The following is a 226,505-nucleotide window of genomic DNA, read 5'->3' as shown; positions in this document are numbered from 1 at the left end:
GAGGTTATGGTTGTTCTCGGCATTCGCGATGGCGGACTGCAGACATTTCCGCACGTCCTCGGCGATACGCTTCTTGGAGAAGGTGAGATCGCTGAGAGCGCGCTCGACCTTCTTGCCCCGGATCATGGCCGCGACGAGGTTCAGCTTCTGGGGGGACGTCCGCAGCATGCGGGTCTTCGCCAGAGCCTCGTTCTCCGCCACGCGGCGAGGGTTCTTCTCCTTGCCCATGACTTACTTCCTCTTCGCTTTCTTGTCGGCGGCGTGCCCGTAATAGGTACGGGTGGGCGCATATTCGCCGAACTTCTGGCCGATCATGTCCTCGGACACGTTCACCGGCACATGCTTGTGGCCGTTATAGACACCGAACGTCAGACCGACGAACTGCGGAAGGATGGTGGAGCGGCGCGACCAGATCTTGATGACCTCGCTGCGGCCGGATTCCCGGGATTTCTCGGCCTTCTTCAGGACGTACGCGTCGACGAAGGGGCCTTTCCAGACGGAACGGGTCATAGCTTAGCGCCCCTTTTTGCGAGCGTGGCGGGAGCGAAGAATGAGCTTCTGCGACGCCTTGTTGGTGTTGCGGGTGCGCGCACCCTTGGTCGGCTTGCCCCAGGGCGTGACGGGGTGACGGCCGCCCGAGGTGCGGCCTTCGCCGCCGCCATGCGGGTGGTCGATCGGGTTCATCACGACACCGCGGACCGAAGGACGAATGCCATGGTGGCGCATCCGACCGGCCTTGCCGAAGTTCTGGTTCGACTGGTCCGGGTTCGAGACGGCGCCGACCGTGGCCATGCATTCCTGGCGCACGAGACGAAGCTCGCCGGAGGAAAGCCGGATCTGGGCGTAGCCGCCGTCGCGACCGACGAACTGGGCGTAGGTGCCCGCGGCGCGAGCGATCTGGCCGCCCTTGCCGGGCTTCAGCTCGATGTTGTGGACGATCGTGCCGATCGGCATGCCCGAGAACGGCATCGCGTTGCCCGGCTTCACGTCGACGCGGCTGCCCGCGATGACCTTGTCACCGATGGCGAGGCGCTGCGGCGCGAGGATGTAAGCCTGTTCGCCGTCTTCATAACGCACGAGGGCGATGAACGCGGTCCGGTTGGGATCGTATTCGATCCGCTCGACCGTCGCGGAGACGTCGAACTTCGTCCGGCGGAAATCGACGATTCTGTAGAGACGCTTCGCCCCGCCGCCGCGGCGGCGCATCGTGATCCGTCCGGTGTTGTTCCGGCCACCCTTCTTCGACAAACCCTCGGTGAGGGATTTGACGGGGCGACCTTTCCAAAGCTCCGAACGGTCGATCAGAACCAGCCCGCGCTGGCCAGGCGTCGTCGGATTGTACGACTTGAGTGCCATGCTTTCTGTCTTCCGTTTCTATTGCCGGGGAAGACCCCGGCAGGACTTCTTCAGTGTCGGAAAAAGCGAGCGGCCCCGGTCGCCCGGGGCCGCCTGCGATGGGGCCTGATATTAGAGGCCCGTTGTCACGTCAATGGTGTTCCCCTCCTCGAGGGTCACATAGGCTTTCTTGACGTCAGCGCGGCGGCCGGGGCGTCCCCGGAAGCGCTTGGTCTTGCCTTTCGTGATGGTGGTGTTGACCGCCTTCACCTTCACATTGAACAGGGTTTCGACCGCTTCCTTGATCTGCGGCTTGGCCGCACTCATGGAGACCTCGAAGACAACCGCGTTCGCTTCCGATGCGAGCGTGGCCTTCTCCGTGATGATCGGCTTGCGGATCACGTCGTAGTGGTCGGGTTTCGCGCTCATTTCAGACGGGCCTCCAGAGCTTCGACACCCGCTTTCGTGAGCACGAGCGTGTCACGGTTGAGGATGTCATAGACATTGGCGCCGACAGAGGGGAGCACGTCGAGGCCGGCGATGTTCGCCGCAGCGCGGGCGAAGTTGCCGTCGACCTCGGCGCCGTCGATGACGAGCACCTTGCGCCAGCCGCGGTCGGCGACATGCTTGGCGAGGGCCTTCGTCTTGACCTCTTCGAGAGCCGCGGACTCGATGATGACGAGCTTGCCATCACGGGCCTTGTCGCTCAGCGCCATCTTCAGGCCGAGCTTGCGGATCTTCTTCGGCAGGTCGTGCGCATGGCTGCGCGGGGTCGGACCCTTGTAGGTACCACCCTTGCGGAAGATCGGAGCGTTGCGGTCGCCGTGACGCGCGCCGCCCGTGCCTTTCTGGCGATAGATCTTCTTGGTCGAGTAGCTCGTTTCGGAGCGGGTCTTCACCTTGTGGGTGCCGGCCTGCGCGCGAGCGCGCTGCCAGCGGACCACGCGGTGGAGGATGTCCGCACGGGGCTCGACGCCGAAGACCTCGTCGCCGAGATCCACGGTGCCGGCCTCGCCGCCATCCAGCTTGATCACGTCGAGTTTCATTTGTCTTCGTCTCCTTCGGGCGCATTGCCCTCGGCATCGGAATTGTCCGCCTTGGAGGATTCACCGGCGATATCGGCCTCGGCCTCCTTCAGCGCGGCTTCTTCCTGTGCGGCCTGCTCAGCGGCCAGACGCTCGGCCTCGGCGGCCTCCGCGGCGGCGGCTTCATCGGCAGCTTCCTGGGCCAGACGTTCGGCTTCGCGGGCGGCGGACTTGAGGGCCGCCGGAAGGATCACGTTCTCGGGCACCGGCTTCTTGACGGCATCCTTGATCGTGACCCAGCCACCCTTTGAGCCCGGCACGGCACCCTTCACCATGATCAGGCCGCGATCCGCATCGGTGCGGACGACCTGGAGGTTCTGGGTGGTGATCCGCGCGGCGCCCATGTGACCGGCCATCTTCTTGCCCTTGAACACCCGTCCGGGGTCCTGACACTGGCCGGTGGAGCCGTGCGAACGGTGGCTGATCGACACGCCGTGAGACGCGCGAAGGCCGCCGAAATTGTGCCGCTTCATGGCACCCTGAAAGCCCTTACCGATCGACGTCCCGCTGACGTCGACGTACTGGCCTTCGAAGTAGTGGTTCGCGGTGATTTCCTCACCGACACCGATCAGATTGTCGGCATCGACGCGGAATTCCGCAATCTTCCGCTTCGGCGCAACATTGGCGACGGCAAAGTGGCCGCGCATCGCCTGCGTGGTCCGCTTGGCCTTGGCCGAGCCGGCGCCGAGCTGAACGGCGGAGTAGCCATCCTTTTCAGCCGTCCGCTGCGCGACGACCTGAAGTTCGTCGAGCTGCAATACGGTCACGGGGATCTGCTTCCCGTCCTCCATGAAGAGGCGGGTCATGCCGACCTTCCGTGCGATCACTCCAGAGCGCAACATCGAAGGTCCTCCTCAGTTAAGCTTGATCTCGACGTCCACACCGGCGGCAAGGTCGAGCTTCATGAGCGCGTCCACCGTCTGCGGGGTCGGATCTACGATGTCGAGAAGACGCTTGTGCGTCCGGATTTCCCACTGGTCGCGCGACTTCTTGTCGACATGCGGACCGCGCAGGACGGTGAACTTCTCGATCTTGTTCGGGAGCGGGATGGGGCCGCGCACCTGGGCGCCCGTCCGCTTGGCCGTGGAGACGATCTCCTGCGTGCTGGCATCCAGCACGCGGTAATCGAACGCCTTCAGCCGGATACGGATGTTCTGGCTCTGCATCTTTGTCTTGCCTTTCGAGGCGTGTCCGTGAGCCGGAGAGGTGGAGGAGGCTCATCCACCCCCACGTCGCGGTCTTAGTCTTGTGGTGGACAGGGGGGCCCGGCATTGCCGTCCCCCCTGCCATTCACCGTGTGGTTCGGGATGATCCCGAAGCCCCTCGCCTCTTGATCACTCGATGATCTTGGAGACGACGCCGGCGCCGACGGTGCGGCCGCCTTCACGGATGGCGAAGCGGAGCTTCTCTTCCATGGCGATCGGCGCGATCAGTTCGACCTCGAAGGACACGTTGTCCCCGGGCATCACCATCTCCGTGCCTTCGGCCAGCGTCACCGTCCCGGTCACGTCCGTCGTGCGGAAGTAGAACTGCGGGCGGTAGTTGGCGAAGAACGGCGTGTGACGGCCACCCTCTTCCTTGGTCAGGATGTACGCCTCGGCCTCGAACTTCTTGTGCGGCTTCACCGAGCCGGGCTTGCACAGGACCTGCCCGCGCTCGACGCCTTCACGGTCGATGCCGCGCAGCAGCGCGCCGATGTTGTCGCCAGCCTCGCCGCGATCCAGCAGCTTGCGGAACATCTCGACGCCCGTGCAGGTCGTCGTCTTGGTGTCGCGGATGCCGACGATCTCGATGGAATCGCCCACGTTGATCACGCCACGCTCGACGCGGCCCGTCACGACCGTACCGCGGCCGGAGATCGAGAACACGTCTTCGATCGGCATCAGGAACGGCTGGTCCACGGGACGCTCGGGCGTCGGGATGTAGTCATCCACGGCGGCCATCAGCTCGCGCACCTTGTTCTCGCCGATTTCCGGGTTGTCGCCGTTCATGGCGGCAAGCGCGGAGCCCGAGATGATCGGGATATCGTCGCCCGGGAAGTCGTAGGAGGACAGAAGCTCGCGAACTTCCATCTCGACGAGCTCGAGGAGCTCCTCGTCATCCACCTGGTCGACCTTGTTCATGAACACCACGAGGCCGGGAACGCCGACCTGGCGGGCCAGAAGGATGTGCTCGCGCGTCTGCGGCATCGGGCCGTCGGCCGCGTTCACGACCAGGATCGCGCCGTCCATCTGCGCCGCGCCCGTGATCATGTTCTTCACGTAGTCGGCGTGGCCGGGGCAGTCGACGTGCGCGTAGTGACGCGCGTCCGTCTCGTATTCCACGTGCGCCGTCGAGATCGTGATCCCGCGCGCCTTCTCCTCCGGCGCGCCGTCGATCTGGTCGTACGCGCGGAAGTCCCCGAAATACTTCGTGATCGCCGCCGTCAGCGTCGTCTTGCCGTGGTCCACGTGACCGATCGTGCCAATGTTCACGTGCGGCTTGTTGCGTTCGAACTTCTGCTTAGCCATCTCGGCCTCCTTGTCGTCTCTCATGCGGTGGGCGACGCGGCGCCCACCCTAACCGTCGGGTGGTGTAGGGTGGGCGCTGGCGCCCACCGCAGGTCAGGCGTACTTCGCCTGGATTTCTTCGCTGATGTTCTGCGGAACGGCCTCGTAGTGGTCGAACTGCATCGTGAACTGCGCGCGGCCCGAGGACATCGAACGCAGCGTGTTGATGTAGCCGAACATGTTCGCCAGCGGAACGAAGGCCTCGATCGCGATCGCGTTGCCGCGCGGATCCTGACCCTGAACCTGCCCGCGACGGGAGGTCAGGTCGCCGATGACGTTGCCCGTGTACTCTTCGGGCGTGACGACCTCGACGCGCATCACCGGCTCGAGCAGCTTGGCGCCGGCCTTGCGCAGACCTTCACGCATGGCCATCCGGCTGGCGATCTCGAAGGCGAGGACCGAGGAGTCCACGTCGTGGAACTTGCCGTCGATCAGCGCGACCTTGAAGTCGATCACCGGGAAGCCGGCGAGCGGACCGCTGTCCATCACCGAGTTGATGCCCTTCTCGACACCGGGGATGTATTCCTTCGGAACAGCACCACCGACGATCTTGCTCTCGAAGGAGTACCCTTCGCCCGGCTCGGTCGGGGTGATCTGCAGCTTCACCTCGGCGAACTGACCCGAACCACCCGACTGCTTCTTGTGGGTGTAGGTGTGCTCGATCGGCATCGAGATGGTCTCGCGATAGGCCACCTGCGGCGCACCGATGTTCGCCTCGACCTTGAACTCCCGCTTGAGGCGGTCGACGAGGATGTCGAGGTGAAGTTCGCCCATGCCCTTCATGATCGTCTGACCGGACTCAAGGTCGGTTTCGACGCGGAAGGACGGATCCTCGGCAGCGAGACGCTGGAGGCCGGCGGACATCTTCTCCTGGTCGGCCTTCGTCTTCGGCTCGACCGCGATCTCGATGACCGGATCGGGGAACGTCATCGTCTCGAGCACCACCTGCTTCTGCTGGTCGCAGAGGGTGTCGCCCGTGGTGGTCTCCTTGAGACCGGCCAGCGCGATGATGTCGCCCGCGAACGCTTCCTCGATTTCCTCGCGGTTGTTCGAGTGCATCATCATCATGCGGCCGATGCGCTCGCGCTTGCCCTTCGTCGAGTTCATGATCGAGTCGCCCTTCTTGAGGACGCCCGAGTAAACGCGGGTGAAGGTGAGCGAGCCGACGAACGGGTCGTTCATGATCTTGAACGCAAGGCCGGCGAAGGGCTGGCTGTCGTCCGCATTGCGGGCGATGTCGCGGGTCTCGGTCTCGTCATCGGGCGAGAAGCCCATGTACGCGGGAACATCGAGCGGACCCGGCAGGTAGTCGATGACGGCGTTCAGGAGGGGCTGGACGCCTTTGTTCTTGAACGCGGAGCCGGCGAGGACCGGAACGAAGCTCAGCGACAGCGTGCCCTTGCGGATCAGGCTGCGGAGCGTCGGAAGATCGGGCTCGTTGCCTTCGAGATAGGCTTCCATCGCCTCGTCGTCCTGCTCGACGGCGTGCTCGATGAGGGTGCCACGCATCTCTTCGGCGCGATCCTTGAGATCGTCGCGAATGTCCTGGACGACCCAGCTCGCGCCGAGATCCTCACCCTTCCAGACCCATTCCTTCATGGTCACGAGATCGACGATGCCCTCGAGCTCGTCCTCGGCGCCGATCGGCATCTGGATCGGAACGGGCGTCGCGCCGGTCCGGTCGCGGATCATGTCCACGCAGTTCCAGAAGTCCGCACCGATCTTGTCCATCTTGTTGACGAACACGATCCGCGGAACCTTGTAGCGGTCGGCCTGACGCCAGACGGTCTCGGTCTGGGGCTCGACACCGGCATTGGCATCCAGCACGCAGATCGCGCCGTCGAGAACGGCGAGCGAACGCTCCACCTCGATGGTGAAGTCGACGTGTCCCGGCGTGTCGATGATGTTGAACCGGAAGGAGGCTTCCTGCGGCGTGTCGCCGTAGATGCCGGTCGGGTTCGCGCCGTCCTCGGTGCGGAACCAGAACGTGGTCGTCGCAGCGGAGGTGATCGTGATGCCCCGCTCCTGCTCCTGCTCCATCCAGTCCATCGTCGCGGCGCCGTCGTGGACTTCGCCGATCTTGTGGGACTTGCCGGTGTAGAACAGGATGCGCTCGGTGCAGGTCGTCTTGCCGGCGTCGATGTGGGCCATGATACCGAAGTTGCGGTAGCGGCCGAGGGAATAGTCGCGTGCCATGGGATGGGTCCTCAGGCTGGGATTTCGGTTACCAGCGGTAGTGGCTGAACGCGCGGTTCGCGTCGGCCATCTTGTGGGTGTCCTCGCGCTTCTTCACGGCGCTTCCGCGGGAGTTGACGGCATCGGCCAGCTCACCGGCCAGACGCTCTTCCATGGTATTCTCGTTGCGGGCGCGGCTGGCGGTGATCAGCCAGCGGATCGCCAGCGCCTCGCGGCGCTCGGGGCGCACTTCGACGGGCACCTGGTAGGTGGCGCCGCCGACCCGGCGGGAGCGCACCTCGACAGAGGGCTTCACGTTGTCGAGGGCTTCGTCGAACACCTCGATGGGGGAGCGCTTGAGGCGCCCCTCGACCCGATCGAGGGCGGAATAGACGATGCGCTCGGCGACGGACTTCTTGCCGTCGATCATCAGGTTGTTCATGAACTTCGTCAGAACAATCGAGCCGAACTTGGCGTCCGGCAGTACTTCGCGCTTCTCGGCGGCATGGCGACGGGACATCGCTTCTTCTCCTTACTTCGGACGCTTGGCGCCGTACTTCGAACGACGCTGACGGCGGTCCTTGACGCCCTGGGTGTCGAGGACACCACGGAGGATGTGATAGCGGACGCCCGGAAGGTCTTTCACCCGGCCACCGCGAATCAGGACCACGGAGTGCTCCTGGAGATTGTGACTTTCGCCGGGAATGTAGCTGATGACCTCGTACCCGTTGGTCAGCCGCACCTTGGCGACTTTCCGCATGGCCGAGTTCGGCTTCTTCGGCGTGGTGGTGTAGACGCGCGTGCAGACGCCACGCTTTTGCGGGCACCCTTCGAGGTGCAGCGACTTCGACCTTTTAACTTTGGGCTGCCGCGGCTTGCGGATCAGCTGCTGGATCGTCGGCATTCGGTTCCCCGTATCGCTTCCATCAGGCGCGCGCGTACCGCGCGGATAGTTCACATCGAATGCGCATTGCGCGTCCGCAAAACGCAAAGACCGCAGGCGCTTCCTCGATCGCGGAAACGACGCGGTGGAATTCCAGAGGATCGGGGCATCTTGCCCGGATCGTGACCACTTCAGTTCTGTATTCTCATCCCGGGGCAACAGGCCGCTCCGGCTTGAGTGGCCGGTCTCTAGGGGGAATCGGAGGGCGTGTCAACAGACCCTTCACGATCTGTTAGCATGAAGCCCTCCTCCTTCACGTCCTTGGCCGGATCAGGACCTCCTGCGGTCCCGCGGTCCGCGACCGTCCCAGGGCGCGCTCGCGGTAGAAGGTGAACACACCCATCGTCACGACGATTGCCGCGCCAGCGAGCGTCAGAGGACGCGGCCAGTCGCCGAAGACGAGCCAGCCGAGGAGCAGCGCCCAGAGGAGCGAGCTGTACCGCATCGGCGCGACGACTGCGATCTCCCCGACCCGCATGGCAAGAATCGAAAAGACGTAGCCGAAGAGGATCGCGGCGGAGGCTCCGGCGAGGATGCCGGTCGCTCCCGGCTCCATTGGCGCCCACCCCCCGTTCACCGTCGCTGCGAACGCCGCTGCAAGGCCGACTCCGCCCGCCGTGAGGGTGGCCACCACCATAGAGGGGACCGCGGCACTCAGGCGCCGTGTGCAGAGATCCCTCACGGTGACGGCTCCGACAGCCGCAAGGCACAGGAGGGAATGCACCGTGAACCCCTCCGTCCCCGGCCGCACCATCAGCAGGACGCCGAGGAAACCCACGACGATGGCGCTGAGGCGCTTCCACCCCACCGGCTCGCCGAGAAACGCCGCACCGGCAAGCGTGACGGCGAGCGGCACGGCCTGCAGGATCGCCGTCGCGTTTGCGAGCTCCATGTGGAAGAGCGCGCCGATGAAGGTGAAGGCCGCAACGATCTCCGCGGCGACGCGCAAGGCGATGAGCGAACGGTCCCGGCCCGCAAGGCGGAGCTGCCGCCATTGCCCGAGGGCCAGTGCGAGTAGCGCGAGAAGGACGGTCGTTCCGACGCCGCGGAGTGCGATGGTCTGGAAGAGCGGGATGTCCGAGGACAGGATCTTGATCGCCGTGTCGTTGAGCGTGAAGGCAGCCATGCTGCCCAGCATCAAGAGCGCACCGCGGGCATTGTCACCGAGCATACGAACCTGTCCGCGTGTGTAGTTCGCCAAGCGCTAGCGCGGCGGCAGGGGAGCGGCAAGAGCCCCCGGACGGGAAGGGCCCGGATGACAGTCGCTAGGCGCTTGCGCGCGCGCCTTACTTCAGCACCGAGAACCCCGCCGCCGGGGGACCTGCGTCCTGCACGTCGAGGGTATCCACCTGCGCGAGGGAGGGGCCGCGCCGCATCTCCTTGAGCATCCGATCGACCGTGTCCGGCGGGCCGGAGAGGCAGGCCGAGACGCTGCCGTCCGTCTCGTTGCGCACCCAGCCGTCTAGCCCGAACACCTCGGCGCGCTCTTTCGTCCAGGCCCGGAAGGACACGCCCTGAACGCGCCCCGTCACCCGCACCGCCACAGATCTTGCTGCATCATCCATGGGGAGGGACCTAGTCGCCCTGCCCCGCTCCGCCAGTCCCCCCCGCCCCGCAAACGAAAACGCCCCGGCCGTTGGGCCGGGGCGCTTCCTGTTCAAAGTGAACCGCAGGATCAGTCGAGATTCTCGTCGGTGTTCACGACGATCTCGGTCTCGTCGCGGCCAGCGATCTCTTCCTCGACCGGCGCGGCGAGGGCAGCGGCCTTCTCGGCCTCGGCCCGGCGCTCGTCGATCACCTTGCTGTCCCGCTCGGATGCGATGCGGCGCATCCGCGAGGTCGCGCCACCCGTACCGGCCGGGATGAGACGGCCCACGATGACGTTCTCCTTGAGGCCCACGAGCTTGTCCCGCTTGCCCTGCACCGAGGCTTCGGTGAGGACGCGCGTGGTCTCCTGGAACGAAGCCGCCGAGATGAAGCTGCGGGTCTGCAGCGACGCCTTGGTGATCCCGAGAAGGATCGGCTCGCCCTTGGCAGGCTCGCGCTTCTCCGAGATGGCCTTCGCATTGGCCGCATCGAACTCCGCCTTGTCCACGTGCTCGCCCTTGAGCAGCGTAGTCTGGCCGCTGTCGAGGATCTCCCACTTCTGGAGCATCTGACGGACGATGACCTCGATGTGCTTGTCGTTGATCTTAACGCCTTGCAGACGATAGACCTCCTGCACCTCGTTGATCATGTAGTTCGCCAGCGCCTCGACCCCGAGGATCGAGAGGATGTCGTGGGGCGCGGGGTTGCCGTCCATGATGTAATCACCCTTGCGGATGAAGTCGCCTTCCTGGACGGGGATGTGCTTGCCCTTCGGCACCATGTACTCGATGGCGGGCGTTCCCTCCTCGGTCGGCTCGATGGAGATCCGGCGCTTGTTCTTGTAGTCGCGCCCGAACTTCACGTGGCCGTCCGCCTCGGCGATGATCGCGTGATCCTTCGGACGGCGCGCCTCGAACAGTTCGGCCACACGCGGCAGACCACCGGTAATGTCCTTCGTCCGTGCACCTTCGCGCGGGATACGGGCCACCACGTCGCCGGCCTTGACCTCAGAACCATCCTCGATGGAGAGGATCGCGTCCACCGACATCGGGTAGGAGACCGGGTTGCCCTGTTCGTTGCGAACCGGCTCGCCCGTCTCGGGATCCATGACGATGATCTCGGGCTTGAGCTCGTTGCCCTTGGGCACCGCGCGCCAGTCCACGACGATCTTCTGCGTCATGCCGGTCGCCTCGTCGGTTTCCTCCCGCACGGCAATGCCGTTCACGAGGTCCACGAAGCGGGCCGTACCCGACTTCTCGGCGATGATCGGGAGGGTATAGGGGTCCCACTCGATCAGCTTGTCGCCGCGCTCGACGCTCTGGCCGTCCTTGACGAAGACCTTGGTGCCGTAGCCGATCTTGAAGATCGCCCGCTCGACGCCCTGGTCGTCCATGATCGCGATGTTCATGTTCCGACCGATCACGACCTGGTCGCCCGCCGAGTTCTCCAGGATGTTGGCATCCCGGAACTCGATCGTGCCGGCCTGGCTCGCCTCCTGGAAGGATTGCTGGCCACCCTGCGCGACGCCGCCGATGTGGAAGGTCCGCATCGTAAGCTGGGTGCCGGGCTCGCCAATGGACTGCGCGGCGATGATGCCGACAGCCTCGCCGACGTTCACCATCGTGCCGCGGGCAAGGTCGCGCCCGTAGCACATGGCGCAGACGCCTTCCTCGGCCTCGCAGGTCAGCGGCGAGCGGATGCGCGCCGAGAGGACCGACGCGGTTTCGATCTCGTCCGCCTTGCGCTCGTCGATCAGCTCGCCCTCGGCCACGATCACCTCGTCGGTGCCGGGAACGAGGATGTCCTCGGCGGCGACGCGGCCGAGCATACGCTCGGAGATCGAGGCGATGACCTCACCGTCGTTGACCGCCGCTTCGACCGTGATCGCGTTGTCCGTACCGCAATCGTGCTGCCGCACGATGCAGTCCTGCGCCACGTCCACGAGACGACGGGTCAGGTAGCCCGAGTTCGCCGTCTTCAGAGCGGTGTCCGACAGACCCTTCCGCGCGCCGTGGGTGGAGTTGAAGTACTCCAGCACGGTCAGGCCTTCCTTGAAGTTCGAGATGATCGGCGTCTCGATGATCTCGCCGGACGGCTTGGCCATCAGGCCGCGCATCCCGCCGAGCTGCTTCATCTGGGTGACCGAGCCACGGGCACCGGAGTGGGCCATCATGTAGACCGAGTTCGGCTCCTCTTCGGCGCCGGCCTCGTTGAACCGCTTGGCGGAGATGGTGTCCATCATCGCCTCGGTGACCTTGTCGTTACACTTCGACCAGGCGTCCACGACCTTGTTGTACTTTTCGCCCTGGGTGATCAGGCCGTCCATGTACTGCTGTTCGAAGTCCTTCACCTGCTCGCGGGTCTCGTCCACGATCGGCCACTTCGTGTCGGGGATGACCATGTCGCCCTTGCCGAAGGAGATGCCCGCGCGGAACGCCTCCTTGAAGCCCATGGACATGATCTGGTCGCAGAAGATGACCGACTCCTTCTGGCCGCAATAGCGGTAGACGGTGTCGATGACGCGCTGCACGTCCTTCTTCCGCAGGAGCTGGTTCACCAGCTCGAACGGCGCCTTGGCGTTCAGCGGCAGGAGCGCGCCAAGACGCACCCGGCCCGGCGTCGTCGTGAAGCGGCGCATGACTTCCTGGCCGTTCTCGTCGATCTGCTTGAGACGGCACTGGATGCGGGAGTGCGTGTGCACCTCGCCCGCGTCCAGGGCATGCTCGACCTCCTCGATCGAGCCGAAGACCATGTCCTGGCCCTTCATGCCCTCGCGCTCCATCGTGATGTAGTAGAGCCCGAGGATCATGTCCTGGGACGGCACGATGATCGGCGCGCCGTTCGCAGGGGACAGCACGTTGTTGGTGGACATCATCAGGACGCGCGCTTCGAGCTGCGCTTCGAGCGACAGCGGGACGTGCACGGCCATCTGGTCACCGTCGAAGTCCGCGTTGAAGGCGGAGCAGACCAGCGGGTGAAGCTGGATGGCCTTGCCTTCGATCAGCGTGGGCTCGAACGCCTGGATGCCGAGGCGGTGCAGCGTGGGCGCGCGGTTCAGAAGGACCGGGTGCTCACGGATGACCTCGTCGAGGATGTCCCAGACTTCGGGACGTTCCTTTTCGACCAGCTTCTTCGCCTGCTTGACGGTGGAGCTGAGCCCCTTCGCCTCGAGCCGCGAATAGATGAACGGCTTGAACAGCTCGAGCGCCATCTTCTTGGGCAGGCCGCACTGGTGCAGCTTCAGTTCGGGACCGGTCACGATGACGGAGCGGCCGGAGAAGTCGACCCGCTTGCCCAGAAGGTTCTGACGGAACCGGCCCTGCTTGCCCTTGAGCATGTCGGACAGCGACTTCAGCGGGCGCTTGTTGGCGCCCGTGATGACGCGGCCGCGGCGGCCGTTGTCGAACAATGCATCGACGGATTCCTGCAGCATCCGCTTCTCGTTCCGGACGATGATGTCCGGCGCGCGCAGCTCGATGAGCCGCTTGAGGCGGTTGTTGCGGTTGATCACGCGGCGATAGAGATCGTTGAGGTCCGACGTCGCGAAGCGGCCGCCATCCAGCGGAACGAGCGGGCGCAGTTCGGGCGGGATGACCGGGATGACGGTCATCACCATCCACTCGGGACGGTTGCCGGATTCGAGGAAGCTCTCGACGATCTTCAGACGTTTGATGATCTTCTTGGGCTTCAGCTCGCCGGTGGCCTCGGCCAGATCCTCGCGAAGCTGCTCGGCGGTCGATTCAAGATCGATCGCGGCCAGCATCTCGCGGATCGCCTCTGCGCCGATGGAGGCCGTGAAGGCGTCCGCGCCGTAGGTATCCTGGGCGTCGAGATACTCCTCCTCGCCCATCAGCTGGCCCTGCGTGAGGTCGGTCAGGCCCGGCTCCACGACGACGTAGTTCTCGAAGTAGAGGATCCGCTCGAGGTCGCGCAGGGTCATGTCCAGCATCAGGCCGATGCGGGACGGAAGCGACTTGAGGAACCAGATGTGGGCAACGGGCGCGGCCAGCTCGATGTGGCCCATGCGCTCGCGGCGGACCTTCTGCAGCGTGACCTCGACGCCGCATTTCTCGCAGACGATGCCGCGATACTTCATCCGCTTGTACTTGCCGCAAAGGCACTCGTAGTCCTTGATCGGACCGAAGATGCGCGCGCAGAACAGGCCGTCACGCTCAGGCTTGAACGTACGGTAGTTGATCGTCTCGGGCTTCTTGATCTCGCCGAAGGACCAGCTGAGGATCCGCTCGGGGCTCGCGAGGCTGACCTTGATCTCGTCGAAGACCTTGGGCGGGGTCAGCGGGTTGAACGGGTTCTGGGTGAGTTCCTGGTTCATTGCGATTTCCTAAAACAGGGGCGGTGGGGAGAGGGCCGGACGGCCGCCGCGCGGGCAGCGGCCGTGAAGGAACGCCTTATTCGGCGTCCTCCTCTTCCGGCACGGTGTCCTCTTCCTCCGCATCCAGGAGTTCCATGTTGAGGCCCAGACCGCGGACCTCCTTGACGAGAACGTTGAACGATTCGGGCACGCCCGCCTCGAAGTTGTCCTCGCCCTTGACGATGCTCTCGTAGACCTTGGTCCGACCGGCGACGTCATCCGACTTCACCGTCAGCATCTCCTGCAAGGTGTAGGCCGCGCCGTAGGCTTCAAGCGCCCAGACCTCCATCTCACCGAAGCGCTGACCGCCGAACTGCGCCTTGCCGCCGAGCGGTTGCTGGGTGACGAGGCTGTAGGGACCGGTCGAACGGGCGTGGATCTTGTCGTCCACCAGGTGGTGAAGCTTCAGCAGGTACTTCATGCCCACCGTGACCCTGCGGGCGAACTGCTCGCCCGTCCGGCCGTCGAACAGCTCGGATTGACCCGAGTGATCGAAGCCCGCGCGCACCAGCTGCTCGTCCACGTCCGCTTCCTTGGCGCCGTCGAAGACCGGCGTGGCGATCGGCACGCCACGCGTGGCATTGCCGGCCGCTTCGAGCAGAAGGGCGTCGTCCATGCCCTCGATGCCCTCGGCGTACACGTCGTCTCCGTAGGCCAGCTTCATCGCGTCGCGCACCGGGGTCATGTCCCCGTTGCGGCGATACTCGTCCAGCGCATCGTCGATCTTGATGCCGAGGCCGCGGGAGGCCCAGCCCATGTGCGTCTCGAGGATCTGCCCGACGTTCATCCGGCTCGGCACGCCGAGCGGGTTGAGAACGAAGTCCACGGGCGTGCCATCCGCGAGGAACGGCATGTCCTCCATCGGCACGACGCGGGAGATGACACCCTTGTTGCCGTGACGGCCGGCCATCTTGTCGCCCGGCTGAAGCTTGCGCTTCACCGCAATGAAGACCTTGACCATCTTCATCACGCCCGGCGGCAGGTCGTCCCCGCGACGGACCTTCTCGACCTTGTCCTCGAACCGGGCCTCGAGCGCCCGCTTCTGGTTCTCGTACTGGCTGTTCAGCGCCTCGACGTGCTGCGCCTCCGTCTCGTCCGAGAGGGCGAGCTGCCACCACTGGCCGCGGGACAACGTGCCCAGAAGCTCTTCGGTGATCTCGGAGTTCGCCTTGACGCCCTTCGGCCCCTTCACCGCGGTCTTGCCGAGGATCATGGTCTTGAGGCGGGAGTAGATGTTGCGATCGAGGATCGCGACCTCGTCGTCCCGGTCACGGGCCAGGCGCTCGACCTCTTCGCGCTCGATCTGAAGCGCGCGCTCGTCCTTCTCGACGCCGTGGCGGTTGAAGACGCGCACCTCGACCACGGTGCCGAAATCGCCCGGCGGCAGACGCAGGGACGTGTCGCGCACATCGGAGGCCTTCTCGCCGAAGATCGCGCGCAGGAGTTTCTCCTCCGGCGTCATCGGCGTCTCGCCCTTCGGGGTGATCTTGCCGACGAGGATGTCCGCGGGGCCGACCTCGGCACCGATATAGACGATGCCCGCCTCGTCGAGGTTGCGCAGAGCCTCCTCGCCGACGTTCGGGATGTCCCGCGTGATTTCCTCGGGCCCGAGCTTGGTATCGCGGGCGGCGACCTCGAATTCCTCGATGTGGATCGAGGTGAAGACGTCGTCACGCGCGATGCGCTCGGAGATCAGGATCGAGTCCTCGTAGTTGTAGCCGTTCCACGGCATGAACGCGACGACCACGTTCTTGCCCAGGGCCAGCTCGCCGAGCTCGGTGGAGGGACCGTCGGCGACGACCTCGCCCTTGCCCACCGTATCGCCCACCTTCACCAGCGGACGCTGGTTGATGCAGGTGTTCTGGTTGGAGCGCTGGAACTTGCGCAGACGGTAGATGTCCACGCCCGGATCGCCGGGATCGAGATCCCCGGTGGCGCGCACGACGATACGCTGCGCGTCGACCTGGTCGACGATGCCGGCACGGCGCGCGGTGATCGCCGCGCCCGAGTCCCGTGCCACCACTTCCTCGATGCCGGTGCCGACGAGAGGCGCCTCGGCCTGCAGGAGCGGAACTGCCTGACGCTGCATGTTCGAGCCCATGAGAGCACGGTTGGCGTCATCGTTCTCGAGGAACGGGATCAGCGAGGCCGCGACGGAGACCAGCTGCTTGGGGGACACGTCGATGAGGTCGACATGCTCGTTCGGCGCCAGGGTGTACTCGCCCGACTGACGGGTGGAGACGAATTCCTGGACGAACTTGCCGTTCTCGTCGAGTTCCGCGTTCGCCTGCGCCACGACGTGGCGCATTTCCTCGGTCGCGGACATGTAGTGGACCTCGTCGGTCACCTGTCCTTCGTTCACCACGCGGTAGGGCGTCTCGATGAAGCCGTACTTGTTCACGCGTGCGAACGTAGCGAGCGAGTTGATGAGACCGATGTTCGGGCCTTCCGGCGTCTCGATCGGGCACATCCGGCCGTAGTGGGTCGGGTGAACGTCGCGCACCTCGAAGCCGGCGCGCTCGCGGGTCAGACCGCCGGGCCCGAGCGCCGAGAGGCGACGCTTGTGCGTGACCTCGGAGAGCGGGTTGGTCTGGTCCATGAACTGGCTGAGCTGCGAGGAGCCGAAGAACTCGCGCACGGCGGCCGCGGCGGGCTTCGCGTTGATCAGGTCCTGCGGCATGACCGTGTCGATCTCGACGGAGGACATGCGCTCCTTGATCGCGCGCTCCATCCGCAGGAGGCCGACGCGATACTGGTTCTCCATCAGCTCGCCGACCGAACGCACCCGGCGGTTGCCGAGGTGGTCGATGTCGTCGATCTCGCCCTTGCCGTCCCGCAGCTCGACGAGCGCCTTGATGCAGGCGACGATGTCCTCACGGCGCAACGTGCGCTGTGTGTCCTCGGCATCGAGGGCGAGGCGCATGTTCATCTTGACGCGGCCGACCGCAGACAGGTCGTACCGCTCGCTGTCGGCGAACAGGCTGTCGAACAGGGTGCTGGCGGCCTCGACGGTGGGCGGCTCGCCCGGACGCATCACGCGGTAGATGTCCATGAGCGCGGTCTCGCGGTTCATGTTCTTGTCCACCGCCATCGTGTTGCGGATGTACGGACCCACGTTGATGTTGTCGATGTCGAGCACCGGGATGTCGGTCACGCCGGCATCGAGCAGTTCCTTCAAGGTCCCGCCAGTGACGTCACCGGCCTTGTCGACTTCCCAGGTCAGCTCGTCCCCGGCCTCGACGTAGATCGCGCCGGTTTCCTCGTTGATGATGTCCTTGGCGACGAAGCGGCCGATGATCTGGTCGAACGGCACGAGAAGGTCGGAGACCTTGCCCTCGTCGATCAGCTGCTTGACGGCGCGCGGCGTCACCTTCTTGCCGGCTTCGGCGAAGACCTCGCCGGTATCGGCATCCACGAGGTCGAAGGTCGGACGGGTGCCGCGGACGCGCTCGGGGAAGAAGTGCGTGACCCAGCCCTTGTTGCCTTCGCGGCGGTAGTTGACGGTCTCGTAGTAAGCGTCGGTGATCGCTTCCTGATCGAGGCCGAGCGCATAGAGCAGCGTCGTGACCGGGAGCTTCCGGCGACGGTCGATACGCGCATAGACGATGTCCTTGGCGTCGAACTCGAAGTCCAGCCAGGAGCCGCGGTACGGGATGATCCGGCAGGCGAAGAGCAGCTTGCCCGAGGAGTGCGTCTTGCCCTTGTCATGATCGAAGAACACGCCCGGGGAGCGGTGCATCTGGGATACGATGACCCGCTCGGTGCCGTTGACGACGAACGTACCGTTCTGCGTCATGAGGGGCATGTCCCCCATGAACACGTCCTGCTCCTTGATGTCCTTGACGGACTTGGCGCCGGTGTCCTCGTCCACATCGAACACGATGAGACGGAGGGTGACCTTCAGCGGCGCGGAATATGTCATGTCCCGCTGCTGGCATTCCTCGACGTCGTATTTCGGACGCTCGAGCTCGTACTTCACGAACTCGAGAACCGCGGTCTCGTTGAAGTCCTTGATCGGGAAGACCGACTGGAACACGCCGGCAATGCCCTCGCCGTCCATCGGCTCGAGCTGATCGCCGGACTTCAGGAAAAGATCGTAGGACGACTTCTGAACCTCGATGAGGTTCGGCATCTCAAGGACTTCCCTGATCTTGCCGTAATATTTCCGAAGCCGTTTCTGACCGAGATAGGATTGCGCCATGCCGTAAGACACCTTTCGTCTGTCGCGGATCGCCAGCGTCCCGGGGCCGGACGCGAGCGCCGCTCACGAATGAAGGCGGCGGGGTTCCATTCCTGCGGCCGTCCCACCGGCCGCGCCCGAACCCCTTCGGGGAGCCTCGCCTTGGACAGGGTCCGACCGCACGACGCGGCGCGGGCCCTGTCCGAGAAGGGCTCAGGCCGGGCCCGGGATAACTCCCCGGCCCGGCCGTCGTCTCGCACGTCACCTGGGGCGGAACACCGCCCCGGCGCGTGATTACTTGACCTCGACCTCGGCGCCGGCAGCTTCCAGCTTGGTCTTGATCTCTTCGGCTTCGTCCTTGGAGACGCCTTCCTTGACGGCCTTGCCGCCAGCTTCGACGAGCTCCTTGGCTTCTTTCAGGCCGAGGCCCGTGATGCCGCGGACTTCCTTGATGACGTTGATCTTCTGAGCGCCAGCGGCCTTCAGGATCACGTCGAACTCGGTCTTCTCTTCTTCGGCAGCGCCGCCGGCATCGCCGGCCGGACCGGCCATCATCACCGCGCCGCCAGCGGCGGGCTCGATGCCGTACTCGTCCTTGAGGATGGTTTTCAGCTCTTGCGCCTCGAGAAGGGTGAGACCCACGATCTCTTCGGCGAGTTTTTTCAGATCAGCCATGATTACTTTTCCGTTTGCTTAGATGTGTCCCGGCGTTGCGAGGATCAACCCCGCGCCGGTCTCGCGTCGTCTCACGCGGCCTCGCCGCGCTCCTCGATGGTGCTGAGAATGCTCGCGATGTTCGAAGCGGGCGCGCCAATCGCACCGGCGATGTTCGAAGCGGGTGCGCCGATGCAGCCGGCGATGGAAGCGATGAGCTCCTCGCGCGACGGCAGTTTCGACACGGCTTCGACACCGGCCCGGTCGAGGGCCGACCCACCCATTGCACCGCCAATGATTTCGAACTTCTTGTTCGTCTTGGCGAAGTCCTCGACCACCTTGGCAGCTGCCACGGGGTCTTCGGAATAGGTGAGCACGGTCATGCCCGTCAGGTAGTCCGCAATGGAAGCAGCGGGCGTCCCCTCGAGGGCGATCTTGGCAAGCCTGTTCTTGGCAACGCGCACGGAGCCGCCGGCGTCGCGCGCACGCGCCCGGAGGTCCTGCATCTCGGCGACCGTGAGACCTTCGTAGTGGGAAACCACCACGACGCCAGAGCTTTCGAAGATCTGGCCGAGTTCCTCGACCACTTTCTCTTTCTGGGCTCTATCCACAGTTTTACTCCAAGTGTGAGGGGCTTTCGCCCCCCGGCTCAATTTGATCCCTTCGCCCTTGCGGGCTCAGGAACCGTTCGGGTCCGCACAGGGTCCCGATCCCAGATCGCCCGAGGGGCAAGAGCCCACACGGAAATCTCGTCTCGGTTTCCCCATCTCGGGAAGGAATTACCGGACCTTTCGGCCCCACCCTCCGTCTCGGACAGGACGAAGCCCTTCGAAAAGGGCCCCGCCATTCGCGCCCCGCCCCGTAGGACGGGAGCGCGAAATCTCATTCGGCGGCCGTGGCCTGCTCCGGCGCCGCGAGGGCGGAGGAGATATCGACCGACACGCCCGGCCCCATCGTGGAGCTCAGCGACACGCGCTGCATGTAGGAGCCCTTCGCACCGGCGGGCTTCGCCTTGGCGACGGCATCCACGAAGGCGCGCACGTTCTCGATCAGCTTGGCCTCGTCGAAGGACGCCTTGCCGATGCCGGCATGGACGACGCCGGCCTTCTCCACCTTGAACTGGACCTCACCGCCCTTGGCCGCTTCCACGGCCGCGGCGACGTCCGGCGTCACCGTTCCGACCTTGGGGTTCGGCATCAGGTTGCGCGGGCCGAGAATCTTGCCGAGGCGACCGACGATGGGCATCATGTCCGGCGTGGCGATGCAGCGATCGAAGTCGATCTTGCCAGCCTGGATGCTCTCCATCAGGTCCTCTGCGCCGACGATGTCGGCACCGGCGGCGGTGGCCTGCTCGGCCTTGTCGCCACGGGCGAAGACCGCGACGCGGACTTCCTTGCCGGTCCCGTTCGGGAGGGAGACCTTGCCGCGAACCATCTGGTCGGCGTGACGGGGGTCGACGCCGAGGTTGACGGCGATCTCGATGGTCTCGTCGAACTTCGCGCTGGCATTGGATTTCACGATGGAAATCGCTTCCTCGACCGCGATGTTCTCCTTGCCTGCCACGGCCTCACGGGCAGCGCGGGTGCGTTTACCGATCTTTGCCATGACTTACCCTTTCACCTCGATACCCATCGACCGCGCGGAGCCGAGGATGATCTTCATCGCCTGCTCGACATCGGTCGCACTCAGGTCGCGCATCTTGGCTTCCGCGATCTCGCGCACCTGCGCGGTGGTCACGGTCGCGACGGTCTCGCGGCCCGGATTTTCGGCGCCGCGCGGACGGTTGCGCTTGCCCTGCGGCTTCAGGCCGGCGGCCTTCTTCAGATAGAACGACGCCGGGGGCGTCTTGATGTCCATCGTGAAGGACTTGTCCTGGTAATAGGTGATCACGGTGGGGCACGGCGAACCGGGCTCCATCTCCTGCGTCTTGGCGTTGAACGCCTTGCAGAATTCCATGATGTTGATGCCGCGCTGACCGAGCGCCGGGCCCACGGGGGGCGACGGGTTCGCCTTGCCGGCGGGGATCTGCAGCTTCATGGTGCCAGCCAGTTTCTTGGCCATGCCATTTCTCCTTACCAACCGGGGCAACGGCGCGCCGCACCCCGTTCTTCGTTGTCGTGGTCCGGCCTCGCGGGCGCGCCCGCTCCGCCTCCCACGGCTCTCGACGTCAGGACGCTTTCGCGACCTGCGTGAATTCCAGTTCGACCGGCGTCGCGCGGCCGAAGATCGACACCATCACCTTCAGGCGCTGGTTGTCGTCGTCCACATCCTCGACATTGCCGGCGAAGCCTTCGAACGGCCCGTCGGTGACGCTGACCTGCTCGCCGATCTGGTAGCTGATGAGGGAGCGCGGTTGCTGCTCGCCCTCTTCGACGCGGTTCAGGATCTGGTTCACTTCGGCGTCGCGCATCGGCATCGGCTTGCCCTGCGCCCCGAGGAAGCCCGTCACGCGGTTGATCGAGCTGATCAGGTGATACCCGCGGTCGGTCATCTCCATGTGAACGAGCACGTAGCCGGGCATGAAGCGCCGCTCGGCGGTCACCTTCTTGCCGCGCCGCACCTCGATCACTTCTTCGGTCGGAACGAGCACCTCGTCGATCTCGTCCTCGAGACCGGCCGTCGCCACGTCGGTCCGGATCTGCTCGGCGATCTTCTTCTCGAAATTCGAGAGGACGCTGACCGAATACCACCGCTTCGCCATGACCCTGCCCTGTCTTCCTAACCAAGTTCCTCAAACGCAAAGCGGCGTGCTCCGCGAATCGATGCACGCCAGCCGCCGAATGAGGTTCGCGGTCCCTAGCGCCATGCGGCGGCCGGTTCAAGGCCCCCGCGAAAGATGTCAGCCGAAAATGGAGAGAATCGCCGTCAGTCCGGTGCGGATCCCCATGTCGACGAAGAAGAAGAAGATCGCCGCTAGGGTGGCCATGATGAGGACCATGATGGTGGTCAGCACGACTTCGCGCCGCGTCGGCCAGACGACCTTGGCGACCTCGTTGCGGGTCTGCTGGATGAACTGCAGCGGATTGGCCATGGACCGTCTTCTCTCCGTGTGCGCAGATTGAGCGTCGTGCCGCAGGTACGGACCTGCTCCGCGAAATTCAACCCGCGGCGCCGCGGCGCGTGCGCGGCAAACTGGCAGGGGCAGAGGGACTCGAACCCACGACCCTCGGTTTTGGAGACCGATGCTCTACCAACTGAGCTATACCCCTAGGCCGGCTGTGGGCCTACGGCACCCACCGGGTGAAATCAAGCAGCTTTCGTCGCATTCTCTGGTGCGCTCCACGGGTCCCTGCTACCCCCTTGCTCATGGACGCTACGTTACCCCCCACAGATGACGAGGACCGGCTGCTGGCCGCCTTCGCGAAGGCCCCCTGGGAGGGACTTGGACGCCGGGCACTGGGAGATGCGCGGGCCGTGCCCACCATGCTCTCAGAGGCGGAACAGAAGCTCTACTACTGGCTTGCCGCCTTCTGGTGCGAGGGAGCGGGGGAGATCGTGGATCTTGGATGCTTCGCCGGGGGCTCCACCGCCCGCCTTGCCGAGGGCCACCGCGCCGCGGGGCTGGGGAGCGGGATCCACGCCTTCGACCGCTTCACCGCGGATGAGAAGGTGAAATCCTCCATCCTCTACAAGCAGGGCGTCGAGCCTTTCGACGGAGAGGACATCCTGCCGCTCGCGCAGTCGCTGCTCGCGCCCTGGGCCCCCGCCATCACCTATCATCGCGGGGAGATCGACGGGATGACGTGGGATGGCGGACCCATCGAGATGCTCGTCATGGATGCCAGCAAGGCGGCGGGGACGATGGATGCGATGTCCGCCGCGTTCATGCCGCATCTCGTCCCGGGCCGCTCCCTACTCGTCCAGCAGGATTACCTGCACTGGTCCCAGCCCTGGGTCCCGGCGCAGATGGAGCGCATGGCCGGCTGCTTCCGCCCGATCGCCCACGCCCCGCGGGACACACTCGTCTTCCTCTGCACGGCGCCAGTGACGAGCGACATCCTCGAAGCGGGGCGCACCGCAGACGCAAGCGACGAAGCGCTCCTGTCGGATCTGGAGGCGGCCCGGGAGCGCTTCAGGGAATGGGGGCTGGCCGATCGCCTTCAGGAGACCATCGACGGACTACGCGCCAACCCCGGCAAGCGCCGCGCCTTCCAGTTCAGGCGGCCGGGGTAGGAGGCGCGCCCGGGCGGGGCGCCTCATTCTCGCCCCGCCCCCGTTCTCCTTACAAACCGACCGCGCAGGCCAGCCCCGCGACATCCCCCGACGCGAGGTGAGGGATGAGCTCCGCGATCTCTTCCGACGATCGGTCCCACCACGCGATTTTCATCAGGAGCGACACTTCCTCTGGCGAATACCGCATCCGGATCACGCGGGCGGGATTGCCGGCGACGATCGCATAGGGCGGGACATCCTTCGCGACGACGGCCCCTGCCCCGACGATCACGCCGGCCCCGAGCGTGACGCCCGGCAGGATCAGGGCGTTGTGCCCGATCCAGCAATCGGGGCCGATCTCGGTATCCGGCAGGGCCTCGAGCTCCGCCTTGAAGGCCGCCATCGTTTCCGGCGCGAAGATCGCGAAGGGATAGGTGCTGGGACCGGCCATCGGATGATTGGCGGAGGCGGTGACGAAGGTCGCCCCGTGGCCGATCTGGGCGAACCGGCCGATCCTGAGACGCTCCGGCGCGCCGGGATAGAGGTAGGGCGCCAGTCGCGCGGCCCAGTCCTTCGGCGGATCGAAGCTCGAGGCGTAGGCATGATCGCCTACCTCGATATTGGGATGGTCGATGGCGGCGGCGAGGTGAACGAGCCCCTCGTGCGGCGCGCCGGCGAGGGTCAGCGGGTACATGGCCCGCGGATCGGAAAGGGTCGGCATGGACGGACTCCGTGCGATGGTCTGAAAAGGCGGCCCATCTTCAGGGCCGGGGCGGATCAGATCGCGCGGTACTCCATGTCACCCTCCATCGCTTGCGGGTCCCACACTTGCGCTTCCGACCGCGCAAAGGCAACCCCGCCAAAGGAAAACGGCCGCCCCCGAGGGGACGGCCGCCGAATTTCGTCAAGGAGCCGAAGCCCCTCGCCTCTGGATCACTCGATGATCTTGGAGACGACGCCGGCGCCGACGGTGCGGCCGCCTTCACGGATGGCGAAGCGGAGCTTCTCTTCCATGGCGATCGGCGCGATCAGTTCGACCTCGAAGGACACGTTGTCCCCGGGCATCACCATCTCCGTGCCTTCGGCCAGCGTCACCGTCCCGGTCACGTCCGTCGTGCGGAAGTAGAACTGCGGGCGGTAGTTGGCGAAGAACGGCGTGTGACGGCCACCCTCTTCCTTGGTCAGGATGTACGCCTCGGCCTCGAACTTCTTGTGCGGCTTCACCGAGCCGGGCTTGCACAGGACCTGCCCGCGCTCGACGCCTTCACGGTCGATGCCGCGCAGCAGCGCGCCGATGTTGTCGCCAGCCTCGCCGCGATCCAGCAGCTTGCGGAACATCTCGACGCCCGTGCAGGTCGTCGTCTTGGTGTCGCGGATGCCGACGATCTCGATGGAATCGCCCACGTTGATCACGCCACGCTCGACGCGGCCCGTCACGACCGTACCGCGGCCGGAGATCGAGAACACGTCCTCGATCGGCATCAGGAACGGCTGGTCCACGGGACGCTCGGGCGTCGGGATGTAGTCATCCACGGCGGCCATCAGCTCGCGCACCTTGTTCTCGCCGATTTCCGGGTTGTCGCCGTTCATGGCGGCAAGCGCGGAGCCCGAGATGATCGGGATATCGTCGCCCGGGAAGTCGTAGGAGGACAGAAGCTCGCGAACTTCCATCTCGACGAGCTCGAGGAGCTCCTCGTCGTCCACCTGGTCGACCTTGTTCATGAACACCACGAGGCCGGGAACGCCGACCTGGCGGGCCAGAAGGATGTGCTCGCGCGTCTGCGGCATCGGGCCGTCGGCCGCGTTCACAACCAGGATCGCGCCGTCCATCTGCGCCGCGCCCGTGATCATGTTCTTCACGTAGTCGGCGTGGCCGGGGCAGTCGACGTGCGCGTAGTGACGCGCGTCCGTCTCGTATTCCACGTGCGCCGTCGAGATCGTGATCCCGCGCGCCTTCTCCTCCGGCGCGCCGTCGATCTGGTCGTACGCGCGGAAGTCCCCGAAATACTTCGTGATCGCCGCCGTCAGCGTCGTCTTGCCGTGGTCCACGTGACCGATCGTGCCAATGTTCACGTGCGGCTTGTTGCGTTCGAACTTCTGCTTAGCCATCCAAAGGCGCCTTCTCAATTATCGCGGGCGGCAACGCCCCACCGGGTTCAGGTCCGCAGGCGGGTTAAAGTCTCCGGACGGGGAAATCAAGCGCGTTCGACGGATCCCGCGCGCGCAGGGGCGCGCGAAGAAGGATGGTCCGGCCAGGTCCCGCCGGAGCCCGGCCGCCCCGCCTCCCTTGGAGACGTCAGTCGTCCGCGCTGTCCGCTCCGGTGGTCAGGGGCGCGATCGGCTCGGCGCCGAACCATTGCCCGTTCTCCCGCATCCACCGCTCGATCAGGCGCGCGGCGTTCTGCGACAGGTTGCGCATCTGCTCTTCCTTCGACTGCGTGAGACCCGAGCCGACGACGGTTTCCCCCGACAGGCGCTCCAGCGCGACGATCTGCTTGGGCTCGGCGTTGAGCTTGGCCTGCGCGGCATCATCCCAGACGCTGACCGAGACGACCAGCGCCGATTTCGGCGACAGCACGATCGGGATGCCGGGCACCGCGAGCGCGTAGCCGTCGATACTGGCCGCGACGTGATAAAGCTTGTCGCCCTCGAACCGTTTGAAGCGCTGGTCGAGCGCGCTCTTGAGCGAGGCTTCCCATTCCTCCGGCGTCGCGGTGCGCGAGGGGCCGACCTTCTGCGCATTGTCGGCCACGACGATGGTGTAGCCAACGGCGAAGTCCCCGAGAGGCTCGAGCGGCTCGTTCAGGTCCTTGGTGGGCGAACAGGCAGCAAGGCCGGCGACGAACACGCCGGCGAGAAGGCCCCGGGTGAGCGGGCGTATCATGGTCGAAAACGTCTGGCGCATGGCGTCTGGCGAAGCTCCCGCTTGGTCATTCAGGCCAAGGGGGCATAGCGTCTCCCCCACGTCCGCGCAATTGTGCGGGGCGAGCCGGACGCCGATGTGATCCCTTTTCGCCTCCCGCCCGCTCGTCTAGGAACGCGGCAGGCATGCGGCTCGGCAGACGGAAGGATACATCATGGCGGCGACCGACGATCTGAGGCTCGGGGTCAACATCGATCACGTCGCCACGGTGCGGAACGCGCGCGGCGGCGGCGTTCCCGACCCTGTCCGCGCCGCGAAACTCGCCGAGGCAGCCGGGGCGGACGGGATCACGGCGCACCTGCGGGAGGACCGGCGGCACATTGCGGATGCCGACATCGATGCGCTGATGACGGCGCTGAGTGTTCCGCTCAACCTCGAGATGGCCGCGACGGACGAGATGCAGGCCATCGCGCTTCGCCACAGACCCCACGCCGTCTGCATCGTGCCGGAGAAGCGGGAGGAACGCACGACCGAGGGCGGGCTCGAAGTGGCGCAGGACGAAAACCGCCTCGCCCATTTCATCGCCCCCTTGCGTGAGGCCGGCTCCCGCGTGTCGATCTTCATCGCGGCCGACCGCCGGCAGATCGAGGCGGCCGCGCGGATCGGCGCGCAGGTGGTGGAGCTGCATACCGGCGCGTATTGCGATGCCCACGCCCTGGGTCGCTTCGAGGATCGCGATGCCGAGCTGGCTCGGATCACAGACATGGCTGCCCTCGCCCACAGCCTCGGCCTCGAGGTCCATGCAGGTCACGGTCTCGCCTACGACACGGTCGCCCCCGTCGCGGCGCTGCCCGAGATCCGGGAGCTCAACATCGGGCACTTCCTGATCGGGGAGGCGATCTTCGTCGGGCTCGAGGAGGCCATCGGCGAGATGCGTCGCCGGATGGATGCCGCCCGCGCTGGATGAGCCCCCGGCGGTAGCGGCAGGGCGCCGGGGCGACTAGGCTGGCCCGAAGAGGCAGGAACCCCGGAGATCTTCGTCCCATGCGCCATGCCGCACTCGCAGCCCTCGTCGGGCTTCTCCTGACGCTCTCCCCCGTCGCCCATGCTCAACCCGCCTGCACCTATCCGGCCGGGTTCGACGCGCTGACCGAGACGATGACCGCGGAGCTTCGGACCATCCGCACCAGCGCCGGCCTGCCCGCCCTCAGGCACGAGCCGCGACTCTCCCGCGCCGCGATGTCACATGCCTGCTGGATGGCGCGAACGGACACCCTCTCCCATCGGGGCGCCGGTCGTTCGCGGATGACGAACCGCATAGAAAGTGCCGGATACGCCTATTCCGGCGCCGCCGAGAACATCGCACAGGGATACGACACGACTGGGGAGGTGCTGACAGCCTGGATGCGATCGTCCGGTCATCGCCGAAACCTGCTCAACCAAAAGCTGAATGAATACGGGCTCGGTTACGCGGTTGCGCCGAATGGAAGGCCATATTGGGTCATTGTGATGGCACGCCCTCGCTAGCGCCAGTTCAGGCGGCGTGTTCTTGCCACCCCCTCGGCATGATCCAGCACAATCTTAAGTTGACTTCAGGTCAACGCCCGGCTGCGCTCATTCTTTTTTAAGAGGTCGGCCTCATCCTCGAGTGGGACACACAGAACCCCACTGCGAAGGACTCTCCCATGCCTCGCGTATTCAATGCCATCAGCGCCGCGATCTTCCTCTCCCTCGGAGCGACACAGGTCGGCGCCTGCATCATTCCCTCCCAAGCAGACGCGCTGTCATCGCGGGTGATGGATCTGACCGACGGCTTGCGATCCCGCGTCGGTGCCGGCCCGCTCAGCCACGACGCGCGCCTCGCCGAAGCTGCGCAGAAGCAGGCCTGCTGGGTCGCCCGGACCGGGAGGACGATCCATCGGGGCGCCGCCGGCGTCTCCTCCCGCGTTCGGCAGACGGGGTACCGCTATACGCTTGCCGGCGAAAACCTCGCCTGGAGTTACGAGACGCCCGAACAGGTCGCCGCCGCATGGATGCGCTCCCGGTCCCATCGGCGGGCCATGCTGGACGACCGCATGATGGAGGCCGGCGTCGCCGTCGCCGTGTCGGAGGACGGTATGCCCGTCTGGGTCCTGGTGCTCGGCCGCCCCATCTGACGAGCCGCGGCGCATTCTTTTCTCCGTATGACGGGCAACGCCAATCCCGTCGCACGAAAAAGGACCGGCGCCCGCAGGCTGCGCCCGGCGCTTCAGGCGCCGTTCCTTCGCATCGGCAAACGAGGCCCCGTGTCCTCGCCGACCGCGATACGCCACCTCCAGCTGACGAGGAGAGGCCTCGAACCTCCTTTCTGCGCGGCGATCCTCCCCCACCGGGTCGGGCACCCGTGAAAAGAACCGCGCCGGCGAGACCAAACCCCTAAGACGGCGGCGCACTGGACGACCAGCGGATGCGCCCCTAGGACGCTGGCCATGATCTTGGGAATCGGCACCGATCTTGCGAATATCGACCGCATCGCGGCGACGCTGGAGCGCTTCGGCGACCGGTTCCGCAACCGTGTCTTCACCGAGACCGAACAGCGCAAGGCGGAGCGTCGGCGGGACACGGCGGGCACCTATGCCAAACGCTGGGCCGCCAAGGAGGCCTGCTCGAAGGCGCTCGGCACCGGCCTTCGCATGGGGATCGCCTGGAAGGACATGTCCGTGTCCAACCTGTCCACCGGACAGCCTGTCATGCATCTCACCGGCTGGGCTGCCGAGCGCCTCGCCAGCATGACACCCGAGGGGCACGAGGCGATCGTTCACGTCACCCTGACCGACGATCACCCCTGGGCGCAGGCCTTCGTCGTCATCGAAGCGCGCCCGCGGCCAAGGTGACCCGCGCGGCCAGCCGTTTTCGCGTGCGTCCGGGCCGCGCTTGACAGCCCAGCCCCTGCGGACCAAGAGACGCGAAGCCCCGCCAGTGCCGGGGCGCAATTTCCAAAGGCAGGGGCGACGCGTCATGACGAGCAAGGCAGAGGTCAAGGACGGCCTGTGGGAAACCGTCAAGACGGTCGTCTATGCCCTGCTGATCGCGGGTATCTTCAGAACGCTGCTGTTTCAGCCGTTCTGGATTCCTTCGGGCTCGATGAAGGATACCCTGCTGATCGGGGATTTCCTGTTCGTCAACAAGTTCGCCTACGGGTATTCGCAATATTCCTGTCCCTTCTCGCTCTGCACCTTCATCGACGGGCGCTGGGTCTCCTCCGAGCCCGAGCGCGGCGATGTCGTCGTCTTCCGTCACCCGGTGAACGGGACCGACTTCATCAAGCGGCTGATCGGCCTTCCCGGCGACCGGATCCAGATGCGGGACGGCATCCTCTATCTCAACGGCGAGGAGGTGCAGACCGAGCCGGACGGAACGTTCGATGAGGTGATGGCGCCGCAGGGCCCTCAGCGGCTGACCCCGCGCTGCGCCAACGGCCCCGTCGGTCAGGGCGGCACCTGCAGCAAGGAAAAGTTCATCGAAACGCTGCCCAACGGCGTCTCCCATTCGATCCTCAACATCGGCATGGGTCCGAACGACAACACGCCCGTCTATACCGTGCCCGAGGGCCACTACTTCTTCATGGGCGACAACCGGGACAACTCCACCGACAGCCGCGTGGACCAGCTCGCGCGCGGCGTCGGCATGGTGCCGGCCGAGAACCTGATCGGCCGGGCGGACCGTGTCATCTTCTCGGCTGCCGGGCGCTCGCTCTTCTTCTTCTGGACGTGGAGGGCCGACCGCTTCTTCGAGGAGATCGTATGAAGCTCTCGACGGAGCTGAAGGCGTTCGAGCGCCGGCTCGGGCATGAGTTCGCCCAGCCCGAACTGCTCGTCCTTGCCGTGACGCATCCCTCGATGACGACCGATCAGAGGCCGTCCAACCAGCGGCTGGAATTCCTCGGAGACCGCGTCCTGAACCTCTCCATCGCCGACATGCTCTACCGCACCTTCGCGGAGGCCGGTGAGGGCATCCTCGCGCCACGCTACAACGTGCTCGTTCGCAAGGAGACCTGCGCCGACGTCGCCCGGTCCCTCGACCTCGGTGATGCGATGCGGCTCGGCCGGGGCGAGCGGATCACGGGCGGCAAACGCCGGGATTCGGCGCTTGGGGACAGCATGGAGGCGGTCCTCGGCGCGATCTACCTCGATGCCGGTTTCGACGCCGCCCGCGCCGTCGTCGAGCGGCTCTGGGCGCCGCGGTTGTCGACAGTCGAGGCCGATGCGCGCGATCCCAAGACCGCACTGCAGGAATGGGCCCAGGCCCGCAGGCTGCCCTTGCCGAACTATACCCTGATCGATCAGGAAGGCCCCGACCACGCCCGCACCTTCACCATCGCGGCCGAGCTCGCCAACGGCGCGCGGGCAGAGGCAAAGGGCGGATCCAAGCGGCAGGCCGAACGCGCCGCTGCCGAGGCCCTGCTGAACAATCTGGAGACCACAGATGAGCGATGAACAGACCGCCACGACCGGAACGCGGGCGGGCTTCGTCGCCCTGATCGGCGAGCCGAATGCGGGCAAGTCCACGCTATTGAACCGCATGGTGGGGGCCAAGGTCTCCATCGTCACCCACAAGGTGCAGACCACCCGGGCCCGCATCCGCGGCATCGCGATGGAGGGCGCCTCCCAGATCGTCTTCGTCGACACGCCCGGCCTCTTCCGCCCCCGTCGAAGGCTTGATCGTGCGATGGTCGCCGCGGCATGGTCCGGCGCCGCGGATGCCGACGTGGTGGTCCTGCTGATCGAGGCGCATCGCGGACTGACGGAGGGCGTCCGTGCGATCATCGAGTCCCTGAACGACCGGAGCGGCGCTGCCCCAGTGGCTCTCGCCATCAACAAGATCGACCGGGTGAAGGCCGAGACGCTGCTCGCACTGACGCAGAAACTGAACGACGCCTATCCCTTTGCCAGGACATTCCTGATCTCTGCGGAGAAAGGGCACGGCGTGCAGGATCTGCGCGACTGGCTGGCCGCCGAAGTGCCGGAGAGCCCCTGGCTTTACCCCGAGGACCAGATCGCCGACCTCCCGATGCGCATGATCGCGGCAGAGATCACGCGGGAGAAGCTGACCCTGCGCCTCCACCAGGAACTGCCCTACCAGCTCACGGTGGAAACCGAGACATGGGAGGAGCGCAAGGATGGCTCAGTCCGTCTCGACCAGGTGATCTACGTCATGCGGGACGGTCACAAGGGCATCGTGCTTGGTCACAAGGGCGAGACGACGAAGGCCGTGGGCCTGGCCGCACGAACGGAGCTGGAAGAGTTCCTCGGTCGCCGCGTCCACCTTTTCCTGCAGGTGAAGGTCCGGCCGGACTGGCTGAACGAACGTGAGCGCTACTCCGAGATGGGCCTCGATTTCAGCGACGGCGATGGATAAGGCATCTCTTAACGGTTTAGCGATAATCTTGCCGAAGAGCCCTTCCGATAAACGATTCTTCGGCGAAGAATCGGAACGAATTTTCGCAGAAAATTCGTACAATCCCTCCCGTCCGCGCAGAGCCCCGGCATGAGCCCCCGTCTCGCGACGCGAGTTTGGGTGGACGCCTATCTCACGCGTCTCCGGATCGAGGCCATCCCCGCCTTCATCGTCGCACGGGGGGACCCGACAGCGGGCGCCGTCCTCGTCAAGCTGAACCCGCTCGACGGCACCGCCCGAGCCTTCCAGCGCATCACGGCGATGGACAATAGGCGACCGTGGGATGTGATCGCGGACGGGGCAGAGGCCGACGTGGACGCCGTCCTTTCCTCGCAGCGGCGGTTCGACCCCGATATCTGGGTGATCGAGGTGGAGGATCGCGCCGGTCGGCATATGCTTGACGAACCCGGCCTAGACTGACGACGGCCGCCTCACCGGACGGATTCCATGATCGAGTGGCAGGACGACGGAGCGCTTCTGAGCATACGGCGCCATGCCGAGGGCAACGCCATCGCGGAGATCTTCACCCCCTCCCGCGGCCGGCATGTCGGCGTCGTCCGGGGCGGTGGCTCCCGGCGTCTGGCTCCGATCCTCCAGCCCGGCGCGCAGCTTTCGGTGACGTGGCGCGCGCGGCTCGAGGATCACATGGGCAACTTTACCGTCGAGCCGGTGAAGAGTCGTTCCGCCGCCGTGATGTCCGACAGGGCGGCCCTGGCGGGTCTGAGCGCGGTGACCGCGCTCGCGGCCTTCGCCCTGCCGGAGCGCGCCGCATATCCGAGGTTCTACGCCCAGACCATCACGGTGCTGGATCTGCTCGGAACCTCCCCCAGCTGGCCCTACGCCTACTTGCGATGGGAACTGGCGCTCTTGGAGGAAATGGGTTTCGGCCTCGATTTCTCGACCTGCGCCGCCGGCGGCAATGCCAACGACCTCTCCTATGTCAGCCCGCGCACCGGCCGCGCCGTAAGCCGCATGGGCGCGGGCGAATGGGCGGACCGTCTGCTTCCGCTGCCGCCTGCCCTGATGGGGGAGCCGCCGCGGGATACGTCAGAAATCCTGGAAGGCCTGAGGACCACCGGTCATTTTCTCGAAACCCGGCTCCGCCCGTCCCTCGGCGAGCGCCCGCTCCCTCCGGCGCGCGCGCGCTTGATCGCGGCGCTCTCGCGCCTCTAGTCCGCCCCGAAGCACCACCTCGCCGCCCGGGCCCGGGTAGGGCAGGGATAAGGCCCACTCCGAACTCTCCGCGTTCGTCCGCGGCGCAGGCGATCAGTGCCGCCGGAGGGTCCTAGGCCGGTCGCTCCGTGAGATAGCGTGCGCTTTTCTCGATGGCGGCCTTGGCGGGTACGAACTCCCGCCCCAGCACCGCGTTCGCCGCACTCGTATCGACTTTGTAGTGATACCCCACGGTCGGCACGAGCTGCCGTACGGTGGGATCGAAAAGCCCCACGATCCTCAGGGCAAGTTTGGGCGCTCGGCGCTTCGGAATGCCGCGCTCGGGGAAGAGGCTGGCAAGATGCTGGGCGATGTCGATGAGGGACAGCCAGCGGGACGAGGCGATCAGGCGGTGTCCGATGGAGCTGTCATAGTCCAGCGCCCGGACATGGAGCCGCGCGACATCCTCCACGTCCACGACGGGCATTCCGACATCCGGGACCATCGGATCCTTCCCGCTGAGGAACCGTTCCACGAGGCGCAGGGAGGTGCCGTAATTGTCGTCGAGCGGGATGCCGGCGACGAGACCGGGATTGACCGTCGTCAGCTTCATCCCCGGCGTCTTGCCGACGAAATCCCAGGCGGCGCGCTCCGCAAGCGTTTTCGACTGCGCGTAGGCATTGGCGGACGGGTGCTCCGGATCGGTCCAGTCCCCCTCCCCCAGGGTGCTGCCCGAATCCTTGCCGCAATACATGATCGCGACCGAGGAGGAGGTCATCACGACCCGTTCCACGCCCGCCGCATGCGCCGCCGACAGGGCCCGCATCGCGCCATCGACCGCCGGGCGGATCAGCTCCTCCGGATCGCCCGGCTGGCTCATTGGGAAGGGGGATGCGGTGTGGATCAGCGCGTCGACCCCCTCCATCGCGGCAGCCCAGCCCTCATCGCGGGTCAGATCGAGCTCGACGAAGGACAACCTGTCCAGGGCATCAGGATCGCCCAGCACGGGACGCAGCGCCGCGCGAACCTCCTCCGCCCGGCTCGGACTGCGCAGGGAGCCGCGCACCGTATGGCCGGCCATCAACAGCTCCTTCGCGACATGCTTGGCGATAAATCCGGTTATTCCGGTCAGAAGGACCGTTTTCGGCATGTCGGGGCTCCCCTTGGATCCAGGCCGGGGCCTGTGCCCCGTTCTCCCAAACGTGGACCTTCACCGCGCGAGCGCAAGGGATTGACCGGCAGCGGTCGCCTGACGCGGCGGTGGATCGCCGGCGCCCCGGGCGAATGTCGCGCAAGTTTGGGGGGGGCTGCACAATTGGAAGGCCACCGGCCCGCGGTTCCGCTTGCGCGCCGCGTCTGCGCCTAGGACGCGGTGCGAGAAGCCTCCGTTCCAGGACGGAAGACGGGCTGCACTTTGCGTTTCCATCCACAGGCGGCCGCGGACGATCACGATCCGCCCCTGCCCTCCCCCCTAGTCAGCAGCCCCCCCTCGGGCCACGTCCCGCCCTCTCTCCCTTCCGGCCGGGCGCCGCCTCGTCTATGCGGGACCGCATGACCAGTGCCGCCTTCTCCATCCATCGCCTGAACGCCCTGTCCCTCGTCGGCAGCGGCCTTGCACGCCGGGATGCCGTAGCGCCGGCGGCTCAAGGGGAGGGCTTCGCCGAGGCCTATGACCGGGAAACGCTCTGGTACGATGCGTTGACGGTCGGGCGCGAGACATGGCTCATTTGCCCGAAGCTGCTCAACCTCTCGCCCCTGCTGAAGACCCTCGAGCTCGACGGAACCCCGGTTCGCCTCAAGGGCATCCAGAGACACCGTCGCTACGATATTGCCCGGCTTGGGCAGACCGGCCGGCGCCTTTCGGTGTCGCATGGCGGTTGGCAGGCGGACTGCACCGTCGGTCCGCTTCAGACAAAAGCCTTCGAGGGACTCAACGCCTCCGTCCACATCTCCCGCAACAACCGTCTGGACTGGATCTCGGACTGGGCAAGGTTTCACATCGCCGAACAGGGGCTGGAGGCGATGCTGGTGATCGACAACGGCTCGGACGACTATCCCCCCGAGGCCATTCTCGACACGATGGAGGGCGCGGGACTGAAGGCCGGAGCGGTTCTGCTCGCACCGCAGCCCTACGGACCGGTTCGGGCCAGGCGCGGCGGAGGCGGGGCAAAGTTCCTGCAACCCGCGATGCTGAACCTCGCCCGGATCCGCTTTCTCGCCCGCGCCCGCGCCGTCCTGTCCGCAGATCTCGACGAGCTGGTCTGGACCGGGGGCGAGAGCATCTTCGACCGTGCCGCCGCGGCCCGCACCGGTTGGGCGATGGTGGAGGGTCGGTGGCGGATGCCGCCCGATGGCGCGGCGCCGCCACTGCGTCACGCGGACCACACGCACCTGCGCAAGGGCGATCCCGCCTGCCCGCCCAAGTGGTGCGCACGGCCCGAAGCCTTCCTGTCCCGCCGCGGCTGGGAGGTGCATGGCCCGGAGATGCCCTTTCCCGCCCGCTGGCTGACCGTGCCGGATGCCGGCTACTGGCACTGCCGGGCCGTCACGACGAACTGGAAGGACTACGACCGACTGAACGCCCGCCATATCGGCGACTTCGACCGGGCCACGGCGGAGAAACTGGCCCTCCGCCTGCCCTGATCCGAAGAGGCCGAACCGGATCCCCGCCCGGTCAGCTACGACAGTCTTCGAACCATGAACAATTCGTCGACGTCCCGGCCCCCCTCGATCAGCGCCCGAGGAACCCGGCCCGCCTGCTCGAAGCCGTGCCGCTCGTAGAAGCGAATGGCCGCAACATTGTCAGCGTTGGCGTGCAACTCGAGCTGTCGAACACCATTCTCCACAGCGCAATCTGTCACCGCGCTCAGCAGCCTGTCCGCAAGTCCGGCCCCGCGCTCGCTTTCGCGCAGGTAGACCATGACAAGCTTGGCACGATGCGCCCTCTTTTCACCGGTCTGGACCAGCAGTCCCATGATCCCCACCGGCTCGTCACCTTTCAACGCGGCATAGACAGGGGTCTTCATCCGGTTGAGCCATTCCACGTCCGGAAGCTTCGTCCAGTCCGCTTCCGTATTGGCGAAAGCCGAGGGAGAACACCGGAGGGACTCCAGGCGGATCGCCTTGAACAGAGGGAGCTCCGCTGCGCCGAGCCTTACTATCCGCACGTCGTCCATGGATCTCTCCCGCTTGGGACTGGCTCTGCGACTTCCACGAAACGGGTGATCCGGGCAAGGCGCTGGCGGCGGCGAAGGGCTCGGAGCACGGCTTTTCGACAAGCAGGTGGCGCCTCTTGCGCAGTTGCCGGGCGCGTCAGGGCACGATCGCGCAGTCTTTCGAAACGCCGTGGCGCTCGAGGATCTCACCCACGCGGCCCGCCCTCGCCATCTCGGCAATGAAGGCGTCGAGGTGAGCGGCGGCGTCGGGGCGGCCCGTCGGCAATCCCATGGCCTGCCGGATCTCCATGAAGGGTGGCTGGAGCACGCGGGTGCCCGGGCGGGTCTCGCTCTTCGTCTCCATCGCCTCCCTGATGCCGGCGATGGCGGCGACCTGTCCCTCGTCGAGCGCGGCGAGCGCCGTTTCGAGGTTCTCGTACTCGACAAGGTTCTCGGCCCCCTGCTGCCGCTTCAGGTGCAGCGTGTAGGCACTTCCCTTCACGGTTCCGACCTTCAGGCCCTCGGCGATGAGCGCCTTCGAATCCGCGACCTCCGTTTCCGCGCCGGCGAGGTAGCAGCCTTCGATACGGATATAGGGGTTCGTGAAATGGATCGTCTTCGCGCGGTCGGGATCGACGGCGAGGAAGCAGACGTCCCAGCGATCGTCCTCTGCCGTGGACGAGACCTCGACGGCGCGCTCATGATCGAGGAAGACCGCCTGAAGCCCCAGACGGTCCGCCAGCGCGCGGGCCAGATCGACGCTGATGCCGTGCGCCGTGCCGCTCTCGTCGCGGGACACGAGGACCGCGTTGCCGTGGTTCAGCGCCACGCGCAGCCGCCCGGTCGGGGCATAGGCCCGGCGCAGGTCCTCGTCGTTCATCGAAGCGTCGCTCATCGGTCATTCCCCTCGGTCCGGTGGCGCGGAAACAGGCCGCGCTCAACTCCGCCGATCTGGCCCGATCCCGCCGCCGATGTCGAGACGCTCGTCCCGATCAGGCGGGCGCAGCCGCCCCCTCCCGCTTCAGCACCCGCACGGAGGACCACCATGCCACCCCGATCAGGACGGCACCGCCGAGGCCCGTGATCACCTCCGGGATATGGACGAGCGACTGGGCGTACATCACCACCGACAACGCGGTGATCGCGTAGAAGGCGCCGTGCTCGAGGTAGCGGTACTCGCTGAGCGTGCCCTTCTCGACCAGCATGATGGTCATCGAGCGGACATACATCGCGCCGATGCCGAGGCCGATGGCGATGACGAAGAGGTTCTGCGACAGCGCGAAGGCGCCGATCACGCCGTCAAAGGAGAAGGAGGCGTCCAGCACCTCGAGGTAGAGGAACGCGCCCAAGCCCCCCGATGCGGCGGCGCGGCCCGTCTGCTGCGAGGCGTCGAGCGCGGCACCGACGAGTTCGACGACGAGGAATGTCGCGAGCCCCCAGATCGCCGAGGCCAGGAACACGTCGCGCATCCCCTCCCCCTGAAGGCGGGAAAAGATCAGCATGAGGGCGATGACGAGGGTGATCTCCACGCTCCGGATCGCCGCGATGCGCGACAGGCGCGATTCCAGCCAGCCGAACCAGTGCACGTCCTTCTCCTCGTCGAAGAAGAAGCTGAGGCCGACCATCATCAGGAAGGTGCCGCCGAAGGCCGCGATGGGAATATGCGCCTCGTGCATGATCTCGGCATAGGCGGCAGGCTCGGTGGCGGCGAGCGTCAGCGCGGCGAGCGGGCCGATATTGGCGGCGATCACGACGATCAGCAACGGAAAGATCACCCGCATGCCGAAGACGGCGATCAGGATGCCCCAGGTCAGGAAGCGGCGTTGCCACTTCGGCGTCATCGTCTTGAGCTTGTTGGCGTTCACGATGGCATTGTCGAAGGAGAGACTGATCTCGAGGACGGCCAGAACCGCGACGATGAAGAAGATCGAGAGGGTGCCGGGCAGCGTTCCCGTGCTCTCCCATCCAAGCCAGAGCCCGAGGACGAGGCCTACGGCCGTGACCACGAAAGCCCACTTGAAATAGTGAAAGATGGAAGTCGAACGGGCATCGTCCGGCGCGCCGGCGGCGCGGGTCTGTCGGTCGTCCATGTGAAGATCTGTCCAGGCGGCTGGAACAAGGGGCAGCGCCGACATCACGGAAGCACCGCCACTTCCGCCAGAGGGGCCCGGCCGCTGCGCGGGTCCGTCCGAGCGGCCCGCGGGATGACAGGTAACGCGCGGAGCCCTCCGCGGCAAGGGTCGCGGAGGGCCGGTCCGCCGCTCAGGCCGCGGCCGGCGCTCCCGAAAGAAGCGCGCCCAGCCCCCCGAAGTCGCTCTCGGTCTCCAGTGCGCAGAGCCGCTCGAAGAGCTCCTCGGCGCGGGCGGACGGCAGAGCCCGCGTCGCGCAGGCCATGAACTTCGTCCGCACGCCCTCCGCACGGTCAGGCATCACACGGGGATCTCGCGTGATGTCGTCGATCCGGGCCGCGTGGCGGGCGCCATCCGCCATCTCCACGATCACCTCAGCCGACCATTGCCCCTCCGGGCCGTCGCCCATCTGCGGATGCGGGCGCGCTGACGTCTTCTCCAGAAGCGCGGCGATACGGGGATCGGCAATGGCGTCCGCATCGAAATGCGCCAGGGTGACGTCCCCGTCCGCCAGCGCGCGGGCGGTGCAGTACTGGACGGAGAACTTCGCCTCGAGTGGCGTCTGCGGCCGGGGCGTGTCGGTATGCGCGAGGCGGCGGGGATGGGGCAGGATCTCGATCCGGGCGATCTTCTCCGCCTCGATCCCGTGAGCCTGCCGCAGGTCGAGGCCCGCGCCGATGGCGGCATGTGCGCTGCCGCAGCAGGGCCAGAGCTTGAGCGACAGCCCGTCATCCTCGAGCTCCCAGGGCGCGCCCCAGCCCTCGAAGAGTTTCTCCGCGTCGTAATTGCCCGCGCCGTTGAACACCTCGAAGAAGCCCTGGTCGTGCTCGAACGCCCGCGCGCCGGCGGTATAGCCCCGCTCGGCGAGAAGCGCGGCGAGAAGGCCCGCCCGGCAAGAGCGACCTATATGGAGCGGCTTCGTCATCGACCCGAAGTTGGCCTTGAGCCCGGCGCTATCGGATGCAGCGATGGACAGGGCCGTGGCGATCTGCGGCTCGGTGAGACCGAGAAGATGCGCCGACGCGGCTGCCGCTCCGATGGTGCCGAGGGTCGCGGTCGGATGCCACCCCTTGTCGTAGTGGTGCCAGTGGACGGCGCGGGCGAGGCGGATCTCGGTCTCCACCCCCGCGGCGTAGGCGGCGATGACGTCCCTGCCCCGTGCGGATCTCGCCTCGGCCAAGGCAAGAAGCGGCGCGACGAGGGGCGCGGATTGATGGCCGCCGAACACGCTGGAGAAATCGTCGAAGTCGAGCGCGTGGGACGCGGTGCCGTTCACCAGGGCCGCATCCAGCATCGAGACGCGCGCATCCGCGCCGATCACGGAGGCCGGCCCTGCCGCCTCGCAGATCCCCGGCGTCTCGCGCAGGAGGCGGACGCAGTCCTCCGATGCCCCCGCGAGCGCGACGGCCAGCGTGTCGGCGATGCCGATCACAGCGCGGGTGCGAACGAGCTCGGGAAGTGCCTCGAAGCGGATGTTCTCGATGCGCCGGGCTAAGCCGCCCGCGATGGTTTCATGCGTCATTGTCGCTCTCCCCGCCCGTCAACTTGTAGCGCGCATCGAGAGCGTCCCAGCGGCCCTTGTCCACCACGTCCTGCCGCTCCTCGAAGCCTGCAAGCCGGCCCGTCACGCCGGACAGATCGCCATGATCCGCAAGGCTCCTCGCCACCTCGGAGGCCGCGCGGATGGAGGCCTGAAGGATTGCGTTGGCATAGAGCACACCGCCGAATCCCATCTCAGCGAGCCGTTCGCGCCCGACCTCCGGCGTCTTGCCGCCATGCACGATGTTCGCGATCTGGGGCACGGGCAGCTCCGCGGCGATCCGGGCCATCTCCTCCTCCGAGGTCGGCGCCTCGACGAAGGTGACATCCGCTCCCGCCTCGATGTAGGCGCGCGCGCGATCGAGGGCCGCGTCCAGACCGTGGATCGCCCGGGCATCGGTGCGCGCAACGATCTGCAGATCCCCGTCTTTCCGGGCATCGGCGGCAGCGCGGATCTTGGCGACCATGTCGGCCTCGGGGATCACCTCCTTGCCGGCGAAGTGCCCGCAGCGCTTGGGAAAGACCTGGTCTTCCAGTTGCAGTCCCGCCGCCCCGGCCCGCTCCAGAAGGCGGACCGTGCGCGCGGTGTTGAGCGCGTTGCCGAAGCCGGTATCGGCATCCACCAGGAGCGGCGCTTCGGTCGCGTCGGCGATCCGCGCGACGATATCCGCCACCTCCGTCACCGTGGTCAGACCGATATCGGGCGCGCCCAGATGCATGTTGGCGATCCCCGCGCCGGTGACGTAGATCGCGCCGAAGCCCTGCCGCTCGATCACGCGGGCGAACATGGCGTTGGCAGCGCCGGGCAGGATCGCGGCCTCGCGCCGCGCGAGGAGGTCCCGCAATACCGTCGTCGGTTTCATCGTCGTCCCTTCTTCAATGGTCCACGTGACCGATGGGAGCGTGATCGCCCGGCACCACGGGCTGGCGGGCCAGCTCGTAATGCACCTCGGGGCGACCGCCTTCCCGATGCAGCTCGCGAAGCTCCTCGGCCACGCGGGCGCCGGCCACGGTGCGGCGTTGGTTGTGCCGCTGTGTCTCGATCCAGGTCGCGGTCTTGTAGCGCTCCACCCAGATCTCCGGGTCCTGCATGTCCCGCGACAGGACCCAGCGGCGGGCGCCGTCCCGGAACCGGTGGCGGCGGCGTTCGGCCATGAGCCCGAGGAAGCGCGGCACGTCCTGCTCGCGTATCCGGTAGCGGATCGTGGTGATCACCGGGCCGCTCTTGGGCAGCATGTCGAGGGAGATCTGCGGCGGCGTCCACGGTCTGTGCGGATCGAGCCCGTAGGTGTCGAGTTCCCGGAGCGCGAAGACGAAGCCGACCCCGATGCCGAGGATGAGCATCACCGCCGAGACGTAGAGCGCCATGGCGACGCCGAGATCGCCCGCCACGTACCCCCAGAAGAGACTGCCGAACGCGTTCCCGCCAAACGCCACGGTCATGTAGATCGCCTGGCACCGGCTCAGGACCCAGCGCGGGGCGGACAGCTGGACAGTGGTGTTGAAGGTCGACATCGTGACCAGCCAGCTCGCCCCCGCGAGCGCCGAGGCAAACAGGGTCAGCGGCATCGAGCGGCTGACGGCCATGAGCGCCGCTGCCACCGCGAAGACCGCAAACCCGGCCCGCACGACAGCTTCGAGGGACATCTTCGCGCGCAGCCCGCTCCCCGCGAAGGCACTCACGATGGCCCCGACGCCGAAGGCGCCGAGAAGAATGCCGTAGACCTGCGGGCCCCCGTCCAGAAGATCCCTCGCAACGAGCGGCAGGAGCGCCATGACGGAGATGGCAGCGAAGTTGAACACCGTGCCGCGCAACATCACGAGCAGGATCCCGGGGGACATGATGACGTAGCGCAGGCCCGCGATCATCGCACTTCCGACCGGTTCCGGCGGCAGCCGGTCCGCCGCGTTCATCTTCTCCCAGCGCAAGGCCACCAGGAGTACGCCGAGATTCGAGACCGCGTTGACGAAGAAGGCCGCGAAGGCCCCCACCGTCGCCACGATCACGCCGCCGATGGCCGGGCCGACGCTGCGGGTGATGTTGAAGCCGACGGAATTCAGCGCGATCGCCTGCGGGAGCGTCTCCTTTGCCACGATCTCCGAGACGCGGGTCTGCCAGCCGGGTTGGAACAGCGCCTTCCCGGAGCCAATCAGGAAGGTGAAGACGAGCAGGAGCCACGGCGTCAGCATGCCCATGAAGGCAAGGACCGCGAGGATGGTGGACACGACGAGGGTGAAGGCCTGCGCCCAGATCACCGTCGTTCGCCGCCCCAGTGCATCGGCGATGGCGCCCGAGGGCAGCGAGAAAAGCATGATCGGCAGCGCGACTGAGGTCTGCACCAGCGCGACGAGCTCAGGCGTCCCGCCCAGCGTCGTCATCGCCCAGGAGGCCCCGACGAGCTGGATGTGCCAGCCGAAATTCGCCGCGAGACCGGTCAGCCAGTAGCCTGAATATCCGGGCGTCCTGAAGGGGGCGAAGGATTTGGGTGGCGTCATGGGGCGACCGTCTCGAAAGGTCCGTCCGTCCTAGCGCGACCGTCGCGCAAGGGATAGTCCCCGGCTCTGCCCGCGCGCCCGGACGTCTCAGAGAACGCCAAGCGCGCCCTTCGTGATCAGGACGATGGACAGGCCGAAGAGCAGGACCTCGATGACGCGCAGGTAGAGCGCATCCGGCAGCACCCCCACGAGCCTGCGGCCGAGGATGGTCCCGGCGATGCCCGTCGCCGCGAGGATCGCCGTCAGCGTCCAGTCCAGCCCGTCGAGCGCGCCCAGGGCCCAGTATCCCGGCAGCTTGGCCAGGTTGCCGGCCGCGAAGGCAATGGCGATGGTCCCGGCGAACTGAAGTTTCGGCAGGCGCTGCGGCAGAAGAAAGGCCTGCGCCGGGGGCGCGCCCGAATGGGTGATGAAGGAGGTCACGCCGGTGAGCACCCCCCAGAAGAGACCGGGCGCCACCCGTGCCGCGGCAGCCGGCCCCTCCGGGCCCCGCGCCAGCCATTTGCGCCCGACATACCAAAGGCCGATCAGGCCGGTGACGATCAAGAGGAGCGGCTCCGGCGTATAGGGCGTGATCACGGTGGCCAGAAGGACGCCCGCGAACATCGCCGGGATCAGGATGGCAAGGTTCCGCGCGCTGAAATCCCGGCGGTAGAGAAAGACGCCGACCCAGTCGGTCACGAGAAAGACCGGGAGCAAGACCGCCGCCGCCACGACCGGGTTCATCACCAGCGAACACAGCGGCACAGCGATCGCCCCGGCCGAGGCCAGCCCCCCTTTGGAGGCTCCGACGATCAGCGCCGCGATAAGCAGGATGTAGAGATGGTCCACCGCGCGTCCCTCGCCGTCCGGGCCTCACCCGGCGTCTCTACCGGCCAGGGCCGCGAAGGGCGAGGGGGCGGCCCATACCGGCACTCCGGCACCCCCCGCCCCCCGAGGTCAGCTCACTCCTGGCTTCGGCCAGAATGATGCATCGGTCCGCCCGTGCGGCGGGGGAAGCCGTAGCCGTGGATCTCGACGAGATCGATGTCGGCGGGGCGGGCGGCGATGCCTTCGGAGAGGATCGCCTCCCCCTCGCGGGCCATCGCGTCCACGAGACGTGCGGCGATGTCCTCGCGGGGAAGATCCGCAGTGCCCCGGATGCGGGACGACAGAAGCTCGGATACCTTGCCTGACGGCTGCGGCGTGCGGTCCCCCTCGGCGTAGTCGTACCAGCCTCCGCCGCTCTTCTGACCCTTGCGGCCCGCAGCGACGAGGAGGTCTCCGAGCGTCTCGGGCACATCCTCGCCCGCCTCGCGCGCGGCGCTTCTCTGGGCGGCGGCGATGTCGAGACCGCCGAGATCCTGCGCTTCGAACGGTCCCATCTTCATGCCGAAGCCGCGCATCGCGGCGTCCACCTCTGCGATGGGGACGCCCTGCTCCACCAGCGCCTCCGCTTCGGCGCGGTATCGCTTGAGGATGCGGTTGCCGATGAAACCGTCGCAGATCCCCGCCCGCACCGGCATCTTGCCGAGGCGCGCGCAGAGCTTGAAGGCCGCGGCTTCCGTCTCCGGTGCCGTCCCCGGCAGGGGCACGATCTCCACCAGTTTCATGACGTGGGCGGGGCTGAAGAAGTGCAGCCCGATGCAACGCCCCTGCCCCTCCAGCCCGGCGAAGATCTCCCGGGGGTCGAGATAGGAGGTATTCGTGGCAAGGATGGTCCCCTCCCCGCATGCCGCCGCGAGGCGGGCGAAGACATCCCGCTTCACCTTGAGATCCTCGAACACCGCTTCGACCACCAGATCGCAGCCGGAGAGGTCCGACACATCGGTCGTGACCTTGAGCGCGTCACCGAGCCTCTCCCGCTCCGCCGCGTCGATCTTGCCGCGCTTCAGGGCGCCGTCGAAATTGCCGAGGATGCGGGATTTCGCGCGCTCGGCGCCCTCCGCGCTCGTCTCCATGACCGTGACCGGTAGACCCGCGAGGCCAAGGGCGGTGGCGATGCCGGCCCCCATTGTGCCGCCGCCGACGACGCCGGCAGAGGCGATGTCCACGGGCTCGACACCCTTGAGATGCGCGGGCCGGGGCGCGGCACGCTCGGCGAAGAAGACATGGCGAAGCGCGGCGGCTTCGGGGGCGGCGCGAAGCTCCAGGAACGTCTCCCGCTCGTGCGCCATCGCCTCGTCGAAGGACGCTTCCGTGGCGAGACGCAGGCAGTCCACCGCACGCACCGGCGCTTGGTGACCGGCCTTCGACGCCGCCTTGGCTGCGTCCTGCCAGAAGCTGTCCGGCTGCGCCTCGACCTGTCGCTCCGACGTGCGCGGCGGCAGCGGACGCTCCAGCGCGCTCCGGGCGAAGGCCAGCGCCTCCTCCTCGAGATCGCCTGCAACGACGGCATCGATTAGCCCCGCCTCCTTGGCCTTCGCGGCGGAGATGGGACGTCCCGATGTCACGAGCTCGACGGCGGCTTCCGCCCCCATCAGCCGCGGCGTGCGGACCGTGCCGGACGCCCCCGGGATGATGCCGAGGTTGACTTCGGGCAGGCCGACCTTTGCGCTCTCATGGGCGATCCGGAACCGGCAGCCCATCGCAACCTCGAGGCCGCCGCCGAGGGCGGAGCCGTGGATCGCGGCGATCCAGGGCGTTTCGGACGCTTCGATGCGAGCCACCAGATCCGGCAGATGCGGCGGCTCGGGGGGCTTGCCGAATTCCTTCACGTCGGCACCGGCGATGAAGGTGCGTCCGGCGCAGGCAAGAATGACGGCCCGCACGTCCGGATCTGCATCCAGCTCCTCCACCGCGTCCCAGAGGGCCTGCCGGACCTCCAGCGAGAGCGCGTTCACGGGCGGATTGTCGAGCGTTGCGATGGCGACGTCGCCCTCGCGGCGGATCGTCAGGACGGACATGTCAGACCCCCAGGTAAGCTTCGCGGATGCGGGGATCGGCCACCAGCTCGGCGGACGGCCCCGACATGGTGATGCGGCCGGTCTCCATGACATAGCCGCGATCGGAAATCTTGAGCGCGCCGTAGGCATTCTGCTCCACGAGGAGAACCGTGACGCCGCGCGCCTTCAACTCCTCCACGGTGTCGAAGATCTGCTTCTGCAGGAGCGGTGCGAGGCCCATGGACGGCTCGTCGAGAAGAAGACAGGCCGGGCGGGACATCAGCGCGCGGCCGATGGCGAGCATCTGCTGCTGCCCTCCCGAGAGGCCCCCCGCGGGCAGGTGGCGCTTTTCCCCGAGGATGGGAAACATCTCGTAGGCTTCGGCGATATCCTCCCGCGTGGCGCCCTTCCGGCTGTAACCGCCGAGGCGCAGGTTCTCCTCCACCGAAAGATTGGTGAAGATCTGCCGGCCCTCGGGAGAGTGGCCGAGACCGAGGCCGGCGCGCTTGTGCGGCGCGGCGGTCAAGGGCTCGCCCCTGAACCGGATGCTGCCGCCCGAAATCGGTTGCACACCGGACAGGCAGCGCAGGAGCGTCGTCTTGCCGGCGCCGTTCGCGCCGATGACGCTCACGATCTCCCCCTCCGCGACCTCGAGGTCGATGCCGTGCAGGACCTCGATCCTGCCATAGCGGGTGGTCAGGTTCTCAACCTTCAGCATGGAGCGCCTCCTCACCATCCGCGCCCAGATAGGCGGCGATGACCTCGGGGTTCTGCGAGACCTGCTCCGGCGGACCTTCGGCGATCTTGCGGCCCTGATCGAGAACGACGACGTGGTTCGAGATCTTCATCACCAGCTTCATGTCATGCTCCACGAGGAGGATGGCGATGCCCTCCCCGGCCAGTTCGGCGATCAGTGCGTCGATCTCCTCCGTCTCCACCGCGTTGCAGCCGGCGGCGGGCTCGTCGAGAAGCAGGATCTTCGGATCCACCGCCAGCGCCCGGGCGATCTCGAGACGCTTGAGCTGGCCGTAGGAGAGGTTCCCCGCCTCCTCCTCGGCCAGATCGCCGAGCCGCACCCGCTCCAAGAGTTTCATCGCCCCGTCCCTCGCGAAGGTCGCCCGGCGGCGGACGGAGGGCAGGCCGAGGAGGTCGGCCCAGACAGAACCGCGCTCCCGCAGGTGGAAGCCCGCGACGGCGTTGTCGAGCACGGACATCTCGTGGAAGATCTGGAGGTTCTGGAACGTCCGGGCGAGGCCCATCGGAGCCAGCTTGTCCGGCGTCTGGCCTGTGACCTCGACCCCGTTCAGGTGAACCGTGCCGCGGCCGGGCAGGTAGACGCCGGAGATCATGTTGAACAGCGTCGTCTTGCCGGCGCCGTTCGGGCCGATGACGGAGACGATCTCCCCCGCCGGCACGGCGAAGGACACGTCGTCCACCGCCTTGAGCCCGCCGAAGGTGATGCCGAGGCCGGAGACGTCGAGAAGGCTCATTTGCGGGTCCTCCTCAGGCGACGCGCGATTGAGGGCAGAAGGCCCTGCGGCATGAAGATCATCACCGTGACCATGATGACCCCGAGGACGACCTGTTCGTAATCGGCCAGTACGGTCAGCACCTGCGGCAGGAGGGTCAGGATCGCGGCGCCGAAGATGCCGCCCATGACCGAGCCTGCGCCCCCGAGGACCGCCATGGTGACGAGTTCGATGGAATGCATGAAGCCCGCCACGTCCGGCGTGATGTAGCGGTTCTGGAGCGCCAGGAGCGAGCCGGACACGGAGGCGAAGACCGCGGAGATGACGAAGGCGACGAGCTTCTGCCGGGCAACGTCAATGCCGAGGGTGCGGGAGGCGATCTCGGAGCCGTGCAGCGCCCGCATCGCCCGCCCGGTCGGACTGTCCCGCAGGTTCAGCGCGATCCACGCGCCGATCAGAAGCGCGATGCCGCAGACGCCATACCAGAACTCGCCGCCCGACACGCGCCAGCCGAGGTCGCGAAGCAGGTCGCGGAGGCCGAGCTCCTCAACCGCCATCCCGTCCGGACCCCCCGTCAGGGCGCGTTCGTTCTGGATGGTCATTGCGACGAGAATGCCGAAGCCGAGCGTCGCGACGGCGAGGTAATAGCCCTTGAGCCTGAGGATCGGCCGGCCGATCAGCGCCGCGATCCCGGCGGACAGCACCGCCCCCAGAAGGAGCGCGAGTGCCGGATGCAGGCCGAACTGCTCCGGAGCCAGCGCGCAGGCATAGGCGCCGATCCCGGCGAAGCCCGCGTGACCGAGGCTGATCTGCCCGGCGAAGCCGATCAGGATGACGAGACCGAGCACCGCGATCCCGTTGACGAAGACGAGAGCGCCGATCCGGTAATAGTAGCCGGAGGGAAAGAAGACCGGCAGGATCGCGATGAGAGCGGCGAGGATCGCCAGCTGAATCCACTTGGACATCCGCTTACACCCTCTCCGCCGCGGTCTTGCCGAAGAGGCCTTGCGGCATCACGAACAGCACCCCGAGGATGACGATGAAGGCAACGGCGTCCTTGTATTGCGAACTGAGATATCCCGCGGTCAGCGCCTCGAGGAGGCCGAGCACCAGACCACCGACGAGGGCCCCCTTGGGATTTCCCATGCCACCGAGCATCGCGCCGGCGAAGCCCTTGAGCGCAAGGGCCACCCCCACGTCGTAGGAGACGAGCGTGATCGGCGTGACGAGGACGCCCGCGAGCGCGCCGATGGCGGCGGAGAGCGCGAAGGACAGCGTCATGATGCCGCCGGTGTCGATGCCGACGAGCTGCGCGGCGAGGCGGTTGTTCGCCGTCGCGAGCACGGCCTTGCCCATGAGCGTGCGGGTGAAGAACAGCCAGAGTGCGACGAAGACGGCCAGCGCGCCGAGGATCACCCAGATCGACTGGGGCAGGATCGTCGCGCCCATGACCTCGATGGGGGCATCGCCGCTGAAGGCGGGATAGCGGTGGATCTGCTTGTCGAAGACGAGTTGCGCCGCCCCCTGAATCAGGATCGAGGCGCCGATGGTGATGATGATGATCGAGATCACCGGTGCGCCGCGGGCGGGCTCGATCGCCAGCTTGTTCAGTGCGACGCCGACAAGGGACGTCAGCGCGATGGCGATGAGCGCGGCGGCCCAGAGCGGCAGGCCGGCATCATGCGCGAACCACGTGATCATCCCGCCCAGCATGACGAATTCGCCCTGGGCGAAGTTCACCACGTCCGAGGCATTGTAGATGATCGTGAACCCGAGCGCGACGAGCGCGTAGACCGCGCCGACCGTCAGACCGGAAAAGACGAACTGCAGAAAGGCGTCCATGGACGTCTCCACTGAAGGTGGGGATGTGGCGAAACCGGAGAAGCCCGGCGGGGATCATGTCCCGCCGGGCGGAGGTCGTTCAGGGCGCCCCGTTACTCGACGGAGGACCAGCCGCCATCCGTGATCTCGAGCATCCGGAAGGCGGAGAGGTCGAGGCCCAGATGGTCCTCTTCGCTCATCGTGTAGGTGCCGGTGGTGCCGACGAGGCCGTCCGTCGCCTCGAGCGCGTCGCGGATCGCGTCCGGATCGTCCGACCCCGCCTCGCGGATGGCATTGGTCATGAGCAGGAACGCGTCATGGGCATAGCCGCCGAAGGTGGAGGGGGCCTCTCCGTACTGCTCGCGGTAGGCATCGTTGTAGGAAGTCACGACCTCCCGCTGCGGGTCGCCCTCTTCGAGAAGGTCCGCGATCAGGAGCGCCGTGCCCGGCAGGCGAACCCCTTCGGATTCAGACGCACCGGCAAGCTCGATGAACGCATCGGAGGCGACGCCGTGGCTCTGGTAGAACGGCGTGTCGATGCCGAGCTGGCTGTAGTTCCGCGTCACGATGGCAGGACCCTGGCCAAAGCCGGGATTGAGGATCGCGTCGATCCCGTCCGTGTTGCGGATGCGGGTGAGCTGCGGGGTCATGTCCGCATCCTGCGGCCCGTAGGTCTCGTCCGCCGCGATCTCGATGTCGTAGTCGCCGGCGACCTCCTTGCACTGGGCCTGCATCGACGCGCCGAAGCCGTCGGTCCCGGAGATCATGCCGATGGTGGTGAAGCCCCTCGCCTGCATGTCCTCGAAGATCTTCTCGCACGCCATGCGGTCGGTATGCGGCGTCTTGAAGACGTACTCGCGCACCGGATCGATGATCTGGATCGCGCCGGCGAGGGAGATGAACGGGATGCCCTCGTCCTCGGCGAGCGAGGCGATGGACATGGTCGTGCCCGTGGTCGAGCCACCGATGATGGCCACGACCTCGTCATCCTCGATCAGGCGGGTGGCGAAGGTGCGGGCCTGGTTCGGATCGCCGCCGTCGTCGTAGAGGATCAGCTCGACCTCCTCGCCGTCGATGCCGCCTTCTTCGTTGAGCTGCTCGACGAGCATCTCGAGGGTCTTCGCCTCGGGGTCGCCGAGAAAGGCCGCGCCCCCCGTGGCGGACAGGCTCGCGCCGAGCCGGATCTCGGCTCCCGCGGTGCCGGCCGCCGCGATGGCGGCACAGGTCAGCAGGGCTGTGGTTGTACGGATCGTCATGTCGTCTCCTCCCATGTCAGACAGTCGTAAGTCAGGCGTTCCAGTGTCAGGCGTGCTTCGGGGCCTCCGGCCACCGGACCATCGCGCGCCGGAAGCGCGGCGCGACGAAGGCCGTATCTGTCAGGCTCGCGTTGCCGGCCGGGTTCCCTCCGGTGATATGAAAATCGGAAAACGCCGCCGATTGGTTCACGTAGATCCCGCCGGTGAGGTTCACCGAGAGATTGACCCCGGCTCGTGCGAAGGCGCGGGACGCGCGGTCGATCTCCCCCTCGTCCCGCGAGTAGAGCGCGGCCGTGATCGCACCTTTCGAGGCCGCGATGCCGGACGCCGCCGAAATCGCCGCTTCCCCGTCGTCGCAGGGAATGAGGAACGCGACGGGGCCGAAGCACTCGTCCTCCTGCGGGCCCTCGGGCCCGTCCACCGCCACGAGCCAGGGCGTCGCGCTCCTGCCATGCCCGGTCTCGCCGCCGGAGCGGATCACCCGCCCGGCACTGGCGGCCTCCGCGGCGCGCTCGGCAACCTCCGGGCGGACGATGGCGCCGCATATCTGGGCGGCCGCATCGCGGTCCTCCAGCAGCGCGTCGATGGCCTGAGCGAGCCCTGCGCCCACCTCGTCGAACGTCTTCGGCCCCTCGTCCGTCTCGATCCCTCCGCGAGGGACGTAGACGTTCTGCGGCGAGGTACACATCTGCCCCGAGTAGAGCGACAGGCTGAAGGCGAGGTTCGCGCACATGCCCCGGAAATCGTCCGTGCCGAGGATCGTGACGGAATTCACTCCAGTCTCCTCGCTGAAGAAGAGCGCCTGTCCGGCATACCGACGGATCCAGGAGGCGAAGGTACCGGAGCCGGTGTAATCCACGATCCGCGTCGCGGAATGCGTGACCAGGTCCTCGGTGATCTCTGCGCCCCGCTCGTCTGCAGCCAGAAGCACCGCATCGCGCGGCAGGTCCGCCTCCGCCAGGACGTCGCGCAGCACACGAACGGTCAGCGCAAGCGGTAGGATCGCGCCCGGATGAGGCTTGACGATAACCGTGTTGCCGGTGGCGAGGCTGGCGAAGAGGCCGGGATAGCCGTTCCAGTTCGGGAAGGTGTTGCAGCCGATGGTAAGGGCGACGCCGCGCGGCACGATGTGCCACTGCTTGCGGATGACGATGGGCGGGCGCTTGCCCTGCGGCTTCTCCCAAAGGGCCTCGGCGGCATGTCGGGTCAGCTCGTCATAGGCGGCGGCAACGGCCTCGAGGCCGCGATCCTGTGCATGCGGTCCGCCGGCCTGGAACGCCATCGGGAAGGCCTGCCCTGTCGTGTGCTCCGTCGCGTGGCCAAGCAGGAAACTCATCGCGTTCAGCCGTGTCAGCGCCTCGAGGCAGACGCCGATCCGCGTCTCTACGGGCGCTTCGGACCAGACGTCGAACGCCGATTCGGACGCTTCGATCAGGGTGTCTGGGCAGGCGGCGGGATAGGTGATGCCAAGCGCACCGCCCCAGGGAGAGACTTCGCCTCCGACGCGGCGCTCCTCGGGATGACCGGCGATCTCGAACGGCGTATCCTTCAGGGCGGCGAACGCCTCTGCCCCGTCCGTCCGCGCGCTCTCGCCGTAGATCTTGCCGCTCGGGATCTCTGGAAACGGCGTCCAGAACGCACGCGCCTTCGAGGCCTCGACCGCGCGCGACAGCAGATCGCCATGACGACTCATGAAATCAGCCATGTCTCCTCCCTCTCCAATAACATTATTGACCGAACGGTCGGTTTATGCAAGTTTCATTTTGGCCTTGCCGAGCGAGGTGGGAGGAGACCCATGACACCAGAAGATACCGTCCTCACGGCGGTCGAGGACGGCGTGCTGCGCCTGACCCTCAACCGTCCGGACAAGCTGAATTCGTTCAATGAAGACATGCACCGCGCCCTTTACGCGGGCTTCGAACGGGCCAGGGACGACGACGCTATCCACGCCGTTCTCCTGACCGGATCCGGCCGCGGCTTCTCCGCCGGGCAGGACCTCGGGGACCGCGATCCCCGCAAAGGGCGCGCCGATCTCGGCCACACCATCGAGACCTTCTACAACCCGCTGCTCCGGCTGATCCGATCGCTTGAGAAGCCTGTGATCTGCGCGGTGAACGGCGTCGCGGCGGGCGCCGGGGCGAACATCGCTTTCGCGTGCGACATCGTTCTCGCGGCGCAATCGGCGAAGTTCATCGAAGCCTTCGCGAAGATCGGTCTCGTCCCCGATTCCGGCGGAACGTGGTGGCTGCCGCGGATCCTCGGCGAGCCGCGTGCGAAGGCGCTGGCTCTGACCGCTGAGCCGCTCATGGCCGATCAGGCCGCGGAGTGGGGCCTGATCTGGCGCGCCGTGCCGGACGAGACGCTGATGGACGAGGCGACCGCGCTCGCCGGCAAGCTCGCCGCGGGCCCGACCGTCGGCCTTGGCCTCACCAAGCGCCTGATCCAGGACGCCGCGACGAACGATCTGGATACCCAGCTCGATCTCGAACGGGACGCTCAGCGCGAGGCGGGCAACTCGGACGATTATGCCGAGGGCGTCACCGCCTTTCTCGAAAAGCGCGCGCCTGCGTTCCGGGGCCGCTGAGATGGCGGATCACGAGACGGACCCCCAGGCCCTCGCCGAAGCCTGCGCCGCCGCGATGTGGCGGTCCGATCCCGCATCGCAGGCCCTCGGGATGCAGATCGAGCGCATCGCACCGGGCGAGGCGACCCTGTCGATGACCGCGACGGAAGCCATGGGCAACGGCCATGGCACGCTCCACGGCGGCTACATCTTCACGCTGGCGGACAGCGCCTTCGCCTTCGCCTGCAACACCTACGACGTCAGGACCGTCGCGCAGCACTGCTCCGTCAGCTTCCTGCGTCCCGGCATCGTCGGCGAGCGGCTGACGGCGACGGCACGCGAGGTCGCCCGGACCGGTCGCACCGGCATCTACGACATCCGCGTCGCCCGCAGCGACGGGACGGTCGTTGCCGAGTTCCGCGGGCACTCCCGCAGCCTCGGCCAGCCCATTCTGGAGGAGGATGACACCATGACAGGGAGTCCGACATGATGGACCTGACCCCCGATCCCGGCCTGCTCGACCCGATCGAGACGGCGAGCCGCGACGAGATCGCGACCCTGCAGGAGAGCCGCCTGCGCTGGTCGCTCTCTCACGCCTACGAGAACTCCCCGTTCTTCCGGAAGAAGTTCGACGAGGCGGGCGTTCATCCGGACGATTTCCGGACGCTGGCGGATCTCGCGAAGTTCCCCTTCACCACCAAGCAGGACCTCAGGGACAACTACCCCTTCGGGATGTTCGCCGTCCCCCGGGAGAAGCTGTCGCGCATCCACGCCTCGTCGGGCACGACGGGCAAGCCCACCGTCGTTGGCTATACCCCCAAGGACATCGACAACTGGGCCGACCTCGTCGCCCGGTCGATCCGGGCCTCGGGCGGGCGCGCCGGCGACATCTGCCACGTCGCCTACGGCTACGGGCTCTTCACAGGCGGCCTCGGCGCGCATTACGGCGCGGAGCGGCTCGGCTGCACCGTAATCCCGATCTCGGGCGGCATGACGGAGCGGCAGGTCACGCTGATCCAGGACTTCAAGCCCCGGATCATCATGGTGACGCCGTCCTACATGCTCTCCATCCTCGACGAGTTCCGCCGCCAGGGTATCGATCCACGTGAAACTTCGCTCGAGGTCGGCATCTTCGGCGCAGAGCCCTGGACCAACGAGATGCGCCGCGAGATCGAGGACCTCTTCGACATGCACGCGGTCGACATCTACGGCCTCTCGGAGGTCATGGGCCCCGGCGTCGCCAACGAATGCGTCGAGACCAAGGACGGGCTGCACATCTGGGAAGATCACTTCTACCCGGAGATCATCGACCCCGAGACGGGAGAGGTTTTGCCGGACGGCGAGATGGGGGAGCTGGTCTTCACGACGCTCACCAAGGAAGGCCTGCCGATGGTGCGCTACCGGACGCGGGACCTCACGCGCCTCCTGCCCGGCACCGCGCGCTCCATGCGCCGGATGGAGAAGGTCACCGGACGTTCGGACGACATGATCATCCTGCGCGGCGTCAATGTCTTCCCCACGCAGATCGAGGAGCAGCTCTTCAAGTGCAAGGGTCTCGCGCCGCACTTCCAGATCGAGCTGGTGAAGAAGGGGCGGATGGATGCGATGATCGTCCATGTCGAGTGCCTGCCCGATAGCGCCCACGAAGGCGCCCGTTCCGCATCCGCGCAGGAGCTGGCGCATCACATCAAGTCCGTCGTCGGCATCTCCACCGAGGTCCGCGTGCACGATCCCGAGGGCGTCGCACGATCCCAGGGCAAGGCGCAGCGGGTCCTCGATTCCCGCAAAAGCTGACGCCGGACTGGCCTATCGCCGGCGCGGGGGATAGCACACCCCGGCGCCGGCGCGACGAATGGAAGAACGGCTGATGGCAAGAACGAGAGCGAGCGATTTCGAGGAGAAACAGCGGATCCTCCTGAAGGAGGCCGCCCATGTCTTCGCGAGCCAGGGAATGGACAAGGCGTCCATGTCCCAGATCGCCAAGGAGGCGGGCGTTTCGAAGTCGCTCCTCTATCACTACTATCCCTCCAAGGATGCCCTGATCTTCGCGATCATCCTCGATCACCTGGAGCGGATGGAGGCGACGCTGGCCTCGCTCACCGATAACGGGGAGGCGCCGAAGGCGCGCCTGCGCATGCTCATCGGCACGACGCTGGAGGTCTACCGGGGCGCCGACGACGAGCATAAGGTCCAGCTCAATGCCGGTCCGGCGCTGACCGACGCGCAGCAGGCCCAGATCAGGACGCTCGAACGCAGGATCGTGGCCCATTTCTCTGCCGTGATCCTGCAGATCAACCCGGACCTCGTGACCCCCGAGCGGTCCCTGCTGATGCCGGTCACCATGTCCCTCTTCGGAATGATGAACTGGGTCTACATGTGGTTCCGGGAAGGCGGCGCGATCACCCGCGACGAATATGCGGACGTCGCGACGACGCTGATCCTCGAAGGCGTCAAGGCCGTTCGATGAAGCCCCGCCGCTCCAGCACCAGCGGATCGTAATCAGGGGCCTCGGCGCGCTTCCGCCCCGCCTCCACGGCGCTTAGGGGCTCGGCCACCGTCAGGCGATCCCGCGCGTCGCGGGCGAGCTGGCGATACACCCCGGTCCCCTGCCGCTTCCACGCGATCTCCTCCTCGGTCAGCTCCCGCAGCACCTTTGCGGGCGAGCCCACCGCCATGGTGCGGGGCGGAATGACCTGACCCGCCTTCACGAAGGCCTGCGCCCCGAGGATGGCGCTTTCGCCGAGCACGGCCTCGTCCATCACCACGGAATTCATGCCGACGAGCGCGTTCCGCCCGATAAGGCAGCCATGCAGGATCGCGCCGTGGCCGACATGCCCCTCCTCCTCGACCACCACGTCCTTGCCGGGAAAGGCATGGCAGACGCAGGTCTCCTGCAGGTTGGAGCCGGGCTTCAGCTCCACTCGCCCGAAATCGCCGCGCAGCACCGCGCCGGGGCCGACATAGCATTGGGCCCCGACGATCACGTCACCGATCAGGATCGCGGCAGGATGGACGAAGGCGGCCGGGTCGATGACCGGCCTGATCCCGTCCCAGGCATAGACCTGCGGGGTCACGCCTCCTCCTGCATCGGCCAGGTCTTCGCCACCATCGTGAGGACGTCGTACTCCGCGACGGTCTCATCGTCTTGGTTGGTCACGAGGCAATCCCATCGGACCTCACCATGCTCAGCGCTCTCGCGCGGATTGATCGCCTTGCAGGTCAGTCGGACCCGGAGCGTGTCCCCGAAATAGACTGGCGTCATGAAGCGCAGGTTGTCGACGCCGTAATTGGCCAGAACCGGCCCCGGCTCCGGCGACACGAACAGACCCGCCGCGAAGGAGGCGATCAGGTAGCCATGGGCCACGCGGTCGTCGAAGAACGGGTTCGCCTTCGCCGCGTCGCTGTCCATGTGGGCGTAGAACGTATCGCCGGTGAACTCGGCGAAGTGCTCCACGTCCTCTTGCGTGACTTCCCGAGCGTCCGTGAGGACCTGATCGCCGATCCGGAGCTCCGCAAGGGATTTGCGGAAGGGATGAACGTCCGCCCGCGACGGAGCGCCCGAAACCCATTCGCCGGTGATCGCGGCAATCATTTCGGGCGTTCCCTGAACGGCGGTGCGCTGCATGAAATGCTTCACGCCGCGCATGCCGCCCATCTCCTCGCCGCCACCTGCGCGCCCCGGCCCGCCATGGATCAGGGGAGCAAGCGGGGACCCGTGGCCCGTGGACGTCTTCGCCGAGCCGCGATTGCCGACGAGGACGCGGCCATGCCAGGGCGCCATCCCGAGCGTGACCTCCCGCGCCACCTCCGCATCGTTGGTGAAGAGGGAGGAGACAAGGGAGCCCCTGCCCTTCCGGGCCAGCTGGATCGCCTCGTCCACGTCCTCATAGGGAAGGATCGTCGCGACCGGGCCGAACGCTTCGACCTCGTGGACCGCTACGGCCTCCATCGGAGAAGCGCAGCGCAGCAGAATCGGACCCAGGAACGCGCCTTTCTGCGGGTCTCCCGACTCGACCCGGACCTCGCCCGGATCGCCGAAGACGATCTCCGCCTCGGCACGAAGCCGCTCGACCTGAGCCCGAACCGCGTCCCTCTCGCCGAGGCTGACGAGCGCCCCCATGCGCGCGCCGTCGGCATCGGGAAGGCCCGGCTGCGTCTTGCCGAGCCGCTCCTTCAGGGCGTCGATCACAGCATCCTCGAGCGCCGCGGGCACGATGACGCGGCGGATGGCCGTGCATTTCTGCCCCGCCTTCGCCGTCATCTCGTTCGACACCTCGCGGATGAAGAGGGCGAACTCCTCGCTCTCCGGTCCTGCATCTGGCCCGAGGATCGCGGCATTCAGGCTGTCCGCCTCCATCGTGAAGCGCACGGAATTCTCGACGATCGCGGGATGGGTCCGCAGCTTGCGGCCCGTCCCCGCCGAGCCGGTGAAGGTCACCGCGTCCTGCGGCATGACGTGATCCAGAAGATCGCCCGCCGAACCGCACAAAAGCTGGAGCGCCCCGTCCGGCAGGATCTCCATCTCGAGCATGGCACGCACGACACTCTCGGTGAGGAACGCCGTCTGCGAGCCGGGCTTCACGAGGCAGGGGACGCCAGCGATCAGCGCCGGCGCGATCTTCTCCAGCATCCCCCAGACGGGGAAGTTGAAGGCGTTGATGTGGATCGCGACGCCCTCGAGCGGGCTCAGGATATGCCGCGCGACGAAGGAGCCGTCCTTCGAAAGCATCTCCACCGGCCCCTCGGGAAGGACGTGTGCGTTCGGCCATTCGCGGCGCGCCCGGGATGCGAAGGTCAGAAGGGTGCCGATGCCGCCGTCGATGTCGACGAACCCGTCCCGCCGGGTCGCGCCGGTCCGGAAGTTCTCCTGGTAGAAGTCTTCCTTCCGCTCCATCAGCTTCAAGCCGATTTCCTTGAGCATCAGCGCGCGCTCGTGGATCGTCAAGCGGCGGAGCGCCGGCCCGCCGACCTCGCGCCCCCACTGAAGCGCCGCGCCGCGATCCAGGCCATCCGCGCCGATATAGGCGACGGTCTCTCCCGTTGCGGCGTCGGCGAGCGGCTTGCCCTCTCCATCCCCGGCGGACCAGCGGCCGGACAGGTAGCTCTCCAGCCGGCGCGGGGCTGCGGATACGTCGAACATCTGATCTCTCCCTTAAATATCGAGGCCGAGCGCGGCCAGGCGGCTTTGCGCCTCGTCCCGCCACGCGCGCCGCAGCTCGCCGCCGGAGCGGTGCCGCAAGCCCATCTGGCGCAGCCGCTCGTAGCGATCCGACGCATCGGGCCCGAACGTCTCCTCCACGCGCGGATGCCAGTAGGCGACGGAGGCGCGGGCCGCCTCGCGGCCGGCATCATCCGAGACGATCCGCTCCAGCCCCTCGAGGCCGAGCTCCATGTGCCGACGCTCCCGCGGGGCGATGTCCCGGATCTGCTCGGCGAACGGCGCATAGGATGCCCGCTCCATTTCGGAGAGGTGCTGCATCGTGGCGAGGCCCATGAGCACGTTCATCACGACCGCATCCGTCCAGCTCTCCAGCGGGTAGTTGAAGACGGACAGGCGCATGTCGAGGCCCTGACGCTCCGGATCGAGCCGGACCTCTCGATCGGTGCGCGCCGCCCAGTCGTGAACGCTGTTGTAGCGCGATTTGTCGGTCCCGAACTCTTCCATCACGTCGAGCACGCGCTCCGCGTGGTCGGCCTTCTCGAGAACGATGCGGGACGCCGCGATCCTCTCCTTGATGCCCGGCGCCCAGTTGATCGCGCCCGCGAACCCGGCGGAGCCGGCAAGCTCGCTGTCCACGAAGGACGACATCATGCGCAGGAGCTCGCCGCGGTAGCGCGGCGGCACGTTGTCCGGCGAGGTCAGCTTTCCGCCGCGGGCGAGGTAGTCGCCGAGGGGCGCGGTTTCGCCTGCGGGCTCGAACTCATTCGTCATAGCTGAGAACCACCTTTTCGGAGAGCGGTATGCACTGGCAGGAGAGCACGTAGCCCGCGCGGACCTCGTAATCCTCGAGCGCCTGGTTCTGCATCATCTCCACCTCGCCCTCGAGCACCTTGGCCCGGCAGGTGGAGCAGACGCCGGCCTTGCACGAATAAGGCGCGTCCATCGCGTTCTCGAGCGCGGCATCGAGGATTGCGGTGCCGTCCTTCGGCATCTCGAAACTCCGCGTCGTGCCGTCGAGGGTGACCGTGACGGCGCAGCTCTCCCCCGCCTGCGCCTCCTGCTTCGAGACGGCGCGTTGCTTGGCACGGCCGGGCTGCGAGGAGGCGAACAGCTCGTACTTGATGCGGTCTTCCGAGATCCCGTGCGCCTTCAGCGCCTCGGCGATGGTCAGCATCATGCCCTCGGGGCCACAGATGAACGCCTGGTCTACCGTGTCGGCGTCGATCCAGTGGCGGAAGAGCCCCTCCATCTTCTCCGCGTCAATCCGGCCGGAGAAGAGGTCGATATCCTGGCTCTCCCCGCCGAGGACATGGAGCACGGAGAACCGCCCGAGATAGGTGTTCTTCAGATCCTCCAGCTCCTCGCGGAACATGATCGAGCTGATCTGGCTGTTGGAATAGACCAGCGTCACCCGCGCGCGAGGCTCCCGCGCCAGCACCGTCTTGACGATGGAGAGGACCGGGGTGATCCCCGATCCGCCGGCGAAGGCGAGGTAGTGGCGGTCCGTCGAAGCGTCGAGCTCGGTGTGGAACTTGCCCATGGGCGGCATCGCCTCGAGCGTGTCGCCCGGTTTCAGCTCCTCGTTGACCCAGGTGGAGAAGGCACCGCCGTCCACCCGCTTGATCCCGACGCGCAGCTGCCCGTCATCGAGGCCGGAGCAGATGGAGTAGGAGCGGCGCAGCTCCTCTCCGTCGAAATCCCGGCGGAAGGTGAGGTATTGTCCCTGCACGAAGTCGAAGGCCTCTTCGGCCCCCTCCTGCGGCGCGAGGGTGAGGACGACGGCGTCGCGGGTCTCGCGGCGGATGTCGGTGACGGTCAGCGAATGAAAGCGGGGCATGGGCTCAGATGCACTTGAAATAATCGAAGGGTTCGAGGCAGTCGCGGCATCGCCACGCGGCCTTGCAGGGCGTCGAGCCGAACTGGCTCACGCGCTCGGTGTGGAGCGATCCGCAGCGCGGACAGGCGACGTCGAGGCTCGACCGCCCCTCCAGCCGCGCCACGCGCTGCGCGCGCTGATCGGGCGTGCCCGTGCCCTCGATGGGCGGGGCTATGCCGTACTCGCGCAGTTTCTCGCGGCCCTCGTCCGACAGCCACTGCGTCGTCCATGGCGGCGACAGGCGCCGTTCGAGACGGATGTTCTCGACGCCCTTTTCCTGCAGATGGCTCTCGATGGCGAAGTTGATCACGGCGACGGCCGGGCAGCCCGAATAGGTCGGCGTGACGGCGACGACGAGCGTGTCCCCCTCCCACCGGACCTCGCGGACGATGCCGAGATCGACGACGGAGATGACGGGGATTTCGGGATCCTCGACCTCCGACAGCCAGTCCCAGATCTCCGCCTCGGAGGGCAACGTGCCCAGCATTACCAGCTCGCTCCGGGGTACGCCCGCTGGAGGAACTGCATCTCGGCCAGAAGGAAGCCCAGATGCTCGGTATGCCGGCCGCTCCGCCCGCCCGTATGGACGTGGCCCTTGGCCTCGGGCACCTCCAGCGTCGCCTCCCGCAGGACCTCGCCCACGGTCTCGTCCCAGGCCGCGCGCAGATCCTCGGGATCCGGCGCGATCCCTTCGGCGATGACGGCCTTGTCCACCCCGTCGCTCTCGAACAGCTCGCCTGTATAGGGCCAGTAGAGCGCAAGGGCCGCCCCCATCCTGCGGTGGCTTTCCTCGCTCCCGTCGCCGAGGCGGATCACCAGATCCGAGGAGCGTTCGAGGTGGTAATGCACTTCCTTCAGCGCCTTGGCCGCGATCTCCGCCACGCGGGGAGAGGTCGACTCCGTCAGCCGCGAAAGCATCGCGTGGTGCCAGGCGTCGAAGAGGAACTCCCGCATCAGCGTCTCGCCGATGTCGCCGCGGGGCAACTCCAGAAGCTGCACGTTCCGGAACCGCATCGCGTCCCTGAGATAGGCGAGCTTGTCCGCATCGCGGCCCTCGTCCTCCACCTCCGCGGCGAGGCCGAGCCACAGCTGCGCATGACCGATGAGATCGAGCGCGGTGTTGGCCAGCGCGATGTCCTCCTCGAGCGCAGGCCCCTTGCCGCACCATTCGGAGAGGCGGTGACCGGCGATGAGGGCATTGTCCCCCATCCGGCAGAGCCAGTCGAAAAAGGCGGGCTTCAGATCGACATTCTGAACGTGTGGATCATGGTGCTGCTGCTCGGCGGCACGCAGCGCGAGCTCCTCCACGTTCGTCGCGTTCATGTCGGGAAGGGATGGCATTACATGTGCCCCACTTCGTCGGGAATGTCATAGAAGGTCGGGTGGCGGTACACCTTGTCCTCCGCCGGATCGAAGAGCGGCCCCTTCTCGGACGGGGAGGAGGCGGAGATCTCGGATGATTTCACCACCCAGATCGACACGCCTTCCTTGCGGCGGGTGTAGACGTCACGCGCATTCGAGATCGCCATTTCCGCATCGGGCGCATGGAGGCTGCCCACGTGACGGTGGTTCAGCCCGTGCTGCCCGCGGATGAAGATCTCCCAGAGCGGCCATTCCTTGGACATGTCGTGTCTCCTCCTTTTGCGGCGTCAGGGGGCGTCCGGGCGCGGCAGCGGCCCGAGGACGTCCTCGATCGCGAGTCCTATTTCGATGAGGCGGCGGTCGCTGCCGGCCGGTCCGTCCAGTTCGATTCCGACCGGAAGGCCGGTCTCCGGTCCGAGGGCTGCCGGAACGGACAGGCCCGGCAGACCCGCATTCGAGCCGGGATCGGTGTTGCGGATGATGCGGCTGAACATCTCGGGGCTGCTCGCCTCCGGCCCCGCCACTGCAGCGACTTGCGGCACGGTGGGGAAGATCAGGGCGTCGATCCCGCCTTCGTCGAAGATGCTCTCGTACTCCGCGATGAGCGCAGGGCGACCTTCGGAGATGGCGCTCTCGTAGATCGGACCAAGCTCCGCCATCGTGCCGTCCGGCATGGGGAGCTGACCGGGCAGGACGATCGTCTCGTAGGTGCCCTTCACGTCCGGGCTCGCGATCTCGGACACCACGTCCTCGATGGTCAGATCGGGCGCATAGGCATCGAGATAGGCGACCAGGTCGCGCTTGCCCTCGTAAAACGCGATGGGGAAGCTCAGCGTCGCGTTCAATTCGAAGATGCCGGAGGCATCGACGTCCACCATCTCCACCCCGGCCTCTTCGAGCCGGGCGATGGTGTCGCCCCAGACGGCTTGCACGTCGGCATCGAGATCGGCCGTGAAGCCCGGCGCGATGCCGAGGCGAAGGCCATCCAGATCGGCGGCGCTGACCTCATCGTCCCCGGTCACGACGCGGTCGAGAAGCTCGATATCCGCGACGGTTGCGGCGATGAAGCCGGGCGTGTCGCGGGTCGAGGAGATCGGCACGATCCCTTCGGCGGGGTAGCGGTCCATCGTAGGACGGAGCCCGGCGGCCCCGTTGATCGCGGCCGGCACGCGGACGGATCCGCCCGTGTCCGTCCCGAGCCCGGCGAGTACGGCTCCTGCCCCCACGAGCGCGCCCGTCCCGCTGGAGGAGCCCCCCGCGAAGCGCGACATATCATACGGATTGCGCACGCCGGGTTCGGGCCCGGTCTGGTAGACGGGATTCCAGCCCGAAATACCGAAGGCGAGTTCGTGCATGTTGCTGGTTGCAACGACGATGGCCCCGGCAAGCGTCAGCCGCTCGACGATGGGCGCGCTCTCCTCGGAGAAGACGCTGCGCAGCGCGGGCGTTCCGGCGCTCGCCGGCAGGCCCTCCACCTGCGTGTTGTCCTTCACCACGATCGGCAGCCCGGCGAGAGGCCCGCTGACATCCCCGGCATCGACGGCCCGCGCCCGTTCGAGAGCCCGCTCGCCGTCGAGGACGGCGACGGCGTTCAACTCGGACCACGCGTCGAACGCCGCCAGCGCATCCTCAACCGCGGCTTCCGCCGTCTGCTCACCGGCGACGATCGCGTCCACGGTCCCGGCGACGCTCGCCCGCTCCTGCGCCGCGGCCGAAGCGGCGCCGATCAGGAGCGCCGACACAGACGCGCCCCCGATCATCGCTGCGCGGACCCGCCTCATTCGGCGGCAACCTTGGCCGAGGCGCGGCGGGCGCTCGCCTTCTCGGCATAGGCGGTGAGACCGTCGCGGAACCATTCGCCCTCTTCCCACGCCGCCTTCCGGGTGCCGAGACGCTCCCGGTTGCAGGGACCGTTGCCCTTGATCACCTCGAAGAACTCGGACCAGTCGGGCTCGCTGAAATCGTAGCCCTCCTTCTCCTCGTTCCACTTCAGATCGGGATCGGGGACGGTCAGGCCGAGATACTCCGCCTGCGGCACCGTCTCATTGACGAAGCGCTGTCGCAGCTCGTCGTTGGTGTTGATCTTGATCTTCCACCGCATGGACTTCTCGGAGTGGACGGAATCCTTGTCCGACGGGCCGAACATCATCAGCGCGGGGTACCAGAAGCGGTTCAGCGCATCCTGGGCCATCTCCTTCTGCTCCGGCGTGCCCTCGGCCATCTTCATCATGATGTGGTAGCCCTGCCGCTGGTGGAAGCTCTCCTCCTTGCAGATGCGGATCATCGCCCGGCTGTAAGGGCCGTAGGACGTCCGCTGCAGCGGCACCTGGTTCATGATCGCCGCGCCGTCGACGAGCCAGCCGACAGCGCCCATGTCCGCCCAGGTCAGCGTCGGGTAATTGAAGATCGAGGAGTACTTCATCTCACCGGAATGAAGCTTCTCCATCAGCTCGTCCCGCGTCACACCGAGCGTCTCGGCGGCGGAATAGAGGTAGAGGCCGTGACCCGCCTCGTCCTGCACCTTGGCCAGCAGGATCGCCTTGCGTTCCAGCGTGGGGGCGCGGGTGATCCAGTTGCCCTCGGGAAGCTGGCCGACGATCTCGGAATGCGCATGCTGACCGATCTGGCGGATCAGCGTCTTGCGGTAGCCCTCCGGCATCCACTCCTTGGGCTCGATCTTCTCATCCCGATCGATCCGCTCCTGGAACGCGATGTCCTGTTCGGTCGCCTCGGCGTCTCCGCCTTCGGATTTAACCATCTGTGCATACATGACGTGGTCCTCCTCTCAGGGGGTCAAACGCGCTCGAGGATCATTGCGATCCCCTGGCCCACACCGACGCACATCGTGCACAGGGCATATCGCCCGCCGGTGCGGTGGAGCTGGTGGGTGGCATGGATGACGAGCCGCGCGCCGGACATGCCGAGCGGATGGCCCATCGCGATTGCGCCGCCATTTGCATTGACGTGCGCCGCGTCGTCGGGGAGGCCGAGCTCCCGCAGGACGGCGAGCGACTGCGCGGCGAAGGCCTCGTTCAGCTCGATCACGTCCATCTGCTCGATGGACAGACCCGCGAGCTTCAGCACCTTGCGCGTCGCCGGAACCGGGCCCATCCCCATGATCCGGGGCGGAACGCCGGCTGCGGCCATCGCGACGACACGGGCGCGCGGGGTCAGCCCCTGAGCCTTCGCCGCCGCCTCGGAGGCGACCACGGCCGCAGCAGCGCCATCGTTCACGCCGGAGGCATTGCCCGCCGTGACAGTGAGATCGGGCCCGTTCACGCCCTTGAGCTTCGACAGCTTCTCAGCCGTCGTTCCCGGGCGCGGGTGCTCGTCGGTCTCCACGACGACGGGATCACCTTTGCGCTGGGGCACGCTGACCGGAACGATTTCCTCAGCGAAAACGCCCGCCGCCTGCGCCGCTTCCCAGCGGGCCTGGCTCTCGGCGGCGAAGGCATCCTGATCCTCGCGGGAGATCCCGTAATCCGCGGCGACGTTGTCCGCCGTCTCGGGCATCGAGTGGGTCTCGAAGGCCTTCTTCATCTTGGGATTCGGGAAGCGCCAGCCGATCGTCGTGTCGTACATCTCGGCATTGCGGGAGAAGCCGGAGGTCGCCTTGGCCACCACGAACGGCGCGCGGCTCATGCTCTCGACGCCGCCCGCCATCATCCACGCCGCGTCGCCGGCGCGGATCGCGCGCGCGGCCATGCCGATCGCGTCCATCCCCGAGCCGCAAAGCCGGTTGATCGTCGTGCCGGGCACCTCGACCGGAAACCCTGCCAGAAGCGCGGCCATGCGCGCGACGTTGCGATTGTCCTCGCCGGCCTGGTTGGCGCAGCCGAGAATCACGTCGTCGAGCGAGGCCCAGTCCGCGCCCTCGTGACGGGAGCGGATCGCCTCCATCGGAATCGCCGCGAGATCGTCCGCCCGGACGCTCGACAGGGCACCGCCGTAGCGGCCAACCGGCGTGCGGACACCATCGCAAACGAACGCTTCAGCCATACAATCCTCCCTCTCCGGCCGGAAGCCGGACCGTTCCTTGAGGGAAAGATAGGGCGCAAAGCATCACACGTAAACGGCTATCTCATATTTTTTGTGATGCTTCGGCGCGGAGCCGCTCCACCCTCCAGCGCGACGCCTCCGTCTCCGCCGGCATCGGACAGGTCTCGTCGCCGAGGTTGAGGCCGATCTCGGCATCCGCGGCCCCTGCGAGGGCGAGGTAGGTCGAGACGAAGATCGCGCGGGCACGATGCCCCGGCCAGTCCGGCGGCAGGGCGGAGGCCGGCAGGCGTGGATCGGCGAGGGCGGCGCCGCGATACGCATCCACGAGCCGAAGACGAAGCGCCAGCGCCTCGGCCCCGTCCGGGAGCGCCCCGGGTTCCGTCCTGAGGGCATCCTCCAACGGCGCGAAGTCGCGCAGGAACGCCGCGAAGCGCTCGGCGACCTCGCCCAGCGGCCAGAGATCCGCGGCCGGTGTCGCGAGCGCTTCGGGGGCGAGATCGGGCGCCTCGAGGACGGGCCCGGCGGGCCGGGGCATGTCCGCCCTGTCCGGCGCGATCGCGGCCGACGGACCGAGGGAGGCCCAGCCGGGTGGACGGCTCCGCAGCCCGAGCGCCACGAGCCATCCTCCCGCGGCGGCGGGCGGCGCATAGAGAATGCCCGCCGCTTCGGAGAACTCAGCTTCGGCATCCGGCGTCAGACGATAATAGCTTCGCCGCCCGATCCGCTCCCCCTGAAGCCGGCCGGCCCCGACGAGACGTGAAACGGCGGTGCGCACGAGGCTCTCGGAGATGCCGTGCCTGGCGCAGCAATCGATCAGCGTTCCCATCCAGAGCGTTCCGCCCCGCGGCGCGGCGACGTCGCCGTAGATCGTCACGATCAGGGAGGCCGCGCGCGGTGCCGGTCCGGAGAGGATGTCCCGCGCCGCGATCCGCGCCGCCCCGTCCGAAATGTCCATCGCGCCCCGTCCCGCTTTAGATGGGCGCTCAAGGGCGCCCGCGTCCGATCGCAAAGCTCCTAAGCCTCTGCCCCGGCGCGTTCAACATCAAGCGGCAGGACCGGACCCTTACGCGGACAGCTTGAGGCGTGCCTCCCGGCGCTGGCGCTGCACCTCGGGGTCGGGATCCAGACCGGCGGCGAGAAGGCGCTGGGTGTAGCCTTCCCGCGGATCCTCGAAGATGCGGCGCACCGGGCCCTGTTCCACGATTTGCCCGCCCTTCATCACCAGAACGCGGTCTGCGAAATCCCGCACCACGGGGAGGTCATGGGCGATGAACATGAAGGCGATGCCGAGCTCGTCCCGCAACTTGCCCAGAAGCGCGATGACCTGCGCCTGGATGGAGACGTCGAGGGCGGAGACCGCCTCGTCGCAGATGATGAGCTCGGGCTCGAGCGCGAGGGCGCGCGCGATGGCGATGCGCTGGCGCTGCCCGCCGGAGAACTGGTGCGGATACCGCTGCGCGTGCTCGGCCTTGAGGCCCACCTGCTCCAGAAGCTCCGCCACCCGCTCCCGCCACCGGCGCTTCTCGACCACGCCGGGATGGATCACCCAGGGCTCGGAGACGATCTGGAAGACGGACATGCGCGGATTGAGCGACTGCGTCGGATCCTGGAAGACCATCTGGATCTGCCGCCGTGCCTTCGCCATCTCCTTCGGCGTCATTGAGAGCAGGTCTTCCCCGTGCCAGAGCGCCTCGCCGGCCGTGGCCTCCTCCAGCCGCAGGATCAGCTTGGCGGCGGTCGACTTGCCGGAGCCGCTCTCCCCCACCACCGCGAGGGTTTCCCCCCGCATGAGGTCGAAGCTGATGGCATCGAGCGCGGTGAAGGCGCCGTAGGCCTTGGTCAGCCCGCGGCAGGAGAGGATGGGCTCGGCGCCCTCCTCCGGCCGCCGCATGTCCCCCCGGCCGGGCGCTGCGGCGATGAGCTTCCGGGTATAGGGATGCCGGGCATTGTGGTAGAGATCGTGCGGCGTCCCGCTTTCGACGATGCGCCCGCCTTCCATCACCACCGCGCGGTCCGCCGCCTCGGCGACGACGCCGAGGTCGTGGGTGATGAGGACGAGCCCCATTCCCGTCTCCGCCTGCAGCTCCTCCAGCAGCGTCAGGATCTCCGCCTGCACCGTGACGTCGAGCGCCGTCGTCGGCTCGTCGGCGATCAGGATGTCCGGCTTGAGCCCCAGCGCCATGGCGATCATCAGCCGTTGGCGCTGGCCGCCAGAGAACTGGTGCGGAAACTTCTTCATCGCCGCATCGGGGTTCGGGATGCCGACCCGGGATACGAGGTCGCGTGCCCGCGCAAACGCCTCGTCGCCCGGCCGGCCGTGGGCGGTCAGGGTTTCCGCGATCTGCCAGCCGACGGTATAGACCGGATTGAGGTGACTGAGCGGGTCTTGGAAGATCATCGCGATGCGCTTGCCGTTGAGACGCCGGCGCTCCTCGGGGGACATGCGCAACAGGTCCTTGCCCTCGAACAGGATCTCCCCGCTCGCGATCTCGCCCGGCGGGCAGTCGATCAGGTTCATGATCGCCGAGGACGAGACGGACTTGCCCGATCCGCTCTCGCCGAGAATCGCGAGGGTCTCCCCCCGGTCGAGGTGCCATGACACGTCGTTCACCGCGTTGACCACGCCTTGCGCGGTGTGGAACCGCACGGACAGTCCGCGCACCTCGAGAAGATGATCAGCCATTGACGCGCCCTCCGAGTTCGAGACGCCAGCGCTGCGTCGGATCGAGGGCGATCCGCATCCAGCTCGACAGAAGGTTGAGGGACATCGTGGTGAGGATGATCGCAAGGCCGGGCCAGAAGGCGAGCCACCACGCCGAGGTCAGGTATTGCCGCCCCTGGCTCACCATCAGCCCCCACGTGATCTCGGGCGGCTGGATGCCGATGCCGAGGAAGGAGAGCGCGCTTTCCGCCAGCATGACGAAGGCGAAGTCCAGCGTGGCGATGGTCAGGAGCGTCGGCAGGATCACCGGCAGAATGTGCCTAAAGACGATGCGGAAGGTCGAGGCGCCCAGAACCTGCGCCGCCTGCACGAACATCCGCTCGCGGACCTCCAGAACCTCGGCGCGGGTCGTCCGCAGGTAGATCGGGATCCGGGTGATCGCGAGGACGAGGACGAGGTTCAGCACCGACGGCGCGAGGACATAGAGCACGATGACCGCGAGGAGCAGCGACGGAAAGGACATGATGACGTCCGCAAGCCGCATGATGACCTCGCTCCAGATCCGCCGCGAGTATCCCGCGATCAGCCCGAGGGCCGCGCCGATGACGAAGGACGCGGCGACGGCGCCGGCCGCGATCGCGATGGTGTTCTGCGCCGCCACCACGATCCGCGGCAGAAGCGGACGCCCCAAGGCATCGCCGCCGAGGATGTAGAGCCAGCCGCGTTCCAGCGAGAACGGCGGTGCATTGCGGGCGCGGAGGTTCTGCCCGCCGGCCGCGTCGCCGAGAAGGAGTGGACCGAAGATCGCGCAGAGAAGGACGAGGCCCAGAAAGACGACGGCGACGGTTGCGAACTTGTCAGCCCAGAGCATCCGCAGAATGGAGGATTTCGCCGGCGGCGCGGGGTTGGGCGCCGCGGGCGCCGGTGCGGTGATGTCGGACATCGGTCGCGCCTCCTGTCTCAGGTGCGGATGCGCGGATCGAGCAGCGCGTATGCGAGGTCGATCAGCAGGTTCATGAGGAAGATCGCGAGCGCGGTGACCATGATCGCGGCGAGGATCACGTTGAAGTCGCGCTGAAGAATGGAGTCGATCATCAGCTTCCCGACGCCGGGAAAGCCGAAGATGGTCTCGACGACGACGGCCCCGTTCAGGAGCGCGGCGGCCTGGTCGCCGATCACGGTGATCACCGGCAGCATCGCGTTGCGGAGGGTGTGGACGAAGATGATCGGGCGGTTCTTTACCCCCTTCGCCCGCGCCGTCTTCACGTAGGCCGATCCGAGGGCGGAGAGCATGGAGCCCCGCACCACCTGCAGGATCAGGCCGAACGGGCGGATGAAAAGGACCGAAATCGGCAGGACCCAGTGCCAGACCGTGCCCGTTCCGGAGGTCGGCACCCAGCCGAGATTGACGGAGAAGAGCACGATGGCGACGATCGCGATCCAGAAATCGGGGGCCGACGCGCCGACGAGAGAGAGCATCGAGGCGAAACGATCGAAGGCGGACCCCACGCGGAACGCCGTGATCGAGCCCACGACGATGGCCGCGACCGTCACCAGCGTCATCGTGATCACCGCGAGCTGCAACGTCCAGACGAAGGCCTCGAGCACGACGTCGAGCGCCGGGCGCGCCTTGCGCAGGCTGTCTCCGAAATCGCCGCGGACGAGATCGCCGAGGTAGTGGACAAACTGGATATGGACCGGGTCGTTCAAACCGTGGAGCTCGCGGAAGTTCTGCCGCATCGCTTCGCTGGCATCGACCGGAAGGAAGAGCGCCGCCGGGTCACCGGTGAGGCGCGAGAGAAAGAAGACGAGGATCACGAGCCCGAAAAGGGACAGCAGACTCGATATCGCGCGTTTTCCGACCGCTTTGTGCATGACGGGCGTCTCCGCTCCCTCGACGTTGACAGGCAAGGCCTGCGCGGAACCCATGTCCCGCGCAGGCCCGGTTTGTGGCTCAGTTCAGGCCGATTTCGGCGAGCTGAAGCTGGCTGTTGGTGGCGATGGTCGGGGTATAGTCGATATCCTCGGCCACCCGTGCGAAGCCCACCATGTGGAACAGCAGCGCGTCGGCCACCACCTCGTCGTGGAGGTAGGCGAAGAGCTCGGACCACAGCGCGGTGCGCTCGTCACCCGTCGCCGCGGACGCGTCGTCGATCAGCTGATCCACCCTCTCGTCCGCAATCCCGGACTGACGGCCCTCGCTGTCATACTTCCAGAACATCGAGAAGACCGGGTCGCCGCGGGAATTATCATGCTGGGCGCCGACGAGGATCGGACGGTCCTGCACGTAGGGCTTGGAGTAGTACTGCTCGTGCTCGGCCACCTCGACCATCTGGAGGGCGACGTTGAAGCCGGCATCGTTCAGCATCCCGGCAATCGCCTCGTAGGTCTCGGTCGCGCCGGGGAAGTTCCCGGTCCGGCCGATGAGGGAGATCTCGGTATCGACCGGAACGCCGTCCGCGGCCGCTTCGTCGAGGAGCGTTTGCGCCTGCTCGGGATCGTAAGGCCATTGCTCCACATCGGCGTTCCAGCCGATCGTGGTCGGCGGCACGATGGCGGTGGCGACCTCGGTGCCGTCGGCGAGGATCGTGCCGATGAACGCCTCGCGGTCGATGGCGAGGTTCAGCGCGCGGCGCACCCGCTCGTCATCCATCGGGGCGACCTCGTGGTCGATTCGCAGGTAGACGGTCTCGGAGTTGGGATAGGACTTGTCGAGCGTGTCGCTCGTCGCCTCGAGAGCGGAGATGGAGGGCGCGATGTCCGCCTCGCCGGTCTCGACCATCGCCGCGCGAACGGCCGCATCGGAGCGGAAGACGTACTCGGCCGCGGTGACCTCGGGCGCCTCGCCCCAGTAATCGTCCCGGCGCTCGAGACGGATGTTCTGCCCCGGGTTCCACTCGGCCAGGGTGTAGGGGCCGGTCCCGATCGGATCGCGGGTGAACTCCATGCCGGTCTCGGAGGGAACGACCGTCAGGAGACTCATCAGGAGCGGCATGATCGGCTGCGGATCCTCGGAGGTCACTTCGAGGGTGGTGTCGTCCACCGCCGTCATCTCGATCCCCATGCCATCGTAGTAGCGGGAGATCTCGCAGGTGTTCTCGCCGCTCTGCGTGCGCTCGAAGGAATGGACGACATCGCCGGCATCGAAGGCGGAGCCGTCGGAGAACTTCACGCCCTCGCGCAGATCGAAACGCCAGGTCGTGTCATCCGTCTGCTCCCAGCTCGTGGCGAGGCGCGGCGTCACGCCGGCATCGCCGCGAACGTCGAGCTCGGTCAGCGTCTCGGAGATGTTCTGCAGGACGACGCGGCCGATATTGGACCGCGTGGCCATGCAGGGATCGATCAGGTCGAGCTCTTCGCCCAGAACGATGGTCACCTCGCCCTCCTGAGCCGAAGCGGCCCCGAGCGCAGCGGCCGAGACAAGAAGCGCCCCGCCCAGAATTCCCGTGAATCTCATGGTCTTCCTCCCTGTTGATCGCGCTCGGGATGCGACTTCTCCGCTCCCTTTGCGCGCCCCATCTCCCTGCGGGGGCATGCGGCGGAAGCCATGGAAGCCGCCACCGAGTCCGCAGCATATTGGTAAAGTTGGAAAACCATGTCAAACGGGAATGATAGAGCTCTAAAAAATCTTCTATTTCTATGTGTTTGCGCCTTACAGCACGTTGACCTTTGGCAACCTCCAGTCACTTAGTTGACAAGTTGACCCCTTTTTGAACATGGTCGGCGGGACCAGACACATGAGGGTCCGACCCATGACACCCGAGGACATTGCAGAGCAGATGGATGGCCGCCTGAAGGATGGCGCGGCGCTGCTTCCCTCCCCTTGCGTTCAGAACCATGCCGCCTTCCTGGCCCGCCTGCCCGGCGGCGACCTCGTCTGCGCCTGGTTCGGCGGATCGCTCGAAGGCAAATCGGACATCTCGGTGCACGCCAGCATCCTGGCCGAGGGAGCCGATGCCTGGGGCCCGGTTTCCGTCCTGACGGATCTGCCGGATCGCTCCGAGCAAAACCCGGTGATCTTCGTTGCGCCCGGGGGCGACATCCTGCTGTTCAACACGGCACAGCCGGCCGGCAATCAGGACGAGTCCCGCGTCTGGATGCGGGTTCTCACCCGGGACGGGGACAAACTCGTCGCGGGTGAAGGGCGCGAGACCGACCTGCCTCCCGGCACCTTCATTCGCGGCGCGCTCACGGTCCGCGACGACGGCGCTTGGATGCTGCCCCTCTTCCTCTGCCACCCGCGCGAGGGCGCCCGCTGGACCGGTGCGCACGACACCGCCGCGATGGGGATCAGCCACGATGAGGGGCGATCCTGGCAGGTGGAGGAGGTTCCGGGCAGCCTCGGCGCCGTGCACATGACGCCGGTGGATCTCGGCGAGGGCCAAATGGCGGCGTTCTACAGACGGCGCCAGGCCGATATGGTCCATCGCTCCGAGAGTGGCGACAACGGCCGCACATGGTCCGCCCCCGCCCCCACCGACGTTCCGAACAACAATTCCTCGATCTGCGCCGCGCGACTTCCGAGCGGACGCATCGCCATGGTGTGCAACCCGGTCTCTGCGGCCCTGTCCGGCGCGCGCCGCGCTTCGCTCTACGATGAACTCGAGGGCGAGGACGACCGCCCGGACGCGACGGGAGGCTGCACGCCGGTCTGGGGCGTCGAGCGCGCGCCGCTCGCGCTCTGCCTCTCGGACGATGGCGGCAAAAGCTTCCCCGTCCGGCACATCGTCGAGGACGGCCCCGGCACCTGCCTGTCGAACAACTCTCTCGACGGAAACAACAAGGAACTCTCCTATCCCGCGCTTCTGCCGCGCGGCGATGGAGGGATCGACATCGCCTACACCTATCACCGTCGCGCGATCCGACATGTCCGGCTCAGCGCCGAAGACATGCGCCGCATCGCCGGCTGAGGAGGAGAACGCCCATGTCCGGACTTGACCGGCCCATCACGCTGCATCAACCGCGCCGGCTCGAAATCGGCGCCGGCTCCGCCCGGACCCTCGGGGACTGGGCCGCCGGCGCGAAGCGTCCCCTCGTCATCGCCAGCGGCCCCACCGAGCAATACGTGGCGCGGCTGAGCCTGTCCGGCGACGTCCAGGTCATCTCGGACGTCCCTCCCGAGCCGGATCTTCCCGCCTTCGAGGCCGTGCTGGAGCGCGCGCGGCAGGTCGAACCCGACCTCGTGGTCGGCCTCGGTGGTGGATCCGTCCTCGACATCGCCAAGCTCGTCGCAGCGATGTGGGACGGAAACCAGACGCTCAGGGACGTGGCCGGGCCGAACAAGGTCGCCGGGCGCAGGACTCCGCTCGCGCAGGTCGCGACCACCGCCGGCACGGGTTCCGAAGCCGGCATTCGCGCGCTCGTGACCGATCCCGAGACCAAGTCGAAGATCGCGACCGAAAGCCCGTACCTTCTGGCCGATATCGCGATCCTCGACCCCGAGCTGACCTATTCCGTCCCGCCCGCCGTCACCGCGGCCACCGGGATCGACGCGATGGCCCATTGCGTCGAAGCCTTCACGAACATCCGCGCCCACGATCTGATCGACGGCTATGCCCGCATGGGGATCGACCTCGTCGGTCGCTACCTGAAGCGCGCCGTGGAGGACGGAACCGACACCGAGGCGCGCTCGGGAATGATGCTCGCCAGCTATTACGGCGGCATCTGCCTCGGCCCGGTGAACACCGCAGCAGGCCATGCGCTCTCCTACCCGCTCGGCACGCGCCTGTCCCTGCCGCACGGCCTCGCCAACGCGATCATCTTCCCGCATGTGCTGGCCTTCAACCAGTCCAGCCGTCCGGAGAAGACCGAGGAGATCGCCCGCGCGCTGTCCCTCGATGCGGCCGACCTGCTGGCGAGTGCCCACGGCTTTTGCAGCGATCTCGGCGTGGAGATGAAGCTCGCCGCCCATGGTGCCGACCGAGAAACCCTTGGCGACTGGGCCGCAGAAGCCCATGCCATCCGCCGACTGATGGACAACAATCCCCGCGACATGTCCGTGGAGGACGTAACCGCCATCTACCAGGCCGCCTACTGAGCAGGAGCTTTCATGCCTTCCACCGCCTTTGTCGCACTCGTCTCCTGTTTCGACGAGGATGAACGCCTGAACCTCGACGCCACGCGCGCTCAGGTCCGCCGCCAGGTCGCCGCCGGGAACGGCATCATGGCCGCTGGGACCAACGGCGACTTCACGGCGCTGACCTTCGACGAACGCGTCGCGCTCGTGGAGGCCGTTGTGGACGAAGCGAACGGCGCCGTGCCGGTCATGGCCAATGCCGGAACCGCCGCAACCTACGAGACGACGCTTCTGGCGCGGGAATTCGACCGGATCGGCGTGACCGGAATTGCTGTCATCACGCCCTACTTCATCGCCTGTACGCAGGATGGCCTGCACCGCCACTTCAGCACCGTCGCTGATGCCGTGGAAACGCCGGTCTACCTTTACGACATCCCGGCCCGCACCCAGAACCACATCGAACCGGAGACCGCCCGCGCCCTCGCAGCGCACGGGAACATCCACGGCATCAAGGATTCGGGCGGCAGCCAGGACACCCTGTCCGCCTACCTCGAGATCGGTCGGGAGGCGGAGGGGTTCGACGTCTATTCAGGCCCGGATCACCTCGTCCTCTGGAGCCTTCGGAACGGTGCCGCGGGGTGCATTTCGGGCCTCGGCAACGCCATGCCCGAGACGCTGGCAGACATCGTGCGCGCCTTCGATGCCGGCGACGATGCAGCCGCCGAGGCGGCGCAGGACCGCTACGCGAGCTTCCGCACCGACCTATACGCGCTTGGCTATCCGCCGGCGCTGGTCAAGCGCGCCTTGTGGTGCATGGATCCGTCGGTCGGCGCGAGCCGCCAGCCCGCCCTTCTGCCCGACCCCGCTCAGGATGACGCCATCCGCGAGATCCTGCGCCGGTACGAGCTTCTCTAGAGCGACAGGTCCAGCAGGGAGCCACCGAAGAGACGTCCTTGGGAATGCCGGATATGCGCGCGCATCACCTCGCGCGCCTGTTCGGCCTGCCCGGCGGCGATCGCGTCGTGGATCGCCCGGTGTTCCTCCAGAACGGCCTCCAGAGCCAGCGGCCCGTCAGACATCAGGCTCTCGCCGTGCAGCTTCATGCCGACGTAGATATGCTCGCGCAGCGCCCTCAGGGTCTCGACGTAGTAGGAATTGTTTGCCCCGCTCGCGACGGCGACGTGGAAGGCGAAATCGGCGTCCTCCCGGTGCATCTGCGAGCCCGTCGCGTCGGCCAGCATGTCGAGCGTGGCGCGCATTTCATTCAGGATCTCATCGTTCCGACGCTCCGCGGCGAGCCCGGCAGCCTCGACCTCAACCGTGAGGCGGAACTCGTAGCAGCGCTGGATGTCGGCGATGGTCTCGACCCGGGCGAAGCCGAGCGGATTGGCCTTCTGCAATCGTACGAAATTGCCGGCGCCCTGCCGCGCATAGACCAGTCCCTCCTCCCGCAGCCGCTCCAGCGCGGCACGCAAGACGGGCCGGGACACTCCGAAATGCTGCGCCAGCTCCTTTTCCGCCGGGAGCTTCTCGTTCACGCCGTAATCGCCGCGGGTGATCCGCGTGTGCATCGCACGGTACACCTTTTCGGCCAGGGGGGGCCGGGCGCGCTGACCAGCGGTCTCGCTCATGTGGCGTGATCTCCAAACCGGCCCGAGATGCATCTGCGGGCAAGAGCTGCGAGGACGTCCGGCGCGCCGAAGCCCCCGGATTTCGTGACGAGTGCAAGCCTACCCCAAGGCAGTTTCACCTCGCAAACCGGCAGGCCCGGAGAGATCTCCGCGAGGAGGTCGAGCTCCCCGATGCCGAGCTCTGCGAGGATCGCGTTGGCCGTCTCGCCGCCGCAGCACAAGAGGCTCGCCGGGCGATATTGCCGGATGAGCGCCGCCATGCCTGCCGCGAAGACCGCCCCCGCGGCCGCCCCATCGCGCCCTGCCCCGCCATCGGTCATGCGGACGACCTCGACGGAGCGACCGAGCGCCGGGTCACCGACCTGTCCGTCCGGAGCCGCATGCACGGGAATGCCCTCAAGCGCCGCGATCTGGGCGGCGGTGATCGGATCGCGCGAGCCGATCGCCATGAGAAGCGGGCCGTGCAGCGTCGGCCGCTCGGGCGGATCGCCGGGAAAGAGCGTGCGCGCCAGCCCGCCGGCCAGCCCGCTCGCGCCGACCCAGAGAACGCCGGACCGCCCGGCGACCACCCGGTCGATCTCTTCATCGCCGGCGGCGTCAGGCGTTTCGACGGCGCTGGAGAACAGCGGCGCGATCTCGATCGGGCGCTCCACCCCGTGCCCCTCGATGCGGCCGCCGCGCTGCACGCGGCCCATCGCCGGGATCGCCGGCAGAACGACGCAGCGTGGACCGGACATTGCCCACGCGAGCACCTCCGTCTCGGCGCCCGGATGCCCCTTCAATCTCGAATCGATCTTCTTGAGGACGATATCGAAGTCGGACGGATCGACCGCCGCGCATACCGCCTCCATCCGGGCGCGCGCCTCCGCCTCCGATCCGTCCCGCGTGCCGAGGTTGACGGCGAGCACGTCCGGCCGCCCGGCGGCAAGGCAAGCGGCCGTCGCCGGCGTCCGCGCAACGGCCACGCGCCGCCCGGCGCCGGCAAAGGCGACGGCGGTATCGAGTGCGCCGGTCAGGTCATCGGCGATCAGCAGCAATCGAGACAAGCGGCGCTCCATGGATGATGTTGTAAACATCCTAATTTAGCCTGTTTTCGCACGCAACATGACAGTTGCACCCCGACATATCCGTTCTATTGAAACGACTTTACCCATAGGTTAAACCGCGTGTGACTTAATCCGGAGGCCACCGTGAACGCACCAATCGTCATTACCATGGGAGACCCCTCCGGCGTCGGCGCGGAGGTTTCGGTGAAGGCACTGGCCGAGAGCGGCGAGGCGTTCCGCAAACAGACCATCGTCATCGGCGACCGTGACACGATGGAGCGGGCCGTCGCGGCCTGCGGAGTGGACCTGCCCGTGATCGGGCCCGAGGCCTCCGGCGATGGTATCCGCGTCGATCACGTCGAGGTCGAGGGGCTTCCCGGCCGGTTCGGCGTCTTGGACCCCTCCTGCGGCGAGGCCGCCTTTCGCTACATCGACCGCGCGACGACCGCCTGCCTCGAGGGCCGCGCGGGCTGCATCGTGACCGCGCCGATCAACAAGGAAGCGCTCAATTCCGCCGGCCACCACTACGACGGTCATACCGGCATGCTGGCGCATCTCACCGGCTCCGGATCATCCTGGATGCTGCTCGCTTCGGAACGGCTGAACGTGATCCACACCTCGACCCATGTCTCCCTGAAAGACGCGATCGGGCGGGCCACAACCGAACGCGTTCTCGAGACGATCCGCATCGGTCATGCGCATTTCCAGCGGATGGGCGTGGAGGCGCCACGGATCGCCGTCGCCGGGATCAACCCGCATTGCGGTGAGAACGGCCTCTTCGGCCGCGAGGATGACGAGCAGATCGCCCCCGCCGTGGAGGCTGCCCGTGCAGAGGGGATCGATGCAACGGGTCCGATTTCCGCGGATACGGTCTACCACCGGGCCTATCAGGGCGCGTTCGACCTCGTCATCGCGCAGTACCATGATCAGGGACATATCCCGATCAAGCTCGTCGCCTTCGACAGCGCGGTGAACGTCTCCCTCGGCCTGCCGATCCGCCGGTGCTCGGTCGATCACGGCACCGCGTTCGACATCGCGGGCACTGGCAAGGCAAACCACGTCAACATGCTCTCGGCCCTGTCCTACGCGAACCGGATGATGGACGCGGCCGGCTGATGCGCGTTGCGGGGGGCCGGCGCCGGAGCGCCGCCCCCTCGCGCCATCAGTGAGCCGTGTAGCCGCCATCGGTGAGGTGGTAGGAGCCGGTGATGAAGCTCGCCTTGTCCGACAGCAGGAACAGGGTGAGGTTCGCCACCTCCTCGGGCGTGCCCATGCGGTTCTGCGCCGCCTGACCTTCGAGAAAGCTCTGAGTGGCATCGTCGAGATTGCCTTCGAGGAGCGGCGTCTTGATGAAGCCGGGCGCAACGGCGTTGACGCGGATGTTGTCCTCGGCATGCTCGAGCGCCGCCGACTTGGTCAGCCCGACGACGGCATGCTTCGCCGCGACGTAGGCGCCAGAGCTCGCGAAGCCGACCGAGCCGAGGATCGAGGCCATGTTGACGATGGATCCGCCGCCTGCACGCTTCATCGCCGGGATGGCGTAGCGGCAGCCGTAGAAGACGCCGTTGAGGTTCACGTCGATCACGGACTTCCAGCCGTCCACCGGATATTCACCCGTCTTCGCGGCGGGGCCGCTGATGCCCGCATTGTTGACCAGCATGTGAAGCGCGCCGGTCTTCTCTTCGGCGAAGGCGACAAGTGCCTCGACACTCTCGGGATCGGAGACGTCGCCGGCGAAGCCATAAGCCGTCCCGCCCGCCTCGGTGATCGCCTTCACTGCCTTGTCCGCATCCTCCTGCTTGAGGTCGGACGCGATGACCGTGGCGCCGGAGGCCGCAAGCGCCGTCGCGATGGCGTAGCCGATACCGGACGCAGCTCCCGTGACGATGGCCGTCTTGCCGTTGAACGAGATATCCATGGCGATTTCCTTTTCTCTTTCCGTTCGAAAGAGATGGGCGTTCGCCGGGACGTCTTCAAACGGACGAAACCGCGCACGCGGCCGTGGAAGCGAACCGGCTCACTCCGCCGCAATCGCCTCCAGCCGGCGAAACTGCCCGGCATGATGCAGAAGCGGCGCGGCGTCCGGGTCGTGATCGAGATGCCGGACATGGCCGATGAACAGGGCGTGGTCCCCTGCGTCGACCTCCTGCGCGACATCCGCGATCAGGATCGCGGCCGCGCTTTGCAGGACGGGAACGCCGCTCCGGTGCTCGATGAGCGAGGCAAGGGACGCGTCCGGCTTTCCTGCGAAGTGCAGGGCATGGGGCCGCATGTGCTGGGCAAGGACGTTCACCGCGAACCTGCCGGACGTCCGGAGCCTGCCGAGCATGCGCGACGTCCGGCCGACCGAGATGGCGATGAGGGGCGGATCGAGTGACACCGACATGAAGGCACTGATCGTCATGCCGTGATCGCCCTCGCCCGTGCGTGTCGTCACGACGGTAACGCCGCTGGCGAAGCGGCCGCAGCAATCGCGCAATGCGCGCGGGTCTACCGCATCGGCGGTCAGGGTCTGGGTCATCGAATCGTCCTGTCGCAAGTGGAGGATCGGCCGCCATGCTCCGCCCCCGCCCGTCTGAGCATGCGAGGGGGGAGGCGGAACCGGGGCGGAGACGCTACTCTGCGGCCATGCTGGCGGGCAGTTCCTGCCGGACGAGTTCGGCTCCGGCGGCCAGGGCGGCAAGCTTGCCGCGGGCGACGGCGCGGCTCAGCGGCGTCATCCCGCAATTGGTGCAGGGATAGAGCTTGTCCGCATCGACGAATTGCAGCGCCTTGCGCAACGTGGCGGCAACCTCCTCGGGCGTCTCGACGGCGGTATTGGCCACGTCGATCGCACCCACCATCACCTTCTTGCCGCGCAGAAGCTCGATCAGGTCCATCGGGACATGGGAGTTGTGACATTCGAGCGAAACGAGGTCGATATTCGACGCCTGGAGTTTGGGGAACGTCTGCTCGTACTGGCGCCATTCGGAACCCAGCGTCTTCTTCCAGTCCGTGTTCGCCTTGATGCCGTAGCCGTAGCAGATGTGCACGGCGGTCTCGCAGGTCAGACCTTCGATCGCCTTCTCGAGACAGGCGACGCCCCAGTCGTTCACCTCCTCGAAGAAGACGTTGAATGCGGGCTCGTCGAACTGAACGATGTCGACGCCGGCGGCCTCGAGCTCCCGCGCCTCCTCGTTGAGGATCGTCGCGAACTCCCATGCGAGCTTCTCGCGGCTGCCGTAATGGGCATCGTGAAGCGTGTCGATCATCGTCATCGGCCCCGGCAGCGCCCACTTGATGGGGCGATCCGTCTGCGCGCGCAGGAACTTCGCATCCTCGACGAAGACCGGCTTCCGGCGGCTGACCGGCCCGACGACGCTCGGGACGCTGGCATCGTAACGGTCGCGGATCCTGACCGTCTCCCGCTTGTTGAAATCGACGCCCTCCAAGTGCTCGATGAAGGTCGTCACGAAATGCTGGCGCGTCTGTTCGCCGTCGCTGACGATGTCGATGCCGGCGCCCTCCTGCTCGGCCAGGGTCACGCGCAGCGCGTCGTGCTTGGCGGCAACGAGCTCATCCCCCTCGAGCTTCCAGGGCGACCAGAGTTTCTCGGGCTCGGCGAGCCAGGAGGGTTTCGGCAGGCTGCCGGCGGTCGAGGTGGGCAGAAGCTTGGTCATGGGGTCGGGTCCTTCGTTCTCGTTCGGGCCGGCCATCAGGCCGCTTGCCGGGCGGACCATTCGGCCAGCCCCGCGCGATGGGGTTCGATCAAGTGGTCCCTGGCGAATTGTCCCTGCTCGATGGCCAGGCGGCTGCGCTCCTCGCGGTCATAGACGATGCGCGTGAGCGAATAGTCCGGGTTCTCGAGGCTCGGCGCGAAGGTTTCCCCGGCGGCCGCGTTGGCGTTGTAGATCTCGGGGCGGTAGATCCGCTGGAACGTCTCCATCGTCGCGATGGTGCCGATCAGTTCGAGATTGGTATAATCGTTGAGCAGGTCGCCGACGTGATAGAAGGCCAGCGGCGCCGCGCTTCCTTCGGGCAGGAAGTAGCGGACCTTCATCCCCATCTTGCCGAAATACTGCTCCGTGAGCGACGTCTCGTTCGGCAGATACTCGGCACCGAGGACGGGGTGACGATTGGCCGTCCGGCGATAGACCTTGTTGTGCGACACGCTGAGGCAGATCACCGGCAGCTTGCGGAACTCGGCGGCATAGGCGTCCGAGGCGAGGAAGCTGCGGAAGAGCTGGCCATGCAGGTCTCCGAAATCCTCCGGTACGCTGAAGCCCGCACGGCCCTTGTTGTGCTCGGGGATCCTGACGCTGAAGTCGTAATCGCGGACGTAGGACGAGAAGTTGTTTCCGACGATCCCGTCGTGGCGGGCCCCTGTCCGGCGGTCGAGGATCGTCGTCTTGAGCATCTCGATGGCCGGGAAGGCCGGCCCGTCGGCGCCGATGGCGAGGTCGACCGAGACGATGTCCAGCTCCACGCCGTACCGGTCTCCCTCGGCATTGTCCCACGTCGCCAGCGCGTTGAAACGGGACTCGATCATCCGCAGCGCGCCGCGCAGGTTTTCCTGCCGGCTCTCCCCCCGTGCGAGGTTGGCGAAGTTCGTGGTCAGGCGCGTGCTGTCCGCGGGCGTGTAATCTTCGTCGAAACGAAGCGTCTTGATCGTGAAGGCGAAATCGTCGGTCATCGTCTCGTGTCTCCTGGCTTTCCGAGCAAAGCCCGAGGTCCTTGCTGTCCTGCGGGACCGGGCGCGCGGGATAGCCGCGCTCGCCTCGATCCGCCCTCCGCTATATGGCGAAGCCGGACCATGAAGAAAAATGTTCATTTCTCAGGGATAGATGACAGGGTGTCATGCCGCCTTGACCGAAGGAGCGCGGCCCGGCGCGGCGCGTCAGACGCGGACGTTCGCGGCGATCGTCATGAAGCCGTCGAGATAACTCGCGGAGGGGCCAACGCGGTGGCCGAGGTGGATGGATTTCGCGATCCCCTCGCCGATCCGCACGCCCGTCACCCCTTCGACGCCGCGCAGGAGCCAGTCCGGCGTGGCACTGACGGCGCGGCCGGACGAGACGAGACGCAGCATCAGGTCGGTCGTCTCGACCGTGCGGTGCCGCCGCGGGAGCGCATGGGCCGGAACGAGGAACCGGGTGTAGATGTCGAGCCGCTCGCGCGAGACCGGGTAGGTGATCAGCGTTTCGCCTGCCAGATCGCCGGGATCGACATGCGCCTTCCCCGCCAGGGGGTGCGTGTCGGCCACGGCGAGGACCAGCTCGTAGTCGAAGACCGGCGTGTATTCGAGGCCGGGGCGCTCGATCGGATCGGGCGTCACGAGGATGTCGATCTCGTGGCTCAGAAGCGCGGTGAGGCCACCGAACTGAAACGCCGTGGTCACGTCAAGATCGACATCCGGCCATTCGGCGAGAAACGGATCGACGACGCGCATCAGCCAATCCTGGCAGGGGTGGCATTCCATTCCCACCATGATCGCCCCGCGCCGGCCGCGGGCGTAATCCTCGAGGATCGTCGCGCCGTTTTCCAGCTGCGGCAACACCCTATGCGCCAACCCCAGGAGATACTCCCCCGTCATCGTCAGCCGCAGCTTGTGGCCCTCGCGCTCCCACAGTTTGACACCATGGCGCGCTTCGAACCGCCGGATCGCGTGGCTCACCGCCGATTGCGTGAGGTTCAGTCGATCGGCGGCCAGTGTCAGGCTCCCCGTCCGGTCGATCTCGCGCAGGATGGCCAGCGGTTGGATGTCGATCATCAGGCACGCCCTTCCCGTCGGTCTGCCGCGATTGCCCGCTTGCGCATCGCACGAGCCGTCAGGACGGGGTGATACCACGTGCACGCCGGCAGGCCAGTACCGCCCCTGCCCCCCGTGCGCGGCGCGGGCCCCGCCCTTTCGGACATCGCGGGTGGCTGCGCCCACCGGTCGTCCGGGTGAGATACGACCCAAGTCATATCAAATTCCCTTCATTCTCCGGGAATATTGTGTAACTTCCACCGTCATGACCGCATATCCGGATAAAATTGATCTTCGGATCCTCGCCGAGCTCCAGCGCGACGCGTCGCAGTCCCAACGGGCCATCGCCGAACAGGTGGGGCTGTCCCAGAATGCCTGTTGGAGACGCCTCAAGGCGCTCGAAGCGTCAGGTGCGATCCAGCGGCATACCGTCGTGATCGATCGCTCCGCCCTGAACGTCAGTCTCGTGGTGTTCGCGCTGATCAAGACCCGCCATCATTCGGCCGATTGGCTCCGCCAGTTCCGCCAGCACGTGTCCGACATCCCCGAGATCATCGATTTCTTCCGGATCGGCGGGGAGTACGATTACCTGCTGAAGATCATCACGCGGGACATGTCGACCTACGACGCGGTCTACAAGCGCCTGATCGAGAAGCTGGAACTCGAAACGGTGACCTCGTACTTCGCCATGGAAGCGATCGAGGAACAGCGTGCCATTCCTCTGACGTAGCCCCCTGACGATCATTGTTTTGCAGCATGGTGGGCCGCAACGGCGCGCTGCGGCCGGAACAGCGTTAGGACGACGAAGTGCAGCCGGCGATGTTCTCCCCGAGGGACCGAATGAGCGCCGGATAGAAGCCCGGCCCCGTCTCGATGTCGAAACCGAGGGGGTCGATCACCGCGGTCTCGGCGTCCGTCCCCTCGATGACCGTCTGAACGAGGTTCTGATTGAACTGCGGCTCGGAGAAGACGCAGGTGACGCCGAGATCGACAACCGTATCGCGCACCTCTTCGACCCGCGCGGGGCTCGGATCGGAAGCGTCGCCAAGCGAGATCGCTCCAGCGGCGAAGATGCCGAACCGGTTTTCGAAGTAGTGATACGCATCGTGGAACACCACGAAGCTGACCGCGCCGGCCGACGACAGCATCTCCTCCACGTCGCCCATCGCGGCGTCGATCTCCTCCCGTCCCGCGGCGGCGTTCTCGCGGTAGGTTTCGGCATTCTCGGGGTCGAGTTCGGCGAGTTCCTCCGCGATCACGTCCAGCCAGACCTTGCCGTTCTCGGGATCGAGCCAGGCATGCGGGTCGGTGCCCTCATGGCTGTGCCCTGCATGGTCGTGACCATCGTGGTCATGGTCATGCGCGTGATCGTGATCGTGATCGTGATCGTGAGCCTCGAAGGTCGCGCCGTCGCGGAAGTCTAGCGTGGTGGTGCCGTCCACATCCAGAAGCTCTACGATACGGGCGTCCGGGGACAGCGTGTCGATCGAGTCCCCGAGCCACGGCTCGAGCTCCGCGCCGATCCAGAATACGGCGTCCGCCGCGTCGAGCGCTCCGGCCTCCGAGGGACGCATCGCATAGCCGTGCGGTGACGCCCCGGGCCGGACCACGAGATCAGGCTCGCCGAGGCCGTCCATGACACGGGCGACCAGACCGTGGACGGGCGCGATATCGGTGGCGACCTGCGGCACGTCCGCCGAAACAGCCGTGGCGGCGATGATGGCGAGCACACTGCCCGCCAGAGATTTCCCAATGATGACGGACATCCCGACCCCCTGTAATTGAGTAACAAGCCGCCGGCATATTAGTTACAGTATACCGTATCAAGTTCATTCTGTGCCGGACGCCGCCGTGAGCCGGTACGGGGTCGAGGCGCCTCGATGCGCTACGTCCATGCCCCGGACGGTCTCGGCGTTGGTGGAGGCGAAACGGCTCGCCTGATGCGCCTTTCACGGGGGCGACGCAGGGCGCCCGGGACATGCGACGGAAGGCCTCTTTTGGCGCCCCCGAGAATCGCGTAAAACCCCAGCTCTGGGGGATTGGAATGGCAGCAAGCGTACATCTGGTAAAGCTCTGCGTCGGGATCGACAGGATCTCCGCGCTCAAGGAGCGGCAGGCCCTGCCTCATGCCAGGACATCCGACGGGTTTCCCCGGCACGTCACGCGGATGTGGCCGAAACGGGAGGCCGACCTTCTGGACGGCGGCTCGATCTACTGGGTGATGAACGGGCTTCTCATGGCGCGTCAGGCCCTCGTTCGCCTGGAAGAGGTGCGGCGGGAGGACGGGATCCTCCGCTGCGGCATGGTCCTGTCCCCCGAGATCGTCCCCGTCGAGCCGCAGCGCAAACGCCCCTTCCAGGGCTGGCGCTACCTCAAGCCGGAGGACGCTCCGGCGGACCTGACCGGCCCCGCCGAAGAGGATGACGAGGACCTGCCTCCGTCCCTCCTCGCGGCCCTGGCGGATATCGGGGTGCGCCGCGCCTGACGCTCAGCGCTTGCGGAACGTGAGGTAGTGCGGCGTGCGGCCCTCCCGCAGCGCCTTCTGCTCGTAGCGGGTGGAGATCCACTCCCCCCACGGCTCCCGCCAGTCCCGCGCGCTTTCGGCCAGCCACTCGAAGCCATGCCGCGGCACCTCTTCGAGCGTCTGGCGGACGTAATCGGGAATGTCCGTCGCCACGCGGAACTCCGCCCCCGGCTTCAGCACCGCCGCGAGCGGCTTCAGATGCTCCTCGGTCACGAAGCGGCGGCGGTGATGCCGCGCCTTCGGCCAGGGATCGGGGTAGAGGAGGAACGCCTTCGAGACTGAGCCTTCCGGAAGGACGTCGAACAGGTCCCGCGCGTCTCCGGGATGGATGCGGAGGTTATCGACGCCCGCCGCCTCGATCTTTCCCAGAAGCATGGCCACGCCGTTGATGTACGGCTCGGCGCCGATGATCCCGGCCTGCGGGTTGTGCGCCGCCTGATGAACGAGATGCTCGCCCCCGCCGAAGCCGATCTCGAGCCAGATCTCCCGCTGCCCGAAGAGCGCCGGAAGATCGAGGGGCCGGCGGTCCGGGTTTTCCTCCCAGCTCACCTTGCCGGGCGACAGGGGCGCCAGCTCCGTCTCCAGCCGCCGCTCCTGGGAGGGCCTGAGATGCTTGCCCTTCCGCCGCCCGTAGAAGTTGCGCCAGGGCGCGCCGGAGGGGGCGGAACCGGGGGTATCTGTGTCGTCGTCGCTCATGGGACGTGCGGATACATCACAGGCGGGGCAAAGGGCAATCGGGCGCGGATACGCGCGGGCGGCATCACCGGTTCGGGCAAGCCGGTGCATGCCAGCCTGAGGATGGAAGCGCCCGCGCAATGGGGCGCTTCCGTCCTGTTTCACTCCCCGTAGGGCACCCAGATGTTCTTCACCTGCGTCGCGCGGTGGAGGAAGCCCTTGTTCTGGCCATGGGCGCCGGACCAGTCACGGGCCCCGTCGCCTTCCGTCCAGGTCTGCTTGAGGTTTCCGGCGCTCTCGGCCTCGACCATGCGGGCGCCCTCGGGTCCGCCGATATACCAGATCCCTGACACTTCGTCGTGCTGCGCCAGTGTCCGGGCGAGCTCGTCGCGCGGGCCCGTCACGATGTTGACGACGCCGGCGGGCACGTCGCTCGTCTCGATCACCTGGTAGAGATCGGTCGCGGCGAGGGCTCCCAGCTGGGAGGGCACGGCCACCACGCTGTTGCCCATCGCGATGGCGGGCAGGACAAGGGAGATGAACCCGAGGAGCGGCTGCGCGGTGGGGCAGACGATCCCGAGGACACCGAGCGGCTCGTGCATCGCGAGGGTGACATGGGCGCTCTTCGTCTGATGCACCTTGCCGTCGAACTTGTCGGCCTGCGCGGCGTACCAGAAACAGCGGCGGATGGCGGTCTCGACCTCGCCACCGGCATCGGGCGCGCCGAGGCTCTCGAGCCGCGCGGCGAACTCATCCGCCCGCGCCGAGAGGTTCTCGCCGAGATAATAGAGCACCTGCGCGCGGTTGTGCCCGGTCGCCTTGCCCCAGCCTCCTGCCTTCGCCGCCGCCTCGACGGCGTTGCGGATGTCCTTGCGGTTGCCGAGACCTGCGAGACCCACCGGCCCCTTCGGCCCTTCGATGGTGTAGGAGTAGCCCGAATCCGGCCGTGCCTGCTTGCCGCCGATATAGAGCTTGGCGGTGCGGTCGATGCTGCCCGTTCCGCCGCCGTCATGGGGGGCTGAGGAGGGTTTCGGGAGATCGGCGCCCGCGCCCTCCGGCGTCTTGTGGCGGAGATAGGCCATCATGCCCTCGCTGCCGCCCTCCCGGCCGAACCCGCTTTCGCGGTAGCCGCCGAAGCCCGCCCCCGCATCGAAGACGTTAGTGCAGTTGATCCAGACGACGCCGGCCTTCACCTGCGCCGCGACATCGAGGCAGAGGTTCACGTTCTCCGACCAGATCGAGGCGGCGAGGCCGTAGCGGGTGTTGTTCGCAAGCGCGATCCCGTCCGCCGGAGTGCGGAAGGTGGTCAGGGTGACGACGGGGCCGAAGATCTCCTCGGTCGAGAGCACGGAGGCCGGTTCGACCCCGGTCGCGAGCGTCGGCGGATAGAAGCAGCCCTCGGGCGCATGACCCTGATGGAGCGTCGCGCCCTCAGCCTTGCCCTGCCCCACCAGCTCCCTGATGCGCGCGAGCTGCACGGGATGGACGATCGCGCCGACATCGGTGGACTTGTCGAGCGGATCGCCGGTCCGCAGCGTTTCCATTCGGGCACGCAGCAGCGTCTCGAAGCGCCCGGCCACCGCCTCGGCCACGAGGATGCGGGCACCGGCGCAGCAGACCTGCCCCTGGTTGAACCATATCGCATCCACCACGCCCTCGACCGCCGCGTCCAGATCGGCATCGGCGAACACGATGAAGGGGGACTTGCCGCCGAGTTCCAGCGTCAGGCCCTTGCCGCTCCCGGCGATCTGCCGGCGGATGATCCTGCCGACCTCGGTGGAGCCGGTGAAGGCGACCTTGTCGATCCCCTCGTGCCCGACGATGGCCGCGCCCGTCTCCCCGTCGCCGGTGACGATGTTGACCACGCCCTCGGGCAGGCCTACCTCGGCGCAGATCTCGGCGAAGGCAAGCGCCGTGAGAGGCGTGTATTCCGCGGGCTTCAGCACCACCGTGTTGCCGGCCGCAAGCGCCGGGGCGATCTTCCATGCCAGCATCAGAAGCGGGAAGTTCCACGGGATGACCTGCCCGCAGACGCCGTAGGGTTCGGTCCCGCCGAACTCGTCCCCGGCGATCTCCGCCCAGCCGGCATGGTGATAGAAGTGACGGGCGACGAGGGGCACGTCGATGTCCCGGCTTTCCCGGATCGGCTTGCCGTTGTCGATGGTCTCGAGGACCGCGAGGAACCGCGCATGCTGCTGGACGTGGCGGGCGATGGCGTAGAGGTGACGGGCCCGCTCATGGCCCGAGAGTTTTGCCCAAGCCGGCTGCGCCTTGCGCGCCGCGGCAACGGCGGCATCAACGTCGGACGCGGTGCCCTGGCTCACGCGGGCGATCGTCTCGCCCCTCGCCGGGTCCTGCACCTCGAAGGTCTCGCCGGGCGCCGTGAAGGCCCCGCCGATGAAGTGGCCGAAGCCCTCCTCGTGGCGTGCAAGCCAGTCGCGGACGATGCTGCTGTCCTCGGGGGCGGGTCCGTAATCCATGGTCTGAAGAATGTCCTGAATGCTCATCTCGGGGCCCTTACGACGCAGCGTGGCGGTGGGAGGCGGCGTAGCGCCCGGTGACGTGATGCTCGAGCTGGCGTTCGATATCGCCCAGCATCGAGGAGGCGCCGAAGCGGAAGAGATCCGGCTCCAGCCAGTCCCGGCCCAGTTCCTCCTTCATGAGGACCTGCCAGCCGATGGCCTCCTTGGCCGCCTTCATCCCGCCGGCGGGCTTGAAGCCGATGCGGTAGCCCGTCTCGGCGCCGTAATCGCGCAACGCCCTGATCATCACGAGGGAGACGGGGAGCGTCGCGTTCACGCCCTCCTTGCCGGTGGAGGTCTTGATGAAATCCGCCCCCGCCTGCATCGCGACCATCGAGGCGGCGTAGACGTTGCGCAGGGTCTGCAGATCCCCCGTCGCGAGGATCGCCTTCATGTGCGCCGCGCCGCAGGCCTCCCGCATCGCGCGGATCTCGTCGTGCAGCGCCTGCCAGTCCTGCCGGAGGACATGTTCGCGGGTGATGACGATGTCGATCTCGTGGGCGCCCTGGGCCACCGCCCATTCGATTTCCTTCAGGCGCAGATCGAGAGGCATGAGGCCGGCCGGGAACCCCGTCGCGACCGATGCGACCGGAATGCCCGTTCCCTCGAGCGCCGCGACGGCATGGGGCACCATCGTGGGATAGACGCAGACCGCCCCCACATGCAGGTCCATCCCGCCGAGCCCGAGGCCCTCCATGATACGCGGCGCGATGGGCTGACGTGCCTTGGCGCAGAGCCGGCGGACGCGGTCGCCCGTGTCGTCGCCCGCGAGCGTGGTGAGGTCCACGCAGCGCACGGCGTTGACGAGCCAGGCCGCCTGGTACTCCTTCTTCACCGAACGCCGCGCGCCCAGCGTCGCGGCCCGGCGCTCCGCGGCGGATCGGTTCACCGCGTGCCCCTCGAACATCGAAAGCGTCAGCGGCATCACCGGGTTGCGCCCCGCCTTCGGTGTCTCGAGCGCTGCCGGCAGGAGGCCGGAGGAAGAGCTGCCCCCTCCGGCGGTCCGGCTCTCAAGCATCTGATGGTCTGTCATCGTGGCCTCTCTCATCGGGTGGGCCGAAGGCGCGTCCTTCGGCTCGGGCGGCATCGGGACGCCTTCGGGTCGCGCGCTTGCGCTGTCAGTCCTGCGGCAGCCCCTCGCAGAACTTTTCGAACCCCGCCGCATCGGCATAGCTCGTCTGGGTGCCGCGCGCGGTGATCGACTGGGCCGCATAGCGTGCAGCGCGGGCCAATGCCGCGTCCGGCGCCTCGCCGGCGCTCAAAAAGCGCGCGAAACTGCCGATGAAGGCATCTCCCGCGCCCGTGGTATCCACCGGCTCGACCTTCACGGGTGCGATCTCCGTCACGTCGTCCGCCGTCACGTGCCGCGCGCCGCGACCGCCGAGCGTCACCACGACGTTGCGGATGCCCTTGGAGATCAGCGAGCGGGCCGCCTCGATCACCTCGTCATCCGTCCCGGTCGGCAGCCCCGAGAGCAGCGCCAGTTCGCTCTCGTTCGGGCAGAACCAGTCGAGGCCGGACAGGCGCGAGATGTCGAGTTCGGGATCGGCCGGTGCGGGGTTCAGGATCGTCGGCACACCGTGCTTCGCGCCGAAGGCCACGGCGTGATAGACTGTCTCGAGCGAGACCTCGAGCTGAAGCAGGATTGCGTCGCGATCCTTCAGCGTCTCCTCGGCGGCGTCGATGTCGGCGGGCGAGAGCGAGGCGTTGGCCCCCTTCACGATCAGGATCGCGTTTTCCCCGTCGGGCTCGACGAAGATCGGCGCGACACCGGAGGCCGCCCCGTCCACCTTGCGGACATGGGTCACGTCGATGCCGCTGTCGACGAGGTTCTGCCGCACCAGCGGGCCGAACATGTCATCCCCGATGCAGGTCACCATCGCCACGTCCGCACCGAGCCGCGCGGCCGCGACCGCCTGGTTCGCACCCTTGCCGCCGAACCCCTGGGCGAAATCCGGCGCCTCGACCGTTTCGCCGCGATCGGGCATCCGCTCCACGTAGGTGACCAGATCGACCATGTTCGATCCAACCACGGCAATCCTGTCAGTCATTCGTTGTCTCCTTCTCCGCCGATGGCGGCGATCGTGGCGGCCAGCCGGGCGGCGTCGTCCGGCGTGACGTAACCGAACCGCGCGGTGAAGCTGCGCACCTCGCCCGGGGCGAGTGTCTTTACATTACCCTTCGCCTTCTCTGCCAGATAGCCCTCCGGCTCGCAGGTCGAGGGCAAGGCGAACGCCGCGACCGTGGCATCAGCTCCGTGGAGGATCCAGCGGGCCATGTGGTCGAATTCGGTTGGGCGGTAGGACATGGCGAAACCGTCCCCCTCCGGGCGCTCCAGCATCGCGTGCGTCAGGCCGTCCGCATCGGTCCCCGGACCGCCCACGTAGATCACCTGCTCGGGGTCCCAGCGGTGCGGCTCATCGAGGCGGCGGCCCTTGCTCGGCGCCTCGGACAGCTCGCCGAGGAACGCACGGTAGGCCTCCGTCGGGGTCACGTGCGCCGGGACGTCCGTGCGGACCCGCGTCCGGTCTGGGGAGAACGGCGTCGCCTGATGGATCACGCCATCCGCCACGAAGGCGAAGTTGACGTGGCACATGTACATCAGCTCCATCGGCAGGGCGGAGCGGTTCTCCACCTCCATCGCCATCTCGATCGTCGTTCCGCCGCGGAGCGTGATCGAGGGCCGCGCCCGGTAATGGGGGCCGAAGCCCAGAACGTGGTCCGCATGGCCCGCGATCCGGGCGAAGGGGCCCTCCCCGTCCTCCCCGATCTCGAGCCGCGCGCTCTCCATCGCCTTGCACGGCATCTCTCCATGAAGGGGATGGGTATCGTCGGGGCCGGGGCAGCCATTGGTCAGAAGCCCGCTATGGTAGGCAAGGCACCCATAGGTCTCCACGATGGAGGTGGCCGGACGGGGCTCCGGGAAGGCGCTGTCCATCGTGAGGCGCACCCCGTCGAACACACCGTCCCAGAGCATCTGCCCCATGAACGGCAGCACGTCGACATGCCCCCGCCCGTTCGCGATCCGCAAGACGGCGATGCCGAGGCCCGTGCGCCAGCCGGTCACCGTGAACCCGTGGCCGCCGGCGATCTTGCGGTGGGCCGGGCCGAAGGCCTCGGGAGCGAGGGGGATCGTCACGCACATCGTCATTTCCCCCGTCCGCGGCGCAGCGAGTTGAGCGCGATCACCACGATCAGGAACGCCCCCCAGACGAAGTCGATCAGGTGGTTGGACACCCGCATCATCTGGAAACCGGAGGACAGCAGCGTCAGGGAGATCACCGCCAGCGCGACACCGAGGACGTTGCCGCGACCTCCCGCAGGGTTCGTCCCGCCGAGGACCGCGATCAGGACGGCCTGCAGCAGATATGATGCGCCGTAGTCGGACTTCGCCGCATTGGTCCTCGCCGAGAGGAGGATGCCGGCCATAGCCGCGAGGCCGCCCGTAAGCATGTAGGACCAGACGATCATCCGCCCCCGTTCGATCCCCGCGAAGAGGGACGCCTTGGGGTTGGTCCCGATCAGCTTGAGCCGCAGCCCGAAGGACGTGCGCGACAGGAGCAGCGACAGCCCGATGCAGACGATCACGAAGAGGATCAGCGGAACCGGGATCGCGGCGATCTTGCCGTTGCCGAGCCAGGTCCAGGGATCCGGAAAGCCGACGATGGCCGGCCCGCCCGTCAGGACGAGGCAAAGCCCGATGAAAACCTGGCCCGTGCCGAGGGTCGCAAGGATCGGGGTGATCCTGAGACCCGAGATGAGCAGACCGTTGATCAGGCCGGCAAGGACGCCGACCAGAAGGCCGATCCCGACCCCGAGAACAACCGGAGCGACGCCGAGCGAGCCGGCACCGGCTTCGCCGGCGACCCAGCCGAAGACCGTGCCCGCGGTGATCCCCGCAAGGTTGGCGACGCCGATGATCGACAGGTCGATCCCGCCGGTGAGCATCGCGATCATCATGGCGATGGCGAGGATGCCCAGCTCCGGCATGAAGAAGGCCATGGACTCGAAGTTGTAGGAGGAGAGGAACATCGTCGGCCGCATCGCCGTCATGGCGACAAGGACGAGGATGCAGATCGCCCCGAGCTGGACGTTGGTGTTGCCACTGGCGCGGACGAGGGTCCCCCTGACATCGGGGCCGGACGCGGCGGTCTTGGTATCGCTCATGGTTCGGCTCTCCCTCAGACCAGCGCGCGGCGGTCGCGCAGAGCGGTGATGGCGACGGCGACGATCAGCATCCCGCCGACCACGACCCTCTGCCACGTCGTGTCGATCCCCATGAGGATCAGCGAGTTCTGGATCATCACGAGGATGAAGACCCCCATCACCGTACCGAGGACGCTCCCCCGCCCGCCGAAGATCGAGGCGCCGCCGAGCACCACGGCCGCGATCACGTCCAGCTCGAGCCCGACGAAGTCCCGCGGGTTGGCCAGCCAGATCATCGACGAGTGCAGGAGCCCCGCGAAGCCCGCGAGCGCTCCGGCCGTGCAATAGACGAAGATCATCGTGCGGCCGGTGTTGAAGCCGACGCGCTTCGCCGCCTCTGCATCGGCGCCGTAGGCATAGACGGAGCGGCCGATCATCGTGCGGGTGAGAAGCAGATGGATGACCAGTGCCGCGGCGATGTAGACGAGGATCATCGCGGTCAGGCCGAACGTCGTCCCGTTGGCCCGCTCCAGCGTCAGGACATCCGTGCGGCCGAAGGCGATCAGCGCGTCCGGCATCTGATTGATGTTCACGTTGGAGGTGCCGATCCCGCCGAGCACCAGACCGCGCACCACGGAGGCGGTGCCGAGCGTCACGATCAGCGGGATCATGTTGAACTTGTGGATGATCCCGGCATTCACGAGGCCGAGGAGCGCACCGATCAGGGTCGCGACGAGGAACGGGATGACGACGCCGTCATACTCGAGCTCCACCATTCCGCGCACCACGATGTACATTCCCGCCACGGCGAAGGCCGGAAAGGACACGTCGATCCCGCCCGAAATCATCACGAGGAGCACCCCGAGCGCCATCAGGCCGATGACGACGTTGGCCTTCAGAAGGCTGAAGAGGTTCGCCATCTGCCAGAATGCGGGGTTCACGAGGCCGATGAAGACCATGGCGACCACGAGGATCAGCGCGATGAGCACGTCCGCGTTGTGAAAGAGTCTCATGCGGGCTCCCCTTCGGTTTCGGCGGACAGCGCGGTTTCCAGGGCGTCTTCGGTGAGCGCGTCGCCCGTCAGCTCCCCCGTCAGTCGCCCGTCCGCCATGGTCAGGACGCGGTTGCAGTTGGCCGCGAGCTCAGGAAGGTCGTCCGAGATCATGATGACGGCGAGGCCCTTGTCGCGGGTCAGGCCGTGGATGATCGAATGGATCTGCTCCTTGGAGCCGACATCGACGCCGACCGTCGGCCCGTTCAGGATCAGGACGCGGGCATCGGTCATCAGCCAGCGCCCGATGACGACGCGCTGCTGGTTGCCGCCGGACAGGGTCGAGACCGGCACGTCGGGTCCGGGCGCGGAAATCTGCATGTCGTCGAACATCGCGCGGGTCTCGTCGCGGGCGCGCTTGCGGTCGATCCAGAGATGGGGCGCGTAGCCGTCGAGCGCGGCGGAGATGGCGTTGTCCTGAATGGAACGGCTGAGAAAGAGCCCCTCCGACAGGCGGTCCTCGGGAACATAGGCGATGCCCGCTTCGATCGCCTCGGTGACGGATGTCGGCCGGTAGGGTTTGCCGTCGACCAGAATGTCCCCGGTCACCTCCTGGCCGAGACCGAAGATCGCCTTCGCCAACGTCGTACGCCCCGCGCCGATCCGGCCCGACAGGCCGACGACCTCGCCCGGCAGGATCTCGAATGAGATGTCCCGCACGTCCTTGCCGATCCCGACTCTCTTGAGTTCGAGCCGCGGCGTCGTGCCGGGGCTGAGCTCGGGCGCCACGAACCGCCCGGTATTGAGATCCCGCCCGGTCATGGCGCGGGTAATCTTGCGTTCGTCGAACTCGGCGATCGGTCCTTCGGCGACCTTCCTGCCGTTGCGGAAGACGGTCAGACGCTCCGAGATTTCCAGCATTTCGCGCATCTTGTGGGAAACGAAGAGGATCGCGATCCCCTGCGCCTGAAGGTCCCTCACGATGCGGAACATCCGGGCCACCTCGCGGCCGGTCAGCGCGGTGGTCGGCTCGTCCATGATGATGAGCCGGGCATCGGCCAGAACCGCGCGCGCGATGGCCACGATCTGGCGCCCGGCGGCGGAGAGAGTCTCGACGCTCGCATCGAGGTCGAGGGAGACATCGAGGCGCTTGAGTACCTCCTTCGCCATCTTTCGTCCGCGGCCCCAGTCGACGCCGCGGCGGCGCTCCCGCAGATAAGTGTTCAGGAACAGGTTCTCTACGACCGTAAGGGTCGGGAAAAGCGACAGATCCTGGTAGATGACCTGAACGCCCCGCGCGATGGAGGCGGCGGGGTCGAGCTTGTCCACGACTTCCCCGTCGATCAGGATCTCCCCACCGTCCGGCTGATAGACCCCTGAAATGATCTTGATGAGGGTGGATTTGCCCGAGCCGTTCTCGCCGGCAAGGCAGTGGATCTCGGCGGGCGCGAGGCTCATCGAAACGTCGTCGAGCGCGCGAACGCCACCGAACCGCTTCGAGATGCCCCGAAGCTCGATCAGGGGGGGCGATGCCATGGGACTTTCTCCGCAATGGGGTGGCGGCGCGGAGGGGACCGGAGCCCACCCCGCGCCGCCAGAGGGCGCGACGGATCAGAAGTTGTACTGATCCATGTTGTCCTTCGTGACGCCGACCCAGCCGGAGCCGTAGAGCACGTTGGAGCGGTCCTCGCTCGCCTCGCCCAGGCTGTCGTAGCCTTCGAGACCGAGGTTCAGCCCCTCGGCGATCTGATCGTCACGCTCCTCGAGCGCGGCGACGGCAAGCATGTTCATCGCGTAGCCCGCGACCGCCGGATCCCAGAACTGGATGTAGTTGATATCGCCGTTCTGGATATACTCGCCCGCGACGGACGGCAGGCCCGTACCGGCGAAGTGGAGCTGACCCTGAAGCCCGCTCTCGGCGATCAGGCGGCCGGCGCCGGCGGAGGTCGGCATCGGGCCGCCGACGATCCCGGTGATGTCCGGATGCGCCGTCAGCGCTTCCTTCAGCTTGGTGTAGTCGGTGTTGGCATCGTCGTAGGTCTCGAGACGGTCGGTCACCATCTCCATGTCGGGATAGGCTTCCTCCTGACGGGCGATGGCGCCGTCGATCCACTCGTTCTGGGACTTGGAGGTCAGGCTGCCGACCGTGGCGACGTACTGGCCGGTCTCGCCCATCTGCGCGGCCAGCTCATCCATCAGCTTGGCACCGTAGGCGAGGTTGTCGAACGCCTCGAGATCGTAGTCGACGTTCTCGATGCTGGACGCTTCGTGGCTGATCACGACGATGCCGCGATCGCGGGCCTTCTTCAGCACCGGCTCCACCGCCTCGACGGAGAACGGCACGATGGCGATGGCATCGACGCCCTGGGCGATGAGGTTCTCCACGAGCTGGACCTGCGCCGCGGCATCGGCCGAGCTGGGGCCGACCATCCAGGTGTCATGCCCGGTATCGGCGCCGAACTGCTGGACGCCTTCGCGCATCCGGTCGAACCACGCGATCCCGTCGACCTTCACCACCGTGGCGATGCTGTAGGTCTCGTCGGTCTGGATCAGGTCCTGGTTGATGGAGCTGGTATCGACGGCCTGGTCCTGTGCGGTCGCGGCACTGGCGGCGACGACGGCCATCGCGGCGATCGTTGTGACGTGAAGTTTCATGGTATCCTCCCTGTGCGGCCCGAAGGCCGCGATTGTGCACCGCCCCTCCCGGGCGGCTCTTCCTCTCCGCTGCGACCGACTTCTGTTCGGATCGCAACATTACTCCCGAGGAGGATCAGGAAAGCGCCGTCCCTGTCAACCGATTTCGGTAAAAACGCCGCTCTCGGTGACGACACCATCCAGCTCGGAGATCCGTGCGAAGCCGGCGGGCCGGGTGCCCCCGCGCTTGCTGTCGTCCATGACGACGAATGCCTTCGGCGCCTTCGCCAGCGCCGCCCGCTTCAGCGCAACTTCGTAGTCGTGGGAGCAGGACAGCAGGCCCTGCCCGTCCATTCCGCCGGCGGAGAGAAACGCCATGTCGATCTGGTAAGGCCCGAGCGCCGCCTCGGGATCGCCGGGGTGGCAGGACCGCGTCGGCGCCTTCACCGATCCCCCGAGAAGCTCGACCTCTATCCGTCCCTGCAGCAGATCAGCCAGCGTCAGGCAGTGGGTCACGATCCGCGCCGCCCTGCCCTGCGCCAGAAGCCGTGCCAGATGCGGCAGCGTCGTTCCGGTATCGAGAAAGACGGATGCATCCTGCGGCACCAGCCCCAGCGCCCGCTCCGCCGCCTGCCGCTTGGCCTCGATCGCCCTCTGCATCTGCGCATCGAAATCGTACCGGTCGGGCACGATGTACCCGCCGCGGCAGGCAAACCCCGCCTCGGAAGACGCCGCGTCCCGCCTCAGGGTCATCTCCGTCACGCCAAGCTGCTCGGCCACGTCCCGCAGCCGCAATGACGGCGTTACGTCCAGAAGGGCGGTGATCAGCTCGATACGGTGGGTCAGACCGCTCGGACGGGTCATTCGGGCTAAATCCTCGGACGATTGCGTGGAAGCCCGAAACTGCGCGCTCCGGGCCTTTCCGTCAAATGCAACCTTCGGCTGTGTGGATCCCGGGAAAACCCGGTTGCGGGGCTCGCCGGAGGGAATGACGGCGGCAAACGGACCGACCGCTCCGGCCCGCCGCGGGATATCTGCCGCGTTTCACGTGAAAGCCTCGGATCCCGAACCTCTCCGCCGCACGAGACGAGGGAGTGCGCTCGACCCTCACGGCGGCGCATCTTCCCTTGGCAGGAGGCGCTTGCCCCCTGCCGCCGCGCCTTCGCTTCAGAGTTCGGACGTCAATGTCCCGACGAGGTCCGTCCGTTCCCAGGAGAAGCCGCCATCCGCCTCGGGAGCGCGGCCGAAATGGCCGTAGGCGGCCGTGCGCTCGTAGATCGGACGGTTGAGATCGAGATGCGTGCGGATGCCGAGGGGCGTCAGGTCCATCGAGGCGCGGATGGCCTTCTCGATGGAGACGTCGTCGACCTGGCCCGTTCCGTAGGTCTCGCAATAGATCGACAGCGGCTTGGCCACCCCGATGGCGTAGGAGAGCTGGATCGTGCAGCGCTTGGCGAGACCGGCTGCCACGACGTTTTTCGCAAGATACCGCGCGGCATAGGCGGCGGAGCGGTCGACCTTCGTCGGATCCTTGCCGGAGAACGCCCCCCCGCCATGGGGAGCGGCGCCGCCATAGGTGTCCACGATGATCTTGCGCCCCGTCAGACCGGCATCTCCGTCAGGCCCGCCGATGACGAACGTCCCGGTCGGGTTCACCCACCATTCGGTCGCCTCGGTCAGGAAGCCCGCGGGCAGCACTTCGCGGATGTAGGGCTCCACGATCTCGCGGATATCGGCGCTGGTCTGGCCTTCGTCGGCATGCTGAGTGGACAGCACGACGGAGGTCACTTCGACGGGCTTGCCACCTGCATAGCGCAGCGAAAGCTGGGTCTTCGCGTCCGGCCGGAGGGTCGGCTCCAGCCCCGACTTGCGAACCTCGGCAAGTCGCTTGAGGATCGCGTGGGAATAGAGGATGGGCGCCGGCATGAGTTCGGGCGTCTCATCCGTGGCATAGCCGAACATGATGCCCTGATCGCCGGCGCCGTCCTTGTCCACGCCCTGCGCGATGTGGGAGGATTGTTCGTGCAGGCGGTTCTGGATCTCGCAGGTGTTCCAGTGGAACTTCTCCTGCTCGTAACCGATGTCGCGGATGCAGCGGCGGGCGATGCCCTCGACGCTCTTCATCACGTCCTGAAGCCGGTCCTTGTCCGCAAGGCCGATCTCGCCACCGATGACGACGCAGTTCGTCGTGGCGAATGTCTCGCAGGCAACGCGGGCCTCCTTCTCCTCGGCGAGAAGCGCGTCGAGGATCGCGTCGGAAATGCGGTCGCAGACCTTGTCGGGATGCCCTTCGGAAACGGACTCCGAGGTGAAGGTATAGTCTAGCCGGCTCATGTGCGGGGATGCTCCGTTGAGTTACGCCGCCACGCCAGGAAGCCGTTGTGACGGACCGAGACAGAGGGTTACGCCCGAGCCGGATCGCGGTCAACTCCGCTCGCGTTTACGCAAGGACAAAAGAAGAAGCATGGTGAGCGAGAGGATAAGGGCGATCCGCACCGGCCAGTCCCCCATCCGGGCATAGGGTGTGGGCGGCAGGGGCGCCGGGAGCGCGGCATCGAGAAAGCCCGCCTCCCCCAGCCCCAGCGCGCCCGTGACGCGGCCGAACGGGTCGATCATCGCCGAGACGCCCGTGTTCGCGGCGCGCGCAAGCGGCAGGCCCTGCTCCACCGCGCGCAGGCGCGCCTGTGCCAGATGCTGGTAGGGGCCGGAGATCTGGCCGAACCACGCATCGTTCGTCACCTGCATCAACCAGTCCGGGCGGGAGGGCGCGGCGGCGACGTCGTTCGGAAAGATCGCCTCGTAGCAGATGAGCGGCAGCGCGCGGCCGGCGCCCGGGATGTCGATCAGGCGCGGGCCGGGACCGAAGGCGTAGCCACCCGTCTCCCCGGCCGCGAGTCCGAAGAGGCCGACCCGGGCGGCGAGGGAGGCCATCGGCATGTACTCCCCGAACGGTACGAGGTGATGCTTGTCGTAGAGGTCCGTCACCCCGCCCTGCCCGTCCAGCACGACGAGGGAATTGTAGTAGGCCGCGCCCTCGATCCGCTGGACGCCGAGCGCCACGGGCCGGCCGCCGGAAGCCTCGGCGATCATCTGGAGGGCCGCTCCTGCCTCCTCGAGAAGCCACGGAATCGAAGTCTCCGGCCAGAGGACGAGGTCGGGTGCCGGACCCGGCGGGGCGGCGGCCGTCAGTTCGAGCGAACGCTGGAAGAAGGCGCGGGCACGCTCCGGGATCCACTTCTCCTCCTGCCGCGCATTCGGCTGGACGAGGCGGACGGTGGCCTGCGGCTCCCCGAAGGCCCCTGCGGGCACGCGCCAGATGCCGTAGGCTGCGGGCGCGGCGGCGAGGGCCGCGCCGGCGATTGCCCCGAGCGCGATGCGCTGGCGCCCGAGAAGCGCCGGAAGCGCGGCTGCGGCAAGTGTCAGGAGCGTCAGGAGATGCGGCCCGCCGAGGGCTGCTATCTGCATCTGGGGGGCGCCGATCCAGATGTGACCAATCAGCGCCCAGGGAAAGCCCGTCCAGAGCACCGAGCGCAGCATCTCCGCCGCCGTGAGCCACAGCACGAGATGCGCGGCTCGGCCCGCTCGACCCCGCCCGAGGGCGCCGGCAAGGGCCCCTGCTCCGCCCCAGAAGAGCGCAAAGCCGATGGCGCAGAACAGCAGCGCGAACGGCGCCATCCACCCATGGCGCGCGATGTCGATCAGGAACGGCTCCACGATCCAGTGGAGAGACGCGGCGAAATAGCCGGTGCCGACGAGCCAGCCCCGGAACGCGGCGGACCGCCAGTGAGATGCGCCCGAGATCAGCCAGATTGCGACGGCGAAGGCCGCGAGCGACAGCCAGGGCCAGGAGAGCGGCGCCTGCCCGGTCGCCGCGACGATGCCGACGGCAAGGCAGGCCAAGCGGGTCCGCCAAGGCCGCTCCGGCACGTCGCTCCGCACTGCCTCGTCCATGACCGTCTCCGTCCTCGCGATTGCACGGGGGAGGCCATGCCACAGCGGCTGGGCGGAGGGAACAGACCGTGCGAGAGGTATCCCTGACGGTCACGGCGCCGCGAGGGACGGAACCCGCTCCCGCAAACGGTGTTCGACGCTGTAACGCAGGGACAAGGATTTCCCCAGATGCAGATCTTCCGGTGTCCCGCCTGTTCGGCACCGCTCTACTTCCGCAACTCGGTCTGCCGCTGCGGCGAAGAGGTGGCCTTTGACCCCGATGCGCAGGAAATGCGCGTGGGGGCGACGTTCTGCGCGAACCGGGAGCGGATCGGCTGCAACTGGATCGCGGACGGGGGAGACCTCTGCCGGTCCTGCACGATGACCGAAGTCGTTCCCGACGTACGCGAACCTGACAACGTTCCGCTCTGGGCGGAGACCGAACTGTCGAAGCGCTGGATGCTCGCGAACCTCGCGCGCTGGGGCTGGTTCACCTCCTCCGATACAGGTCGGCGCCCGGTCTTCCGCCTGCTGTCTGAGCAGACGGCGACGGGTCAGGCGAGCGTCATCATGGGGCACGCCGACGGCACCATTACGATCAACGTCTCCGAGGCGAGCGAGGCGGTCCGCGCCGAGCGGCGGGAACAGCTCGGCGAACTTTACCGCACCATGATCGGCCACATGCGGCACGAGATGGCGCACTTCCTGCACATCCGCCTTTCAGAGAACCCCGAGTTCCTCGAAGGCTTCAGGGCTCTCTTCGGCGACGAACGGGCCGATTACGGCGAGGCGCTCAAGCGGCACTATGCCGATCCCGGCGTGCCGGGGGAGGACCACATCACCTCCTACGCGACCTCGCATCCACACGAGGACTGGGCGGAGACGATCGCGCACCTCTTGCACCTGACGGACCTGCTGGACAGTGCCGCCGCGGCCGGCCTGTCTCTCGGAACGGGCGGCCCGCCGCCGGGATACGATGCCTATGCCGAGACGTCCTGCGAGACCCTGCTGAGCTACGCGATCCCGATCACCATCGCCGTCAATCACGTGAACCGCGCGGTGAACCTGCCCGATCTTTATCCGTTCGTCCTGCCGCAGGGCGTCCGGGACAAACTCTCCTTCGCGCATGGGCACCTGCGGATTGCACCGCTGGTGTAGGGTCTCCGGTGCGGGCACATTCAGCCCCGGGGTGTACGGGCGTGCCGCCTCCCTGATCCAGAAATGAAGACGGCCGCCGGATCGCTCCGGCGGCCGTCTTGAGTGCATTATCGGCCATCCGGGTCAGCCCGGCAGCCTGACCCTCAGGCGTTTGATGCGGCGAGGGTCCGCGTCGATGACCTCGAGTTCGGCGCCGCTGTCATGCTGCAGGACCTCGCCGCGCGCGGGCACCCGGCCGGCCATCATGAAGGCCAGGCCACCGAGCGTATCGATCTCCTCGGCCTCCTCGGGATCGACGAAGGTCAGGCCCACATCAGCCTCGAAGTCCGACAACGGGGTGCGCGCATAGGCGAGGTAGACCCCCGGCTTCTCCTCGGACCAGAGCGCCGCCTCCTCGACGTCATGCTCATCCTCGATGGAGCCGATCACCTGCTCGATCACGTCTTCGATCGTCACGAGACCGTCGACGCCGCCATATTCATCGATCACGAGCGCCATGTGCCGCCGATCCGTCTGCATCTTCTGCAAAAGGACGCCGATCGGCATCGAAGGCGGCGCGTAGAGCAGCGGGCGCACCAGCGACTGGAGGTCGAAATCGTCTTCGCCGTGACCGTTGAACCCGTAGCGAAGCGCGAAATCCTTCAGGTGGATGAGGCCCACCGGCGTATCGAGCGTGTTCTCGTAGACCGGCAGCCGACTGTTGCCACTCTCGCGAAACACCTCGACCAGCCCGTCACGGGTGATGTCGAGTGGAACGGAGGTGATCTCCACCCGCGGTATCGCAACGTCCTCGACGCGCATTCGCTTGAGGTTCGACAGGCCGGGCAGACCCGGCGCCACCAGTCGACCGGCGGAGCGGCCGTTGGCCTCCCCCATCCCGTCATCCTCATCCTCACCGGGTCCGAACCAGTCGCCCAGCTTGTTCCAGAAGCCGCGCCTCTGGTCGTCCTCTTCGTCGTCCTGCGCGCTCTGCGCCGCCGGAGACGATGCGTCGGTTGAGTCCGTCATCCTTCCCTATTCCAAATACTGCCCCGTGGGAGAGGCCGATTCCGATCCATATGGGTCCGGCTCACCCAGTTGTCCAAGTATTCGGACTTCCGTGGATTCCATCAAGACCGCATCCGAATCGGTTTCATGGTCATACCCCAGCAAGTGCAGGATGCCATGCACAAGTAGATGCATCACGTGGGAGCCAAGCGGCTTGCCGCCCGCATCCGCCTCCGCCGCGCAGGTTTCGAAGGCCAGGGCGATATCCCCGAGAAACGGCGGCTCGCCCGGAAAATCGGGCGGCGGGAGCGGCAAGGGGGCCTCTCCGGGCGCATCCGGCGCGAGGTCCTCGGCGGGCCAGGAGAGCACATTCGTGGCTTTTGGCTTGTCCCGGAACTCGGCATTGAGCGCGGCGATCCGGTCGTCCGCGCAGGCCAGGAGGGAGATCTCGACATCTCCGGGCAGGCCCAGTTCCGCTGCGACGCCCGCGAGGGCGCGCTCCGCCAGCTCATCCAGCGGCAGGGCGGACCAGTCTTCCGCCTCGACTACGAGATCGACCCCCATGCGCGATGCCGCCAGCCCTCAGGCCGGCGGCGCATCCTTGTCATAGGCCTCGATGATCTTCGCGACGAGCGGGTGCCGCACCACGTCCTTCGACGTGAAGTAGTTGAACGAGATGCCCTCCACGTTCTTCAGCAGCCGCTCCGCCTCGGACAGGCCGGACACGACACCGCGCGGCAGGTCCACCTGGGAGCGGTCCCCGGTGATCGCCATCCGGGAGCCCTCGCCGAGACGGGTGAGGAACATCTTCATCTGCATGGCCGTGGCGTTCTGCGCCTCGTCGAGGACGACGGCCGCGTTCGCCAGCGTCCGGCCCCGCATGAAGGCGAGCGGCGCGATCTCGATGCGCTTCTCCTCCATCAGCCGGGGCAGCTGCTTGGCCGGGAAGAAGTCGTTCAGCGCGTCGTAGAGCGGCTGCATGTAGGGGTCGACCTTCTCCTTCATGTCGCCGGGCAGGAAGCCGAGCCGCTCCCCGGCCTCCACGGCGGGCCGCGCGAGGATGATCCGGTCGACATGGCCGCCGATGAAGAGGTTCACCGCCACGGCGACGGCAAGATAGGTCTTGCCGGTCCCGGCCGGCCCGATGCCGAAGGCCAGTTCGTTGCCCATCAGCGCGCGCACGTAGGCCTTCTGCGCATCGGTGCGAGGCTCGACGATCTTCTTGCGGGTCTTGATCTCGATCCGGCCGCCCTGGAACATCTCGAGCTGATCGGTCGGGCTGGCGGACGGCTCCCCGGGATCGGTGCCGAGGCGGAGGGCGCCGTCGATGTCGCCCGCTTCGACCGGGCGCCCGGCCTCTAGCCGCTCGTAGAGCTGCTGCAGGATCACCTCCGCCCGCGCGCGCGCATCGGCCGGGCCGATCAGGCCGAGCACGTTGCCGCGCCGGGTGATCTGTATGCCGAGGCCTTTCTCGATCTGGGCAAGGTTGCGGTCGAACTCCCCGCACAGTTCGACGAGAAGCCGGTTGTCGGAGAACTCCAGCGAGGTCTCCATGACGTCGTCCGAGGGAGGGGTGACGAGGGGGCTTAGTCCCAAATGCGCGCTCCGGTGCTGCAATCCTTTTTACCTTCTCCCATGCTGATCCTCGCGGCCCCTCCATGCAAGCCGCCCGACGGCGATTTCACGAAAACGGCACAAAATAAGCCGCGGACCCGGAGATCCGCGGCGAAATATTGCAGGGCGATCCTGCCGGACGGCCCCTGCAGGGCCGGACCCTACCGTGGGTCGGGGAACTGGGAGCCGCTCTTGAAGGGCCCGACGACGGTGTTGGGCGCGCCGGCGCCGGAACAGACCGGCTTGCCGTAGCGGTCGCGGCGGACATCCATGTAGCCTTCGAGGCCATCATCGATGATCCAGTGGTCACAGCCGTTGGGGTCGATCCAGATCCCTGCCTGAAGCTGGCTGAGATCCTTCGAATCGATCCCGCGGTCCCGGCCCTTGTCGGCGGGTATGGCGCAGGCGGACAGCGTGCCGAGTGCGGCGAGGATCGCAACGGTCCTGATCGTGTTCATCGTGGCATTCCTCACTTGATGCACTGCACTTCGACGCGGCGGTTCTGCGCCATGCCGGCGGCGGTGGCGTTCGTGGCGCGCGGCTGGCGCTCTCCGTAGCCGCGGACGGACAGGACCGGAACGCCGGCTTGCTGCGCCACCTGCGCCACGGCACTCGCGCGGCGCTGCGACAGGTTCATGTTGTAGGCATCGCTCGCCCGGCTGTCGGTATGACCGGTGATCGCGAAGGCGCGTGCATCGGCGGAGCGGAAGAAGCTGATCAGGCTCTGGCGGGCAGCGGGCCGGACCGTCGCGCTGTCCGTGGCGAAGAGCGTATCGGAATTCATCACGCCGCAGATCGCGCCCATGCGGCAGATCGGCAGGCCCTGGCTGTCGAGGTGGGAACTCATGTAGCCTTCGGCGCCATCGTCCATCACCCAGTGCTCGCACCCGTCCGGGTCGACCCAGATGGTCGGAACGTACTTCTCCTGCGCGGTGGCCGAGGTGGCCACGGCGCCGACCGCCAGTGCACACGCGGCCAGCGCCGGGATGAGGCCCCTCAGGCCCCGCTTCGGTGAAATCTTCACAACAGTCGCCCTTTACTACCCTCTGGAACAAGAGGTGCGACAGCCCCCCCAGGGTCTGCGCATCGGCTTCGACACTAGAGCGGTCTCGCGCCGCTGTGAAGTCTGCGAAAGTCCGGTTTTTCAGTTTATTCGGCGACAGTTGGCGGGGGCGAGAGGGCATTGTAGCCCCGTCTGGACGCTCAGATCCCGATCGCCTCGCCGCGGAGCGAATGCGCGCCGGCCTCGACGATGCGCACGCGCGCGATCTCGCCTTTCGGCAGGTCCGCCTCGAAGTGAACCGCGTGCAGATGCTCCGACTTCCCGGCGACCTGCCCCGGAAGGCGGCCCGCCTTCTCCACGAGCACGCGCGTCTCACGCCCCACCATCGCGGCTTGCGCCTCCGCCTGCTGCTCCGCCAAGAGCGCCTGCAGGGTCTGGAGCCGCGCATCGGCCACATCGGGCGCCACCGGAGCGCGCTCCGCGGCGGGCGTGCCCGGGCGGGCGGAGTACTTGAACGAATAGGCCTGCGCGTAGTGCACGGCCCGCACGAGGCTCATCGTGTCCTCGAAATCCGCATCCGTCTCGCCGGGGAAGCCGACGATGAAGTCCCCCGAAAGGGCAAGGTCCGGCCGGGCCGCGCGCAACCGGTCTATCAGGGCAAGGTAGCTTTCGGCGGTGTGGCGGCGGTTCATCGCCTTGAGCATCCGGTCGCTGCCCGATTGCACCGGCAGGTGCAGGTACGGCATCAGCTCGGGGCAATCGCCATGGGCGGCGATCAGGTCGTCCTCCATGTCGTTCGGATGGCTCGTCGTGTAGCGGATGCGCTCAATCCCCTCGATCTGCGCAAGGCGTCGGACCAGCCAGCCGAGACCGCGCGTCGCGTCGCCGTCCGCGCCGTGGTAGGCGTTGACGTTCTGGCCGAGGAGCGTGATTTCCCGCACCCCCTGCCGCGCCAGCCCCTCGGCCTCTCCGATCACGCGGGCGACCGGCCGCGACACCTCGGCGCCGCGCGTATAGGGCACGACGCAGAAGGCACAGAACTTGTCGCAGCCCTCCTGCACGGTGAGAAAGGCGGCCGGACCCCGCGTCGGGCTCGGCCGGGCGGGAAGATGGGCGAACTTGTCCTCGTCGAATTCCGTCAGCACCGCCGCGCGGCCGCCGGCGGCCAGCTCCGGCAGGCGGTGATAGCTCTGCGGACCGACGACCATGTCGACGATCGGTTGCCGGGCGAGGATCTCCTCCCCCTCCGCCTGCGCCACGCAGCCCGCGACGCCGATCTTGAGGTCGGGGTTCAGCGTCTTGAGGGGCTTCAGGCGCCCGAGCTCGGAATAGACCTTCTCCGCCGCCTTCTCGCGGATGTGGCACGTGTTGAGCAGGATCATGTCCGCCCCCTCGGCCGTATCCGTCCGCTCGTAGCCCGACCCGCCCATGGCCTCGGCCATGCGCTCGCTGTCGTAAACATTCATCTGACAGCCATAGGTCTTGATGAAGAGCTTTTTCTTCGGCTGTTCGGTCATGGGACATCACCTCGGAGCGGAACCCGGCACCGATACCGCGGCAGGCGCCGCATCGCAACGGCCCCGGGGACCGGGCCCGGCGCGACGATTGTGAGCTTCGGCATGGCCGGGCGGCGGGCACGATCACCGGACGTTGCCAAGGTCTGGTCTCTCAGGTAAGCGCATCATGTTATGTACTATCATAACGAATATTGAATCTTAGAGCCCCAGTACAGGAGCTTCCCATGCAGACCGCATTCGCCAAGTATCTCGGCGTCCTCGCCGCCGGATCCGCGCTCGCCTTCTCCGCCCCCGCCTTCGCCCAGACGACGAGCGAAGATGCCGCCGGCCACGATCACTCCGGGGAGCATGCGCACGATCACGATCATGACCACGCCCACGATGAGGACGTCCACAGCGGCTATTTCGACGACGACCAGATCGAAGCCCGCTCCCTCGCGGACTGGGAGGGCGACTGGCAGTCGGTCTACCCGCTGCTGCAGGAGGGTACGCTCGACGCGGTGATGGCCCACAAGGCCGACCATGGCGACATGACCGAGGACGAGTACAAGGCCTACTACGAGATCGGCTACGAGACCGACGTCGAGCGCATCACCATCGACGGCAATACGGTCACCTTCTACAGCGACGGCGTGCCGCTTCAGGGTCGTTACGAGGACGACGGCTACGAAGTGCTGACCTACGAGAAGGGCAATCGCGGCGTCCGCTACATCTTCGAAAAGAGCGAGGGCGACGCGGACGCTCCGGCCTTTATCCAATTCAGCGACCATGCCATCGCGCCCGAAGATGCCGGGCACTACCACCTCTACTGGGGCGACGACCGGGCCACGCTCCTCGAGGAAGTCACCAACTGGCCGACCTACTATCCCGCGGAAATGAGCGGCGACGAGGTGGCCGAGGAAATGCTGGCCCACTGATCCCGGGCCATGGAGTGGGCGGCCCCGAGGGCCGTCCACGATCCCGGTGCTGGTCCGGTAGCGCATGCGGTGACGTAGATCGCCGCTACGCCCGCCAACATTCGCGCGGCCGACCCACCTCCTTCGCCTCGCCCTTCCCCGTCCCTCCCCGTCGTCCCAGCGACGGGACGCGGCACGCCCGGTCCCCCTTTCCGCGCCGCACGGCATTGATAGGCCGTGCATCCCCGCCCTATGGTGGCGCCCGCAAGACAGCCGAAGGACCCAAGTCCCCCGTGCCCCACCCCTCCCTCGAGAGCTTCCTCGCTTCGCCCGTCGCCCGCACCGCGACAGGGCCAGTGGCGGTCGTGCTGCTGGAGGACAGGGTCGAAATCGCCTCCACCCTGCAGCACCTCTGCAAGAGCGGCTTCCGGACAATCGTCGCGCTCGCGCCGGAGGGAATCGAGGTGGAGCCGGATGCCGAGGGGCGCATCCATCCCGTGACGTTCGACCCATCCGCCGACTGGCCGCTCGTCGATGCGGTGAACCGGATCTCGGCCGCGGTTCCCGAGGGGACATGGCTGCACTACTGCTACAACGCCGAGTACCTCCTCTATCCGTTCTGCGAGACGCGGACGGTCGGAGAGATGCTGACCTTCCATGCCGAGGAACGGCGGGAGGCGATGCTGACCTATGTCGTCGACCTCTACTCGGACGACCTCGCCGCCCATCCCGACGCCGTCTCGCTCGAGCGGGCGCATCTGGACAAGGCCGGGTATTTCGCGCTTGCCCGGCAGGGCGAGTACGGCCCGCTGGACCGGCAGCTCGATTTCTACGGCGGACTGCGCTGGCGGTTCGAGGAACACGTCCCGAAGGCACGGCGCCGGATCGATCGGATCAGCCTCTTCCGCACGGCGCGGGGCCGGACGCTCAGACCAGACTTCACCCTCTCGGAAGAAGAACTGAACACCTATGCCTGCGCGTGGCACAATAACCTGACCGCTGCTGTCTGCTCGTTCCGAACCGCGAAGGCGCTGAAGCTCAACCCGGGATCGACCTTCGATATCGAGAGCTTCACTTGGTATAACTCCGTCCCGTTTGCCTGGACGTCGCGCGAACTGATGGATCTTGGGTTGATGGAGCCCGGCCAGTGGGTCTGACCCGCTAGAGGGCGCGGCCCGCTGCATTGAGGCACCCTCAAACCTTCTGTCCCTGCGGAACCTTTGCGGCTCCAGTTCATTTGGCGCTCATGTCGAGACGAATTACATGACCGCGCCATCCCCCGCCCCTGAATCGGCGCAGGAGGACGGCTCAAGCCGGGAGGCAGGGCGGATGGACGAGAGCACGCGGAACCGCGTGGCGCCTGTGGCCCTGATCGGTATTTTCGTTATCGCGGCCTGTGCGTCCCTAGTCATAGCGCGGGCCTTCTTCCTGCCGGTCATCATGGGCTTCCTGCTCGCCCTGACGTTCAGCCCCGTTCGACGCGGCATGTCGCGCCTCGGCGTGCCTGCCGGCATCACCGCAGGCGGGATCGTCCTTGCGCTTCTGGTGACCCTCGTCGCGGCCGTGGTCGGCCTCTCGGCCCCGATCCGGGATTATATCGACGACGCGCCGACCATCCTCAGCCAGGTCGAACAGAAACTTTCCGTGTTCTCGGAGGCGATGCGCACCGTCAGCGAGGCGAACGAGCGCATGAGCAATCTCGCCAGCTCCGCGGGCGGCGATGGGGCTGCGCCAGACCCTGCTGCGGCCGCGACCGCCGGCGGCGCCCCCACCGCGCAGCCGCAGCAAGTGGTGGTGAGCGACGAGCCGGGGATGCTCGCACGCCTCGCAATGGTCGCACCGTATGTCCTCGGGCAGGCGATCCTGACCCTCGTTCTGCTGTTCTTCCTGCTGAGCGTCGGCGATCTGTTCTACGAGAAGATCGTGCAGGCCGTTCCGACCTTCCGCGACAAGAAGAACGCGATCCGCATCGCCTACGACATCGAGCGCAAGCTCAGCCGCTACTTCTTCACGATCTCGATCATCAACTTCGGACTGGGCGTCAGCATCGCGCTCGCGATGTGGGGCCTCGGCATGCCGAACCCGATCCTCTTTGGAGCGGTCGCGTTCATCTTTAACTTCGTGCCCTATATCGGCGCCATCGCGGGCGTGGCCCTCGCCACCGTGATCGGCATCGTCGCGCTGCCCACCGTGGGTCAGGCCCTGGTTGCGGGCGCGGTCTATTTCCTGCTGACGAGCTTCGAGGGACAGTTCGTGACGCCCTATGCCGTCGGTCGGAGCCTCAAGCTGAACCCCGTCGTGGTCTTCATCTCCGTCGCCTTCTGGGGATGGGCGTGGTCCGTCGTCGGCATGATCGTGGCCGTGCCGACGCTCATCGCCCTTCGCGCCTTCGCCGATCACGTTGCCGGAATGCGGGGAATCGCAATCTTCCTGTCCGGGCGGGATGACGAGTTGCCGAAGATCCACCAGACCACGACCCCTCCGGCGGACAAGGTCTATGCGGCGGCGCAGAAGGAGGCGGAAACGGACGCGCCCGCCCTGCCCCATGTCGAGCCCGATCTTTCGAATGCCCAGAAGGAAGCGTCCGCCACCTGAGGCGCCCCGGGACCCGCATTCGCTTGCCGATGGCAGAGACTAATTATCGAGAGAGTACAGTTTGTCGCCACGCCCGGGCATGCTTCGTTGGAGGGAAGACTGCCGCCTCAACCGATGCGCCCCAAGGCGGTGAACCTGGCGATCTCGCGATCAGTCCCGAGAGAGACGGATCACGACATCCACCTTCGAGATGCGCGCGCCACCCGGAGCCTTCGGAAGCCGAACGATCTCCAACTCGTCCGCCGGCGCATCGAACAGCTCGGCGGTATCGTCCCAATAGAAATGGGGGTGATCATCGATCCGCGTGTCGAAATAGCTCTTCGACCCGTCGACCGTGATCTCCTGCATCAAGCCCGCGTCGCAGAAGGCCCTGAGCGTGTTGTACACAGTCGCGAGGGAGACCTTCTCCCCGGCGCTGCGGGATGCCTCGAACAGGCTTTCGGCCGTGACATGGCGATCTTCGCCGTCGCCGACGAGAAGAGACGCCAAGGAGACCCGCTGGCGGGTGGGCCGAAGGCCCGCGCGAGAAAGCCAGTTGCTGCCTCGCTCCACGGCCTTTTCCGAAAGGGTGTCGCTGGGTTTGGTCATTGCACCGTTTTATATGGCATCTTTCCCCGTGTTTTCAATTGGATTCCGGAGCACCCACTTGATTGGGCCGAGGCCCGGCCGAGCTATTGCGCCGTGCTTCTTCGCAATGGTAGGAAGCGAAACCGACACGGGACCAACCCCAGGGGCAGGCTACATGGCGGATTTTCCGACCAGTTTCGACAAGGATGACCTTCTGCGCTGTGCGCGCGGTGAGCTGTTCGGGCCGGGCAATGCCCAGCTTCCCGAACCGCCGATGCTGATGATGGACCGGATCACGGATATCAGCGGCGATGGCGGCGAGAACGGCAAGGGCCACGTCACGGCCGAGTTCGACATCACGCCCGACCTCTGGTTCTTCCCGTGCCACTTTCCGGGCAACCCGGTCATGCCGGGCTGTCTCATGGTGGACGCACTCTGGCAGCTGACCGGGTTCAATCTCGGGTGGCGCGGCTGGACCGGACAGGGCTTCGCGCTCGGCGCCGGCGAGGTGAAGCTCTCCGGCATGATCCGCCCCGATCGCAAGCTCGTGACCTACCACATCACCTTCACCCGCGTGATCGAGCGGCGCCTGAAGATGGGCGTGGCCGATGGCCGGGTCGAAGCGGACGGCGAGACCGTATGCGAAGTCCGCGACATGAAGGTCGGCCTGTCCGCCGCGAATGTCAGCAGCTGAGCCGAAAGGAGGCGCCATGCGCCGCGTCGTCATCACGGGACTGGGGATCGTCTCCCCCATCGGCAACAATTCGTCCGAAGTGGATGCCGCCCTCAGGGCCGGCCGCTCGGGCGTCGAACGCTCCGAGGAGATGGCCGAGCACGGCTTCCGCAGCCAGGTCGCCGGCACGCTGAAGATCGATCCCGCCGAGCACATAGACAAGCGCACCCTGCGGTTCATGGGACCGGGCGCCGCCTACGCTCATATCGCGATGCAGCAGGCGATCGTCGATTCCGGTCTGACCGAAGCTGAAATCTCCGATCCCAGAACCGGCCTCATCGCCGGGTCCGGCGGGCCCTCCACCTCCAACCTTTTCGCGGCGCACCAGATCGTGCTCGAAAAAGGGAGCCCCAAGCGCATCGGGCCCCTCATGGTGCCGCGCGGGATGTCCTCCACGGTGAGCGCGAACCTGTCCACCGCCTTCAGCATCAAGGGCATCAACTACTCCATCACCTCGGCCTGCTCGACCTCGCTGCACTGCATCGGCGCGGCTGCGGAGCAGATCCAGATGGGCAAGCAGGACGTGATGTTCGCCGGTGGCGGAGAGGAGCTGGACTGGACGCTGTCCTGTCTCTTCGATGCGATGGGGGCGATGTCCTCGAAGTTCAACGACCGCCCGGAGAAGGCTAGCCGCGCCTTCGACAGGGACCGCGACGGTTTCGTCATCGCAGGCGGCGGCGGCATGGTCGTCCTCGAGGAGCTGGAGCGGGCGAAGGCCCGCGGCGCCAACATCCTCGCTGAAGTGACTGGCTTTGCCGCGACCTCGGACGGGCACGACATGGTCGCCCCCTCCGGCGAAGGCGGTGAGCGGGCCATGCGCCTCGCGCTCGGCACCCTGCCCGAGGGACGCAAGGTCAGCTATATCAACGCCCACGGCACCTCCACGCCGGTGGGCGATGTCGGCGAAGTGGAAGCGGTGCGCCGCGTCTTCGGTGAGGGCAGCACCCCGCCGATCAGCTCCACCAAGTCGATGACGGGCCACAGCCAGGGCGCCACCGGCGCGCAGGAGGCGATCTATTGCCTCCTGATGATGAAAGGGGACTACATCGCCCCCTCGATCAACGTGGAGACCCTCGATCCCGCCCTGCACGAGGGCGAGATCGCGACAAGTCTGCGTGAGGCGGCCGGGCTCGACACGGTCATGACAAACAGCTTCGGCTTCGGCGGCACGAACGGATCGATGCTGCTGTCCCGCTACGAGGAGTAGGCTCATGGCCGACCTGCTTACAGGCAAACGCGGTCTCATCATGGGCGTCGCGAACGATCGCTCCATCGCGTGGGGCATCGCCAAGGCGGTGGCCGCCGAGGGGGCCGAACTGGCATTTACCTATCAGGGCGAGAATTTCGGCCGCCGCGTCGAGCCGCTCGCCGCAAGTGTCGGCTCCGACTTCCTGATCGACGCGGATGTGATGGACGATGCCGCGATGGACGGCGCTTTCAAGCAGATCGAGAAACGCTGGGGCAGGCTCGATTTCCTGGTCCATGCCATCGCGTTCTCCGACAAGTCGGAACTCGCCGGCCGCTTCATCAACACCACGCGGGAGAACTTCCGCAACTCCCTCACCATCTCCACCTATTCCTTGATCGACGTCGCGCGCCGGGCCCGCCCGCTGATGACCGAAGGCGGCACGATCCTGACCCTGACTTATCAGGGCTCCAATCGCGTGACCCCGTATTACAACGTGATGGGTGTGGCGAAGGCGGCGCTGGAAAGTACCGTTCGCTACCTGGCCAACGATCTGGGGCCGGAGAAGATCAGGGTGAACGCGATTTCGCCCGGTCCGATGAAGACGCTGGCCGGCGCAGCCATCGGCGGCGCGCGGCGCACCTTCCGGATGACCGAGATGAACGCGCCCCTGCGGGAAAATGCGACGCTGGGCGCCATTGGGGGCACGGCGGTCTACCTTGCGTCCGATTATGGGTCCTGCACCACGGGCGAGATTATCATCGTCGACGGGGGCTTCCATGTCCTCGGCATGCCGCAGGCCGAGAACATCTGATCGGGCCGGAGGCTATTCGCACAGCGCCCTGCGCGTCCGGGGACATGGACGTAGGGCGCTGCGCGCCGGCGCCGAAACCTCTGCTTTAGTACGAAATTTCTGCGAAATTTCGTTTCAGTCTAAGCGGTACTATTTGAGAACGAGTTAACTCGGATCGTCTATCTGAACGGGCCCGGCCCCGCGCCTCCGCTTGCGCCGCCCCAGAAGCCCCATCTGGCGAAACAGAATCAGCTGTCCGGCGCAGATCAGGACGAGGAGCAGGCACACGATCCAGAATGCGGCGGGCGACTCCACCCCCGGCATTCCGCCGACATTGATCCCGAGCAGACCGGTAATGAAGCCGAGCGGCAGGAAGATCGCGGCCACCACGGACAGGACCAGCATCTGGTGGTTCATCTGCTCGGAGCGGGCATCCATCAGCTGATCCTGTACGACCTGCGCCCGTTCCCGGATCGCGTCCAGCTCCTCGCCGAGACGGGTCACGCGCTCCGTCGCCTCTCGCAGGCGCACTCTGTCGGCCTTGGTCAGCCAGGTCAGGTCCTCGATCTCGAAGGTGGAGAGCGCGTCCCGCTGAGGGAACATGTACCGCCGCATCTGGATCGACATGGCGCGGATATCGCCAAGCTCGTGACGCGACACGTTCTCCGTACCGCCGAACAGCATCTCCTCCTCGAGCGTATCGATGCGCTCGTTGAGATGGGCAACGATCGGCTCTGTCCGGTCGGCAAGCCGCAGGGCCAGCCTGGCGACGAGATCGCCCGGTGTGGTCGGCCCCTGCCCCCGCGCAATCTCGTCCCGGATGTCCAGCACCGCCGCGAGCGGATTGCGCACCACGCTGACCACGCGCGTCCCCTGGACCCACAGACGAATGGAGACCATGTCCTCCGGCTCGGCGCCGGGATTGAGGTTAACCCCGCGCAGGTTGAGGATCACTCCGCCATCGTGGACGGTGCAGCGCGGGCGCGTCTCGTCCGCCGTGAGGGCGTTGAAGACCACCGGGACGAGTTTGGCACCGTGAAGCCAGCCCTGACCGGCCGGGCTGTCCCGGAACATGTGGATCCAGATGAAACCGCCGCCCTCCTCGGGCGGCTCGCCCGGCGCTATGGGGCCGAGCGGTTCGCCCTTCCCGTTGCGGGCGAGGTGATAGGCAATTAGCGCCGGCGTACTCTCGTCGGGCGGCAACGCGGCCGGCGCGCTCTCCGGTTCAGGGGCGTCCAGAAGCGTCACAGGTCGATCGTCTCCCCGGGCCCCGCCGTCCCCTCGTCCTCGGGGCCGGGCTCCGGAGCATCTCCATCCTCCCCGGGATCCTTGTAGCGCAGGATTATATCGCCATTCGGCAGTTTTTCCGGCAGCTCGTAATTGCTCACGTCTCCGATCATGTCCTGAAGCTCGCTGAGCATCGGCCCCATCTGCCGGGCGAAGCGGCGGAGGGAGGGCTCCAATTGCTCGGCGAGGTCCCGCAGGTCGGGCTCGACCTCTTCCCGGAAGCCGTCGAAGAGGTCCCGGGCCGTATCTCCGAGGGACTCGCCCTCGTTTTCGACGTCAGGCATAGGAGCGATGGGCGGATCCTCGTCCTGCGCGTGGAGGGGCGTGGCGAGGAGGAGAGCGAGGGCGTAGGCGGCAATCTGTTTCATAGCACTCAGACCTAGCTGGCGAGGGTCGTTCGGAAAGATCATGCGCGCTCCCGTGATATCTGGTCCCAGGCGGCGTTCAGGTGAACCATTCGCGCCTCCGCCATCCGCACGGCCTCCTGCGGCACACCGCGGGCGATCATGCGATCGGGGTGGCTTTCCTTGATCTGCGTGCGCCAGGCGCTGCGGATCTGGTCCAGCGGCATGTCCGGCGTGACGCCGAGGACCGCATAGGGATCTGGCGCGGCATCGCCGACGAAACGCGCCCGGATCGCGGCGAACTGGGATCCCGGCAGGCCGAAGATCTCGGCCACCCGTTCGAGGAACCTCGCTTCCGACCGGTGATAGGCGCCATCCGCCACGGCCACGTGAAACAGGCCTTCCATCACGTCACCGAGCACGGGATCGCCGGTCGGAAACATCCGTGCGATCTTGCCGGCATATTCCTCGAACCCCGCCACGTCGGTGCGCGCGAGATTGAAGACGCGGGCCGCGTTCGACAGCTCGTCCTCGGGGATCTGGAAGACCTTGCGAAACGCCGCCACCTCGTTGCGGCTCACGGACCCGTCCGCCTTCGCCATCTTGGCGCCGAGAGCGATCACGGCGATGGTGAAGCCGACCGAACGCTCCGGAGGCGTGCCGAAGTCGAGCAGAGCGCCAAGGCCCTCGCCATTGCGAAGCGCGGAGAGAGCGGAAGTGATGCGGGTCCAGATCGACATGGCGGAAGCCTACAGGAATGCTGCAACGCCGCACAGAGGGCTCGTTCGCCGAAGCACGCTCGCAACGTACGCTCGTTCGCTGCGCCTTTCTCCTTCGGCGGGCCCGTGACACGCGAAGGCCGATTCACGTGACCTCTGATTGCGCGCGTCGGTCGTGGTCGGGTCCCGTCCGCAACCGGGCGGGTCTGCCCTCCCCTCAAGCCCCTGCCGCGTATCCCAAGCGTGGCCCTGCGATCCCCTGAAAGAGCGGATCCGAGTAGAGCCCTCCATCCGCCACTCCCTGCCGATCACGCCGTGCGGTCGCGGCGCGCCTTTCGGATCAACTCGAGAATGCCGCGCGCGGCATCGGGAATGTTCGTGCCCGGGCCGAAGATCGCTGAGACCCCGGCGCCTTTCAGGAACTCGTAATCCTGGCTCGGGATCACGCCGCCGCAGACCACGAGGATATCGCCGGCATCCTCGGCGCGCAGGGCCTCCACCAGTTTCGGGGCGAGGGCCTTGTGCCCGGCGGCCTGGCTGGAAATGCCGACGACATGGACGTCGTTGTCCACAGCGTCGCGTGCGGCTTCCTGGGGCGTCTGGAAGAGCGGCCCGACATCCACGTCGAAGCCGATATCGGCGAAGGCCGTCGCGATGACCTTGGCGCCGCGGTCATGGCCGTCCTGCCCCATCTTCACCACCATCATCCGCGGCCGGCGCCCCTCTTCCTCGGCGAAGGCCTCGACGTCCCTCTGGATCGCCTCGAATTCCGCATCGCCGTCGTAGGCAGCGCCGTAGACGCCGGCGAGCGTCTTCACCTCCGCCCTGTGGCGGCCGAAGACCTTCTCCATGGCCATGCTGATCTCCCCCACCGTCGCACGCGCCCGCGCTGCCTCCACTGCGGCTTCGAGGAGGTTGCCACCCTCTCCGGCGCGGCGCTCCACCTCCGAAAGCGCGGCCGCGGTTGCTCCCTCGTCCCGATCCGCCCGGATCCGCGCCAGTTTCTCGATCTGGCCCGCGCGGACCGTCTCTCCGGCGATGTCGAGGATGTCGATCGGATCCTCGGTCTCCTTGCGGTACTTATTGACGCCGACGACCACGTCCTCCCCCCTGTCGATGTTCGCCTGTCTGCGGGCGGCGGTTTCCTCGATCCGGAGCTTGGGCATGCCGGAGGCAACGGCCTTCGTCATTCCGCCCATCTCCTCGACCTCCTCCATCAACGCCCAGGCGGCTTCGGCGAGGTCCCCGGTCAGCCGCTCGACGTAGTAGGATCCGGCGAGCGGATCGACGACGCCTGTGACCCCCGTCTCCTCCTGCAGGATAAGCTGGGTGTTGCGGGCGATCCGGGCGGAAAAGTCGGTCGGCAGGGCTATGGCTTCGTCCAGGGCGTTGGTGTGCAGCGATTGCGTTCCGCCCAGAACCGCGCTCATCGCCTCGTAGGCCGTGCGGATGACGTTGTTGTACGGATCCTGCTCGGCCAGCGAGACGCCGGAGGTCTGGCAGTGGGTGCGCAGCATGGAACTTTTCGGGTCCTGCGGCGCGAACTCCTCCATCACGCGGGACCACAGGAGCCGCGCGGCCCGCAGCTTCGCCGCTTCCATGAAGAAGTTCATGCCGATGGCGAAGAAGAACGACAGGCGCGGCGCGAAGCGGTCGACGTCCATCCCCCGCGCGATGGCGGCGCGCACGTATTCCCGCCCGTCCGCCAGGGTGAAGGCGAGCTCCTGCACGAGGTTCGCCCCGGCCTCCTGCATGTGGTAGCCGCTGATCGAGATCGAGTTGAACCGTGGCATCTCCGCCGCGGTGTACTCGATGATGTCCGCGACGATCCGCATCGAGGGCTCGGGCGGATAGATGTACGTATTGCGGACCATGAACTCCTTCAGGATATCGTTCTGGATGGTCCCGGAGAGCTCACCGCGCGGGACGCCCTGCTCCTCCCCCGCCACGATGAAGGAAGCGAGGATCGGGATCACCGCGCCGTTCATGGTCATGGAGACGGACACGTCCTGAAGGGGGATACCGCCGAAGAGGACCTTCATGTCCTCCACGCTGTCGATGGCGACGCCGGCTTTTCCCACGTCCCCCTCGACGCGGGGATGGTCGCTGTCATAGCCGCGGTGGGTCGCAAGATCGAATGCGACGGAGACGCCCTGCTGCCCGGCGGCGAGCGCACGGCGATAGAAGGCGTTGCTCTCCTCGGCGGTGGAGAAGCCCGCATATTGCCGGATCGTCCAGGGCCTCCCGGTATACATCGTCGCACGCACGCCCCGCGCATAGGGGGCGAACCCCGGCAGGGAGCCGATATGCGCAAGCCCCTCGAGGTCCGCTTCGGTGTAGAGCGGCTTCACCGAAATCCCTTCCAGCGTGTGCCAGACGAGCTCGTCCGGGGTCCGTCCCTTCGTCTCCTTGCGCACAAGATCGGCCCAGTCGTTGAGGGAAGGCGGCGTCGATGGGCCGGTCTCATGCGTCATCGTGATCTCCTCGGGTCCGGGCATGTCTTCGCCTATGCCCCCCGATTGACTATATAACTCCCATGCATGTCCACGCGACCATCCGTTTACTTGCCCTTGCTGGCGCTCTCTTCCTCACCGGGGGGAGCGTTCTGTCCGCCCAGACGGATGCACCGGAGGGTGAGGATGCGCTCGCCGTCGGTGCCGATCCGCTTCCCGAGGATGCGCCAGAGCCGCCGGATGCCGATCTTCCGCTGGAGATCCGCGATGCCGCCGATATCGATCTGAGCGATTATCTCTGGACGCGGCGCCCCATCGTCGTCTTCGCGGACACCCCGGCCGATCCCCGCTTTCTCGAACAGGTGGAGCTTCTTTCCGCCCGTCCGGAGGAGCTGATCTCGCGGGATGTCATCGTGGTGACCGATACCGATCCGGGTGCCCGGTCCGGCGTCCGCTCCCAGCTCCGCCCGCGCGGCTTCGCGCTGGTGATCATGGGAAAGGACGGACGGGTGGAGCTCCGCAAGCCGTTCCCGTGGGACGTGCGGGAGATCAGCCGCACCATCGACAAGATGCCCCTCCGGCAGAACGAGTTGAGGGAGCAGCGCAACGGCGGCTCGTGAGCGGCGCCGGAATTGCAAAATCAGCCGGGAAACGCTATATCAGGGGCATGGGAGCGCCCGTCGCTCCGCCGAGGGAAAGGACCAGAGATGGACCGCGAGACCCACACGCCTATTCCGACGACCGGTCGGACCGGACCGCGCCCGGGGTATTGACCGCACGGCGCGGACGCGGCGGCACCAGGCCATCGCGGATCGCCCGCTCGTCCAGTCGTGCCGCCTCCGGCCCGTCTTCGGCATAGACCTCGATCAGCCGCAGCGCGATCAGCCCGTAGCGCAGGGCCTGCTTCTTCATCTCGATATAATCGCCGTACATGACCAGCTTCGAGGACGTCTCGGCGTTTGCGAAGGCGGTCGAGCGCATGTCCCGCGCTAGTGTCGCGATGGCGCGGAGCTGGCGATAGAACAGCACCACGGCGTCGATCGAGGTGCGCGTTAGGATGTGGATTTCCCCCGTCACGGCCCGGAAGATCATGTCATCCTGCTCGGTCGGAATGAGCGGAACGTGAGACGGCTCCGCCGCGAAGCGTTCTGCCATCTGCGCCTCGTACCCGTCCAGAAGCGCCTCCGATCCGAGGTTGTGAACGTGGGCGCTGATCTCCGCGAAGAGGGCGCGGTGGATGTCGCGGATGCGCTCGGCGCGCTGCTCCCGGTCCCGCGCGATCCCTTCGAGATACCGCCGCTCGTCCGCCTTGCGGTTCTGCCACCCGTTGACCAACCAGCCGATGGCGAGGAAGGCCCCGGCAATCACCGCCTGCCAGATCCGGGGATCGATCGCCGTCCAGGTCATCTGCGCGTCATCGGGATGCCGCCGGCCACGAAGAGCAGGACAAGTGCAGCCCCCGCGCCTTCCTGGAAGGTGACGTATCCGGCCAGCATGCCGTAGAGCGCCGCCCCCCAGATCAGCACGACGAGCGCGAACGCCCCGACCCAGAACCGCCCCTTGAGAAGCCGTCCGGCAAGGATCATCCACACTCCGGCATAGCCCGCGAGGCCCGCAAACGCCGGCACGACCAGCGTTCCGATGAAGGGCGCCAAGCGGCCGCCCGAGAGCACCACCCCGGCCAGCGCGGCATTGACGGCCCACGCCACGGCGAGCCCGGCAGCGAAGGCAAGTGCGTGGGTGGCCCAGGACGCCAGGCGGTTCATTCGAACTCCATGATGATCTCGTCCACGGCGAGGCTGTCCCCACTGGACACCTTTACGGCGGCGACGCGTGCCTTCCGCTCGGCCCGCAGGATGTTCTCCATCTTCATAGCCTCGACGGTGCAGAGCGGTTGCCCCTCCTCGACCTCCTGGCCCTCCTCGACGTGAAGTGCAACGACGAGCCCCGGCATCGGACAGAGCAGCAGCCGGGAGGTATCCGGCGCCACGCGCTCCGGCATCAGGGCGGCCAGCTCGGCCTGTCGCGGAGTCCAGACCTTCACGTCGAGATCCGCGCCGCGGTGCCGGATGCGGAATCCCGTCGCGCACGTCCGGACGTTCAGCGTCACGGCGTCGCCATCCGCCTCGATGCGCGCGAGCGTCTGCCCCGGCGTCCAGTCGCTCACGACGTCATGAACCGCGCCATCGGCGAAGCGCACCTTTGCCCCGCCCTCCCGCGGCTCCACCTCCACGGCGAAACTCCGGCCGGCAAGGGCAACGACCCAGGACGCGCCGACACGCCGCTCGTGATTGTCCATTCGCCCCGAGATCCGAGCGCGCCGGATCTCGGCGACGCGGAACATCGCGGCGGCGGAGGCGGCGATACGGCGCAGCGTGCCCTCCGGCAGTTCGGCGCCGCTGAACCCCTCGGGGTATTCCTCGGCAATGAAGGCCGTCGTCAGCTCCCCGGCTGCGAAGCGGGGATGGTCCATCACCGCGCTGAGGAAGGGAAGGTTGTGCCCGATCCCCTCCACCTCGAACGCATCCAGCGCCTCGCGCATCGCCTCGAGCGCAGCCTGCCGGTCCGGCCCCCAGGTGCAGAGCTTGGCGATCATCGGATCGTAGAACATCGAGATTTCGCCGCCCTCGAAGACGCCGGTATCGTTCCGCACCGCCTTGTCCTCGCGCGCGAACTCGCGGGGCGGGCGGTAGCGGGTCAGGCGGCCGATGGACGGCAGGAAGTTGCGATAGGGATCCTCGGCGTAGAGCCGGCTCTCGATGGCCCATCCAGACGTCTTCACATCCTCCTGCCGCAGTCGCAGGGGCTCGCCGGCGGCGATCCGGATCATCTCCTCGACAAGATCGATCCCGGTGACCAGCTCCGTCACGGGATGCTCGACCTGAAGACGGGTGTTCATCTCGAGAAAGTAAAAGTTCCGGTCGGCATCCACGATGAACTCGACCGTCCCCGCACTGCGGTACCCCACGGCCTGCGCCAGCGAAACGGCCTCGGCCCCCATCGCGGCGCGCGTCGCCGCATCGAGGAGGGGTGACGGGGCCTCCTCGATCACCTTCTGGTTCCGGCGCTGGATGGAGCATTCGCGCTCCCCGAGGTGGATGCAGTTCCCCTGCCCGTCCGCGAGAACCTGGATCTCGATATGGCGCGGGCTGGTGACGAACTTCTCGATGAAGATGCGGTCATCGCCGAAGCTGGAGCGCGCTTCGGACCGGGAGGAGCCGAACCCTTCACGCGCCTCCGCCTCGGTCCAGGCGACCCGCATGCCCTTGCCGCCGCCGCCGGCGCTGGCCTTTATCATCACCGGATAGCCGATCTCGCCCGAGATCCTGGCGGCTTCGTCCTCGTCCGCGATCAGCCCCATATACCCCGGAACAGTGGAGACACCGGCCTCCGTGGCGATCTTCTTCGAGGCGATCTTGTCCCCCATCGCTTCGATGGCGTGGGCACCGGGGCCGATGAAGGCGACTCCCTCGGCCTCCAGCGCCTCGGCGAAGGCCTTGTTCTCCGACAGGAAGCCATAGCCGGGGTGGACCGCCTCGGCGCCGCTCGCGCGGACCGCCTCCATGACCCGTGGTATGGAGATGTAGGACTGGTCCGCCGGCGCCGGACCGATGCGGATGGCCTCGTCCGCCATGCGAACGTGGAGCGCGACCGCGTCGGCATCGGAATAGATGGCGACCGTCCTGATCCCCATCTTCCGCGCGGTGGCAATGACGCGGCAGGCGATCTCACCGCGGTTGGCGATCAGGATCTTGCCGAACATCGGCGCTCCTCCCACAGGGACGCGCCGATACAACGAAAAAACGCCACCCCGGCGGCGCGGCCGAGGTGGCGTTCCTTGGTCTGGATCAGGCGGCGCGGGGCCGCCCGAAACCGATCAGCGGCAGATGCCCGCGTCGTCGCAATAGACGCCTGCGAGGGCACCGGCAGCCGCACCGGCCGCAACGTTGTTGTTGGTGGCAGACGCAGCCACGCCGCCGATGGTCGCGCCGGTGACGCCCCGCTCGAGATCGGTGTCGCACGCGGCGAGACCGGCAACGACGGAGAGGGCGAGAACGGGCTTGATGAGGGCTTGCATGAAAATCTTCCTGTTTTGTTGCTGCTCGATAGAACAGTGCTCTGCGCAGTACGCCGCAGCAACTCTCGGGTGCGGGAAAGGTTCCAATTCGGCGCGATGCCGCCGAAAAGAATCCCCGGGGCGCATGTCCTCTCGCCGCGGGGCGACGCCCTGAAGGGGCGCCGGGACGCATCGGGAAAGCGCCGATCCTGCACGGCGCCACGCGCGGCCGGCTCCCGCCGCCCGGGTGAGGCCATGCGCCGGATCACGCCCAATCCTCGTCGTCCTCCTCGGCGCCGTCCTCGGCCGCCTCCTCGTCTTCTCCCCATTCTCCGGCCTCCGACGGCACGGAATTGGGAAACGCGGCGTGGGCGGCGGCGACGTCGATCCTGAGAAGCTGGCTGTAATCCTTCGGATTGAACGGTTCGGACGCCGGCACGACCTCGCGGCCGAGAAGCCACGACAGCCGCCCGCCATCGAGGTTGCCACGCTCGAACGGCTCGTCCCCGAACTGGTCCCAAAGCGCCGCCATGAACGCGGCATCAGCCGCGCGATCGGCCGGACGGCGATCGGCGAAGCGCTTGCGCTCGATAAGGGGGGTGGGACCCGCCTTGTTCGCGCGCCGGATCGTGAATGTGAAATCGGTGCCGGTCAGGCGGCTCGGGAATCCGCGATGCTTGATCATGCCGCACCCTCGACCGGCTGGAGGAGCGGGGAGCGTGTGGCGGGCCGCTGATCAGCCCGCCACTGCGTCGGCTCAGTACTTGCTGTAGACCGGCTCAGCGACGATGGGCTCTTCGACGAAGACCACTTCTTCTTCCTGGGCGCATGCCGCAGCGAAGGCAACGAGGCCGAGGGCGAAAATGACTTTAATGCTCGTGGACATCCCTGTCTCCTGTAAGCTGTATCGGAACCTCGAACGCACGCTGGCGTGATCGAGTTCCACTTGGGTGTTGCGGTCGCCCTGGGGCGTCCACCGCTGACGATAGCGTGAATTTCCGTCGGGAAATAGGTAGCGTGCATTCGGCCCGTGTCCTGTGACTTGGCTGCACCATCAAGGCGCAGGATATCGCGCATTCATTGCCAGACGCAGGCCCCCTGCTCCACCCGATACGCACTGATGAACATTGTCGCGTCAGGGTCCGAAGCACCGCGTTCGACGGGGCGATCCAGCAGGATCACGGTGATATCTTCAGCTTTCCGCGCGTCGACGCCTGAAAGCTCCTCGGCGCAGAGCGCATCGAGATCGGCCTCCACCGCCATGTAATCGAGATCGCCGCCTTTCGCCGCGATCCTGGGGGCAAGATAGCGAACGATGAGCCATGTTTCGCCGTTCGCTTGGCGTTCGACGAAGCGGTCGAGCGCAATGACCTCCTGCCCCGAGGGGAGAGGGTCCGCGACAGCGGCCGATGCCAGAAAAATCGAGAATGAAAGGGAGATGAAACGCAATCCGCGCCGGCGCCTCCCAACACCGGCGCGGATTGACCGGGCTCTGAGGCCCGGTAGCTGGCGCTCGCCGACATTCGGGTCGGCGCCTCCTTGGCCAGTGGTGTTCCGCGGTCCGGAACCGATTCGGTCCCGGATCATGGCGGGATGATGACGCATGTTATCCATTTTCCGCAAATGTTTTATGCAAGTCCCGGCAATGACAGCGCAAACACTCCTCGAAAGTAAAACCGATGATGCCTGAAGACGCCTCATAGCGGGATGTTGTCGTGCTTTTTCCACGGCAGCTCGGCGTTTTTGCCCCTCAGGGCGGCAAGGGCCCGCGCCACGCGCCTCCGCGTCGCATGCGGCTGGATCACGTCGTCGATAAAGCCGCGTTCCGCCGCGATGAACGGATTGGCGAAACGCTCCTCGTAATCCGCCGTCCGCTCGGCGATTTTCTCCGGATCTCGCAGCTCCGAGCGATAGAGAATTTCCGCCGCCCCTTTCGCGCCCATCACGGCGATCCGGGCCGTTGGCCATGCGTAGTTGACGTCGCCGCGCAGATGCTTGGAGCTCATCACGTCATACGCGCCGCCATAGGCCTTGCGGGTGATCACGGTCACCTTGGGCACCGTCGCCTCGCCGTAGGCGAAGAGCAGCTTGGCGCCGTGCTTTATGACCCCCCCGAACTCCTGCCCCGTCCCCGGCAGGAACCCCGGAACGTCCACCAGCGTCAGGATCGGGATGCCGAAGCAGTCGCAGAACCGCACGAAGCGCGCGGCCTTGCGGCTGGAATCGATGTCGAGGCATCCGGCGAGCACCATCGGCTGGTTGCCGACCACCCCGACCGTTCGCCCCTCGATGCGGATGAAGCCGGTGATGATGTTCTTTGCGAACTCGGCCTGCATCTCGTCGAAATCGCCCTCGTCGGCGATCTTCAGGATCAGCTCCTTCATGTCGTAGGGCATGGTCGGACTGGGCGGAACAAGAGTGTCGAGGCTTTCGTCGATCCGCTCGGGGTCGTCGAAGAACGGGCGGACCGGGGCCTCGGAGCGGTTTGACAGCGGCAGGAAATCCACCAGCCGCCGCACTTCAGCCAATGTCTCCACGTCCCCCGCGTAGGCCGCGTCCGCGACCGAGGAGCGCCGCGTATGGGTGGACGCGCCGCCCAGCTCTTCGGCCGTCACGACTTCGTTCGTGACCGTCTTCACCACGTCGGGGCCGGTCACGAACATGTAGCTCGTGCCCTCCACCATGAAGATGAAATCCGTCATCGCCGGCGAATAGACCGCCCCGCCCGCGCAGGGGCCCATGATGACGGAGATCTGCGGCACGACGCCCGATGCCTCGATATTGCGCCGGAACACCTCGGCATAGCCCGACAGGGAGGCGACCCCCTCCTGAATGCGCGCGCCGCCCGAATCGTTCAGCCCGATGATGGGGGCTCCGACGCGCACGGCCATGTCCATGATCTTGCAGATCTTCTGGGCGTGGGTCTCGCTCAGGGATCCGCCGAAAACGGTGAAATCCTGACTGAAGACGCAGACCATCCGGCCGTTGATCGTGCCCCATCCGGTAATGACGCCGTCCCCGTCCGGACGCTGCTGCTCCATGCCGAAATCGGTGCAGCGGTGGCGGACGAACATGTCGAACTCCTCGAAGGAGCCGTCGTCCAGCAAGAGGTCGAGCCGTTCCCGCGCGGTCAGCTTGCCCTTGGCATGCTGGGCCGCGATGCGCTTCTCGCCGCCGCCCTTCCTCGCATCTGCACGCCGCGCCTCCAGCTCCTGGGTGATCTCCTTCATGCGCCTTGTGTCCTCCCCCGCGCGCCCATTCGGCGCCGTCCATCCAAATGGCTGGCGACCCGCATGGCAAGTGCGGGCATGCGAGATAGGCCGTTGGCATGCCCGGCGGGGTTGCCTATAGCGTCCTCCATGTCCGGCTCCCCCAGCGTCCGCTTTCTTGACCGGACGACCCCGCCCCACATCGTCACGCTCGTTGCCCTCGCAAGCATCTCTGCGCTGAGCATGAACGTGTTCCTGCCGTCGCTTCCCTCGATGACGGAGCATTTCGGAACGCCCTACGCGGTGATGCAGCTGACGGTGACGGCGTATCTCGGCATCAACGCCGTCCTCCAGATCCTGATCGGTCCGATTTCGGACCGGTTCGGCCGCCGCCCGGTTCTACTCGGCGCGATGGCGATCTTCCTTGTCGCGACGCTCGGCACCCTCTTCGCCGGGAGCGCCGGCGGCTTTCTCTTCTGGCGGATGATGCAGGCGGCGGTGGTGACGGGGCTCGTCCTCTCCCGCGCCGTGGTGCGGGACATCTATCCGCCCGACCGGTCCGCCTCGATGATCGGATACGTCACGATGGGCATGGCGCTGGTCCCGATGATCAGTCCGATGATCGGCGGCGTTCTCGACGAGGCGTTCGGCTGGAAGGCCAACTTCTGGCTCCTGTTCGTCAGCGGCGCGGGCGTCGCCGCTCTCATACACCTCGATCTCGGCGAGACGGCGCAGGACACGGCAGCCACCTTCTCGGCGCAGTTCCGCGAATATCCCGAACTCGTCACCTCGCGTCGGTTCTGGGGCTATTGCCTCACCGCGATGCTGTCCTCCGGCGCGTTCTTCAGTTTCCTTGGCGGCGCGCCCTACGTCGCGACGGAGGTTTTCGACCTGTCGCCATCCCAGATGGGCGGGTTCTTCGGTTTTCCGGCGGTGGGCTACGCCTTCGGCAACTTTCTCACCGGACGCTACTCCAGCCGCGTCGGGATCGACCGGATGGCGATCCTGGGTTGCGCGGTCTGCGCCGCGGGACTGGCCACGCTGGCGCTCTGGATGGCAACGGGGCCGGTCTCGCCCGTCGTTTATTTCGGCTCGTTCGTCTGGGTCGGGATCGGCAACGGCCTCGTCCTGCCGAACGTCACATCGGGAATGCTGTCGGTCCGTCCGCGGCTCGCAGGCACCGCGAGCGGCCTCGGCGGAGCCTGCATGATCGGCGGAGGCGCGGTGCTGTCGGCGATCGCGGGCGCTGCGCTGAGCCCGACCGCGGGCCACTGGATCCTGGCGGGACTTATGCAGGCCTGCTCCGCGATGGCCCTTCTGGTCATCCTCTGGGTCGCCTCGATCAACCGACGCGAAGCAGCCGCCAGCCAGACGCGGGCCTGACCGCGCGGCGCGAAAGACGGGCCGATCCTCGCTCCAAGGACGGATGCGCCGCGGCATGAACGGCTTTGCTCCGGACCGATGCCGGCCCCGGGTCGCGGGACGGGAGTGACGCCGCGCGGGATCGTGGTACGGTCCGGCAAAGCCGCATGCGCCCGGCCTTGCCCCTGGTCCCGACAAGCTACCCCATGATCCTTCTCAGCCTCTTCTTCGCCTGCCTCTTCGCCGTCGTTCACCTCGGCATCGGCTGGCTGACCTTCCTCGGCCGCACGCCGCGCAGCCGCTGGCTCTCGGGCGCCGGAGGCGTGGCTGTGGCCTATGTCTTCCTCCACGTGCTGCCCGAACTCGCGGAGCACCGGAGCGTCTTCGCCGAGGAGCTGGGCACCGACGAGGGCATGGCGGAGGGCGTCGTCTATTCCCTCGCCCTGATCGGGCTCGTGGTCTTCTACGGGCTGGAACGCGCCATCAAGACGTCCCGCAAGAGAGAGATGGCGCCCGGGCAGGAGGAGCATGCGGCCGGGACCTTCTGGCTGCATATCGGCTCCTTCGCCGCCTACAACGTCATCATCGGGTACCTGCTGCTGCACCGCGAGGAGGAGGGACTCTGGTCGCTCGTGATCTACGGGATCGCCATGGCGCTGCATTTCGTCACCAGCGATTTCGGACTGCGGCAGGATCACAAGGCGCGGTACGATCACGTCGCCCGGTGGATCCTCGCCGGCGCGGTCCTCGGCGGGTGGGCCCTCGGCAGCTTCGCCGATCTGTCCGAGCTGTCCATCGGCTTTCTCTTCGCCTTCCTCGCTGGCGGGGTAGTGCTGAACGTCCTCAAGGAGGAACTGCCCGAGGAGCGCGAAAGCCGTCTCTGGCCCTTCGTGGGCGCGGCGGCAGTCTACGCGGTCCTGCTCCTGTCGATCTGAGAGAGCGGGCAGCCTGCCTCTTTTGTCAGATACATCTGTCTTTCATGGGGCCGAGAAATGCTCGCCAGTCCGCCTTGGGGGCGGTCCGAGGGAGACAACGCGATATCGTAAAAACCATGCTCGAAGCGCGCGCCGACAAACTGGCGGCAGAGAGCCTACCGGGCCGCAACGCGCGCTATTACGAAACTTGCCTGCACCCTCGCCAGCCACCGATGCGGGCTTGATCGCAAATCGCAACCGCGCTGGCTGACGCGGCCCGCCGCGAACGGGCGGGCCGCCCTTGAGGGCTATTCGCCGTAGCCGCCGGGGGTGGGGGTGGTCAGGATCACCGCCTCACCCGCCTGCAGCTCGGTCTGGTCGCAGGCCTGCAGCGTCTCGACCTCGCCCGACAGGCGACGCACCTCGGTGCGGCCCAGCCGCCCGTCGCCGCCGCCCTTCAGCCCGCGCGGCGCGTGTGTGCGGTGCGACGACAGGACTGACAGGTCCATCCGATCGAGAAACCGGATGACCCGCGTGGTGCCGTCGCCCCCGGCAAACCGCCCCGACCCGCCCGAGCCTTCGTCGATTCCGAAGCTTTCCAGCAAGACGGGATAGCGGCTTTCAAGGATTTCCGGGTCGGTCAGGCGCGAGTTCGTCATGTGCACATGCACCCCTGCCTGGCCCGAGAATTCGCGCCCGTCATTGAACCGCCCGGCGGGCGAGCCCGCGCAGATCGTTTCGTAATACTGGTACGCATCGTTGCCGAAGGTCAGGTTGTTCATCGTGCCTTCGCTGTTCGACATCGCCCCCAGCGCGCCGAACAGCGCGTTGGTCACATGCTGCGAGGTTTCCACGTTCCCGGCCACCACGGCGGCTGGGTAGGTAGGAGCCAGCATGCAGCCTTCGGGCACGACGATGCGGATCGGGCGCAGGCAGCCCGCGTTCATCGGGATCGGGCTTTCGACCATGACCCGGAACACGTACAGCACCGCCGCCCGCGTCACCGGTTCGGGGGCATTGAAGTTGTTCTTCTCCATCGGCGAGGTGCCGGTGAAGTCGACCACCGCCTCGCCCTTGTCGCGGTCGATGGTGATCTTCACCTTGATCACCTGGCCTGTATCGGTGGGGTATTCGTATTCCCCGTCCTCCAGCCGACCCAGAACGCGGGAGACCTCGGCGGCGGCGTTGTCCTGCACGTGGCCCATATAGGCCTGCACCACCTCCAGCCCGAACTGGTCGATCATCCGCCGCAGCTCGGCCGCACCGCGGGCATTGGCCGCGACCTGCGCCTTGAGGTCGGCGACGTTCTGATCGGGGTTGCGGCAGGGCCATTCATGGTTGGTCAGCAGGTCCCGCAGCGGCCCGTCGCGGAACCGTCCCTGTTCCACGAGCCGGAAGTTGTCGATCAGCACGCCTTCCTCGTCCACGCGGGTGGCGCGCGGTGTCATCGACCCGGGCGCGATCCCGCCCACATCCGCATGGTGCCCGCGCGAGGCGGTCCAGAACAGGATCTGGTCGTCCTGGAACACCGGCGTCACCACGGTGATGTCCGGCAGGTGCGTGCCCCCGTTATACGGGGCGTTCAGTGCGAACACGTCGCCCGGGCGAACCTGACCCTTGTTCTGGCGGATGATCGCCTCGACCGAGCGGTCCATCGACCCAAGGTGCACCGGCATGTGCGGCGCGTTGGCCACCAGAGCGCCGTCGGCATCGAACACTGCGCACGAGAAATCGAGTCGTTCCTTGATGTTGACGGACCGAGAGGTCTTCTGCAGCGCGACACCCATCTGTTCGGCGATGTTCATGAACAGGTTGTTGAACACCTCCAGCAGCACCGGGTCGGCCTGCGTGCCGATGGCGCCGTCGCGGCGTGCGGCCTCGGTCCTGGTCATCACGACGTGGTCATGGGCGCTGACCTGTGCGTGCCAGCCGGGTTCCACCACGATGGTCTGGTTCTTCTCGATCACCAGGGCGGGGCCGTGGACATGCAGCCCGGGCGTCAGCGCCTCGCGCCGGACCACGGCGGCATCGTGCCAGATACCGCCCGAGAAGACGGGGACGCGTGCCTCGATCTCGGCGGCGCCGTCGCCCGTTTCCAGGGGCTCGTCCGGGCTGGCGCCCTCGGGCGCCTCGCCCTCGACCTCGACGGCCTCGACGATCAGGGCGGCGTCGGGGTCGGTGAAGCCGAACTCGGCCTCGTGCGCGGTCTCGAATGCGGCACGGGCCGCTTTCTCGTCACCATCCCACGTCACCGGCAGCGCGGTGTCGGTCCCGGCATAGCGCAGGTGCAGGCGCCGGCGCAGGTCCACGCCCTCGTGCACGCCCTGTTCCGCGAGGGCCTGACGCACATCGGACTCCAGCCGTTCCAGCGCCGGTGCGATGTCGGCGGTATCGCCGAACACCCCTTCCAGACCCTGCTGGCGGCTTTCCGACACCCGCGCCAGCCCGATGCCATAGGCCGACAGCAGCCCCGACAGCGGGTGGATCAGAACCCGGCTCATCCCCAGCGCATCGGCAACAAGGCAGGCATGCTGCCCGCCCGCGCCGCCGAACGCGTTCAGAAGATAGTTCGTCACGTCGTGGCCGCGCTGGACCGAGATCTTCTTGACCGCGTTGGCCATGCTTTCCACCGCGATGCGCAGGAAGCCCTCGGCCACTTCCTCGGGGGACTTGTCGCCCGCGATCTCGCCGAATTTCTGCGCCACCGTGTCACGGTCCAGACGCTGGTCCTGATCCGGGCCGAAGATGGCCGGGAAATAGTCGGGGTTCAGCTTGCCCAGCATGACGTTCGCATCGGTCACGGTCAGCGGCCCGCCACCGCGATAGCAGGCGGGGCCGGGATGTGCGCCGGCACTGTCGGGGCCCACGCGGAACCGGCCCGGATCGGCGTGCAGGATAGACCCGCCGCCCGCGGCAACAGTATGGACCTGCACCATCGGCGTGCGCATGCGGACGCCCGCAACCTGCGTTTCGAACGCCCGCTCGAACCCGCCGTCGAAATGCGCCACGTCGGTCGAGGTGCCGCCCATGTCGAAGCCGATCACCTTGTCATGCCCGGCGATCTGGCCGGTGCGGGCCATGCCGACGACTCCGCCCGCCGGGCCCGACAGGATCGCGTCGCGCCCCTTGAACCGGTCGGCTGCGGTCAGGCCGCCGGATGACATCATGAACAGCAGCGTCGGACCTTCGTCATCCGGCGGCGTTGCCCCCAGCGCATCGGCCACCCGGTTGACGTAACGCGACAGGATCGGCGTCAGGTACGCATCCACCACCGTGGTATCGCCGCGCCCGACCAGCTTGATCAGGGGCGAGACCTCGTGGCTGACCGAGATCTGTCCGAACCCGACCTCTTCCGCCAGCCGCGCAAGGGTCTTTTCGTGGTCCGGGCTGTCCCAGGCATGCATCAGCACGATGGCCACCGCGTCGATACCGTCGGCCTTTGCCTGTTCCAGAGCGGGGCGCACCGTGTCCGCATCCAGCGCCTGTTCCACCGTGCCGTCGGCGCGGATCCGTTCCTCGACCTCGATCACCCGCTCGTACAGCTGTTCGGGCAGGATGATGTCCTTGGCGAAGATGTCGGGCCGGTCCTGGTAGGCGATGCGAAGCGCGTCGCGAAATCCCTTGGTGATCAGCAGCAGCGTGCGGTCGCCTTTGCGCTCCAACAGCGCGTTGGTGGCGACGGTGGTGCCCATGCGCACGGTGCCGACGCGATTCGAATCGATCTGCTCGTCACCCAAAAGCCGCCGGATCCCCTCGATCGCTGAATCTTCGTAGGCGCCCGGGTTCTCGGACAGCAGCTTCATCGCGGTCAGATCGCCGTCAGGCGCCTGTCCAATCACGTCGGTGAAGGTGCCACCGCGGTCGATCCAAAAATCCCACTTTGTCCGGGCCGGATGCACATTCATTCATCGTCTCCAACATGTCGCGTACATTTTGTTGATAAAATGTTGACGTAACTTTTATGAATCTGTCAACCTCAGTCCACGCCACGGCGGACGGGACACCGGACGCTGCCAACAAAATCGACAACCGGGAGCAAAATACATGACCAAGATGAACCACACGCCGTTGCTGGCCGCCGCCATCGCCGCCATTGCGGGCGCTGCCTCTGCCGAAAGCTGGGACATGCCCACGCCCTATGGTGACAGCGTGTTCCACACCCAGAACATCATCCAGTTCGCCGAGGACGTGACCGAAGCGACCGATGGCGCGCTCGAGATCACCGTGCATTCGGCCGGATCGCTTTATGCGCATCCCGAGATCAAGGATGCCGTTCGCCGGGGCCTTGCGCCGATCGGCGAGACCCTGATGTCGCGCCTGGCGAACGAGGATCCGATCTTCGCCATCGACTCGATCCCCTTCCTGGCGTCGAACTATGACGACGCGGCCAAGCTGTGGGATGCCTCGCGCCCGCTGGTCGAGGAAAAGCTGGGCGAACAGGGCCTGACCCTGCTCTACGCGACGCCGTGGCCGGGGCAGAGCCTGTACACCGCCGGTCCCGTCGAATCGACCGCCGACCTCGAAGGCGCCGCCTTCCGTGCCTACAACAACGCGACCGAGCGTCTGGCTCAGCTGATGGGCGCCGTGCCCACCCAGATCGAGACCGGCGACATTCCCACCGCATTCTCGACCGGACGCGCGGATGCGATGATTACCTCGCCCTCGACCGGCGTGTCGTCGCAGGCCTGGGACTTCGTGTCGAACTACACCGAGCTTCAGGCATGGCTGCCCAAGAACATGGTGATCGTGAACACCCGCGCCTTCGACGCCCTGCCGGACGAGGTGAAGACCGCCGTGACCGACGCCGCCGCCGAGGCGGAGACCCGCGGGTGGGAGATGTCCCAGGACGAGACCCAGACCCAGCTGGCCACGCTGGAAGAGAACGGCATGACCATTTCCGAACCCAGCGAAACGCTATCGCAGGAATTGTCCGAGATCGGCGACACCATGACCCAGGAATGGCTGGAAGAGGCCGGTGACGAAGGCCAGTCGGTGATCGACGCTTACAAGGCCGAGTAAACCGCGCACGTGGTGGTCGGGGCGCGATGCCGCCCCGGCCATCACATGACCGACGTCACCATCATGGCCGGCCAGGCCCGGCGTTCCGCGGGGGACAGGATACATGCGACAGACACTCGACCGGCTCTATACCGGCGCCCTGCTTTTGGCCGCCGGGGCCTTTGCTTCCATCGGCGTATTGGTTCTGGTGCAGGTGCTGGGCCGCCTCATCGACCGTTTCGCGCGTCTTCTGGGCGCGCCACCACCGGGCATCACCGTGCCCTCGCTGGCCGAAATCGGCGGGATGCTGTTTCTGTCCGCAGTGTTCCTCGGCCTTGCCGGCACCTTCGTGCGCGGCGGCCATGTCCGGGTGGCACTGCTGACGCGGGCCTTGCCCGCGGGCGTCTCGCGGGCGGTCGAGGTGCCGGTACTGATCCTTGCGATCGGGCTGGGCCTGTTCGCCACCTGGTCGTCGCTGCTTCAGGCTTGGGATTCGTGGGTATTCGACTCCGTATCGTTCGGGATGGTGCGCGTGCCGCTGTGGCTGCCACAGGGCGCGATGACGCTGGGGCTGGTGCTGCTGTGCATGGCGCTGCTGGATGCGTTGGTGACCACCTTGCGAGGCGGCACCCCCGCCCATGCCGCCGCCGAAGGGGACAATTGATGGAAATCGCATTCCTGGGGCCGATCCTGGTCCTCGTGCTGTTCGTGGCCCTGGCGTTGGGCCTGTGGATCGGGTTCGCATTGGTGGCCGTGGGGCTGGTGGCGATGCTGGCGGCGTCGACCGCGCCCGTCACTCTGGTCTTCGGCACAAAGGTCTGGGGCAGCCTGACGATCTGGGACCTGACGTCGCTGCCGATGTTCATCTGGATGGGAGAGGTGCTGGTCCGCTCGCGCCTGTCGTCGGACATGTTCGAGGGGCTGGCCCCCTTCACCCGCCGCCTGCCGGGGCGGCTTCTGCATGTGAACGTGCTTGGATGCGCGCTGTTCGCCGCCGTGTCCGGGTCGTCGGCGGCCACCACCGCCACGATCGGGCGGATGTCGGTGCCCGAGCTGACCGCCCGCGGTTACGACTCGAAGATGGCGATCGGCACGCTGGCGGGAGCAGGGACATTCGGCTTTCTTATCCCGCCGTCGATCATCCTGATCGTCTACGGTGCCGCGACCGAGCAATCCATCGCCCAGCTGTTTCTTGCGGGCTTCGTGCCGGGGCTGATGCTGGCGGCGATGTTCTCGGGCTACATCATGGTGTGGTCGCTGCTGCACCGCGACCGCATGCCCGAACCGGAACCGGCGACGACCGGCGGCGACAGCATCCGTGCACTGATGCGGCTGCTGCCGGTGGTCGGACTGATCGTCGCGGTGATCGGGTCGATCTATGCAGGCATCGCCTCGCCCACCGAAGCGGCGGTCATCGGCGTCACCGGCGCGATGATCCTGGCCTGGGCCACCGGCGGGGCAAGCTGGCGCGGCATCGGCGACAGCCTGCTGGCGGCCACCAACACAACCTGCATGATCGCCTTCATCATGGCGGGCGCCGGGTTCCTGACAGTGGCGATGGGCTATACCGGCATTCCCCGCGCGCTTGCCTCGTGGATCGCGGTGATGGAGCTGTCGCCCTATGCGCTGCTGGCGGCGCTGACGCTGTTCTTCATCATCATGGGCATGTTCCTGGACGGCATTTCCATCGTCGTGCTGACGGTGTCGATCTTCTTGCCGATGGTGACGGAGGCCGGGATCGACCCGATCTGGTTCGGCGTGTTCCTGGTCATCGTCGTAGAGATGAGCCAGATCACCCCCCCGGTTGGATTCAACCTCTTCGTGCTGCAGAAGATCACCGGGCGGGATATCATCCAGCTTGCGGGTTACGCGGCGCCGTTCTTCGCGCTGCTGGTTGTGGCGGTGGCGCTGCTGTCGGTATTCCCGCAGATCGCATTGTGGCTGCCAAGGACCATGTAATGGAGATGGACGACGACGAACGGTTCAACGTGGGGCCGGTGGTATCCTCGGCGCATCTGGCGAATTCCGAGATGCCGGCCGTGTCCGAGATGGAGTTCGCCATCGCCATGGGCAACCATGCCTTCCAGCGCTGGATGACCCGCTGCATGGACGCCGCCGGAGCAGCCGGCATGGCGCCGCTGGAAATCCAGGTGCTGCACCTGGTGCATCATCGCGAGCGGCCCAAGACCCTGGCCGATATCTGCCTGGTGCTGAACATCGAGGATACGCACACCGTCAATTACGCCCTTCGCAAGCTGGCACAGCGCGAGCTGATCGCCCTGGGGCGCGAGGGCAAGGAAAAGACGGTGGCCATCACGGACGAGGGGGCGCGGCTGTGCCAGCGCTATGGCAAGGTGCGCGAGGCGCTGCTGATCCGGTCGCTGAAGGCCACCGGCATCGACCCGTCCGAGATCTCGCGCCTTGCCGCCCTGCTGCGGGCGATGTCCGGGTCCTACGACCAGGCGGCGCGGGCGGCGGCGAGCCTCTAGGCCCAAGAAGCACGCCCCGGACCTTGGGACCGGGGCGAGCGTGTGTTTAGCCGATCAGAACGAGCTGTCCGGATGAGTAGTATTGTGCCGCCAATGCGTCTTGGTGGTCCCGGATCTGTGCCGAACGCGTCCGATCACCTCGGCCACCCTCGCGATCGTGCGCGGCGGACGCGGCGCGCTCATCGGTCCGCCAGGGCCAGACGCAGGCCGAGCGCGGCGAAGGACGCCGCGAAGCCCCCGCGCAGACACGCCATCGCCCCGGGACGTGACAACACGCGGTCCCGCAGGGCGGCGGCGAAGGCCCCGTAGAGCGCGAAGGCGGCGAAAGTGAGGGCCATGAAGGCCAGCGCGAGGCCCGCCATGCGCAAGCTCGCATCTGGCGCGTCGGCGGGCACGAATTGCGGCAGGAACGCGAGAAAGAAGACCGACAGTTTCGGGTTCAAAAGGTTCAACGCCACTCCGTCGCGGATCAGCCGCCATGCGGGGAAGCGTTCGGCCCGCCCCTCGACCGCCAGCGCCCCCGTTCCGCGCCAGACCTGCCAGGCCATCCACAACAGGTAGGCCACGCCAGCCAGCTTCACGGCCTGAAAGGCCATGGCGCTCGCGTGCAGGAGCGCGGCGAGCCCTAGAATGGAGGCCCCCATGTGCGGCAAGATTCCGAGCGTGCATCCGAAGGCCGCGACAAGGCCCGCACGCAGCCCCTGCCCAAGCGACACTGCCAGCGTGTAGACGACCCCGGTGCCGGGCATCAGCACGACGACGAGCGCGGTGGCGAGGAACGACCAGGTCATGCGGCGAGCCCCGCCTCTAAGGCGCCGACGCCGCCGCGGACCACCGCCCCCAGAGCGGCCAGAGCCTCAACCACTGCATCCCGTGCGGCGGTCACATCGGCCGTATCGTGCAGCGCCTCGGCTTCTGATCGCTCAACCTCCTCGGCAGTGTCGAGCGGATCTCGGACCATCTCCACCAGCGCCAGCGCGGTCGCTAGCATGGGAAAGGTCCGGGAGATATGCGGGGCATAAGCAAAGGTTGTCATCGGTCCTTCATGGACCGCCGCGCATGCCCTCGTCTTGAACGATCTTGGCCCTGCCCGCGCGCCAGCGGACGGGGGGCAACCCGAATTGCCGGGCGAAGGCGCGGGTCAGGTGGGCCTGGTCTGCGAAGCCGAGCGCCGCAGCCACGTCCGCCGCGCCTTCACCGGACGCCAGAGCGCGCCGCGCGAGCCGTAGGCGGTGTTGCATGGCGTAGGCATGAGGCGTTGCGCCCGTCTCGCGACGGAAGCGACGGAGCGCCCCCGTTCGGCCCATCCCCATGAGGGCCGCGACCTCGTCGAGCCCGGGTGGTACGTCGGGCCTGTCGGCGATCCTCTCCCGAACGCGGAGCGTGGCGGCGGACGGCGGCGCGGAGACAGCGGGGTCATCGCCCGCACCGGGGGAGAGCACCCGGGCGAGCAGATCGGTCAGGGCCTCCTCGGCCTCACCGGCCTCTCCCGCGGCGATCGCCCGCATCACGGTTTGCGTGCTGCTGGCCAGATCGACAGACCGGCATGCGCCGAAGCCGATCTCCCGCCGCGCCGCCTCGGGGCCCGCGAGCCGGGCCACCATTGGGACGTCGACATAGACGATGTCCCACGATCGCCTCTCGCCCACGGGCGCGCCGTCATGCATTTCCTCGGGGCTGACCGCGATCACGTCGCCGGGGCCCGCCTCGACCGCGCCGCAGCCTGACCAGGACGCATGTCCGCCAGCACGGATGACGCCGAGGCCGAACTCGTCGTGGGCATGACGCGGGAAGGTGCGAGCCGATACCAGCGAGACCACCTCAACACCCGGCAGGCAGGGTGGGAGCAATGCTGCACGATGAGCTGGAAGGGTGGTCATCGGCCGATCCTAACAGGTCGGGGCGACAAGCGGCAGCACCGGCAACCGTATTTCCCCGGTCAGTTGGCGTGCCGGGGTAAAGGTGAGTGGAAGTGGACATATATTCATGGCGCAGCGAAAGCCCGCTCTGTCCGCGCGGCCGATGCTCTCGATCATCCCGGCGAAGGGCCGCTTCCGGGCAGGCCACCCGATCAGATGCAACTCTTCTGCCGAAAAGTGCAGAACGATGTGGTGCTGTGCAGGAGGAAATGGTGGAGCCTAGGGGGGTCGAACCCCTGACCTCGTCATTGCGAACGACGCGCTCTCCCAACTGAGCTAAGGCCCCTTCAGGCGGGTATTTGGAGAAAAGGGGCGCCGGTGTCAACGCCCCTTCGCATCATTCCGCCGCGTCGGCGTAGGCCTCCATCGGGGGGCAGGTGCAGACCAGATTTCGGTCGCCGTAGGCGTTGTCCACGCGGCCGACGGGGGGCCAGTACTTGTCCACGTTGAAGGCGCCGGGCGGGAAGGCGCCCTGCTCTCGCGAATAGGGTCTGTTCCACTCGGCCACGAGATCCCGCGTCGTATGCGGCGCATGGCGGAGCGGCGAGTCCTCTGCCGCGATATCCCCCCGCTCCACCGCCGCGATCTCCTCGCGGATCGAAAGCATGGCGGAGACGAAGCGGTCGAGTTCGGCCTTGGTCTCGCTCTCCGTCGGCTCGATCATCAGCGTACCGGCGACCGGCCAGCTCATCGTCGGCGCGTGGAAGCCGCTGTCGATCAACCGCTTGGCGATGTCGTCCACGGTGATGCCGGCTTCCTTGAAGGGCCGCGTGTCGATGATGCACTCGTGCGCCACCCGCCCGGACCGCCCGCGATAAAGCACCGGGTAGGCTTCCCCCAGCCGCGCGGCGAGATAGTTGGCGGAGAGGATCGCGACCTCGGTCGCCCGGCGCAGCCCCTCCCCGCCCATCAAGAGGCAATAGGCCCAGGAGATCGGCAGGATGGACGCCGAGCCGAGCGGCGCGCCCGAGACGGCGCCGGAGCCCCGGCCCGGCAGGAACTCCGCCAGATGTGCCTTCACCCCGATCGGCCCCATGCCGGGACCGCCGCCGCCATGCGGGATGCAGAACGTCTTGTGCAGGTTCAGGTGGCTGACATCGGCGCCGATCCGGCCGGGGCGGACGAGGCCGACCATGGCGTTGAGGTTGGCCCCGTCGAGGTAAACCTGACCGCCGTGCTGGTGCGTGATCTCGCAGACCTCGCGAACCGTCGTCTCGAAGACGCCGTGGGTCGAGGGGTAGGTGATCATGCAGGCGGCAAGCCGGTCACCGGCCTCCTCGGCACGCGCGCGGAAATCCTCGATGTCGATATCGCCGTTCCCGGCGGCCTTGACCGGGATCACCTTCATCCCGGCCATCTGAGCCGAGGCGGGGTTGGTCCCGTGCGCCGAGGTCGGGATCAGGCAGATGTTGCGCTCCTCCCCACGGCTCTCATGGTAGGCGGCGATCGTCATCAGGCCCGCATATTCGCCCTGCGCGCCCGAATTGGGCTGAAGGGACATCGCGTCGTAGCCGGTGATCTCGCAGAGCTTGGCGGACAGATCCTCCGCAAGCTCGGCATAGCCCTCCGCCTGATCGGCCGGCGCAAAGGGATGGAGAGCGGCGAAGCCGGGCCAGGAGATCGGCAGCATCTCCGCCGCGGCATTCAGCTTCATCGTGCAGGAGCCGAGCGGGATCATGGTCCGGTCGAGGGCGAGATCGCGATCCGAGAGGCGCCGCATGTAGCGCATCATCTCCATCTCGGCCCGGTTCATGTGGAAGATCGGGTGGGTGAGATAGTCGGACGTGCGCAGAAACTCTTCGGGCAGCGCAGCCTCGGTCGCTTCGTAGGGACGCATCATGCCGAAGGCGCGGGCCACGGCCTCGACGGTCTCCTCCCCCGTGGTCTCGTCGAGGGTGATGCCGACATGGTCCTCGCCCACGGCGCGCAGGTTCAGCCCCTCGCCGCGGGCGCGGGAGAGAAGGCCCGCCTGATCTGCCGTCCGCACGCGAATGGTGTCGAAGGGCGTGGCGGGGAAGACGTCGTGACCGGCGCTCCGCAGCATCGAGGCAAGCGAAGCCGTCCTCAGATGGACGCGCTCGGCGATGGCGCGCAGGCCCTTCGGCCCGTGGAACACCGCGTAGAAGGAGGCGATGACGGCGAGGAGCGCCTGCGCGGTGCAGACATTCGAGGTCGCCTTCTCCCGACGGATATGCTGCTCCCGCGTCTGCAGCGACAGGCGGTAGGCGGGCGTGCCGTGTCCGTCCTTCGAGACGCCCACGATCCGTCCCGGCATGGTCCGCTTGAGCGCGTCCGAGCAGGACATGAAGGCCGCATGCGGCCCGCCATAGCCCATCGGCACGCCGAAGCGCTGCGCCGATCCGACGGCGATGTCCGCACCCATCGCGCCCGGCTCTTTCAGCAGGGTGAGCGCGAGAAGGTCGCAGCAGACGCATGCAATCCCGCCCGCCTCGTGCAGCGCCGCGATGGGCTCCGACAGATCCCGCAGATCGCCGTAGGTCCCGGGATAGGCGTAAAGCGCGCCGAAGACGGCGCCCGGTTCAGGCTCCCCGCGCAGGATCTCGATCCCGAGCGGGCGGGCGCGGGTTTCGATCACGTCCACCACCTGCGGGTGCACGTCATCGGCCACGAGGAACGCGGTCGCCTTCGACTTCGACGCCCGCCGCGCCATCACCATCGCCTCCGCGGCGGCCGTCGCCTCGTCGAGTAGGGAGGCATTGGCCACGGGAAGCCCGGTCAGGTCCGCCACCATGGTCTGGAAGTTCAGGAGGGCTTCGAGGCGGCCCTGCGCGATCTCGGGCTGGTAGGGCGTGTAGGCGGTGTACCAGGCCGGGTTCTCGAGCACGCAGCGCTGGATGACGGGCGGCATGTGGGTGCCGTGATACCCCTGCCCGATCAGCGAGGTCATCACGCGGTTCTTCGCGGCGACGCCCCTGAGCTTCGACAGAAGAGCAGCCTCGGTCATGGCGCCCCAGGACAGCGGTTCGGACTGGCGCAGATCGGGCGGCACGGTCTCGTCCACCAGCGCGTCCAGGGACGGCGTTCCGATCGCCTGCAGCATCGCCTCCATTTCCGCGGGCGACGGCCCGATATGGCGGCGGTTGGCGAAGTCGTCGGGATCGTACCCGGTGGGCGAGAAGGGCATCGTACAGGTTCCGCAGCTTGAGGAGGGTTCGGGGAAACGGCCGCGGAGGATTACTCCGTCAGCTCCTTGTACTCGTCCTCGTCCATGAGGTCGGCCCAGGCATCGGGATCCTCGAGCTTCATCTTGAAGAACCATGCCGCGCCGAGCGGGTCCTCGTTGACGAGGCCGGGTCCGTCCACGAGCTTGTCGTTGACCTCCAGGATCTCCCCGTCGAGCGGCGCGGAGATGTCCGAGGCGGCCTTGACGCTCTCGATGACGACCACTTCGTCGCCCTTCGCCACGACCGTCTCGGGCTCCGGCAGCTCGACGAAGACGACGTCCCCGAGCTGCTTGGCCGCGTGCTCGGTGATGCCGATGGTGGCGATGTCTCCCTCGAGGGACACCCATTCGTGGTTTTCGGTATATTTCATGTGGAAAGCTCCCTGATCAGCGACGATAGGCGTGGGGATGGAAAGGCATCGGGACGATGCGGGCCGGGATGCGACGCCCGCGCACCTCGCCCCAGACAAGGCTGTCCGGCTGTGGCGGGTTCCGGGGCAGGTATGCCATGGCGACGGGCCCTTCGACGGAGGGGCCGTGACCGCCCGAGGTGACGTGGCCGAAGGGGGTCTCCGCCGTCTCCCCGGCGAAGATCGGCGTTCCGGCGCGGAACGGGGCGCGGCCTTCGGGGCGAAGGCCCATGCGAAGGCGCGCAGGCCCGTCCCCGGTCAGTTCGGCAAGGATGCGCGTGGCGCCGGGAAAGCCCCCAGCGCGTGCGCCGTCCCGCCTGCGGACCTTGGGGATGGCGAACTTCAGCCCCGCCTCGGCCGGGCTCGTTCCGGGGCCGATATCGGTGCCGGAGAGGCAGAGACCGGCTTCGAGGCGAAGTGAATCGCGGGCGCCGAGACCTGCCGGCTGAACCCCCGACTGGACGAGGGCGGAGGCGAGCGCCTCGGCCTCCCCGGCGGGGATCGAGATTTCGAACCCGTCCTCCCCGGTATAGCCGGACCGGGTGATCCACATGCTCCCCGAACGCGCGGCATCCATGAAGCGCATCTGCCGCACCTCGGGGGCGTGGGCGGCCAGCGCGTCCTCGGCGTCCGGCCCCTGCACCGCGATCAGCGCGCGGGACGTGTCATGGCGGACCTCCGCCTCGGGCAGTCCCTGCCGCAGCACGTCGAGATCGGCCTCGGTGAAGGCGGCATTGACCACGAGGCGCAGAACGTCCCCCTCGCGGGACACCATGAGATCGTCGAGAATGCCGCCGTCTTCGGTCGTCAGAAAACCGTAGATCTGCCGGCCGTCCTTCAGGCCGACCACGTCCTGCGGCATCAGCCGCTCCAGCGCCTCGGCGGCGCCGTCCCCGGTGATCTCGACCTGCCCCATGTGGGAGACATCGAAGAGCGCGGCGCCGGAGCGCGCCGCCTTGTGCTCGGCGATGGTCCCGGCGGGATAGGACATGGGCAGGGCCCAGCCGGCGAATGCGGCCATGCTGGCCCCGAGCCGCTCGTGGAGCGGGTAGAGCGGTGTCTTGAGCGTATCGGGCACGGTGGTCTTCCCCTTGCGGCACAAAGCGACGCGTCCCCCGCGTCGCCATGCCCCCTCTGTCCTTGCGCCTGAGATCGCTATCCCTTCGGCGGGCGCATCATCGGCGCCACTCTCCAGAGTGTATAGTCCCGTTCGGTTCTTTTGCCTGAGCGTTTCCGGGGCGGTTGCGCCTTCGGCCCCGAGCCTTGCGGCCCGGCGTCTCCCGAGTGGGTGTCATCATGGGTAACGTCAGGTGGGCTGACCTGCAACCCTTGCGTTCGAGCCATGGAGACGGCACCTGACGGGCATGACACCTCGTTTCTTCGGTTACGGCTCGCTCGTGAACGCGGCCACCCACTCCTATCCGGACGCCCGCCCGGCCCGCCTCGACGGGTGGCGGAGGGTCTGGCGGCATACCTCTCTCAGGCCGGCGGTCTTCCTGTCCGTCGAGGAGGCGGAGGGCAGCGCGATCCACGGGCTGACCGCCGATGTGCCGGGGGCGGACTGGACCGCGCTCGACATCCGGGAGGGCGCGTATCGCCGCCACAAGGTCCGCGTTACCGAGCTTCCCGGCGAGACGCAGATCGAGGCGCAGGTCTACGCCGTGCCGGAAGGTGACGAGGTCGCGGGCCTGCGCCATCCGATCCTGCTGTCCTACCTCGACGCTGTCGTTCAGGGCTTCGTGCGGGTCTTCGGGGAAGACGGCGCAGCCGGTTTCTTCGAGACCACGGCAGGCTGGGACATCCCCGTCCGCGACGACCGGGACGCCCCGATCTACCCCCGCGCCCAACTCCTCGAGACCCGCGAGAGGGAGATCGTCGATCATCACCTCCGGGCGCTCCGATGCGAGATCGTCGAGGGAGAGACCCCGATCGGTAAGGCGACCGCGCCGGCTCCTTAGACCGCGCGACCGCGAAAGGCGCTTCGTCAAGCCGGCCCGCATTCGGCGCTGCTCCCCGGCGAAAGGACTGCTCTCTGCGCCCGACGGGCGCCTTCATCATCGTGGCCCGACCGGAAATCTGCGCCTCACCTGCCGCGCTGCTTCCTCGGAGCGCACCAATCTTCCCCTGCCCCTTCCCAACGGACACGATTCCCGCTATAGGCCCGGCCTTCATGAAACCCGGGCATACACCCTTGGAGGATGCCCGACCTGGTAGGAGAATCATTATGGCCGGAGAGATCCCGGATCTCGTCGCGCAGGCCCGGACGGGGACAGGCAAGGGGGCCGCTCGTCAATCGCGCCGCAACAACATGGTGCCCGGTGTCGTCTATGGTGGCGGTGTCGATCCCGTTTCCATCGAGCTGCCCTACAACGAGCTGATCAAGCGTCTTCGTGCGGGCCGCTTCCGCGCTACGCTGTTCAACCTCAAGGTCGAAGGCCACGACGACGTGCGCGTCATCTGCCGCGCCGTGCAGCGTGACATCGTCAAGGACCTTCCCACGCATGTCGATTTCATGCGTCTGCGCCGGACCTCGAAGATCAACCTCTACATCCCCGTCGAGTTCGAGGGTGAAGAGGAATGCCCCGGCATCAAGGCCGGCGGCGTGCTGACCGCGGTTCGTCCCGAAGTCGAACTGGTCGTGACCGCGGGGGACATCCCCGAGAAGATCGTCGCCGACGTGTCGAAGATGAAGATCGGCGACACGCTGACGATCTCTTCGGTCGACCTGCCGCAGGGCGCGAAGCCGACGATCGACCGCGACTTCGTCATCGCCAACATCCAGGCGCCGTCCGGCCTCGCTTCCCAGAAGGACGAGGACGAAGAGGACGACACCGCCGCGGACGAGGTTCCGGCGACGGAGCAGACCGACGACGCAGAGGCCGAATCCTGAGCGATCCGTCCTGCTGTTGATGCGCATGAAAGGGGCGCGCCGCATCGAGCGGCGCGCCCCTTTTCCGTTCGGCGGGCGCGGCCCCGGCCGGTCCCGCCCTCAGCTCAATTCCTGGACGCTCTCGAAGATCTCCAGCTCCGGCGGGCCGAGATACATGTCCTTCGAGCCGCCCGCCCCGGCATGGGCGGCACGGAACGCCTCGGACTTGGTCCAGGCGACGAAATGCTCTTCGCTCTCCCACGCGGTGTGGCTTGCGTAGAGACGGTGATCGTCTCGCTCCGGCCCCTTCAGAAGGTGGAACGACCTGAAGCCCGGCACCTCCTTCAGGTGGCTGTCGCGCTTCGTCCAGACATCCTCGAACTCGGCCTCCTTGCCGAGAGCGACCTTGAAACGGTTCATGGTAAGATACATCGCGGTCCCCTTTCGTTTGAGCGCAGTTCGGGGCAGAAGGGGGGCGTCGTCAACCAGATGGCGGACAGGGGAGCGAACCCATGCTGCTGATCGTCGGGCTCGGCAATCCGGGCGCAAAATACGAGAAGAACCGGCACAACATCGGCTTCATGGCCGTCGACCGGATCGCCGAGGATCACGCCTTCGCGCCGTGGCGCGGCAAGTTCCAGGGGTCCGTCGCCGAGGGTCTCCTCGGCGGAGGCAAGGTGCTGCTGCTGAAGCCCGAGACCTTCATGAACCGCTCCGGCCAGTCGGTGAACGAAGCGATGCGCTTCTACAAGCTGGCCCCGTCCGACGTGACCGTGATCCATGACGAGCTGGACCTCGCCCCCGGCAAGGTTCGCTGCAAGACAGGCGGCGGCCATGCGGGGCATAACGGCCTGCGCTCCATTCACCAGGCGATCGGCCCCGAGTACCACCGCGTCCGCCTCGGGATCGGGCATCCGGGGCACAAGGATGCGGTTTCGGGATATGTCCTGAAGGATTTCGCGAAGGCCGAAGCGGATTGGCTGGACGACGTCCTCCGCGGCATCTCGGACGGTGCGGCGGACCTCGCCCGCGGCGATACCGGTGCCTTCCAGAACAAGGTCGCGCTGAGGACCCGCCCGCAGAGGCCCGGCCCGGAGAAAAGGGCCGAAACCCCGCAAGCCGGAGGGACCCCGGCGCCGAAGGCGGAGGAGCCTGCGCCGGACGACCGGTCCCCCATGCAGAAACTCGTGGACCGCTTCCGATAAGCGGCGCCGCCCGCCCCCGGGGCTGATGCGCCCCCTTGGGTGACGCCGTCATCAGACCGGTCACGGCGACTGGACGGCCGCGGTCTTCCCGCTAGCTGCATTCTCCATGGAACGCGACGCCCCGATCAACGTGCTCGGCACCGAGCTTCGACCCTGCGGCATGGATCCCGTGACAGGGTTTTTCCGCGACGGCTCCTGCAACACCTGCGCCGAAGATAGCGGCAGCCACACCGTCTGCGCGGTCATGACGGACGAGTTTCTCGCGTTCTCCAAGTATGTCGGTAACGACCTGAGCACGCCCCGCCCGGAGTTCGGCTTTGCCGGATTGAAGGCCGGAGATCGCTGGTGCCTCTGCGCCGCGCGGTTCCGTCAGGCATGCGAGGAGGGTCTGGGACCGAAAGTTGACATGTCCGCCACCCATCGGCGTGCGCTGGACATCGTCCCCTTGGCGATGATGGAAGAGCAGGCCGAGTAGGCGCGCTCGTAGCCCGTTCCTCTCGCGCACGGTGTCGCGCAGGGAAGCGAGCCGCACACCTCTTTTCTCGCGCTGGCGTTCTGGCGGGATCGCTCCGGCGCCTCGCCTGTCAGTCTTTCCGGCCGCGGGACTTATCCTTGTGCTTGCCGCCGGATCCTTTCCCCTTCCCGGAGGCCGCATCGGTCTCGCGGTTCCCCGGTGCCTTGTCGGATGCGCCTGCACCGGAGCCCTTGTCCGCACCCGTACCGGCGTCGAAGAACAGCCGCACGACTTCGCCGTTGCGCATGGCATTGACGGTGACTTGACCGTTCTTGCCTTCGTGCATCTCGACCTCGGTGTAGCCCTCCGCTTCGAGACGGCTCTTGAGCTCGCTGGACATCGTCTGCGCGAACGTCGCCGAACCGAAAATGAGGGCGGCAGCGGTCAATGCGGCGGCCTTGTACATGAAACTGATCCTCGTGGGAGTTACACCTGCGTCGGGCGGGACGGACGATCAGAGATCGTTGTTCTCACTGCCCGGATCCGTGACATTCCGCTCGGTGATCGTGAGATCGCCATCGCCGGCCTCACCGGTGGCGTTCGTCGAACAGGCAGCCAAAAGGCCCGCAAGCGCGGCAGCAAGTGCAATCCGGATGATCATGAGGGTCCCTTTCAGCGGATGTCGAAAGGGAAAACCTCGGAGATCTCGAAAAGGTCCGAGAAACACGACGCACATTGTGAATGCGCGAATTCCCGCTACAGATCGACGCCCAGGTGCTCGGCGACGGCGAAGATGTCCTTGTCGCCCCGACCGCACATGTTCATCACGATGATATGGTCGGACGGCAGATCCGGCGCGATCTTCATCACGTGGGCCAGCGCGTGGGAGGGCTCCAGCGCGGGGATGATGCCTTCGAGCGCACAGGACAGCTTGAAGGCGTCCAGCGCCTCCCGGTCCGTGATCGAGACATATTCCGCCCGCTTCGTGTCGTGCAGCCAGGCATGCTCCGGCCCGATGCCGGGATAGTCGAGGCCGGCGGAGATCGAGAACCCTTCGAGGATCTGCCCGTCATCGTCCTGGAGCAGGTAGGTCCTGTTGCCATGAAGAACGCCGGGTCGGCCGCCGGTCAGCGAGGCGCAGTGCTCCATCTTGTCGTCGACGCCCTTGCCGCCCGCTTCGACGCCGATGATCCGAACCGAGCGGTCATCGAGGAACGGGTGGAAGAGGCCCATGGCATTGGATCCGCCGCCGATCGCGGCGATGACGGTATCCGGCAGGCGCCCCTCGCCCTCCTGCTCGGCGAGTTGCCAGCGCACTTCCTTGCCGATGACGGACTGGAAGTCCCGGACCATCGCCGGATAGGGGTGCGGCCCGGCGACCGTGCCGATGCAGTAGAACGTGTCACGCACGTTCGTCACCCAGTCGCGCAGGGCATCGTTCATGGCGTCCTTGAGCGTGCCGCGTCCGGACGTCACCGGCACGACCTCGGCGCCCAGGAGACGCATGCGGAACACGTTCGGCTTCTGCCGCTCGACGTCGTGCGCCCCCATGTAGACGACGCATTTCAGGCCGAACTTCGCGCAGACCGTCGCGGTGGCGACGCCGTGCTGCCCCGCACCGGTCTCGGCGATGATGCGCTCCTTGCCCATGCGCCGCGCAAGGAGGATCTGGCCGAGCACGTTGTTGATCTTGTGGGCGCCGGTGTGGTTCAGCTCGTCGCGCTTGAGGTAGATCCGGGCGCCGCCCAGATGCTCGGTCAGGCGATCGGCACGGTAGAGCGGCGAGGGACGGCCGACATAGTGCTTCCACAGATGGTCCATCTCAGCCCAGAAGCTCTCGTCCGTCTTGGCCCTGTCGTACTCCGCCTCGAGCGAGAGGATCAGCGGCATCAGCGTTTCGGACACGAACCGTCCGCCGAAATCGCCGAAGCGGCCCTTCTCGTCGGGCGCGTTGAGGAAGCTGTTGATGAGATCGTCGGGCATCGGGGATCCTCCCTCTGGCAGGCCGGTCTCGGTCTAGCGCGCGCGGGCTTCGGGGGAAAGCGCCGATCTTTGCCGCGCCCGGGCGCGCAGATAGACCTCGATCATCCAGCCGAGCATCGCCGCATTGAGCAGATGCCAGAGCCAGTGGGTCCCGATCGGGATCGAGGCGCAGAGCGGCGCATCGAGCGACCGCGCGACGAGGGAGAGCGTCAGGAGCGCCGCCCCGATCCCGAGCCCGCGTGCCAATGCCCGGTCTCGATTGCGCAGGAGGATCGCGTAGGCAGCGATGAGAAGCGGGACCGGCCAGTACGGCGCCGAGACGGAAAAGAACGGGAGCTGGTAGAACACCCAGGCAAGCAGCGCCGCGTAAGGCACGAACGCCGCGGTGCCGATCGAGGCCGCCCAAACCGGCATCCGCCAGAAATGCAGGTTCGCCGCGAAGACGTAGAGCAGGATGAAAACGAGGATGGGGGTGGTATCGGCCACGCTCGCCCACTGCGTCGCGAAGGTGTGGAACAGCGCCGAGCCGATCCCGATGGCCAGAAGAACGAGGGACAGCATGAGCGCCAGTGGCGTCCCCTGCCCCGCCGAGCGGCGCCACATCACGAGGGCGACGAGAATGAAGGCGGCGTTGGTGATCGCGTTCAAGGGCTCGGTCCAGAGGCCCGGTTCCAGCCGTTCGCAATAGGCGTCGATCATGATCCCGCTCCCGAAAGATGGCAGCGCCCCGCCCCGGCATGTGCGGAGCGGGGCGCGTCGCCCGATGAGACCTGCCTCACGTCCCTCTTCTTCTTGTTATTCCTCTACCGGCGCAGGAACGCGTCGGAGAAGCCGGCACCGCGCGCGATCCCGAGGGCGCGGTTGGCGTCGGCAGATGATGCGAACGGCCCTGCGAGCACGACCTGAAGGCCCGACGAGGTCCGGCTCGTGGCAACCGGGAGCCCGCTCTGCCTGAGCCGCGCCGCCGCGCCGCTCGCGTTCGTCGGCTGCCCGAAGGCGCCGACCTGAACGTAGGCGCGCGCGGACTGGGACGGAGCCTTGGTCGAGGCCCTCACCTCTACTCGGGGCGCCTCACGGCGAACGACGACGCGCCGTTTGCCCTGCTGCGGTACGTCATCGGTCCAGACCTGATCCATCTGGGCCTCGCCGACAGCCGTGCGCGGCCCGCGATTGGGGTTCAGGCGCCCGTCCGTCCATGCCTCGCGATAGCCCGGCGGCGTCCTGACCTGAGCCGGTGCCGGCACGACGACCCGGCGACGGGTATCTGCGGGCGCGACTGCAACGGCCGAAGCCGTGCGCGTCGTGCGGTTGGTCCGGACTTCTCCGGTCACCGGATCCTGAGCCTGCGGTCCGCAGCGGACGCCGGGCTGAGGATGGGTGTACTGCCGGCTGACGCCGGTGCGCTCGGGGCATGCCGGAACGCCGGTGCGGACGGCAACCGTGCGGGCCGTCGCGACAGATCGCGCCCGCGCCTCTGCCCTCGCCTGCGCGGCCGCTTTGGCCTGAGCCTCCGCCCGTGCCTGAGCGGCAGCCCTATCCCGCGCCGCCTGCTCCGCTGCGCGGGCATCGGCCTTGGCCTGCGCCTGCGCAGCCCGCCGCGCGCGCTCCGCTCCGGCCGCCGCCTGCGTAGCGGCGCTCGCCTGCCGGACGGACGGGGCCGCCTGCCTCGGCTCGGGAGCGGCCGCGACGGTCGGGCTCCGCCGCGCCCCAAGGCTCGGCGTCGCGCCGCAGACGGACTTGCGATCCCGCGTCAGCCGCGGCACCCACGTCACCTGCCCTCCGAAGCCCGCGCGCACGAAGACGCAGCCCTGACTGTCGACGTATTGCGTTCCCGAATAGCTGGCGGGCGGAATCTCGGCAGGTACGGAGGATTGCGCCACCGCCTGTCCCGAAAAGGCACTCAAGCTCAGACTGGCCGCCAGAGCGAGCACCGGGATGCCCCGGCAACGTCTCATATACATCCCCCACGGATTGCTGTCCGGGATTCTGCCCCTGATTCGGTAACGAGTAAAGCGGGAAATGCGCTTATTTTGTGCCGAACATCCGGTCACCCGCATCCCCTAGCCCCGGCACGATGTAGCCCTTCTCGTTGAGGCTGTCGTCGAGGGAGGCCGTCACGATCGGCACGTCGGGATGCGCCTCCTTCATACGTGCGACGCCCTCGGGCGCTGCCAGAAGGCACAGGAAGCGGATGTTCTTCGCTCCGGCCTGCTTCAGAAGGTCGATCGCCGCGACGCTGGAATTGCCCGTGGCGAGCATCGGATCGACGGCGATCACCAGCCGGTCCTCGAGCTCGGTCGGGACCTTGAAGTAGTACTGCACCGGCTCGAGCGTCTCCTCGTCGCGGTAAAGGCCGACGAAGCCCACGCGAGCCGAGGGGATGAGCTCCAGAACGCCGTCGAGAAGGCCGTTTCCGGCCCGCAGGATGGAGATCAGCGCCAGTTTCTTTCCGGCAAGGACCGGCGCGTCCATCGGCTGAACCGGCGTCTCGATGCGCCGGGTGGTCAGCTCCATCTCCCGCGTGATCTCGTAGGCCAGAAGCTGCGAAATCTCCCGCAGAAGCTGCCGGAAGACCGCGGTGGAGGTCTCCTTCTCCCGCATCAGCGTCAGCTTGTGCTGAACCAGCGGATGGCGGACGACGGTCAGGTGGTCGGTCGCGGAAGTATCGGTCACGTGCGGCCCTCCAGGCGCGTCATCAGCTCTTTGCGGAATATCTCGTCGCAGAACGCCGCCCGTGCCGCAACCCGCGCGAGCTCCGCGAAGTCCCCCTCGTCCCAGCCGAACACGTCCGCAAGGCGCTGGTATTCATGCTCCATCGTGGTGTGGAAGAAGGGCGGATCGTCGGTCGAGACGCAGACCGGCACCCCCTTCGCGCGCAGGGTCTCGATCGGATGACTGGCCCAGGAGGGATAGACGCCGAGCGCCACGTTGGAGCCGGGGCAGACCTCGAGAACGATGCCGTCCTCCGCCAGCTGGTCCATGAGCGCGGGATCCTCGACGGCACGCACCCCGTGACCCACGCGGGAGACGCCGAGGGAGAGCGCATCGCGCACGCTGTCCGGCCCGCCCCATTCGCCGGCATGGGCCGTGAGGCCGAGCCCCGCCTCCCGCGCGCAATCGAAGGACCACGCGAAGTCCTGCAACCGACCCATCCCCTCATCGCCGCCGATGCCGAACCCGGTGATCCAGCCCCCGGCCGTCTCGGCGGCGCAGCGCGCAACCGCCCTGGCCTTTTCCGGCCCGAAATGGCGAATGCAGGTCACGATCCCGCGGGAGGTAATCCCGTCCTCGACCCGCGCCGCCTCGGCGGCCTCCTCCATCGCCCCCAGATAGTCCCGCCAGGCGCCAACGTCGCCGCGGCCGCAGAAATCGGGAGAGACGAAGAACTCCGCATGGATCACGCCCTGCGCGGCGGTCTGGGACAGCACTTCCCGCGTCAGCCGCCGGTAATCTTCCGGCGTGGTCAGAACCGAGGTCGCAGCCTCGTAGACCTTGAGGAACTCGAGGAACCCGTCATAGGCGTAGGAGCCGTCCTCGGCGAAGATCCCGGACAGATCGACCGATTTCTCCTTCGCGATCCCTCGAATGAACGCCGCTGGCGCCGCCCCTTCGAGATGCAGGTGCAGTTCTATCTTCGGGATCTCGCGCATTTCGGACGCCTCCTTGATCTTGTTCGAACTTTTCCCGGCGGAAGGGCGGCCGACGGCAGCGCCTTCCCCCGGCGTCTACTCATGCCCGCACGGGCAGGAAGCTCTTGCCCGGCCCCACCGGGTCGATCCCCAGATGCGCCGCCACGCTCGCGGCGACATCGGCGAATGCGACGAGGCCCGCCTCCCCCGCTCCGATCCCGGCGCAGAGCACGGGGACTCGCTCGCGGGTGTGGTCGGTGCCGAGATAGGTCGGATCGTTGCCATGATCGGCGGTCAGGATCATCAGGTCACCCTCCCTCAGCCGTGACAGGACGGCGCCGATCTCCCGGTCGAACCATTCGAGCGCCCGCGCATAGCCCTCGGTATCCCGCCGATGACCGTAGAGGCTGTCGAACTCCACGAAGTTGGCGAAGGTCAGGCTGCCGCCCTCCGCCTCGTCCACCAGCCGTCCGAGATGCGTCATCAGCTCGGCATCGCCGCCCTTGGCGACGTCGTCGATCCCGCGCATGGAGAAGATGTCGCCGATCTTGCCGACCGCATGAACGCGGCGGCCTGCCTTCGAGGCGACATCGCAGAGCGTGTCGGAGGGCGGCAACATGGCGAAATCGCGCCGCCCCGCCGTGCGGGTGAAGCCGGCTTCGGCAGAGCCGACGAACGGCCGCGCGATGACCCGGCCGACCCGCATCTCGTGCAGCCTCGGCGCCACCGCCTCGCACAGCGCGATCAGGCGGTCATAGCCGAAGGTCTCCTCGTGCGCCGCGATCTGGAAGACGCTGTCCACCGAGGTGTAGCAAATCGGCTGGCCGCTGCGCATGTGCGCCTCGCCCAGCTCCTCGATGATGTTGGTGCCGGAGGCATGGCAATCGCCGAGTATGCCGTCCGTTCCGGCCTGCTCCGCCACGAAGCGGGACAGTTCCTCCGGAAAGGCCGGCTCGCCTTTCGGGAAGTAGTGCCAGTCCCACGGCACGGGAACGCCCGCGAGTTCCCAATGTCCGGACGGGGTGTCCTTGCCGCGCGAGACCTCGGTCGCCGCGCCCCAGACGCCTTCGGGCTCGGCGCCGAGGCCGGGCGCGGTTGCACCGGAGGCAAGCTGGATCGCGCGCCCGAGCCCGAGGCGATCGAGGTTCGGCATCCGCAGCGGGCCGAAGCGCTGGCCGTTGGCGAGGCCCGCGGTGCAGCATTCGGCGATATGCGCCAGCGTGTTCGCACCGGGATCACCGAAGTCCTCGGCGTCCGGCGCACCGCCGCAGCCCACGCTGTCCATCACCACAAGAAAGGCCCGCGTCATGTCCGTCCTCCGATCCGGGTCAGGATGAGGGGCCCCGGTGTCGCCCCTTCGCCAATGGTGACGAGCGCCCGCAGTTCCGCGGCCGCGCGGTCCGCCTGCTCCGGGCTGCGAGCATGGATACGCCCCAAGAGATGCCCCGGCCCCGCCGCGTCACCGATCCGGGCAAGGGCCGTGAAGCCGACGGAGTGGTCGATCCTGTCCCCGTCCCTGAGTCGTCCACCGCCGAGCCCGATGACCGCGCGGCCGAGCGCCCTGCCATCGATCGCCGTGATCACGCCGGCCTCCTCGGCGCTCACTTCCAGCGTGACGGAGGATTGCGGCAGGATCTCGGCCCAGCGCTCCGCGAAATCCCCCGGCCCGCCCTGCGCCCTGACCATCCGGGACATGCGCTCCATGGCCTGCCCCCCGTCGATCGCGGATCGAAGCGACGCCGCGCCGTCCTCCACCGATGCCGCGAGGCCGCCCGATGCGAGAAGCGCGGCGCCGAGCGCGACCGTCAGCTCCTTCAGGCGACGATCGCCCGTCCCGGACAGCACGGCCATCGCCTCGGCCACCTCGACCGCGTTTCCGGCGGCCGGGGCGAGCGGCTCTGACATGTCCGTCACGAGAGCCGTCGTCGGGCAGCCGGCGGCGTTGGCGGTGGAAACGAGGGCCTCGCCGAGAGCCTCGGCTGCCGCCTTGTCCTTCATGAACGCGCCGGAGCCCGTCTTAACGTCGAGCACCAACCCCTCGAGGCCCGCGGCGAGCTTCTTCGACAGGATGGAGGCGGTGATGAGATCGAGGCTGTCGACCGTCCCGGTTACGTCCCGGATCGCGTAGAGCCGCCGGTCCGCCGGAGCGATCCCGGCGCTGGCGGAGACGATGGCGCATCCCGTCTCCCGCACGATCGCGTCCAGCCTTTGCGCGTCTGCTTCCACGTCGAAACCGGGGATCGCTTCCAGCTTGTCCAGCGTCCCGCCCGTATGCCCGAGCCCGCGCCCTGAGATCATCGGAACGAACGCGCCGCAGGCCGCGAGCGCGGGCGCGAGAACGAGGGAGACACAATCTCCGACGCCGCCCGTCGAATGCTTGTCGAGGACCGGGCCCGGAAGATCCCAGCGCAGCACCTCGCCGCTGTCGCGCATGGCGAGCGTGAGCGCGGCCCGGGACGCGGCGTCGAGCGGGACGTGGCACAGGCCCATGGCGAAAGCGCCGGCCTGCGCATCCGATACGCTGCCATCGGCGAGGCCGGCCGCCATCCATTCGAGCGCCGCCGCCTCCGGCGCGCGCCCGGCCCGGAGGCCGGCAAGGATCGAGGGCGCGTCCATGACCTCTACTCCATGTGCCCCTGACCGAACGCGCCGGGGAGCAGGTCGGCCACGCTGGTCTCCAGGATCGCCCCGTCCGTGGTTCCAAGCGTCACGCGCGCCTCCTGCGCGGCGAACTCCGCCAGCTTCTGACGGCAGCCGCCGCAGGGCGGTACGGGATCGGGGCTGTCGGCGATCACAGCTACCTCGGCGATCTGCGTCTCCCCCGCCGCGATCATGGCGGCGATGGCGCCGGCCTCGGCGCAGGTTCCCTCAGGGTAGGCGACGTTCTCGACGTTGCAGCCGACATGGACGTTGCCATGCACGGTCCGGATCGCCGCACCCACCTTGAACCCCGAATAGGGCGCGTAGGCCTTCTCGCGCACGGTTCGCGCCGCCATCATCAATTCCGTCTCGGCCATGGTCCCTCCGGGGCGTGCTCTGCATTCTTCCTTCGGGGAACATGCGCCCTCCCGGCGCGGTTGTCACCTCGACCGCCACGTCAGAGGACAGCGTCCCATGCCGAAGACCCCGGACAGTTTCATGATGCCCAACCCCGCCGCCGCGCCGGACAGCAGCGCGACCGGGCGGGACGATCCCATGACCGCCGAGACCTCCGCCACGTTGCGGGCGCTCTGCGACAAGGCGGGCGAGCCCTTCGATGCCAGCCTGACCGAAGAGCAGGCGCTGCGCCGAAAGGCCGAGCTCGAGGACGAGACCGGGCTCGACGCCGGGGACTGAGCGCAGTCTCGCGCTCGTGATCCTTGGGCGCGGACAGGGCGGAACATTAAGTGAACCTGCGGGGTTCCAGATCCGCACATTCCCTTCACGTGAGACAGACATCATGGACAAGACCACCGAACATCCCAAGGAAGACGCTCCCGGAAACGCCGAGAAGCCGGTGGACGACTGGGTCACGGGCGAAGAGCCGATGACCGGCGCGCAGGCCAGCTATCTCCAGACCCTCAGCGAGGAGGCCGGGGAGGAGTTCGACCCGGACCTGTCCAAGGCCGACGCCAGCAAGCGGATCGACGCGCTTCAGGAGAAGACCGGCCGCGGCGCCTGATCCCGCCCTCACCTGCGAAGCGTGTTTGAGATGACGCGGACAAGCGCCGGCTCCTGCCCCTCGGAGCCGGCGCTTCTGCGTCACACGTCCCCCCGCACATCCCGGCCCGTTTCCACCACTATCCGGTCCCCTCATGTGACGCTGCCTGCGGCTGACCGCCATGCGCCACCCTCCATGCCCATTCCGGTTTGCCGGGCGCGGTGTTTCTAGTATCGGATGCGCATGACCCCGCAAGGAGCGCGCCCCAGGATGGGAACGGACAACGAGCCCCCCCGCACGCAGAGCTTCGCTCTGAACTACCATGAGTTTCCGCGTCCCGGTAAGCTCGAGGTCCAGGCCACGAAGCCGCTGGCCAATGGCCGGGACCTGTCGCTCGCCTATTCGCCCGGTGTCGCCGAGGCCTCCCTGCGCATCGCCGAGGATCCGTCCACTGCCTCGCGCTACACGACCCGCGGCAACCTCGTCGCTGTGATCTCGAACGGCACCGCTGTTCTCGGTCTCGGCAATATCGGTGCGCTCGCCTCCAAGCCTGTGATGGAAGGCAAGGCGGTGCTGTTCAAGAAATTCGCCGGCATCGACTGTTTCGACATCGAGGTGGACGTCTCCGACCCCGAGAAGCTGGCGGAGGTCGTCTGCGCGCTCGAACCCACCTTCGGCGCGATCAATCTCGAGGACATCAAGGCCCCGGATTGTTTCGTGGTCGAGAAGATCTGCCGCGAACGGATGAACATCCCGGTCTTCCACGACGACCAGCACGGCACGGCCATCGTCGTCGGCGCGGCGGCGCTGAATGCGCTGCGCGTGGCGAAAAAGAGCTTCGGCGAGATCAAGGTCGTCTCCACCGGCGGCGGCGCAGCGGGGATCGCCTGCCTCAACATGCTCGTCAGCCTCGGCGTGAAGCGTGAGAATGTCTGGCTCTGCGATCTCGACGGCCTCGTCCACGAGGGCCGCGAGGCGAACATGAACCCGCAGAAGGCCGCGTTCGCCCAGCCGGGCGGGCCGCGAACGCTCGGTGACGTGATCGACGGGGCGGACCTCTTCCTCGGCCTCTCCGGGCCCCGTGTCCTCGAGCCCGAAATGGTCGGCTGCATGGCGGACCGCCCGGTGATCTTCGCGCTTGCGAACCCTGAGCCGGAGATCCAGCCCGACCTCGCCCGCGAGGCCAAGCCCGACGCGCTGATCGCCACCGGCCGCTCGGATTATCCCAACCAGGTCAACAACGTCCTGTGCTTCCCCTACATCTTCCGCGGCGCGCTCGACGTCGGGGCGACCGAAATCAACGACGCGATGAAGGTGGCCTGCGTGGAGGGCATCGCCGCCCTTGCGCGCCGCACCACGAGCGCCGAAGCCGCCGCGGCCTACAAGGGCGAGCAGCTGACCTTCGGCCCGTCCTACCTGATCCCGAAGCCCTTCGATCCGCGGCTGATGGGCGTGGTCGCGCCCGCCGTCGCCCGAGCGGCGATGGAGAGCGGTGTCGCCTCCAAGCCGATCTCGGATCTCGACGCCTACAAGCGGACGCTCGACGGCTCCGTCTTCCGCTCCGCCCTCCTGATGCGCCCGGTCTTCGAGGCCGCGTCCCGCGCCGAGCGCCGGATCGTCTTTGCCGAGGGCGAGGACGAGCGCATCCTGCGCGCGGCGAACGCGATCATCGAGGAGACCACGGACAAGCCGATCCTCATCGGCCGGCCCGAGGTCGTGGCCATGCGCGCGGATCGCGCCGGCCTCTCCATCCGTCCCGGCGTCGATTTCGACATCGTGAACCCCGAGGACGATCCGCGCTACCGCGCCTACTGGGAGACCTATCACGGCCTCGTCGCGCGCCGCGGCGTCACCCCGGACATCGCCCGCGCGATCATGCGCACCAACACCACCGCCATCGCCGCCGTCATGGTTCATCGCGGCGAGGCGGACAGCATGATCTGCGGCACGGTCGGCCAGTACCTCTGGCACCTGCAATACATCACGCAGGTGCTCGGCGGACACGGCCTGCGGCCCACCGGGGCGCTCTCGCTGATGATCCTCCAGGATGGCCCGCTCTTCGTCGCCGACACGCAGGTCCACCCCGAGCCGACACCGGAGCAGATCGCGGAGTCGGTGATCGGGGCGGCGCGCCATGTCCGCCGCTTCGGCCTGGAGCCCAACGTGGCGCTCTGCTCGCATTCCCAATTCGGCAATCTCGACTGCGACTCGGGACGGCGGATGCGCGCGGCGCTCGAGATCCTGGACCGCGCGCCCCGCGATTTCGCCTATGAGGGGGAGATGCACGTGGATGCGGCGCTCGATCCGGACCTGCGCGAGCGGATATTTCCGGGCGGCCGCCTTACCGGCGCCGCGAATGTCCTTGTCTTCGCCAACTCCGACGCAGCCTCGGGCGTGCGCAACATTCTGAAGTCGAAGGGCGGCGGCCTTGAGGTGGGTCCGATCCTGATGGGAATGGGCAATCGCGCCCACATTGTAACCCCGTCGATCTCCGCCCGCGGCCTGCTGAACATGAGCGCGATCGCGGGCACGCCGGTCAGCCACTACGCCTGATCACCGGCAGGACGGCCACCGTCCTGCCGCACACCGTAACGCCTCCTTAACCCTATGATCTCATGGCATCTTCTCGCCATGGGGTTTTCCCGCTAGTAATGGGTTTACCGCAGGTGGGTTCCCGCCCTTTGCGGCGTCGAGGAGAACCTCCCCCCGATCTTTAGTTGTTGCCATGTACGTGGCGCGCCTTCTCCCGGACGAGGTCCGGGCGGCGTGCACGTTACGAGGCCCTCGTGTGAAAGGACCCGACCCATGCGCATCCTAGCGACCGAAACCACCTGGGGCGCCGCCTCGACGATCACCGACCTGCGCGCCGCCGGCTTCGCGATATCGACCGTCCAGACCGGGCAGGAACTGGTGGACTGGGCCGATCTCGGCCAGATCGACGCCGTCATCGTCGACATGGACCTTCCGGACCTCGACTGGCGCGAGGCGGTGAAGCTGATCCGCTCCTATCGTCCGCACCTGCCGATCCTCGTCCTGATGCCCCCCGGATCCGATTCCGGCGCGCGCGCTGCCGCGTTCGACCTCGGCGCGGACGACGTCCTTCTCGAATGCGCCGACGCGCGGGAATCGGCCGCCCGGATCGGCGCGGTGGTCCGCCGCCGCGCTGGCCTTGCCCATCCCGTCCTCGTCTCCGAGGGTCTCGCCTACGATCTCGTGACCTGCACCGCGACAGTGAGGGGCCAGCCCCTTCACCTGACGCCGACGGAATCGCGGCTCGTGGAAATGCTTGCCCTCCGCCACGGACGCACCGTGGAGAAGGAGGAGATGCTCGCCCATCTCTATGACGTGGAGGAGGGTCCCGAAGTGAAGACGATCGACGTGCATGTCTGCAAGATCCGCAAGAAGATCGCCGATCTGGGTGGCGGCCCGGGCGCCATTTCGACGGCGTGGGGGCGTGGCTACGGCTTCGGCCTCAACGCCCGGGACCAGGCCCGCCAGCTGACCGAGGCCGCCCTGCACTTTGTCGAGCGACGCAGGCGCAAGGTCGCGATCCGGGAAGATCGCCGCCAGCTCGCCTGACGGCGGCGCGGGTCAGGGAGGGTCGGCAGCTCGGCCCCTGCCCTGGCCTCGCCTACTTCAGCGCCGCGGCCTGAACCGCGCCACGATGGAGGAGGAGTTCGAGGTGCTGCGCGCTGTCCTGCGTCTCATAGAGGCTGAGGAAGGCGGTATCCTTGGCCAGCGCGTCCAGCTTCCGCCCCGTGCAGGGCGCTGGCGCACCTCCGCACTTGGCCGCGCGAAGCTGGGCATAGGTGGCATCGGTGGGGGCACCCGCCGGTGCTCCGAGGCCGCCGAACTGCATCATCTCGTACAGTTCGAGGGAGCCGAACATCGCCACCGTCGCGCGAACGTGGATCGCGCAGTTGCCGTCCAGGCCGGTGACGAAGAAAGAGCGCGGCTGCGAGGATCCGTAGGCGCTGTCGTAGAGCACGAACTGCGTCCGGCCGCTCTCGGGACGCTTGTCCACCGGCGTGCCGAGCGCCTCGCCGGACGCGCCGCACACCTTCGTCATCTCGCCGAACGGGGGCGGGTTGGCGACGACGGTGGCGATGGTGTTGGCCTTGACCTCGGCGGCCGGTGTCGTCTGGCTCTGCCCTCCGGCATGGGCGGGGATCGTGAGCCAAGCAAGGGCAAGGACGACGAGTGTGGCGCAATCGCGGACGCGCATCCGGAAAACCTCCGTTGAAGTCGCATGTTCGGGGAGGTGCTACAGAGGGGGTCCGTGTCCGGCAAGCGGGTGGCGGGGGGCAAATCACAACCTGAGCGCGAAGACGCCCGCCGATGGGCGAGGCCGCGCGCATCGGCTGGTCCGGCGCGCACGGAACCGCCACTTTCATGCGACTGCGTTCACGTTTTCTCAAGCACGCCGCTGCCGGCGACTCAGCTCCGCAGCGCCACGGGTTCGGCATCCTCGACCAGCGCCACGCCGCGGAGGGACTTGATCGCCCCCCGGATCGTCGCGCTTACCGGAAGCCCGTCCCCGAGGACGAACTCCACCTCGGCGAAGCCCGGGGCGTTGATCTCCAGGAGGATCTGTCCCCGCTCCCGCGTCTGGGCGCCGTACCGCTCCAGAACGGTCGAGACCATTTCCACGGCGTCCGGCTCTTCGAGCACGACGCGGACCGCGCCGCCTTCCGCGCCCGCAACCGCCTGCTCGAGAGGGGTCGCGCCGCGGCAGAGGAGCTTGAGCTGGTCTGCCTCCGCCGTTGCCTCCGCGGTGATCACGACGTTGCTGCCGGGCTCAAGCGCATCCCGTGCCGCCTCGAGCGTGTCCGAAAAGACGGTGACCTCGTAAAGGCCGGTCGGATCCGACAGCGAGACGAACGCGAAGCGGTTTCCGCGGGCGGACTTGCGCTCCTGCTTGGCGGAGACGGTGCCGGCCATCTTCACGATGGCGGGGCCATTGGCGCTTTCGGCCCGGACCCGCTCCAGCGTTTTGATGCCCTTTCGCTTGAGCGCGCCCATGAAATCGTCGAGCGGGTGGCCGGAGAGGTAGAAGCCGACGGCGCGGTGCTCCTCACCGAGCCGCTCGGCGGGCATCCAGTCCTCAGCGTTCGGCATCCTCGGCTCGGGCAGATCGTCCCCCGCCTCGCCGAAGAGCGACACCTGATTGGAATGGCGCTGCTCGTGGATCGCGGCGGAATAGGCGACGAGGGCATCGAGGCCGTCCAGCACGCGGCGGCGGTTGCGGTCGAGCTCGTCGAAGGCGCCGGCGCGAACCAGCATCTCGAGCGGCCGCTTGCCGATGCGCTTGAGATCGACCCGGCGGGCGATGTCGTAGAGCGTGGCGAAGGGCCGGTCCCCGCGCCCGTCCACGATGAGCTGCATCGCGTCGGCCCCGACGTTCTTGAGCGCGCCCAGCGCGTAGAGGATCTTGCCGTCCTTCACGCCGAACGTCGCGAGGGAGCGGTTCACGCATGGCGGGATGATGTCGATCTTCAGGCCGCGGCGCACCTCCTCGGCGTAGATCGCGAGCTTGTCCGTCAGGTGGATATCGCAATTCATCACCGCGGCCATGAACTCGACCGGGTGGTTCGCCTTGAGCCAGGCCGTCTGGTAGCTGACCACGGCATAGGCGGCGGCGTGGGACTTGTTGAACCCGTAGTTGGCGAACTTCTCGAGAAGATCCCAGACCTCCTGGGCCTTGTCCTTGTCGACGCCGTTCTTCTCGGAGCCGTCCAGGAACTTCGGCCGCTCCGCGTCCATCGCCTCCTTGATCTTCTTGCCCATCGCGCGGCGGAGCAGGTCGGCGCCGCCGAGGGAGTATCCCGCCATCTCCTGCGCGATCTGCATCACCTGTTCCTGGTAGACGATGATGCCCTGCGTCTCGTCGAGGATATGATCGATCAGGGGATGCAGCCGGTCCCGCTCGGACAGGCCGTTCTTGACCTCGCAATACTTCGGGATGTTCTCCATCGGGCCGGGCCGGTAGAGCGCGACGAGGGCGACGATGTCCTCGATGCAGGTCGGCTTCATGCGCCGGAGAGCGTCCATCATGCCGGTGGATTCCACCTGGAACACGGCGACGGTCTTCGCATCGGCATAGAGCTTGTAGGAGGCCTCGTCGTCGAGGGGGATCGCGCCGATGTCGTTGAGGTGGCCCTCCGGCGGTTCGAACAGCGTCTCCCCTTCGGGAGAGATGTGGAGCGGACGCCCACCGGCCACGATCAGATCGACCGCATTCTGAATGACGGTCAGGGTCTTGAGGCCGAGGAAGTCGAACTTCACCAGCCCGGCCTGCTCCACCCATTTCATGTTGAACTGCGTGGCCGGCATGTCCGACCGCGGGTCCTGATAGAGCGGAACGAGCGCATCGAGCGGCCTGTCCCCGATCACGACGCCGGCGGCGTGGGTGGAGGCGTTGCGCAGCAGCCCCTCGACCTGCTGGCCGTAGGTCAGAAGGCGGTCGACCACCTCTTCGGCCCGCGCCTCGGCGCGCAGCCGCTCCTCCTGCACGAGCGCCTGCTGGATGGAAACGGGCTTCACGCCCTCCACCGGAATCATCTTCGACAGCCGGTCCACCTGCCCGTAGGGCATCTGAAGGACCCGGCCGATATCGCGGACGGCGGCCTTCGACAGAAGCGCACCGAAGGTGATGATCTGGCCGACCTTTTCCCGGCCGTACTTGCCCTGCACGTAGCGGATCACCTCCTCGCGGCGGTCCATGCAGAAGTCGATGTCGAAGTCGGGCATGGAGACCCGCTCGGGGTTGAGGAACCGCTCGAAGAGGAGGGAGTAGCGTAGGGGATCAAGATCCGTGATCGTCAGCGCATAGGCGACGAGCGAGCCCGCGCCCGACCCCCGCCCCGGCCCGACCGGGATGTTCTGGTCCTTCGCCCACTTGATGAAGTCCGCGACGATCAGGAAGTACCCGGGGAAGCCCATACCCTCGATGATGCCGAGCTCGAATTCGAGGCGCTTCTCGTACTCCTCGACCGGCGCGGCGTGGGGGATGACGGCGAGACGGGCCACGAGGCCGTCCTTCGCCTGCCGCCGCAGCTCGGCCACCTCGTTGTCGGCGAAGCGCGGCAGGATCGGATCCCGCAACTCCGACACGACGTGGCAGCGCCGTGCGATCTCCACGGTGTTCTCGATCGCCTCGGGCAGGTCGGCGAAGAGCGCGGCCATCTCCTCCGGGGTTTTGAGATAATGCTGGGGGGTCAGACGCCGGCGCGGTTCCTGCTGGTCCACATAGGCGCCCTCCGCGATGCAGATCAGCGCGTCATGCGCCTCGTACATCGTGGGCTTGGGGAAATAGGCATCGTTGGTGGCGACGAGCGGCAGGCGCATGGCATAGGCCATCTCGATCATCGGCCGTTCGGTCAGCGCCTCCTCTTCCGGCAGGCCGTTCTCCCCCGGATGGCGCTGCAGCTCCACGTAGAGGCGATGCGGGAACGCCGCGGCGAGGCGGGAGGCAAGGGCCTCCGCCGCCGGACGGCGCCCCTGCAGGATCAGCCGCCCGAGAGGCCCGAGCGGACCGCCGGTGAGACAGATGATGCCCTCGGCATGCTCCGTCAGCTCCTTCACCGTGACATGCGCCTCGCGCCCGTCGCCCCGGAGATAGAGAAAGCTGTTGATCTTCATCAGGTTGGCGTAGCCCGCCGCGTTCTGGGCGAGCAGCACGACGGGCGCCGGCGGGATCGGCCGCGCGCCGGGCTCCGGCTCCTGGTATTCGAGGCTGACCTGACAGCCCATGATCGGCTGGATGCCCTGCCCCGCCGCCGTGACGGAAAATTCCAGCGCGGCGAACATGTTGTCCGTATCGGTCACAGCGACCGCCGGCATCTTCATCTCGCGGCAGAGGCCGGGCAGCTTCTTGAGCCGGACAGCGCCCTCTAGGAGGGAGTACTCGGAATGGACGCGCAGGTGGATGAATCGGGGGGCTTTGGACATGCCGCCACCATAGGCGCAGGCGCCCTCTGGCGGAAGCGGGCAGAGGTGCGGCGTGGCGTCAGGCAGGCCCGGCCTTGAGGGATCCCGAACGCGGCGGAGGAATGCCGCAAAACAGGGCATTCCCGGCGCGAAACCGGGCATATGCCCCGCCTTACCCTCCGCGCTCCGGCCCGCGAGGGCTTGCCAAGGGGCTTTCGTCCGGCTTTCCTTGCCCTTGGCGCGTTCTACGCCGCATCGAGCGCGCCACTGCCTGACACACCGGTACCGCGGCCCTTGAGTCTTTCATGCCCGTCACGTTCCTGCTGAACGGCGATCCCGTCTCCGTGGATGCCCCGCCGACCCGAACCCTGCTCGACTGGCTGCGCGAGACCCGCGGGCTGACCGGGACCAAGGAGGGCTGCAACGAGGGCGATTGCGGCGCCTGCACCGTGATGGTGACGGACGAGCGTGGCGCCCGCGCGCTCAACGCCTGCATCCTCTTCCTGCCCCAGATCGACGGCAAGGCCATCCGCACCGTGGAAGGCATCGCCGGACCGGACGGCATGCCTCATCCCGTGCAGCGCGCCATGGTGGAGAAGCACGGCAGCCAGTGCGGCTTCTGCACGCCGGGCTTCGTGGTCTCGATGGCCGTCGGACACAAGAACGGGCGGCGGGATCATGACGACATCCTCGCCGGCAATCTCTGCCGCTGTACCGGATACGCCCCGATCATCCGCGCCGCCGAGGCCGCTGCGGAGGCGGAGATCCCTGAGTGGATGGAAGAGGACCTCTCGAAGCTCGGCCACTCCGCCGCCCCGGGAACGGACGACGCGGCGGCGAAGGGCGGTCGTCCCGGCGCCGACTGGGGGGAGCGCGACCCCGTCGCCGGAACCGGGGCCGCGACCGGTGCGGGGAATGCCCTGGCCGATCACGGCTGGGTCCGCCCCGGCAGCGTGGAGGAGATGGCCGCGTGGTACGAGGCGAACCCGGATGCCACCCTCGTCGCAGGGGCGACCGATGTCGGGCTCTGGGTGACGAAGGGCCTGCGGGACCTCGGCCCGGTCTGCTTCCTCGCAGGCGTGTCCGACCTGCGCGGCATCGAGATCGGGGACGAGGAGATCCTGATCCGGGCCATGACCCCGTGGGCCGATGTGCGGGAAGCGCTCGCCCCCCTCTTCCCCTCCTTCGGCGAGATGATACGCCGCTTTGCCTCGGAGCAGATCCGGGAGGCCGCGACGATCGGCGGCAACATCGCCAACGGCTCTCCCATCGGAGACGGCCCGCCCGCCCTCATCGCCCTCGGCGCGACGCTGCACCTCAGGAAGGGCGATGTGCGGCGGCAGATCCCGCTCGAGCAGTTCTTCATCGAGTACGGCAGACAGGACCGCGCGCCGGGCGAGTTCGTCGAGGCGGTCTCCCTGCCCACGCGGGCCAGGGCCCTGCGCTGCTACAAGCTCTCCAAGCGCTTCGATCAGGACATCTCCGCCGTCTGCGGCTGCTTCAACGTCACGCTGGAGGGTGGTGAAGTGCGCTCCGCCCGGATCGCGTTCGGCGGAATGGCCGGCACCCCGAAGCGTGCCATCGCGGTGGAGGAAGCGCTTCTGGGCCGGGCCTGGAGCGAAAAGACCATCGCCGCCGCGCTGCCGGCCTTCGCCGAGGATTTCGCGCCGCTGTCGGACATGCGCGCCTCCGCGGAGTACCGCATGGAGGCCGCCCGGGGGATGCTCAGGCGCTACCATGCCGACCTCACCGGCGCGGCCCCCTCCATCTTCGAGGTGACGTCATGAGTGTCACGGCATCCCTTCCGCATGACAGCGCCTGGCTCCATGTCACCGGGCAGGCCCGCTATATCGACGACATTCCGGCCCCCGCCGGCGCGCTTCACCTCGCCTTCGGTCTCTCCGCCGTCGCCGCTGGCCGGATCGCGCGGATGGACCTGTCGGCGGTGCGCGCGGCGGACGGTGTCGTCGCCGTCCTGACCGCAGAGGACTTGCCCGCGGAGAACGACGTCTCCCCCTCTCCCGATTTCCACGAGGAGATGCTGTCCTCCGGCGAGGTCCACTACATGGGCCAGCCGATCTTCATCGTCGCCGCGACGAGCCATCTGGCCGCGCGCCGCGCCGTGCGTCTCGCCGAGGTGGAGATCGAGGAGAGCCCCGCGATCCTGACCATCGAGGACGCCATCGCGGCGGATCGCCGGTTCGAGGACGGGCCGGTGATCTGGACGAAGGGCGACCCCGGGCCCGCCATCGCCTCCGCCGCAGAGGTGATCGAGGGCTCGATCAGGATCGGCGGGCAGGAGCACTTCTATCTCGAGGGGCAGGCCGCCCTCGCTCTGCCGGAGGAGGATGGCGGCGTCCTCGTCCATTCCTCCACCCAGCATCCGACCGAGATCCAGCACAAGGTGGCCGAGGCGCTCGGCCTGCCCATGTCCGACGTCCGCGTCGAGGTGCGGCGGATGGGCGGCGGCTTCGGCGGCAAGGAAAGCCAGGGCAACGCGCTTGCCGTCGCCTGCGCCGTCACCGCCCGCGCCACCGGCCGCCCCTGCCGGATGCGCTACGACCGGGACGATGACATGGTCATCACCGGGAAGCGCCACGATTTCCGTATCGACTATCGCGCCGGGATCGACGCGGACGGCCGCATCCTCGGTCTCGAGGTGGAGCAGTTCTGCCGCTGCGGCTGGAGCCAGGACCTCTCGCTTCCCGTGGCGGACCGCGCCATGCTCCATGCGGACAACGCCTACAACCTGCCCGCCGCCCGGATCGTCTCCCACCGCCTGCGCACCAACACCCAGAGCGCGACCGCCTTCCGCGGCTTCGGCGGGCCGCAGGGAATGGTCGGGGTCGAGCGGGTGATGGACGAGATCGCCCACCGCCTCGGGCGTGACCCGATCGAGATCCGCCGCGCCAACTACTACGAGGAAGCGGACGGGAGCGACGCCGGCAGCGGCATCGCCGGCACCGCCGCGGCCGAGGACGCCGCCCGCGGCCACTCTCTCGATCATGCCGATCCCGCCAGCCGCGGCTCGGCCAGCGGCACGCGCGGCGCCGACATTCGCCCGGACCCCCGCGGCCACCAGACCACGCCCTACGCGATGCCGGTGGAGGATTTCATCCTGCACGCGATGACGGACCGGCTGGCCGAAACCTCGGGCTACGCCGCCCGCCGTGCAGCCATCGCGGAGTGGAACGCGGCAAGCCCCGTGCTGAAGAAGGGGATCGCGCTCACGCCGGTGAAGTTCGGCATCTCCTTCACGCTCACCCACCTCAACCAGGCCGGCGCGCTCGTCCATGTGTACACCGACGGTTCGGTGCGGATGAACCACGGCGGCACGGAGATGGGACAGGGTCTCTTCCGCAAGGTTGCGCAGGTCGCCGCGAGCCGCTTCGGAGTGGATGCGTCGCGGGTGAAGATCACCGCGACCGATACCGGCAAGGTTCCGAACACCTCGGCGACCGCCGCCTCATCCGGCGCCGATCTCAATGGCATGGCCGTCCGCGCCGCCTGCGACGCGATCAGGGAGCGGATGGCCGCCTTCGTCGCCGAGCGGCAGCAGGCGGACCCTGCCTCGGTGCGGTTCGAGGACGGCCACGTCCATGTCGGTGGCGAGGCCTACCCTTGGGAGGACGTCGTACGGGACTGCTACCTCGCCCGCATAAGCCTCTCCGCGACCGGCTTCTACAAGACGCCGAAGATCGTCTGGGACCGGGTCGCCGGCGAAGGCCGCCCGTTCTTCTACTTCGCCTACGGCGCGGCGGTGACCGAGGTCGTGATCGACACGCTCACCGGCGAGAACCGCATCCTCGGGACCGACATCCTGCACGATGCCGGCGCCTCGCTGAACCCCGCCATCGACATCGGACAGATCGAGGGCGGTTTCGTGCAGGGCGCCGGCTGGCTCACCACCGAGGAGCTCGTGTGGGATGAGAAGGGCCGCCTGACGACCCACGCTCCCTCAACCTACAAGATCCCGGCCTGCTCGGACCGGCCCCGCCGCTTCAACGTTGCGCTCTGGGACGCGCCGAACCGGGAGGAGACGATCTATCGCTCGAAGGCCGTGGGCGAGCCGCCGCTCATGCTGGGCATTTCCGCCCTCATGGCGCTGTCCGACGCCTGCGCCGCCTGCGGACCGCACTATCCGAACCTCGACGCGCCGGCGACGCCGGAGCGCGTCCTCGCCGCCGTCGCCCGCGCCCGGGGGGCGGGATGAGCTTCGATGAGGCCTCCCTCCGCCGCGCCGTCGCGCGCCATGGCCGCGTCGCGCGGATCGCCGTGGCCGAGGCGAAGGGCTCGGTCCCGCGGGAAGCCGGCACGTCGATGCTCGTCTGGCCCGGCGGACAGGAGGGCACCATCGGCGGCGGCACCCTCGAATGGCAGGCAACGGAGCGCGCCCTGGCCCGGCTCGCCGAGGGTGGCGCCGCGGTCGAGACCATCCCCCTCGGCCCCGGCATCGGCCAGTGCTGCGGCGGCGCGGTCAAGCTCCTGACGGAGGTCTGGGATGACGAGGCCCTCGCCCGGCTGAGACTCGAGCGCGGGCACGCCATTCGCCCGCTGTCGCAAAGTGCCGATGCGCCACCCTCCGCCTTCCTCGGCCGCCTCGACCGGCCAGCGGTCCACCTCTCCGCCGGCTGGGCCGCCGAGCCGCTCGCCCGGTCCGGCCGACCGCTCTGGATCTGGGGCGCGGGCCATGTCGGCCGTGCGCTCGCGGCCGTCATGGCCCCCCTTCCCGGCTGGGACATCTCCCTCCTCGACATCGCTCCCGAGCGGTTCCCGGAGGATCCCGCGGCGGTCCCCGTCATTGCCCCCGAGGTCGCGCCGGCCGCCGCGCGCGCCCCGGCCGAGGCGGCGCATCTCATCGTGACGCACTCCCACGCGCGGGACCTCGAGATCTGCCACCGCCTCCTTCTGCGCGATTTCGCCTTCGCCGGCCTCATCGGGTCGGAGACGAAGCGCGCCCGGTTCGGCGCAAGACTAAGGCAGATGGGTCATTCCGATGCCTCCGCAGGCCGCATCACCTGCCCGATCGGCGATCCGGCCCTCGGCAAGCACCCCCAGGCCATTGCCCTCGGTGTCGCGACTTCGTTACTTCGCCTGACGAGCACCAGTCACGAAGGGAGCGCCACGGCGTGACGACCCTCTTTACCGCGGATGGATTGACCAAGGCCTATCCGGGCGTCGTCGCCAATGACGACGTGTCCTTCTCGGTGGGCCCTGGCGAGATCCACGCGCTTCTCGGCGAGAACGGCGCCGGCAAGTCCACCCTCGTGAAGACGATCTTCGGCCTCGTGAAACCCGACCGCGGCGCCATGACGCTGCACGGCGCGCCCTTCGCCCCGGCGGATCCCAGTGCCGCGCGGCGGGCGGGGGTCGCGATGGTGTTCCAGCACTTTTCCCTCTTCGATGCGCTGAGCGTGGCCGAGAATGTCGGGCTCGGCATGGAGAACCCGCCGCCCCTCGGCCGGCTCGCCCGCCGCATCACCGAGGTCAGCCGGGAATACGGCCTGCCGCTCGATCCCTCCCGCCGCGTCGGAGACCTCTCCGCCGGGGAGCGTCAGCGCGTGGAGATCGTGCGCTGCCTCCTGCAGGACCCCAAACTCCTGATCATGGACGAGCCGACCAGCGTCCTCACCCCGCAGGAGGTGGAGATCCTCTTTCGCACGCTGAACCAGCTTTCGGACGAAGGCACGGCGATCCTCTACATCTCCCACAAGCTGGATGAGATCCGCACCCTCTGCGAGCGGGCGACGATCCTGCGCCGCGGCGCTGTCGTCGCGACCTGTCGACCCTCGGAGGCGTCCTCCGCCGAGCTTGCCGAGCTGATGGTCGGCTCCGCCCTCTCCCGTCCGGAGCGACCCGCCGAAACCCCGGGCGGCACGATCCTTGAGGTCACCGGGCTGACACTGCCTCCCGCCTCCGCCTTTGGAACGCGGCTTCAGGACGTGTCCTTCACGGTCGGCGCAGGAGAAATCCTCGGCATAGGCGGCGTGGCCGGAAACGGTCAGGACGAGCTTCTGGCTGCGCTGTCGGGAGAGATGCCTTCCGCCGAAGGCGCAATCCGCCTCGAGGGCGCCGATATCGGCCGAACCGGGCCCCGCGAGCGCCGCGCACTCGGCCTCCTGACCGGCCCCGAGGAACGCCTCGGCCACGCGGCCGCGCCGGACATGAGCTTGACCGAGAACGCCACCCTCACAGGCTGGCAGCGCGAGGAGCTGACCCGGAACGGCCTCATCCGCTGGGGACGCGCCAGGGATTTCGCCGAACGCATCATCGCCGAGTTCGACGTGCGCACCCCCGGCCCGGACGCCGCCGCGCGCGCCCTTTCGGGCGGCAACCTGCAGAAATTCGTCATCGGTCGGGAAATCCTGCAACGCCCCCGCGTCCTCGTGGTGAACCAGCCGACCTGGGGTGTCGACGCCGCGGCCGCGGCCGCCATCCGGCAAGCCCTCCTCGACCTCGCGCGCGAGGGAAGCGCCGTCGTCGTCGTCTCGCAGGACCTCGACGAGATCCTCGAGGTCGCCGGCCGCTTTGCCGCGCTGAACGGCGGACGCCTCAGCGAGCCGGTCCCGGCGGACGGCCTCACCATGGAGCGCATCGGCCTGATGCTCGGCGGCGCCCACGACATGGAGGCGGCCCATGCCGGCGCCCCTCATGCCTGAGCCCGACCTCCGCCTTCATCTTTCTTCAAATACCCCCGCCGGAGGCGGTCCTGCCGCATCCGCAGCCGCGCCGGAGGCCCCAGCTTGATCACGCTCGAAAAACGCCCCTCGCCGTCCCGCGCCTGGGCCTGGGCCACGCCCGTCCTCGCCGTCCTGCTGACGATGATCGCAGGAGGGCTGATGTTCGCGCTGCTTGGAAAGGACCCTGTCGACGCGATCCGCACGATCTTCTGGGCGCCGCTCTTCGATCCGCAGTTCGCCTCCTATTCCCGCCCGCAGCTGCTGGTGAAGGCCGGCCCGCTGATCCTCATCGCCGTCGGGCTCGCGATGGGCTTCCGGGCGGGCATCTGGAACATCGGCGCCGAGGGTCAGTACATCATCGGCGCGCTCTTCGGGGCCGGCGTCGCGCTTGCGGCCTATCCCTCGGGCAGCCCGCTGATCTTTCCGACGATGATCGTCGCGGGTGCGCTCGGAGGCTTTCTCTGGGCGATGATCCCGGCGCTCCTGCGGGTCTTCTTCAACACCAACGAGATCCTCGTCTCGCTTCTTCTCGTCTACGTCGCGGAGCAGTTCCTCGCCGCCATGGCGCTCGGACCGATGAAGAACCCGGAGGGCGGCGGCTTTCCCGGCTCCCGCAACCTCCAGCAATACGACGCGGCTTCCAATCTCGAGCTCCTTCAGGGCACCGGACTGCACTGGGGCGTCGTCGCCGCGATCGTCGCCGTGATCTTCGGGCATGTCATGCTGACGCGGCACCTGATGGGCTTCCACATCCGCCTGGCCGGGCAGGCCCCCCGCGCGGCGCGCTTCGGCGGGGTCAATCCCGGCCGGCTGGTGATCTTCTGCCTCGGCCTCTCGGGCGCGCTGGCGGGCCTTGCCGGCATGTTCGAGGTCTCCGGCCCCGCCGGACAGGTCAGCATCGACTTCAATTCTGGCTATGGCTTCACAGCGATCATCGTGGCCTTCCTCGGCCGGCTGCATCCCGTCGGCATCCTCCTTGCCGGGCTCCTGATGGCGCTCACCTATATCGGCGGAGAGCTTGCGCAGTTCATGCTGGGCATTCCGGCCGCCGCCATCCAGGCCTTCCAGGGGATGCTCCTGTTCTTCCTCCTCGGCGTGGACGTGCTCACGAACTTCCGCATCCGGATCGGCGCGCGGGGGACTGCCTGATGGACCTGTCCTCGATCAACTGGCTCCTGCTCATCGCGGCCCTCATGGTCGGCGCGACGCCGATCCTCCTCGCCGCCATCGGGGAACTCGTCGTGGAGCGCTCGGGCGTTCTGAACCTCGGCGTCGAGGGGATGATGATCACCGGCGCGATCTGCGGCTTCGCTGTCGCCGTGAAAACCGGCAGCCCGGCCCTCGGCTTTCTCGGCGGGGCTCTCGGCGGCGCCGTCCTCTCGCTGGTCTTCGGTCTCCTGACGCAGGTCTTCCTGTCCAACCAGGTGGCGACGGGCCTTGCGCTCACGCTCTTCGGGCTCGGCCTCTCGGCGCTGATGGGACAATCCTACGTGGGGATCCGTCCGCCGGCCACGCCCAAGCTGGATCTCGGCCCCCTGTCGGACATCCCCGTCCTCGGACCGATCCTCTTCCGGCACGATCCGATGATCTACATCTCGATCCTGATCGTCGCCCTCGTCTGGGCCGTCCTCTTCCGCACGCGCGCCGGCCTCATCCTGCGCGCCACCGGTGAGAGCGCCGAGGCCGCACATGCGCTGGGGTACCGCGTGATCCGCATCCGCCTTCTCGCGATTGCCTGCGGCGGCGCGCTGGCCGGGCTCGGCGGCGCCTACCTCTCACTCGTGCGTGTGCCGCAATGGACCGAAGGGATGACCGCCGGCGCCGGCTGGATCGCCCTCGCCCTCGTGGTCTTCGCCAGCTGGCGGCCCTGGCGCGTCCTGATCGGCGCCTATCTTTTCGGCGGCCTGACCGTGCTGCAACTGAACCTGCAGGCTGCGGGCATGAAAATGCCGGTCGAATACTTGTCGATGTCGCCGTACATCATCACCATCCTCGTGCTCGTGCTCATCTCGTCCGGCCGCGGACGGATCTCGACGAGCGCGCCGGCCGCACTTGGGCGGACGTTCCATGCCTCCACGTGAGGCCAATACGAATTCAACAGGGAGAGTGCATTTCATGCTCATCAGACATCTACTCGCCGGCGCCGCGATGGCGCTCACGGCCACAGGCGCACTGGCGCAGGATGACGGCGAGCCGCTCAAGGTCGGCTTCGTCTATGTCGGCCCGATCGGGGACGGCGGCTGGACCTACGAGCACGAGCAGGCCCGCCTCGCCCTCGTCGAGGAGTACGGCGACCGGATCGAGACGGTCTATCAGGAGAGCGTCCCCGAGGGCGCCGATGCCGAGCGCGTGCTGACTCAGATGGCGCTGTCCGGCACGGATCTCATCTTCACCACGTCTTTCGGCTACATGGATCCGACGATCAACGTCGCGCAGAAATTCCCGGATGTGAACTTCGAGCACGCCACCGGCTACAAGCGCGCCGACAACGTCGCGACCTACTCCTCGCGCTTCTACGAGGGCCGGGCCGTCATCGGGCACATCGCCGGCAAGATGACCGAGACCAACAAGATCGGGTACATTGCCTCCTTCCCGATCCCCGAGGTCATCCGCGGCATCAACGCCGCCTATATCGCCGCGAGCGAGGCCAACCCCGATGTCGAGTTCAACATCGTCTGGGCCTACACTTGGTTCGACCCGGCCAAGGAAGCGGATGCGGCGCAGGCCCTGATCGAGCAGGGCGCCGACGTTATCCTGCAGCATACCGATTCCACCGCCCCCCTTGCCGCCGCTGAGCAGGCCGGCGGCGTGGTTGGGTTCGGTCAGGCCTCTGACATGGCCGAGTACAAGCCCTCCCCGCGCGTCTCCTCCATCATCGACAACTGGGCGCCCTACTACATCGAGCGCGTCGGCGCGGCCCTCGACGGAACCTGGGAGAGCAAGGACACCTGGGGCGGGATCGACACCGGCATGGTCGAGATCGGCGAGATGACGGACGCGATCCCCGAGGATGTCCGGCAGGAAGCACAGGACCTCGCCGACAGCATCTCCTCGGGCGAGTACCACCCCTTCACCGGCCCCCTGAACTACGCCGACGGCACCGAGTGGCTGGCCGAGGGCGAGACGGCCGATGACGAGACGCTTCTCGGCATGGACTTCTACGTCGAAGGCATCGACGCCGAGATCCCCAACTGATCGGGGCGACGAAAGCAGATCGAGAAAGGCCCGCCTCGTCTGGCGGGCCTTTTTCATTCGGAAGATCGCGTCCCCTTTACGCGGGGCAGGATGCGCGGGCGGTCATGGGCGTTCCGGCCCGACCCCCACGCACCCCCGTTGGAAGGCGACGTGATCGGCCTCAGCCATCCTTCCGGATCGTCTCGTTCTTCGGATCGTACGGGCTGTCCTCGGTGACTTCCGCGTCGTAGAGCTCGCCCAGCATCCGGACCTTGAGCTTCGTGCCCGGCGCCGCGTGGTCCGGGTGGACGTAGCCCATGCCGATGGACTTCTCGAAGGCCGCGGACCAGCCTCCCGAGGTCAGGCGGCCAACCCGCTCCTCACCGGCATAGAGCGCCTCGCGGCCCCAGGGATCGGCATCGTCCGGACCGTTGATCAGCAGCGTGACGCAGGTCGAGCGGATGCCCTTCTCCTCCATCGCCGCCTTGCCGTGGAAATCCTTGGAGAGGTCCACGAAACGGTCGAGGCCCGCCTCGAGGGGGGTTGCGTCCCGCCCGAGCTCGTTGCCGAAGGCGCGGTAGGATTTCTCCTGCCTGAGCCAGTTCTGCGCCCGCGCTCCGACGAGGGTCAGCCCATGTTCGGCTCCGGCCTCCACCAGCTTGTCGAAGAGGTGGTTCTGCATCTCCATCGGGTGGTGCAGTTCCCAGCCGAGTTCCCCGGTATAGGCCACGCGCAGCGCCATGACGGGCACCATGCCAAGCTCGATGTTGCGCATGGAGAGCCACGGGAAGCGCTTGTTGGACAGGACCGTCTCCGGCTCCGCGTCCCGCACCAGGCTCTTCAGCACGTCCCGCGCCTTCGGACCGGCGAGAGCGAACACGCCCCATTGCGTGGTGACGTCCTGAACGTCGATCCGGCCGAACTCGGCTTCCTTGTCCTCGACGGCCTTGCGCAGGAAGTCGCCGTCATAGGCGGACCAGGCGCCGGCGGAGACGAGGTAGAAGCTGTCCTCAGCGAGGCGCACGATGGTGTACTCGGTGCGGACGGTGCCGGCGGAGGTCAGCGCGTAGGTCAGGTTGATCCGGCCGGTCTTCGGCAGGCGGTTGCAGGTGAACCAGTCTAGGAAGGCGGCGGCGCCGGGGCCCTTCACGGTGTGCTTGGTGAAGGCCGAGGCGTCGATCATGCCGACGTTCTCGCGGATCGCCTTCGCCTCGGCGCTGGCGTATTGCCACCAGCCACCTCGGCGGAAGGACCGGGCGCCGTGATCGTCGAAGTCGATCCCCCCGAAGTAGTTCGGACGTTCCCAGCCGTTCACCACGCCGAACTGCGCGCCGCGGGCGGCCATGCGGTCGTAGCAGGGCGCCGTGCGCAGCGGCCGGCAGGCCGGGCGCTCCTCGTCGGGATGATGGAGGATGTAGACGTGCTCGTAGGCCTCCTCGTTCTTCCGGGCGGCATACTCCGTCGTCATCCAGTCGCCGTAGCGCCGCGGATCGAGGGACGCCATGTCGATCTCCGCCTCGCCCTCGGTCATCACCTGGGCGAGGTAGTGGCCTGCTCCGCCGGCGGCGGTGATGCCGAAGGAGAAGCCCTCCGCCAGCCACATGTTGCGCAGGCCCGGCGCGGGCCCGAGGAGCGGGTTGCCGTCCGGCGTGTAGCAGATCGGGCCGTTGTAATCGTCCTTGAGGCCCACCGTCTCGGAGGACGGAATCCGGTGGATCATGGACATGTATTCCTCCTCGATCCGCTCGAGGTCGAGCGGGAAGAGGTCGGCGCGGAAACTGTCCGGCACACCGTATTCGAAGCGCGCGGGGGCGTTCAGCTCGTAGGGGCCGAGGATCCAGCCTCCGCGTTCCTCGCGCACGTACCACTTGGCGTCCGCGTCGCGCAGGACCGGGTGCTGCGGGTTGCCGGCGTTTCGATACTCCACGAGCGCGGGATCGGGCTCGGTGACGATGTACTGGTGCTCGACCGGGATCGCCGGGATCTTGATGCCGAGGAGCTTCGCCGTGCGCTGCGCATGGTTGCCGGTGGCGGTGACGACGTGCTCCGCCGTGATCTCGGCGGTTTCGTCGGAGGCGACGAGGTTGCCCCCCTTCTCCACCATCTTCGTGACGGACACGATCCACTCGGAGCCGGTCCAGCGGTAGCCGTCCACCTGCCAGCGCCGCTCGATCGTGACGCCGTGCTGCCGCGCGCCCTTCGCCATCGCCTGGGTGACGTCCGCGGGATTGATGTAGCCGTCGGTCGGATGGAAGATCGCGCCCTTGAGATCCTCGGTGTTCACGAGCGGCCAGCGCTCTTTGATCTGATCCGGGGTCATCCACTCGTAGGGGATGCCCACGGTCTCGGCGGTGGAGGCGTAGAGGCGGTACTCGTCCATCCGCGCGTCGGTCTGGGCCATGCGCAGGTTGCCGACGACGAAGAAGCCGGCATCCAGCCCCGTCTCCTCCTCCAGCGTCTTGTAGTAGCGGATGGAGTAGTCGTGGATGTGGCTCGTGGCGTAGCTCATGTTGAAATACGGCAGGAGGCCGGCGGCGTGCCACGTGGAGCCGGCGGTCAGCTCGTCCCGCTCGAGGAGCATCGTGTCCCAGCCGGCTTTTCCGAGGTGATAGGCGATCGATGTACCGACGGCGCCGCCGCCCACCACCAGTGCCCGAACATGCGTCTTCATCGCGCGGTACTCCGTCTCGTGACCATCTCCGGAATGAGGCCAGCCGCGGCGCTCTGCCGCGAAGGGCGCGACGCCATGGACGCTGTTTGCGACAAAGCGGTGAAGAGACGGAGGGAGAGGACCGGTTCAGGAGCGCGGGATTTGCGCGGCGGGGCGCGAACGGCGCGCCCCACGGCCCGGCCGCTTTGCCGCATGGGGAGGCCGGCGCGTGGCCCGGCCCCCTCTGACCTATCGGCGGCGTTTCGGCGGCTCGGGCGGCTCGGGCGGCGCGTTCGGATCGTCCGGGTCGTGCCGGCCGACACCCTTGAAGATGGCGCGGAACGGCAGCGCCCACACGATCCCGAGGATCACGTAGACCGCAAGCTCGACCCAGATCGACGGACGGTCCAGCGCGTTCAGGATGGTGACGGCCACGACGACGTAGGCCGGCAGGCCGATCAGAAGGATCAGCAGCGACAGCCGCTTCCGCGTCTTGTGACCGAGCGCCATCAGTCGGCGAAGGGGTCGGTGACGAGGATCGTGTCCTCCCGCTCGGGCGAGGTCGACAGAAGCGCGACGGGGCACTCGATCAGCTCTTCCACGCGGCGGACATACTTGATCGCGGCTGCCGGAAGATCCGCCCAGCGGCGCGCGCCGGCGGTGCTTTCCGACCAGCCTTCCATCGTCTCGTAGATCGGCTCGACCCGGGTCTGCGCCTCGCTGGCGGTGGGCAGGTAGTCGATCCGCTCGCCGTCCAGCATGTAGCCGGTGCAGATGCGCAGCTCCTTGAAGCCGTCCAGCACGTCGAGCTTCGTCAGCGCGATGCCGGAGACGCCGGACGTGGCGCAGGTCTGACGCACGAGGGCGGCGTCGAACCAGCCGCAGCGGCGCTGCCGGCCGGTGACGGTGCCGAACTCGTGCCCCCGCTCGCCGAGGCGGCGGCCGTTGTCGTCGATCAGCTCGGTCGGGAACGGGCCCTCGCCGACGCGGGTGGTGTAGGCCTTGACGATGCCGAGGACGAAATCGACGGCGCCCGGGCCGACGCCCGTTCCCGTCGCGGCCATGCCGGACATCGTGTTGGACGAGGTCACGAAGGGATACGTGCCGAAATCGATATCGAGGAGCGCGCCCTGCGCCCCTTCGAAGAGGATGCGCTTGCCAGCGCGGCGGGCATCGGTCAGCTCTCGCCAGACCGGCTTGGCGAAGGGCAGGACCTTGGGGGCGACCTCGCGCAGAGCCTCCATGAGCGCGGCGCGGTCCACCGGCTCCATCCCGAGACCGCGGCGGAGCGCGTCGTGGTGGACGAGCAGGCGGTCGACCCGGCCTTCGAGCGTGGCTGCATCGGCCAGGTCGGCGACACGGATGGTGCGGCGGCCCACCTTGTCCTCGTAGGCGGGGCCGATGCCGCGGCCGGTGGTCCCGATCTTGGAGTTGCCGGCGCCGGCTTCCCGAGCCCGGTCCAGCTCGCCGTGGACGGGCAGGATCAGCGGCGTGTTCTCGGCGATCATCAGGCTGTCCGGGGTGACGTGCACGCCCTGCTTCGCCAGTCGCTCGATCTCTTCCAGCAGGGCCCAGGGATCGAGGACCACACCGTTCCCGATGACCGAGAGCTTGCCGGGGCGGACGATGCCCGAGGGAAGCAGCGAGAGCTTGTAGACCTCGCCGTCGATGACGAGCGTGTGGCCGGCATTGTGGCCGCCCTGGAAGCGGGCGATCACATCCGCGCGCTCGCTCAGCCAGTCTACGATCTTGCCTTTTCCTTCGTCGCCCCACTGGGCGCCGACAACGACGACGTTAGCCATTTGATGCACCCTTTCTCGAGCCGGCGCCGGTATAGCCGCGCCGCCCGCCGGGCGAAACCGGCAATCGTCGAAGCGCCGCGATGTCGCGGGCAGCCCGCCCTTTCCCGCCGATCGCAGTCACCGGCGGCAGCGCCGCACCACTGGACAATCCCCCCCGGCCCACCCCATGTCTGGAGCAACCTGACCTGCCCCGAAGGAGCGCCCCAATGAACATCGATCTTCTCAAGCGCCTGTGCGAGACCCCCGGCGTTCCGGGATGCGAGGACCGGGTGCGCGACCTGATCCGCGGGGAGGCCGAGGGTCTCTTTGACTCCATCGAGACGGACCCGATGGGCTCGCTGCTCTGCCGCCGCGATGCGCGGGGCGACACTGGCGGCGAGGCGCCCACCCGCGTCATGCTCCTGTGCCACATGGACGAGATCGGCTTTCTCGTCAGCCATGTGTCCGAGAAGGGCTTCGTCTACGTCCAGCCGGTCGGCGGCTTCGATCCGCGGACGCTGTTCTCCCGCCGCGTCCTCGTCTGCACGGACGACGGCGACATCCCCGGGATCATGAACCCCGCCGGCAAGGGCCTGCACATCTCCTCCCCCGAGGAGCGCAAGAAGGTCCCGGAGATCTCCGAGTTCTACATCGACACCGGCCTCGGCGAGGCGGCGGCAGAGCGCGTGCGCGTCGGCGACATGGTGGTGATGGACGCGCCCTTCGCGGAAATGGGCGACAAGATCGTTTCCAAGGCGCTCGACAACCGCATCGCCTGCTGGCTCGGCCTCGAGGCGATCCGCGCGCTGGGGGATGCCGCGAACTCGGCGGAAATCCACGTCGCCTTCACCTGTCAGGAGGAAGTCGGCCTCCGCGGTGCGAAGACGGCGGCCTACCGGATCAAGCCCAACATCGGCCTCGGCATCGACACGACGCTTGCCTGCGACACCCCGGGCGTGCCCGAGGCGGACCGCACCACGCAGCAGGGCAAGGGCTTCGGCCTGCACCTGCGGGACGGCTCCTTCATCGCCGATCGCGGCCTCGCGCGCGACGTCGAGGATCTGGCGAAGGAGAAGGGCATCCCCTTCCAGCGCACCATGCTCCGCGCCGGCGGGCAGGACGGTGCCGCGGCGCAGCAGGCGGCGGCCGGCGCGAAGGCGCTCGGGATCGTCGTCGGCACCCGCTACATCCACACGACCTGCGAGATGATCGACAAGACGGACCTGACTGCCGCGCGGGACATCCTCGCGGCCTATCTCGCCCGCTGATCCGGCATCCTGACTGATCGCGCCCCGGCGCCGCGCCCCTGATGGGTTGCGGCGCCGCTGCGCTTCCCATAGATACCCGCCAGTCCGATCTAGGGGCCTCCACGCCATGCAGAACGTCATTCTCATCGTCCACCTGGTCCTGGCCCTGTGCCTGATCGGCATCGTGCTGCTTCAGCGCTCCGAAGGCGGCGGTCTCGGCATGGGCGGCGGCGGAGGCGGCGGTGGCGGCGTCATGAGCGGTCGCGCGGCTGCCACGGCACTCGGCAAGCTCACCTGGGCCTTCGCCATCGCGTTCATCGCGACGTCGATCACCCTGACGATCCTCGCGGCAGCCGATTCGTCCTCCAGCTCGGTGACCGAGCGCCTGACGGGCCGTCCCGCGGCGGATGCTCCGGCCGAGACGCCGGACAGGGATACGCCGTCCGGCACGGATCTGCTTCCGCCGTCCGCGGATGGCGACGCACCGCTGGTGCCGCAAGCCGCCGACTAATCGGGCCCGCGGTCGCCGGACCCACGGCAGACACAAGGGTTCGCTGCCCCAAATGCGGGGCGCAACATCATATAGAGGGCGCCGGCCTTGTCCGGCTCCGCGGAATGACCTATAGCTCGGGTCCCGTGGTGCCGCGCTATCGGCACGTCCGAATGACGGAATTTCCGGGCCCGAAGCGCCCGAATCACGCGGGGGGCCTTCATGGCGCGATTCATCTTCATCACAGGCGGTGTTGTGTCGTCCCTCGGCAAGGGCCTCGCGTCAGCCGCGCTCGGCTCGCTCCTCCAGGCCCGCGGCTTTACCGTCCGCCTCCGCAAGCTCGACCCCTATCTCAACGTCGATCCCGGCACGATGAGCCCGTTCGAGCATGGTGAGGTCTTCGTCACCGACGATGGCGCCGAGACCGATCTCGACCTTGGCCATTACGAGCGATTCACCGGCGTCGCCGCCCGGAAGACGGACAGCGTCTCCTCCGGCCGGATCTATTCCAACGTGCTGGAGAAGGAGCGCCGGGGCGACTACCTCGGCAAGACCATCCAGGTCATTCCTCACGTCACCAATGAAATCAAGGACTTCATCTCGATCGGCGAGGACGAGGTCGATTTCATGCTGTGCGAGATCGGCGGCACGGTGGGCGATATCGAGGGCCTCCCGTTCTTCGAAGCCATCCGCCAGTTCAGCCAGGACAAGCCGCGCGGGCAGTGCATCTTCATGCACCTCACGCTCCTGCCGTGGATCAAGGCATCCGGCGAGCTCAAGACCAAGCCGACGCAGCACTCCGTCAAGGAACTGCGCTCCATCGGCATCGCGCCCGACATCCTGGTCTGTCGCTCCGAAGGGCCGATCCCGGCCAAGGAACGGGAGAAGCTGGCCCTGTTCTGCAACGTCCGTCCCGATGCCGTCGTTGCCGCGCAGGATCTCTCCACGATCTACGACGCGCCGCTCGCCTATCACCGCGAAGGTCTCGACCAGGCCGTGCTCGACGCGTTCCAGATCAGCCCCGCTCCGAAGCCGGACCTCTCGCGCTGGGAGGACGTCTCCGACCGTATCCACAATCCCGAGGGCGAAGTCCGGGTGGCCATCGTCGGCAAGTACACCCAGCTTGAGGACGCCTACAAATCCATCGCCGAGGCGCTGACGCATGGCGGCATGGCGAACCGCGTGAAGGTTCGGGCGGAGTGGATCGACGCTGAGCGTTTCGAGCGGGAGGACCCGGCTCCGCTCCTCGAGCGCTATCACGCGATCCTCGTCCCCGGCGGCTTCGGTGAGCGCGGCACGGAAGGCAAGATCCGCGCCGTCGAGTTCGCGCGAACCCGCAAGATCCCCTATCTCGGGATCTGCCTCGGGATGCAGATGGCGGTCATCGAAGGGGCGCGGAACGTCGCCGGCCTGACCACCGCCGGCAGCCAGGAATTCGACCACGAGGCGGGGGAGAAGCGGTTCGAGCCGGTGATCTTCCACCTCAAGGAGTGGATCAAGGACAACGAAACCGTCGCCCGCTCCGTGCTCGACGACAAGGGCGGCACCATGCGGCTCGGCGCTTTCGAGGCGCAGTTGAAGGACGGGTCTCTCGTCCGCGAGATCTACGGCGCCCCGACGATCTCCGAGCGCCACCGCCACCGTTACGAGGTGGACATCAAGTATCGCAAGAAGCTCGAAGAGGCGGGTCTGTGCTTCACCGGCCTGTCGCCGGACGGCCGCCTGCCCGAGATCGTCGAATGGAAGGACCATCCCTGGTTCGTCGGCGTCCAGTTCCACCCCGAGCTGAAGTCCAAGCCCTTCGACCCCCACCCCCTCTTCCGCGATTTCGTGCGCGCCGCGAAGGACGTCAGCCGACTGGTCTGACCAGCGCGACGTCCGCTCCGCCGCCCTGCCCTGATCGCCCCCCGCGTGGCGGGAGACTCGCTGCTGCCTGACCACGAAGGCAAGGCGGGCGTCCAGGTGCCTGCGCCCCGGCTTCAGCTTCGCTCCTCGATCCCGCCGTCCCTCCGCCCCGCGTGTGGCCGTTGTCGAATAACCGTTACATCTCCATGATCTAGGACAGGGCGACGAAGGAAAGCCGGAAGAGATGACCGACGAATACGATGTGACGGGCGACGAGGACTGGCTCGACGCCGAGCTGAAGAACGCGCTCGACGAGGATTACGAAATCGAACTGGAGGATGCCGTCCTCTCCCTCGAGATCCGCCGAATCTACGAACGTGCGCACCCCGCCTCCCTGCCCCGCGCCGAGTACTTTCGGGAACTGCTGCGCCTTCAGGCCGAGCTGATCAAGCTGCAGGACTGGGTGGTGGCCAGCGGCGAGAAGGTGGTCGTGCTCTTCGAGGGGCGGGACAGCGCCGGCAAGGGCGGCGTCATCAAGCGCATCGCCCAGCGGCTGAACCCCCGCGTGGTGCGCACCGTGGCCCTGCCCGCCCCGTCAGACCGCGAGAAGACCCAGTGGTACTTCCAGCGCTACGTGCCCCATCTTCCCGCCGGCGGCGAGATCGTCCTGTTCGACCGCTCCTGGTACAACCGGGCCGGCGTCGAGCGTGTGATGGGCTTCGCCTCCGAGGACCAGGTCGAACAGTTCTTCAAGGACGTGCCCGAGTTCGAACGGATGCTCGTCCGCTCCGGTATTCGGGTGGTGAAGTACTGGTTCTCGATTACGGACGAAGAGCAGCAGATGCGCTTCCTGATGCGCATCCACGATCCGCTGAAGCAGTGGAAGCTCTCCCCGATGGACCTGCAGAGCCGCGTCCGCTGGGAGCAGTACACCAAGGCCAAGGAGGAGATGTTCGACCGCACGAACATCGACGAAGCCCCGTGGTACATCGTGCCCGGCAACGACAAGAAGCGCGCGCGCCTCAATTGCATGGCCCACCTGTTGTCCCTCATGCCGTACCACGAGGTGGAGCAGGAGGACGTCACCCTGCCCCAGCGGGTCTTCAATCCCGAATACGAGCGCGCCGTGCTGCCGCCGGAACTCTACGTTCCCTCGAAATACTGACGGCCACCGGCGGCCCTACCGCCGGAAGAGCGCAAATGAAAAATGCCCCGGCAGATATCAGTCTGCCGGGGCATTCTCGATGCCGGAGCTGGCTTGCCCTCAGAAGTTCAGCGTGAACGTCCGGGTGAAGCCGATTTCTGCGGTGACCTGATCGTCGCTGCCGCGCTCGACGATGGGGCTGTCCGCCGCGTCGTTCTGGTAGCGGTCATAGCGCACGGAGCTCTCGAGGCCCCAGCGATCGTCGAACTTGTAGGTCGCGCCCAGCTCGACGCCGGTGGACAGAAGGCCCCCCTTGGCGTCGAAGGAGTCGTATCCGCTGGCGGCGGATTCGCTGTCGCTCACGCCGAAGTAGGTATCCGCGTAGGTATCATCGCCGAAGAAGGCGCGCGGCCCGGCCGTGAGCTCGAGCCGGTCGGTCGGGCGGAAGATCACGTCCGCACCAAGATCGCCCACGACACCGTCGTGCCCGCCGATGCCCTGGCGAACGTCGGCGAAGACCGCGTAATTTCTCGCTTCGTAGCTGGCGCCAAGGCCAAGCTCGAGGGTGGCATCGATATCGTCGAGGCCGTCAAGCTCGTCATACTCGCTCGTGTCGCGCTCGCCGATGTAACGGAACGCGACGCCGAGACCGAAGCCCTGGGGCTCGGTCACGCCATCGGGGCTGCCGAAGCTGAGACCGCCGAGCCGCGCATAGTTGAGCCGGCCCTTGAACGCGGGCGCCACGGTGTTCTCATCCGCGCCGAAATATTCCGGAGTGGATTTCACGCCGGCGCCGAGGGTGAAGACCAGGTCCGGGGCGGTATCGATCTGCGGCGCCACGATCACGGACTGCTCCATCGGAACAGGCTCGAGATTTCCGGCCAGCGCAGAGACAGGGGCGGCGACCATCGCGATGGCAAGGACGGAGCGAAGGGAGGTCGAAGCGTTCATGATGTCTTCCTGCATGGGACCGGTCCTCCAATCGAGGGAACGCCGGAATAGCTTTGATCTGTGTAGACGAGATGTCTTGCTGCGGAAATGCATGGAGTGCGAAAAGGTTGCCGGAGGCTCTATTCCATTGACAGAAGTCTCCGGACCGTGGCGAATTTGGCACAACAATCGCGTTTGAATGCCGCCGCCGAACCGCTAGCTATCGGCCATGTTCAGCGATCTGCTCAGACGGCTTCAGAGCCCCCGCCCCGCCCCCCTGCCGGAGCTCGACGGCCGTCTCGCCCTCGGCGCCCTGCTCGTGCGCATGGCCAAGGTGGACCATCACTACGCCGTGGAACAGATCCGCCGTATCGATCGCATCCTGGCCGCGCGGTTCGACCTGAATCCGGTGGAGGCTGCCAAGATGCGCGCCGATTGCGAGCGGCTCGAAGCGGATGCGCCGGATGGCGAGCGCTTCGCCGAGATGGTCCGCGCCAGCATGCCGCTCGAGGAGCGCCGCGGACTGCTCACCGCCATGTGGCAGGTCGCGCTCGCTGACGGCGTCCACCGCTCCGAGGAGGATGCGATGCTGGAGCGCAACGCATCCCGCCTCGGTCTCGGCCACGAGGATGTTGAGGCCGCCCGCCCGCAGACGGACTAGGCGACCGCCCGTCAGGGGGATCGCTTCAGTCGAGGCTGCCGTTCCTCAGCTTGCGAGGTGGCCGACCTCGGTGCCGGCTCGCGCGGCGCGCGTCAGAACCTCGAAGGCATAGGCCGCGACGGAGCGGAAGCAGATCACTGTTATGGTCCCGTCCGAGCCGATCCAGAACGCCGCCGGCACCTGGGACAGGCGGGTCCGGCGCAGTTCCCCCACTTGGATAGAGCGCATGTCCACCGGGCAGAGCTTCGAGAGCACTTCCCGCGGGCCCGTGCCCTCGCCGGAGATCCGGAACACCGCTCGCATGTCCGAGACATCGATCGCGGTGACGAAGGCATCGCCAGCGCTCTCCGTGATGCGCCGGACAGTCTCCGCGACCTCGTCCACGGGCAGGAAGACCAGAGCCTCGTCGGGGGACATCCAGGCCAGCGACCGCTCGCCGTCCGTCACGATGTGCCTCGTCTGCGGCATCTCCAGCGGCAGCGCGGCAGAGAGAGCGGATCCGAGGTCGGCCCAGTCCCCGCGCAGGGCGATCATGCCGCCCGCCTGGGCCTCCTCCACCAGGGCGAACCCCTCGTAGCGCGCGCCTCCGAGGGCCGTTGCGATATCAGACATTCTGCTTCTCCCCCTCGGGATCGTAGAAGACCGGCGAGACGATGCGCGCCGCGATGGGATCGGCGCCGGGGATCGGGAAGTCGATCACCTCGCCCATCCGCTCAGGCCCCTTCTCGACAAGCGCCATCGCGATGCCGCGGTTCAGCGTCGGCGAGCGGTACGAGCTCGTGACCCGGCCGATCGTTCGCGTGTTGCCCCACTCGTCCTTCTCGTTCGAGACGGCGTAGGCGCCATCGGGCAGAACCTCGCCTTCCAGCGTCTCCAGACCGACGAGCCGCCACCGGCCCGCATCGGTCATGTGCATCCGCGCCTGCGCGCGCTTGCCGAGATAATCGTCCTTCTTTTTCGAGATCGCCCAGTCGAGACCGAGATCCTGCGGAATGACCGTGCCATCAGACTCGTCGCCGATCATGATGAAGCCCTTCTCGGCGCGAAGGACGTGGAGCGCCTCCGTTCCGTAGGGCGCCATTCCGTGAGCATCCCCGGCCGCGACGAGACGGTCCCAGAGCGCCCGCGCCTGACCCGCCCGGACCGCGATCTCGAACGACAGCTCGCCCGAGAAGGAGATGCGGTAGACCCGGACGTCGAAGCCGCCGAGCGTGCCGTCCGCCCAGCCCATGAACGGCAGCGCCTCGGCAGACAGGTCCATCCCGCCCAGGCTTTCGAGCACCTTGCGCGCCTTCGGGCCGGCCACGGCGATCTGGCCCCAGGCCTCCGTCAGGTTCACGGTGTGGACCTTCCAGTCCCACCACTCGCATTGCAGCCAGTCCTCCATCCAGGCGTGGATCCGGTCGGCGCCGCCGGTCGTGGTGTGGCAGAGGAAGGTCTGCTCGTCGATCCGCGCCACCACGCCGTCATCCATGAGGAACCCGTTCTCGGAGCACATCAGCCCGTAGCGGCAGCGTCCCGGTTTCAGGGTGCTCATCATGTTGGTGTAGAGCATGTCGACGAAGCGCCCGGCATCGGGGCCGCGCACGAGGATCTTGCCGAGCGTCGACGCATCGAGGATGCCGACATGGTTCCGCACGGCGAGGACCTCGCGCTCCACCGCCTCCTCGGCAGATTCGGCGCGGCGCGGGTAGCAGTAGGGACGGCGCCAATGGCCGACCGGCTCCCATGTCGCCCCGCGGGCCTCGTGCCAGCTGTCCATCGGCGTCCGCCGCAGCGGCTGGAACGCGGACCCCTTGGCCTCACCGACGATGGAGCCGAAGGAAAGCGGCGTCCAGGGCGGGCGGAAGGTCGTGGTGCCGACCTGCGGCACACCCTCGTCGAGCGCCTTGGCGAGGATGGCGAGACCGTTGATGTTGCTCGTCTTTCCCTGATCCGTCGCCATGCCGAGCGTGGTATAGCGCTTGGTGTGCTCGACGCTCTCGAAGCCCTCACGGGCGGCCAGTTCGACGTCGGACACCTTCACGTCGTTCTGGAAGTCGAGCCACATCTTCTCCCGCGCCTCGATCTGTGCGTCGGCGGGCATCAGCCAGACCGGCTCCAGCGGCGCCTCCTCGGGCGCATCCGGAACGCCGGGCAGGTCGCCGGGCACCTCGCCTCCAGCAGCGGCGGCGCCAACGCCCGCCGCATCGGTCGCCGCGTCCCGCGCCCCCATCCGCCCGTTCGCGGCGCCGCAGACGGCGACGAAGGCGCGCCCGTCGGCGCCCGTCGGGGCCTTGTCGGCATCGGGTTCGAACCACGCCGCGTCCTCCCGCCACCGCAGCTTGCCGCCGCAATGGGACCAGAGATTGACGGCCGGGGACCAGCCTCCCGAAACGGCGACGGCGTCGCAGGCGATCGTGTCCGTGACCTCGCCGGCGCTGCCTTGCGCGCAGAGCTGGACGCCCTCGACACCCGTCTTGCCGAGGACCTTGGCAACGCCCTGCCCCGTGCGCACGTCGATCCCCGCCGCGCGTGCCATGGCGGGCAAGGCGCCGTCCGCCGCCCCTCGCGCGTCCACGACCGCCGGAACCGCAATCCCGGCAGCTTTGAGCGACAGCGCGGTGCGATAGGCGTCGTCGTTGTTGGTGACGATCACTACGGTGTCGCCGGGCGTCACGCCGTAGCACTCGACGTAGTCCCGGACGGCCCCCGCAAGCATGACGCCCGGCAAGTCGTTCATCGGGAAGGCGATCGGCCGCTCGATGGCTCCGGTCGCGACCACGATCTGGCCCGCGCGCACCTTCCAGAGGCGGTGACGCGGAATGCCGGCGGCGGGCGCATGATCGCTGACGCGCTCATGACAGAGGACATATCCGTGATCGTAGATGCCGGCGCACATCGTTCGCGTGCGCAGATGGACGTTCGGCAAGGCCTCCAGCGCGCTCAGAAGGGCGGCGACGGTCTCCCCGGCCTCCTCCTTCGCGTCCGGCAGGGCGTCCGTGACGAGGCGGCCGCCCCAGTGCGGCATCTGCTCCACGAGAAGGACGCGCTTGCCCGCGCGGCCCGCCGCGAGCGCCGCCGTGAGGCCCGCCACGCCGCCACCCGCCACGAGGACGTCGGCGGTGTCGTAGAGGTGCTCGTACTCGTCCGGATCGGCATGGGTCGGCGCGGGGCCGAGACCTGCGGAGCGCCGGATGATCGGCTCGAAGAGGTGCTTCCACGCATGCCGCGGCTGGATGAACGTCTTGTAGTAAAAGCCGGCCGGCAGGAACTTGGACACGGCCTGGTTGAGCGCGCCCACGTCGTGCTTGAGCGATGGCCAGCGGTTCTGGCTCCGGGCGGTGAGACCGTCGAACAGCTCCGTGGTGGTTGCGCGCTGGTTCGGCTCCGTGCGCTCCTTCGGGCCGAGCGCGACGAGGGCGTTCGGCTCCTCGGGGCCGGCGGCGAGAATGCCGCGCGGGCGGTGGTACTTGAAAGAACGGCCGACCAGCGTCACGCCGGCGCCGAGGAGCGCGGACGCCAGTGTGTCACCGGCATAACCCTCGAAGGTCGTGCCGTCGAAGGTGAAACCCTGCGGCGCGCTGCGGTCGATGTACCGACCGCCGGACGTCAATCTGCGGCTCATGTCGCCTCCCCCGGTGCAGTCCAGCCGGGCACCCTGTCCCGTATCTTGTCGACGATCTCGGCCGGCGGCCCCTTGGTCTGGGCCGGGTAGGTGCCGAACACCTCCATTGTCGCGGTGTCCCGCGCGGCGATGAACCACTTGCCGCACCCGTAGGCATGGCGCCACCGCTCGAGATGCGGCCCCTTCGGGTTGTCCCGCAGGAAGAGGTAGGCCTCGAACGCGTCGTCCTCCGCCTCCGGGCCGCGGCGCACCAGATGCGCCTCCCCGCCGGGGGACAACTCCGTCTCGTCGGCCACCAGGCCGCAACAGGGGCATCTGAGCTTCAGCATGAGGGGACCTCGCAAGAACTGAGGGACAGGGCGCAGACACGACAAAGCGGCCCCGCCAGACAAGGCAGGACCGCTTTGCGAAAGATCGGAAGCGCAGGCGCCGAAGCGCGCGCGGGATCAGTTGGGAGCGACGTCCAGCTCGACATCCGCTTCGGCGTCGGCATCGGCTCCGCCAGCGGCCGGGGCATCGTCCACGGGAGCGTCGGCTGCCGGTTCATCGACGACGGGCGCGTCTGCCGTGGCGCCGGCATCGGCACCGGTGTCGCTATCCACCGTGATGTTGGTCTCGTCGCCCACTCCGGCCGCTCCGGTCTCGGGAGACGGGTCGGAGCCGAGGAACAGCCAGGCGAGAACGAGGACGGCGACGACGACAGCGCCGAGAATGAACGCCATGGGTCCGAGGCCGCCTGAGGAGGAGCGGACTTCGGTATGGCTCGAGGAGCTGGTGCTGCGCGGCGGCGTGTTGGGGTCTTGCATGAGGTCTCTACCTTGGGAAGATCGGGATGCGATTGAACGCCGCATCCCGACCCCTGGTTCCCGACAGGGCTCTTAGTTGGCGGGTTCCAGCTCGACCGCGCCGTCGCCGTCCTCGTCGAGCGGTTCGCTGATTTCCGCTTCGTCGGTCGTGACGGCTTCGCCGACTTCGTCGGCTGCCTCGAAGACGCCCCAGAAGAAGAGGATGACGAGAATGACGATGATGGCGATGATCGCCAGGATGATGTTGCGCAGCATTGGCTGTCCCTTCGGTGCATGCAGTTCCGGGACTCAATGCGCCCGTTCACGAACCCGTTCCACGGGTCCGCGCCGAACGGTGCAACCGTGACCGAAATGACACCCATCAGTGAGCCACGCCCGCGGCGACGCTCTCGTCGATGAAGCGGCCCGCGCGGAACCGGTCCAATCCGAAATGCGAGGAAAGCGGCCCCGGCGCATCCTTCGCGACGAGCTCCGCCATCGCCCAGCCGGACCCGGGGATCGCCTTGAAGCCTCCGGTGCCCCAGCCGCAATTGGCGTAGACGCCGCCCACCGGCGTCTTCGACAGGATCGGGGAGCGGTCCCCGGTCATGTCCACGATGCCGCCCCACTGGCGCAGCATCTTCAGCCGCCCGATGATCGGGAAGGTCTCGACCAGCGCGCGCACCGTCTCCTCGACATGCTGGAAGGAGCCGCGCTGCGTGTAGGCGTTGTAGCCGTCCGTGCCGCCGCCGATCACCATTTCGCCCTTGTCGGACTGGCTCATGTAGCCGTGGACGGTGTTGGCCATGACCACCACGTCCATGCAGGGCTTGATCGGCTCGGAGACCAGCGCCTGGAGCGGCACGCTCTCGATGGGGAGGCGGAAGCCCGCCATCTCGGCCAGGCGCCCCGAATGCCCCGCGACGACGAGCGCAAGCTTGTCGCATCCGATCTCGCCCTTCGTGGTGTCGACACCGGTGACGCGGCCACCCTCCTGCCGGATGCCCGTCACCTCGCACTGCTGGATGATGTCCATGCCCATCTCGGAGCAGGCGCGGGCGTAGCCCCAGGCCACCGCATCGTGCCGCGCGGTGCCCCCACGGGCCTGCCAGAGGGCGCCGAGAACCGGATAACGCGGCCCGTCGATGTTGAGGATCGGGCAGAGCGCCTTGACCCGCTCCGGCCCGACGAACTCGGTCTTCACGCCTTGGATCGCATTGGCGAAGGCGGTGCGCTTGTAACCGCGGACCTCGTGCTGGGTCTGTGCCAGCATCATCACGCCGCGGGGGCTGAACATGACGTTGTAGTTCAGCTCCTGGCTCAGCGTCTCGTAGAGCGACCGGCTTTTCTCGTAGATCGCGGCGGAGGGGTCCTGCAGGTAGTTCGAGCGGATGATCGTGGTATTCCGGCCCGTATTGCCGCCGCCAAGCCAGCCCTTCTCGAGGATCGCGACATTGGTGATGCCGAAGTTCTTGCCGAGGTAGTAGGCGGTGGCGAGGCCATGACCACCGGCGCCGACGATGACCACGTCGTATCGCGACTTGGGCTCGGGGGAGCGCCAGGCGCGCTCCCATCCCATGTGGTGCTTCAGACCTTCGCGGACGATGGCAAAGGCGGAATAGCGACGCATGGACGGGCCTCCTTCGAGCGCGGGACGGACACCATCCGAAGGCGCCGCTGATAGACAGGCAATGTCAGGGAATCGTCACCTGTCAATCGTGCGCCAGCGGCATTCTCCGGTCCGGTTGCGACGCGCGCGCGGATGTCGCACGGCTGTGATGGCGGTTTCGGGGCCTCCGGGCTTCCGGGGATGCGGGGAATGCCGTATCCCGCGCCTATGTTCTGGCTCGCCGCCCTTGCCCTCGCCCTCGTCACCGCGCTGTGGATCACGCGGCCTCTCCTTGTCCGGCCGGCGTCCACCAAGGCGCGCGAGGCGGCGGATATCGAGATCTACCGCCAGCAGCTCACCGCCCTGGACCGCGACGTCGCACGCGGCACGATCGCGCCGGACGAAGCCGACCGGATGCGCCCCGAGATCGAACGCCGGCTCCTCGATGCCGACAGACGCGCGCGGCCTGCGCCGGAGGCCGGCCCGCGCCGCGCCGGACGGATCGCGGCGGGCGTGACCGGCCTTGCGCTCCTCGCCGGTGGCGCGGCGTCCTATGTCGCCCTCGGTGCGCCCGGCTATGCCGACCTGCCGCTCGCGACACGCATCGCCGATGCCGAGCGCGCCCGCGCCTCCCGCCCGTCCCAGGAAGAGCTGGAATCTGTCTCCCCGGCAAACGACGTCGAGCGGGAGATCCCGGAGGATTACGCCGAGCTGATGGTGCGCCTTCGCAGCGCGCTGGAGCAGCGTCCCAACGATATCGAAGGGCTCACCCTCCTTGCCCGGAACGAAGCGCGGACAGGTGATTTCGCCGCGGCCGCCGATGCGCAGGGACACCTGATCGAAGCGAAGGGAGAGGACGCGACGGCGGGCGACTATTCGGACCTCGCCGACCTGCTCGCCCTCGCCGCCGGCGGCGTCATCTCTCCCGAGGCCGAGCAGGCCGCACGGGAGGCCCTGGCGCTCGACCCTCGAAATGGTCCGGCCCGTTATTATCTCGGCGTCATGCACGCACAGACTGGCCGCCCGGACATCACCCTCTCCCTCTGGGATGCGCTGCTGCGGCAGGGTCCGGAAGACGCGCCCTGGATCCCCGCGATCCGAGGTCAGATCGATCAGGTCGCCGCCCGCGCGGGCGCCAACTACACCGCCCCCACCCCGCCTCAGTCCATCCCGGGCCCGAGCGCCGCGGATCTGGACGCCGCGGCGGACCTCTCCGCTGAAGAGCGGGACCAGATGGTGCGCGGCATGGTCGACGGCCTGGCGGGGCGTCTCGCGGCCGATGGCGGAACGCCCGAGGAGTGGGCCCGCCTGATCCGCGCGCTAGGCGTTCTGGGGGACACCGAACGCGCCGCCGCGATCTGGACCGAGGCGCAGGGCACCTTTCCCGCCTCGGATCTCGGCCCCATCCGCGACGCGGCCGAGGATGCGGGGGTCGTGGAATGATCTGCGACAGTCTCGAGGAGTTCGCCCTGCTCATCCCGCCCGGGCGCGCCATCGCCGGGCTCGACCTCGGCACGAAAACGATCGGCCTCGCCCTGTCCGACATGCTTTTGCTTTCGGCAACGCCGGACCGCACGATCCGCCGCAAGAAGTTCACCCTCGACGCGGAGGCGCTTCTGGAACGGCTGACCGAGCGGGAGATCGCCGGAATGGTCCTCGGCCTGCCGCGCAACATGGACGGCACCGAAGGCCCCCGATGCCAGGCCACCCGCGCCTTCGCGCGCAATCTCGAGCGGATGACCAACTGTCCCATCGCGCTCTGGGATGAACGCCTGTCCACCGTCGCTGCCGAGCGCGCGCTGATCGAGGCCGATACCAGCCGCCGTCGCCGCGCGGAGGTGATCGACCACGTGGCTGCGTCCTACATCCTGCAGGGCGCGCTGGACCGTATGCGGCACATCAGGACCATGTCATGAGCGACAACGTCTGGATCCGTGACGAGCCGCAGAGCCCTTGCATCAAGATCTGCCAGATTCACCCACAGGAGCGGATCTGCATCGGCTGCTATCGCACGCAGATGGAGATCGGCCTCTGGAAGCGGATGAGCGCCGAGGAACGCCGCGAGGTCCTCGCCGAACTGCCCGGCCGTGCGTCCCGCGTCGCGCCCCGCCGCCGCGGCGGCCGCGCCGCGCGCAAGGGGTTCGTCCCGCCGGATCGGAAGGAGTAGGGCGCCGGGCACACGGGCCGCGCCTGCCCTCAGGCCGTTGCCAGGGTCACGTGCTCCAGCGCCGCGTCGAACAGCTCCAGTCCCGCATCCTTGCGCCCCGTGCCTTCGGACAGCGTCCGCCGCCATGCCCGCGCGCCGGGACGGCCGGTGAACAGCCCCAGCATGTGCCGCGTCACGTCGTGGAGCCGCCCGCCCGCCTCGAGATGCCGCGCGATGTAGGGCCGCATCCGAAGCGCCGCGTCCTCCGCCCGCTCGCAGGGATCCTCCGCACCGAAGATCCGGCTGTCCGCGCGGAGCAGGACAGAGGCCGGATCGTGATACGCCGCGCGACCGATCATCGCCCCGTCGAGACCGCCTTCGAGATGCGCCGCAGCCTCGTCCAGCGTCGCTATACCGCCGTTGATGGAAATCGACACATCCGGGAACTCCGCCTTCATGCGGTGAACGAGCGGATAATCGAGCGGCGGAATATCCCTGTTCTCCTTGGGGGAGAGGCCCTGAAGCCACGCCTTGCGCGCATGGATGGTGACCTGGCTCACCCCGGCATCTCGCACGCGCGTCAGGAAGTCCGGCAGCACCTCTTCGGGCACCTGATCGTCCACGCCGATCCGGCACTTCACCGTCACCGGCACCGAAGAGGCCGCGATCATCTCGGCACAGGCCTCCGCGACCCGCTCCGGCTCCCGCATCAGGACGGCACCGAAGCACCCGGACTTCACCCGGTCGGACGGGCAGCCGACGTTCAGATTGACCTCGCCGTAGCCCTCATTCGCTCCCATCCGGGCCGCCTCGGCCAGCTCCTTCGGTTCCGATCCCCCGATCTGGAGCGCAACGGGATGTTCGGCCGGATCGAACGCGAGAAGATGCCGCGCCCCGCCCCGAACCAGAGCCGCCGCGACGACCATCTCCGTGTAGAGCAGCGCCTGGCGCGTCATGACCCTGTGGAACGCCCGGCAGTGACGATCCGTCCAGTCCATCATCGGGGCGACGGACAGACGGGCAGCGCTGCGCAGATCAATTTGGCCTTGTTTCATTGATCGTCCGACTGGTGGGGCAAAGCTGGTTCTCGTAGCTCGATAGCCACGAATGCCGTCATTTCAGACATCAGAGCCCGCAAATCAAGGCCCGGCCGATGTCTCAGAGGCCCGAGCCCCGGGCGTATAGCACCTCGCAGGCGCAGGCGCCGTCAGGGAAACCAGTGGCGGACGACCGCTTCGGCGCCGCGCTCGTTGAGGTGGGTCTCATCGTAGTAAAGCGGCGTGCCATCCTCGATTTGACGGCACGTCTCGTCCGGGCAGAGGACGTCGCCCGGATCGAGCACGTAGACGCCGTCCACGTCCCTCAGCGGCGCGATTACCGCCTGGAAGACTTCGCCCTGCGCCTCGTAGGCATCCCGGCCGAGCGCCTCGTTCAGCGGCGTCGTCCAGGACCTCGGTCTGTACCACGCGTTCAGGGCCTCCTCGTCAGCCGGGCTTCTCTCGAGGATCGGCACGGGCGCCACGATGTAGACCTCGATGCCCCGCGCCGTCAGCCCCCTCACGGTATCGAGGAACTGACGCTGGAACGCCTCGCGATAGGTGCGAAGGTTCGCCGCGCCCGGCCCCCCGGCCCGGCCGCTGGCGATCTCCTGCGGCACGTCGTCCTCGCTGTATCCGAGGTACGAGGGCCAGAGCGCGGCATAGATCACGGCTTCGACCCCCTGCATCGCCGAAAGACGATCGTGCGCCTCGAAGCTGAGCCGCGTGCAGTCGTCCCCGAACACGTCGAGATCGTAGAGCCTCGCGCCGATCGCGGGACAGGCGTAGGACCAGAAATGCAGGGTCTGGAGACCGCGCTCCTCGAGGGCGCGCCCCAGCTGGTTGGCCAGCATGTCAGAATGGGAATCGCCGATCAGGACGACCTTCCGCTCCGACGGCGCTCCATAGCTGCACGAATAGCCCTCCGCGGTCAGCTCGCCCTCCATGCAGCGGCCGCGTTCGGGATTGACGAGATACTTGCCGAGATAGGCGCGCTGTGCCGCCTCCGGCATCCGCTCCGGCGCGCCGCCCGACTGCCAGATGAGAGTGGCGAGCCCGAAGATCCCCGCGAGCAGCAGAAGATCGAGGCCGACGATGATGCGGAAGCGCGGCGACCGCCACCGCTCGAACGGCAACTCGATCAGGGCCCCGAGAGCCAGGGCGACCGCGTAGGACGCCACGAACGACACCACCGGCATCCACGCTCCGAGGGGTGGATCGACATAGGCGAGATAGACGACGACCGGGAAGTGGAAGAGATAGATGCCGTAGAGGTTGCGGCCGGCATAGGTGATCGGGCGGAGATGGATCCGCTCCGCCAGAAAGCGGCTCCGCGGCTGCCCGATGATGATCAGGCCCATTCCGATGAGCGCGGGCAGCGACACGAGGCCCGGCGAGGGCGCGTCCGGCGTCAGGATGGCGATGGAGCCGAAGACGAGCACCCAGCCAAGGGCGAACGCGATATCGCAGGTCAGCCACCGCCCGAGCCGTCCTTCGAAGATGCCGCCCCTGACCAGCGGCGCCAGCGCCACCCCCATGAGGAACTCCCAGACGCGGGTGGAGAAGAGGTAGTAGCTCGCCCCCTTCAGGTCCGGATCGGTGGAGTAGATCTGCGCGAGGGCGAGGGAGAAGAGCCCTCCCCCCAGAACCAGCGCCCAGAACCCCCATGTCCGGGGCAGCAGTGCCCAGGCAGCCATGATCACGAGGGAGAGCAGGTAGAACTGCTCCTCGAGGGCGAGGCTCCAGGTGTGCAGCAGCGGCTCCGCCTGGACGATCATGTCGAAATAGTCGCCGGTGGACGCGGCATGGAGGTTGCCGGACAGCAGGACGGACATCAGCGCCGCATCCGCCAGCTCGTAGAGATCGCCGGGCAGCAGAAGGACCCAGCCCGCCGCCAGCGTCAGGAAGATCGCGGCGAAGAGCGGCAGCAGGATGCGCCGCACCCGCGCCTCAAGGAACCGGACGGACGCCGTGCGGTAGAGCGTGAAGGAGGACGCATCGCCCTCGCCGACACGCAGGCGATCGAAGAGCCGCAGGAACGATGTCGTGACGAGGAACCCGCTGATCATGAAGAAGGCATCGATGCCGACGAAGGCCCCCGGCGCCCCCGGCAGGCCGGCATGCGTCCACAGAACGAGGCTCACGCCGATGCCCCGGAAGGTATCGATGGACGGCAGGCGGCTCACCGGGGCGGGGCCTTCTAGCGCAGCTTCGTCAGGGCGTCCCGGGCGGCCGCGTTCCCACGCTCGGCGCTTCGCTCCAGGTAGCGGACCGCCTCATCCGTCCGCCCCTGAGCCAACGCGACCTGACCGAGGTTGAATAGCGCATTGGCATCGCCCTTGTCGGCGGCCTGCTGCCAATGGTCGAGCGCCGTCCTGCGGCCGGCTTCGGCGGTGTCCCCGCCCCGCTCCGGCTCCTGCCAGTAGAGGGCGCCGAGGCGTGTATGGGAGGGGGCGAACCCAGCCGCGGCGGACGCGCTCAGAAGGCGTTCCGCTTCGTCCGTGTCTCCGGCACCGGACGTGCCGCCGTCCAGCAGGGCGAGGGCATGGTTGTACTGGGCCACCGGATCGCCGTTCCGGGCCGCTTTCGCGATCCACTCCGCAGCGCCCTGCCCGCCGACCTCGGTGATCTCCGGGTTGGCCATGAGATACTGCGCCATATGCCCGGCGGCATAGGGATTGCCTGCCTCGTCTGCCCGGCGGAGCACTTCGGGATAGTCGAGCTCGCTGGTGATAAGGCCCGATTGCATGAGTTTCGAGAGCTCGAAATAGGCCTCGGCGTCGGTGAGTGGCGGAAATTTCGCCAGCTGGCCGGCGAAGCTCTGGACGATGGGCCCGTCCGCGGCGCCCTCGGCGATGTCCCTCAACCGGTAGATCGCCATGAGGTACTGACCCCGCGGATCGCCCTCCTCGGCGGACCGGGAGAGGTGTGCGGCGATCGCGTCCACCGGCGGCGCCGTCGGCTGGGACAGGGCCTCGTACCGGGCGTAGTCGAAATGCGCGCTGACGTCCCCCGCCTCCAGCCGGCGCTGGACTGTGCGCTCGAAGGTCTGCCACTCGCGGGCGACGAGGGCCAGCTCGCCGAGCTGCTCAAGCCGCTTGATGCCCGGTGTCTCGCCGGGATCCGTGCACGTCTCGTCCATCTCGGCCCCCTCCCTGCTGTTCAGAATATCGCACATGAAGAGGATGGCCGGGGGATACTCCGCCAGGAGGAGCGGCTCGAACGTCTCGAAGGCGTCCGAGAGCCTGCCGTCCTCGTACTCGGCCAGGGCCAGCGAGAAACGGGCGTCCTGCTGACCAAGGGCCGCGCGAACGCGCAGCCCCTGGTTCGTGTTATAGAGGGTGACGCCCAGGGCGATCAGTGCACCGACACCGGCCAGGACACCAGCGCGCCGCATCCAGTCAGTCGCCATACCTCACCACTCTTTCTTCCGCGTCGCCTGTCTCAGAAGTCGACTTTCAGGCTGACCGAGACACCGGAGGCTGACTCGCCGCCGAGCACGCCCTGGCCGTACCCCTTGAGGCTCAGCAGGACATTCTCCGTGGCAAGCAGGTCCGCCCCGAGACTGATCGCCCCTTGCGTGGCGTCCATGCCGGGCACGCGGGCTTCGAAGACCACGTCCTCGCCGCCGGAACGGCCCTCGACGATGTAATCCTCCAGCCCCGAGAGATGGGTGACATCGATCCCGCCCGACAGGGCCAGCTTCTCCGTCACCGCGTGGCTGTAGTCCACACCGAGCGCAACACCGGACACCGTCTGCGACGGGATGTTGACCTCGAGACGATCAGGCAATGCGCCCCCGCTCTCCGAGAAGGACAGTTTGTCCACCCGTCCGAAGAGGGCCGCGGCATCGACGTTGAGCGCGCCCTGGCCAAGTTCCGTCGAGAAGCGGGCCCCGACGCGAGCCAGCGTCGCCGAGCTTTCGACATCGTCGAAGTCCAGCGTCGAGGTGAGGCCGAGCCGCGAGCCCTCGAACTCGTGCGATCCGGTCTCAAGGGTGATGTAGGGTGCGATCCCGCTCGGCTGGTTGCGCAGCATCGCGCCGACCATGAACTGCATCCCCTCGCCATCCGCCGACAATCCGGCATCGGTCTTCACGCTGCCGTCCACCGACTGGATGCCGAAACCGAGCACCACGTCATCCGTGGCGAAGCCGATCCGGCCGCCGATGCTGTGGAAGGTCTGGGTGTAGTCGGACATCGTCAGCGAGCTGTCGGACCCGAGTTCACGGCTGTCGTAATCGACCGTGCCCCAGGTTCCCCTCGGCCCCGTCAGGGAGACGCCGTCGAAGAGATCGGAGCTCACGACCAGCGAGCGCAGGGCGTATTCGAACGCACCGCCATACCCTTCGGGCGTGAAGCGGCTGAGCACCTCGACACGGTCCTCCGGATCCGCCGCCGCAAGCAGCGGGATCAGGTTGCCGCCGGCCGCGTTGAGGATGTCCTCCTCGCTTCCGGGTTCACCGGTGGTCCCGGGAACGATGAGCTGGTCCACGATGGAGGACAGCTCTTTGTTTTCCTCGTCCTCGTCGTCAGAGATCTGCTTCAGAGTCTTGCGGATGCCTTCCTCTTCCTCGTCATCGCGCGAGCCCATTGCGACTACGACGCCGGTGGAGTTGACGTAGCTGAAGCGGTCATCGGTTTCGTTGACGACGCTGCCGAAGCTGCCGGTCCGCAATTCGGGATCGAACCACAGGATGTGGAAGCTGTCCCCCATCTCCGGTTCGAACCCGTCTCCCAGGGCCACGCGCAGGACCGAGTCCTCGCCGAGGATCAGGCGACCGCCGACCGAGATGACGTCGTACTCCGTCCCAGCTTCGCGGCCGTTGATCTCCATGTCGGCGATACCGCCATTCGACATGTCCAGATCGCCCGTGAAGACCAGCGTGCCTGGCGAGAAACCGGGCGCCACGATGCCGCCGTTCTCGATGATCGCCATCGGCGTGTCGATGACGCCGGTCCCCGTCAGACGTGCCGATGCACCGCTGACCCTGAGGCCGCCGGCACGCACCGTCGGCAGCGCCTGATCGAGAGCCCCGTTCAGGGCGAGCTCGGAGCCGCCGGCGACGGACAGCATCTCTCCGATGTAGAGGCCGCCGAGCGTCTGCGAGTTGGCCGGTCCGAAGATTGTCGTCTTGCCGGAGGCGAGGTCCATCTGGCGGAAGGCGGCCGCACTGCCCTTCTCGAGGGTGAAGTCGGTCATCGCCAGTTTCAGGGTATCGCCGGTCATGACACCGTCGAAGTCGAAGCCCTCGTTGAGCGTCAGCGTGCCGGCGCCCATGATGTCGCCATCGAAGTCGCCGGAGCTGCCGAGGGTCAGGTCGGACCCGTTGAGCGCCACCATACCGCTCCCCGTCAGGCTCTCGAAGGTCTGAGAGCCCTCGAGGATGCTCAGAACCGCGTTATCGAGGGAGACCCTGGTCGTGGAGGAGACGATCCCACCTTCGGCGAAGTTCAGCCCGCCGCCGACGGAAACGATGTTCGCCACGTCGACGGATCCCATCGCGCCGTCGAAGAAGAGGACGCCGTCGCCGGTGCGGCGGAAGGTCCCGTCACCCGTGATCCGGCCGGAATAGACCGAATTGAGGCTTTGCTCGAGCGTCAGGCTGTCCTCGTCCCCGGCCAGCGTCACGACACCCGTGTCGAGGCCAGCGAGACCCGTCGTCTTGATCAGACGGTCGCCCGACACCTCAAGGGTACCGTTATTGGTGACGCTTCCTTCGGAGATGATGTTCGCGCGCTGCTCGATGGTGCCTTCGGCGTCGTTGTAGACACCGTCCGCGCCGGCGGTCAGGACCGCGTCCAACGTGACAAGGCCATCGTTGCCGAGCGAGGCGACGGTCTGCGCCGCATTCACATCAAAGGTGCCGGAGTTCGTCACCTTGCCCACCGTGTCGGCGGTGCCGGCGACGAAGGTCGCGCCGTCGTAGATCGAGATCGCCCCATCATCCGCAAGCGTGCCGCCCGCCGTCGTGTCGAGCGTGCCTTCGGCGACCAGCGTGCCGCCCGTATGCGTGCTCGCGCCGGCCAGGTTCAGCGTGCCGGTGCCTTCCTTCTGGAAGACGCCCTCGCCCGAGATCACGCCGGAGAAGGTCGTCTGCCCAAGCTGGTCGACGATCAGGCCGTCCTCTTCCGCAGCAAGCTCGATCCCGCCCTTGCCGGTCAGGCCGGACGTCTCGCCCGTCGTGTCGATCCGGCGAACGCCCGTCACCGTCAGCGTCCCGTCATTCGTGACGTTGCCTTCGGAGGTGATGTTCGCCCGCTGATCCAGCGTCGCGCCCGACGTGTTCGTCACGCCGCCCTCGCGCGCCGTCAGCTCGGCATAGATCTCGGCCGCGCCGTCATTCTTCAGCGACAGGACGTTCTGCGCCGCCGCGACGGAGTAGGTGCCCGCGTTCGTCACAACGCCCACCGTGTCCGCGGAGGCCGCGATGAAGCGCCCCTGCTCGCGGATGTCGATCGCGCCGGTGTCGAAGAGGGAACCGCCATCGACGGTCCGCAGCGTCCCCACGTCCACCGTCGTGCCGCCCTCGAAGCTGTTCGCCCCGGTCAGGTCCAGCCAGCCGGTCCCGTCCTTGGTGAACGAGCCCAGACCCTCGATCGTGCCGGCATAGGCGGTGCTGCCCAGCTGCTCGACCGTCAGGCTGTCGCCGTCTTTCGCCAGCGTCACCACGCCGGTCTCGAGGCCCATGAAGCCGGACGCCTCGCCCGTCGTCTTGATCAGCCGGTCGCCCGTCACCTCGAGGGTGCCGTTATTGGTGACGCTCCCTTCGGAGATGATGTTCGCGCGCTGCTCGATGGTGCCTGCGGCGTCGTTGTAGACACCGTCCGCGCCGGCGGTCAGGACCGCGTCCAGCGTGACGAGGCCATCGTTGCCGAGCGAGGCGACGGTCTGCGCCGCATTCACATCATACGTGCCGGAGTTCGTCACCTTGCCTACCGTGTCGGCGGTGCCGGCGACGAAGGTCGCGCCGTCGTAGATCGAGATCGCCCCGTCATCGGCAAGCGTGCCGCCCGCCGTCGTGTCGAGCGTGCCTTCGGCGACCAGCGTGCCGCCCGTATGCGTGCTCGCGCCGGCCAGGTTCAGCGTGCCGGTGCCTTCCTTCTGGAAGACGCCCTCGCCCGAGATCACGCCGGAGAAGGTCGTTTGCCCAAGCTGGTCGATGATCAGGCCGTCCTCTTCCGCGGCAAGCTCGATCCCGCCCTTGCCGGTCAGGCCGGACGTCTCGCCCGTCGTGTCGATCCGGCGAACGCCCGTCACCGTCAGCGTCCCGTCGTTGGTGACGTCGCCCTCGGAGGTGATGTTCGCCCGCTGATCCATCGTCGCGCCGGACGTGTTCGTCACGCCGCCCTCGCGCGCCGTCAGCTCGGCATAGATCTCGGCCGCGCCGTCGTTCTTCAGCGACAGGACGTTCTGCGCCGCCGCGACGGAGTAGGTGCCCGCGTTCGTCACAACGCCCACCGTGTCCGCGGAGGCCGCGATGAAGCGCCCCTGCTCGCGGATGTCGATCGCGCCGGTGTCGAAGAGGGTGCCGCCATCGACGGTCCGCAGCGTCCCCACGTCCACCGTCGTGCCGCCCTCGAAGCTGTTCGCCCCGGTCAGGTCCAGCCAGCCGGTCCCGTCCTTGGTGAACGAGCCCAGACCCTCGATCGTGCCGGCATAGGCGGTGCTGCCCAGCTGCTCGACCGTCAGGCTGTCGCCGTCTTTCGCCAGCGTCACCACGCCGGTCTCGAGGCCCATGAAGCCGGACGCCTCGCCCGTCGTCTTGATCAGCCGGTCGCCCGTCACCTCGAGGGTGCCGTTATTGGTGACGCTCCCTTCGGAGATGATGTTCGCGCGCTGCTCGATGGTGCCTTCGGCGTCGTTGTAGACACCGTCCGCGCCGGCGGTCAGGACCGCGTCGAGCGTGACAAGGCCATCGTTGCCGAGCGAGGCGACGGTCTGCGCCGCATTCACATCAAAGGTGCCGGAGTTCGTCACCTTGCCCACCGTGTCGGCGGTGCCGGCGACGAAGGTCGCGCCCTCGGAGATCGAGATCGCACCGCTATCCGCAAGCGTGCCGCCCGCCGTCGTGTCGAGCGTGCCTTCGGCGACGAAGGTGCCGCCCGTGTGGATGCTCGCGCCGGCCAGGTTCAGCGTGCCGGTGCCTTCCTTCTGGAAGACGCCCTCGCCCGAGATCACCCCGGAGAACGTCGTCTCGCCCAACTGGTCGACGATCAGCCCGTCCTCTTCCGCGGCGAGCTCGATCCCGCCCTTCCCGGTCAGGCCGGACGTCTCGCCCGTCGTGTCGATCCGGCGAACGCCCGTCACCGTCAGCGTCCCGTCATTGGTGACGTTGCCCTCGGAGGTGATGTTCGCCCGCTGGTCCAGCGTCGCGCCGGACGTGTTCGTCACACCGCCCTCGCGCGCCGTCAGGGTCGCTCCGACCTGCGCGAGGCCCTCGTTCGTCAGGGAGACGACGCTTTGCTTGGCCGTGACGGTATAGGTGCCGGTATTGGTTACGGCGCCGACGGTATCCTCGGTTCCGGCGATGAAGCGCGCGCCCTCGGAGATGTCGATGTCCGTCCGCTCGGCGAGCGAGCCGGACCCCGTGGTTTCCATGGTGCCGCCGGCGATGTCGAGCCTGGCGATGTCGAGGGTGCCCTCGACCTGCATGAGCGCCGTGCGGACGTTGCCGTCGACGCTCATCGTGCCGGCGGTGACGTCGCTCTGCAGCACGGATTTGTCGGCGTCGCTCGACGTGTTGTCGACGAGATAGAAGGCAACCTCGCCGCCTTGGGTATCGTCATGCGAGATGTCGTTGACGAACGTGACGGTACCGCCTGCGGTCACCGAGCCCAGAACGAGGCTGCTGCCGTCCGGGACGAAGCCGTTCTGGCCCCAGACGAGCTCCTGGTTGCCGCTGGAGGACTGGCCGAGGTTCACCGTCAGGCCGGTTGCGTCCTTGGCGGCAAAGCCGCCGGAGCCCTGCCAGAGCACCTGGTCGGAGGCGCTGCCCACCCAGCGGGTGAAGGTGCCGGAGCTCATGAGGACGGGGACGGACAGCTCCGACAGATCGGACGTCGCAGCACCGTCGAAGACGACGCGGGAATTCTCGTGAACGCCGACGCCATCCTGGGCCTCGAGCGTTCCGCTCCTCAGGATCGTGTCGCCGGTATAGGTGTTCGCCCGGTTGAAGACGACCGTGCCCTCGCCGTTGATCGTGAGGTCTGCCCCGTCGCCGCTGGCGTACTGGGCGCTTTCGTAGGTCGCCTCGGAATCGTCCGCGATGGACCCGTCGAAGACGATCTTCTTGCCTGCATCGGCGGAGAGCGACACGTCGGAGCCGCGCATGATGAAGAGGTCGGAGCCCGCGCCGTTGCCCGAGGCGCCGCCGGAGGAGTCCGCGCTGGAGCCGCCGCGCGCCGTGTTGCCCGCGAAGCGCATCTCGCCCGAGAGGATGAGCGTGCCGCCGGTGCGCACGAAGATCGCGCCGCCGAAGCCGGAGCCGCCCTGGCCGCCTTCGGTGCTGCCGCCGGCATTCACCGTGGAGCCCTTGCCCGCGCCGAAGCCGCCGCTGCCGCCTTCGCCGGATGCATCCTTGGACGCGCTGTTCGCCGGTTGTCCGCCGGAGCCGCCGCCGCCGCCGAAGCCGCCGTCGCCGCCATTACCGGCGGCGCCGTCCGTTCCGTCGCCGAGCGAGTTGCTGGCCGCATCGCCCGCCGCGCCGCCGGCCCCGCCGGAGCCGCCGCCGAAGAAGTCGCTGCCGTCACCGCCATCGCCGCCGGCACCACCGTCGCCGCCGATACCGGTCAGACCCTTCTGGGCATCCAACTGCCACTTCGTGAGTTCGACCGCGACACGCGAGACCTCGATCCCGAGCGTGACGGCCTGGGCCGCCTTCGCCGCAGCTGCGACGGGTTTCGGATAGGGATCGGGCACACCCGCTGCCGCGGCGTCCGCGATCGCGGAGGCCAGGTTGAGGGCCGCGGTGGCGGCATCCGCGACGAGCGCCGGGTTCGTCGCGAGACCGTCGGAGCCGTCACCGCCCTTGCCGCCGACGCCGCCCGTGCCGTTCGTGGCGGATGCGCCGCTGGTGCCGGCCTGCCCGTCGCCGCCATCCCCCTCGTTGAAGAAGGCCTGCCGGCCGGAATTGCCGGACTTGCCGGACTCGCCGAGATTGGTGACGCCGCGGCCGTTCATGCCGCCGCCGAAAGCGGAGTCGGAGACGAACCGCAGGCTGTCGATGGCGGTGCCGATGTCGTTGGAGAAGGTGACTTCTCCGGTCGCCTCATTGACGGACACGACGGTCGTGCCCTGAGGAACACCCTCGCCCTCGACGACCTGGCCGACCTCGATTCCCTCGACGCCCGATCCGATCGTGGCCGTCCTGCCGGACGCGGAGATGTTCCGCGATCTCAGGATGTCGACCTCGGCGGTCAGGGGCTGGCTGAGGACGATCCTGTCGCCGTCGACCGCCGTCACCGTCGTTCCGCTCGGAATGCCCTCGCCGTAGACCTCATCGCCGACGGAGAGGCCCGTGCTGGAGGACGGCGCGAAGATCACGTTGGATCCGACCTTGGAGCCCGGCTTGATCGCGTTGAAGCTGAGAACGCCGCTCGGCAGGGCCCCCGAGAGGGTCACCTGACCGGTTTCGCGGTTGATGCTGGTGACCGTGAGGTTCCCGTCCGTCACGCCCTTCCCCGTCACGCGCATGCCGACTTCGAGCGTCGCGGGAACGGTGCCCGGCGCATAGGTCAGGGTGTTGCCGCTCTGCCTGTAAGTGGAGCCCGTAAGGATCGGAGGCGTGTAGACGTTGAAGCCGTCCATCGCGTCCAGCTCGACCTCGTTGCTGAGCTTGACCGAGGTGATCTTGCCGTCCGTCCGGATGATGTCTGTGATCTTCGTACCGGCGGGAACGCCGCTTCCGACGACCTCGGCCCCGATCGTCAGGCCGGTCTTGGCAAGGTCGTCGAGCTTCTCGACGGAGAAGCTGGTTGCGACCGTCTTGCCATCCTCAGTTCTTTCGTCCGTCGCATAGACACCGGAATCGGAGTCGCTGTCCGTGATCTCGGCGGACTTGACGAAATCGTTCACGTTCAGACCGTTGGCGAAGGTGAAGCCGTTATCGTCGCTGCTGCCGATGGAGTCGGTCACCGTGGTGACGGCCCCATCGCGGCTCACGTCGGCTCCGAAGGTTGCGCCGTCGATGATGTCGAAGAGCGGATCGCTATCTCCGTAGTCGACGCCTTCGAGCACGAAGCCGTCCGCGGTCTGGCGCACGTTGGACGTGAAGCCGGTCACAAGGTTCGAGGTGCCGTTCGTCGTCTTGTCGCCGATGGCCAGAGCAGCGTTCTTGACGTCGACACTGCCGCCGCCGCCACCCTCGCCGCCCACCACCTGGTTACCGGTGAAGTTGGCGTTGCTGATCTTCAGCGTTGCATCGCTGTTGACGAAGAAGACGCCGCCGAGGCCCGCGCCGCCGCCGGAACCGGCCCCGCCGACGGTCTTGTAGCCCGTGAACGTTCCGCCGTTTGCGTCGATCGTCTGGGATCCCGAAAGAACTTCGTAGCCGCTGGCGCCATTCCCCCGCAGTTCGGCATCCTGGCCGGAGACGACCTTCCCATCGACGACCCGCGTGAGAGATTGGGACACCGCCTCGTGGGTTCCAATGGTCAGGGCGCCGGACGCGAGAAGCGTGGTAATCAGAAGACGCGCGCCGAGCGGAAGGCCTGCCTGGTTTATGGTACGGATATTCCGATCAGCCACGATGCACCTCGAACTTTGATGTTTAAAATTGGCAAGCAGGGCCTCAGAGCACGGACCTTGCGCTACGCTTTACTCCGCGTTGGCAAACATTTCGTCAATCTGGCGCGGCGAAGTGCAGGCCGGCTGTGACGCAGGAAGAACACAGCAGATTTTTATGCTGGTGCAGGGAACTTGGCCTATCGCACCGCAAGACGGAGGACGCATCACCCGTAACCTAGGGAACCGTGCGAATTTACCTTACGTCAATAATTGACATATTCTTGCGAGGCCGCGAATCTATTCGGCTTCTTTTGCACGAAGCCGCCCGCCATTTCCGTTCGCTTGGAACGAGCAATCGCAGCGAAGCGGGCATTTTTTGCCTAAGCAATCCGTAATCGCAGCGCAATGCCACAATTCCGCCTTAAATCAATCTCGCAGTAATCCGGCGGGACGTCCCCGATGGCTCCGGGTGCGCGGCGTCGGCCTCGTCCTTTGATCGCGCCGACGGCCGCTCTTCTCGGTGGCCGGGACCTCCCACAGCGAGCGTGCACGAAAAACTGGCGACGGGCTTCGGAACGCGCGCTTTCCGCGAGGCCCGACGCACATGGCGTGGAACTCGCCTTGCCGAGATCCTGTTGGCTAATGACTTCGCGTAATAGCGCCATGAGGATTCCAACTATGTCGCGCGGCAAGATCACGACGCCCAGCTCCCTTGCGGCGCTGGCAGAGCACCGGATGGTCATCGAGGCCGTCACACCTGAAATCGACGGAGGACGGTTCGCCGCGAAGGCGGTGGCCGGCTGGCCCCTCAAGATATCCGCCGACCTATTCGGGGACGGCCACGAGGTCTTCTCGGCTGCGGTCATCCTGCCGGATGGACGCGAAGAGCGGATGGCGTTCATCGACAATGACCGCTGGGGCGCTGAGGTCACGTTCGACACGCCCGGCCCGGCCGCCTTCTCCATAATCGCGTGGCGGGATGTCTGGGGCACGTGGGCCTATGGCACCCGCAAGAAGGTCGATGCCGGTCAGGACGTTTCGGTCGAACTAATGGAAGCCGCGGCGATCCTGGCGGAGACGAAAGCGCCCCGCGGCACGACATCGGAGCTCAAGGCGCTGGCGAAGGCGGCGAAGAAGGGAGATGTCGAGGCGCTGCTCTCGCCGGGGGCCGCTTCGCTGATGAACCTGATCGGACCGCGCGCGAACCTCACCCGCTATCCCGTGGATGTGCCGGTCTGGGTCGACCGGGAGCGGGCCGCGTTTTCCGCCTGGTACGAGCTCTTCCCCCGCTCGATGGGGCCCGAAGGCCGGCACGGCACGTTCCGCGATGTGATCGAACGGCTCGGCTACGTGCGGGATCTGGGCTTCGACGTGCTCTATTTCCCCCCCATTCATCCCATCGGCACGACCAACAGGAAGGGCCGGAACAACGCCCTGCGCGCAGAAGCTGGCGATATCGGCTCCCCCTACGCCATCGGCTCCCCAGAAGGCGGCATGATGGACGTGCATCCCGAACTCGGCACGCTCGAGGACTTCGATGCGCTGGTAGCGGCGGCCTCCGAAGAGGGGCTGGAGATCGCTCTCGACATCGCGCTGAATGCCTCCCCCGACCATCCGTGGATCTCGGAGCATCCAGACTGGTTCGAGCGGCGCCCCGACGGCTCCATCAAGTTCGCCGAGAACCCGCCGAAAAAGTACGAGGACATCGTCAATTTCCGGTACTACAACGATGATGGCACCGCGAACGCGCCCTTCTGGGAAGCGGTGCGGGATCTCTTCCTGTTCTGGGCGAAGCGCGGCGTCCTGTGTTTCCGGGTGGACAACCCGCACACCAAGCCCTTCCCGTTCTGGCAATGGATCATCGCCGAGGTGCGACAGGAGCACCCCGGCGCCATCTTCCTCAGCGAGGCCTTCACCCGCCCCAAGGTGATGAAGCGTCTCGCCAAGGTCGGCTTCAACCAGAGCTACACGTACTACACGTGGCGCAATACGAAGGCCGAGCTGACGGAGTACCTGACCGAGCTGACCACGGAGGAATGCTCGGACTACATGCGTCCGAACTTCTTCACCAACACGCCGGACATCAATCCGATCTTCCTGCACACCTCGGGCCGCCCCGGCTTCCGCACGCGGCTGATCATGGCCGCGAGCCTTGCGGGCAATTACGGCATGTATTCGGGCTTCGAGCTCTGCGAAGGCGAGCCGCTGCCCGGCAAGGAGGAATACCTTGATTCCGAGAAGTACGAGCTGAAGCACCGGGATTTCGACGCGCCCGGCCACATCAAGGACGACATCCGGCTCATCAACCGCATCCGGCAGAGCGAGCCTGCGATGCGGGACTTCCGCAACCTGAAGTTCTTCGAGGCGTCCGATGAGCGCGTCCTTTACTACGGCCGCTTCGACGAGGCGTCCGGCAACTACCTGCTGTTCCACGTCCTGCTCGACCCGCTGAACCCGGCGCATTTCGAGTTCGAGGTCCCGCTGTGGGAATTCGGCCTGACCGACGACGGCGAGATCGGCGTGACGGACATGCTCTACGGCAATTCCTTCACGTGGCACGGCAAGACGCACCTGCTGACACTCGATCCGCAGGAGCGCCCCTATGCGATCTGGAAACTGAGCCCCCCGGAGGCGGCCGAATGAACATGTTGGACCAGGGCCTCGATGCCCGCAAAACCGGCGACGACGTGACGGACTGGTACAAGGACGCCGTCATCTATCAGCTGCACATCAAGGCCTATCAGGACTCGAACGGCGACGGGATCGGCGATTTCCGCGGTCTCATGCAGCGGCTCGACCACATCCAGAGCCTCGGCGTGACGGCGATCTGGCTCCTGCCGTTCTACCCCTCCCCTCTCCGGGACGACGGCTACGACATCTCCGAATACAAGGCGATCAACCCGTCCTACGGCACGATGGAGGATTTCGAGGAGTTGGTGTCGGAGGCGCACCGGCGCGGCCTCAAGGTCATCACCGAGCTCGTGATCAACCACACCAGCGATCAGCACGAGTGGTTCCAGCGGGCGCGCCGCGCACCGAAGGGCAGCCCGGAGCGGGACTTCTACGTCTGGTCCGACGACCCGCAGAAGTGGATGGACAAGACACGGGTGATCTTCAACGACACCCATGACAGCAACTGGACGTGGGATCCGGTCGCCGAACAGTTCTACTGGCACCGCTTCTTCGATCACCAACCGGACCTCAACTTCGACAACCCCGCCGTGATGGAGGCGGTTCTCGACGCGATGCATTTCTGGCTCGACAAGGGCGTGGACGGGCTGCGGCTGGACGCGATCCCCTACCTCGTTGAGCGGGACGGCACGAACAACGAGAACCTGCCCGAGACGCATGACGTGCTGAAGGCGATCCGCGCCGACCTCGACAAGCACTACACCGGACGGATGCTTCTGGCCGAGGCGAACCAGTGGCCCGAGGATACCCGTCCCTATTTCGGAGACGGCGACGAGTGCCACATGGGGTTCCACTTCCCCCTCATGCCGCGGATGTACATGGCCGTGGCGCAGGAGGATCGCTATCCGATCTCCGACATCATCCGCCAGACGCCGGAGATCCCCGAGGAGTGCCAATGGGCGATCTTCCTGCGCAACCACGACGAGCTGACGCTCGAAATGGTGACGGACCGGGAGCGCGATTACCTCTGGAACTTCTACGCCTCCGACCGTCGCGCTCGGATCAACATGGGCATCCGCCGCCGCCTCGCGCCGCTCTTGCAGAACGACCGGCGCAAGATCGAGCTTCTGAACTCCCTTCTTCTGTCGATGCCGGGCACGCCCATCGTCTACTACGGCGACGAGATCGGGATGGGCGACAACTACTACCTCGGCGACCGCGACGGCGTGCGGACACCGATGCAATGGTCGGCCGACCGCAATGCCGGGTTCTCCCGCGCCCTGCCGCAGGAACTGTACCTGCCGACGATCCAGGATCCCGTTCACGGCTTCCAGGCGATCAACGTCGAGGCGCAGCAATCCTCGCCGACTTCGCTGCTCAACTGGCTGAAGCGCATGATCGGCGTGCGCCAGCGGCACGACGTCTTCGGCCGGGGGGAAATCGAGCTTCTCTACCCCACCAACCGCAAGGTGCTCGCGTACCTGCGCCGGAGTGGTGGGGAGACGGTCCTGTGCGTCGCCAACCTCTCGCGACAGGCACAGGCGGCCGAGATCGACCTGTCCGAGTTCTCGGGCCGCGTCCCGATCGAGATGACCGGGCAGTCCGCATTCCCGCCTGTCGGGGAGCTGCCGTACCTTTTGACCCTGCCCGGCTACGGGTTCTACTGGTTCCTGCTGACGGATGCCGAGGACGCGCCCGGCTGGCATTCGCCGCACACCCAGCCGCTCCCGGATTTCCTGACCCTGACCACGCGGGACGGAACGCTGTCCTCCGCACTGGCGGATCGCTCTGCCAAGGATTTCGTCTCCCGGACCTTGCGCGACTACCTGCCGCTGCAGCGCTGGTTCGCCGCCAAGGAGGACCGGATCGACGAGGTGTCCCTCACCCAGTTGACCGAGATGAACGACGGCCAGCACATGCTCGCGGTCGCGGATGTGAGCGTCGGCACCGGCTCGCAGCGGTATCTCCTGCCGCTATCCGCGGTCTGGGGCGAGGATGCGCTGACGATGTCCCCGCGCCTTCCTGCCACGCTCGCCAAGCTGCGCCGCGCCAACCGCGTCGGCGCCGTGCTCGACGGGGCGGTGGACGACAAGATGGCGACGGCGCTCCTTGATGCGATGCGCTCGGGCGAGACGCTCGAGACCTCGGAAGGGCGGATCGAATTCACCCGCGCCAAACGCTTCGAGGAGATGGCGAACGAGCCCGGCGAGCCGCATCTTCTGACCGGCGAGCAGTCCAATGCCTCCATCGCCTTCTCGGACCAGCTGATCCTGAAGCTCTACCGTCGCCTGCAGGGCGGAACGCAGCCCGACATCGAGATCGCGCGCTTTCTGACGGATGAGACCGACTTCACCGCCAGCCCGGCCCTCTTGGGAACCATCGACTGGACGGCGCCGGACGGGGAAGTCACGACGCTCGCGGCCCTGTCGGAGTTCGTGCGCAACCAGGGCGACGCCTGGACCTACGTCACCGAGGCGCTCGACCGGGAACTGGAGACCCGGGAGATGGGCGGCCGGGAAACCGATCGCGCCGCGCAGGAGGAGCAGCCCGTGTTCGGTGGTCCCCTCGACATCGGCACCGTCCTCGGACGCCGCACCGCCGAGCTGCACCAAGCATTGGCGAGCGGCGCGGACGGCACGGCCTTCTCGCAGGAGCCGCTGACCGCCGAGGTCGTCGAGGCGCTGGTGGACGACGTGGAAGGAGAGCTGTCCCGGACGCTCGATCGGCTGCAGGAGCGGCTCCAGTCGCTGCCGGAGACGAGCCGCAATGTCGCCGAGGCGGTCTTGGACCAGCGGGACGCGCTGACCGCCCGCATCGAGGCCCTGCGCGGAATGCCCCCCACGGGCGGCATCAGCCGCATTCACGGGGATTATCACCTCGGCCAGGTTCTCGTCGTCGAGACCGACGTGATGATCATCGACTTCGAGGGGGAACCGTCCCGCAGCCTTGCCGAGCGCACCGCGAAGACCTCCCCCCTCAGGGACGTCGCCGGGATGCTCCGCAGCTTCGACTACGCGCTCTGGTCCGTCCTTCGCCGCCGGATCGAGTTCGGCGCGGACCCCGAGCGCACCATGGCGGATGTCGAGGGCTGGCGCCGCGCCACGCAAGGGACCTTCCTGGAGGCCTATCGCGAAACCGCGCAAGGTTCCGGCCCGCAGGCTTCGGATCCGGCCTTCGAACAGGCGCTTCTCGACCTCTTCCTGATCCAGAAGGCCGGCTACGAAGTCGCCTACGAAATGGCCATGCGGCCCGACTGGGTGGAGATCCCGCTGCGGGGCCTGCTTGCCCTCGCGGACGCCGAGGCGAGCTGAGAGAACGGGGGGAGACGGCGGCGCGCTCGCCCTCTCCCCTACCCCTTCAGAACGGCGCTCGCCGCATGGCGGGCAGATCTGAGCGCCCCCTCGATGGTCGCAGGCAGCGGCGGGCTCATATGGTCTCCAGCGAGCACCACGTTGCCGAGGGGCCGAAGCGGCAAGCGCCGCGACAGGGAGGCGGGATCGGGAGCGAAGGTCGCCGCTTTTTCCACGAGGAGGCGCGAGGCAAGCGGCTCCATCCCCGTCAGTTCCGTCGCCCGCGCGACCTCCGACCAGAGGTCCGCGAGAAGCGCCGTTTGCGCCCCCGCCGCGACCGGCTCCGCACCGGACACTGTGACCGACACCACGTCCCCGCGCCGGAACGCCCAGTCCCCCCGGCCCGACAGCAGGCCGAGAAGCGGCGGGATGCGGCTCGCGGCGCCCGCCGGCACCCTGAAATGCGCATTCAGGATTGCCTTGCCCGCAGACGGCGCCGGCAGGCCCAGAAGTGCTCCCGCCGTCTGGGCCGGAACGGCAAGGATCACCCGGTCCTCCGCGCCGAGATCCACGCGCCTTGCCCCGAAGACGAGCGCCGCCGCGCGCCCCCCGTCCTCTTCGATGGCGGTCAGCGGATGGCGCCACGCGGGCTCGACGCCCGCCTCCGCAAGCGCCTCGACCGCCGGGTCCACCAGCGTCGGGCCCAGACCGCGCGGCATGGTGACGGGCCTGCACGCGCCACCACCGCGCAGGATCGTCCGCGCAAGGACAGCGGCGAGGGGCCGCGCCGCCGCGGCGTCCGGAGGGGCGTTCAGGACGGCGAGGGACAGCGGCTCCCAGAGGGCGTGCCACGCCGGCGTTCCGGGCCGGACGACATCCGACAGGAGCCGCCCCGCCCCTGCCGTCATGATCCGCCAAAGATCCGCGATCCCCCCGGGCCCGATGCCCGGCGGCAGCGCCGCGCGCGGACTGGACAGGGATGGAACGCGCAGCACCCAGTCCGCTCCCGTCGCGAGGTCGTGGAAGGGCAGCGCTGCCTCCGGCGCGATGTCGAGCCAGCCGAAGCTGCCGATCCGGCGGCAATGGTCCAGAACGGCGCGATTGCCCGACAGGACGAGATGATTTCCATTGTCGATCAGGGCGCCGAGCGTCCGGTCATGGAACGACCAGGCGCGTCCGCCCGCGCGCCCCGTCGCCTCCCAGAGCTGGACGTTTGCGCCGCAATCCACCAGTCGCAGCGCCGCGGAAAGCCCGGCGAGACCGGCGCCCACGACGTGAACCACCGCCACGGAGCTCAAGCCCTGCCGGGTCTGATCAGGCAGGCAAGACCGTCGAGCGCTTTTCCCCAGTCGCTCCGGGGCGCCGGCGGCGCATGGGGCGCGGCTTCGATCCGGGACAGCAGGCGCTCGTAAGGCCCCATCATCAGCAGTGCGGGCGCGAGGCGCAGGCGCGAATGGGCGGCGATCTCGGCGCGCGCCGCGGCGAAGTCCCGCCGCGCCTCCTGCGCCAGGCTCGCGCGGACATCCCCGAGATCAGCGGTCGCGATCAGGCCGGGATCGCCGGCGAGACCCGCCTTCGCCAGGAGATCCGCGGGCAGGTAGATCCGGCCCATCCCCGCATCCTCTTCGATGTCCCTCAAAATGTTCGTCAGTTGCAGGGCCCGCGCGAGGGACAGGGCGAAGCGCCGCGACGGCTCACCCCGCCACGCCCCGAAGATGCGCATCGACAGAAGGCCGACCGCCCCGGCGACACCCCGGATATACGTCTCCAGCGTGGCGCGATCCGGGCCGACGATGGCGTCGAGATCCATCGCCATGCCCGCCACCAGGAGGTCGAACTCCGCGCGGGGCAGATCGTAGCGGGCCATGGCACGGGCCAGTTCCCGCCCGATGGGAGTTACCGGGCAACCGGCTTCGGCGCGGTCCAGCTCCGCCAGCCAGGCATCGAGGCCGGCGCGCCGTACCTCCCGCGTCTCGGGCCCATCGGCGATGTCGTCCACGGCGCGGGCGAAGGCATAGACGGCGAGAATGGCGCGTCGGCGCTCCTTCGGCAAAAGACGCATACCGGCCCGGAAGGACGAGCCGGACGCGGAGACGACCTCCGCGGGCGACAGGTCGCGCGCAGGGCCGAGGATGGCAGGCGCATCGTTGCAAAATCTGGGGTCCGCGACGTTCACGCGGCCTGTGTCCTGCGCGGCCCCGGACGAGCCAGGCGCGTCAGACCGGCAAGCCCGGCACGGGCCCAGTCGCTTCGCCGCGCCGTCACGCGACCGGCCAGCATGTCCCCGGCCTTCAGCCTGCGCAGAAGCGCGCGGGCGAGCGACAGGATCGCCGCCGCCTCCGCCGCGAGGCCCCGCGCCGACAGAAGAGCGGGAAGCGGGCTCGCGCGGTCCAGCAATGCGTCCGTCCGGGCGAGTGCCTCGTCCACCGCGCCGCGCAGGGCAGGCGTAAGCGCGGGGCGGCGAAGATCGGACGTGGTCGCACCGGCCTCCACGATCAGCGTCTCGGGCAGGTAGAGACGGCCGAGCGTAGCCCGGTCCGCGCCCATGTCCTGGATGTGGTTGAGGATCTGGAGCGCGGTCGACAGATCATCGGACGCCGTCCGCGCGGCGAAGGATGTCTCCCCGTGCAGGTCGAGCAGGAAGCGGCCGACGGGCACGGCGGACAGATCGCAATAGGCCAGCAGGTCATCCCAGTCCGAACAGGTCTCTCCTCTCGCATCGGCGCGGAAGGCGCCGAGCATCGTCCGCACGTGCCCCATCGCACCCTGCCTGCCGATCGCGCCCAATGCAGCTCGAAGGCGATCCACCGGCGGCCACGGCGCGCCGTTCAGGGCATCCTCGATGGCATCGAGGCCCGCGAGCTTCTCGTCCCTCGGCAGGGCCGGATCGTCGGCCAGATCGTCGGCCGCGCGGACCACATCGTAGAAGGCCGCGACGGAGGGTCGCAGGGATGCCGGGAGCAGCCTGGAGGCGACGGGGAAGTTCTCCGGCGCGCGCCGCGGCACGGGAAGCTTCACGCTATCGCCCGGTGTCGCGACGTTTTTTCCCATGTCGTCCAGCATTCGCGACCTATCTGCTCCCCATAGACGCCGGCAGGGTCCCGTTCGGACCGGCCTGCGACCCAAGTTAAACACGGAGACGCCGGTGGCAAACGATACCGCGCCATTAGACATCACTGCCGCCGAAGCAGTCGCAGCCGCCGGACGCCGGGTTCTCGTCGTCGGCGCGGGCCCTGGCGGCCTTGCCACGGCAATGCTCCTGCGCGCCGCCGGGGCAGAGGTAACGCTTCTCGAGAAGGAAGACACCCCCGGCGGCCGGACCGGCGCGATCCGCGAGGACGGCTACACCTTCGACATCGGCCCGACGTTCTTCCTCTACCCCGAAATTCTGCGGGAGATCTTCTCCGTGTGCGGGCGCGACTTCGATGACGAGGTCGAGCTGATCCGACTCGATCCGATGTACCGCCTCCAGTTCGACGACGGCCGGAAGGTGGACGCAACGCCGGACCCCGAGAGGCTGGCCGCGGAAATCGCCCGCCTCAGTCCGAAGGATGCCGGGAAGGTCGCCGCCTATCTCGAGGAGAACCGCGCCAAGTTCGATGCCTTCCGGCCGATCCTCCAGCGCCCCTTCCTCGGTCCGCGCGACGTGATGCGCGGTGACATGATCAAGGCGCTCCCCAAGTTCCGCCCCTGGTCGACGGTGGACGGGGAGCTGCACCGCTGGTTCGACGATCCCGACGTCCGCGTCGCGTTCTCCTTCCAGTCGAAATACCTCGGCATGTCGCCGTTCAAGTGCCCGTCCCTCTTCACCATCATCGCCCACGTGGAGTACGGCTTCGGCGTCTTCCACCCCAAGGGCGGCTGCAACGCCATAACGGCGGCGATGATGCGCGTCGCCGTGGAGATGGGCGTCGACGTGCGCCTCGGCGAGCCGGTGGAGAGGCTCTCCATGTCGGGACGCCGCGCGACGGGAGCCGTCACCGCGAAGGGCTCCTACGAGGCTGACGCCGTGGTGATGAACGCCGACTTCGCCCATGCGATGACGACACTGGTCCCGGACGAGAAGCGCCGCCGCTGGACGGACAAGAAGCTCGCCGCGAAGGACTATTCGTGCTCGACCTTCATGCTCTATCTCGGTCTCGAGGATAAGCTCGACCTCCAGCACCATACCATCGCCTTCTCGTCCGACTACGCGCGCAACGTGGCCGAGATCGACGCCGGTCAGGCTCCCGAGGACCCGACGATCTACATCCAGAACGCGTCCCGCACGGATCCGACCCTGGCGCCCGAAGGCCATTCGGCGCTCTACATCCTCGCCCCCGTCGGCAATCTGACCGGCGGCGTCGACTGGGACGCGCTCGCCCCCTCCTTCCGCGAGAAGATCCTCGATCGCGTCGCCAAGCTGGCGGGGCGGGACATCCGCCCCCTGATCCGCTACGAGAAGATGTTCACCCCGGACGACTGGCGCTCCAAGATGGCCGTTTACGAAGGCGCGACATTCAACCTCGCCCACAATCTGGGGCAGATGCTGCACATGCGCCCGCGCAACCGCTTCGAGGATATTGACGGGGTGTATCTCACAGGCGGCGGTACGCATCCGGGCTCCGGCCTGCCGACCATCTTCGAGAGCGCCCGCATCGCCAGCCGCCTCTGCGCCGAAGACCTCGGATTGCCGGGCGCCGGGGATCTGACCACGACATTGCCGAAGACAGCCACGCAGGAGGCCGCCGAATGAGCCGCACCATCGTCATCGGGGGGGGCCTCGGCGGCCTCGCCGCCGCCTGCACCCTCGCCGCGCGGGGCCATGCGGTCACCCTTCTGGAGCGCAACGAGTGGCTCGGTGGCAAGGCCGCCGTGCTCGAGGAAGGCGGTTTCCGGTTCGATATGGGGCCGACCATCCTGACCATGCCGCGGGTGCTGGAGAGGATCTTCGCCGAGGCGGGGCGCAACCTGCATGACGAGATCGACCTCCGCCGCCTCGACCCGCAATGGCGCTGCTTCTACGAGGACGGCGCTGTTCTCGATCTGAAGGACGACCCGGCGGAGGCCGCGAAGGCCATCGGCGAGCTCTCCCCCGAGGACCGCGCAGGGTTCGAACGGTTCATGGACGTCGCAAGGCGGCTGTCCGACGTCTCCGACAAGTTCTTCTTCTGGAAGAGCGTCGAGGATCTGAAGGACACGATGAACCTCAAGGCGAACATGAACCTCGGCACGCTGTCCGACGTGATGGCCCTGAGGATGCACCGCACCGTCGCCGGCCAGATCAAGAAGGACGTGAAGGACAAGCGCGTCGCGCAGATGCTGGAGCACTTCATCCAGTATGTCGGCTCCTCGCCGCTCGCCTCCCCCGCAGTCCTTTGCGGCATCGCGCAGATGCAGCAGGGCGAGGGGGTCTGGTATCCGATGGGCGGCACCCGTGCGGTCCCGCTCGCGCTGGAGCGGCTCGCGGGTGAGCTCGGCGTCGATATCCGCACAGGCTGCGGCGTGTCCCGCATCGAGACCGAGAACGGCCGCACCTGTGCCGTCGTGACCGAAGCCGGCGAGCGCATCCCGGCGGAGCGTGTCGTGTCCAACATGGACAGCGTTCGCACCTACCGCGAGCTCATCGGCGGCGATGTCTGGAAGAGCTTCGCCAAGACCCGGAAACGGGAGCCGGCCTGCTCCGGCGTCGTGCTCTATCTGGGGCTCGACCGGGCCTACGAGCACCTCGCGCACCACAACTTCGTCTTCTCGCGGGACCCGGAGGAGGAGTTCGCCGCGATCTACGACCGGGGCGAACCCGCGCAGGATCCGACCGCGTATCTCGCCGCCCCGGCCCGGACCGAACCCGGCGTGGCCCCAGAGGGCGGGGAGGCGCTCTACGTTCTCGTCCACACCCCCTACATCCGCGACGGGCAGGACTGGGCGAAGATGCTGCCGGCCTACCGCCGCACCATCCTCGACAAGCTCGGGCGCTGCGCGGGGATGGAGGATATCGAGGAGCGCATCGTCGTCGAGCGCAGCCTCACCCCGCAGGACATCCACGACCGCTACAACGTGCTTCAGGGGGCGATCTACGGCCTCGCCAGCCACGGCAAGGTTCTCGGCGCCTTCAAGCCGGGCAACCGCTCGCGGCAGGTGCCCGGGCTCTACCTCGCAGGGGGCTCCGCCCATCCTGGGCCGGGCATGCCGATGGCGCTGATGTCCGGCTGGATCGCGGCGGACACGCTCGATCAGGATGCAGGCGGCGCCGCGGTGGCGGACAGGCGGACGGATGTCGCAGCCGAGTGAGGACGACCCCGTCCGCCGCCGCTCCGAACGCATGGCGCGCTTCTTCCAGGGAGTCATGCGGCGGCAGGTGGCCGGACACTTCCGCGCCCTGCGGCTTGCGCGGCCCGGACTTCCGGAGCTGGATGCGGACCGTCCGGTCATGGTCTTCACCAACCATCCATCGTGGTGGGACCCGGCCGTGTTCATCTCGGTGCACGGCCTATTCTTCCCGGGCCGCCTCGCATTCGGACCGATCGACGCCGCGATGCTGGAGAAGTACCGCTTCATGGGCCGGATCGGGCTCTTCGGTGTCGATCAGGAAAGCGCCCGCGGCGCGGCCGCCTTCCTCAGGCGGGGCAGCGCGATCCTCAATGCGCCCGACCGGGTGATGTGGATCACCGCGCAGGGGCGCTTTGCCGACCCCCGCTCACGCCCGCTCGGCCTTCGCCCCGGCGCCGCGCATCTGATGGCCCGCGTCCCGGGCCTCGTCGCGCTGCCGATGGCGCTTGAATACCCCTTCTGGACGGAGAAGCGGCCTGAGGCGCTCTTGGCCTTCGGGGACCCGGTCGAGGCCGAACCGGGCGACGATGCGGGCGTCCTTGCGCCGAAGCTGGAGGACGCCCTGACCCGCACGGCCGACGATCTCGCCGCGCGCGCCATGGCACGCGACCCCGCGTCCTTCGAGACACTGATCGGCGGAACGCGCGGCACGGGCGGGATCTACGGCCTCTGGCAGCGCGCCCGCGCCGCCGCGACGGGGCGCCCCTACGAGCCGGACCACGCGCCGGGGAGCGAGCGGTGATCCTCCTCGCGCTCTCGATCGCGGGGCTTGCCCTCGCTCTACTCTTCGCCGGCATGGTCGCCGCGAACTTGCGCGTCCTTGCGCCGCCTCAGGCCGGAGCGAGCGGCCGGCCCGCAATCTCCATACTGATCCCGGCGCGTGACGAGGAGGCAAACATCGGCGCGGCCCTCGACGGTGCCCTGGCGCAGACCGGGGTGGACGTCGAGGTCGTCGTGCTCGATGACGGCTCCACGGACGCAACGCCCCGGATCCTGGCGGGGCGCGCCGCTGCCGATCACCGCATCCGCATCCTGAACGGCGCGAGCCTGCCGGAGGGCTGGATCGGAAAGACCCATGCCTGCCATCAACTTGGCAACGCCGCCCGGCAGCCGCTCCTTCTCTTCGTCGATGCCGACGTGCGCCTGTCCGAGGACGCCGCATTGCGTCTCGCCGGCGAGATGGAGACGCAGGAGCTCGACCTCGTCTCGGGCTTCCCGCGCCAGATCACAGGCAGCATGGCCGAGCGCATCGTCATCCCGCAGATATTCACCACCCTCCTCGGCTATCTGCCCCTGCCGATGGCGCGGGCGCGGCCAGACCCCTCCTTCGGCGCCGGCTGCGGACAGCTCCTGATGGTGCGCCGTGCGGCCTACGACGCCGCCGGTGGTCACGCGGCGTTTGCGGGCCGGATGCATGACGGGCTGAACCTGCCACGGAACGTGCGGGCGAGCGGTGGGCGAACCGACCTGACGGATGCCACGCCGATCGCCGCCTGCCGGATGTACGAAACGTTTCCGGACATCTGGGAGGGCTTTCTGAAAAACGCGACGGAGGGAATGGCGACACCTCGCGCCCTGCCCGTCTGGACGCTGCTCCTCTTCGGCGGACACGTCATGCCGTGGCTCACCCTCGCCTCGGCGCTTGTCACAGGCGCCAGTGTGGCCGCGCTCCTCTCCGCAGCCTCAGTGATCGCGGTCCTCGGGGCACGGGCCGCGATGGCGCGGCGTCTGGATCAGCCCTGGCTGTCCGTTGCGCTGCACCCCGTCGGTGTCCTGATCGTGCTGGCGATCCAGTGGACCGCCCTGTCGCGCGCATGGCGCGGCAAGCGGGCGACGTGGCGCGGCCGGAGTTACGGGATCTAGAGCCTCAGCGCAGCAGAACCTTGAGCACCTGTTCGATCCGCTTGCCGTAGGGCGGCCGCACCATGCGCGCGAGCGAGCGGCGGGCGACGACGACCGAGCGCGGCCGGGTGAAGGCGCGAAACCCCTCCTCCCCGTGATAGGCGCCCATCCCGCTCTCGCCCTGACCGCCAAACGGCAGGGACATCACGGCGACATGCTGCACCGCCTCGTTGACCATCGCGCCGCCCGACCGCAACGCCGCGACGTCCGCCAGTGCCGCCGTTTCGTCCCGGCCGTAGACATAGAGCGCCAGCGGCACGGGCCGGGCGGAGACGTAGGCGCGAGCCTCGGCCTCGGTGTCGTAGGGGACGAGCGGGAGGATGGGGCCAAAGATCTCCTCCGTCATCGACGGGTGATCCGCCGGCGGGTCGATCAGGGCCCAGAAACCCATCCGCGGCGCCTCCGGCATCGGATCCATCAGCGGGCGCGCCTCCGGCCCTGCCGTCATCTCGGCAAGCCGCGCACGATCCGCCGGCCGCGCGATCGTGGCAAAATCGCTGCCGCCCGGATCGGGATAGAGCCGCGCGGACGCCTTGCGCAAAGCCGCCTCGAACGCCCCCATCTCCTCCCGCGGAACCAGAACGTAGTCGGGCGCGATGCAGGTCTGCCCGGCATTGAGGAGCTTTCCGGCCGCGATGGACGAAGCGGCCTCGTCGAGATCCGCGTCCGCTCGGAGAATTGCGGGGGACTTTCCGCCGAGTTCGAGGATGACGGGCGTCAGGGTCTTCGCGGCCGCCTCCATCACCTTCCGGCCCGTCGCGGTGGAGCCGGTGAAGAAGAGCGCGCCCAGCTCCATCTCCGCCAGCGCCTGCCCGACCTCCGCCCCGCCCGTCACGACGCGGACCCGCTCCGGCAGGGTCTCGTGCAGGAGCCGGGCGAGCAGATCCGACGTCCGGGGCGTGTGTTCCGAAGGATGAAGGATGACCCGGTTGCCCCCCGCAAGCGCGGCGACGAGCGGGATGAGTGCAAGCTGCACGGGGTAGTTCCAGGGCGCGTGGATGCCGACGAGACCCAGCGGCTCCCGCCGGATCGTCCCGCGCGAGGGAAGAAGATGTGGCGGCAGGATCACCCGCCGCGACCGCATCCAGCGTCTCAGATTGCCGCGCGCGTGGCGAACGGCCTCGAGCACCATCGCGACCTCGGTCAGAAGGGTCTCCTGCCGGGGCCGATGGCCGAAATCGGCGGAAACGACCTCGACGATCTCCTCGCGTGCCTCCTTCACGGCGCGGGCGAGAGCCGCCAGGTCGGCCCGCCGGGCGCCGAGATCCGGCGCCTCCGCCGCCCCTGAGCCGCGCTGCCCGCCGAGTGCCTGCGCCGCGGCGGCCACGTCCACGCGCGCCGCCTCCAGAGCCTCCCCGCTCATGACATCACCAGATCGCGGTGCCGGGAGAGGTAAATCCGCAGCCACGGTGTGAACCGCCCCGGTTCTGCAGCGATTTCCCGGTCGAGCGCCGTCCAGTCGATCCAGCGCGTGGCGTCCGCCTCCTCCGGGTCCGGGCGGGGCTCGGCCGGGCGCGCCAGTTCGGTCGTGTAGATCTCCACCACCTCGTGCTCCACGAGTCCCTGCCCGACATCGGCACGGTAGGTCACCTGCCCCCGGTGGGTCAGCGGCGCGCCCGGTGCGATCCCGAGTTCTTCACCCAGGCGGCGCCGGGCGCACTCCTCAGGCGCCTCGTCCCATCCCGGATGGGTGCAGCAGGCATTCGCCCAGAGGCCCGGCGTGTGATACTTGCCGGCGGCCCGGCGCTGGATCAGCGTCTCCCGCCCGCAATTGACGAAGACGGAGACGGCCTTGTGGCGCAGCCCCTCGCGATGAACCTGCAGCTTGTCGACCGGCTCTAGGCGGCCGTCGCGCCAGGCCGGGATCAGATCGCTCATTTGGCCGTGGTCTCCTCGGGGTGCGCGGACAGGGCGGACAGGGGCGCTCGGGCCGCGTCGGCGGCGAAGGGCGCGCCGGTCCACTCCGGAAAGATCAGGGGGTTGGCGGCGCAGGCTTCGCTCAAAAGCGCCGCGAACGGAAGGCGTGCTCCGGTGCGCAGATGGATCTGCACGGCAACGGCCCCCCATGTCGCCCCGGCGAGATTCGCCGCCACGTCTCCCATCGTGTCCGGCAGGCCGGAGCGCTGCGCATTCGTGCCGAAGAGAGCGTCGACGGTGAATTCGAAGAGCTCCCACCCTGCGCCCACCAGCGCCGCCAGTCCCACCGCCAGCACCGAACCGATCCAGAGCGGCATGCGCGGCGGACCGCCGGCCGTCAACAGAAGGACCAGCGCCCAGCCCGTCACGGCCAGCACCGCGGAGGCGATGGCGTGCAGGCCCTTGTCCCAGACGTGGGAAAGGGATGCCTCCGGCCCCACCTCGTACAGCCCGCCCCATTCACCGGCGACGAAACAGGCGAGGCAGAAGACGAGGATGCCGGTCGCGAGACCTTTCGGCAGGCGAATGCCGGAGATCCAGGTGTAGAGCGGCCCGAGCGCGCCCATCGCGATGGCGCCGGCCGCTGCGATGGCGAGCAGAAAATCGCCACGGATCAGACCGATCGCGGTCAGCGCAGCGGCCAGACCCCATGCAGCGAGGCGGAGCGTGGCCCGGACCGAAGTGGCGGGCGGGCTGGCGTCAGGCAATATCACGGATCTTTCGGCTCGGGTTCGTGCAGGGTCGATCGATTCATATAAGGCGCGGCGGCGCGGCTTCGATGCCCCGCGGGGATCAAGGGCCGCCCCGGGCAACGGCCCTTTCGCGTCGCCGCGCCCCTTGGTGTCAGTTCTGCATGACGCCCATCACGAACCGGACAGCCTCCGGCAGGCCCTCACGCCAGTAGGACCAGACGTGGCCGCCCTCGCGCACCATGAAGCGGTGATCGCTGGCGAAGGTCCGTTCGGAGGTCCCTTCGGAGCGGAGCATGTTGTGAAGCAGGACGCTGCCCTCGAAGAACACGTCGTCGGAGCCCACATCGATGAAGTACTCGGTGGCCCCCAGCGTCTCGGCATCCGCATCCTCGATCATCGCGAAGACACTATCGGCGCGGTACTTCTCGTTCAGGCGCTCCTCTCCCTCGAGGCCCTCGCCCCAGATCATGCCGTAGCGGCGATCCCATCCCGCCTGGTCCATGGCGAGCATCTGCGGATCGGTGCGGATCGCCGGGCTCAGGGCGGCCGCAGCCGTGAACATGTCCGGATACTTCATCGAATAGGCCAGCGCCGCGAAGCCGCCCATGGAGAGGCCGATGATCCCGCGATACTCCTCTTCGGCGAGGACGCGGTAGGTCTCCTCCACGTGCGGGATCAGGTCCTGCACGAACATGTCCTCGTATCGGACTTCGCCGTCCGCATCGTTGAGGTAGTAGGTGTTGAACTGGGGCTGCGGCGTGCGGCGCGGATCGGGGACGATGGCTATGAAGGGCGGCACCTCGCCCGAACCGATCAGCCGGTCGAATGTCTCCGCCGCACCGCCCTTGAGAAACCAGTCGCGGTGCGTCTGACCGGCACCGCCCGGCATCAGGTAGATCACCGGGTAGGCGCGGTCATTCTCCTCGTAGGCCGGCGGCAGATACACCGAGTAGAGCGGCGTCCAGGTCAGCGCATCGCTTTCGAGCTCGGCGTCGAACGTGACGGTGCCGGTGCTCGCGGGCGCCTGCTGCGCCATGGCGATGGGCGCGGCACAGATGGTCGCGGCCACGAATGTCATGGCAAATGCGGTAGGTCTCGTCATGATTTCTCCTTCTCGAGGCTGTCTTTGGCCTCGCTTCTCCCGGTCCGGACGCCCAAGGACGCACCAGACCCTCCATCTGTAGGAAGGTATACCAATTGCGCGCCGGGGGAAACTCGACGTCGCCGCGCGGCCCTCGATCACGCCCCCGGAGTACCGGCCCCGGGTCAGCGCGTCTCGTCGCGTTCGTGCAGGTAGGGGGCGCGCAGGCGCCAGATGAGGCCGTCCGGAGCATAGATCATCTCGGCCTCCCCGTTCAGATCGGCGGGAGTAATGGTGCGCAGAAGATCCGTGCCGAAACTGCTCCGCGTCGGCACGGCGACGCGCGGTCCGCCGCTTTCGCGCCATTCGATGAAGAGTTCGGCCGGGTCTCCCTCGACGCGCCACGTCAGGGCCACGCGCCCCTCGGGCCGGCTGAGCGCGCCGTATTTCGCAGCATTTGTCGCCAGCTCGTAAAGAGCCATCGCCAGCGTCATGGCGCCCTTGGACCAGAGCGTCAGATCCGGCCCCTCGTACTCGATCCTCTTCCCGTTATCGCCGAGATAGGCGGCCAGCGCCCGCTCCACGAGCGCCCTGATGGAGGCCGGCGCCGCGTCTCCGCCGCCCAGGAGGTCGTGGGCCGCCGCCAGCGCCCGCACGCGCGAGTCGAAGGCCGCCGCGAAGCTGTCGAGATCCGTCGCCTCGCGCCGGGTGAGGCTGAGGATGCTCAGCACCTTGGACAGAAGGTTCTTCGAGCGGTGGTCCAGCTCGGCGAGGAGGAACCGCAGATGGGACCGGCTCTCGGCCAGCTCCGCGATCTGGTCCCTCACCTTGTGCTGACGTTCCCGCGAGAGGGACTGCGAGCGAAGCGCTGAGCTGATCGTCACCGCGCTGCAGGGGCGTTCCAGGACGATGACCTCGACCCTGGCGCCGCACGCCTCGAGCGCCGCGAGAGCGGGAGGCGGGCGGGAGACGTCGGACAGAAGCGCCAGCACCGGGAGAGCGGACCAGATCGGCTGGTCTGCGAGCGCATCCGCAAGCATCGCGCCCGTCCTGGGTCCCAGACCTTCCTCGGTAACGAGAAGCACGCCGCAATCACCGGCAAGGATACCGTGCAGCGTATCCGGATCGTCTGCTGGTACCGGGATCAGGCCCGCCGCCTCGACCAGCTCACGCAGGACGAAGGCGTCCCGCCCGAAGGGGGCGTGGATGACAACGCGGCGCGCCGTTGTCTCGCGTCCGATGTCCTCCGGCGGTCCGTCCATATCGGCTCACATCACCGAAAGGTGGGGTTTGGAGCGTCTTGCCTCGGAAGCGGACACGACATCGACGCTCCGGTCCCCGATCAGGAGGGTCCGCACCCGCGTCTCGTGATCTCCCTGCCGCTTCTTCAGCACCAGGAGCGTCCGCCGAAGTTCATCGTCCACCCGCTCGTTTCGCAGCAGGATCGCGCTGTCCGCGAAACAGCCGATCTGGATGGCGGGGGAAAGTTCGCCGCCGAGCCGCCCGGCCTCCGTCAGGGTCACGATGGTCAGGACGCCCTGACGCGACAGGTATGACAGCAGCGACTGCATCTGCGTGATCATGTCACTGCCGGCGGGATGGGCGGCGAGAGCGCCGCTCAGGCTGTCGATGACGACGACGTCGACGGATTCCTTCTCTACCAGATCGACGACGGATTGCAGAAATTCGCCGGGGGACTTCTCGGCCGGATCGAAATGGCGCAGGTGGAGCCGTCCGTCCTCCTCCATCTCGCGGATGTCGAACCCGAGATCGGTGGAGCGCTGGCGAAAGACGCCGAGACGCTCCTCGAAGAGGAACATCGCCGCCGTGCTCCCGCCTTCTGCCGCGGCGCTGGCATAGGCGGTGCTGAGGGTGGATTTGCCCGTCCCCGACTCCCCGGTGATCAGACATGTCGTACCGAGGGCAAGACCGCCCGCCATCATCTGGTCCAGTCCCGGGATGCCGCTGGCGACCTCCGCGCTGGTCGCGTGCTCCCGCGTCGCACCGGGCACCACGCGGGGGAAGACGGCGAGGCCGCCGGTCCGAATGGTGAGATTGTGATGGCCTTCGATGAACTTGCGGCCACGCATCTTGGAAACGTGCAGGCGCCGGATCGTCGTGCCATAGTCGGGATTGTCCTGTTCCAGCATGATCGCGCCGTTCACCAGGCCCTCGATCTGCCGGTCCCCGAGGTCGCCGTCGCTGTAATCGAGCATGAGGGCCGTCGCCCCGATGCTCGCGACGACGTTCCGCAGCAGCAGCAATTCGCGGCGATAGGTCAGCGCATCATGAGCGAGCAGCCTGATCTCGAACAGCGAATCGATGACGACCCGTTCGGCCTTCGACTGGCCCACGATCTCGTTGAGCGTGGCGATCGCGGCGGAGAGGTCCGCATCGTCCGGGTTCAGCACCGTCTGCCGAAGGCCGGGCGCATCGGCCATCTGCACGGCTGGAACTGCCTCGATCTCGATTCCGTCCAGATCGAACCCGTGCGATGCTGCGACGCGATTCAGGTCACTCTCGCTCTGGGAGAGGGTCACGAAGAGCGTTTTCTCTCCCCTGTCGCGTCCCTCGATCAGAAACTGAAGACCGAGCGTCGTCTTGCCCGTCCCCGGAGCCCCACCGATGAAATAGATGCCACGGGGCATGAGGCCGCCAAGCAGGACGTCATCGAGCCCCCGAACTCCAGTGGGCAGGACTTCGGCGGCACTCTGGTTCATCCTTCAAACTCCAAGATTCAGAAATTCGGGGCGCTGCCCGTTGAAACAGGGAATATAAAAGCTAGCGGGAAGAATATCTTTCGTAAACTGTGGTCTGGGGATTTTGACGAACCGCCGTCCGGCCCGCGCCGGCAGAATGTACTCAGGGCATGGCGCCAATCGGCCGGCCCCGGTCCAGCGCCGGCATGACGTGCTCCCCGAAGGCCACGATGCCGGCGGGAAGAACCGGCGCCATGACATTGAAACCGTCCGCGGCGCCCGCCGAGATCCACTCGCGCATGACGCCGGCGACGTCGTCTCCCGTGCCCACCACCAGAAGATGCCCGTGCCCCGCCGCGAACCGGGCGAGCGACTGGCGGAGGGTATGCCCCTCCTCCGCCGCGGTCCGGACGAGGAGGCGCGCGCGTGAATTGCTGAAGGTGTTCTCGCCCAAATCGTCCGGCGCATGCGGAAAGGGCGCATCCAGATCATAGCCGTCCAGCGGCAGGCCGATGAAGCGGGCGAGCTTGGCGCGGACGTGCTCGAGGTTCATGTGCCCGGTCATCTCCAGAAGCTGCGCCTCCGCCGCCTCCCGCGTTCCGGCGACGACCGGAACCAGTCCCGGCAGGACCGCGATCTCGTCCGGCGCTCGCTCCGCCTCCCCCGCCAGACGGCGCACCTCCTCGCGGAAAGCCTGCGCCTCCGCGATCCCGGACTGGACGGTGAAGACCTGGCTGGCATGGCGCGCGGCGAAGGCGAGGCCGGTGGGGGAGGAGCCCGCCTGCGCGAAGAGCGGCCATCCGTAGGGCTCGGGGGAAAGGTTGAGCGCACCCTTCATCGCGCCGAACCGTCCCCGTGCCTGCACCTCGCGCGGGGCGCCGGTCAGCCAGCGTCCGCTCGCCTTGTCTGCAACGCGCGTGACGCCGTCCCACCCCTCCCAAAGCGCCTTCACCGCCTCCACGACCTCTTCGGCCATGGCGTAGCGCTCGGATGTCGGCGGCATCTCGTCCAGCCCGAACATGCGGGCCTCCTGGGGGTAGGAGGATGTGACGACGTTCCACCCCGCGCGACCGCCCGTCAGGTGGTGCAGAGAAAGGACGCGCCGGGCGAGATGATAGGGATGGTTGAAGCTGGTGGAGGCGGTCCCGATCAGCCGAAGCCGCTCGGTGGCCCCCGCGATAGCCGCGAGGACCATGAAGGGGTCGAGAGCCTCCGAGGGATGATCGGCGGGCCGGTCCTGGAGGCACATGATATCCCCCAGGAAGAGCCCGTCGAACCCTGCCGCCTCCGCCTCGCGCCCGCAGGCAAGCCAGTGGGACAGCTCCAGCGGCGCCGTGGCCGAGAGGCCCGGCTGCCGCCAGGCCGCCTCGTGGGATCCGAAGCCGAAGACGACGGCGTTGAGGATCACTCGTCCATCCAGCTCTGATCGAACCAGCCCGAGATGTCCCCGATCTCCTCCAGCGTCCCACCATCCGCGCCGGTCAGGACGCCGCTTTCGGCGAGGAAGTTCGCCATGCCGGCGACCTTGGCCTCGTCGATCTCGCCGACCTCCATGCCCTCGGCATCGAGATAGCCGCCGGAGGCGATAAGCTCCATCGAGCCCTTCACCAGCTCCGGGTTCGGGAAATCGCCCGCCTCGATCAGGATGTCCGCGGCCTCTTCGGGATTCTCGGCCGCCCAGGCGTAGCCGCGCTGCGTCGCCTTCATGAAGCTCGCGACCAGATCAGGGTTCTCCGCGAGGAAACTTCCGGTGGTGCCGATGTAGCCGTTCTGCTGCTCGGGAATGCCGTAATCGGCGTAGGTGAAGGACTTCTGGTTGCGGTTCAGAAGCTCGCTGTTGACGCCTTCCCAGGTCGAGACTTCGAGCGTGAAGTCCACGGAACCGTTCGCGAGCGCCTCGTAGGCCCCGGTGCCGAGGGTCACGGTGTCGAAGGTCGGATCGCCGCCATCGGCCTCGATCATGGTCGAGATCAGCGCATCCTCCCACTTGGTGCCGAAGCCGGCATAGGTCTTGCCGGAGAGGTCCGCGGGACTGTCGATGTCGTCGTTGTCCGCACTGTAGACGAGCCGGCCCGTCTCCTTCTGCATCGTGACCCAGAGCGCGACGATGTCCGCCTCGGCGGCACGGGTGCTGATGAAGCTCAAGGAGGACATGTAGGCGAAATCGGAAACGCCTGCCGCGAGGAGCGCGGTGGAGGACGAATCCGAGTAGGGCAGGATGTCCACCTCGAGGCCGGCCTCGTCGTAGTAGCCGTTCTCCTCGGCGACGATGAAACCGATATGGTTGGTGTTCAGCGTCCAGTCGAGCGCGAGGGACACCTCCTGCTGCGCATGGGCGGTCAGGGGCAGCGCGAGCGCCGCGGCCAGGATCGGGGCGGTGGTCTTCATGTCTCGTCCTCCAGAAGCAGTGATTTGAGATCGGTGCGGATCCGGGCCAGCGCGGCCTCGTCCCGGCCCGAACGGGGGGTGTCGATGGGAATGTCGCGAATGATGCGGCCCGGCTTCGCCGCCATCACGAGGATGCGGTCCGCCATCTGCGTCGCCTCGTACAGATCGTGCGTCACCATCAGGACGCCGCGGGGCGTCTCCTCGAGCCGGGCGCAGAGCCAGTCCTGCATCCGCAGCCGCGTCACCGCATCAAGGGCGGAGAACGGCTCGTCGAGCAGAACGAAGCGGCTGTCCTGGACGATGGTGCGCAGGAAGGCGGCGCGCTGGCGCATGCCGCCCGAGAGTTCGGACGGAAACCGGTCCTCCCAGCCGCCGAGGCCGAAGGCCGGGAAAAGCGGCGCGACGCGGGCGCGCGCCTCGGCGCGGGAGGCGCCGGCGATCTCCAGCCCCATCGCGGCGTTCTCGGCGACGGTCAGCCAGGGAAAGAGCGTGTCCTGCTGCGGCTGATAGGAAATCGCGGGGTGCGGCGTCGCGATGGGGCTGGCGTCGAGACTGGCGCGCCCGTCGGCCTCCATCCCGGGCGGCAGGACCCCCGCGAGCCACTTGACGACGGAAGTCTTGCCGCAGCCCGACGGCCCGATCAGGCAGGTGATGCGCCCTTCCTCGAGGCTCAGGGAGACGCGCCGGACCAGGTCCGCCCCGTCCATGCGAATGGTGAGATCCTCAAGCGCCAACATGGCCGGCCTTTCGATATCTGCGCCCGGTCAGTCGCTCGACAAGCAGCAAGAGCCCCAGAAGGAGCAGCGTGAGCGTGGCCGAGACCACCACCGCGGACAGCACCAGGTCTGCGCGGAAACTGTTCTTGGCCGAGAGGATGTAGATCCCGAGCCCCCGCCGCGCCCCGGCATATTCCGCGAAGATCGAGGCGACGACCGCGTAGGTCGCCGAAATCCTGAGCCCGGCGAAGAAGGGCTCCCGCGCCGTGGGCAGCGTCGCCCGCCGGAACACGTCCCACCGCCGCGCCCCCATCGAGACGAGCTGATCGCGGAAGGCCTGCGGTGTTGCTGCGTAGCCGGAGAGCAGGCTGACGAGCATCGGAAAGAACGTCACGAGGATGACCAGGAGGACCTTGGGCAGGAGCCCGAAGCCGAACCAGAGCACCATCAGGGGCGCGAGCGCGACGATGGGCACCGTCTGACTCGCCACGAAGAGCGGCATCGCCCCCCGCTTCAGCCACGGCGTGAAGTGCAGCGCGACGGAGACCGCGAAGGCGAAGACGACCGAGGTGGAAAAGCCGAGGGTCGT

Annotated in this window: 204 protein-coding genes, 2 tRNA genes and 2 riboswitches (2 of these 208 only partly in view); of the genes, 64 read left to right on the top strand and 142 right to left on the bottom strand. The window is 67.4% G+C overall.

The features are described from left to right. From rplV to DQG15_RS15815, 22 genes are all read right to left on the bottom strand, one after another. Window positions 1–228: the 5' portion of a 50S ribosomal protein L22 gene (gene rplV, locus DQG15_RS15920; RefSeq protein ID WP_116086953.1), read on the bottom strand. 153 nt of this gene lie to the left of the window's left edge; the window shows 228 of its 381 coding nt (coding positions 1–228); its start codon is at window positions 226–228; the stop codon falls past the left edge of the window. Between the two features lie 3 nt (window positions 229–231). Then, window positions 232–510 carry a 30S ribosomal protein S19 gene (gene rpsS / locus DQG15_RS15915; protein WP_116086951.1) on the bottom strand — a complete coding sequence of 93 codons (279 nt, stop codon included), beginning with the start codon at window positions 508–510 and terminating at the stop codon, window positions 232–234. Window positions 511–513: 3 nt separating this feature from the next. Next, the gene (gene rplB, locus DQG15_RS15910; protein ID WP_116086949.1) at window positions 514–1,356 is read right to left on the bottom strand and encodes a 50S ribosomal protein L2; all 843 of its coding nucleotides are present in this window, start codon (window positions 1,354–1,356) and stop codon (window positions 514–516) included. A gap of 111 nt (window positions 1,357–1,467) precedes the next feature. Further along, entirely contained in the window at window positions 1,468–1,764 is a 297-nt protein-coding gene (locus DQG15_RS15905) for a 50S ribosomal protein L23 (RefSeq protein ID WP_116086947.1), read from the bottom strand. Continuing rightward, window positions 1,761–2,381, bottom strand: coding sequence for a 50S ribosomal protein L4 (rplD, locus tag DQG15_RS15900; RefSeq protein WP_116086944.1), 621 nt, complete (start codon window positions 2,379–2,381; stop codon window positions 1,761–1,763). Before rplD ends, DQG15_RS15905 begins: the two co-directional genes overlap by 4 nt. After that, on the bottom strand, window positions 2,378–3,262 hold the full coding sequence (gene rplC / locus DQG15_RS15895; RefSeq protein ID WP_116086942.1) for a 50S ribosomal protein L3: 885 nt from the start codon (window positions 3,260–3,262) through the stop codon (window positions 2,378–2,380). The genes rplD and rplC overlap by 4 nt, the downstream gene beginning before the upstream one ends. A 12-nt stretch (window positions 3,263–3,274) precedes the next feature. After that, window positions 3,275–3,586, bottom strand: coding sequence for a 30S ribosomal protein S10 (rpsJ, locus tag DQG15_RS15890; RefSeq protein WP_116086940.1), 312 nt, complete (start codon window positions 3,584–3,586; stop codon window positions 3,275–3,277). 168 nt (window positions 3,587–3,754) lie between these two features. Then, window positions 3,755–4,930: an elongation factor Tu gene (tuf, locus tag DQG15_RS15885; RefSeq protein WP_116086907.1), complete on the bottom strand. Its 1,176-nt coding sequence runs from the start codon at window positions 4,928–4,930 to the stop codon at window positions 3,755–3,757. Window positions 4,931–5,023: 93 nt separating this feature from the next. After that, window positions 5,024–7,165 (bottom strand): elongation factor G, encoded by a 2,142-nt coding sequence (gene fusA / locus DQG15_RS15880; RefSeq protein ID WP_116086938.1) that lies wholly within the window; start codon window positions 7,163–7,165, stop codon window positions 5,024–5,026. Between the two features lie 28 nt (window positions 7,166–7,193). Further along, entirely contained in the window at window positions 7,194–7,664 is a 471-nt protein-coding gene (rpsG, locus tag DQG15_RS15875; protein WP_116086936.1) for a 30S ribosomal protein S7, read from the bottom strand. A 12-nt stretch (window positions 7,665–7,676) separates the two neighbouring features. Then, window positions 7,677–8,048: a 30S ribosomal protein S12 gene (gene rpsL, locus DQG15_RS15870; RefSeq protein WP_116086934.1), complete on the bottom strand. Its 372-nt coding sequence runs from the start codon at window positions 8,046–8,048 to the stop codon at window positions 7,677–7,679. A gap of 292 nt (window positions 8,049–8,340) precedes the next feature. Then, entirely contained in the window at window positions 8,341–9,258 is a 918-nt protein-coding gene (locus tag DQG15_RS15865) for a DMT family transporter (protein WP_116086932.1), read from the bottom strand. 115 nt (window positions 9,259–9,373) lie between these two features. Continuing rightward, window positions 9,374–9,652, bottom strand: a complete 279-nt coding sequence (locus DQG15_RS15860; RefSeq protein ID WP_116086930.1) for an acylphosphatase — start codon at window positions 9,650–9,652, stop codon at window positions 9,374–9,376. 110 nt (window positions 9,653–9,762) lie between these two features. Next, window positions 9,763–14,007, bottom strand: coding sequence for a DNA-directed RNA polymerase subunit beta' (rpoC, locus tag DQG15_RS15855; RefSeq protein WP_116086928.1), 4,245 nt, complete (start codon window positions 14,005–14,007; stop codon window positions 9,763–9,765). Between the two features lie 76 nt (window positions 14,008–14,083). Beyond that, complete coding sequence (gene rpoB, locus DQG15_RS15850; RefSeq protein ID WP_116086926.1) at window positions 14,084–18,247, bottom strand: DNA-directed RNA polymerase subunit beta; 4,164 nt, start codon at window positions 18,245–18,247, stop codon at window positions 14,084–14,086. A gap of 273 nt (window positions 18,248–18,520) precedes the next feature. Further along, complete coding sequence (gene rplL / locus DQG15_RS15845) at window positions 18,521–18,901, bottom strand: 50S ribosomal protein L7/L12 (RefSeq protein ID WP_116086923.1); 381 nt, start codon at window positions 18,899–18,901, stop codon at window positions 18,521–18,523. Window positions 18,902–18,972: 71 nt separating this feature from the next. Next, window positions 18,973–19,491 carry a 50S ribosomal protein L10 gene (rplJ, locus tag DQG15_RS15840; protein ID WP_116086921.1) on the bottom strand — a complete coding sequence of 173 codons (519 nt, stop codon included), beginning with the start codon at window positions 19,489–19,491 and terminating at the stop codon, window positions 18,973–18,975. A 271-nt stretch (window positions 19,492–19,762) separates the two neighbouring features. Beyond that, on the bottom strand, window positions 19,763–20,485 hold the full coding sequence (rplA, locus tag DQG15_RS15835) for a 50S ribosomal protein L1 (RefSeq protein ID WP_116086919.1): 723 nt from the start codon (window positions 20,483–20,485) through the stop codon (window positions 19,763–19,765). A 3-nt stretch (window positions 20,486–20,488) separates the two neighbouring features. Next, window positions 20,489–20,941, bottom strand: a complete 453-nt coding sequence (gene rplK, locus DQG15_RS15830; RefSeq protein ID WP_116086917.1) for a 50S ribosomal protein L11 — start codon at window positions 20,939–20,941, stop codon at window positions 20,489–20,491. A 106-nt stretch (window positions 20,942–21,047) separates the two neighbouring features. Then, window positions 21,048–21,581, bottom strand: a complete 534-nt coding sequence (gene nusG, locus DQG15_RS15825) for a transcription termination/antitermination protein NusG (protein WP_116086915.1) — start codon at window positions 21,579–21,581, stop codon at window positions 21,048–21,050. A gap of 138 nt (window positions 21,582–21,719) precedes the next feature. Then, complete coding sequence (gene secE, locus DQG15_RS15820; protein ID WP_116086913.1) at window positions 21,720–21,911, bottom strand: preprotein translocase subunit SecE; 192 nt, start codon at window positions 21,909–21,911, stop codon at window positions 21,720–21,722. A gap of 102 nt (window positions 21,912–22,013) precedes the next feature. Next, window positions 22,014–22,089 (bottom strand) — tRNA-Trp (locus DQG15_RS15815). A 97-nt stretch (window positions 22,090–22,186) separates the two neighbouring features. On the opposite strand from DQG15_RS15815, the gene DQG15_RS15810 reads away from it, so the two are divergent. Beyond that, window positions 22,187–23,053, top strand: a complete 867-nt coding sequence (locus DQG15_RS15810) for a hypothetical protein (RefSeq protein WP_232830888.1) — start codon at window positions 22,187–22,189, stop codon at window positions 23,051–23,053. Between the two features lie 49 nt (window positions 23,054–23,102). Here DQG15_RS15810 and DQG15_RS15805 read toward each other — a convergent pair whose 3' ends face one another. The 3 genes from DQG15_RS15805 to DQG15_RS15795 all read right to left on the bottom strand — a co-directional run bounded on the left by DQG15_RS15805 (window position 23,103) and on the right by DQG15_RS15795 (window position 25,916). After that, window positions 23,103–23,753 carry a CatB-related O-acetyltransferase gene (locus DQG15_RS15805; RefSeq protein WP_116086909.1) on the bottom strand — a complete coding sequence of 217 codons (651 nt, stop codon included), beginning with the start codon at window positions 23,751–23,753 and terminating at the stop codon, window positions 23,103–23,105. Between the two features lie 212 nt (window positions 23,754–23,965). Continuing rightward, window positions 23,966–25,141 carry an elongation factor Tu gene (gene tuf / locus DQG15_RS15800; RefSeq protein WP_116086907.1) on the bottom strand — a complete coding sequence of 392 codons (1,176 nt, stop codon included), beginning with the start codon at window positions 25,139–25,141 and terminating at the stop codon, window positions 23,966–23,968. 187 nt (window positions 25,142–25,328) lie between these two features. After that, window positions 25,329–25,916, bottom strand: coding sequence for a hypothetical protein (locus DQG15_RS15795; protein ID WP_157969024.1), 588 nt, complete (start codon window positions 25,914–25,916; stop codon window positions 25,329–25,331). Between the two features lie 193 nt (window positions 25,917–26,109). Between DQG15_RS15795 and DQG15_RS15790 the strand changes: the two genes are divergently transcribed. The 9 genes from DQG15_RS15790 (at window position 26,110) to recO (ending at window position 32,504) form a co-directional block, all read left to right on the top strand. Continuing rightward, on the top strand, window positions 26,110–26,862 hold the full coding sequence (locus DQG15_RS15790) for a pyridoxine 5'-phosphate synthase (protein WP_116086903.1): 753 nt from the start codon (window positions 26,110–26,112) through the stop codon (window positions 26,860–26,862). Window positions 26,863–26,939: 77 nt separating this feature from the next. Then, entirely contained in the window at window positions 26,940–27,422 is a 483-nt protein-coding gene (locus DQG15_RS15785; protein ID WP_116086901.1) for a CAP domain-containing protein, read from the top strand. A 158-nt stretch (window positions 27,423–27,580) separates the two neighbouring features. Then, a complete protein-coding gene (locus DQG15_RS15780; protein WP_116086899.1) occupies window positions 27,581–28,051 on the top strand; it encodes a CAP domain-containing protein in 471 nt (156 codons plus the stop codon). A gap of 312 nt (window positions 28,052–28,363) precedes the next feature. Beyond that, the gene (gene acpS / locus DQG15_RS15775) at window positions 28,364–28,768 is read left to right on the top strand and encodes a holo-ACP synthase (RefSeq protein ID WP_116086897.1); all 405 of its coding nucleotides are present in this window, start codon (window positions 28,364–28,366) and stop codon (window positions 28,766–28,768) included. 124 nt (window positions 28,769–28,892) lie between these two features. Continuing rightward, window positions 28,893–29,681 (top strand): signal peptidase I, encoded by a 789-nt coding sequence (lepB, locus tag DQG15_RS15770; protein ID WP_116086895.1) that lies wholly within the window; start codon window positions 28,893–28,895, stop codon window positions 29,679–29,681. After that, window positions 29,678–30,370: a ribonuclease III gene (rnc, locus tag DQG15_RS15765; protein ID WP_116086893.1), complete on the top strand. Its 693-nt coding sequence runs from the start codon at window positions 29,678–29,680 to the stop codon at window positions 30,368–30,370. Before lepB ends, rnc begins: the two co-directional genes overlap by 4 nt. Next, window positions 30,360–31,292, top strand: coding sequence for a GTPase Era (gene era, locus DQG15_RS15760; RefSeq protein WP_116086891.1), 933 nt, complete (start codon window positions 30,360–30,362; stop codon window positions 31,290–31,292). The genes rnc and era overlap by 11 nt, the downstream gene beginning before the upstream one ends. 129 nt (window positions 31,293–31,421) lie before the next feature. Then, window positions 31,422–31,751 (top strand): DUF1491 family protein, encoded by a 330-nt coding sequence (locus DQG15_RS15755; RefSeq protein WP_116086889.1) that lies wholly within the window; start codon window positions 31,422–31,424, stop codon window positions 31,749–31,751. A 30-nt stretch (window positions 31,752–31,781) separates the two neighbouring features. Continuing rightward, on the top strand, window positions 31,782–32,504 hold the full coding sequence (gene recO / locus DQG15_RS15750) for a DNA repair protein RecO (RefSeq protein WP_198665182.1): 723 nt from the start codon (window positions 31,782–31,784) through the stop codon (window positions 32,502–32,504). Between the two features lie 112 nt (window positions 32,505–32,616). Here recO and DQG15_RS15745 read toward each other — a convergent pair whose 3' ends face one another. Beyond that, window positions 32,617–33,633 carry an NAD-dependent epimerase/dehydratase family protein gene (locus tag DQG15_RS15745; RefSeq protein ID WP_116086885.1) on the bottom strand — a complete coding sequence of 339 codons (1,017 nt, stop codon included), beginning with the start codon at window positions 33,631–33,633 and terminating at the stop codon, window positions 32,617–32,619. A 401-nt stretch (window positions 33,634–34,034) separates the two neighbouring features. On the opposite strand from DQG15_RS15745, the gene DQG15_RS15740 reads away from it, so the two are divergent. Beyond that, window positions 34,035–35,126 carry a hypothetical protein gene (locus DQG15_RS15740; protein WP_157969023.1) on the top strand — a complete coding sequence of 364 codons (1,092 nt, stop codon included), beginning with the start codon at window positions 34,035–34,037 and terminating at the stop codon, window positions 35,124–35,126. A 35-nt stretch (window positions 35,127–35,161) separates the two neighbouring features. On the opposite strand, the gene DQG15_RS15735 is transcribed toward DQG15_RS15740, so the two are convergent. The 14 genes from DQG15_RS15735 to paaN all read right to left on the bottom strand — a co-directional run bounded on the left by DQG15_RS15735 (window position 35,162) and on the right by paaN (window position 50,914). Continuing rightward, complete coding sequence (locus DQG15_RS15735) at window positions 35,162–35,659, bottom strand: GNAT family N-acetyltransferase (protein WP_116086881.1); 498 nt, start codon at window positions 35,657–35,659, stop codon at window positions 35,162–35,164. 136 nt (window positions 35,660–35,795) lie between these two features. Beyond that, on the bottom strand, window positions 35,796–36,533 hold the full coding sequence (locus tag DQG15_RS15730; RefSeq protein WP_116086879.1) for a transporter substrate-binding domain-containing protein: 738 nt from the start codon (window positions 36,531–36,533) through the stop codon (window positions 35,796–35,798). Between the two features lie 97 nt (window positions 36,534–36,630). Next, the gene (locus DQG15_RS15725) at window positions 36,631–37,728 is read right to left on the bottom strand and encodes a DUF475 domain-containing protein (RefSeq protein WP_198665175.1); all 1,098 of its coding nucleotides are present in this window, start codon (window positions 37,726–37,728) and stop codon (window positions 36,631–36,633) included. 172 nt (window positions 37,729–37,900) lie between these two features. After that, window positions 37,901–39,289, bottom strand: a complete 1,389-nt coding sequence (locus DQG15_RS15720; protein WP_116086875.1) for an MmgE/PrpD family protein — start codon at window positions 39,287–39,289, stop codon at window positions 37,901–37,903. Continuing rightward, on the bottom strand, window positions 39,279–40,169 hold the full coding sequence (locus DQG15_RS15715; RefSeq protein ID WP_116086873.1) for an oxaloacetate decarboxylase: 891 nt from the start codon (window positions 40,167–40,169) through the stop codon (window positions 39,279–39,281). The genes DQG15_RS15720 and DQG15_RS15715 overlap by 11 nt, the downstream gene beginning before the upstream one ends. A gap of 13 nt (window positions 40,170–40,182) precedes the next feature. After that, a complete protein-coding gene (locus DQG15_RS15710) occupies window positions 40,183–41,802 on the bottom strand; it encodes an MFS transporter (protein ID WP_116086871.1) in 1,620 nt (539 codons plus the stop codon). An 87-nt stretch (window positions 41,803–41,889) separates the two neighbouring features. Then, window positions 41,890–42,630, bottom strand: a complete 741-nt coding sequence (locus tag DQG15_RS15705; RefSeq protein WP_116086869.1) for a sulfite exporter TauE/SafE family protein — start codon at window positions 42,628–42,630, stop codon at window positions 41,890–41,892. A gap of 113 nt (window positions 42,631–42,743) precedes the next feature. Further along, on the bottom strand, window positions 42,744–44,684 hold the full coding sequence (locus DQG15_RS15700) for a 3-hydroxyacyl-CoA dehydrogenase NAD-binding domain-containing protein (protein WP_116086867.1): 1,941 nt from the start codon (window positions 44,682–44,684) through the stop codon (window positions 42,744–42,746). A 1-nt stretch (window position 44,685) separates the two neighbouring features. Beyond that, window positions 44,686–45,381: an ABC transporter ATP-binding protein gene (locus DQG15_RS15695; protein WP_116086865.1), complete on the bottom strand. Its 696-nt coding sequence runs from the start codon at window positions 45,379–45,381 to the stop codon at window positions 44,686–44,688. Continuing rightward, complete coding sequence (locus tag DQG15_RS15690) at window positions 45,368–46,153, bottom strand: ABC transporter ATP-binding protein (protein WP_116086863.1); 786 nt, start codon at window positions 46,151–46,153, stop codon at window positions 45,368–45,370. The genes DQG15_RS15695 and DQG15_RS15690 overlap by 14 nt, the downstream gene beginning before the upstream one ends. After that, window positions 46,150–47,097 (bottom strand): branched-chain amino acid ABC transporter permease, encoded by a 948-nt coding sequence (locus DQG15_RS15685; protein WP_116086861.1) that lies wholly within the window; start codon window positions 47,095–47,097, stop codon window positions 46,150–46,152. The genes DQG15_RS15690 and DQG15_RS15685 overlap by 4 nt, the downstream gene beginning before the upstream one ends. Window positions 47,098–47,101: 4 nt before the next feature. Beyond that, window positions 47,102–47,974: a branched-chain amino acid ABC transporter permease gene (locus DQG15_RS15680; protein ID WP_116086859.1), complete on the bottom strand. Its 873-nt coding sequence runs from the start codon at window positions 47,972–47,974 to the stop codon at window positions 47,102–47,104. A 92-nt stretch (window positions 47,975–48,066) separates the two neighbouring features. Further along, window positions 48,067–49,209 carry an ABC transporter substrate-binding protein gene (locus DQG15_RS15675; RefSeq protein WP_116086856.1) on the bottom strand — a complete coding sequence of 381 codons (1,143 nt, stop codon included), beginning with the start codon at window positions 49,207–49,209 and terminating at the stop codon, window positions 48,067–48,069. A 46-nt stretch (window positions 49,210–49,255) separates the two neighbouring features. Next, window positions 49,256–50,914: a phenylacetic acid degradation protein PaaN gene (gene paaN / locus DQG15_RS15670; RefSeq protein ID WP_116086854.1), complete on the bottom strand. Its 1,659-nt coding sequence runs from the start codon at window positions 50,912–50,914 to the stop codon at window positions 49,256–49,258. A gap of 90 nt (window positions 50,915–51,004) precedes the next feature. Here paaN and paaG point away from each other — a divergent pair, with 90 nt between their 5' ends. The 4 genes from paaG (at window position 51,005) to DQG15_RS15650 (ending at window position 54,239) form a co-directional block, all read left to right on the top strand. Next, the gene (gene paaG / locus DQG15_RS15665) at window positions 51,005–51,793 is read left to right on the top strand and encodes a 2-(1,2-epoxy-1,2-dihydrophenyl)acetyl-CoA isomerase PaaG (protein WP_116086852.1); all 789 of its coding nucleotides are present in this window, start codon (window positions 51,005–51,007) and stop codon (window positions 51,791–51,793) included. A 1-nt stretch (window position 51,794) separates the two neighbouring features. Next, the gene (gene paaI / locus DQG15_RS15660; protein ID WP_116086850.1) at window positions 51,795–52,262 is read left to right on the top strand and encodes a hydroxyphenylacetyl-CoA thioesterase PaaI; all 468 of its coding nucleotides are present in this window, start codon (window positions 51,795–51,797) and stop codon (window positions 52,260–52,262) included. Continuing rightward, the gene (gene paaK / locus DQG15_RS15655) at window positions 52,259–53,566 is read left to right on the top strand and encodes a phenylacetate--CoA ligase PaaK (RefSeq protein ID WP_116086848.1); all 1,308 of its coding nucleotides are present in this window, start codon (window positions 52,259–52,261) and stop codon (window positions 53,564–53,566) included. Before paaI ends, paaK begins: the two co-directional genes overlap by 4 nt. A gap of 73 nt (window positions 53,567–53,639) precedes the next feature. After that, a complete protein-coding gene (locus tag DQG15_RS15650) occupies window positions 53,640–54,239 on the top strand; it encodes a TetR/AcrR family transcriptional regulator (protein ID WP_116087259.1) in 600 nt (199 codons plus the stop codon). Here the strand turns inward: DQG15_RS15650 and DQG15_RS15645 are convergent. The 15 genes from DQG15_RS15645 to DQG15_RS15575 all read right to left on the bottom strand — a co-directional run bounded on the left by DQG15_RS15645 (window position 54,223) and on the right by DQG15_RS15575 (window position 70,289). Further along, on the bottom strand, window positions 54,223–54,846 hold the full coding sequence (locus tag DQG15_RS15645) for a transferase hexapeptide repeat family protein (RefSeq protein ID WP_116086846.1): 624 nt from the start codon (window positions 54,844–54,846) through the stop codon (window positions 54,223–54,225). The genes DQG15_RS15650 and DQG15_RS15645 overlap by 17 nt on opposite strands. Beyond that, on the bottom strand, window positions 54,843–56,912 hold the full coding sequence (paaZ, locus tag DQG15_RS15640) for a phenylacetic acid degradation bifunctional protein PaaZ (protein ID WP_116086844.1): 2,070 nt from the start codon (window positions 56,910–56,912) through the stop codon (window positions 54,843–54,845). The genes DQG15_RS15645 and paaZ overlap by 4 nt, the downstream gene beginning before the upstream one ends. A gap of 12 nt (window positions 56,913–56,924) precedes the next feature. Continuing rightward, window positions 56,925–57,704, bottom strand: coding sequence for a Phenylacetic acid catabolic protein (locus DQG15_RS15635; RefSeq protein WP_116086841.1), 780 nt, complete (start codon window positions 57,702–57,704; stop codon window positions 56,925–56,927). Continuing rightward, window positions 57,694–58,770, bottom strand: coding sequence for a 1,2-phenylacetyl-CoA epoxidase subunit PaaE (gene paaE / locus DQG15_RS15630; protein WP_116086839.1), 1,077 nt, complete (start codon window positions 58,768–58,770; stop codon window positions 57,694–57,696). Before paaE ends, DQG15_RS15635 begins: the two co-directional genes overlap by 11 nt. 4 nt (window positions 58,771–58,774) lie before the next feature. Further along, a complete protein-coding gene (gene paaD / locus DQG15_RS15625; RefSeq protein WP_116086837.1) occupies window positions 58,775–59,296 on the bottom strand; it encodes a 1,2-phenylacetyl-CoA epoxidase subunit PaaD in 522 nt (173 codons plus the stop codon). After that, on the bottom strand, window positions 59,296–60,150 hold the full coding sequence (paaC, locus tag DQG15_RS15620; RefSeq protein WP_116086835.1) for a 1,2-phenylacetyl-CoA epoxidase subunit PaaC: 855 nt from the start codon (window positions 60,148–60,150) through the stop codon (window positions 59,296–59,298). The genes paaD and paaC overlap by 1 nt, the downstream gene beginning before the upstream one ends. Then, a complete protein-coding gene (paaB, locus tag DQG15_RS15615) occupies window positions 60,150–60,434 on the bottom strand; it encodes a 1,2-phenylacetyl-CoA epoxidase subunit PaaB (RefSeq protein ID WP_116086833.1) in 285 nt (94 codons plus the stop codon). Before paaB ends, paaC begins: the two co-directional genes overlap by 1 nt. 24 nt (window positions 60,435–60,458) lie before the next feature. Continuing rightward, window positions 60,459–61,952 (bottom strand): indoleacetamide hydrolase, encoded by a 1,494-nt coding sequence (iaaH, locus tag DQG15_RS15610; protein WP_198665174.1) that lies wholly within the window; start codon window positions 61,950–61,952, stop codon window positions 60,459–60,461. Further along, window positions 61,949–62,941, bottom strand: a complete 993-nt coding sequence (gene paaA, locus DQG15_RS15605; RefSeq protein WP_116086829.1) for a 1,2-phenylacetyl-CoA epoxidase subunit PaaA — start codon at window positions 62,939–62,941, stop codon at window positions 61,949–61,951. The genes iaaH and paaA overlap by 4 nt, the downstream gene beginning before the upstream one ends. Before the next feature lie 23 nt (window positions 62,942–62,964). Continuing rightward, entirely contained in the window at window positions 62,965–64,170 is a 1,206-nt protein-coding gene (gene pcaF, locus DQG15_RS15600) for a 3-oxoadipyl-CoA thiolase (RefSeq protein ID WP_116086826.1), read from the bottom strand. Window positions 64,171–64,252: 82 nt separating this feature from the next. Next, window positions 64,253–65,125, bottom strand: a complete 873-nt coding sequence (locus DQG15_RS15595; RefSeq protein ID WP_116086824.1) for a PaaX family transcriptional regulator C-terminal domain-containing protein — start codon at window positions 65,123–65,125, stop codon at window positions 64,253–64,255. Between the two features lie 108 nt (window positions 65,126–65,233). Continuing rightward, window positions 65,234–66,853 (bottom strand): ABC transporter ATP-binding protein, encoded by a 1,620-nt coding sequence (locus DQG15_RS15590; protein WP_116086821.1) that lies wholly within the window; start codon window positions 66,851–66,853, stop codon window positions 65,234–65,236. Next, complete coding sequence (locus DQG15_RS15585) at window positions 66,846–67,775, bottom strand: ABC transporter permease (RefSeq protein ID WP_116086819.1); 930 nt, start codon at window positions 67,773–67,775, stop codon at window positions 66,846–66,848. The genes DQG15_RS15590 and DQG15_RS15585 overlap by 8 nt, the downstream gene beginning before the upstream one ends. 17 nt (window positions 67,776–67,792) lie before the next feature. After that, window positions 67,793–68,707: an ABC transporter permease gene (locus tag DQG15_RS15580; protein ID WP_116087257.1), complete on the bottom strand. Its 915-nt coding sequence runs from the start codon at window positions 68,705–68,707 to the stop codon at window positions 67,793–67,795. A 79-nt stretch (window positions 68,708–68,786) separates the two neighbouring features. Beyond that, complete coding sequence (locus DQG15_RS15575) at window positions 68,787–70,289, bottom strand: ABC transporter substrate-binding protein (RefSeq protein WP_116086816.1); 1,503 nt, start codon at window positions 70,287–70,289, stop codon at window positions 68,787–68,789. 295 nt (window positions 70,290–70,584) lie between these two features. On the opposite strand from DQG15_RS15575, the gene DQG15_RS15570 reads away from it, so the two are divergent. From DQG15_RS15570 to DQG15_RS15560, 3 genes are read left to right on the top strand one after another with little or no spacing between them, the layout of a single operon-like run. Next, entirely contained in the window at window positions 70,585–71,742 is a 1,158-nt protein-coding gene (locus tag DQG15_RS15570; RefSeq protein WP_116086814.1) for an exo-alpha-sialidase, read from the top strand. 14 nt (window positions 71,743–71,756) lie between these two features. Next, the gene (locus tag DQG15_RS15565) at window positions 71,757–72,869 is read left to right on the top strand and encodes an iron-containing alcohol dehydrogenase (protein ID WP_116086812.1); all 1,113 of its coding nucleotides are present in this window, start codon (window positions 71,757–71,759) and stop codon (window positions 72,867–72,869) included. Window positions 72,870–72,881: 12 nt separating this feature from the next. Further along, window positions 72,882–73,763, top strand: coding sequence for a dihydrodipicolinate synthase family protein (locus DQG15_RS15560; RefSeq protein ID WP_116086810.1), 882 nt, complete (start codon window positions 72,882–72,884; stop codon window positions 73,761–73,763). Here DQG15_RS15560 and DQG15_RS15555 read toward each other — a convergent pair. After that, on the bottom strand, window positions 73,760–74,479 hold the full coding sequence (locus DQG15_RS15555) for a FadR/GntR family transcriptional regulator (RefSeq protein ID WP_116086808.1): 720 nt from the start codon (window positions 74,477–74,479) through the stop codon (window positions 73,760–73,762). The genes DQG15_RS15560 and DQG15_RS15555 overlap by 4 nt on opposite strands. Further along, a complete protein-coding gene (locus DQG15_RS15550; protein ID WP_198665173.1) occupies window positions 74,476–75,525 on the bottom strand; it encodes a four-carbon acid sugar kinase family protein in 1,050 nt (349 codons plus the stop codon). The genes DQG15_RS15555 and DQG15_RS15550 overlap by 4 nt, the downstream gene beginning before the upstream one ends. Before the next feature lie 144 nt (window positions 75,526–75,669). On the opposite strand from DQG15_RS15550, the gene pdxA reads away from it, so the two are divergent. Further along, a complete protein-coding gene (gene pdxA / locus DQG15_RS15545; RefSeq protein ID WP_232830887.1) occupies window positions 75,670–76,641 on the top strand; it encodes a 4-hydroxythreonine-4-phosphate dehydrogenase PdxA in 972 nt (323 codons plus the stop codon). A gap of 46 nt (window positions 76,642–76,687) precedes the next feature. On the opposite strand, the gene DQG15_RS15540 is transcribed toward pdxA, so the two are convergent. The 5 genes from DQG15_RS15540 to DQG15_RS15520 form a co-directional block, all read right to left on the bottom strand. Beyond that, a complete protein-coding gene (locus DQG15_RS15540; RefSeq protein WP_116086802.1) occupies window positions 76,688–77,443 on the bottom strand; it encodes an SDR family NAD(P)-dependent oxidoreductase in 756 nt (251 codons plus the stop codon). A 99-nt stretch (window positions 77,444–77,542) separates the two neighbouring features. Further along, a complete protein-coding gene (locus tag DQG15_RS15535; protein WP_116086800.1) occupies window positions 77,543–78,046 on the bottom strand; it encodes a flavin reductase family protein in 504 nt (167 codons plus the stop codon). Between the two features lie 94 nt (window positions 78,047–78,140). Further along, on the bottom strand, window positions 78,141–79,184 hold the full coding sequence (locus tag DQG15_RS15530) for a methionine synthase (protein WP_116087255.1): 1,044 nt from the start codon (window positions 79,182–79,184) through the stop codon (window positions 78,141–78,143). Between the two features lie 35 nt (window positions 79,185–79,219). Further along, entirely contained in the window at window positions 79,220–80,197 is a 978-nt protein-coding gene (locus tag DQG15_RS15525) for a DUF1852 domain-containing protein (RefSeq protein ID WP_116086798.1), read from the bottom strand. Between the two features lie 204 nt (window positions 80,198–80,401). After that, entirely contained in the window at window positions 80,402–81,274 is an 873-nt protein-coding gene (locus DQG15_RS15520) for a LysR family transcriptional regulator (RefSeq protein WP_116086796.1), read from the bottom strand. A gap of 244 nt (window positions 81,275–81,518) precedes the next feature. Here DQG15_RS15520 and DQG15_RS15515 point away from each other — a divergent pair, with 244 nt between their 5' ends. Beyond that, window positions 81,519–81,983, top strand: a complete 465-nt coding sequence (locus DQG15_RS15515) for an Lrp/AsnC family transcriptional regulator (protein WP_116086794.1) — start codon at window positions 81,519–81,521, stop codon at window positions 81,981–81,983. A 64-nt stretch (window positions 81,984–82,047) separates the two neighbouring features. On the opposite strand, the gene DQG15_RS15510 is transcribed toward DQG15_RS15515, so the two are convergent. Next, window positions 82,048–83,019 carry a zinc ABC transporter substrate-binding protein gene (locus DQG15_RS15510; RefSeq protein ID WP_116086792.1) on the bottom strand — a complete coding sequence of 324 codons (972 nt, stop codon included), beginning with the start codon at window positions 83,017–83,019 and terminating at the stop codon, window positions 82,048–82,050. A gap of 278 nt (window positions 83,020–83,297) precedes the next feature. On the opposite strand from DQG15_RS15510, the gene DQG15_RS15505 reads away from it, so the two are divergent. Beyond that, window positions 83,298–83,738, top strand: a complete 441-nt coding sequence (locus DQG15_RS15505; RefSeq protein WP_116086789.1) for a DUF1489 family protein — start codon at window positions 83,298–83,300, stop codon at window positions 83,736–83,738. Window positions 83,739–83,741: 3 nt separating this feature from the next. Here DQG15_RS15505 and trmB read toward each other — a convergent pair whose 3' ends face one another. From trmB to lnt, 12 genes are all read right to left on the bottom strand, one after another. After that, window positions 83,742–84,473, bottom strand: a complete 732-nt coding sequence (trmB, locus tag DQG15_RS15500) for a tRNA (guanosine(46)-N7)-methyltransferase TrmB (protein ID WP_116086787.1) — start codon at window positions 84,471–84,473, stop codon at window positions 83,742–83,744. Window positions 84,474–84,613: 140 nt separating this feature from the next. Continuing rightward, entirely contained in the window at window positions 84,614–86,959 is a 2,346-nt protein-coding gene (locus DQG15_RS15495) for an aldehyde dehydrogenase family protein (protein ID WP_198665172.1), read from the bottom strand. A 10-nt stretch (window positions 86,960–86,969) separates the two neighbouring features. Next, on the bottom strand, window positions 86,970–87,899 hold the full coding sequence (deoC, locus tag DQG15_RS15490; protein WP_116087251.1) for a deoxyribose-phosphate aldolase: 930 nt from the start codon (window positions 87,897–87,899) through the stop codon (window positions 86,970–86,972). A gap of 193 nt (window positions 87,900–88,092) precedes the next feature. Next, window positions 88,093–89,025, bottom strand: coding sequence for a ribokinase (gene rbsK, locus DQG15_RS15485; RefSeq protein WP_116086785.1), 933 nt, complete (start codon window positions 89,023–89,025; stop codon window positions 88,093–88,095). Further along, window positions 89,022–90,119: a DUF4432 family protein gene (locus DQG15_RS15480; protein ID WP_370454193.1), complete on the bottom strand. Its 1,098-nt coding sequence runs from the start codon at window positions 90,117–90,119 to the stop codon at window positions 89,022–89,024. Before DQG15_RS15480 ends, rbsK begins: the two co-directional genes overlap by 4 nt. 2 nt (window positions 90,120–90,121) lie before the next feature. Continuing rightward, on the bottom strand, window positions 90,122–91,141 hold the full coding sequence (locus DQG15_RS15475) for an ABC transporter permease (protein ID WP_116086780.1): 1,020 nt from the start codon (window positions 91,139–91,141) through the stop codon (window positions 90,122–90,124). A 14-nt stretch (window positions 91,142–91,155) separates the two neighbouring features. Then, a complete protein-coding gene (locus DQG15_RS15470; protein ID WP_116086778.1) occupies window positions 91,156–92,133 on the bottom strand; it encodes an ABC transporter permease in 978 nt (325 codons plus the stop codon). Next, window positions 92,130–93,647, bottom strand: coding sequence for a sugar ABC transporter ATP-binding protein (locus tag DQG15_RS15465; RefSeq protein ID WP_116086776.1), 1,518 nt, complete (start codon window positions 93,645–93,647; stop codon window positions 92,130–92,132). The genes DQG15_RS15470 and DQG15_RS15465 overlap by 4 nt, the downstream gene beginning before the upstream one ends. Before the next feature lie 75 nt (window positions 93,648–93,722). After that, entirely contained in the window at window positions 93,723–94,766 is a 1,044-nt protein-coding gene (locus DQG15_RS15460) for an autoinducer 2 ABC transporter substrate-binding protein (protein ID WP_116086774.1), read from the bottom strand. A 135-nt stretch (window positions 94,767–94,901) separates the two neighbouring features. Further along, a complete protein-coding gene (locus DQG15_RS15455; RefSeq protein WP_116086771.1) occupies window positions 94,902–95,609 on the bottom strand; it encodes a DeoR/GlpR family DNA-binding transcription regulator in 708 nt (235 codons plus the stop codon). Window positions 95,610–95,912: 303 nt separating this feature from the next. After that, a complete protein-coding gene (gene metK / locus DQG15_RS15450; RefSeq protein ID WP_116086769.1) occupies window positions 95,913–97,079 on the bottom strand; it encodes a methionine adenosyltransferase in 1,167 nt (388 codons plus the stop codon). Between the two features lie 9 nt (window positions 97,080–97,088). Then, window positions 97,089–97,136: riboswitch (SAM-SAH riboswitch) on the bottom strand. 33 nt (window positions 97,137–97,169) lie between these two features. Beyond that, window positions 97,170–98,696 (bottom strand): apolipoprotein N-acyltransferase, encoded by a 1,527-nt coding sequence (lnt, locus tag DQG15_RS15445; protein WP_116086767.1) that lies wholly within the window; start codon window positions 98,694–98,696, stop codon window positions 97,170–97,172. Window positions 98,697–98,864: 168 nt separating this feature from the next. Between lnt and DQG15_RS15440 the strand changes: the two genes are divergently transcribed. Then, window positions 98,865–99,833 (top strand): putative zinc-binding metallopeptidase, encoded by a 969-nt coding sequence (locus DQG15_RS15440; protein WP_116086765.1) that lies wholly within the window; start codon window positions 98,865–98,867, stop codon window positions 99,831–99,833. Between the two features lie 123 nt (window positions 99,834–99,956). On the opposite strand, the gene DQG15_RS15435 is transcribed toward DQG15_RS15440, so the two are convergent. From DQG15_RS15435 to miaB, 6 genes are all read right to left on the bottom strand, one after another. Further along, entirely contained in the window at window positions 99,957–100,841 is an 885-nt protein-coding gene (locus DQG15_RS15435; protein WP_116086763.1) for a hemolysin family protein, read from the bottom strand. Window positions 100,842–100,847: 6 nt separating this feature from the next. Then, window positions 100,848–101,384, bottom strand: a complete 537-nt coding sequence (gene ybeY / locus DQG15_RS15430; RefSeq protein WP_116086760.1) for an rRNA maturation RNase YbeY — start codon at window positions 101,382–101,384, stop codon at window positions 100,848–100,850. Between the two features lie 18 nt (window positions 101,385–101,402). Continuing rightward, complete coding sequence (locus tag DQG15_RS15425) at window positions 101,403–102,374, bottom strand: PhoH family protein (RefSeq protein ID WP_116086758.1); 972 nt, start codon at window positions 102,372–102,374, stop codon at window positions 101,403–101,405. Window positions 102,375–102,595: 221 nt separating this feature from the next. Continuing rightward, a complete protein-coding gene (locus DQG15_RS15420) occupies window positions 102,596–102,892 on the bottom strand; it encodes a hypothetical protein (RefSeq protein ID WP_116086756.1) in 297 nt (98 codons plus the stop codon). 11 nt (window positions 102,893–102,903) lie between these two features. Then, the gene (locus tag DQG15_RS15415) at window positions 102,904–103,458 is read right to left on the bottom strand and encodes an OmpA family protein (protein ID WP_232830885.1); all 555 of its coding nucleotides are present in this window, start codon (window positions 103,456–103,458) and stop codon (window positions 102,904–102,906) included. Between the two features lie 179 nt (window positions 103,459–103,637). Beyond that, window positions 103,638–104,954, bottom strand: a complete 1,317-nt coding sequence (gene miaB / locus DQG15_RS15410; RefSeq protein ID WP_116086754.1) for a tRNA (N6-isopentenyl adenosine(37)-C2)-methylthiotransferase MiaB — start codon at window positions 104,952–104,954, stop codon at window positions 103,638–103,640. Between the two features lie 224 nt (window positions 104,955–105,178). Here miaB and DQG15_RS15405 point away from each other — a divergent pair, with 224 nt between their 5' ends. The 3 genes from DQG15_RS15405 (at window position 105,179) to DQG15_RS15395 (ending at window position 108,445) form a co-directional block, all read left to right on the top strand. Further along, a complete protein-coding gene (locus DQG15_RS15405; protein WP_116086752.1) occupies window positions 105,179–105,871 on the top strand; it encodes a metal-binding protein ZinT in 693 nt (230 codons plus the stop codon). Window positions 105,872–106,143: 272 nt separating this feature from the next. After that, window positions 106,144–107,007: a hypothetical protein gene (locus DQG15_RS15400; protein WP_116086750.1), complete on the top strand. Its 864-nt coding sequence runs from the start codon at window positions 106,144–106,146 to the stop codon at window positions 107,005–107,007. A 106-nt stretch (window positions 107,008–107,113) separates the two neighbouring features. Further along, window positions 107,114–108,445 (top strand): AI-2E family transporter, encoded by a 1,332-nt coding sequence (locus DQG15_RS15395; protein WP_232830884.1) that lies wholly within the window; start codon window positions 107,114–107,116, stop codon window positions 108,443–108,445. Window positions 108,446–108,595: 150 nt separating this feature from the next. Here DQG15_RS15395 and irrA read toward each other — a convergent pair whose 3' ends face one another. After that, complete coding sequence (gene irrA, locus DQG15_RS15390) at window positions 108,596–109,033, bottom strand: iron response transcriptional regulator IrrA (protein ID WP_116086748.1); 438 nt, start codon at window positions 109,031–109,033, stop codon at window positions 108,596–108,598. A 154-nt stretch (window positions 109,034–109,187) separates the two neighbouring features. On the opposite strand from irrA, the gene fabA reads away from it, so the two are divergent. Genes fabA through DQG15_RS15375 form a run of 3 tightly spaced genes read left to right on the top strand, consistent with a single transcriptional unit; the run spans window position 109,188 to window position 111,745 of the window. After that, window positions 109,188–109,706, top strand: a complete 519-nt coding sequence (gene fabA, locus DQG15_RS15385) for a bifunctional 3-hydroxydecanoyl-ACP dehydratase/trans-2-decenoyl-ACP isomerase (RefSeq protein WP_116086745.1) — start codon at window positions 109,188–109,190, stop codon at window positions 109,704–109,706. A gap of 16 nt (window positions 109,707–109,722) precedes the next feature. Further along, complete coding sequence (gene fabB / locus DQG15_RS15380; RefSeq protein ID WP_116086743.1) at window positions 109,723–110,952, top strand: beta-ketoacyl-ACP synthase I; 1,230 nt, start codon at window positions 109,723–109,725, stop codon at window positions 110,950–110,952. Between the two features lie 4 nt (window positions 110,953–110,956). Then, a complete protein-coding gene (locus DQG15_RS15375) occupies window positions 110,957–111,745 on the top strand; it encodes an enoyl-ACP reductase (protein WP_116086741.1) in 789 nt (262 codons plus the stop codon). Window positions 111,746–111,889: 144 nt separating this feature from the next. Here DQG15_RS15375 and DQG15_RS15370 read toward each other — a convergent pair whose 3' ends face one another. The 4 genes from DQG15_RS15370 to scpA form a co-directional block, all read right to left on the bottom strand. Beyond that, window positions 111,890–112,972, bottom strand: coding sequence for a zinc transporter ZntB (locus DQG15_RS15370; protein ID WP_232830883.1), 1,083 nt, complete (start codon window positions 112,970–112,972; stop codon window positions 111,890–111,892). Beyond that, window positions 112,969–113,379 carry a hypothetical protein gene (locus DQG15_RS15365; RefSeq protein WP_116086739.1) on the bottom strand — a complete coding sequence of 137 codons (411 nt, stop codon included), beginning with the start codon at window positions 113,377–113,379 and terminating at the stop codon, window positions 112,969–112,971. Before DQG15_RS15365 ends, DQG15_RS15370 begins: the two co-directional genes overlap by 4 nt. A gap of 38 nt (window positions 113,380–113,417) precedes the next feature. Continuing rightward, window positions 113,418–114,095: a molecular chaperone DjiA gene (locus tag DQG15_RS15360; protein WP_116086737.1), complete on the bottom strand. Its 678-nt coding sequence runs from the start codon at window positions 114,093–114,095 to the stop codon at window positions 113,418–113,420. A 287-nt stretch (window positions 114,096–114,382) separates the two neighbouring features. Continuing rightward, entirely contained in the window at window positions 114,383–116,548 is a 2,166-nt protein-coding gene (scpA, locus tag DQG15_RS15355; protein WP_116087242.1) for a methylmalonyl-CoA mutase, read from the bottom strand. A gap of 62 nt (window positions 116,549–116,610) precedes the next feature. Between scpA and DQG15_RS15350 the strand changes: the two genes are divergently transcribed. Next, the gene (locus tag DQG15_RS15350) at window positions 116,611–117,147 is read left to right on the top strand and encodes a DUF4174 domain-containing protein (protein WP_116086735.1); all 537 of its coding nucleotides are present in this window, start codon (window positions 116,611–116,613) and stop codon (window positions 117,145–117,147) included. A gap of 109 nt (window positions 117,148–117,256) precedes the next feature. Here the strand turns inward: DQG15_RS15350 and DQG15_RS15345 are convergent, their stop codons facing one another. The 8 genes from DQG15_RS15345 to DQG15_RS15315 all read right to left on the bottom strand — a co-directional run bounded on the left by DQG15_RS15345 (window position 117,257) and on the right by DQG15_RS15315 (window position 123,814). After that, window positions 117,257–117,934 carry a hypothetical protein gene (locus DQG15_RS15345; RefSeq protein WP_116086733.1) on the bottom strand — a complete coding sequence of 226 codons (678 nt, stop codon included), beginning with the start codon at window positions 117,932–117,934 and terminating at the stop codon, window positions 117,257–117,259. After that, a complete protein-coding gene (locus DQG15_RS15340) occupies window positions 117,931–118,293 on the bottom strand; it encodes a hypothetical protein (protein WP_116086731.1) in 363 nt (120 codons plus the stop codon). Before DQG15_RS15340 ends, DQG15_RS15345 begins: the two co-directional genes overlap by 4 nt. After that, the gene (locus DQG15_RS15335; protein ID WP_116086729.1) at window positions 118,290–120,290 is read right to left on the bottom strand and encodes an acetyl/propionyl/methylcrotonyl-CoA carboxylase subunit alpha; all 2,001 of its coding nucleotides are present in this window, start codon (window positions 120,288–120,290) and stop codon (window positions 118,290–118,292) included. The genes DQG15_RS15340 and DQG15_RS15335 overlap by 4 nt, the downstream gene beginning before the upstream one ends. 114 nt (window positions 120,291–120,404) lie before the next feature. Then, window positions 120,405–120,605, bottom strand: coding sequence for a hypothetical protein (locus DQG15_RS15330; RefSeq protein ID WP_116086727.1), 201 nt, complete (start codon window positions 120,603–120,605; stop codon window positions 120,405–120,407). A gap of 244 nt (window positions 120,606–120,849) precedes the next feature. Beyond that, entirely contained in the window at window positions 120,850–121,269 is a 420-nt protein-coding gene (locus tag DQG15_RS15325; RefSeq protein WP_116086725.1) for a hypothetical protein, read from the bottom strand. A gap of 72 nt (window positions 121,270–121,341) precedes the next feature. Further along, window positions 121,342–121,470, bottom strand: coding sequence for a hypothetical protein (locus DQG15_RS18755; RefSeq protein ID WP_255415161.1), 129 nt, complete (start codon window positions 121,468–121,470; stop codon window positions 121,342–121,344). Between the two features lie 191 nt (window positions 121,471–121,661). Next, window positions 121,662–122,189, bottom strand: coding sequence for a DUF6497 family protein (locus tag DQG15_RS15320; RefSeq protein ID WP_157969022.1), 528 nt, complete (start codon window positions 122,187–122,189; stop codon window positions 121,662–121,664). Between the two features lie 92 nt (window positions 122,190–122,281). Further along, complete coding sequence (locus tag DQG15_RS15315) at window positions 122,282–123,814, bottom strand: acyl-CoA carboxylase subunit beta (RefSeq protein ID WP_116086721.1); 1,533 nt, start codon at window positions 123,812–123,814, stop codon at window positions 122,282–122,284. 129 nt (window positions 123,815–123,943) lie between these two features. On the opposite strand from DQG15_RS15315, the gene DQG15_RS15310 reads away from it, so the two are divergent. Continuing rightward, window positions 123,944–125,176, top strand: a complete 1,233-nt coding sequence (locus tag DQG15_RS15310) for a multidrug effflux MFS transporter (protein WP_116086719.1) — start codon at window positions 123,944–123,946, stop codon at window positions 125,174–125,176. Window positions 125,177–125,361: 185 nt separating this feature from the next. Continuing rightward, window positions 125,362–126,090 carry a hypothetical protein gene (locus DQG15_RS18670; protein WP_116087240.1) on the top strand — a complete coding sequence of 243 codons (729 nt, stop codon included), beginning with the start codon at window positions 125,362–125,364 and terminating at the stop codon, window positions 126,088–126,090. Window positions 126,091–126,377: 287 nt separating this feature from the next. On the opposite strand, the gene DQG15_RS15300 is transcribed toward DQG15_RS18670, so the two are convergent. After that, window positions 126,378–129,974, bottom strand: coding sequence for a hydantoinase B/oxoprolinase family protein (locus tag DQG15_RS15300; protein ID WP_116086717.1), 3,597 nt, complete (start codon window positions 129,972–129,974; stop codon window positions 126,378–126,380). Window positions 129,975–130,113: 139 nt separating this feature from the next. Between DQG15_RS15300 and DQG15_RS15295 the strand changes: the two genes are divergently transcribed. The 4 genes from DQG15_RS15295 (at window position 130,114) to DQG15_RS15280 (ending at window position 133,556) form a co-directional block, all read left to right on the top strand. Continuing rightward, window positions 130,114–131,088 (top strand): TRAP transporter substrate-binding protein, encoded by a 975-nt coding sequence (locus tag DQG15_RS15295; RefSeq protein ID WP_370454191.1) that lies wholly within the window; start codon window positions 130,114–130,116, stop codon window positions 131,086–131,088. A gap of 103 nt (window positions 131,089–131,191) precedes the next feature. Next, entirely contained in the window at window positions 131,192–131,731 is a 540-nt protein-coding gene (locus DQG15_RS15290) for a TRAP transporter small permease (protein ID WP_116086715.1), read from the top strand. After that, window positions 131,731–133,026 (top strand): TRAP transporter large permease, encoded by a 1,296-nt coding sequence (locus DQG15_RS15285; protein ID WP_116086713.1) that lies wholly within the window; start codon window positions 131,731–131,733, stop codon window positions 133,024–133,026. Before DQG15_RS15290 ends, DQG15_RS15285 begins: the two co-directional genes overlap by 1 nt. Next, on the top strand, window positions 133,026–133,556 hold the full coding sequence (locus tag DQG15_RS15280) for a winged helix DNA-binding protein (protein ID WP_232830882.1): 531 nt from the start codon (window positions 133,026–133,028) through the stop codon (window positions 133,554–133,556). Before DQG15_RS15285 ends, DQG15_RS15280 begins: the two co-directional genes overlap by 1 nt. A 179-nt stretch (window positions 133,557–133,735) precedes the next feature. Here the strand turns inward: DQG15_RS15280 and DQG15_RS15275 are convergent, their stop codons facing one another. The 7 genes from DQG15_RS15275 to gcvT all read right to left on the bottom strand — a co-directional run bounded on the left by DQG15_RS15275 (window position 133,736) and on the right by gcvT (window position 140,147). Continuing rightward, complete coding sequence (locus DQG15_RS15275) at window positions 133,736–134,347, bottom strand: LysE family translocator (protein ID WP_116086711.1); 612 nt, start codon at window positions 134,345–134,347, stop codon at window positions 133,736–133,738. Then, window positions 134,344–134,592, bottom strand: a complete 249-nt coding sequence (locus DQG15_RS15270) for a hypothetical protein (protein ID WP_116086709.1) — start codon at window positions 134,590–134,592, stop codon at window positions 134,344–134,346. Before DQG15_RS15270 ends, DQG15_RS15275 begins: the two co-directional genes overlap by 4 nt. A 7-nt stretch (window positions 134,593–134,599) precedes the next feature. Further along, window positions 134,600–135,436 (bottom strand): AraC family transcriptional regulator, encoded by an 837-nt coding sequence (locus DQG15_RS15265; RefSeq protein WP_116086707.1) that lies wholly within the window; start codon window positions 135,434–135,436, stop codon window positions 134,600–134,602. A 249-nt stretch (window positions 135,437–135,685) separates the two neighbouring features. Next, a tRNA-Ala gene (locus DQG15_RS15260) sits at window positions 135,686–135,761 on the bottom strand. A gap of 51 nt (window positions 135,762–135,812) precedes the next feature. Next, entirely contained in the window at window positions 135,813–138,620 is a 2,808-nt protein-coding gene (gene gcvP, locus DQG15_RS15255; protein ID WP_116086705.1) for an aminomethyl-transferring glycine dehydrogenase, read from the bottom strand. Between the two features lie 50 nt (window positions 138,621–138,670). Beyond that, window positions 138,671–139,030 carry a glycine cleavage system protein GcvH gene (gcvH, locus tag DQG15_RS15250; protein WP_116086702.1) on the bottom strand — a complete coding sequence of 120 codons (360 nt, stop codon included), beginning with the start codon at window positions 139,028–139,030 and terminating at the stop codon, window positions 138,671–138,673. 16 nt (window positions 139,031–139,046) lie between these two features. After that, window positions 139,047–140,147, bottom strand: coding sequence for a glycine cleavage system aminomethyltransferase GcvT (gene gcvT / locus DQG15_RS15245; protein WP_116087234.1), 1,101 nt, complete (start codon window positions 140,145–140,147; stop codon window positions 139,047–139,049). A 46-nt stretch (window positions 140,148–140,193) separates the two neighbouring features. Next, a riboswitch (glycine riboswitch) is annotated at window positions 140,194–140,274 on the bottom strand. Between the two features lie 159 nt (window positions 140,275–140,433). Between gcvT and DQG15_RS15240 the strand changes: the two genes are divergently transcribed. Continuing rightward, entirely contained in the window at window positions 140,434–141,027 is a 594-nt protein-coding gene (locus tag DQG15_RS15240; RefSeq protein ID WP_116086700.1) for a gamma-glutamylcyclotransferase family protein, read from the top strand. A gap of 266 nt (window positions 141,028–141,293) precedes the next feature. Further along, window positions 141,294–141,959 carry a 50S ribosomal protein L25/general stress protein Ctc gene (locus DQG15_RS15235; protein WP_116086698.1) on the top strand — a complete coding sequence of 222 codons (666 nt, stop codon included), beginning with the start codon at window positions 141,294–141,296 and terminating at the stop codon, window positions 141,957–141,959. 99 nt (window positions 141,960–142,058) lie between these two features. On the opposite strand, the gene DQG15_RS15230 is transcribed toward DQG15_RS15235, so the two are convergent. Next, entirely contained in the window at window positions 142,059–142,370 is a 312-nt protein-coding gene (locus DQG15_RS15230; RefSeq protein WP_116086696.1) for an antibiotic biosynthesis monooxygenase, read from the bottom strand. An 80-nt stretch (window positions 142,371–142,450) separates the two neighbouring features. Between DQG15_RS15230 and pth the strand changes: the two genes are divergently transcribed. Both pth and DQG15_RS15220 read left to right on the top strand, forming a co-directional pair. Beyond that, window positions 142,451–143,143 carry an aminoacyl-tRNA hydrolase gene (gene pth / locus DQG15_RS15225; protein WP_116086694.1) on the top strand — a complete coding sequence of 231 codons (693 nt, stop codon included), beginning with the start codon at window positions 142,451–142,453 and terminating at the stop codon, window positions 143,141–143,143. Between the two features lie 106 nt (window positions 143,144–143,249). Then, window positions 143,250–143,618, top strand: a complete 369-nt coding sequence (locus DQG15_RS15220) for a DUF2237 family protein (protein ID WP_116086692.1) — start codon at window positions 143,250–143,252, stop codon at window positions 143,616–143,618. A 109-nt stretch (window positions 143,619–143,727) separates the two neighbouring features. Here DQG15_RS15220 and DQG15_RS15215 read toward each other — a convergent pair whose 3' ends face one another. The 10 genes from DQG15_RS15215 to DQG15_RS15175 form a co-directional block, all read right to left on the bottom strand. Beyond that, window positions 143,728–144,063 carry a hypothetical protein gene (locus DQG15_RS15215; protein ID WP_116086690.1) on the bottom strand — a complete coding sequence of 112 codons (336 nt, stop codon included), beginning with the start codon at window positions 144,061–144,063 and terminating at the stop codon, window positions 143,728–143,730. Between the two features lie 48 nt (window positions 144,064–144,111). Continuing rightward, on the bottom strand, window positions 144,112–144,258 hold the full coding sequence (locus DQG15_RS18265; protein ID WP_157969021.1) for a hypothetical protein: 147 nt from the start codon (window positions 144,256–144,258) through the stop codon (window positions 144,112–144,114). Window positions 144,259–144,353: 95 nt separating this feature from the next. Further along, window positions 144,354–145,580: a tryptophan synthase subunit beta gene (gene trpB, locus DQG15_RS15210; RefSeq protein WP_116086688.1), complete on the bottom strand. Its 1,227-nt coding sequence runs from the start codon at window positions 145,578–145,580 to the stop codon at window positions 144,354–144,356. A 33-nt stretch (window positions 145,581–145,613) separates the two neighbouring features. Beyond that, the gene (locus DQG15_RS15205) at window positions 145,614–146,279 is read right to left on the bottom strand and encodes a ceramidase domain-containing protein (RefSeq protein ID WP_116086686.1); all 666 of its coding nucleotides are present in this window, start codon (window positions 146,277–146,279) and stop codon (window positions 145,614–145,616) included. Between the two features lie 104 nt (window positions 146,280–146,383). Beyond that, a complete protein-coding gene (locus DQG15_RS15200; protein WP_232830881.1) occupies window positions 146,384–147,541 on the bottom strand; it encodes an SPOR domain-containing protein in 1,158 nt (385 codons plus the stop codon). Between the two features lie 64 nt (window positions 147,542–147,605). Further along, entirely contained in the window at window positions 147,606–148,253 is a 648-nt protein-coding gene (gene upp, locus DQG15_RS15195) for a uracil phosphoribosyltransferase (RefSeq protein WP_116086682.1), read from the bottom strand. Further along, entirely contained in the window at window positions 148,250–149,230 is a 981-nt protein-coding gene (locus tag DQG15_RS15190) for an adenosine deaminase (RefSeq protein ID WP_116086680.1), read from the bottom strand. Before DQG15_RS15190 ends, upp begins: the two co-directional genes overlap by 4 nt. A gap of 79 nt (window positions 149,231–149,309) precedes the next feature. Further along, window positions 149,310–150,518, bottom strand: coding sequence for a phosphopentomutase (locus DQG15_RS15185; RefSeq protein WP_116086678.1), 1,209 nt, complete (start codon window positions 150,516–150,518; stop codon window positions 149,310–149,312). Then, window positions 150,515–151,825, bottom strand: coding sequence for a thymidine phosphorylase (locus DQG15_RS15180; RefSeq protein WP_116086676.1), 1,311 nt, complete (start codon window positions 151,823–151,825; stop codon window positions 150,515–150,517). The genes DQG15_RS15185 and DQG15_RS15180 overlap by 4 nt, the downstream gene beginning before the upstream one ends. A 5-nt stretch (window positions 151,826–151,830) precedes the next feature. Continuing rightward, complete coding sequence (locus tag DQG15_RS15175) at window positions 151,831–152,226, bottom strand: cytidine deaminase (protein ID WP_116086674.1); 396 nt, start codon at window positions 152,224–152,226, stop codon at window positions 151,831–151,833. A gap of 97 nt (window positions 152,227–152,323) precedes the next feature. Here DQG15_RS15175 and DQG15_RS15170 point away from each other — a divergent pair, with 97 nt between their 5' ends. The 4 genes from DQG15_RS15170 to DQG15_RS15155 all read left to right on the top strand — a co-directional run bounded on the left by DQG15_RS15170 (window position 152,324) and on the right by DQG15_RS15155 (window position 156,428). After that, window positions 152,324–152,545 carry a DUF3072 domain-containing protein gene (locus tag DQG15_RS15170; RefSeq protein ID WP_157969019.1) on the top strand — a complete coding sequence of 74 codons (222 nt, stop codon included), beginning with the start codon at window positions 152,324–152,326 and terminating at the stop codon, window positions 152,543–152,545. 103 nt (window positions 152,546–152,648) lie between these two features. Beyond that, window positions 152,649–152,870, top strand: coding sequence for a DUF3072 domain-containing protein (locus DQG15_RS15165; RefSeq protein ID WP_116086670.1), 222 nt, complete (start codon window positions 152,649–152,651; stop codon window positions 152,868–152,870). A gap of 249 nt (window positions 152,871–153,119) precedes the next feature. After that, the gene (locus tag DQG15_RS15160) at window positions 153,120–155,402 is read left to right on the top strand and encodes an NADP-dependent malic enzyme (protein ID WP_116086668.1); all 2,283 of its coding nucleotides are present in this window, start codon (window positions 153,120–153,122) and stop codon (window positions 155,400–155,402) included. A 252-nt stretch (window positions 155,403–155,654) separates the two neighbouring features. Beyond that, window positions 155,655–156,428, top strand: a complete 774-nt coding sequence (locus tag DQG15_RS15155) for a response regulator transcription factor (protein ID WP_116086666.1) — start codon at window positions 155,655–155,657, stop codon at window positions 156,426–156,428. Between the two features lie 52 nt (window positions 156,429–156,480). On the opposite strand, the gene DQG15_RS15150 is transcribed toward DQG15_RS15155, so the two are convergent. Continuing rightward, entirely contained in the window at window positions 156,481–157,074 is a 594-nt protein-coding gene (locus DQG15_RS15150) for a hypothetical protein (protein ID WP_116086664.1), read from the bottom strand. A gap of 212 nt (window positions 157,075–157,286) precedes the next feature. Then, complete coding sequence (gene dnaE, locus DQG15_RS15145; RefSeq protein ID WP_116086662.1) at window positions 157,287–160,799, bottom strand: DNA polymerase III subunit alpha; 3,513 nt, start codon at window positions 160,797–160,799, stop codon at window positions 157,287–157,289. 284 nt (window positions 160,800–161,083) lie between these two features. Here dnaE and xdhA point away from each other — a divergent pair, with 284 nt between their 5' ends. The 7 genes from xdhA to DQG15_RS15110 all read left to right on the top strand — a co-directional run bounded on the left by xdhA (window position 161,084) and on the right by DQG15_RS15110 (window position 170,653). After that, window positions 161,084–162,565 (top strand): xanthine dehydrogenase small subunit, encoded by a 1,482-nt coding sequence (xdhA, locus tag DQG15_RS15140; RefSeq protein WP_116086660.1) that lies wholly within the window; start codon window positions 161,084–161,086, stop codon window positions 162,563–162,565. Continuing rightward, on the top strand, window positions 162,562–164,991 hold the full coding sequence (gene xdhB, locus DQG15_RS15135; protein WP_116086658.1) for a xanthine dehydrogenase molybdopterin binding subunit: 2,430 nt from the start codon (window positions 162,562–162,564) through the stop codon (window positions 164,989–164,991). The genes xdhA and xdhB overlap by 4 nt, the downstream gene beginning before the upstream one ends. Beyond that, window positions 164,988–165,911, top strand: coding sequence for a xanthine dehydrogenase accessory protein XdhC (gene xdhC / locus DQG15_RS15130; protein WP_116086656.1), 924 nt, complete (start codon window positions 164,988–164,990; stop codon window positions 165,909–165,911). The genes xdhB and xdhC overlap by 4 nt, the downstream gene beginning before the upstream one ends. Then, window positions 165,908–167,437 (top strand): ABC transporter ATP-binding protein, encoded by a 1,530-nt coding sequence (locus tag DQG15_RS15125; protein ID WP_116086654.1) that lies wholly within the window; start codon window positions 165,908–165,910, stop codon window positions 167,435–167,437. Before xdhC ends, DQG15_RS15125 begins: the two co-directional genes overlap by 4 nt. 84 nt (window positions 167,438–167,521) lie before the next feature. Then, on the top strand, window positions 167,522–168,607 hold the full coding sequence (locus tag DQG15_RS15120) for an ABC transporter permease (protein ID WP_116086652.1): 1,086 nt from the start codon (window positions 167,522–167,524) through the stop codon (window positions 168,605–168,607). Next, window positions 168,607–169,539 carry an ABC transporter permease gene (locus DQG15_RS15115; RefSeq protein ID WP_116086650.1) on the top strand — a complete coding sequence of 311 codons (933 nt, stop codon included), beginning with the start codon at window positions 168,607–168,609 and terminating at the stop codon, window positions 169,537–169,539. The genes DQG15_RS15120 and DQG15_RS15115 overlap by 1 nt, the downstream gene beginning before the upstream one ends. A gap of 34 nt (window positions 169,540–169,573) precedes the next feature. Beyond that, window positions 169,574–170,653, top strand: coding sequence for a BMP family ABC transporter substrate-binding protein (locus DQG15_RS15110; RefSeq protein ID WP_116086648.1), 1,080 nt, complete (start codon window positions 169,574–169,576; stop codon window positions 170,651–170,653). A 160-nt stretch (window positions 170,654–170,813) separates the two neighbouring features. Here DQG15_RS15110 and DQG15_RS15105 read toward each other — a convergent pair whose 3' ends face one another. The 3 genes from DQG15_RS15105 to DQG15_RS15095 all read right to left on the bottom strand — a co-directional run bounded on the left by DQG15_RS15105 (window position 170,814) and on the right by DQG15_RS15095 (window position 175,084). Next, a complete protein-coding gene (locus tag DQG15_RS15105; protein WP_116086646.1) occupies window positions 170,814–173,303 on the bottom strand; it encodes an FAD-dependent oxidoreductase in 2,490 nt (829 codons plus the stop codon). A gap of 228 nt (window positions 173,304–173,531) precedes the next feature. Beyond that, window positions 173,532–173,792, bottom strand: a complete 261-nt coding sequence (locus tag DQG15_RS15100; RefSeq protein WP_116086644.1) for a DUF2842 domain-containing protein — start codon at window positions 173,790–173,792, stop codon at window positions 173,532–173,534. Then, on the bottom strand, window positions 173,792–175,084 hold the full coding sequence (locus DQG15_RS15095; RefSeq protein WP_116086642.1) for an adenylosuccinate synthase: 1,293 nt from the start codon (window positions 175,082–175,084) through the stop codon (window positions 173,792–173,794). The genes DQG15_RS15100 and DQG15_RS15095 overlap by 1 nt, the downstream gene beginning before the upstream one ends. Before the next feature lie 206 nt (window positions 175,085–175,290). Here DQG15_RS15095 and DQG15_RS15090 point away from each other — a divergent pair, with 206 nt between their 5' ends. The 4 genes from DQG15_RS15090 (at window position 175,291) to ppk2 (ending at window position 179,810) form a co-directional block, all read left to right on the top strand. Beyond that, on the top strand, window positions 175,291–176,331 hold the full coding sequence (locus DQG15_RS15090; protein ID WP_116086640.1) for a M42 family metallopeptidase: 1,041 nt from the start codon (window positions 175,291–175,293) through the stop codon (window positions 176,329–176,331). Window positions 176,332–176,437: 106 nt separating this feature from the next. Beyond that, on the top strand, window positions 176,438–176,821 hold the full coding sequence (gene secG / locus DQG15_RS15085; protein WP_116086638.1) for a preprotein translocase subunit SecG: 384 nt from the start codon (window positions 176,438–176,440) through the stop codon (window positions 176,819–176,821). A gap of 201 nt (window positions 176,822–177,022) precedes the next feature. After that, window positions 177,023–178,666, top strand: coding sequence for a CTP synthase (locus tag DQG15_RS15080; protein ID WP_116086636.1), 1,644 nt, complete (start codon window positions 177,023–177,025; stop codon window positions 178,664–178,666). 223 nt (window positions 178,667–178,889) lie between these two features. Further along, window positions 178,890–179,810 (top strand): polyphosphate kinase 2, encoded by a 921-nt coding sequence (gene ppk2 / locus DQG15_RS15075; RefSeq protein WP_116086634.1) that lies wholly within the window; start codon window positions 178,890–178,892, stop codon window positions 179,808–179,810. 99 nt (window positions 179,811–179,909) lie between these two features. Here the strand turns inward: ppk2 and DQG15_RS15070 are convergent, their stop codons facing one another. Then, the gene (locus tag DQG15_RS15070) at window positions 179,910–180,755 is read right to left on the bottom strand and encodes a MipA/OmpV family protein (protein ID WP_116086633.1); all 846 of its coding nucleotides are present in this window, start codon (window positions 180,753–180,755) and stop codon (window positions 179,910–179,912) included. 193 nt (window positions 180,756–180,948) lie between these two features. Between DQG15_RS15070 and DQG15_RS15065 the strand changes: the two genes are divergently transcribed. Further along, a complete protein-coding gene (locus tag DQG15_RS15065) occupies window positions 180,949–181,380 on the top strand; it encodes a TerB family tellurite resistance protein (protein WP_116086631.1) in 432 nt (143 codons plus the stop codon). A 45-nt stretch (window positions 181,381–181,425) separates the two neighbouring features. Here the strand turns inward: DQG15_RS15065 and DQG15_RS15060 are convergent, their stop codons facing one another. The 6 genes from DQG15_RS15060 to DQG15_RS15035 all read right to left on the bottom strand — a co-directional run bounded on the left by DQG15_RS15060 (window position 181,426) and on the right by DQG15_RS15035 (window position 187,402). Beyond that, entirely contained in the window at window positions 181,426–181,992 is a 567-nt protein-coding gene (locus DQG15_RS15060) for a sarcosine oxidase subunit gamma (RefSeq protein WP_116086629.1), read from the bottom strand. Beyond that, window positions 181,985–184,987: a sarcosine oxidase subunit alpha family protein gene (locus tag DQG15_RS15055; RefSeq protein ID WP_116086627.1), complete on the bottom strand. Its 3,003-nt coding sequence runs from the start codon at window positions 184,985–184,987 to the stop codon at window positions 181,985–181,987. Before DQG15_RS15055 ends, DQG15_RS15060 begins: the two co-directional genes overlap by 8 nt. Continuing rightward, window positions 184,984–185,316 carry a sarcosine oxidase subunit delta gene (locus DQG15_RS15050; protein WP_116086625.1) on the bottom strand — a complete coding sequence of 111 codons (333 nt, stop codon included), beginning with the start codon at window positions 185,314–185,316 and terminating at the stop codon, window positions 184,984–184,986. Before DQG15_RS15050 ends, DQG15_RS15055 begins: the two co-directional genes overlap by 4 nt. A 117-nt stretch (window positions 185,317–185,433) precedes the next feature. Next, window positions 185,434–185,709, bottom strand: coding sequence for a hypothetical protein (locus DQG15_RS15045; protein ID WP_116086623.1), 276 nt, complete (start codon window positions 185,707–185,709; stop codon window positions 185,434–185,436). 156 nt (window positions 185,710–185,865) lie between these two features. After that, window positions 185,866–186,048 (bottom strand): hypothetical protein, encoded by a 183-nt coding sequence (locus DQG15_RS15040; protein ID WP_116086621.1) that lies wholly within the window; start codon window positions 186,046–186,048, stop codon window positions 185,866–185,868. A gap of 106 nt (window positions 186,049–186,154) precedes the next feature. Next, the gene (locus DQG15_RS15035) at window positions 186,155–187,402 is read right to left on the bottom strand and encodes a sarcosine oxidase subunit beta family protein (protein WP_116086619.1); all 1,248 of its coding nucleotides are present in this window, start codon (window positions 187,400–187,402) and stop codon (window positions 186,155–186,157) included. Between the two features lie 189 nt (window positions 187,403–187,591). Between DQG15_RS15035 and ccmI the strand changes: the two genes are divergently transcribed. Genes ccmI through DQG15_RS15020 form a run of 3 tightly spaced genes read left to right on the top strand, consistent with a single transcriptional unit; the run spans window position 187,592 to window position 189,548 of the window. Next, entirely contained in the window at window positions 187,592–188,824 is a 1,233-nt protein-coding gene (gene ccmI, locus DQG15_RS15030; protein WP_232830880.1) for a c-type cytochrome biogenesis protein CcmI, read from the top strand. Next, window positions 188,821–189,297 (top strand): Holliday junction resolvase RuvX, encoded by a 477-nt coding sequence (gene ruvX / locus DQG15_RS15025; RefSeq protein WP_116086615.1) that lies wholly within the window; start codon window positions 188,821–188,823, stop codon window positions 189,295–189,297. Before ccmI ends, ruvX begins: the two co-directional genes overlap by 4 nt. After that, entirely contained in the window at window positions 189,294–189,548 is a 255-nt protein-coding gene (locus tag DQG15_RS15020; protein WP_116086613.1) for a DUF1289 domain-containing protein, read from the top strand. Before ruvX ends, DQG15_RS15020 begins: the two co-directional genes overlap by 4 nt. Before the next feature lie 29 nt (window positions 189,549–189,577). Here DQG15_RS15020 and dusA read toward each other — a convergent pair whose 3' ends face one another. From dusA to DQG15_RS15000, 4 genes are all read right to left on the bottom strand, one after another. Continuing rightward, window positions 189,578–190,582, bottom strand: a complete 1,005-nt coding sequence (gene dusA / locus DQG15_RS15015) for a tRNA dihydrouridine(20/20a) synthase DusA (RefSeq protein ID WP_116086611.1) — start codon at window positions 190,580–190,582, stop codon at window positions 189,578–189,580. Between the two features lie 152 nt (window positions 190,583–190,734). Then, window positions 190,735–192,750, bottom strand: a complete 2,016-nt coding sequence (locus DQG15_RS15010; RefSeq protein WP_116086609.1) for an acyltransferase family protein — start codon at window positions 192,748–192,750, stop codon at window positions 190,735–190,737. 14 nt (window positions 192,751–192,764) lie between these two features. Continuing rightward, window positions 192,765–193,976: a tetratricopeptide repeat protein gene (locus tag DQG15_RS15005; RefSeq protein WP_116086607.1), complete on the bottom strand. Its 1,212-nt coding sequence runs from the start codon at window positions 193,974–193,976 to the stop codon at window positions 192,765–192,767. A gap of 32 nt (window positions 193,977–194,008) precedes the next feature. Further along, a complete protein-coding gene (locus tag DQG15_RS15000; RefSeq protein ID WP_116086605.1) occupies window positions 194,009–202,312 on the bottom strand; it encodes an autotransporter-associated beta strand repeat-containing protein in 8,304 nt (2,767 codons plus the stop codon). Window positions 202,313–202,969: 657 nt separating this feature from the next. Between DQG15_RS15000 and DQG15_RS14995 the strand changes: the two genes are divergently transcribed. After that, window positions 202,970–204,934: an alpha-1,4-glucan--maltose-1-phosphate maltosyltransferase gene (locus tag DQG15_RS14995; RefSeq protein ID WP_116086603.1), complete on the top strand. Its 1,965-nt coding sequence runs from the start codon at window positions 202,970–202,972 to the stop codon at window positions 204,932–204,934. After that, complete coding sequence (treS, locus tag DQG15_RS14990) at window positions 204,931–208,233, top strand: maltose alpha-D-glucosyltransferase (RefSeq protein WP_116086601.1); 3,303 nt, start codon at window positions 204,931–204,933, stop codon at window positions 208,231–208,233. Before DQG15_RS14995 ends, treS begins: the two co-directional genes overlap by 4 nt. A 38-nt stretch (window positions 208,234–208,271) precedes the next feature. On the opposite strand, the gene DQG15_RS14985 is transcribed toward treS, so the two are convergent. The 3 genes from DQG15_RS14985 to DQG15_RS14975 are packed head-to-tail and all read right to left on the bottom strand — an operon-like array spanning window position 208,272 to window position 211,263. Next, the gene (locus DQG15_RS14985) at window positions 208,272–209,501 is read right to left on the bottom strand and encodes an FAD-dependent oxidoreductase (protein WP_116086599.1); all 1,230 of its coding nucleotides are present in this window, start codon (window positions 209,499–209,501) and stop codon (window positions 208,272–208,274) included. A gap of 5 nt (window positions 209,502–209,506) precedes the next feature. Continuing rightward, window positions 209,507–210,388, bottom strand: coding sequence for a squalene/phytoene synthase family protein (locus DQG15_RS14980; protein ID WP_232830879.1), 882 nt, complete (start codon window positions 210,386–210,388; stop codon window positions 209,507–209,509). Then, window positions 210,385–211,263, bottom strand: coding sequence for a squalene/phytoene synthase family protein (locus DQG15_RS14975; RefSeq protein WP_232830878.1), 879 nt, complete (start codon window positions 211,261–211,263; stop codon window positions 210,385–210,387). The genes DQG15_RS14980 and DQG15_RS14975 overlap by 4 nt, the downstream gene beginning before the upstream one ends. Before the next feature lie 94 nt (window positions 211,264–211,357). Between DQG15_RS14975 and crtI the strand changes: the two genes are divergently transcribed. Genes crtI through DQG15_RS14955 form a run of 4 tightly spaced genes read left to right on the top strand, consistent with a single transcriptional unit; the run spans window position 211,358 to window position 216,384 of the window. Further along, entirely contained in the window at window positions 211,358–212,947 is a 1,590-nt protein-coding gene (gene crtI / locus DQG15_RS14970; protein WP_232830877.1) for a phytoene desaturase family protein, read from the top strand. Next, the gene (locus DQG15_RS14965) at window positions 212,944–214,482 is read left to right on the top strand and encodes an NAD(P)/FAD-dependent oxidoreductase (protein ID WP_116086594.1); all 1,539 of its coding nucleotides are present in this window, start codon (window positions 212,944–212,946) and stop codon (window positions 214,480–214,482) included. Before crtI ends, DQG15_RS14965 begins: the two co-directional genes overlap by 4 nt. Next, complete coding sequence (locus DQG15_RS14960) at window positions 214,466–215,263, top strand: lysophospholipid acyltransferase family protein (RefSeq protein ID WP_116086592.1); 798 nt, start codon at window positions 214,466–214,468, stop codon at window positions 215,261–215,263. The genes DQG15_RS14965 and DQG15_RS14960 overlap by 17 nt, the downstream gene beginning before the upstream one ends. Next, window positions 215,260–216,384, top strand: a complete 1,125-nt coding sequence (locus DQG15_RS14955) for a glycosyltransferase family 2 protein (RefSeq protein ID WP_232830876.1) — start codon at window positions 215,260–215,262, stop codon at window positions 216,382–216,384. The genes DQG15_RS14960 and DQG15_RS14955 overlap by 4 nt, the downstream gene beginning before the upstream one ends. Before the next feature lie 4 nt (window positions 216,385–216,388). Here the strand turns inward: DQG15_RS14955 and DQG15_RS14950 are convergent, their stop codons facing one another. The 10 genes from DQG15_RS14950 to DQG15_RS14905 all read right to left on the bottom strand — a co-directional run. After that, the gene (locus DQG15_RS14950) at window positions 216,389–217,786 is read right to left on the bottom strand and encodes an aldehyde dehydrogenase family protein (protein ID WP_116086590.1); all 1,398 of its coding nucleotides are present in this window, start codon (window positions 217,784–217,786) and stop codon (window positions 216,389–216,391) included. Beyond that, a complete protein-coding gene (gene idi / locus DQG15_RS14945; RefSeq protein WP_116086588.1) occupies window positions 217,783–218,301 on the bottom strand; it encodes an isopentenyl-diphosphate Delta-isomerase in 519 nt (172 codons plus the stop codon). The genes DQG15_RS14950 and idi overlap by 4 nt, the downstream gene beginning before the upstream one ends. Further along, complete coding sequence (locus tag DQG15_RS14940; protein WP_198665169.1) at window positions 218,298–219,047, bottom strand: hypothetical protein; 750 nt, start codon at window positions 219,045–219,047, stop codon at window positions 218,298–218,300. Before DQG15_RS14940 ends, idi begins: the two co-directional genes overlap by 4 nt. A gap of 136 nt (window positions 219,048–219,183) precedes the next feature. Beyond that, window positions 219,184–220,134: an esterase family protein gene (locus DQG15_RS14935; RefSeq protein WP_157969016.1), complete on the bottom strand. Its 951-nt coding sequence runs from the start codon at window positions 220,132–220,134 to the stop codon at window positions 219,184–219,186. 164 nt (window positions 220,135–220,298) lie between these two features. Further along, entirely contained in the window at window positions 220,299–221,375 is a 1,077-nt protein-coding gene (locus DQG15_RS14930) for a sensor histidine kinase (RefSeq protein ID WP_116086584.1), read from the bottom strand. A 6-nt stretch (window positions 221,376–221,381) separates the two neighbouring features. Next, entirely contained in the window at window positions 221,382–222,833 is a 1,452-nt protein-coding gene (locus DQG15_RS14925) for an ATPase domain-containing protein (RefSeq protein WP_116086582.1), read from the bottom strand. A gap of 142 nt (window positions 222,834–222,975) precedes the next feature. Further along, complete coding sequence (locus tag DQG15_RS14920) at window positions 222,976–224,220, bottom strand: NtaA/DmoA family FMN-dependent monooxygenase (protein ID WP_157969015.1); 1,245 nt, start codon at window positions 224,218–224,220, stop codon at window positions 222,976–222,978. Beyond that, a complete protein-coding gene (locus DQG15_RS14915) occupies window positions 224,217–225,200 on the bottom strand; it encodes an ABC transporter substrate-binding protein (RefSeq protein WP_116086578.1) in 984 nt (327 codons plus the stop codon). The genes DQG15_RS14920 and DQG15_RS14915 overlap by 4 nt, the downstream gene beginning before the upstream one ends. After that, a complete protein-coding gene (locus DQG15_RS14910) occupies window positions 225,197–225,937 on the bottom strand; it encodes an ABC transporter ATP-binding protein (RefSeq protein ID WP_116086576.1) in 741 nt (246 codons plus the stop codon). Before DQG15_RS14910 ends, DQG15_RS14915 begins: the two co-directional genes overlap by 4 nt. After that, a protein-coding gene (locus DQG15_RS14905; RefSeq protein WP_116086574.1) for an ABC transporter permease crosses the window boundary here: on the bottom strand, window positions 225,924–226,505 show its 3' portion. The gene runs 186 nt beyond the window's last position; the window shows 582 of its 768 coding nt (coding positions 187–768); its start codon lies off the right edge, out of view — the gene reads right to left on this strand; it ends in the stop codon at window positions 225,924–225,926. The genes DQG15_RS14910 and DQG15_RS14905 overlap by 14 nt, the downstream gene beginning before the upstream one ends.

It is taken from the genome of Tropicimonas sp. IMCC34011 (assembly GCF_003390865.1).
Classification (GTDB): Bacteria; Pseudomonadota; Alphaproteobacteria; order Rhodobacterales; family Rhodobacteraceae; genus Tropicimonas_B.
Note: the sequence above shows the minus strand (reverse complement) of the source record. Positions and strands in the feature narration are given on the sequence as shown.

Bases quoted from the DNA above. Each gene is read 5' to 3' on its own strand.
- DQG15_RS15745 (WP_116086885.1), bottom strand. From the start codon at position 33,633: ATGCCGAAAACGGTCCTTCTGACCGGAATAACCGGATTTATCGCCAAG.
- DQG15_RS15150 (WP_116086664.1), bottom strand. From the start codon at position 157,074: ATGCGCGTCCGCGATTGCGCCACACTCGTCGTCCTTGCCCTTGCTTGG.
- DQG15_RS15050 (WP_116086625.1), bottom strand. From the start codon at position 185,316: ATGCTGAAGCTCAGATGCCCCTGTTGCGGCCTGGTGGCCGACGAGACG.
- DQG15_RS15805 (WP_116086909.1), bottom strand. From the start codon at position 23,753: ATGCCGACCCTTTCCGATCCGCGGGCCATGTACCCGCTGACCCTCGCC.
- paaK (WP_116086848.1), top strand. From the start codon at position 52,259: ATGATGGACCTGACCCCCGATCCCGGCCTGCTCGACCCGATCGAGACG.
- miaB (WP_116086754.1), bottom strand. From the start codon at position 104,954: ATGACCGAACAGCCGAAGAAAAAGCTCTTCATCAAGACCTATGGCTGT.
- DQG15_RS15635 (WP_116086841.1), bottom strand. From the start codon at position 57,704: ATGACGAATGAGTTCGAGCCCGCAGGCGAAACCGCGCCCCTCGGCGAC.
- pcaF (WP_116086826.1), bottom strand. From the start codon at position 64,170: ATGGCTGAAGCGTTCGTTTGCGATGGTGTCCGCACGCCGGTTGGCCGC.
- DQG15_RS15540 (WP_116086802.1), bottom strand. From the start codon at position 77,443: ATGGATATCTCGTTCAACGGCAAGACGGCCATCGTCACGGGAGCTGCG.
- DQG15_RS15475 (WP_116086780.1), bottom strand. From the start codon at position 91,141: ATGAGCGATACCAAGACCGCCGCGTCCGGCCCCGATGTCAGGGGGACC.
- DQG15_RS14975 (WP_232830878.1), bottom strand. From the start codon at position 211,263: ATGGGAAAAAACGTCGCGACACCGGGCGATAGCGTGAAGCTTCCCGTG.
- acpS (WP_116086897.1), top strand. From the start codon at position 28,364: ATGATCTTGGGAATCGGCACCGATCTTGCGAATATCGACCGCATCGCG.
- DQG15_RS18265 (WP_157969021.1), bottom strand. From the start codon at position 144,258: ATGATCATCCGGATTGCACTTGCTGCCGCGCTTGCGGGCCTTTTGGCT.
- DQG15_RS15270 (WP_116086709.1), bottom strand. From the start codon at position 134,592: ATGACAACCTTTGCTTATGCCCCGCATATCTCCCGGACCTTTCCCATG.
- DQG15_RS14960 (WP_116086592.1), top strand. From the start codon at position 214,466: ATGTCGCAGCCGAGTGAGGACGACCCCGTCCGCCGCCGCTCCGAACGC.
- DQG15_RS15110 (WP_116086648.1), top strand. From the start codon at position 169,574: ATGCTCATCAGACATCTACTCGCCGGCGCCGCGATGGCGCTCACGGCC.
- scpA (WP_116087242.1), bottom strand. From the start codon at position 116,548: ATGACGCATGAGACCGGCCCATCGACGCCGCCTTCCCTCAACGACTGG.
- rplD (WP_116086944.1), bottom strand. From the start codon at position 2,381: ATGAAACTCGACGTGATCAAGCTGGATGGCGGCGAGGCCGGCACCGTG.
- DQG15_RS15470 (WP_116086778.1), bottom strand. From the start codon at position 92,133: ATGAGACTCTTTCACAACGCGGACGTGCTCATCGCGCTGATCCTCGTG.
- DQG15_RS15230 (WP_116086696.1), bottom strand. From the start codon at position 142,370: ATGTATCTTACCATGAACCGTTTCAAGGTCGCTCTCGGCAAGGAGGCC.
- gcvP (WP_116086705.1), bottom strand. From the start codon at position 138,620: ATGCCCTTCTCGCCCACCGGGTACGATCCCGACGACTTCGCCAACCGC.
- rplL (WP_116086923.1), bottom strand. From the start codon at position 18,901: ATGGCTGATCTGAAAAAACTCGCCGAAGAGATCGTGGGTCTCACCCTT.
- DQG15_RS14930 (WP_116086584.1), bottom strand. From the start codon at position 221,375: ATGGACGGACCGCCGGAGGACATCGGACGCGAGACAACGGCGCGCCGC.
- DQG15_RS15650 (WP_116087259.1), top strand. From the start codon at position 53,640: ATGGCAAGAACGAGAGCGAGCGATTTCGAGGAGAAACAGCGGATCCTC.
- DQG15_RS15905 (WP_116086947.1), bottom strand. From the start codon at position 1,764: ATGAGCGCGAAACCCGACCACTACGACGTGATCCGCAAGCCGATCATC.
- DQG15_RS15090 (WP_116086640.1), top strand. From the start codon at position 175,291: ATGAACATCGATCTTCTCAAGCGCCTGTGCGAGACCCCCGGCGTTCCG.
- paaG (WP_116086852.1), top strand. From the start codon at position 51,005: ATGACACCAGAAGATACCGTCCTCACGGCGGTCGAGGACGGCGTGCTG.
- DQG15_RS14925 (WP_116086582.1), bottom strand. From the start codon at position 222,833: ATGAACCAGAGTGCCGCCGAAGTCCTGCCCACTGGAGTTCGGGGGCTC.
- ccmI (WP_232830880.1), top strand. From the start codon at position 187,592: ATGCCGTATCCCGCGCCTATGTTCTGGCTCGCCGCCCTTGCCCTCGCC.
- DQG15_RS15240 (WP_116086700.1), top strand. From the start codon at position 140,434: ATGACACCTCGTTTCTTCGGTTACGGCTCGCTCGTGAACGCGGCCACC.
- DQG15_RS15185 (WP_116086678.1), bottom strand. From the start codon at position 150,518: ATGACGCGGGCCTTTCTTGTGGTGATGGACAGCGTGGGCTGCGGCGGT.
- rplB (WP_116086949.1), bottom strand. From the start codon at position 1,356: ATGGCACTCAAGTCGTACAATCCGACGACGCCTGGCCAGCGCGGGCTG.
- DQG15_RS15735 (WP_116086881.1), bottom strand. From the start codon at position 35,659: ATGGACGACGTGCGGATAGTAAGGCTCGGCGCAGCGGAGCTCCCTCTG.
- DQG15_RS15330 (WP_116086727.1), bottom strand. From the start codon at position 120,605: ATGCAAGCCCTCATCAAGCCCGTTCTCGCCCTCTCCGTCGTTGCCGGT.
- DQG15_RS15190 (WP_116086680.1), bottom strand. From the start codon at position 149,230: ATGCGCGAGATCCCGAAGATAGAACTGCACCTGCATCTCGAAGGGGCG.
- DQG15_RS15590 (WP_116086821.1), bottom strand. From the start codon at position 66,853: ATGGCTGATCATCTTCTCGAGGTGCGCGGACTGTCCGTGCGGTTCCAC.
- DQG15_RS15265 (WP_116086707.1), bottom strand. From the start codon at position 135,436: ATGACCACCCTTCCAGCTCATCGTGCAGCATTGCTCCCACCCTGCCTG.
- ruvX (WP_116086615.1), top strand. From the start codon at position 188,821: ATGATCTGCGACAGTCTCGAGGAGTTCGCCCTGCTCATCCCGCCCGGG.
- DQG15_RS15115 (WP_116086650.1), top strand. From the start codon at position 168,607: ATGGACCTGTCCTCGATCAACTGGCTCCTGCTCATCGCGGCCCTCATG.
- DQG15_RS15205 (WP_116086686.1), bottom strand. From the start codon at position 146,279: ATGATCGACGCCTATTGCGAACGGCTGGAACCGGGCCTCTGGACCGAG.
- DQG15_RS18670 (WP_116087240.1), top strand. From the start codon at position 125,362: ATGATCCTTCTCAGCCTCTTCTTCGCCTGCCTCTTCGCCGTCGTTCAC.
- trpB (WP_116086688.1), bottom strand. From the start codon at position 145,580: ATGCCCGACGATCTCATCAACAGCTTCCTCAACGCGCCCGACGAGAAG.
- DQG15_RS15315 (WP_116086721.1), bottom strand. From the start codon at position 123,814: ATGAAGGAGATCACCCAGGAGCTGGAGGCGCGGCGTGCAGATGCGAGG.
- lnt (WP_116086767.1), bottom strand. From the start codon at position 98,696: ATGGACGAGGCAGTGCGGAGCGACGTGCCGGAGCGGCCTTGGCGGACC.
- DQG15_RS15220 (WP_116086692.1), top strand. From the start codon at position 143,250: ATGGAACGCGACGCCCCGATCAACGTGCTCGGCACCGAGCTTCGACCC.
- DQG15_RS14950 (WP_116086590.1), bottom strand. From the start codon at position 217,786: ATGAGCGGGGAGGCTCTGGAGGCGGCGCGCGTGGACGTGGCCGCCGCG.
- paaC (WP_116086835.1), bottom strand. From the start codon at position 60,150: ATGCCATCCCTTCCCGACATGAACGCGACGAACGTGGAGGAGCTCGCG.
- treS (WP_116086601.1), top strand. From the start codon at position 204,931: ATGAACATGTTGGACCAGGGCCTCGATGCCCGCAAAACCGGCGACGAC.
- DQG15_RS15325 (WP_116086725.1), bottom strand. From the start codon at position 121,269: ATGATCAAGCATCGCGGATTCCCGAGCCGCCTGACCGGCACCGATTTC.
- DQG15_RS15340 (WP_116086731.1), bottom strand. From the start codon at position 118,293: ATGAACCGCCTGGCGTCCTGGGCCACCCACGCACTTGCCTTCGCTGCC.
- DQG15_RS15280 (WP_232830882.1), top strand. From the start codon at position 133,026: ATGGAGATGGACGACGACGAACGGTTCAACGTGGGGCCGGTGGTATCC.
- DQG15_RS15155 (WP_116086666.1), top strand. From the start codon at position 155,655: ATGCGCATCCTAGCGACCGAAACCACCTGGGGCGCCGCCTCGACGATC.
- tuf (WP_116086907.1), bottom strand. From the start codon at position 25,141: ATGGCTAAGCAGAAGTTCGAACGCAACAAGCCGCACGTGAACATTGGC.
- DQG15_RS15435 (WP_116086763.1), bottom strand. From the start codon at position 100,841: ATGACGGACTCAACCGACGCATCGTCTCCGGCGGCGCAGAGCGCGCAG.
- ppk2 (WP_116086634.1), top strand. From the start codon at position 178,890: ATGACCGACGAATACGATGTGACGGGCGACGAGGACTGGCTCGACGCC.
- rplC (WP_116086942.1), bottom strand. From the start codon at position 3,262: ATGTTGCGCTCTGGAGTGATCGCACGGAAGGTCGGCATGACCCGCCTC.
- DQG15_RS15535 (WP_116086800.1), bottom strand. From the start codon at position 78,046: ATGACCCAGACCCTGACCGCCGATGCGGTAGACCCGCGCGCATTGCGC.
- DQG15_RS15175 (WP_116086674.1), bottom strand. From the start codon at position 152,226: ATGGCCGAGACGGAATTGATGATGGCGGCGCGAACCGTGCGCGAGAAG.
- DQG15_RS15180 (WP_116086676.1), bottom strand. From the start codon at position 151,825: ATGGACGCGCCCTCGATCCTTGCCGGCCTCCGGGCCGGGCGCGCGCCG.
- DQG15_RS15455 (WP_116086771.1), bottom strand. From the start codon at position 95,609: ATGACCCGTCCGAGCGGTCTGACCCACCGTATCGAGCTGATCACCGCC.
- DQG15_RS15780 (WP_116086899.1), top strand. From the start codon at position 27,581: ATGCCTCGCGTATTCAATGCCATCAGCGCCGCGATCTTCCTCTCCCTC.
- fusA (WP_116086938.1), bottom strand. From the start codon at position 7,165: ATGGCACGCGACTATTCCCTCGGCCGCTACCGCAACTTCGGTATCATG.
- DQG15_RS15350 (WP_116086735.1), top strand. From the start codon at position 116,611: ATGCATGTCCACGCGACCATCCGTTTACTTGCCCTTGCTGGCGCTCTC.
- DQG15_RS15685 (WP_116086861.1), bottom strand. From the start codon at position 47,097: ATGTCCAAGTGGATTCAGCTGGCGATCCTCGCCGCTCTCATCGCGATC.
- DQG15_RS15295 (WP_370454191.1), top strand. From the start codon at position 130,114: ATGACCAAGATGAACCACACGCCGTTGCTGGCCGCCGCCATCGCCGCC.
- DQG15_RS14935 (WP_157969016.1), bottom strand. From the start codon at position 220,134: ATGACGAGACCTACCGCATTTGCCATGACATTCGTGGCCGCGACCATC.
- DQG15_RS15290 (WP_116086715.1), top strand. From the start codon at position 131,192: ATGCGACAGACACTCGACCGGCTCTATACCGGCGCCCTGCTTTTGGCC.
- DQG15_RS15165 (WP_116086670.1), top strand. From the start codon at position 152,649: ATGGACAAGACCACCGAACATCCCAAGGAAGACGCTCCCGGAAACGCC.
- DQG15_RS15375 (WP_116086741.1), top strand. From the start codon at position 110,957: ATGGCCGACCTGCTTACAGGCAAACGCGGTCTCATCATGGGCGTCGCG.
- DQG15_RS15320 (WP_157969022.1), bottom strand. From the start codon at position 122,189: ATGCGTCATCATCCCGCCATGATCCGGGACCGAATCGGTTCCGGACCG.
- DQG15_RS15720 (WP_116086875.1), bottom strand. From the start codon at position 39,289: ATGACGCATGAAACCATCGCGGGCGGCTTAGCCCGGCGCATCGAGAAC.
- DQG15_RS15465 (WP_116086776.1), bottom strand. From the start codon at position 93,647: ATGGCATCGCCCCCCCTGATCGAGCTTCGGGGCATCTCGAAGCGGTTC.
- irrA (WP_116086748.1), bottom strand. From the start codon at position 109,033: ATGACCAAACCCAGCGACACCCTTTCGGAAAAGGCCGTGGAGCGAGGC.
- dnaE (WP_116086662.1), bottom strand. From the start codon at position 160,799: ATGTCCAAAGCCCCCCGATTCATCCACCTGCGCGTCCATTCCGAGTAC.
- DQG15_RS15335 (WP_116086729.1), bottom strand. From the start codon at position 120,290: ATGTTCGGCAAGATCCTGATCGCCAACCGCGGTGAGATCGCCTGCCGC.
- DQG15_RS15570 (WP_116086814.1), top strand. From the start codon at position 70,585: ATGACACCCGAGGACATTGCAGAGCAGATGGATGGCCGCCTGAAGGAT.
- rplA (WP_116086919.1), bottom strand. From the start codon at position 20,485: ATGGCAAAGATCGGTAAACGCACCCGCGCTGCCCGTGAGGCCGTGGCA.
- DQG15_RS15495 (WP_198665172.1), bottom strand. From the start codon at position 86,959: ATGAGCATTCAGGACATTCTTCAGACCATGGATTACGGACCCGCCCCC.
- DQG15_RS15215 (WP_116086690.1), bottom strand. From the start codon at position 144,063: ATGTACAAGGCCGCCGCATTGACCGCTGCCGCCCTCATTTTCGGTTCG.
- DQG15_RS15520 (WP_116086796.1), bottom strand. From the start codon at position 81,274: ATGATCGACATCCAACCGCTGGCCATCCTGCGCGAGATCGACCGGACG.
- deoC (WP_116087251.1), bottom strand. From the start codon at position 87,899: ATGCCGCTGACGCTTTCGATGTTCGAGGGGCACGCGGTGAACCGATCC.
- tuf (WP_116086907.1), bottom strand. From the start codon at position 4,930: ATGGCTAAGCAGAAGTTCGAACGCAACAAGCCGCACGTGAACATTGGC.
- DQG15_RS15005 (WP_116086607.1), bottom strand. From the start codon at position 193,976: ATGGCGACTGACTGGATGCGGCGCGCTGGTGTCCTGGCCGGTGTCGGT.
- secG (WP_116086638.1), top strand. From the start codon at position 176,438: ATGCAGAACGTCATTCTCATCGTCCACCTGGTCCTGGCCCTGTGCCTG.
- DQG15_RS15420 (WP_116086756.1), bottom strand. From the start codon at position 102,892: ATGAACACGATCAGGACCGTTGCGATCCTCGCCGCACTCGGCACGCTG.
- rplK (WP_116086917.1), bottom strand. From the start codon at position 20,941: ATGGCCAAGAAACTGGCTGGCACCATGAAGCTGCAGATCCCCGCCGGC.
- paaA (WP_116086829.1), bottom strand. From the start codon at position 62,941: ATGTATGCACAGATGGTTAAATCCGAAGGCGGAGACGCCGAGGCGACC.
- secE (WP_116086913.1), bottom strand. From the start codon at position 21,911: ATGGCCAATCCGCTGCAGTTCATCCAGCAGACCCGCAACGAGGTCGCC.
- DQG15_RS15525 (WP_116086798.1), bottom strand. From the start codon at position 80,197: ATGACCGACGATTTCGCCTTCACGATCAAGACGCTTCGTTTCGACGAA.
- DQG15_RS15595 (WP_116086824.1), bottom strand. From the start codon at position 65,125: ATGGACATTTCGGACGGGGCGGCGCGGATCGCGGCGCGGGACATCCTC.
- DQG15_RS15160 (WP_116086668.1), top strand. From the start codon at position 153,120: ATGGGAACGGACAACGAGCCCCCCCGCACGCAGAGCTTCGCTCTGAAC.
- rpsG (WP_116086936.1), bottom strand. From the start codon at position 7,664: ATGTCCCGTCGCCATGCCGCCGAGAAGCGCGAAGTACTGCCGGACGCC.
- DQG15_RS15310 (WP_116086719.1), top strand. From the start codon at position 123,944: ATGTCCGGCTCCCCCAGCGTCCGCTTTCTTGACCGGACGACCCCGCCC.
- DQG15_RS15065 (WP_116086631.1), top strand. From the start codon at position 180,949: ATGTTCAGCGATCTGCTCAGACGGCTTCAGAGCCCCCGCCCCGCCCCC.
- fabA (WP_116086745.1), top strand. From the start codon at position 109,188: ATGGCGGATTTTCCGACCAGTTTCGACAAGGATGACCTTCTGCGCTGT.
- DQG15_RS15460 (WP_116086774.1), bottom strand. From the start codon at position 94,766: ATGAAACTTCACGTCACAACGATCGCCGCGATGGCCGTCGTCGCCGCC.
- DQG15_RS15045 (WP_116086623.1), bottom strand. From the start codon at position 185,709: ATGGCGTTCATTCTCGGCGCTGTCGTCGTCGCCGTCCTCGTTCTCGCC.
- DQG15_RS15810 (WP_232830888.1), top strand. From the start codon at position 22,187: ATGGACGCTACGTTACCCCCCACAGATGACGAGGACCGGCTGCTGGCC.
- DQG15_RS15675 (WP_116086856.1), bottom strand. From the start codon at position 49,209: ATGACGATCCGTACAACCACAGCCCTGCTGACCTGTGCCGCCATCGCG.
- DQG15_RS14910 (WP_116086576.1), bottom strand. From the start codon at position 225,937: ATGTTGGCGCTTGAGGATCTCACCATTCGCATGGACGGGGCGGACCTG.
- paaD (WP_116086837.1), bottom strand. From the start codon at position 59,296: ATGCTGGGCACGTTGCCCTCCGAGGCGGAGATCTGGGACTGGCTGTCG.
- rpoB (WP_116086926.1), bottom strand. From the start codon at position 18,247: ATGGCGCAATCCTATCTCGGTCAGAAACGGCTTCGGAAATATTACGGC.
- DQG15_RS15480 (WP_370454193.1), bottom strand. From the start codon at position 90,119: ATGTGCGTGACGATCCCCCTCGCTCCCGAGGCCTTCGGCCCGGCCCAC.
- DQG15_RS15690 (WP_116086863.1), bottom strand. From the start codon at position 46,153: ATGAGCCTTCTCGACGTCTCCGGCCTCGGCATCACCTTCGGCGGGCTC.
- DQG15_RS15425 (WP_116086758.1), bottom strand. From the start codon at position 102,374: ATGGAGACCTCGCTGGAGTTCTCCGACAACCGGCTTCTCGTCGAACTG.
- DQG15_RS15785 (WP_116086901.1), top strand. From the start codon at position 26,940: ATGCGCCATGCCGCACTCGCAGCCCTCGTCGGGCTTCTCCTGACGCTC.
- xdhC (WP_116086656.1), top strand. From the start codon at position 164,988: ATGAGCTTCGATGAGGCCTCCCTCCGCCGCGCCGTCGCGCGCCATGGC.
- DQG15_RS15275 (WP_116086711.1), bottom strand. From the start codon at position 134,347: ATGACCTGGTCGTTCCTCGCCACCGCGCTCGTCGTCGTGCTGATGCCC.
- DQG15_RS15585 (WP_116086819.1), bottom strand. From the start codon at position 67,775: ATGTCCGACATCACCGCACCGGCGCCCGCGGCGCCCAACCCCGCGCCG.
- DQG15_RS15865 (WP_116086932.1), bottom strand. From the start codon at position 9,258: ATGCTCGGTGACAATGCCCGCGGTGCGCTCTTGATGCTGGGCAGCATG.
- paaE (WP_116086839.1), bottom strand. From the start codon at position 58,770: ATGCCCCGCTTTCATTCGCTGACCGTCACCGACATCCGCCGCGAGACC.
- DQG15_RS15200 (WP_232830881.1), bottom strand. From the start codon at position 147,541: ATGTATATGAGACGTTGCCGGGGCATCCCGGTGCTCGCTCTGGCGGCC.
- paaZ (WP_116086844.1), bottom strand. From the start codon at position 56,912: ATGTTCGACGTATCCGCAGCCCCGCGCCGGCTGGAGAGCTACCTGTCC.
- paaN (WP_116086854.1), bottom strand. From the start codon at position 50,914: ATGGCTGATTTCATGAGTCGTCATGGCGATCTGCTGTCGCGCGCGGTC.
- DQG15_RS15405 (WP_116086752.1), top strand. From the start codon at position 105,179: ATGCAGACCGCATTCGCCAAGTATCTCGGCGTCCTCGCCGCCGGATCC.
- DQG15_RS15515 (WP_116086794.1), top strand. From the start codon at position 81,519: ATGACCGCATATCCGGATAAAATTGATCTTCGGATCCTCGCCGAGCTC.
- DQG15_RS15530 (WP_116087255.1), bottom strand. From the start codon at position 79,184: ATGACCAAGCTTCTGCCCACCTCGACCGCCGGCAGCCTGCCGAAACCC.
- DQG15_RS15360 (WP_116086737.1), bottom strand. From the start codon at position 114,095: ATGTCGATCTGGACCCGCATCACTTCCGCTCTCTCCGCGCTTCGCAAT.
- DQG15_RS15300 (WP_116086717.1), bottom strand. From the start codon at position 129,974: ATGAATGTGCATCCGGCCCGGACAAAGTGGGATTTTTGGATCGACCGC.
- trmB (WP_116086787.1), bottom strand. From the start codon at position 84,473: ATGAGCGACGACGACACAGATACCCCCGGTTCCGCCCCCTCCGGCGCG.
- DQG15_RS15105 (WP_116086646.1), bottom strand. From the start codon at position 173,303: ATGAAGACGCATGTTCGGGCACTGGTGGTGGGCGGCGGCGCCGTCGGT.
- DQG15_RS15755 (WP_116086889.1), top strand. From the start codon at position 31,422: ATGAGCCCCCGTCTCGCGACGCGAGTTTGGGTGGACGCCTATCTCACG.
- DQG15_RS15710 (WP_116086871.1), bottom strand. From the start codon at position 41,802: ATGACGCCACCCAAATCCTTCGCCCCCTTCAGGACGCCCGGATATTCA.
- DQG15_RS15715 (WP_116086873.1), bottom strand. From the start codon at position 40,169: ATGAAACCGACGACGGTATTGCGGGACCTCCTCGCGCGGCGCGAGGCC.
- pth (WP_116086694.1), top strand. From the start codon at position 142,451: ATGCTGCTGATCGTCGGGCTCGGCAATCCGGGCGCAAAATACGAGAAG.
- DQG15_RS15730 (WP_116086879.1), bottom strand. From the start codon at position 36,533: ATGAGCGACGCTTCGATGAACGACGAGGACCTGCGCCGGGCCTATGCC.
- DQG15_RS15560 (WP_116086810.1), top strand. From the start codon at position 72,882: ATGCCTTCCACCGCCTTTGTCGCACTCGTCTCCTGTTTCGACGAGGAT.
- DQG15_RS15055 (WP_116086627.1), bottom strand. From the start codon at position 184,987: ATGAGCCGCAGATTGACGTCCGGCGGTCGGTACATCGACCGCAGCGCG.
- DQG15_RS15565 (WP_116086812.1), top strand. From the start codon at position 71,757: ATGTCCGGACTTGACCGGCCCATCACGCTGCATCAACCGCGCCGGCTC.
- DQG15_RS15575 (WP_116086816.1), bottom strand. From the start codon at position 70,289: ATGAGATTCACGGGAATTCTGGGCGGGGCGCTTCTTGTCTCGGCCGCT.
- DQG15_RS15740 (WP_157969023.1), top strand. From the start codon at position 34,035: ATGACCAGTGCCGCCTTCTCCATCCATCGCCTGAACGCCCTGTCCCTC.
- DQG15_RS15795 (WP_157969024.1), bottom strand. From the start codon at position 25,916: ATGATACGCCCGCTCACCCGGGGCCTTCTCGCCGGCGTGTTCGTCGCC.
- DQG15_RS15860 (WP_116086930.1), bottom strand. From the start codon at position 9,652: ATGGATGATGCAGCAAGATCTGTGGCGGTGCGGGTGACGGGGCGCGTT.
- DQG15_RS15345 (WP_116086733.1), bottom strand. From the start codon at position 117,934: ATGACCTGGACGGCGATCGATCCCCGGATCTGGCAGGCGGTGATTGCC.
- DQG15_RS15170 (WP_157969019.1), top strand. From the start codon at position 152,324: ATGCCGAAGACCCCGGACAGTTTCATGATGCCCAACCCCGCCGCCGCG.
- DQG15_RS15680 (WP_116086859.1), bottom strand. From the start codon at position 47,974: ATGGACGCCTTTCTGCAGTTCGTCTTTTCCGGTCTGACGGTCGGCGCG.
- iaaH (WP_198665174.1), bottom strand. From the start codon at position 61,952: ATGAGGCGGGTCCGCGCAGCGATGATCGGGGGCGCGTCTGTGTCGGCG.
- idi (WP_116086588.1), bottom strand. From the start codon at position 218,301: ATGAGCGATCTGATCCCGGCCTGGCGCGACGGCCGCCTAGAGCCGGTC.
- DQG15_RS15580 (WP_116087257.1), bottom strand. From the start codon at position 68,707: ATGCACAAAGCGGTCGGAAAACGCGCGATATCGAGTCTGCTGTCCCTT.
- DQG15_RS15100 (WP_116086644.1), bottom strand. From the start codon at position 173,792: ATGGCGCTCGGTCACAAGACGCGGAAGCGGCTGTCGCTGCTGATCCTT.
- DQG15_RS15285 (WP_116086713.1), top strand. From the start codon at position 131,731: ATGGAAATCGCATTCCTGGGGCCGATCCTGGTCCTCGTGCTGTTCGTG.
- paaB (WP_116086833.1), bottom strand. From the start codon at position 60,434: ATGTCCAAGGAATGGCCGCTCTGGGAGATCTTCATCCGCGGGCAGCAC.
- DQG15_RS15035 (WP_116086619.1), bottom strand. From the start codon at position 187,402: ATGCGTCGCTATTCCGCCTTTGCCATCGTCCGCGAAGGTCTGAAGCAC.
- gcvH (WP_116086702.1), bottom strand. From the start codon at position 139,030: ATGAAATATACCGAAAACCACGAATGGGTGTCCCTCGAGGGAGACATC.
- metK (WP_116086769.1), bottom strand. From the start codon at position 97,079: ATGAGCCGGCTAGACTATACCTTCACCTCGGAGTCCGTTTCCGAAGGG.
- DQG15_RS15790 (WP_116086903.1), top strand. From the start codon at position 26,110: ATGGCGGCGACCGACGATCTGAGGCTCGGGGTCAACATCGATCACGTC.
- DQG15_RS18755 (WP_255415161.1), bottom strand. From the start codon at position 121,470: ATGTCCACGAGCATTAAAGTCATTTTCGCCCTCGGCCTCGTTGCCTTC.
- rnc (WP_116086893.1), top strand. From the start codon at position 29,678: ATGAAGCTCTCGACGGAGCTGAAGGCGTTCGAGCGCCGGCTCGGGCAT.
- DQG15_RS14915 (WP_116086578.1), bottom strand. From the start codon at position 225,200: ATGAAGACCACCGCCCCGATCCTGGCCGCGGCGCTCGCGCTGCCCCTG.
- DQG15_RS15555 (WP_116086808.1), bottom strand. From the start codon at position 74,479: ATGAGCGAGACCGCTGGTCAGCGCGCCCGGCCCCCCCTGGCCGAAAAG.
- DQG15_RS15510 (WP_116086792.1), bottom strand. From the start codon at position 83,019: ATGTCCGTCATCATTGGGAAATCTCTGGCGGGCAGTGTGCTCGCCATC.
- paaI (WP_116086850.1), top strand. From the start codon at position 51,795: ATGGCGGATCACGAGACGGACCCCCAGGCCCTCGCCGAAGCCTGCGCC.
- xdhB (WP_116086658.1), top strand. From the start codon at position 162,562: ATGAGTGTCACGGCATCCCTTCCGCATGACAGCGCCTGGCTCCATGTC.
- DQG15_RS15695 (WP_116086865.1), bottom strand. From the start codon at position 45,381: ATGCTGAAGGTTGAGAACCTGACCACCCGCTATGGCAGGATCGAGGTC.
- DQG15_RS15020 (WP_116086613.1), top strand. From the start codon at position 189,294: ATGAGCGACAACGTCTGGATCCGTGACGAGCCGCAGAGCCCTTGCATC.
- DQG15_RS15040 (WP_116086621.1), bottom strand. From the start codon at position 186,048: ATGCTGCGCAACATCATCCTGGCGATCATCGCCATCATCGTCATTCTC.
- rpsL (WP_116086934.1), bottom strand. From the start codon at position 8,048: ATGCCGACGATCCAGCAGCTGATCCGCAAGCCGCGGCAGCCCAAAGTT.
- era (WP_116086891.1), top strand. From the start codon at position 30,360: ATGAGCGATGAACAGACCGCCACGACCGGAACGCGGGCGGGCTTCGTC.
- DQG15_RS15235 (WP_116086698.1), top strand. From the start codon at position 141,294: ATGGCCGGAGAGATCCCGGATCTCGTCGCGCAGGCCCGGACGGGGACA.
- DQG15_RS15395 (WP_232830884.1), top strand. From the start codon at position 107,114: ATGACCGCGCCATCCCCCGCCCCTGAATCGGCGCAGGAGGACGGCTCA.
- rpsS (WP_116086951.1), bottom strand. From the start codon at position 510: ATGACCCGTTCCGTCTGGAAAGGCCCCTTCGTCGACGCGTACGTCCTG.
- DQG15_RS15700 (WP_116086867.1), bottom strand. From the start codon at position 44,684: ATGTCCGTCCTGACGATCCGCCGCGAGGGCGACGTCGCCATCGCAACG.
- DQG15_RS15070 (WP_116086633.1), bottom strand. From the start codon at position 180,755: ATGCAGGAAGACATCATGAACGCTTCGACCTCCCTTCGCTCCGTCCTT.
- DQG15_RS15725 (WP_198665175.1), bottom strand. From the start codon at position 37,728: ATGGACGACCGACAGACCCGCGCCGCCGGCGCGCCGGACGATGCCCGT.
- lepB (WP_116086895.1), top strand. From the start codon at position 28,893: ATGACGAGCAAGGCAGAGGTCAAGGACGGCCTGTGGGAAACCGTCAAG.
- ybeY (WP_116086760.1), bottom strand. From the start codon at position 101,384: ATGGGGGTCGATCTCGTAGTCGAGGCGGAAGACTGGTCCGCCCTGCCG.
- DQG15_RS15440 (WP_116086765.1), top strand. From the start codon at position 98,865: ATGCAGATCTTCCGGTGTCCCGCCTGTTCGGCACCGCTCTACTTCCGC.
- rpsJ (WP_116086940.1), bottom strand. From the start codon at position 3,586: ATGCAGAGCCAGAACATCCGTATCCGGCTGAAGGCGTTCGATTACCGC.
- DQG15_RS14965 (WP_116086594.1), top strand. From the start codon at position 212,944: ATGAGCCGCACCATCGTCATCGGGGGGGGCCTCGGCGGCCTCGCCGCC.
- rpoC (WP_116086928.1), bottom strand. From the start codon at position 14,007: ATGAACCAGGAACTCACCCAGAACCCGTTCAACCCGCTGACCCCGCCC.
- DQG15_RS15505 (WP_116086789.1), top strand. From the start codon at position 83,298: ATGGCAGCAAGCGTACATCTGGTAAAGCTCTGCGTCGGGATCGACAGG.
- DQG15_RS14995 (WP_116086603.1), top strand. From the start codon at position 202,970: ATGTCGCGCGGCAAGATCACGACGCCCAGCTCCCTTGCGGCGCTGGCA.
- rbsK (WP_116086785.1), bottom strand. From the start codon at position 89,025: ATGACTGACAGGATTGCCGTGGTTGGATCGAACATGGTCGATCTGGTC.
- fabB (WP_116086743.1), top strand. From the start codon at position 109,723: ATGCGCCGCGTCGTCATCACGGGACTGGGGATCGTCTCCCCCATCGGC.
- DQG15_RS15080 (WP_116086636.1), top strand. From the start codon at position 177,023: ATGGCGCGATTCATCTTCATCACAGGCGGTGTTGTGTCGTCCCTCGGC.
- dusA (WP_116086611.1), bottom strand. From the start codon at position 190,582: ATGAAACAAGGCCAAATTGATCTGCGCAGCGCTGCCCGTCTGTCCGTC.
- xdhA (WP_116086660.1), top strand. From the start codon at position 161,084: ATGCCCGTCACGTTCCTGCTGAACGGCGATCCCGTCTCCGTGGATGCC.
- DQG15_RS15060 (WP_116086629.1), bottom strand. From the start codon at position 181,992: ATGTCTGATATCGCAACGGCCCTCGGAGGCGCGCGCTACGAGGGGTTC.
- DQG15_RS15095 (WP_116086642.1), bottom strand. From the start codon at position 175,084: ATGGCTAACGTCGTCGTTGTCGGCGCCCAGTGGGGCGACGAAGGAAAA.
- nusG (WP_116086915.1), bottom strand. From the start codon at position 21,581: ATGGCGAAGCGGTGGTATTCGGTCAGCGTCCTCTCGAATTTCGAGAAG.
- DQG15_RS15365 (WP_116086739.1), bottom strand. From the start codon at position 113,379: ATGAAACAGATTGCCGCCTACGCCCTCGCTCTCCTCCTCGCCACGCCC.